The 230,686-nt window shown below is 39.9% G+C and carries 218 protein-coding genes, 1 tRNA gene, 1 rRNA gene, 1 other RNA gene, 4 pseudogenes and 1 riboswitch (2 of these 226 only partly in view); of the genes and pseudogenes, 157 read left to right on the top strand and 68 right to left on the bottom strand.

Features of this window, described 5'->3' with window-relative positions; translation table 11 throughout:
- The 7 genes from IGI42_RS03920 to IGI42_RS03890 all read left to right on the top strand — a co-directional run.
- Positions 1-75, top strand: the 3' portion of a protein-coding gene (locus IGI42_RS03920) for a YueI family protein (protein WP_438714394.1). The gene continues 378 nt to the left of window position 1, outside the view; the window shows 75 of its 453 coding nt (coding positions 379-453); the start codon falls outside the window, past its left edge; it ends in the stop codon at positions 73-75.
- A 187-nt stretch (positions 76-262) separates the two neighbouring features.
- Positions 263-1,873 carry a CTP synthase gene (locus IGI42_RS03915; protein ID WP_438714392.1) on the top strand — a complete coding sequence of 537 codons (1,611 nt, stop codon included), beginning with the start codon at positions 263-265 and terminating at the stop codon, positions 1,871-1,873.
- A gap of 188 nt (positions 1,874-2,061) precedes the next feature.
- The gene (locus tag IGI42_RS03910; protein ID WP_438714391.1) at positions 2,062-2,931 is read left to right on the top strand and encodes a class II fructose-bisphosphate aldolase; all 870 of its coding nucleotides are present in this window, start codon (positions 2,062-2,064) and stop codon (positions 2,929-2,931) included.
- Between the two features lie 418 nt (positions 2,932-3,349).
- Entirely contained in the window at positions 3,350-4,486 is a 1,137-nt protein-coding gene (locus tag IGI42_RS03905) for a DUF6287 domain-containing protein (RefSeq protein ID WP_438714390.1), read from the top strand.
- 270 nt (positions 4,487-4,756) lie between these two features.
- Positions 4,757-6,028, top strand: a complete 1,272-nt coding sequence (locus IGI42_RS03900) for a UDP-N-acetylglucosamine 1-carboxyvinyltransferase (protein ID WP_438714388.1) — start codon at positions 4,757-4,759, stop codon at positions 6,026-6,028.
- Positions 6,025-7,320 (top strand): transcription termination factor Rho, encoded by a 1,296-nt coding sequence (rho, locus tag IGI42_RS03895; RefSeq protein WP_438714387.1) that lies wholly within the window; start codon positions 6,025-6,027, stop codon positions 7,318-7,320. Before IGI42_RS03900 ends, rho begins: the two co-directional genes overlap by 4 nt.
- A 98-nt stretch (positions 7,321-7,418) precedes the next feature.
- Positions 7,419-7,682 carry a type B 50S ribosomal protein L31 gene (locus IGI42_RS03890; protein ID WP_438714385.1) on the top strand — a complete coding sequence of 88 codons (264 nt, stop codon included), beginning with the start codon at positions 7,419-7,421 and terminating at the stop codon, positions 7,680-7,682.
- A gap of 109 nt (positions 7,683-7,791) precedes the next feature.
- Here the strand turns inward: IGI42_RS03890 and IGI42_RS03885 are convergent, their stop codons facing one another.
- The gene (locus IGI42_RS03885; RefSeq protein ID WP_438714384.1) at positions 7,792-8,142 is read right to left on the bottom strand and encodes a hypothetical protein; all 351 of its coding nucleotides are present in this window, start codon (positions 8,140-8,142) and stop codon (positions 7,792-7,794) included.
- Between the two features lie 182 nt (positions 8,143-8,324).
- On the opposite strand from IGI42_RS03885, the gene IGI42_RS03880 reads away from it, so the two are divergent.
- The 3 genes from IGI42_RS03880 (at position 8,325) to IGI42_RS03870 (ending at position 10,627) form a co-directional block, all read left to right on the top strand.
- The gene (locus tag IGI42_RS03880) at positions 8,325-8,783 is read left to right on the top strand and encodes a hypothetical protein (RefSeq protein WP_438714383.1); all 459 of its coding nucleotides are present in this window, start codon (positions 8,325-8,327) and stop codon (positions 8,781-8,783) included.
- 52 nt (positions 8,784-8,835) lie between these two features.
- Positions 8,836-10,005: a pyridoxal phosphate-dependent aminotransferase gene (locus IGI42_RS03875; RefSeq protein ID WP_438714382.1), complete on the top strand. Its 1,170-nt coding sequence runs from the start codon at positions 8,836-8,838 to the stop codon at positions 10,003-10,005.
- 82 nt (positions 10,006-10,087) lie between these two features.
- Positions 10,088-10,627: a DUF924 family protein gene (locus IGI42_RS03870; RefSeq protein ID WP_438714381.1), complete on the top strand. Its 540-nt coding sequence runs from the start codon at positions 10,088-10,090 to the stop codon at positions 10,625-10,627.
- Positions 10,628-10,697: 70 nt separating this feature from the next.
- On the opposite strand, the gene IGI42_RS03865 is transcribed toward IGI42_RS03870, so the two are convergent.
- Entirely contained in the window at positions 10,698-10,898 is a 201-nt protein-coding gene (locus IGI42_RS03865) for a hypothetical protein (RefSeq protein ID WP_438714380.1), read from the bottom strand.
- 164 nt (positions 10,899-11,062) lie between these two features.
- Between IGI42_RS03865 and IGI42_RS03860 the strand changes: the two genes are divergently transcribed.
- Entirely contained in the window at positions 11,063-11,944 is an 882-nt protein-coding gene (locus tag IGI42_RS03860) for a phosphate ABC transporter substrate-binding protein PstS family protein (RefSeq protein ID WP_438714379.1), read from the top strand.
- Between the two features lie 86 nt (positions 11,945-12,030).
- On the opposite strand, the gene IGI42_RS03855 is transcribed toward IGI42_RS03860, so the two are convergent.
- Together IGI42_RS03855 and IGI42_RS03850 are read right to left on the bottom strand one after the other, a co-directional pair.
- Positions 12,031-13,767, bottom strand: coding sequence for an ATP-binding protein (locus tag IGI42_RS03855; RefSeq protein WP_438714377.1), 1,737 nt, complete (start codon positions 13,765-13,767; stop codon positions 12,031-12,033).
- Entirely contained in the window at positions 13,764-14,459 is a 696-nt protein-coding gene (locus IGI42_RS03850) for a response regulator transcription factor (RefSeq protein WP_438714376.1), read from the bottom strand. The genes IGI42_RS03855 and IGI42_RS03850 overlap by 4 nt, the downstream gene beginning before the upstream one ends.
- A 120-nt stretch (positions 14,460-14,579) precedes the next feature.
- On the opposite strand from IGI42_RS03850, the gene IGI42_RS03845 reads away from it, so the two are divergent.
- Genes IGI42_RS03845 through ffh form a run of 3 tightly spaced genes read left to right on the top strand, consistent with a single transcriptional unit; the run spans position 14,580 to position 16,821 of the window.
- Positions 14,580-15,050: a DUF523 domain-containing protein gene (locus IGI42_RS03845; protein ID WP_438714375.1), complete on the top strand. Its 471-nt coding sequence runs from the start codon at positions 14,580-14,582 to the stop codon at positions 15,048-15,050.
- Entirely contained in the window at positions 15,040-15,378 is a 339-nt protein-coding gene (locus IGI42_RS03840) for a putative DNA-binding protein (RefSeq protein WP_438714373.1), read from the top strand. The genes IGI42_RS03845 and IGI42_RS03840 overlap by 11 nt, the downstream gene beginning before the upstream one ends.
- Before the next feature lie 21 nt (positions 15,379-15,399).
- Positions 15,400-16,821: a signal recognition particle protein gene (gene ffh, locus IGI42_RS03835; RefSeq protein ID WP_438714372.1), complete on the top strand. Its 1,422-nt coding sequence runs from the start codon at positions 15,400-15,402 to the stop codon at positions 16,819-16,821.
- Between the two features lie 105 nt (positions 16,822-16,926).
- On the opposite strand, the gene IGI42_RS03830 is transcribed toward ffh, so the two are convergent.
- From IGI42_RS03830 to IGI42_RS03810, 5 genes are read right to left on the bottom strand one after another with little or no spacing between them, the layout of a single operon-like run.
- Complete coding sequence (locus IGI42_RS03830) at positions 16,927-17,445, bottom strand: VanZ family protein (protein ID WP_438714371.1); 519 nt, start codon at positions 17,443-17,445, stop codon at positions 16,927-16,929.
- Positions 17,446-17,460: 15 nt separating this feature from the next.
- Positions 17,461-18,081, bottom strand: coding sequence for a VanZ family protein (locus tag IGI42_RS03825; protein ID WP_438714370.1), 621 nt, complete (start codon positions 18,079-18,081; stop codon positions 17,461-17,463).
- A gap of 18 nt (positions 18,082-18,099) precedes the next feature.
- Complete coding sequence (locus IGI42_RS03820) at positions 18,100-19,302, bottom strand: ABC transporter permease (RefSeq protein WP_438714368.1); 1,203 nt, start codon at positions 19,300-19,302, stop codon at positions 18,100-18,102.
- A gap of 15 nt (positions 19,303-19,317) precedes the next feature.
- Positions 19,318-20,196 carry an ATP-binding cassette domain-containing protein gene (locus tag IGI42_RS03815; protein ID WP_438714367.1) on the bottom strand — a complete coding sequence of 293 codons (879 nt, stop codon included), beginning with the start codon at positions 20,194-20,196 and terminating at the stop codon, positions 19,318-19,320.
- Positions 20,193-20,579 carry a GntR family transcriptional regulator gene (locus IGI42_RS03810; RefSeq protein ID WP_438714366.1) on the bottom strand — a complete coding sequence of 129 codons (387 nt, stop codon included), beginning with the start codon at positions 20,577-20,579 and terminating at the stop codon, positions 20,193-20,195. The genes IGI42_RS03815 and IGI42_RS03810 overlap by 4 nt, the downstream gene beginning before the upstream one ends.
- Before the next feature lie 110 nt (positions 20,580-20,689).
- Between IGI42_RS03810 and IGI42_RS03805 the strand changes: the two genes are divergently transcribed.
- Entirely contained in the window at positions 20,690-21,259 is a 570-nt protein-coding gene (locus tag IGI42_RS03805) for a DNA-3-methyladenine glycosylase I (protein ID WP_438714364.1), read from the top strand.
- A 114-nt stretch (positions 21,260-21,373) separates the two neighbouring features.
- Here IGI42_RS03805 and IGI42_RS03800 read toward each other — a convergent pair whose 3' ends face one another.
- Positions 21,374-22,042, bottom strand: coding sequence for an HAD family hydrolase (locus IGI42_RS03800; RefSeq protein ID WP_438714362.1), 669 nt, complete (start codon positions 22,040-22,042; stop codon positions 21,374-21,376).
- Positions 22,043-22,125: 83 nt separating this feature from the next.
- A complete protein-coding gene (locus IGI42_RS03795) occupies positions 22,126-22,680 on the bottom strand; it encodes an NADPH-dependent FMN reductase (RefSeq protein ID WP_438714361.1) in 555 nt (184 codons plus the stop codon).
- 172 nt (positions 22,681-22,852) lie between these two features.
- Between IGI42_RS03795 and rpsP the strand changes: the two genes are divergently transcribed.
- From rpsP to IGI42_RS03765, 6 genes are all read left to right on the top strand, one after another.
- Positions 22,853-23,128 carry a 30S ribosomal protein S16 gene (gene rpsP / locus IGI42_RS03790; RefSeq protein WP_207675519.1) on the top strand — a complete coding sequence of 92 codons (276 nt, stop codon included), beginning with the start codon at positions 22,853-22,855 and terminating at the stop codon, positions 23,126-23,128.
- Between the two features lie 11 nt (positions 23,129-23,139).
- Positions 23,140-23,385: a KH domain-containing protein gene (locus IGI42_RS03785; protein WP_438714359.1), complete on the top strand. Its 246-nt coding sequence runs from the start codon at positions 23,140-23,142 to the stop codon at positions 23,383-23,385.
- A 172-nt stretch (positions 23,386-23,557) separates the two neighbouring features.
- On the top strand, positions 23,558-24,340 hold the full coding sequence (locus IGI42_RS03780) for a hypothetical protein (RefSeq protein ID WP_438714357.1): 783 nt from the start codon (positions 23,558-23,560) through the stop codon (positions 24,338-24,340).
- A 20-nt stretch (positions 24,341-24,360) separates the two neighbouring features.
- Complete coding sequence (gene rimM, locus IGI42_RS03775; RefSeq protein WP_438714355.1) at positions 24,361-24,885, top strand: ribosome maturation factor RimM; 525 nt, start codon at positions 24,361-24,363, stop codon at positions 24,883-24,885.
- Complete coding sequence (gene trmD / locus IGI42_RS03770) at positions 24,872-25,609, top strand: tRNA (guanosine(37)-N1)-methyltransferase TrmD (protein ID WP_438714353.1); 738 nt, start codon at positions 24,872-24,874, stop codon at positions 25,607-25,609. Before rimM ends, trmD begins: the two co-directional genes overlap by 14 nt.
- Positions 25,610-25,703: 94 nt before the next feature.
- The gene (locus IGI42_RS03765; RefSeq protein ID WP_438714351.1) at positions 25,704-26,969 is read left to right on the top strand and encodes a TIGR00341 family protein; all 1,266 of its coding nucleotides are present in this window, start codon (positions 25,704-25,706) and stop codon (positions 26,967-26,969) included.
- A 48-nt stretch (positions 26,970-27,017) separates the two neighbouring features.
- On the opposite strand, the gene IGI42_RS03760 is transcribed toward IGI42_RS03765, so the two are convergent.
- Positions 27,018-27,497, bottom strand: a complete 480-nt coding sequence (locus tag IGI42_RS03760; protein WP_438714350.1) for a cyclophilin-like fold protein — start codon at positions 27,495-27,497, stop codon at positions 27,018-27,020.
- A gap of 265 nt (positions 27,498-27,762) precedes the next feature.
- On the opposite strand from IGI42_RS03760, the gene rplS reads away from it, so the two are divergent.
- The 24 genes from rplS to IGI42_RS03640 all read left to right on the top strand — a co-directional run bounded on the left by rplS (position 27,763) and on the right by IGI42_RS03640 (position 50,378).
- Complete coding sequence (gene rplS / locus IGI42_RS03755) at positions 27,763-28,110, top strand: 50S ribosomal protein L19 (RefSeq protein WP_438714348.1); 348 nt, start codon at positions 27,763-27,765, stop codon at positions 28,108-28,110.
- A 339-nt stretch (positions 28,111-28,449) separates the two neighbouring features.
- Positions 28,450-29,103, top strand: a complete 654-nt coding sequence (locus IGI42_RS03750) for a hypothetical protein (RefSeq protein WP_438714347.1) — start codon at positions 28,450-28,452, stop codon at positions 29,101-29,103.
- Positions 29,104-29,298: 195 nt separating this feature from the next.
- Positions 29,299-33,126: a SpaA isopeptide-forming pilin-related protein gene (locus IGI42_RS03745; RefSeq protein WP_438714346.1), complete on the top strand. Its 3,828-nt coding sequence runs from the start codon at positions 29,299-29,301 to the stop codon at positions 33,124-33,126.
- 22 nt (positions 33,127-33,148) lie between these two features.
- Positions 33,149-33,409: a hypothetical protein gene (locus IGI42_RS03740; protein ID WP_438714344.1), complete on the top strand. Its 261-nt coding sequence runs from the start codon at positions 33,149-33,151 to the stop codon at positions 33,407-33,409.
- Entirely contained in the window at positions 33,393-33,755 is a 363-nt protein-coding gene (locus tag IGI42_RS03735) for a hypothetical protein (protein ID WP_438714343.1), read from the top strand. Before IGI42_RS03740 ends, IGI42_RS03735 begins: the two co-directional genes overlap by 17 nt.
- A gap of 15 nt (positions 33,756-33,770) precedes the next feature.
- Entirely contained in the window at positions 33,771-34,085 is a 315-nt protein-coding gene (locus IGI42_RS03730; protein ID WP_174127509.1) for a DUF961 family protein, read from the top strand.
- Positions 34,086-34,103: 18 nt separating this feature from the next.
- Complete coding sequence (locus IGI42_RS03725; protein WP_438714342.1) at positions 34,104-34,466, top strand: YdcP family protein; 363 nt, start codon at positions 34,104-34,106, stop codon at positions 34,464-34,466.
- A 51-nt stretch (positions 34,467-34,517) separates the two neighbouring features.
- Entirely contained in the window at positions 34,518-34,769 is a 252-nt protein-coding gene (locus IGI42_RS03720) for a hypothetical protein (protein WP_438714341.1), read from the top strand.
- Positions 34,770-34,803: 34 nt separating this feature from the next.
- Positions 34,804-36,195, top strand: a complete 1,392-nt coding sequence (locus tag IGI42_RS03715) for an FtsK/SpoIIIE domain-containing protein (RefSeq protein ID WP_438717008.1) — start codon at positions 34,804-34,806, stop codon at positions 36,193-36,195.
- Positions 36,192-37,406: a DNA cytosine methyltransferase gene (locus tag IGI42_RS03710; RefSeq protein WP_438717007.1), complete on the top strand. Its 1,215-nt coding sequence runs from the start codon at positions 36,192-36,194 to the stop codon at positions 37,404-37,406. Before IGI42_RS03715 ends, IGI42_RS03710 begins: the two co-directional genes overlap by 4 nt.
- 16 nt (positions 37,407-37,422) lie before the next feature.
- A complete protein-coding gene (locus IGI42_RS03705; protein ID WP_438714340.1) occupies positions 37,423-37,716 on the top strand; it encodes a hypothetical protein in 294 nt (97 codons plus the stop codon).
- 150 nt (positions 37,717-37,866) lie between these two features.
- A complete protein-coding gene (locus IGI42_RS03700) occupies positions 37,867-38,622 on the top strand; it encodes an HNH endonuclease (RefSeq protein WP_438714339.1) in 756 nt (251 codons plus the stop codon).
- A gap of 195 nt (positions 38,623-38,817) precedes the next feature.
- Entirely contained in the window at positions 38,818-40,446 is a 1,629-nt protein-coding gene (locus IGI42_RS03695) for a DUF2326 domain-containing protein (RefSeq protein WP_438714338.1), read from the top strand.
- Positions 40,447-40,695: 249 nt separating this feature from the next.
- Complete coding sequence (locus IGI42_RS03690) at positions 40,696-41,883, top strand: replication initiation factor domain-containing protein (RefSeq protein ID WP_438714337.1); 1,188 nt, start codon at positions 40,696-40,698, stop codon at positions 41,881-41,883.
- 1 nt (position 41,884) lies between these two features.
- Positions 41,885-42,196 carry a hypothetical protein gene (locus tag IGI42_RS03685; protein ID WP_438714336.1) on the top strand — a complete coding sequence of 104 codons (312 nt, stop codon included), beginning with the start codon at positions 41,885-41,887 and terminating at the stop codon, positions 42,194-42,196.
- Positions 42,183-42,482 carry a hypothetical protein gene (locus IGI42_RS03680; RefSeq protein ID WP_429963218.1) on the top strand — a complete coding sequence of 100 codons (300 nt, stop codon included), beginning with the start codon at positions 42,183-42,185 and terminating at the stop codon, positions 42,480-42,482. The genes IGI42_RS03685 and IGI42_RS03680 overlap by 14 nt, the downstream gene beginning before the upstream one ends.
- 63 nt (positions 42,483-42,545) lie before the next feature.
- Positions 42,546-42,767 carry a hypothetical protein gene (locus IGI42_RS03675; RefSeq protein ID WP_174127516.1) on the top strand — a complete coding sequence of 74 codons (222 nt, stop codon included), beginning with the start codon at positions 42,546-42,548 and terminating at the stop codon, positions 42,765-42,767.
- A gap of 1 nt (position 42,768) precedes the next feature.
- The gene (locus tag IGI42_RS03670; protein ID WP_438714334.1) at positions 42,769-43,284 is read left to right on the top strand and encodes an antirestriction protein ArdA; all 516 of its coding nucleotides are present in this window, start codon (positions 42,769-42,771) and stop codon (positions 43,282-43,284) included.
- A gap of 49 nt (positions 43,285-43,333) precedes the next feature.
- Positions 43,334-43,636: a hypothetical protein gene (locus IGI42_RS03665; protein WP_429963220.1), complete on the top strand. Its 303-nt coding sequence runs from the start codon at positions 43,334-43,336 to the stop codon at positions 43,634-43,636.
- A 10-nt stretch (positions 43,637-43,646) separates the two neighbouring features.
- Complete coding sequence (locus tag IGI42_RS03660; protein WP_429963221.1) at positions 43,647-44,039, top strand: conjugal transfer protein; 393 nt, start codon at positions 43,647-43,649, stop codon at positions 44,037-44,039.
- The gene (locus IGI42_RS03655) at positions 44,023-46,470 is read left to right on the top strand and encodes an ATP-binding protein (protein WP_438714333.1); all 2,448 of its coding nucleotides are present in this window, start codon (positions 44,023-44,025) and stop codon (positions 46,468-46,470) included. The genes IGI42_RS03660 and IGI42_RS03655 overlap by 17 nt, the downstream gene beginning before the upstream one ends.
- Positions 46,471-48,483: a CD3337/EF1877 family mobilome membrane protein gene (locus IGI42_RS03650; RefSeq protein ID WP_438714331.1), complete on the top strand. Its 2,013-nt coding sequence runs from the start codon at positions 46,471-46,473 to the stop codon at positions 48,481-48,483.
- Positions 48,480-49,475 carry a bifunctional lytic transglycosylase/C40 family peptidase gene (locus IGI42_RS03645; protein WP_438714329.1) on the top strand — a complete coding sequence of 332 codons (996 nt, stop codon included), beginning with the start codon at positions 48,480-48,482 and terminating at the stop codon, positions 49,473-49,475. Before IGI42_RS03650 ends, IGI42_RS03645 begins: the two co-directional genes overlap by 4 nt.
- A 21-nt stretch (positions 49,476-49,496) precedes the next feature.
- Positions 49,497-50,378: a conjugal transfer protein gene (locus tag IGI42_RS03640; protein ID WP_438714328.1), complete on the top strand. Its 882-nt coding sequence runs from the start codon at positions 49,497-49,499 to the stop codon at positions 50,376-50,378.
- A 1,182-nt stretch (positions 50,379-51,560) separates the two neighbouring features.
- Here IGI42_RS03640 and IGI42_RS03635 read toward each other — a convergent pair.
- The 5 genes from IGI42_RS03635 to IGI42_RS03615 form a co-directional block, all read right to left on the bottom strand.
- A complete protein-coding gene (locus IGI42_RS03635) occupies positions 51,561-52,307 on the bottom strand; it encodes an ABC transporter ATP-binding protein (RefSeq protein ID WP_438714327.1) in 747 nt (248 codons plus the stop codon).
- On the bottom strand, positions 52,300-53,310 hold the full coding sequence (locus tag IGI42_RS03630; protein ID WP_438714326.1) for an ABC transporter substrate-binding protein: 1,011 nt from the start codon (positions 53,308-53,310) through the stop codon (positions 52,300-52,302). Before IGI42_RS03630 ends, IGI42_RS03635 begins: the two co-directional genes overlap by 8 nt.
- A gap of 11 nt (positions 53,311-53,321) precedes the next feature.
- Complete coding sequence (locus IGI42_RS03625) at positions 53,322-54,086, bottom strand: ABC transporter permease (protein ID WP_438714324.1); 765 nt, start codon at positions 54,084-54,086, stop codon at positions 53,322-53,324.
- On the bottom strand, positions 54,055-54,351 hold the full coding sequence (locus IGI42_RS03620; RefSeq protein ID WP_270660497.1) for a thiamine-binding protein: 297 nt from the start codon (positions 54,349-54,351) through the stop codon (positions 54,055-54,057). The genes IGI42_RS03625 and IGI42_RS03620 overlap by 32 nt, the downstream gene beginning before the upstream one ends.
- Positions 54,352-54,435: 84 nt before the next feature.
- Positions 54,436-54,535: riboswitch (TPP riboswitch) on the bottom strand.
- Between the two features lie 110 nt (positions 54,536-54,645).
- Positions 54,646-55,401, bottom strand: coding sequence for a DeoR/GlpR family DNA-binding transcription regulator (locus IGI42_RS03615; RefSeq protein WP_270660498.1), 756 nt, complete (start codon positions 55,399-55,401; stop codon positions 54,646-54,648).
- 168 nt (positions 55,402-55,569) lie between these two features.
- Here IGI42_RS03615 and IGI42_RS03610 point away from each other — a divergent pair, with 168 nt between their 5' ends.
- The 10 genes from IGI42_RS03610 (at position 55,570) to IGI42_RS03565 (ending at position 68,650) form a co-directional block, all read left to right on the top strand.
- The gene (locus IGI42_RS03610) at positions 55,570-56,400 is read left to right on the top strand and encodes a sugar phosphate isomerase/epimerase family protein (protein WP_438714323.1); all 831 of its coding nucleotides are present in this window, start codon (positions 55,570-55,572) and stop codon (positions 56,398-56,400) included.
- 1 nt (position 56,401) lies between these two features.
- Complete coding sequence (locus IGI42_RS03605) at positions 56,402-57,484, top strand: Gfo/Idh/MocA family protein (protein WP_270660500.1); 1,083 nt, start codon at positions 56,402-56,404, stop codon at positions 57,482-57,484.
- Between the two features lie 10 nt (positions 57,485-57,494).
- Entirely contained in the window at positions 57,495-58,298 is an 804-nt protein-coding gene (locus IGI42_RS03600; RefSeq protein ID WP_270660501.1) for an alpha/beta fold hydrolase, read from the top strand.
- Positions 58,299-58,351: 53 nt separating this feature from the next.
- Positions 58,352-59,488, top strand: coding sequence for a glycerate kinase family protein (locus IGI42_RS03595; RefSeq protein ID WP_270660502.1), 1,137 nt, complete (start codon positions 58,352-58,354; stop codon positions 59,486-59,488).
- A 596-nt stretch (positions 59,489-60,084) separates the two neighbouring features.
- A complete protein-coding gene (locus IGI42_RS03590; protein ID WP_429973456.1) occupies positions 60,085-62,466 on the top strand; it encodes a phosphoketolase family protein in 2,382 nt (793 codons plus the stop codon).
- Between the two features lie 349 nt (positions 62,467-62,815).
- Positions 62,816-63,373, top strand: coding sequence for a 6-phospho-3-hexuloisomerase (hxlB, locus tag IGI42_RS03585; RefSeq protein ID WP_429963229.1), 558 nt, complete (start codon positions 62,816-62,818; stop codon positions 63,371-63,373).
- 16 nt (positions 63,374-63,389) lie between these two features.
- On the top strand, positions 63,390-64,217 hold the full coding sequence (locus tag IGI42_RS03580; protein WP_270660506.1) for a transketolase: 828 nt from the start codon (positions 63,390-63,392) through the stop codon (positions 64,215-64,217).
- Positions 64,217-65,134 (top strand): transketolase family protein, encoded by a 918-nt coding sequence (locus IGI42_RS03575; RefSeq protein ID WP_270660508.1) that lies wholly within the window; start codon positions 64,217-64,219, stop codon positions 65,132-65,134. Before IGI42_RS03580 ends, IGI42_RS03575 begins: the two co-directional genes overlap by 1 nt.
- Positions 65,135-65,833: 699 nt before the next feature.
- The gene (locus IGI42_RS03570) at positions 65,834-67,741 is read left to right on the top strand and encodes a glucose PTS transporter subunit IIA (RefSeq protein WP_270660509.1); all 1,908 of its coding nucleotides are present in this window, start codon (positions 65,834-65,836) and stop codon (positions 67,739-67,741) included.
- A 63-nt stretch (positions 67,742-67,804) separates the two neighbouring features.
- Entirely contained in the window at positions 67,805-68,650 is an 846-nt protein-coding gene (locus tag IGI42_RS03565) for a MurR/RpiR family transcriptional regulator (RefSeq protein ID WP_270660511.1), read from the top strand.
- Positions 68,651-69,208: 558 nt separating this feature from the next.
- Here IGI42_RS03565 and IGI42_RS03560 read toward each other — a convergent pair.
- The 4 genes from IGI42_RS03560 to IGI42_RS03545 are packed head-to-tail and all read right to left on the bottom strand — an operon-like array spanning position 69,209 to position 72,175.
- A complete protein-coding gene (locus IGI42_RS03560; protein ID WP_438714321.1) occupies positions 69,209-69,679 on the bottom strand; it encodes a LytR/AlgR family response regulator transcription factor in 471 nt (156 codons plus the stop codon).
- Positions 69,676-70,095 carry a hypothetical protein gene (locus tag IGI42_RS03555; protein ID WP_438714320.1) on the bottom strand — a complete coding sequence of 140 codons (420 nt, stop codon included), beginning with the start codon at positions 70,093-70,095 and terminating at the stop codon, positions 69,676-69,678. The genes IGI42_RS03560 and IGI42_RS03555 overlap by 4 nt, the downstream gene beginning before the upstream one ends.
- Positions 70,095-71,318: a glycosyltransferase gene (locus IGI42_RS03550; RefSeq protein ID WP_438714319.1), complete on the bottom strand. Its 1,224-nt coding sequence runs from the start codon at positions 71,316-71,318 to the stop codon at positions 70,095-70,097. Before IGI42_RS03550 ends, IGI42_RS03555 begins: the two co-directional genes overlap by 1 nt.
- Positions 71,319-71,329: 11 nt before the next feature.
- Positions 71,330-72,175 carry a DapH/DapD/GlmU-related protein gene (locus tag IGI42_RS03545; RefSeq protein ID WP_438714317.1) on the bottom strand — a complete coding sequence of 282 codons (846 nt, stop codon included), beginning with the start codon at positions 72,173-72,175 and terminating at the stop codon, positions 71,330-71,332.
- A 149-nt stretch (positions 72,176-72,324) separates the two neighbouring features.
- Here IGI42_RS03545 and IGI42_RS03540 point away from each other — a divergent pair, with 149 nt between their 5' ends.
- From IGI42_RS03540 to IGI42_RS03510, 7 genes are all read left to right on the top strand, one after another.
- Complete coding sequence (locus IGI42_RS03540; protein WP_438714316.1) at positions 72,325-72,621, top strand: ArsR/SmtB family transcription factor; 297 nt, start codon at positions 72,325-72,327, stop codon at positions 72,619-72,621.
- 116 nt (positions 72,622-72,737) lie between these two features.
- On the top strand, positions 72,738-73,922 hold the full coding sequence (locus tag IGI42_RS03535; protein WP_438714315.1) for an MFS transporter: 1,185 nt from the start codon (positions 72,738-72,740) through the stop codon (positions 73,920-73,922).
- Between the two features lies 1 nt (position 73,923).
- Positions 73,924-74,649 (top strand): nitroreductase family protein, encoded by a 726-nt coding sequence (locus tag IGI42_RS03530; protein WP_438714314.1) that lies wholly within the window; start codon positions 73,924-73,926, stop codon positions 74,647-74,649.
- Positions 74,650-74,811: 162 nt separating this feature from the next.
- Positions 74,812-75,303: a hypothetical protein gene (locus IGI42_RS03525; protein WP_438714312.1), complete on the top strand. Its 492-nt coding sequence runs from the start codon at positions 74,812-74,814 to the stop codon at positions 75,301-75,303.
- Positions 75,290-75,688: a sigma-70 family RNA polymerase sigma factor gene (locus IGI42_RS03520; protein WP_438714311.1), complete on the top strand. Its 399-nt coding sequence runs from the start codon at positions 75,290-75,292 to the stop codon at positions 75,686-75,688. The genes IGI42_RS03525 and IGI42_RS03520 overlap by 14 nt, the downstream gene beginning before the upstream one ends.
- 75 nt (positions 75,689-75,763) lie before the next feature.
- The gene (locus IGI42_RS03515) at positions 75,764-75,979 is read left to right on the top strand and encodes a helix-turn-helix domain-containing protein (protein WP_438714309.1); all 216 of its coding nucleotides are present in this window, start codon (positions 75,764-75,766) and stop codon (positions 75,977-75,979) included.
- Between the two features lie 575 nt (positions 75,980-76,554).
- A complete protein-coding gene (locus tag IGI42_RS03510; RefSeq protein ID WP_438714308.1) occupies positions 76,555-76,716 on the top strand; it encodes a DUF3789 domain-containing protein in 162 nt (53 codons plus the stop codon).
- Between the two features lie 49 nt (positions 76,717-76,765).
- On the opposite strand, the gene IGI42_RS03505 is transcribed toward IGI42_RS03510, so the two are convergent.
- Positions 76,766-76,984 carry a hypothetical protein gene (locus IGI42_RS03505; RefSeq protein ID WP_438714306.1) on the bottom strand — a complete coding sequence of 73 codons (219 nt, stop codon included), beginning with the start codon at positions 76,982-76,984 and terminating at the stop codon, positions 76,766-76,768.
- 254 nt (positions 76,985-77,238) lie between these two features.
- Between IGI42_RS03505 and IGI42_RS03500 the strand changes: the two genes are divergently transcribed.
- The 18 genes and pseudogenes from IGI42_RS03500 (at position 77,239) to rsgA (ending at position 96,152) form a co-directional block, all read left to right on the top strand.
- On the top strand, positions 77,239-77,547 hold the full coding sequence (locus IGI42_RS03500) for a DNA-binding protein (RefSeq protein ID WP_438714305.1): 309 nt from the start codon (positions 77,239-77,241) through the stop codon (positions 77,545-77,547).
- A 98-nt stretch (positions 77,548-77,645) separates the two neighbouring features.
- Positions 77,646-78,803: a tyrosine-type recombinase/integrase gene (locus tag IGI42_RS03495; protein WP_438714304.1), complete on the top strand. Its 1,158-nt coding sequence runs from the start codon at positions 77,646-77,648 to the stop codon at positions 78,801-78,803.
- 453 nt (positions 78,804-79,256) lie between these two features.
- Positions 79,257-79,415 (top strand): hypothetical protein, encoded by a 159-nt coding sequence (locus tag IGI42_RS03490; RefSeq protein WP_438714303.1) that lies wholly within the window; start codon positions 79,257-79,259, stop codon positions 79,413-79,415.
- Between the two features lie 448 nt (positions 79,416-79,863).
- Positions 79,864-81,765: a PTS fructose transporter subunit IIABC gene (locus IGI42_RS03485; protein WP_438714301.1), complete on the top strand. Its 1,902-nt coding sequence runs from the start codon at positions 79,864-79,866 to the stop codon at positions 81,763-81,765.
- Positions 81,765-82,430 (top strand): ribose 5-phosphate isomerase A, encoded by a 666-nt coding sequence (rpiA, locus tag IGI42_RS03480; protein WP_438714300.1) that lies wholly within the window; start codon positions 81,765-81,767, stop codon positions 82,428-82,430. Before IGI42_RS03485 ends, rpiA begins: the two co-directional genes overlap by 1 nt.
- A gap of 2 nt (positions 82,431-82,432) precedes the next feature.
- Positions 82,433-83,401: a Gfo/Idh/MocA family protein gene (locus IGI42_RS03475; RefSeq protein ID WP_438714299.1), complete on the top strand. Its 969-nt coding sequence runs from the start codon at positions 82,433-82,435 to the stop codon at positions 83,399-83,401.
- Between the two features lie 56 nt (positions 83,402-83,457).
- Complete coding sequence (locus IGI42_RS03470; protein WP_438714297.1) at positions 83,458-83,967, top strand: HAD hydrolase family protein; 510 nt, start codon at positions 83,458-83,460, stop codon at positions 83,965-83,967.
- Positions 83,964-84,194, top strand: coding sequence for an HAD hydrolase family protein (locus IGI42_RS03465; RefSeq protein WP_438714296.1), 231 nt, complete (start codon positions 83,964-83,966; stop codon positions 84,192-84,194). The genes IGI42_RS03470 and IGI42_RS03465 overlap by 4 nt, the downstream gene beginning before the upstream one ends.
- A gap of 270 nt (positions 84,195-84,464) precedes the next feature.
- The gene (locus IGI42_RS03460; protein WP_438714295.1) at positions 84,465-85,313 is read left to right on the top strand and encodes a MurR/RpiR family transcriptional regulator; all 849 of its coding nucleotides are present in this window, start codon (positions 84,465-84,467) and stop codon (positions 85,311-85,313) included.
- A 240-nt stretch (positions 85,314-85,553) separates the two neighbouring features.
- Positions 85,554-85,901, top strand: a pseudogene (locus IGI42_RS03455) (tyrosine-type recombinase/integrase); the annotation flags it as partial.
- Positions 85,902-86,445: 544 nt separating this feature from the next.
- Positions 86,446-87,063: a Type 1 glutamine amidotransferase-like domain-containing protein gene (locus IGI42_RS03450; protein WP_438714294.1), complete on the top strand. Its 618-nt coding sequence runs from the start codon at positions 86,446-86,448 to the stop codon at positions 87,061-87,063.
- An 18-nt stretch (positions 87,064-87,081) separates the two neighbouring features.
- Positions 87,082-87,858: a MerR family transcriptional regulator gene (locus IGI42_RS03445; protein ID WP_438714293.1), complete on the top strand. Its 777-nt coding sequence runs from the start codon at positions 87,082-87,084 to the stop codon at positions 87,856-87,858.
- A gap of 47 nt (positions 87,859-87,905) precedes the next feature.
- Positions 87,906-89,072 (top strand): M28 family metallopeptidase, encoded by a 1,167-nt coding sequence (locus IGI42_RS03440; protein ID WP_438714291.1) that lies wholly within the window; start codon positions 87,906-87,908, stop codon positions 89,070-89,072.
- 136 nt (positions 89,073-89,208) lie between these two features.
- Entirely contained in the window at positions 89,209-89,886 is a 678-nt protein-coding gene (locus IGI42_RS03435; protein WP_438714290.1) for a response regulator transcription factor, read from the top strand.
- Positions 89,887-89,892: 6 nt separating this feature from the next.
- Positions 89,893-90,795, top strand: coding sequence for a sensor histidine kinase (locus IGI42_RS03430; protein ID WP_438714289.1), 903 nt, complete (start codon positions 89,893-89,895; stop codon positions 90,793-90,795).
- A 75-nt stretch (positions 90,796-90,870) separates the two neighbouring features.
- Positions 90,871-91,563: an ABC transporter ATP-binding protein gene (locus IGI42_RS03425; protein ID WP_438714287.1), complete on the top strand. Its 693-nt coding sequence runs from the start codon at positions 90,871-90,873 to the stop codon at positions 91,561-91,563.
- A complete protein-coding gene (locus IGI42_RS03420) occupies positions 91,560-94,034 on the top strand; it encodes an ABC transporter permease (protein WP_438714286.1) in 2,475 nt (824 codons plus the stop codon). Before IGI42_RS03425 ends, IGI42_RS03420 begins: the two co-directional genes overlap by 4 nt.
- A 771-nt stretch (positions 94,035-94,805) precedes the next feature.
- On the top strand, positions 94,806-96,152 hold the full coding sequence (rsgA, locus tag IGI42_RS03415; RefSeq protein WP_438714285.1) for a ribosome small subunit-dependent GTPase A: 1,347 nt from the start codon (positions 94,806-94,808) through the stop codon (positions 96,150-96,152).
- 318 nt (positions 96,153-96,470) lie between these two features.
- Here rsgA and IGI42_RS03410 read toward each other — a convergent pair whose 3' ends face one another.
- The 4 genes from IGI42_RS03410 to IGI42_RS03395 form a co-directional block, all read right to left on the bottom strand.
- On the bottom strand, positions 96,471-97,040 hold the full coding sequence (locus IGI42_RS03410) for a DUF1062 domain-containing protein (RefSeq protein ID WP_438714284.1): 570 nt from the start codon (positions 97,038-97,040) through the stop codon (positions 96,471-96,473).
- A 180-nt stretch (positions 97,041-97,220) separates the two neighbouring features.
- Positions 97,221-98,048: an AraC family transcriptional regulator gene (locus IGI42_RS03405; RefSeq protein WP_438714283.1), complete on the bottom strand. Its 828-nt coding sequence runs from the start codon at positions 98,046-98,048 to the stop codon at positions 97,221-97,223.
- 574 nt (positions 98,049-98,622) lie between these two features.
- Complete coding sequence (locus IGI42_RS03400; RefSeq protein WP_438714282.1) at positions 98,623-99,621, bottom strand: class I SAM-dependent methyltransferase; 999 nt, start codon at positions 99,619-99,621, stop codon at positions 98,623-98,625.
- Positions 99,622-100,106: 485 nt separating this feature from the next.
- Positions 100,107-101,240, bottom strand: a complete 1,134-nt coding sequence (locus tag IGI42_RS03395; protein ID WP_438714281.1) for a hypothetical protein — start codon at positions 101,238-101,240, stop codon at positions 100,107-100,109.
- A 749-nt stretch (positions 101,241-101,989) separates the two neighbouring features.
- Here IGI42_RS03395 and iolD point away from each other — a divergent pair.
- The 8 genes from iolD to IGI42_RS03355 all read left to right on the top strand — a co-directional run bounded on the left by iolD (position 101,990) and on the right by IGI42_RS03355 (position 112,081).
- On the top strand, positions 101,990-103,927 hold the full coding sequence (gene iolD, locus IGI42_RS03390; protein WP_438714280.1) for a 3D-(3,5/4)-trihydroxycyclohexane-1,2-dione acylhydrolase (decyclizing): 1,938 nt from the start codon (positions 101,990-101,992) through the stop codon (positions 103,925-103,927).
- Positions 103,928-103,991: 64 nt separating this feature from the next.
- Positions 103,992-104,885 carry a myo-inosose-2 dehydratase gene (gene iolE, locus IGI42_RS03385; protein ID WP_438714279.1) on the top strand — a complete coding sequence of 298 codons (894 nt, stop codon included), beginning with the start codon at positions 103,992-103,994 and terminating at the stop codon, positions 104,883-104,885.
- 23 nt (positions 104,886-104,908) lie between these two features.
- Entirely contained in the window at positions 104,909-105,916 is a 1,008-nt protein-coding gene (locus IGI42_RS03380; RefSeq protein ID WP_438714278.1) for a Gfo/Idh/MocA family oxidoreductase, read from the top strand.
- 115 nt (positions 105,917-106,031) lie between these two features.
- A complete protein-coding gene (locus IGI42_RS03375) occupies positions 106,032-107,627 on the top strand; it encodes a solute:sodium symporter family transporter (protein ID WP_438714277.1) in 1,596 nt (531 codons plus the stop codon).
- 88 nt (positions 107,628-107,715) lie between these two features.
- On the top strand, positions 107,716-108,024 hold the full coding sequence (locus IGI42_RS03370) for a PTS sugar transporter subunit IIB (RefSeq protein ID WP_438714276.1): 309 nt from the start codon (positions 107,716-107,718) through the stop codon (positions 108,022-108,024).
- 184 nt (positions 108,025-108,208) lie between these two features.
- Positions 108,209-109,414 (top strand): enoyl-ACP reductase FabV, encoded by a 1,206-nt coding sequence (fabV, locus tag IGI42_RS03365; RefSeq protein WP_438714275.1) that lies wholly within the window; start codon positions 108,209-108,211, stop codon positions 109,412-109,414.
- 257 nt (positions 109,415-109,671) lie between these two features.
- Positions 109,672-110,556: an AraC family transcriptional regulator gene (locus tag IGI42_RS03360; RefSeq protein ID WP_438714274.1), complete on the top strand. Its 885-nt coding sequence runs from the start codon at positions 109,672-109,674 to the stop codon at positions 110,554-110,556.
- A gap of 565 nt (positions 110,557-111,121) precedes the next feature.
- Entirely contained in the window at positions 111,122-112,081 is a 960-nt protein-coding gene (locus IGI42_RS03355) for an ATP-dependent 6-phosphofructokinase (protein ID WP_438714272.1), read from the top strand.
- 118 nt (positions 112,082-112,199) lie between these two features.
- Here the strand turns inward: IGI42_RS03355 and IGI42_RS03350 are convergent, their stop codons facing one another.
- Positions 112,200-113,105 (bottom strand): LysR family transcriptional regulator, encoded by a 906-nt coding sequence (locus tag IGI42_RS03350; protein WP_438714271.1) that lies wholly within the window; start codon positions 113,103-113,105, stop codon positions 112,200-112,202.
- Positions 113,106-113,432: 327 nt separating this feature from the next.
- Here IGI42_RS03350 and IGI42_RS03345 point away from each other — a divergent pair, with 327 nt between their 5' ends.
- Positions 113,433-114,398 (top strand): aldo/keto reductase, encoded by a 966-nt coding sequence (locus tag IGI42_RS03345; protein WP_438714270.1) that lies wholly within the window; start codon positions 113,433-113,435, stop codon positions 114,396-114,398.
- Between the two features lie 42 nt (positions 114,399-114,440).
- Here the strand turns inward: IGI42_RS03345 and IGI42_RS03340 are convergent, their stop codons facing one another.
- Positions 114,441-115,304 carry an SPL family radical SAM protein gene (locus IGI42_RS03340; protein ID WP_438714268.1) on the bottom strand — a complete coding sequence of 288 codons (864 nt, stop codon included), beginning with the start codon at positions 115,302-115,304 and terminating at the stop codon, positions 114,441-114,443.
- Positions 115,305-115,408: 104 nt separating this feature from the next.
- On the opposite strand from IGI42_RS03340, the gene IGI42_RS03335 reads away from it, so the two are divergent.
- The 5 genes from IGI42_RS03335 to budA all read left to right on the top strand — a co-directional run bounded on the left by IGI42_RS03335 (position 115,409) and on the right by budA (position 120,315).
- On the top strand, positions 115,409-116,236 hold the full coding sequence (locus tag IGI42_RS03335) for a MerR family transcriptional regulator (protein WP_438714267.1): 828 nt from the start codon (positions 115,409-115,411) through the stop codon (positions 116,234-116,236).
- 34 nt (positions 116,237-116,270) lie between these two features.
- Positions 116,271-116,744 carry an SAM-dependent methyltransferase gene (locus IGI42_RS03330; RefSeq protein WP_438714265.1) on the top strand — a complete coding sequence of 158 codons (474 nt, stop codon included), beginning with the start codon at positions 116,271-116,273 and terminating at the stop codon, positions 116,742-116,744.
- A gap of 170 nt (positions 116,745-116,914) precedes the next feature.
- Positions 116,915-117,679, top strand: coding sequence for an amidohydrolase family protein (locus IGI42_RS03325; RefSeq protein ID WP_438714263.1), 765 nt, complete (start codon positions 116,915-116,917; stop codon positions 117,677-117,679).
- Between the two features lie 266 nt (positions 117,680-117,945).
- Positions 117,946-119,601, top strand: a complete 1,656-nt coding sequence (gene alsS, locus IGI42_RS03320) for an acetolactate synthase AlsS (RefSeq protein WP_438714262.1) — start codon at positions 117,946-117,948, stop codon at positions 119,599-119,601.
- Positions 119,602-119,613: 12 nt separating this feature from the next.
- A complete protein-coding gene (budA, locus tag IGI42_RS03315; RefSeq protein ID WP_438714260.1) occupies positions 119,614-120,315 on the top strand; it encodes an acetolactate decarboxylase in 702 nt (233 codons plus the stop codon).
- On the opposite strand, the pseudogene IGI42_RS03310 reads toward budA, so the two are convergent.
- A pseudogene (locus tag IGI42_RS03310) lies at positions 120,290-121,977 on the bottom strand (IS1182 family transposase). The gene budA and the pseudogene IGI42_RS03310 sit on opposite strands and share 26 nt — an antisense overlap.
- A 151-nt stretch (positions 121,978-122,128) precedes the next feature.
- Positions 122,129-123,553, bottom strand: a complete 1,425-nt coding sequence (locus tag IGI42_RS03305; RefSeq protein WP_438714259.1) for a peptidoglycan DD-metalloendopeptidase family protein — start codon at positions 123,551-123,553, stop codon at positions 122,129-122,131.
- Between the two features lie 288 nt (positions 123,554-123,841).
- Between IGI42_RS03305 and IGI42_RS03300 the strand changes: the two genes are divergently transcribed.
- Positions 123,842-124,318 carry a GAF domain-containing protein gene (locus IGI42_RS03300; RefSeq protein ID WP_438714257.1) on the top strand — a complete coding sequence of 159 codons (477 nt, stop codon included), beginning with the start codon at positions 123,842-123,844 and terminating at the stop codon, positions 124,316-124,318.
- Between the two features lie 107 nt (positions 124,319-124,425).
- Positions 124,426-124,653 carry a hypothetical protein gene (locus tag IGI42_RS03295; protein WP_438714256.1) on the top strand — a complete coding sequence of 76 codons (228 nt, stop codon included), beginning with the start codon at positions 124,426-124,428 and terminating at the stop codon, positions 124,651-124,653.
- Positions 124,654-124,721: 68 nt separating this feature from the next.
- Here the strand turns inward: IGI42_RS03295 and IGI42_RS03290 are convergent, their stop codons facing one another.
- A complete protein-coding gene (locus IGI42_RS03290) occupies positions 124,722-124,940 on the bottom strand; it encodes a hypothetical protein (protein ID WP_438714255.1) in 219 nt (72 codons plus the stop codon).
- Between the two features lie 65 nt (positions 124,941-125,005).
- On the opposite strand from IGI42_RS03290, the gene IGI42_RS03285 reads away from it, so the two are divergent.
- Complete coding sequence (locus IGI42_RS03285; RefSeq protein WP_438714253.1) at positions 125,006-125,863, top strand: sulfurtransferase; 858 nt, start codon at positions 125,006-125,008, stop codon at positions 125,861-125,863.
- 106 nt (positions 125,864-125,969) lie between these two features.
- Here IGI42_RS03285 and icd read toward each other — a convergent pair whose 3' ends face one another.
- Positions 125,970-127,190 (bottom strand): NADP-dependent isocitrate dehydrogenase, encoded by a 1,221-nt coding sequence (gene icd / locus IGI42_RS03280; protein ID WP_438714252.1) that lies wholly within the window; start codon positions 127,188-127,190, stop codon positions 125,970-125,972.
- Positions 127,191-129,851, bottom strand: coding sequence for an aconitate hydratase AcnA (acnA, locus tag IGI42_RS03275; RefSeq protein ID WP_438714250.1), 2,661 nt, complete (start codon positions 129,849-129,851; stop codon positions 127,191-127,193). It lies immediately after the preceding gene.
- A 186-nt stretch (positions 129,852-130,037) separates the two neighbouring features.
- Between acnA and IGI42_RS03270 the strand changes: the two genes are divergently transcribed.
- The 3 genes from IGI42_RS03270 to IGI42_RS03260 all read left to right on the top strand — a co-directional run bounded on the left by IGI42_RS03270 (position 130,038) and on the right by IGI42_RS03260 (position 133,489).
- On the top strand, positions 130,038-131,363 hold the full coding sequence (locus IGI42_RS03270; protein WP_438717006.1) for a citrate/2-methylcitrate synthase: 1,326 nt from the start codon (positions 130,038-130,040) through the stop codon (positions 131,361-131,363).
- A gap of 351 nt (positions 131,364-131,714) precedes the next feature.
- A complete protein-coding gene (locus IGI42_RS03265; protein ID WP_438714249.1) occupies positions 131,715-132,728 on the top strand; it encodes a YibE/F family protein in 1,014 nt (337 codons plus the stop codon).
- A complete protein-coding gene (locus IGI42_RS03260; RefSeq protein ID WP_438714248.1) occupies positions 132,725-133,489 on the top strand; it encodes a YibE/F family protein in 765 nt (254 codons plus the stop codon). Before IGI42_RS03265 ends, IGI42_RS03260 begins: the two co-directional genes overlap by 4 nt.
- A gap of 147 nt (positions 133,490-133,636) precedes the next feature.
- On the opposite strand, the gene nox is transcribed toward IGI42_RS03260, so the two are convergent.
- A complete protein-coding gene (nox, locus tag IGI42_RS03255; RefSeq protein WP_438714247.1) occupies positions 133,637-134,971 on the bottom strand; it encodes a H2O-forming NADH oxidase in 1,335 nt (444 codons plus the stop codon).
- 500 nt (positions 134,972-135,471) lie between these two features.
- Positions 135,472-136,461: a LacI family DNA-binding transcriptional regulator gene (locus IGI42_RS03250; protein ID WP_438714246.1), complete on the bottom strand. Its 990-nt coding sequence runs from the start codon at positions 136,459-136,461 to the stop codon at positions 135,472-135,474.
- A gap of 204 nt (positions 136,462-136,665) precedes the next feature.
- Here IGI42_RS03250 and IGI42_RS03245 point away from each other — a divergent pair, with 204 nt between their 5' ends.
- From IGI42_RS03245 to IGI42_RS03195, 11 genes are all read left to right on the top strand, one after another.
- Positions 136,666-137,889: an extracellular solute-binding protein gene (locus IGI42_RS03245; protein WP_438714245.1), complete on the top strand. Its 1,224-nt coding sequence runs from the start codon at positions 136,666-136,668 to the stop codon at positions 137,887-137,889.
- A 58-nt stretch (positions 137,890-137,947) separates the two neighbouring features.
- Complete coding sequence (locus tag IGI42_RS03240) at positions 137,948-139,309, top strand: carbohydrate ABC transporter permease (RefSeq protein WP_438714244.1); 1,362 nt, start codon at positions 137,948-137,950, stop codon at positions 139,307-139,309.
- On the top strand, positions 139,310-140,152 hold the full coding sequence (locus tag IGI42_RS03235; RefSeq protein ID WP_438714243.1) for a sugar ABC transporter permease: 843 nt from the start codon (positions 139,310-139,312) through the stop codon (positions 140,150-140,152).
- 7 nt (positions 140,153-140,159) lie between these two features.
- Positions 140,160-141,854: an alpha-glucosidase gene (locus IGI42_RS03230; protein WP_438714242.1), complete on the top strand. Its 1,695-nt coding sequence runs from the start codon at positions 140,160-140,162 to the stop codon at positions 141,852-141,854.
- On the top strand, positions 141,844-143,529 hold the full coding sequence (locus IGI42_RS03225) for an alpha-glucosidase (protein ID WP_438714241.1): 1,686 nt from the start codon (positions 141,844-141,846) through the stop codon (positions 143,527-143,529). The genes IGI42_RS03230 and IGI42_RS03225 overlap by 11 nt, the downstream gene beginning before the upstream one ends.
- A 4-nt stretch (positions 143,530-143,533) precedes the next feature.
- A complete protein-coding gene (gene gtfA / locus IGI42_RS03220; protein ID WP_438714239.1) occupies positions 143,534-144,979 on the top strand; it encodes a sucrose phosphorylase in 1,446 nt (481 codons plus the stop codon).
- 15 nt (positions 144,980-144,994) lie between these two features.
- Complete coding sequence (locus IGI42_RS03215) at positions 144,995-146,104, top strand: ABC transporter ATP-binding protein (RefSeq protein WP_438714238.1); 1,110 nt, start codon at positions 144,995-144,997, stop codon at positions 146,102-146,104.
- Positions 146,105-146,118: 14 nt separating this feature from the next.
- Positions 146,119-146,979 (top strand): AraC family transcriptional regulator, encoded by an 861-nt coding sequence (locus IGI42_RS03210; protein ID WP_438714236.1) that lies wholly within the window; start codon positions 146,119-146,121, stop codon positions 146,977-146,979.
- Positions 146,980-147,165: 186 nt separating this feature from the next.
- Positions 147,166-148,239 (top strand): Gfo/Idh/MocA family protein, encoded by a 1,074-nt coding sequence (locus tag IGI42_RS03205; RefSeq protein ID WP_438714234.1) that lies wholly within the window; start codon positions 147,166-147,168, stop codon positions 148,237-148,239.
- Positions 148,240-148,260: 21 nt separating this feature from the next.
- Positions 148,261-149,229 (top strand): sugar phosphate isomerase/epimerase family protein, encoded by a 969-nt coding sequence (locus IGI42_RS03200; RefSeq protein WP_438714233.1) that lies wholly within the window; start codon positions 148,261-148,263, stop codon positions 149,227-149,229.
- An 11-nt stretch (positions 149,230-149,240) separates the two neighbouring features.
- The gene (locus IGI42_RS03195; protein ID WP_438714231.1) at positions 149,241-150,287 is read left to right on the top strand and encodes a Gfo/Idh/MocA family protein; all 1,047 of its coding nucleotides are present in this window, start codon (positions 149,241-149,243) and stop codon (positions 150,285-150,287) included.
- A 48-nt stretch (positions 150,288-150,335) separates the two neighbouring features.
- Here the strand turns inward: IGI42_RS03195 and IGI42_RS03190 are convergent, their stop codons facing one another.
- From IGI42_RS03190 to IGI42_RS03175, 4 genes are all read right to left on the bottom strand, one after another.
- Entirely contained in the window at positions 150,336-151,532 is a 1,197-nt protein-coding gene (locus IGI42_RS03190; protein WP_438714229.1) for an SH3 domain-containing protein, read from the bottom strand.
- A gap of 9 nt (positions 151,533-151,541) precedes the next feature.
- Positions 151,542-152,252: a TraX family protein gene (locus IGI42_RS03185; protein WP_438714227.1), complete on the bottom strand. Its 711-nt coding sequence runs from the start codon at positions 152,250-152,252 to the stop codon at positions 151,542-151,544.
- 214 nt (positions 152,253-152,466) lie between these two features.
- Positions 152,467-153,000, bottom strand: a complete 534-nt coding sequence (locus IGI42_RS03180; protein WP_438714226.1) for a Gx transporter family protein — start codon at positions 152,998-153,000, stop codon at positions 152,467-152,469.
- Between the two features lie 13 nt (positions 153,001-153,013).
- The gene (locus IGI42_RS03175) at positions 153,014-153,397 is read right to left on the bottom strand and encodes a NusG domain II-containing protein (protein ID WP_438717004.1); all 384 of its coding nucleotides are present in this window, start codon (positions 153,395-153,397) and stop codon (positions 153,014-153,016) included.
- Between the two features lie 175 nt (positions 153,398-153,572).
- Between IGI42_RS03175 and IGI42_RS03170 the strand changes: the two genes are divergently transcribed.
- A complete protein-coding gene (locus IGI42_RS03170) occupies positions 153,573-154,640 on the top strand; it encodes an FAD:protein FMN transferase (protein ID WP_438714225.1) in 1,068 nt (355 codons plus the stop codon).
- A 38-nt stretch (positions 154,641-154,678) separates the two neighbouring features.
- Here IGI42_RS03170 and IGI42_RS03165 read toward each other — a convergent pair whose 3' ends face one another.
- Together IGI42_RS03165 and IGI42_RS03160 are read right to left on the bottom strand one after the other, a co-directional pair.
- The gene (locus IGI42_RS03165) at positions 154,679-156,118 is read right to left on the bottom strand and encodes an ATP-binding protein (protein WP_438714224.1); all 1,440 of its coding nucleotides are present in this window, start codon (positions 156,116-156,118) and stop codon (positions 154,679-154,681) included.
- Positions 156,078-156,770, bottom strand: a complete 693-nt coding sequence (locus IGI42_RS03160) for a response regulator transcription factor (protein WP_438714222.1) — start codon at positions 156,768-156,770, stop codon at positions 156,078-156,080. The genes IGI42_RS03165 and IGI42_RS03160 overlap by 41 nt, the downstream gene beginning before the upstream one ends.
- A 218-nt stretch (positions 156,771-156,988) precedes the next feature.
- Here IGI42_RS03160 and IGI42_RS03155 point away from each other — a divergent pair, with 218 nt between their 5' ends.
- The 13 genes from IGI42_RS03155 (at position 156,989) to IGI42_RS03095 (ending at position 169,251) form a co-directional block, all read left to right on the top strand.
- Entirely contained in the window at positions 156,989-157,654 is a 666-nt protein-coding gene (locus IGI42_RS03155; protein ID WP_438714220.1) for a flavodoxin, read from the top strand.
- Positions 157,655-157,793: 139 nt separating this feature from the next.
- Entirely contained in the window at positions 157,794-158,411 is a 618-nt protein-coding gene (locus tag IGI42_RS03150) for a flavodoxin family protein (protein ID WP_438714218.1), read from the top strand.
- A 96-nt stretch (positions 158,412-158,507) separates the two neighbouring features.
- Positions 158,508-159,275 carry a C39 family peptidase gene (locus IGI42_RS03145; protein ID WP_438714216.1) on the top strand — a complete coding sequence of 256 codons (768 nt, stop codon included), beginning with the start codon at positions 158,508-158,510 and terminating at the stop codon, positions 159,273-159,275.
- A gap of 117 nt (positions 159,276-159,392) precedes the next feature.
- Entirely contained in the window at positions 159,393-160,412 is a 1,020-nt protein-coding gene (locus tag IGI42_RS03140) for an alpha/beta hydrolase (RefSeq protein ID WP_438714214.1), read from the top strand.
- 88 nt (positions 160,413-160,500) lie between these two features.
- Complete coding sequence (locus IGI42_RS03135) at positions 160,501-161,058, top strand: cyclophilin-like fold protein (RefSeq protein WP_438714213.1); 558 nt, start codon at positions 160,501-160,503, stop codon at positions 161,056-161,058.
- Between the two features lie 287 nt (positions 161,059-161,345).
- Positions 161,346-162,197 carry a LysR substrate-binding domain-containing protein gene (locus IGI42_RS03130; RefSeq protein ID WP_438714211.1) on the top strand — a complete coding sequence of 284 codons (852 nt, stop codon included), beginning with the start codon at positions 161,346-161,348 and terminating at the stop codon, positions 162,195-162,197.
- 58 nt (positions 162,198-162,255) lie between these two features.
- Positions 162,256-163,425 carry a MalY/PatB family protein gene (locus tag IGI42_RS03125; protein ID WP_438714210.1) on the top strand — a complete coding sequence of 390 codons (1,170 nt, stop codon included), beginning with the start codon at positions 162,256-162,258 and terminating at the stop codon, positions 163,423-163,425.
- 107 nt (positions 163,426-163,532) lie between these two features.
- On the top strand, positions 163,533-164,579 hold the full coding sequence (locus IGI42_RS03120; RefSeq protein WP_438714209.1) for a zinc-dependent alcohol dehydrogenase family protein: 1,047 nt from the start codon (positions 163,533-163,535) through the stop codon (positions 164,577-164,579).
- 171 nt (positions 164,580-164,750) lie between these two features.
- On the top strand, positions 164,751-165,155 hold the full coding sequence (locus tag IGI42_RS03115) for a MerR family transcriptional regulator (RefSeq protein WP_438714208.1): 405 nt from the start codon (positions 164,751-164,753) through the stop codon (positions 165,153-165,155).
- Between the two features lie 148 nt (positions 165,156-165,303).
- Entirely contained in the window at positions 165,304-166,074 is a 771-nt protein-coding gene (locus IGI42_RS03110) for an SDR family NAD(P)-dependent oxidoreductase (protein WP_438714207.1), read from the top strand.
- 309 nt (positions 166,075-166,383) lie between these two features.
- Positions 166,384-166,863: a PTS sugar transporter subunit IIA gene (locus IGI42_RS03105; RefSeq protein WP_438714206.1), complete on the top strand. Its 480-nt coding sequence runs from the start codon at positions 166,384-166,386 to the stop codon at positions 166,861-166,863.
- An 18-nt stretch (positions 166,864-166,881) separates the two neighbouring features.
- The gene (locus IGI42_RS03100; protein WP_438714205.1) at positions 166,882-167,712 is read left to right on the top strand and encodes a PRD domain-containing protein; all 831 of its coding nucleotides are present in this window, start codon (positions 166,882-166,884) and stop codon (positions 167,710-167,712) included.
- Positions 167,713-167,805: 93 nt separating this feature from the next.
- Positions 167,806-169,251, top strand: coding sequence for a PTS transporter subunit EIIC (locus IGI42_RS03095; protein ID WP_438714204.1), 1,446 nt, complete (start codon positions 167,806-167,808; stop codon positions 169,249-169,251).
- Between the two features lie 410 nt (positions 169,252-169,661).
- Here IGI42_RS03095 and fghA read toward each other — a convergent pair whose 3' ends face one another.
- The 11 genes from fghA to IGI42_RS03040 form a co-directional block, all read right to left on the bottom strand.
- Positions 169,662-170,504, bottom strand: coding sequence for an S-formylglutathione hydrolase (gene fghA / locus IGI42_RS03090; RefSeq protein ID WP_438714203.1), 843 nt, complete (start codon positions 170,502-170,504; stop codon positions 169,662-169,664).
- A gap of 4 nt (positions 170,505-170,508) precedes the next feature.
- Entirely contained in the window at positions 170,509-171,624 is a 1,116-nt protein-coding gene (locus IGI42_RS03085; protein ID WP_438714202.1) for an S-(hydroxymethyl)glutathione dehydrogenase/class III alcohol dehydrogenase, read from the bottom strand.
- A 417-nt stretch (positions 171,625-172,041) separates the two neighbouring features.
- Positions 172,042-174,408 carry an ABC transporter permease gene (locus IGI42_RS03080; RefSeq protein ID WP_438714201.1) on the bottom strand — a complete coding sequence of 789 codons (2,367 nt, stop codon included), beginning with the start codon at positions 174,406-174,408 and terminating at the stop codon, positions 172,042-172,044.
- A gap of 2 nt (positions 174,409-174,410) precedes the next feature.
- Positions 174,411-175,115: an ABC transporter ATP-binding protein gene (locus IGI42_RS03075; protein WP_438714200.1), complete on the bottom strand. Its 705-nt coding sequence runs from the start codon at positions 175,113-175,115 to the stop codon at positions 174,411-174,413.
- Positions 175,116-175,127: 12 nt separating this feature from the next.
- The gene (locus IGI42_RS03070) at positions 175,128-175,724 is read right to left on the bottom strand and encodes a TetR/AcrR family transcriptional regulator (RefSeq protein WP_438714199.1); all 597 of its coding nucleotides are present in this window, start codon (positions 175,722-175,724) and stop codon (positions 175,128-175,130) included.
- 259 nt (positions 175,725-175,983) lie between these two features.
- Entirely contained in the window at positions 175,984-176,130 is a 147-nt protein-coding gene (locus IGI42_RS03065; protein ID WP_438714198.1) for a cysteine-rich KTR domain-containing protein, read from the bottom strand.
- A gap of 28 nt (positions 176,131-176,158) precedes the next feature.
- A complete protein-coding gene (locus IGI42_RS03060) occupies positions 176,159-176,917 on the bottom strand; it encodes an ABC transporter permease (protein ID WP_438714197.1) in 759 nt (252 codons plus the stop codon).
- The gene (locus IGI42_RS03055) at positions 176,910-177,764 is read right to left on the bottom strand and encodes an ABC transporter ATP-binding protein (RefSeq protein WP_438714195.1); all 855 of its coding nucleotides are present in this window, start codon (positions 177,762-177,764) and stop codon (positions 176,910-176,912) included. The genes IGI42_RS03060 and IGI42_RS03055 overlap by 8 nt, the downstream gene beginning before the upstream one ends.
- A gap of 93 nt (positions 177,765-177,857) precedes the next feature.
- Entirely contained in the window at positions 177,858-178,499 is a 642-nt protein-coding gene (locus IGI42_RS03050) for a TetR/AcrR family transcriptional regulator (protein WP_438714194.1), read from the bottom strand.
- A 159-nt stretch (positions 178,500-178,658) separates the two neighbouring features.
- Complete coding sequence (locus tag IGI42_RS03045; RefSeq protein WP_438714193.1) at positions 178,659-178,949, bottom strand: hypothetical protein; 291 nt, start codon at positions 178,947-178,949, stop codon at positions 178,659-178,661.
- Positions 178,950-179,014: 65 nt separating this feature from the next.
- Positions 179,015-179,662 carry a TetR/AcrR family transcriptional regulator gene (locus tag IGI42_RS03040; protein WP_438714192.1) on the bottom strand — a complete coding sequence of 216 codons (648 nt, stop codon included), beginning with the start codon at positions 179,660-179,662 and terminating at the stop codon, positions 179,015-179,017.
- A 203-nt stretch (positions 179,663-179,865) separates the two neighbouring features.
- Between IGI42_RS03040 and IGI42_RS03035 the strand changes: the two genes are divergently transcribed.
- Positions 179,866-180,591, top strand: coding sequence for a dihydrofolate reductase family protein (locus IGI42_RS03035; RefSeq protein WP_438714191.1), 726 nt, complete (start codon positions 179,866-179,868; stop codon positions 180,589-180,591).
- A gap of 98 nt (positions 180,592-180,689) precedes the next feature.
- Here IGI42_RS03035 and IGI42_RS03030 read toward each other — a convergent pair whose 3' ends face one another.
- Positions 180,690-181,562, bottom strand: coding sequence for a DUF3737 family protein (locus IGI42_RS03030; RefSeq protein WP_438717003.1), 873 nt, complete (start codon positions 181,560-181,562; stop codon positions 180,690-180,692).
- A gap of 264 nt (positions 181,563-181,826) precedes the next feature.
- On the opposite strand from IGI42_RS03030, the gene IGI42_RS03025 reads away from it, so the two are divergent.
- Positions 181,827-182,393: a flavodoxin family protein gene (locus IGI42_RS03025; protein ID WP_438714190.1), complete on the top strand. Its 567-nt coding sequence runs from the start codon at positions 181,827-181,829 to the stop codon at positions 182,391-182,393.
- Complete coding sequence (locus tag IGI42_RS03020; RefSeq protein ID WP_438714189.1) at positions 182,386-183,111, top strand: dihydrofolate reductase family protein; 726 nt, start codon at positions 182,386-182,388, stop codon at positions 183,109-183,111. The genes IGI42_RS03025 and IGI42_RS03020 overlap by 8 nt, the downstream gene beginning before the upstream one ends.
- Before the next feature lie 126 nt (positions 183,112-183,237).
- Here the strand turns inward: IGI42_RS03020 and epsC are convergent.
- The 3 genes and pseudogenes from epsC to IGI42_RS03005 form a co-directional block, all read right to left on the bottom strand.
- A pseudogene (epsC, locus tag IGI42_RS03015) lies at positions 183,238-183,828 on the bottom strand (serine O-acetyltransferase EpsC).
- Between the two features lie 22 nt (positions 183,829-183,850).
- A complete protein-coding gene (locus IGI42_RS03010; protein WP_438714188.1) occupies positions 183,851-184,216 on the bottom strand; it encodes a MerR family transcriptional regulator in 366 nt (121 codons plus the stop codon).
- Between the two features lie 27 nt (positions 184,217-184,243).
- Positions 184,244-185,422 carry an MFS transporter gene (locus IGI42_RS03005; RefSeq protein WP_438714186.1) on the bottom strand — a complete coding sequence of 393 codons (1,179 nt, stop codon included), beginning with the start codon at positions 185,420-185,422 and terminating at the stop codon, positions 184,244-184,246.
- 252 nt (positions 185,423-185,674) lie between these two features.
- On the opposite strand from IGI42_RS03005, the gene IGI42_RS03000 reads away from it, so the two are divergent.
- The 6 genes from IGI42_RS03000 to IGI42_RS02975 all read left to right on the top strand — a co-directional run bounded on the left by IGI42_RS03000 (position 185,675) and on the right by IGI42_RS02975 (position 190,933).
- A complete protein-coding gene (locus IGI42_RS03000; RefSeq protein ID WP_438714185.1) occupies positions 185,675-186,457 on the top strand; it encodes a transporter substrate-binding domain-containing protein in 783 nt (260 codons plus the stop codon).
- A gap of 12 nt (positions 186,458-186,469) precedes the next feature.
- A complete protein-coding gene (locus tag IGI42_RS02995) occupies positions 186,470-187,129 on the top strand; it encodes an amino acid ABC transporter permease (protein WP_438714184.1) in 660 nt (219 codons plus the stop codon).
- 11 nt (positions 187,130-187,140) lie between these two features.
- Positions 187,141-187,872 (top strand): amino acid ABC transporter ATP-binding protein, encoded by a 732-nt coding sequence (locus IGI42_RS02990; protein ID WP_438714183.1) that lies wholly within the window; start codon positions 187,141-187,143, stop codon positions 187,870-187,872.
- Positions 187,873-187,895: 23 nt separating this feature from the next.
- Entirely contained in the window at positions 187,896-189,332 is a 1,437-nt protein-coding gene (locus IGI42_RS02985) for a glycoside hydrolase family 1 protein (protein ID WP_438714182.1), read from the top strand.
- 251 nt (positions 189,333-189,583) lie between these two features.
- Complete coding sequence (locus IGI42_RS02980) at positions 189,584-190,114, top strand: hypothetical protein (RefSeq protein ID WP_438714181.1); 531 nt, start codon at positions 189,584-189,586, stop codon at positions 190,112-190,114.
- A gap of 198 nt (positions 190,115-190,312) precedes the next feature.
- Entirely contained in the window at positions 190,313-190,933 is a 621-nt protein-coding gene (locus IGI42_RS02975) for a YczE/YyaS/YitT family protein (RefSeq protein ID WP_438714180.1), read from the top strand.
- 631 nt (positions 190,934-191,564) lie between these two features.
- Here the strand turns inward: IGI42_RS02975 and IGI42_RS02970 are convergent.
- The gene (locus IGI42_RS02970; RefSeq protein WP_438714179.1) at positions 191,565-191,774 is read right to left on the bottom strand and encodes a hypothetical protein; all 210 of its coding nucleotides are present in this window, start codon (positions 191,772-191,774) and stop codon (positions 191,565-191,567) included.
- Positions 191,775-192,010: 236 nt separating this feature from the next.
- The gene (locus IGI42_RS02965; protein WP_438714178.1) at positions 192,011-192,178 is read right to left on the bottom strand and encodes a PspC domain-containing protein; all 168 of its coding nucleotides are present in this window, start codon (positions 192,176-192,178) and stop codon (positions 192,011-192,013) included.
- Positions 192,179-192,492: 314 nt separating this feature from the next.
- On the opposite strand from IGI42_RS02965, the gene IGI42_RS02960 reads away from it, so the two are divergent.
- The gene (locus IGI42_RS02960) at positions 192,493-193,326 is read left to right on the top strand and encodes an SDR family oxidoreductase (RefSeq protein WP_438714176.1); all 834 of its coding nucleotides are present in this window, start codon (positions 192,493-192,495) and stop codon (positions 193,324-193,326) included.
- 115 nt (positions 193,327-193,441) lie between these two features.
- Here the strand turns inward: IGI42_RS02960 and ssrA are convergent.
- Positions 193,442-193,808, bottom strand: a transfer-messenger RNA (tmRNA) gene (gene ssrA, locus IGI42_RS02955).
- 71 nt (positions 193,809-193,879) lie between these two features.
- A complete protein-coding gene (locus tag IGI42_RS02950) occupies positions 193,880-194,647 on the bottom strand; it encodes a Cof-type HAD-IIB family hydrolase (protein ID WP_438714175.1) in 768 nt (255 codons plus the stop codon).
- A gap of 146 nt (positions 194,648-194,793) precedes the next feature.
- On the opposite strand from IGI42_RS02950, the gene IGI42_RS02945 reads away from it, so the two are divergent.
- Both IGI42_RS02945 and IGI42_RS02940 read left to right on the top strand, forming a co-directional pair.
- Entirely contained in the window at positions 194,794-195,513 is a 720-nt protein-coding gene (locus IGI42_RS02945; RefSeq protein ID WP_438714174.1) for a winged helix-turn-helix domain-containing protein, read from the top strand.
- A complete protein-coding gene (locus IGI42_RS02940) occupies positions 195,510-196,988 on the top strand; it encodes an ATP-binding protein (RefSeq protein WP_438714173.1) in 1,479 nt (492 codons plus the stop codon). The genes IGI42_RS02945 and IGI42_RS02940 overlap by 4 nt, the downstream gene beginning before the upstream one ends.
- A gap of 22 nt (positions 196,989-197,010) precedes the next feature.
- Here the strand turns inward: IGI42_RS02940 and IGI42_RS02935 are convergent, their stop codons facing one another.
- Positions 197,011-198,453 carry an NCS2 family permease gene (locus IGI42_RS02935; RefSeq protein WP_438714172.1) on the bottom strand — a complete coding sequence of 481 codons (1,443 nt, stop codon included), beginning with the start codon at positions 198,451-198,453 and terminating at the stop codon, positions 197,011-197,013.
- Between the two features lie 937 nt (positions 198,454-199,390).
- Positions 199,391-201,529: an LTA synthase family protein gene (locus IGI42_RS02930; RefSeq protein ID WP_438714171.1), complete on the bottom strand. Its 2,139-nt coding sequence runs from the start codon at positions 201,527-201,529 to the stop codon at positions 199,391-199,393.
- 187 nt (positions 201,530-201,716) lie between these two features.
- On the opposite strand from IGI42_RS02930, the gene IGI42_RS02925 reads away from it, so the two are divergent.
- From IGI42_RS02925 to ybaK, 3 genes are all read left to right on the top strand, one after another.
- Complete coding sequence (locus IGI42_RS02925) at positions 201,717-202,889, top strand: class I SAM-dependent rRNA methyltransferase (RefSeq protein ID WP_438714170.1); 1,173 nt, start codon at positions 201,717-201,719, stop codon at positions 202,887-202,889.
- Positions 202,890-202,903: 14 nt separating this feature from the next.
- The gene (aroD, locus tag IGI42_RS02920) at positions 202,904-203,653 is read left to right on the top strand and encodes a type I 3-dehydroquinate dehydratase (protein WP_438714169.1); all 750 of its coding nucleotides are present in this window, start codon (positions 202,904-202,906) and stop codon (positions 203,651-203,653) included.
- A 132-nt stretch (positions 203,654-203,785) separates the two neighbouring features.
- On the top strand, positions 203,786-204,274 hold the full coding sequence (gene ybaK / locus IGI42_RS02915; RefSeq protein WP_438714168.1) for a Cys-tRNA(Pro) deacylase: 489 nt from the start codon (positions 203,786-203,788) through the stop codon (positions 204,272-204,274).
- Here ybaK and IGI42_RS02910 read toward each other — a convergent pair.
- Positions 204,271-205,527, bottom strand: a complete 1,257-nt coding sequence (locus tag IGI42_RS02910) for an NAD(P)/FAD-dependent oxidoreductase (RefSeq protein ID WP_438714167.1) — start codon at positions 205,525-205,527, stop codon at positions 204,271-204,273. The genes ybaK and IGI42_RS02910 overlap by 4 nt on opposite strands.
- Positions 205,528-205,621: 94 nt before the next feature.
- Between IGI42_RS02910 and gdhA the strand changes: the two genes are divergently transcribed.
- From gdhA to IGI42_RS02895, 3 genes are all read left to right on the top strand, one after another.
- Positions 205,622-206,965: an NADP-specific glutamate dehydrogenase gene (gene gdhA / locus IGI42_RS02905; RefSeq protein WP_438714166.1), complete on the top strand. Its 1,344-nt coding sequence runs from the start codon at positions 205,622-205,624 to the stop codon at positions 206,963-206,965.
- Between the two features lie 90 nt (positions 206,966-207,055).
- On the top strand, positions 207,056-208,402 hold the full coding sequence (locus IGI42_RS02900) for a glucose-6-phosphate isomerase (protein ID WP_438714165.1): 1,347 nt from the start codon (positions 207,056-207,058) through the stop codon (positions 208,400-208,402).
- Positions 208,403-209,317: 915 nt separating this feature from the next.
- Positions 209,318-209,536, top strand: a complete 219-nt coding sequence (locus tag IGI42_RS02895) for a hypothetical protein (protein WP_438714163.1) — start codon at positions 209,318-209,320, stop codon at positions 209,534-209,536.
- Between the two features lie 173 nt (positions 209,537-209,709).
- Here the strand turns inward: IGI42_RS02895 and IGI42_RS02890 are convergent, their stop codons facing one another.
- The gene (locus IGI42_RS02890) at positions 209,710-210,309 is read right to left on the bottom strand and encodes a TVP38/TMEM64 family protein (RefSeq protein ID WP_438714162.1); all 600 of its coding nucleotides are present in this window, start codon (positions 210,307-210,309) and stop codon (positions 209,710-209,712) included.
- A gap of 179 nt (positions 210,310-210,488) precedes the next feature.
- Here IGI42_RS02890 and IGI42_RS02885 point away from each other — a divergent pair, with 179 nt between their 5' ends.
- Entirely contained in the window at positions 210,489-211,841 is a 1,353-nt protein-coding gene (locus IGI42_RS02885; RefSeq protein WP_438714161.1) for an Nramp family divalent metal transporter, read from the top strand.
- A 503-nt stretch (positions 211,842-212,344) separates the two neighbouring features.
- Here the strand turns inward: IGI42_RS02885 and IGI42_RS02880 are convergent.
- Together IGI42_RS02880 and IGI42_RS02875 are read right to left on the bottom strand one after the other, a co-directional pair.
- Positions 212,345-212,432, bottom strand: a tRNA-Ser gene (locus IGI42_RS02880).
- Between the two features lie 42 nt (positions 212,433-212,474).
- Positions 212,475-213,047 (bottom strand): TetR/AcrR family transcriptional regulator, encoded by a 573-nt coding sequence (locus tag IGI42_RS02875; RefSeq protein WP_438714160.1) that lies wholly within the window; start codon positions 213,045-213,047, stop codon positions 212,475-212,477.
- Between the two features lie 380 nt (positions 213,048-213,427).
- Here IGI42_RS02875 and IGI42_RS02870 point away from each other — a divergent pair, with 380 nt between their 5' ends.
- Together IGI42_RS02870 and IGI42_RS02865 are read left to right on the top strand one after the other, a co-directional pair.
- Positions 213,428-214,180 carry a threonine/serine exporter family protein gene (locus tag IGI42_RS02870; protein ID WP_438714158.1) on the top strand — a complete coding sequence of 251 codons (753 nt, stop codon included), beginning with the start codon at positions 213,428-213,430 and terminating at the stop codon, positions 214,178-214,180.
- Positions 214,181-214,193: 13 nt separating this feature from the next.
- On the top strand, positions 214,194-214,652 hold the full coding sequence (locus IGI42_RS02865) for a threonine/serine exporter family protein (RefSeq protein WP_438714156.1): 459 nt from the start codon (positions 214,194-214,196) through the stop codon (positions 214,650-214,652).
- 103 nt (positions 214,653-214,755) lie between these two features.
- On the opposite strand, the gene IGI42_RS02860 is transcribed toward IGI42_RS02865, so the two are convergent.
- Positions 214,756-215,559 carry a Cof-type HAD-IIB family hydrolase gene (locus tag IGI42_RS02860; RefSeq protein WP_438714155.1) on the bottom strand — a complete coding sequence of 268 codons (804 nt, stop codon included), beginning with the start codon at positions 215,557-215,559 and terminating at the stop codon, positions 214,756-214,758.
- A gap of 167 nt (positions 215,560-215,726) precedes the next feature.
- Between IGI42_RS02860 and IGI42_RS02855 the strand changes: the two genes are divergently transcribed.
- Positions 215,727-216,929 (top strand): multidrug efflux MFS transporter, encoded by a 1,203-nt coding sequence (locus tag IGI42_RS02855; protein ID WP_438717002.1) that lies wholly within the window; start codon positions 215,727-215,729, stop codon positions 216,927-216,929.
- A 48-nt stretch (positions 216,930-216,977) separates the two neighbouring features.
- On the opposite strand, the gene IGI42_RS02850 is transcribed toward IGI42_RS02855, so the two are convergent.
- Positions 216,978-217,163, bottom strand: coding sequence for a YjzD family protein (locus IGI42_RS02850; protein WP_438714153.1), 186 nt, complete (start codon positions 217,161-217,163; stop codon positions 216,978-216,980).
- 100 nt (positions 217,164-217,263) lie between these two features.
- On the opposite strand from IGI42_RS02850, the gene dnaE reads away from it, so the two are divergent.
- The 10 genes and pseudogenes from dnaE to IGI42_RS02800 all read left to right on the top strand — a co-directional run.
- A complete protein-coding gene (dnaE, locus tag IGI42_RS02845) occupies positions 217,264-220,551 on the top strand; it encodes a DNA polymerase III subunit alpha (RefSeq protein WP_438714152.1) in 3,288 nt (1,095 codons plus the stop codon).
- A gap of 137 nt (positions 220,552-220,688) precedes the next feature.
- A complete protein-coding gene (pfkA, locus tag IGI42_RS02840) occupies positions 220,689-221,651 on the top strand; it encodes a 6-phosphofructokinase (protein ID WP_438714150.1) in 963 nt (320 codons plus the stop codon).
- 70 nt (positions 221,652-221,721) lie between these two features.
- Positions 221,722-223,506, top strand: a complete 1,785-nt coding sequence (gene pyk, locus IGI42_RS02835) for a pyruvate kinase (protein WP_438714148.1) — start codon at positions 221,722-221,724, stop codon at positions 223,504-223,506.
- Positions 223,507-223,677: 171 nt separating this feature from the next.
- Positions 223,678-224,223 (top strand): YceD family protein, encoded by a 546-nt coding sequence (locus IGI42_RS02830; RefSeq protein ID WP_438714147.1) that lies wholly within the window; start codon positions 223,678-223,680, stop codon positions 224,221-224,223.
- 62 nt (positions 224,224-224,285) lie between these two features.
- Positions 224,286-224,465, top strand: a complete 180-nt coding sequence (gene rpmF, locus IGI42_RS02825) for a 50S ribosomal protein L32 (RefSeq protein ID WP_207674294.1) — start codon at positions 224,286-224,288, stop codon at positions 224,463-224,465.
- 148 nt (positions 224,466-224,613) lie between these two features.
- Positions 224,614-226,035 (top strand): NADP-dependent phosphogluconate dehydrogenase, encoded by a 1,422-nt coding sequence (gene gndA, locus IGI42_RS02820; RefSeq protein ID WP_438714145.1) that lies wholly within the window; start codon positions 224,614-224,616, stop codon positions 226,033-226,035.
- A gap of 147 nt (positions 226,036-226,182) precedes the next feature.
- A complete protein-coding gene (locus IGI42_RS02815) occupies positions 226,183-226,869 on the top strand; it encodes a response regulator transcription factor (protein ID WP_438714143.1) in 687 nt (228 codons plus the stop codon).
- Positions 226,866-228,374, top strand: a complete 1,509-nt coding sequence (locus IGI42_RS02810; RefSeq protein WP_438714141.1) for a HAMP domain-containing sensor histidine kinase — start codon at positions 226,866-226,868, stop codon at positions 228,372-228,374. The genes IGI42_RS02815 and IGI42_RS02810 overlap by 4 nt, the downstream gene beginning before the upstream one ends.
- Before the next feature lie 146 nt (positions 228,375-228,520).
- Positions 228,521-228,637, top strand: a pseudogene (locus IGI42_RS02805) (IS200/IS605 family transposase); the annotation flags it as partial.
- A gap of 688 nt (positions 228,638-229,325) precedes the next feature.
- Positions 229,326-230,686, top strand: a 16S ribosomal RNA gene (locus IGI42_RS02800); it runs 199 nt beyond the window's last position.

Raw genomic sequence — 230,686 nt, 5'->3', positions numbered from 1 at the left:
CCTGATTTGCAAAAAAATGCTGAAAGTGAGAAACCAAAAGAGAAATCTGGCTTTTGGAATCGTTTGTTTAAATAAGAAATTCTTTAGCAAGTCTTTTAAGGTGTTGACTTTTGCTGTCAGAGTGGGTATTATACTGCTTGGGCACCCTTTTAAGAGGGGTCAGAAGTTTAGTAAATTTTCGCTCCCTATTCATTTGGATAGGGAGCTTTTCTTTATTTTCTAGGCTTTTCCTGCAAACTACAATGAAGGAGTTTTTTCATTTATGACAAAGTATATTTTTGTAACTGGCGGCGTTGTTTCTTCTATCGGTAAAGGGATCGTAGCAGCTTCACTTGGTCGCTTGTTGAAGAACCGTGGGTTAAAAGTAACGATTCAAAAATTTGATCCTTACATCAACGTAGACCCAGGTACGATGAGTCCATACCAACATGGGGAGGTTTTTGTTACCGATGATGGTGCGGAAACTGATTTGGACTTGGGACACTATGAACGTTTCATTGATATCAATTTGAATCAATACTCCAACGTAACGACAGGAAAAATCTATTCAGAAGTTATTCGTAAAGAACGCAAAGGCGAATACTTAGGTGCAACGGTTCAAGTAATTCCGCATATTACCAACGAAATCAAATCGAAAATTATGCGGGCAGCAAGTATGACAGATTCAGATGTAATTATCACTGAAGTCGGCGGAACGGTAGGAGATATCGAATCTTTACCATTTTTAGAAGCTTTGCGCCAAATGAAGGCAGATGTGGGAGCCGATAATGTAATGTATATTCACACTACGTTGATTCCTTACTTGAAGGCTGCTGGTGAAATGAAAACTAAACCCACGCAACACAGCGTAAAAGAATTACGTGGTTTAGGGATTCAGCCGAATATCTTAGTTGTGCGGACTGAATTACCTGTTTCTCAAGGAACAAAAAATAAGCTGGCACAATTTTGTGACGTGGCACCAGAAGCAGTGATCGAATCTCGTGACGTAGAAACATTGTATTCAATTCCTTTGGCACTACAAGCGCAAGGCATGGATCAATTTGTATTGGATCACTTGAAACTTGAAGCGCCAGAAGCGGATATGTCTGAATGGCGTGCGTTGGAAGAAAAAGTACTAAACTTGAAGAAGAAAACTAAAATTGCACTAGTTGGTAAATATGTTGAATTGCCAGATGCGTATATCTCAGTAGTAGAAGCGTTGAAACATTCTGGTTTTGCTTTTGATTCAGATATTGAAATCAACTGGATTAAATCACAAGAGTTAACGAAAGAAAATGTTGAAGAACAATTAAGTGATGCTGATGGTATTTTAGTACCTGGTGGTTTTGGTGATCGTGGAATAGAAGGGAAAATCGAAGCAATTCGTTATGCTCGCGAAAATGATATTCCTTTCCTTGGTATTTGTTTAGGTATGCAAATGGCTTGTGTTGAATTTGGCCGTAATGTTGCTGGTTTAGCAGATGCGAATTCTGCTGAAACAGTTCCAGATACGCCAAACAACATTATCGATTTAATGGCTGATCAAGAAAATATTGAGAATCTGGGTGGTACACTGCGCTTAGGCTTGTATCCTTGCAAATTGAAAAAAGGTACTAAGACAGCAGCTGCGTATGACAACGTAGAAGTGATTCAGGAACGTCATCGCCATCGCTATGAATTCAACAACGGTTACCGTCAATTGTTTGAAGACAACGGCATGGTATTCTCAGGGGTTTCACCAGACAATCGTTTGGTAGAAATCGTGGAATTGCCAGAGAAGAAATTCTTTGTGGGTTGCCAATTCCACCCTGAATTAATTTCTCGTCCAAATCGTCCACAACCATTGATCAAAGCGTTTGTGGGAGCGTCATTAAAAAACAAAGAAGAAAAGTAAGGATTAGACTGAAATAGCGATGGCTATTTCAGTCTTTTCTACTAAAAAAAGGCAAAGTCGTAAGAATTCTTGAATGTAAAGGCTTTTAAAGATGGATAGTAGTAGCAATGTGGGGCAATCTTTGTTAAAATTAAGTCGTTAGTTAAGACGATGTCTTAGCCAAAAAGAATACTTAGGAGGAATTTTTTATGCCAGTAGTATCAGGAGCTGAATTTTTAAAAGCTGCACGTCAAGGCGGTTACGCAGTCGGCGGATTTAACACAAATAACTTAGAGTGGACGCAAGCAATCTTGCGCGCGGCTGAAGCGAAAAAAGCACCCGTTCTAATCCAAACTTCAATGGGCGCTGCTAAATACATGGGCGGCTACAAAGTTGCTAAAGATATTGTCTGCAACTTAGTAGAATCTATGAACATCACTGTTCCAGTTGCAATCCATTTAGACCATGGTTCTTACGAAGCAGCTTTAGAATGTATCGAAGTTGGCTACACTTCAGTTATGTTTGATGGTTCTCATTTACCATTTGAAGAAAACTTGAAATTAGCTAAAGACGTTGTAGAAAAAGCTCACGCTAAAGGCGTTTCAGTTGAATGTGAAGTAGGTTCAATTGGTGGAGAAGAAGATGGAATCATCGGTGCTGGCGAATTAGCTGACATTGACGAATGTGTACAAATGGTTGGCACTGGTATCGACTACCTTGCATGTGGTATCGGTAATATTCATGGCGTATACCCTGAAAACTGGAAAGGTCTAGCATTCGACCACTTACAAGCAATTGCTGATGCTGTAGGTTCTGATGTACCATTAGTCTTACATGGTGGATCTGGTATTCCTCAAGAACAAATCCAAAAGGCTATTTCAATGGGTGTTTCTAAAGTAAACGTAAATACTGAATTCCAATTGTCATTTGCTAAAGCGACTCGTGAATATATCGAAGCTGGCAAAGATAAAGAAGGAAAAGGATTTGACCCTCGTAAATTGTTAGCACCAGGTGTTGCAGCAATCGTTAAAGATGCTGAAGAACACATTGACTGGTTCGGTTCAGCAAACAAAGGTTAATCAACTAGTTAAGTATAGCTAATCAAGGGCTGCCAATAGTGGTAGTCCTTTTTTATATTGTGGAAAAGATAAGTTTTCATCATTATAAAGTCTATTAAAGTAATGCAAGTGGTGTTCGATTTCCTGAATCGAGGCTTTCAACGCTAAGAAAAATTGAAGAAACTTGAGGAGTAGCTAGCCAAAGTTGAGCAGATTTGCGAAGACTTTCTCAAAGTGAAAAAGTATCACAATTTAGCAAAGACTATATTAGAAAAATTGTGTTCTTAAGTTGTACTTTTTGATTGTTGGATTTTTTATAAAAAATGGATTAAGGGACAAATTTGTATTAATATATAAGGTATAAGGAATGTTTTCAATAAAGAATTAAAAATGGTTGTTGGTTAGCTAAGGAGTAAAAATTTGGTTTAGGGAGGCTTATATGAAAAGTATGAAAAAAGTTTTTATAGTAAGTTGTTTGTTGGTTTCTTTAGGTGTTATTAGTGGGTGTAATAATCCAGATAACACTGAGGTTGATAATTCCGCATCTAATACAAATGTCACTACTGAAACATCTTCAGCTGAACGTAAAAAAGAGACTAAGCGCTCTGATGATACAGAATCTGAGACAATGGATTTGACTAGGATTCAAAATGGCGACTATTCAAGTTTATTGGGGGAATGGGAAGAAGTAGCAATATCCTTAAATCGCCATGATGGGAACGGAAATGTTTGGGTACCAAGTCAACAAACACAGCTTTTGATTTCGAAAGATCAACTCTCCAATGGTTCTATGACAATGCAAGGAAATACCTTAAATGACGGAGAAGACAAGACACTAACTTTTTCTGAAGAAGCGGGCTGTTTAATGGCGGATACTAGCGAGGGTGCGATTGCCTGGAATCTTTACTTTTATCCGAAAGGTGTTGTAATGTCTGGTTGGGGCGAGGATGTGCCTGAGGCGATTGATTCGTCAAAAGATAGAATCGCTATCAGAACCAGTAACAACAGCTATTTACAAGTTTTTCAAAGGAATAGCTCAAACACTGCAGAAAATCAAACGATCTCCTCTGAGTCTGCAAAAACTAATGAGTCCACTGAACCAGCTGAGCAGCCCAAAGCACAGTTAAGCATGAACCTTAATGAAATCGCTGTAGGAAATTTTACAAGTATTAGTGGGACTTGGCAGAACGGGCTGGGACAAACAATTGTTGTAGGAAATCAGACAATGGAATTTAGCGATATTACTGCACTTCAAAATCCTGCAACAATTTCAGGCCTAAAATTAACGGTCCCTGAATGGGATTCTGCGGATGGGACGCCTAACATGGTTCCGTATATCGGTCACGATAATATGATTGCAGAGTATGATCAACAATTGGTAATTAGCAACTTAAATGGAATTCTTTCTTTTAGAAGTGAACTTCCAGGTGCAGCCCTATATATTTCCTTCTTACCAAAAGGAATAATGGGTGATATACAAGGCGGTTACAATGAAAACGAAAAAATCGTTGCCTTGGGCACCCAAAACAATCCGACAGCAGTCCAAGAGTCGTATGTTTATTATAAAGTGGAATAATTTTCATTGAATAGGGACCCTCAGATTTTTTGTCTGAGGGTTTTCAAGTAGGCTAACTGACACAGCTTAATGAAATCTGGTGGTGGACCGCTTTTTTGTTAACCGTATGGATCAATAATCTCGGTTTTATCTAAAAAAGTAATTTGATAAGTCGCATTTTGTTACATAAGAGTATGAATTTGTGATACTGACTTTTTTACTGAAGGAATATGTGCTAGAATGAAAGTTGGTCTACATGTAAAGTGTAAATAACTTAATAGGTGAATATAAATGAAAAAAATTGAAATTAAAGGCGGCAAGCCGCTACAAGGTGAAATAACTATCAGTGGTGCTAAGAATAGCGCAGTTGCATTAATCCCAGCAGCAATCATGGCGGATTCTCCCGTTGTTTTAGAAGGGGTACCAGACATACAAGATGTCCATTCATTGATTGAGATTTTGGAGATCATGGGGGCAAAAGTAAAATTTGAAGACAATCGTATGGAAATTGATCCTAGTAAAATTGTGTCAATTCCAATGCCTAGCGGGAAAATTAATTCCTTGCGTGCTTCTTACTATTTCATGGGAGCTCTATTAGGCAAGTTTGGGGAAGCTGTCGTTGGTCTGCCAGGCGGCTGTTTTTTAGGTCCGCGTCCGATTGATTTGCATATTAAAGGATTTGAAAGCTTAGGTGCCGACGTTTCAAATGAACATGGGGTTATCTATCTGCGTACAGAAGAAGATGGCTTAAGAGGCGATCGTATCTTTATGGATGTCGTTTCAATTGGTGCTACAATTAATGTAATGTTAGCAGCAGTCAAAGCCAAAGGTAAAACCATTATTGAAAATGCTGCTCGGGAACCAGAAATTATTGATGTGGCTACTTTATTAAACAATATGGGTGCAAAGATTCGTGGAGCAGGTACAGATGAAATTCGAATTGAAGGCGTAGACGAGTTGCATGGCTGTGTCCATTCAATTATTCCTGACCGGATCGAAGCAGGCACCTATCTATCATTGGCCGCTTCTTTGGGACAAGGTATTACGATTAACAACGTAATCTATGAGCATATCGAAAGCTTTATTGCTAAATTAGAAGAAATGGGCGTGAAAATGAACATTTCTGAAGACAGCATTGAAGTATTACCTTCAGAAAACTTAAAGGCCGTGGATATTACAACCTCTCCTTATCCAGGTTTTGCGACAGATTTGCAGCAACCAATTACACCGTTACTTCTAACAGCAAACGGCACCGCTGAAATTATGGATACGATCTATTCCAAACGGATTAACCATATCCCAGAACTCGTGAGAATGGGTGCTAACGCAAAGGTTGAAGGCAATATGATTGTACTAAGCGGACCAAGCAAATTGCATGGTGCTGAGGTTGTGGCGTCTGATCTACGTGCAGGTGCTTGCTTGGTAATTGCTGGATTGATGGCTGAAGGAACTACGACTATCTACAATGTCGAGTACATTTTGCGGGGATACGATCATATTATTGAAAAGCTAACCGCATTGGGCGCAACAATTGAAATGATTGAGGAAGAGGAAAAAGCATGAGCGATTATTTAACAATGGCTGAACTTGAGAACAAAACGCTGAAGGAAATTTATACTTATGCGCGGGACTTCAAGATTCCATACTACAGCCAAATGAACAAAAAAGAGCTTGCTCTGGCGGTGATACGAGCGCAAGCAGAAAAGCAAGGTTTCTTTTATATGGAGGGTGTCTTAGACATTGTCGGACAAGATGGCTACGGGTTCTTGCGTCCGATTAATTATGGACCAAGTGCAGAAGACATCTATATATCCTCCTCTCAAATTCGCCGTTTTGGTTTGCGAAATGGTGATATGGTGGCAGGTAAGGCGCGTCCACCGAAAGAATCAGAACGTTATTATGGTTTAATGCATGTGGAAAGTGTAAATGGCAAAGATCCAGAAGATGCGAAAGAGCGTCCGCATTTTCCAGCATTAACTGCCTTGTATCCAGAGAAACAAATGGTTTTAGAAACAACTCCTGGCCGTTTATCAACGCGGATGATCGATATCTTTTCTCCTGTCGGTTTTGGCCAACGTGGTTTGATTGTAGCACCTCCAAAGGCCGGAAAAACTTCTATTATTAAGGAAATCGCAAACGGAATTACAGATAATTATCCCGAGGTAGAATTGATTGTTCTATTGGTGGATGAAAGACCTGAAGAAGTCACTGACCTTGAACGCAGTGTCAAAGGGGATGTTGTGTATTCAACGTTTGATCAGCAACCGCAAAATCATACACGAGTTTCAGAATTAGTTTTGGAACGGGCAATGCGCTTGGTTGAGGATAAGCGTGATGTTGTAATCTTAATGGATAGTATCACTCGACTTGCACGGGCATACAATTTAGTTGTACCACCAAGCGGACGGACACTAAGCGGTGGGATTGATCCTGCGGCTTTATACAAACCTAAAAAATTCTTTGGAGCCGCTCGTAATATTGAAGAAGGCGGCAGCTTAACTATTTTAGCTACAGCTTTAGTTGATACTGGCAGCCGTATGGACGATGTCATTTACGAAGAATTCAAGGGTACGGGGAACTTGGAGCTACAACTTTCTCGCGATTTATCGGAGCGCCGGATTTTCCCTGCGATCGATATTAAAAAATCAGGTACTCGTAAAGAAGAGTTGTTAATGGCACCAGAAAAACTAGAAGAAATATGGAAGATTCGCAAAAATATGGTGGGTGACTCGTTGGAATACACGAATCAGTTTATTACCTTCTTGAAGAAGACAAGAAACAATCAAGCCTTTTTCGATGCCTTTAAAGATGTTTCTTTCGGTAGTCGAACTCCGCGAAAAAATCTAAAAAGATAATTGCATTCATGAATCTTTCATGATAGTATATACCTGTTGCGTATTGCAAACAAACTCTGATTCAGCAAATGTTTCAGGGCAAAGGAGCGAAAAAAACTATGAAACAAGAAATTCATCCAAATTATCATCCAGTCGTATTTATGGATTCAACAACTGGTTTTAAATTCTTGTCAGGTTCTACTAAGAACTCTCAAGAAACAGTTGAATGGGAAGACGGAAACACTTATCCATTGATCCGTGTCGAAGTTACTTCTGACTCTCATCCGTTCTACACTGGACGTCAAAAATTTACTCAAGCCGATGGACGTGTCGACCGTTTCAACAAAAAATACGGTCTCAAAGACACAAACGCTGGCGAATAAGACACAGCAAAAAACGTTATACTACGTTTCGAAGACCTTCTCATTCTGTGGGAAGGTCTTCTTTTGCATACATCTAGTAATTAAAATTTTCATTTAATAGGAGACTAATCTAACGTTCTATGAAAAAACCGCCCCAGAAAAGGCCAACGATTTGGGCTGATAAAAAGAGTAACACAAGCAGAGGTAAAGCAAGATAAGAAGAATAGCCAAGATAAGGTAGTAGGAGTGATCCTTGAATTCTAGTAAGTAAATAAGAAAGGATAATATTTATACCATTACTCATGATTAATAGCGGTACTTGATATGTTCTGCGAGCATAAAAACCTAATAGAGCAGTAATCAGGATCGAACCAATAATTCCCATTAGCGAATGTAGGTAATAATCGATCATCAAAGACAAATGGATGTAGGGTAGCAGAAAATAAAAAAAAGGAAGTTTTTGTAAATAATTTTTATCCATAAAATTTCTCCTCAGTTAGCTTGTTTAGCTATTTTATGACCTTTAGTCGCTAGATTCAATGAGCTTGCTTCTTTTTTGCCCATTAATGAAAAATAATTTAGCTAGTTATCAAGAAAACGTAAGTAATTTGTGAGAAAATTCAAACAGTACCAAAATTCTTTAGATAGAAGGAAGTATGCCCAATGAAAAAGAAATTATCACGTCTTTATTTGCTATTTTGGTTAGTACCATTTGTTGTTTCCCCACTCCAATGGTTCAGTTCAACTGTTCAAGAAGTGGATATCTTTAGGCCAGTCAATGGCACTGGCATTCTAGTGGCTAAAAATTTTGGAACGTTAACGATTTTATATTTTCTTTTATTGATCACAATGGTTGTTTTTGAATTTTCTCGCAAGCATCCGCTTGTTTGCGTCGCTATTATTTCTTTGCAAATTATGTTTACGACCATTTTCTTCATGTTGCCTCGTATTATTATTGGACCGACTGGACTATCTCAATCTGGGATGAGTGATGTCGACTTTTATTTACGAGCATTACTCCTTTCTATTGAACCAAGTTATATGGTTGCGTTAATCAGTCTGATAATTTCAGTCGGATTCTATTTCACTTTTAACATTTGCCGTGAAAATAAATCAACTTAGGTCTTTACTATATTTCTAATTATGATAATATGATTAGAAATGGAGGGTTAGCATGAATAAATTAGATAAACGATTTAATCCAAATGTGTACAAAATTGCGGTTTCTTTGATTCGCCAATTCGATGAGCAGGTTTCAGATATTCCTAATATGCTGAAATTAACATTAGGTGAGCCTGATTTTAATACCCCTGAGCACGTCAAGGCTGCTGGTGAACAAGCGATTAGGGATAATTATAGTCATTACACTGGGATGTCTGGGTTGTTAGATGTTCGTGACGCAGCGAGTCAATTTGTGGCTCAAAAATATGATGTGCACTATGACAGTAAATCAGAAGTATTAGTAACAGTAGGAGCAACAGAAGCGATTTCTGCCAGCCTACTAGCTATTTTAGAACCTGGTGATAAAGTATTGTTACCGGCACCGACTTATCCAGGATATGAACCGTTGATTCTGTTGGCGGATGCTGAGCCGGTTTACATCGATACCCGCGAAAGCGGCTTTGTATTAACACCCGAACAGATTGATCAGGCCATGGCTGAACATGGTGATGCAGTGAAGGCGATCATCATCACTTCGCCATCTAATCCTACGGGGGTAGCTTATAATGAAGAAGAAATAAAAGCACTGGCTGAAACGCTGGCAAAATATGACGTCTTTGTCATTAGTGATGAAATTTATAGTGAACTAAATTATGAAGCACAGCATGTCTCTTTTGCTAAGTATTTGCGAGAACAAACAATTTTGATCAATGGGTTGTCGAAATCACATGCAATGACAGGTTGGAGAATTGGTTTTATTTTTGCACCTGAAAGCTTAACGGCCCAAATTATCAAAGTTCACCAATATTTAGTAACGGCAGCTGCTACGATGTCTCAAAAAGCGGCAGTTCGTGCGCTGATTCAGGGAATGGCTGATGGCGAAGTAATGCGTGAGGAGTATCGTAAACGCAGAGATTATCTGTATAAAGAAATGACTGACATGGGCTTTGAAGTGGCTCGTCCATCAGGGGCATTTTATTTGTTTGCTAAAATTCCTGAACAATTTGGAACGGATTCGATGGCTTTTTGTTTAGATTTGGCTAAAAAGAACCAACTGGCAGTTATTCCAGGAATTGCTTTTGGTGAAGAAGGCGAAGGCTATATTCGTTTGAGCTATGCGGCTTCATTGGAGCAATTAACAGAAGCTGCGAGACGTTTGAGAAATTATGTCGAAAGTAAGTAGAATAGAAAAGAGAAGCAGGAATTTCCTAGAAGCAGGAATTTCCTGCTTTTTTTGTTACAATTAAATCATGGAGGTGGATCTGATGGAAATGCAAGTAGTATTAGATTTTTGGTTTAAGGAATCAACACCGGAGCAGTGGTTTAAGAAAGACGAAGCCTATGATGCAATCATTCGTGAGCGTTTTTCTAATCTACATAGGAAGGTTGTGCTGGGAGAAAAAGCCTCATGGCGGAAAACGATTCAAGGAAGACTCGCAGAGATTATCGTGCTGGATCAATTTTCCCGCAATTTATTTCGAGAGGATGCGCAGTCTTTTGCTTATGATGGGATGGCCTTAGTTTTGGCACAAGAAGCGCTGAGTCAGCCTAGTTTAGGTCAACTAACGGTTCAGGAAAGAGCATTTCTTTATATGCCATTTATGCATTCAGAATCTTTGTTAATTCATCAGCAGGCACTGGAGCTTTTTTCAGAGGAAGGAATGGAAGAAAATCTGGCTTTTGAAAAACGTCATTATGCCATTATTCAACGTTTTGGTCGTTATCCTCATCGTAACAGTGTTTTGAAGCGGGTAACAACGGAGGAAGAATTAGTGTTTTTAATGGAACCTAATTCATCGTTTTAAAAAAAGGGGTTGTGATAGAAGTGTTCGGCTTATTCTCGGAGCGGAACAATTCGGTCACAACCTCACTTTTTTATTGAGCTAGATAATTATATAGACCGGCAATAGTTGCATCAGTTAGTTCGATTTTTCTGTCATCTAACCAAGCTTCATCTACGTGGTAGTAGTCAGGTAGATCAGGTACTTCTTTTAATTGAGCAGCTATAAAGTCTTTAGCCGCAGGATATGTTTTATTGTTCATTTGTTCATTGATACGATAGTTTATTTTTAGCATTTTTCTTCACCTCGCAGGTATTGTACGCCCAAATGGGATAAAATAAAAAGATTTAGCTTTACATAAAGTTTACAGTCCTTAACCATTCATTTACATGAACTCCATCGTACCTTAACGTTGGATTGTTAAAGTCAAAATGTACCAAACGTAAAGGAGAGTATTGAATGAAAAAATTATTAGCAGCACTATTTGTATCTAGTATTTTATTAGCCGGTTGCGGCTCTGGGGGCGACACTAGCAACTCATCAGGCGGAGCGTCTGCATCAGGAAGCGGTACAGAAATCACTGCCGTAGGTTCAACAGCTTTACAACCTTTAGTGGATGCAGCCCAAGAAAGCTTTACGCAAAATAATCCTGAAGTACAAATTTCAGTTCAAGGTGGCGGAAGCGGGACTGGTTTAAGTCAAATATCTGAAGGTGCAGTTGAAATAGGTAATTCGGATGTGTTTGCGGAAGAAAGAGAGGGGATTGACGCTGAACAATTGGTTGATCACCGAGTAGCAGTTATCGGATTTGCGCCAGTCGTTAACCAAGATGTTGGTGTAGAAGACATTTCAAAACAGGAATTAATCGATATCTTTACTGGTAAGATTACTAACTGGAGTGAAGTGGGCGGCGAAGATCAAGAGATTGCCGTCATTAATCGTGCTAGCGGAAGTGGCACTCGAGCGACATTCGAAAAATGGGGCTTAGACGGCGCCGAATCGATCCAATCACAAGAGCAAGATTCTTCTGGTACTGTGAAGAAAATTGTTGCTGAAACTCCTGGTGCGATTAGTTACCTAGCATTGTCTTACTTAGACGATAGTCTGCAAGCCTTGAAATTAGACGGTGTTGAAGCTAACGAAGAAACCATCGCAACTAATGAGTGGCCGATCTGGTCTTATGAGCATATGTATACCAATGGCGAGCCAGAAGGCAAGCTTGCTGAATTTTTGGAATACATGACTTCTGATGAAATTCAAGAAGGTCCTGTGAAAGAGTTGGGTTACTTACCAGTTACTTCGATGGAAATCGAACGTGATGCAGAGGGGAACGTAAAATAATTAGAATAAAGGCATTCGTATTGATCAACTGATCGTAATACGAATGCCTTTTTTGATTGCAAAATTTTAGTTTTGCGAAGCTTTTCTTATTGTACCGGCAGAGTGACAGTGAAGGTGGAACCTAAACGTGGGCGACTTTCAACGGTCACATCGCCGCCTAAAATTTGACTGTACTCTCGAACGATCGCTAAACCAAGTCCGGTCCCACCAGAATTCCTCGTCCGGGCTCGATCCACCCGATAAAAGCGTTCGAAAATTCTTTCCTGATCTTCCTTCGAAATACCAATGCCCATATCAGTTACAGAAAGCGTTAATTCCTTATTCAACTGATAAACAATCGAGATCGTTCCTTGGTTCGGTGAATATTGAATGGCGTTTTCAAGTAAATTCTTGATAATTGGTTGGAAGAAAACCAGCCGGGTGAGAAAGTAGCTATTTTCCGGACCATGAATGTTTACTTCGATTTGCTTTTTATCCAATAGATGTTGATACATTTCCACCTGCTGATGAAGAAACTCGGACAATTCGATTGTTTGAAGCTCCTCAGGCACATGATCGCTATCCTTCGACAATTCAATGATATCTTGAATTAACCGTTGGAGTCGATAGGCATCTTTTTGCATGATCGTTAGAAATTCTGTCGTTAATTCTGGATCGTCCTTAGCACCATCTAAAAGGGTTTCGGTAAAACCAATTAAAGAAGTGACGGGCGTTTTTAATTCATGAGAAACATTTCCGACAAAGTCACGCTGGATTTTTTCTAAATGACGAACGTGGGTCAAATCATAAACAGTGCCCATGACTTGATCGCCTGTAGAAGTGTTTTCTAAGTACCGTAAACGAACATCCAAATCTCGTTTTACTGGTAACTTTAAAACAATCTCTTGGTGCACTTGTTTTTTTTCTAGCATAATTTGTTGGATTAGCTGAATCATCTTGTGGTCTTCAATGACTTCCCAATAAGAATGCTGAGCAGCTGCACCGACTTGTAGGATTTCTTCCATCATCGGATTAATCATGGAGAATTTTCCTTCCTCATTGATAATGAAGACACCAATCATCAACTCATGAAATAAGGTCTTGAATTGTTCTTCGGTGGCATTAAAGGCAGCGTAGGTTTCGTTCAGCTGTTCACTTAACTGATTGATCGTCACATATAATTCCTGCCAATTGCTGGAGTTTTGAACGACGTAATTACTTTTTTCAGGCTCAGCTACCATCCGTTTTAACACTGGCAGAACCGTTTCTAAAGGTCGATTCCGTTGATGAATCAAATAGGCAATACTGGAATATAAAATGAAGTAAAAAAGAAACAAGATGACAAACATGGTGCGGCGAAAGCTCATCGTCTTGGGTGCAAAGGAGTCCGTGTCTTTGGCAATTCGCAAAACGCCGACTAATTGGGTCCCTTGCTGAATCGGTTGTGCAGTATAGAGCAGTTCTTCATTTAAGGTATCGCTATGGCGAACGGAAGTACCAACCGTATTGCTGTCTAATACAGTTCTAACTTCTGGTCGATTATCACGACTGCCAGTTAAGTGGGGATAAACAGAGTCGTAAAGGATTGCACCTGTAGGGTCCAGCAGCGTAACTCGTTCGTCTAATTCAGCCGCATATTGATGAATTTCTGTCAGATTTGTTTCGGAACCTAAATCTGACAGATCTAGTTGACTAGTCAGCAGCTTGCCATTGGTAGTAAGAAATTCTTCCTGTTGGTTGATTAATTCTCGATTGTAGAAATAATCGGTTAAACGCCATGTCCCGAAAAATAAGGCGACAATAATCAGCAGCAACAAGAGGTAATCGAATTTCGGCTTTCTCATTGATTCGGCACCTGGAACTTATAACCAAACCCACGAACGGTCAGTAAATATTTCGGATGTTTGGGATCTACTTCAATTTTTTCCCGCAAATGAGAAACATGGACATCCACGATCCGACTCTGAACGGAAAAATCATAGTGCCAAATTCGATCCAACAATGTATCTCGATCAATTACTCGATCTTTTCGTTTCATGAAGTAAATTAACAGCTCAAATTCTTTAGGTGTCAGCTCAATCGATTTTCCCCGAACGGAGACTTGGTAATTGGTTAGATCAGCTACAATTTCACCTGTCGTCAGAATTTCATGAACAGATTCTTCTTTACGTGGTTCGATGCGGCGGAAAATGGCCTTCATCCGTGCCAGGACTTCTCTTGGGGAAAAGGGTTTGGTTAGATAATCATCCGCACCAATTTCCAAGCCTAAAATGCGATCAATCGCATCATCTTTAGCTGTCAGCATTAAAATCGGCGTATCCACTTTCTCTTGACGTAATTTTTTGGCCACATCTAAGCCATCCATTGACGGCAGCATCACATCCAATATAATAAAATCATAGGAATCGCTTAATGCTAATTCATATCCTTCTTTCCCATCGGCTGCTGAAGTAACAGCGTAGCCCTCTTTTTCTAAATTGAAGGTTAATAATGTAACGATTGATGGTTCATCGTCTACAACAAGTACCCGCTTCATAAGCTTCTCCTTTTATTCGTAATTAACTAGATAGTTGGGCTATTTCCAACTATAATTAAATGGTATAATGGGAAAGCAGTTTTGTCACTTGTTTTTTACTAAGAAATGGAGATAAATTTCATGTTAGGGGTCAGCTCATGTTTGGCTGGTATCTGTTGTCGCTATGACGGAGACCATAATCAAATCGATTCATTGCGGCAATTAGTGAATGAAGAAAAGGCACTCACGATTTGTCCCGAAGTGCTGGGAGGCCTACCCACGCCACGAACACCTGCCGAAATTATTGGCGGTGATGGTTTTGATGTTTGGGATGATGTTGCTAGAGTGGTGGATAAAACTGGAAGAGATGTAACGGATATGTACAAAGCTGGCGCAATCAAGGCTTATAACGAATTTGCAAGACTTGATGTGACCCAGGTAATTTTAAAGGAACGAAGCCCTTCTTGTGGAAGCCAGTTGATTTATGATGGGACCTTTTCAGGAATTAGGAAAAAGGGCGTTGGTGTTGCTACTGCTTATTTTATTAAGCAGGGAATCCAGGTGTTTTCCGAGGAGAACTGGCCAGGTGAGGAGGAAATAAATGGAAATTGAAAAAACGAACCGCATGAACGCATTATTTGAATTTTATGCGACACTCTTAACCGAAAAGCAAATGAATTACATGGAGCTTTATTATGCCGATGATTTTTCTTTAGGAGAAATTGCGGAAGAATATCAGGTGAGTCGCCAGGCAGTTTATGATAATATAAAGCGAACCGAAAAAATACTAGAAGAATATGAGCGAAAGCTTCATCTAGTTTCGGATTACATTGTTCGAGATGAGCAGTTGGATAAATTAGAAAACTATGTAAAGGAACACTACCCAAAAGACGAGACACTGGCTTCAGCTGTTAAAGAGCTGCAAGATTTAGACGAATAGGAAAGGAACGAATAGAAAAACATGGCATTTGAAAGCTTAACAGAACGCCTTCAGGCGGCAATGAGTAAACTACGTAGAAAAGGAAAAATTACGGAAGCTGATGTAACCGAAATGATGCGGGAAATCCGCTTAGCGTTACTAGAAGCCGATGTTAACTTGCAAGTAGTGAAGCAATTTACTAAGCAAGTTCGCGAGCGGGCATTAGGAGCAGAAGTATTAGACAGTCTGTCACCTGCCCAACAAATTGTTAAAATCGTAGACGAAGAGCTGACGAAAACATTAGGCTCTGAAACAGTCGGAATTGAAAAATCACCAAAGATTCCAACCGTTATCATGATGGCTGGGCTGCAAGGGGCTGGTAAAACTACCTTCGCCGGAAAACTAGCCAATCACTTAATTAAAACCGAAAAAGCACGCCCTTTAATGATCGCCGGCGATATTTATCGTCCTGCTGCGATCGATCAGTTAAAGGTTCTTGGTCAGCAGTTGGATGTGCCAGTCTTTGATCTAGGCACCGACGTCAGCCCAGTTGAAATTGTCCGTCAAGGGATGGAAGTTGCCCGGGAAAAGAAAAACGATTATGTCTTAATCGATACAGCCGGTCGTTTGCACATTGATGAAGCGTTAATGGATGAGTTATCTCAAATTAAGGAAGTTGCGCAACCAAACGAAATTTTGTTAGTTGTGGATGCCATGACTGGACAAGATGCCGTAAACGTTGCTCAAAGCTTCAATGAACAACTGGGAATTACTGGGGTTATCATCACCAAACTTGATGGGGATACTCGTGGTGGTGCGGCTTTGTCCATTCGTCAAGTGACAGGTGCACCGATTAAATTCACTGGTACTGGTGAAAAACTAACTGACTTAGAAGTATTCCATCCAGATCGGATGTCCAGCCGTATTCTCGGTATGGGGGACATGCTTACGCTGATTGAAAAAGCCCAGCAGGATTATGATGAACAGAAGGCTGAAGAGTTAGCGAAAAAAATGAAGGAAAACACCTTCGATTTCAATGACTTTATCGAACAAATGGATCAAGTGATGGGCATGGGCCCATTAGAAGACCTGATTAAGATGATTCCTGGGATGAGCCAAGTACCTGGCATTGAAAATGTGAAGGTCGATCCAAAAGACGTGGCGCGGAAAAAAGCCATGGTCTTATCCATGACCCCAGCAGAACGGGAAAATCCTGACTTGCTGAATCCAAGCCGTCGTCGCCGAATTGCAGCTGGTTCAGGGAACTCTGTAGTGGAAGTTAACCGTATGATCAAGCAGTTTAAGGAATCCCGCAAAATGATGCAGCAAATGAGCAAAGGCTCTATGCCACCAGGTATGGATCAAATGTTTGGCAACGGCATTAAAGGGAAAATGGGCAAGATGGCCATGAACCGCATGATGAAGAAAAATGGCAAAAAGAAGAAGAAAAAGAAGAAAAAATAAAATCAAGTGAACGATAAGTCGAACTTTCTGTTTAGAAGGTTCGACTTTTTAGGTATAGGAAAGAGCAGACCTGTGAGTCGATACTAGTTGCAGGTCTGCTTTACGTTAATAAATAGTGTTATAAATTATAATAAAGCTGATGAATCCTAAACAAAGAATAAAAATCAGACTGCCGATAATCGTCAAGAAGCGATCCAGTTTGCTTTCTGGAACGATTCGTCGCAGCAGCTGATAAATCATTAAACCGGTGAATCCTCCAGCAGTATTCATTAATAAGTCGGTTATATCAGTTGCTCCTACGCCGAGAACAAATTGCAGTACTTCAACAGCCAAACTGAAGCTAGCAATCAAAAGACAACTACTTAACAAGGAACGGTTCTTGACGACAATTCCTAGCAGTCCACCAAATGGAATAAAAATTAAAAAGTTGTAGCCAATTTCTAACAGTCCAATTTTCCCGTTAATGGTTGTAGAGCCTTGGAAAGGGATTAAGTTAATACTGCGTCCATTATTAAAGATACTGGCCAAGTCCGTCCAGGAAAGAGCAATTTTAAAAAGCAGTATCCAGATCAGAACGAGTAAATAACTACTTAATAAAATACGGCTACTTTTTTTGATGTTCATATTAATCACCTCAATTTATAGAAAACGCAGGAAAAAACGCCAATTGTGCAGAAAAAATACACCTGCTAAGCTAAGAAAAATGTAGGCAGTCGCTTCGTTTTTGCCCAAAGCTTGAATATCCTTGCTGTCTTTTTTGACGATTTTCTGCCAGAGTTGCCAAATCAGAAAGCCTAAAAAAGCGCCAAGCGTATTCATCATTAAATCCTCAACATCAGATACCCGTCGATTAAACAACTGCAAAATTTCTATTGTCAAAGAAAAGCTGACAGCTAACAGAACCACTGGCAGCCAACGGCGAAACCTGTTCCAAATATAAGGCAGTAAGAATCCTAAAGGCATGAACATGAAGGCATTCAACAGACCCAATGTCAGACTGCCATCAGCAAAGGGGACCAAGTTAATTTCCTCTGGACGAATGATTTCTGGATAACTCAACGCATCCCAAAGCGTGCCGACACCGGTCGTATCGATAACTAGATACAGATAAAAGATAAACAAAAAACGCCAGATCATGTTGGAAAGAGGAACAGTTTCTCGTTTCAGGTCCCTTCTTAAGAAATACCATTGGTAAATTAAACAAGGTAGAAAGACACAAAAAGGCAGGGAAAGACTGAATAATAATTGTAAGATCATCATTTTTCACCTCTTTTTCGCCTATTGTTTATTGAAGATAGGTGTTTTTCGTTGGTGCAGTTTTCTTTTAATGTCGGAAAAGAAGATTAGGACAAAGCTGATTAGACCAACAATTCCGATAATCAGCAGTGATTCCCAGATTGGCTGCCACATTGAAGTAGGAGAATCGACAGATATATTCATATAGTAAGTGTACCAAGGACTAAAAATAATCGTTCCGAGGACAACGGAACAAAAGGAAGTCATCAGTATCCAGATCGGCCAGCGTGATTCTTTGTTCAGTAAGTATTGACCATCATTTTCTAAACTAATAGTTTGATACTTGCGATAGCCCCAAAATAGAAACAGTGCACTAAGAAGACCAAAAAGTAAGCTCATCCACCAGTAGCCTCCGCTTTTACCCACAGTTCCCAAGAATAAATTGTGCTTATAGTTGGGTAGTACATTCGCTCTTAAGTCCAGTGTTTCTAAAATACTGTAAACCGTATTGGGGACTCCAAGCATGAATAGCCAGAAAACGCCCCAGGTTAGCGGTCCGAATACTAGATTTCCGGTCATTGATCCAACAAAAGCACTGGCAGTAAACATTAAAACTAGCATGAAGAAGTAGTTGAAAACGGAAGTAAATAATTGTCCCAAAGTTGCATTCATATAGGGAGCAGGAATCAAGCTGTGTATCAAAAGGGCATAAAGACTTTGGCCAATTAAAACAGACAGCAGAATCGGGGTACCAATGTATAGCAATTTTTTGCTAAACAATTTTTTACGAGTAACTGGCAACGAAAATAGAAAATGGTTGAAGCCAGTTTTGGCATCAATGAAAAAGAGTAAAAAGCCTGCTGCTGGAATTAAGAAAAGCAGTAAAAGAGAATAGTCGGAACTGTTAACCTGATACACTTCGTTTTGCTGATATTCAGCTGCCGAAACGATTCCCTTAGGACTGTTGTAAGTCAAAGAGGGTTGATAAAAGTACAGGTTGCTGTCGACATAGTCCTGAAAACTTCGATAAGGTTTTTCGCTTTGCGAAGCGTCATCCCAGTAAGTATAGTTTTCTGGAAAATCCTCGTAATTTTGCCGGATTACTTCATCTTCGGTATAACTCGAGTGCATTGAATGCCAAAAATCACTTTGGGATTTTGCATTTAGCAGACAAATGCCGATAATTACTAGACAAAGTGCAATCAGCGGTTTTTGGTATCGTTCTAAATAAATAGCTTTAAGCATTAGTTAAACTCCCTTCTATAATGGTTTCCGTTTAGGTTTCAAATTGGCTTCGAACAAATCCTCTAATGACAAAGGCAATTCTTCGAAGACTACTGGATCATGGCTTTTGATCTCAGCTGCTAATTCTGGCGTGTAATTTTCGAACACGGCGGTGATTACTCGGCCTTGGAAATCAATCAGCTTGGAATTTTCTTTGACAACCGCTGGAATTTGTTTGGCTTTGAAGACCAGCTGCATTTTCTTGGCGGTTTCCCGCATGTCTTCTAAACGGTAGTCTTTAGTTATCGTTTGCTCCTTTAATAAGAGGGCGCGGTCAATCAAGCTTTCCAATTCGTTTAAATTGTGAGAAGCGATCAGAGCTGTACGATTGTTTTCGCTTAAATGCTCCAGCAATAATCCGATAACCTGTTTGCGAACAATTACGTCCAAGCCATCAAAGGGTTCATCTAGCAGGAGATAGGTCGCATTAGAGCAAATCGCTAAAATCATTTGGAACAATCCCTGCATCCCTTTGGATAATTGCCGATAGCTGGCATGCAAGGGTAGTTCGTGCTGCTGGATCAATTGCAGGAAAATATCCTGATCGAAGTTGGAGTAGCTGTGGCGATAAAAGGCATTGATTTTTTTCAAGGAATAGCTCCGCAGAAAGTGTTCTTTTTCATCGATAAAGAAAATCTGCTCTTTTAAGGCTGGTTTTTGATAAATTGATTGCTGATTGATTTGAATGTCGCCGCTATCCGGCAGGTATTGTCCGGCGATAATCCGAAATAAGCTAGTTTTTCCGGAGCCATTGCGACCGACTAAGCCGACTAATTCACTTTCGGCTAGCTGAAACGATATATTTTCTAAAACGGGTTGGTCGTTAATAGTTTTGCTTAATCCTTGTACGATCATTCTTCATGACCTCCTAACTTTTCTTCAGATGCTTGTATCCAGCCGATCATCTCCTGTGAGGTGACCTGCAGGTGGCGGGCCTCAACAACTAGATCATCGAATTGTTCTCGCAACTGCTGGATCCGCATTTCGTTACGAGGTAGTGTCCCGCTGTCACGTACAAAGGTTCCTTTTCCTTTTACGGTTACTAGAACTTGCTCAGCCTCCAATACTTTATAGGCCTTACTGACGGTATTTGGATTCATCAACAGTTGCTTAGCCATCTCCCTCACTGAAGGGATGCGATCACCAGGCTGCAGGATGCCTTGGAGAATATCTTCCTTAATCCCTAGAACTAGCTGTTCATAATAAGCCTTATTCCCGCTTTTATTAATGGTAACCATGAGGCACCTCCTTTTACTGTCTTTATGTGTACTAGTATACGTAGTACACCTTATAAATGCAATCTTTTTTAAGCTTTTTTTGATACAATGAAAGAAATGAGGTGAAAAATATGGAACGATGTGCTTGGGCACAAACAAACGAAAAAATGAAAATTTATCACGATACCGTATGGGGGGTTCCCGAATATGACGATCAACGGTTGTTTCGCAAATTAGTTTTGGATATGAATCAGGCAGGGCTCAGTTGGCAAACGATTTTGAACAAGTCGGAGAATTTTGATCGAGCGTATGAAAATTTTGATATTCATAAAGTCGCAGCTTTTAATCAGGAGAAGATTGAGGAATTGATGCTGGATGAAGGAATTATTCGCTATCGACGCAAAATTGAAGCGGCAGTGAATAATGCCCAGCAAGTCTTGAAAATTCAAGAAGAGGTAGGCAGCTTTTCTGAGTATCTATGGAGCTTTGTGGGAGGTGCGCCAATAGACGGTCAACGTAAAACAATGGAAGAGATTCCTGCCACCAATGAACAATCCGATGCACTAGCCAAAGATTTGAAAAAGCGTGGCTTTAAATTTGTCGGAAGTACGACGATTTATGCGTTTATGCAGGCAGTAGGAATGCTGAATGATCACGAGTTGAGCTGTTTTCGCCATGATGAAGTGAAAGAGACCAAATAATAAAAAAGGCAGCTGTGACATAAAACGTCACAGCTGCTGAAAACTGTATGATCGATGTAACTGAAGCAGCTCTTTCGGCTTATTTCTCGGAGCTGAACACTTCTGTCGCAACTTCTAAAATTGTTCATAAATACGGTTATCATGGTAGTCATCAATTACGCCTGCCAGCACACCGCTTTGCAGCAGCATTTTATTGTTGCCATCAGTGGAGACACCCCAAATGGCACCAACTTTGGCATTAAACGCTGAGCGAATACCAGCAACAGAATCTTCAAAGACGACCACTTTTTCTGGTGGACATTTGATTTTTTCAGCACCCAATAAATAAAAATCTGGTGCTGGCTTGCTTGGAACATTGCCATCATTATAGACCACTTTGTCGTAATCGAACCAACGTTCCAATTTAAAGAAGTCAAAATAGAAATCCACGTTGTTTTTCATGGATGCCGTTGCAATATTAACCGGAATGTTGTGGTTAGTTAGAAAATCCAGAAACTCCTCAGCACCATCCACTAATTCATTTCCACTATCTAAAGCAACAACCATATCACGATAAATCTTTTCTTTACGCTCGGCTAATTCATCCGCCGTTTTTTTATCTAATTTCTTGTTAAAGATATATTCTAAGGCTCCATGGTTGTTCACTCCATGAACATGGTGCTCAAATTCTTCTTTGGTGACTACACGATCGGTTTCCTGAGCAATAAATGTGTGCCAGGCTGTTTCGTGGTAGGCTGAATCTCTAAATAAGGTGCCATTAAAATCAAATACAACGCCATTCATAGAAAATACCTCCTCAGTTTCTTCTATTATACAAGAAAAAAGCCAGGTTACGAGAATTTCTCGCAATCTGGCTGATGAAATAATTATTTTACTAATTTTTCAAAGAATTCAATGTATTTATCCGTGATCATTTGGAAAAACTTCACAGTATCGTCAACTACATTGCCGTCATTGTCGATCAAGTTCATTACGCCGCCGATATATGCTTCTGGTTGTTGTAAAGTAGGAACATCCAAGAAGACTAATGATTGACGTAAGTGATGGTTCGCACCGAATCCACCAGGGCCGCCAGGAGATGCGGTTACGACTAAACCAGGTTTGCCACCCCAAACGCTGTCGCCCATTGGACGAGAACCAACGTCTAATGCATTTTTCAATGCAGCTGGTACTGAACGGTTGTATTCAGGGGTGAAGAAGTACACGCCTTCTACTTCCTTCATTTCGTTACGGAAACGAGTCCATTCGCTAGGAATCTTACCTTCCACGTCTAAGTCTTCGTTATAAAGGGGTAGGTCGTCAATTTTAATGAAAGCTGCTTCATAGCCTTCAGGTAATAGTTCTGCAAATTTTTTGGCAATAATCTTGTTGTAAGAGTCTTTACGCAAGCTGCCCACTAAGATACCGATTTTTTTTGTCATAAATAAATCCTCCTTTAATTGGTTACATGTTTATCTTACAAAAAATAAGTAAACTTAGCAAATGATACGACTCGCTGATTTTTTTAGCCTGTAAAGAAAAAACTCTTTACAGGCATGCAAAAGCGTGATAAACTACCTCTTGTGATTAATTAAATGGAGGTGTAATAAATAAATGGCAGTTAAAATTCGCTTGAAACGTATGGGTTCTAAAAAGAAACCTTTTTACCGTATTGTTGTTGCTGATTCTCGTTCTCCTCGTGATGGACGTTTTATCGAAACTGTAGGTACTTACAATCCTTTGAAAGACCCTGCAGAAGTCGTGTTAAAAGAAGAAAATGTTTTAGACTGGTTACAAAAAGGTGCGCAACCTTCTGATACAGTTCGCAACATTCTTTCTAAAGAAGGAATCATGCAAAAACATCATGAAGCTAAATTCACTAAGAAATAAGGTGGACATGTATGCAAGATTTGTCAAAACTTGTGTTAACCATTGTTCATCCTTTGGTTACCAAACCAGATGAAGTGAAGTTAGAAATCAACGAGTCGAAAGATTTCTTCGAGTACAATCTAAGTGTTGCACCTGAAGATATCGGTCGCATTATTGGGAAACAAGGACGAGTAGCTAAAGCGATTCGAACAATCGTATACAGCGTTCGGACTGATGGACCCAAAAAAGTTCGTCTCAATATTGTAGATGGCAAATAATTTTCAAAACACTCGTGTCTTAGGATTCGAGTGTTTTTTGTTTAGTAATCTAATCAGGGTTCGTCTACAATTGGTTGCGGGGGTTATCTCAAGTGCTCATGCTTTAAAGCTGGGTGAGTTTGCTAAACCTACCTTATATAGCACGATAGAAAAAACAAAGGAGGAGATCCATGTGAAAAAATATCTAGTGCTTGTCAGCACCTTGCTGCTTTTAGCTGCCTGTGGGGGTGGCAACACACCTTCTGATGAGTCATTGTCTTCATCAACGAGTTCTATCAATCGTACAAATAAGACCAGTGAAACGCAAGATTCTTCCCAACAAGCAACGACCAATTCAACGACTTCAACCGAGGATTCTTCGGCAGAGTCACAGCTGCAGCAGGCCTATCCTAATGAGCAGGTGCCAGCAGTCTCAGCTGTTGGAGCGCAGCAAAACGTGTCAATGGCTGTTCGCGAGGAAAATAACGGATGGATTGTTTCTTATTACAATACTGAAAGTAAGCTACCATTAAATGATCCACAGCTGCAAAATCAAACCCCCATTGCACAGTTTGAACGGCTGATCTATTCTTCAGCTGAAGAAGCACGAGCTGCTGTGGCACCATCTTTTGATGGAGGCGGACAAGCCGTAGATTTGGGCTTTGGTATTACTGGCTATCGTCAGTCAGGTGCTGGGTCCAGCTTTTTGAATTGGCAAGAAGGTAACTGGAATTTGGGGGTGCAGGCAAGCAACCTAAATGATGAAGATCCTGTACCACTGGCACAACAAGCTGTAGAATATTTGGAAACGGCCTTTTTACCCATACCGCAGGATGCTGGGCAGATTAGCTTGTCGGCAGTTTCTAGCGGTTATGAAAGTAATGTGGTTGCTTGGCAAGTAGGCAACACTGTATATAAAACGATGCACATAGATCCGTTGAGCAGTCTGCAGATGGCTGTTTCGATGAATCAATAGGAGAGATGGGGGAAAAAGAAATGACTAATTATTATGAAGTAGGAAAAATTGTGAACACACACGGGATCCAAGGTGAGGTGCGCGTAATTTCACAAACCGATTTTCCAGAAGAACGTTACCAAGTTGGGGCAACGCTATACTTGTTCCAAGATGGCAAATCACCGTTGAAACTGACAGTGGCTAGTCATCGCCAGCACAAGAACTTTGATTTGTTAACCTTTGAAGGCTACTACAACATCAACATGGTGGAGCCGTTACGGGATGGTATTTTGAAGGTTTCCGAATATCAGCTGGGGGAACTAGAAGAAAACGAGTATTACTACCATGAAATCATCGGGTTAAAGGTGATTGATGAAAAGGATCGCGAAATCGGCGAGATTACCGAGATTCTGGCTACCGGAGCCAATGATGTCTGGATCGTTAAGCGCAAGAACAAAAAAGACGCCTTGATTCCTTACATTGAATCGGTGGTGAAGGAAATCGATTTAGAAGCCGGCAAAGTCTATGTAGAAATTCCGGAAGGATTGTTGGATGATGCGGATTGATGTACTAACGCTTTTTCCCCGTATGTTTGAAGGTCCGATGGGCGAATCGATTATCGGCAAGGCGGTGGAAAAAGATTTATTGGAGATTAATATCCATAATTTTCGGGATTACTCAGACAACAAACACCAACAGGTTGATGATTATCCTTATGGTGGTGGGGCAGGAATGCTCTTGAAAGTTCAGCCGATTTACGATAGTTTAAAAGCTATTGAAGCCCAAACAGGCGATCAGCGTAAACGGGTGATTTTGTTAGATCCTGCGGGTAAGCCCTTTGATCAGAAGATGGCAGAAGAGTTTGCCAATGAGGAACAGCTGGTATTCATCTGTGGACACTACGAGGGATACGATGAACGGATTCGTTCGATGGTAACAGACGAAGTGTCCTTAGGTGACTATGTCCTCACAGGCGGCGAACTAGGTGCCATGGTGATGATCGATGCTACGGTTCGTTTGTTGCCAGAAGTTCTAGGGAATCAAACTTCAGCAAAAACGGATTCGCATTCGACTGGATTGTTAGAGCACCCGCAATATACCCGACCAGCGGAATTCAACGGGATGAAAGTACCAGAAGTATTGATGAATGGCAATCATCGTTTAATTGAAGAATGGCAATTGAAGGAATCGTTACGCCGAACCTATCAACGTCGACCAGATATGCTGGAAAAACTGGAATTGACTGAGCAAATGAAAAAAATGCTAGACGAAATTAAAGCGGAAAACTAATCTTAAGATCAAATGACTAATCATATTTTTTTAGTCATTTGGTCTTTTTTGCTAGAATAAAAGAAAAGAAGGTGGAAAAGGAGGAGAAATTCGGATGAAGGAAAGCTCGGTTTTAACCAATCAGGAATTGTACGATAAAATTTATGACGGCATTTATCCGAAAAAGGAAAATATCATGATTTTGGTGTGCGCAATTGTAATCGCTTCAATTGGTTTGAATATGAACTCTCAACCAGTAGTAATAGGGGCAATGCTGATTTCGCCAATCATGGCGCCCGTTCAGGGTTTAGGCATGGGTTTAGCCACCTTTGATGCACGGCTGACTGCTAAAGCGTTGAAATTACTGCTGCTGGAAGCTGGTTTTGCGATTGTGGCGGCAGCTATCTATTTCTTGCTATCACCAATCACTTATGCCAGCAGTGAGATTGTCTCACGAACACAGCCAACTATTTGGGATGCTATTATTGCTATTTTCGGTGGTGTAGCTGGAATGATCGGTGCTCGGCAAAAAGAACCCAATAATATTGTTCCCGGTGTCGCTATTGCGACAACCCTGATGCCACCGCTTTGTGTGATGGGCTATGGCCTTTACGAAAGAGATGCCAGTTTTTTCTTTGGTGCTGGTTATCTGTTTCTGGTCAATGTATCCTTCATTATGATTACCGCTTTTATTGTTGTACAGGTGTTACAGGTAGCAAAGCGTAAAGTAGTGAACAAGGAGGAGGAAAAGAAACGCAAGTATTTGATGGTGGGGTTGGCTTTGTTGATCATGATACCGAGTATTTATTCTGCCGGTTCCTTAGTGCGTAGACAAGTCGCCCAGCAAAATGCTCAAAGCTTTGTTTCGCAGGAATTTTCTCAATTTTATGTATTAAATCAAGAAATCGACAATGACAACCAGGAACTAGTGGTAGACACTATCGGAACCGAGCTTTCAGAAGAACAGGTGTCGCAACTACAGACTAAAATGGCCAACTACAACCTTGATGATTATCAGCTGGTAGTGAAGCAGGTGGCCGACAGTGATTCCTTAAGCTTACAGGATATCGATCGCTATTTAGAAGAAAAGGCACAAGAGACTAGAGGAATGTCCGGTACCCGAGCACTCAGTAGTACCGTCACTACCGAACCGCTACAGCGCCAAATGGAGGCCATCAAAAAAGCATTGTTCAGTGAGTTTCCTAATCGCATTACCAGTATTACATTAAGAAATAGCGAGACAAGGTCAGGAGATGAAGCGGGAATTGTCGATGTTACCCCAAGTGCTAGGATAAGCGAAGAGGATCGAGAAGCAATTCTAGAAAAGGCAGCAGAATTGACGAAGGGTGCTTCTGATATTACCATAAATTTAACTGACTAACGCCAAGCAAGCCCATATTTTTCGTCTGGGCTTGCTTCGTTTGATCAGCTATTCGATGACTTCGATTGTTACGTTGCCAGAAAAAGCACCCAGAAATTCTTCGCCAGCCACTACTTCGCCTAATTCGTATAAACTGCCAGAGGGTGAAAAGGAATCATAAAAGATTACCACGTCTCCCCATGGTTCATAATAAGCCAAGCAGCCAATTTTATTTACAGCTGTGGGGGTATTTGCTGTGTTTAGTTTTTCCGGCGGATAAAAGATTTTTTCGTTACTGCCAAAATCCTCTAATTCAACTGTCAGCGGCAATTGATTGTATAGCTCGTTGGCCGCTGTACTGTCATTTAATTGAAAAATGATCGCTTCCTCATCTGATTGGACACGAATGTGCCGGTCATTTGTTGTAGGTTCCATACTGTTGTCCTCCTGTTCTTCATTTGTGCTCTGGTTAGTTGACTCTTGGCTGCCGCAGCCAACTAAAAAGCTGATGGTCAAAAGTAAAACGATAGCAGTTAGTAGTTTATTCATCAGAGTCCTCCTTTAATAAAGAAGTCTATCAGTTAATCTGGACATTAAGTCAAGTCCTTTTTTTCGACAAATCACCATAAGAATAGAAGAACTGACCTGAGGAAATGAAAACTTAAGAAAATAAAACAGGATGACAAGAAAATTGTCTTTACAGATAGATTTTGATTGTGCTACAATGTCTTGGTGAGTGAAAAGCTCTCAACTATTACGATGTTCCGCTGGGGCGCAGGCCTTAAGAATGTTTGGGAATAAGGAGAATGATAAAATGAATCCATTGATTCAAGAACTAACAAAAGACCAATTACGTACGGATATTCCAGCATTTCGTCCTGGGGACACTGTTCGCGTTCATGCGAAAGTTGTCGAAGGTACTCGCGAACGTATCCAGTTATTTGAAGGCGTAGTAATCAAACGTCGTGGAGCTGGCATCAGCGAAACTTATACAGTACGTAAAATCTCTAACGGTGTAGGTGTGGAACGTACATTCCCATTGCACACACCACGTGTTGCTCAAATCGAAGTAGTTCGTTACGGTAAAGTACGTCGTGCAAAATTGTACTACCTACGTGCATTACACGGAAAAGCAGCTCGTATCAAAGAAATTCGGAGATAGGTTTTCTGAGATTCTTTACCGAAGTAAAAAACTGCGAAAGTCCTTGTCTATCAAGGGCTTTTTCTTTTGCTCTTTTGACGATGCAATCCGTTTTGAGTGCTTTTTTCCCTAGTTTTTCCTAGATTTTCTCACTTTGACTACCTATGTAGTCAAAACTGGTGAAATTCAAGGTGCGTCACTGACGACATTATTCATTCGGAAAATACCAAAACGATAACTGAGTTCCGAACCTTTGAGGCTGGGTTTGAACTCACCCGGAAGATACACCAATTCAACTAACACGGGCGACCAAAAGGGCAATTCTCGCAGTTTCTATAAAACTTCGAGAGGAAGAGTTATATGAAAACTACTGATCAAAGAATTGTTTGGAAGGACAAAAACGTTCTAGAGCTATTAGTCTTAATTAACGGTTTTATTGATGCTCATGAAATCAACACAGTAAGAGACTATCAACGAAAAATTGCGGAGTACCCTGGTGAGGCTCCCAGTTTATGGTATATAAATCAACGGTTTGGTTCTTGGGATAAAATGCTATTATCTTTAGGCAAAAAACCGTATGAGCGATACAAATGGGACAGCTATTCTGATCGAGATTTAAAGAAAATTGTTAAGGACTTTATCAAAGCAAATAGCATCCGTTCTCAGAGAAACTATGATCAAAAGAGTGTTGGTGAAAACATTCCTTCTCTTTCAACTCTGAAGAAACGATTTGGAGACATAAAGTTTTTCTTCATCACCAACGAAAAAGAAAGCTTAAGTAGTTTCGAACTGCTAAGCTTATTAAAAACAGAAATCGTACGTTTAAATTTAGAGAACACTTTATCAAGAACTGAATTTGAAAAAAACTATAATCGTTCATTTATGCCATCCCCTTCTACCATCATCCGAAGAACTGGAAAAACATGGGAAGAATTAATGGAAGAGATTGGATTCAATTATCGCCGAATCAAAAATGAACGTTTGTCTGAAAACTTGAAACAATATAGAAAATGAAACACTGGGGCTAGATGAAACTATCTAGTCCCTTTTTTGCGTTAAAAGGCTTCACAGTTCAGTAATCAAGTTTTTAATAAATTGTTAGTTCGCTTAAACTCAACACCTTTTTTGGAGGTTCTATGAAAGTAAGAAACAAGAGCCCCACTATAAATCAATCAGTATATAAAAATCCAACTAGAATGGAGAAAACAAATGAATAGAGTCATACGCAAAGCAACCACGTTGTTTACCTTAACAACAATCGTGGTTGCTTTTTTGATTAATCCAGTATTGACGCTCGCTGCTACTGTCACTGACCAACCCGTCGCAAATTATTCCTCTTCTTGGTATCTCAGTCGTTTTGGTGGTCTTCATTGGACAGATGAATCTGTTTGGATGAAACGAGTCGATGGTGTACCAGCTTTTTGTATTGAGCATGGCGTGAGTTTAACACCTGGTTCAGACTTTCAACCATCAGAATTAACCATTGCTGAAAAGGATCGTTTGTCACTAATTGCATATTATGGCTATCAACAGAATCCAACCAATGACAATTATGGGGTGACACAATTTATGGTTTGGCAAGAGCTCGGGGATCAACTCATCTCGACAAACTTACCAAACTATGAAGCAAGGAAAAACGAAGTGCTGGCGAAGGTCAATCGACATAATGTGAAACCAACCTTCAATGGGCAAACAGTTGAACTCAACGTTGGTGATTCTATTACGCTGACTGATAATGCCAATGTGTTAAGCAATTACCGGAACTTAGTAGAGAATTCTGCGAACCTAAAAGTAGAAAAAAATGGCAATACGCTAAAGCTAACGGCTCAAGAGAATTCAAAAGAAACTGGGAAGTTAGAGTATACGATTGCTAGTAGTGAAAATATCGGTCAAAGCTTTGTCTATAATAAGGCAGGTCAACAAAAGGTCGCTACCTTCAAGTTGGCGAATGGTGGAACCTTCAGCTTGAACATCAAAGTGAATCTCAACGGAAACGTTCGTGCTAAAAAGGTTGATCAAGATACCGGTGCTGCCCTACCTAATGCCAAACTGAAGTTTGAATACAATGGTCAGTCCAAAGAAATTACCACTGGCAACGATGGCCTTGCTCAATTGAGTGGGATCAAGGCTGGTACAAAAGTCAAAATCACCGAAGTCACTTCGCCAAACGGTTATGTGAACAAAGGTGAACTCAAAGAAGTGATCATTAAGCCAAATCAAACCCTTGAAGTCATTCTGAACAACAAAGAACAACTCGGCCAAGTCAACCTAAGCAAGGTGGGACGTGAATTCGGTTCTTCTATGTTTAATCAGTATTATCGCTTAGATGGAGCGAACTATGGTGTCTACACTAAGGATGGCGCCAAGGTTGGTACGATGACGACTGATACTGCTGGAAAAGCCCAACTTGTCAACTTAAAGTTAGGTGCCTATTATGCAGTAGAAGAAAAAGCACCGGAAGGTTATTTACTGAATGAAGAAAAAATTCCTTTCGAATTAACCTATGCGGGTCAAACTGTTGAAATCACACACGCAGATATTAACGCGACGGACCAAGAACAAAAAGGATCAGCCATCTTGAAAAAAGAAGATGAAAAAACTGGCACAAAACCACAGGGTGCTGCTTCATTAGATGGGGCTGTTTATGAACTTTATCGTGCGTCGAATGATGAACGAATCGCAACAGTCACAATCAGAAATGGACAAGCGAAAGTAGATAATTTGCTGCTAGACGATTACTACTGGATGGAAAAAACAGCTCCAGAAGGCTATCAATTAGACAAAACAAAACTTCCTTTCCAATTAACTTATGCTGGTCAAACGGTAGAAACTACCACAGAAACTGTTACGGCGAAAGAAAAAGTCATCACAGGTGGGTTCGACCTTATCAAATTTGGGAACTATGATTGGAAAGATAAAAAAGGGAAAATCAAACCTTTAGAAAACGTAGAATTTTCGGTTACAAGCGACACCACTAAAAAAGTTGTTGCCACTGGTAAAACAGATAAGGAAGGCTATCTGAAGTTTACAGACCTCCCTTATGACACCTATACCGTAAAAGAAACCAAAACGCCTGAAGGCTATGAACCGATTGAGCCTTTTAAGGTAACGATTCGTACACAAAATGAAACCCATCACTATGCACTAGAAAACAAAGTCATCGAAGAGAAACTCAAAGTTGTAAAGGTGGATGCTGAAACAGGCAAAACCATTCCTCGTAGCGATGCAGGATTCAAAATCAAAAATAAACAAACCAATGACTTTGTGATGATGCCAAATCTCAATGATGAAGGCGTGACGGATACGTTCTTTACCAATGAGAAAGGCTTTTTGATTCTTTCTGAAGCCTTATCCTATGGCGATTATGAACTGATTGAGGTTCAAGCACCGAACGGCTATATTCTAGCAAAAGACCCACTTCCGTTTAAAGTTGATGGTTCTCATAATGGCTTGATTGAAATCCAATTTAAAGACAACTCACAAAAAGGGGTAGCCATTTTAACGAAACATGCTAAAACCCCATTAGGCGTTGAAAAAACGGATTCGGATTTTGGTGATCTATACTCCTTTGTTTTTGATGATCAACTAGCAGCAGGTGTCACTTTTGATATTGAAGCTGCCGAGGATATTATCACCAATGACGGGACTGTTCGTGCGAAAAAAGGCGAAGTAGTCGCTACATTAGTGACGGATGAAAAGGGTGAACTAACCACACCACTTCTTTATTTAGGGAAATACCAAGCGATTGAGAAAGCTGCTCCAAATGGACTGGTGATTGATGCAACGCCGATTCCTTTTGAATTGACCTATGCTGGTCAACAGGTGGACCTGACCTCTACGACTATCACTGCTTACAATGAGTTTCAATCACTACTAATCAAACTCTATAAGAGCCAAGAATCGATTGATTCTTGGGATGAGAATAAACCAGAAATTAGTTTGGAAGATGGTCATAATCAGGTCTTTGGACTTTTCACTCGTGAAGAAAAAGTCCTGAGCGACACCATCTCTGTACCTGCCAATGCGCTAGTTGGCTTTGCCACCGTTGAAAAAGGGGTGGCTACCTTTGATGTACAACTACCTGAAGGAAACTACTATGCAAAAGAACTAGAAGCAGGAGAAAATCATGTGCTAGATGAAACAGAATATGATTTTACTTTTACAGCCAAAGATAACCAGTCGGTCCAGAAAATTGAGATTTGGAAGGATCGAGTCTTTTACGGTCAAAAACAAATCAACACCAAAATAACTCGAACAGCGATTCTCAACCAGCTACATTTGAACGAATTCCAATTTAAGAAAGTGAACGAAAAAGCCACATTAGAAGAGAAAAATGGCTATCTGTTTGAGTATACCGATCCCGCCAAAGGTGCAGTATTCACATTGGAAGATGAAGAAGGGGCAACCCTTCAAACCATTACCATCGACAAAGACTCTATTGGAACTGTGAAGAACCTACCAGTAGGTACTTTCTATTTGAAAGAAAAACAAGCTTCCAGTGATTCTTTTGTCCTTTCTGATCAAGTAATCCACTTAGTTTCTACGAAAGACGGTGTCCAAGCATTTGATGAAGAGGGTGCATCATTACTGACTGATTCAGAGAATAATTTGCTATTTGAAGTGAAGAACCATCTTGCTAAAGGAACCTTAGAATTGACCAAAAAGGATGTGAGTACGGGTGACCTACTGCCAAATACCGGTATTCAAATTCTAGATCAAGATCAAACAATCATTACGGAAGGTCGCACCAATGACCAAGGCGTCTTCACTTTCGAGAACTTACCGAAAGGAACCTATTACTTCAGAGAGTTCGATGCGCCAGAAGGCTATCAATTGGATGACTCTCTTCATGCGTTTGAAATCAAAGAGGACGGTGAAATCGTGAAAGCAGAACTAACCAATCAAAAAATTGAACCAGAGAAAACATTGCCACAAACCGGTGAAAAACAATCAATCATCCTTGTACTTCTTGGCTTGGGTACACTAGCGGTTGCCGGTACGTTGTATCGCTTCAAGAAAAAAGCCAAAACTAATTAATATGGAAGTCACACATCTATCCATGCACTTAGTGGAAATTGACGATTCTCCTGTCTTGATGATGGGAGAATTGGTATTGGATCACCAACTAGTCATCAAAGAAGTGGCCTTGTGTCGCTCCAAATATGACAGATACTACTTGCAATTTCCAACGACGAATAATCTACGTGTGGTGCATCCTATACAACAAAACTTCTACCAACGTTTATTAGAAACAGTCATAGCGGATTATCATCGAAAAGTTGCCTTAACTGGGAGGAAAGCCCGTGACCAAACTCTATGAAATTCAATTTATTGATGAATCTAGTGTCCAACAAGAACTAGCGAGCTTACTAGAAAATTCTATTGATGTCATTCAGGAAACAAGAAGAGCGCTGTTAATCGCTGCCTATCAAGTTCAAGAACGGCGGCGATTAACCAATCACATTTTTAAAGAACACCAGGTTATTCAAGTGCAAGAAAACGATCTGCTGTGGGCTTATTATTGCCCAGAAAAAACCAAGAATCATCGAACTGCCTTTCGAAGTTTCTTAGTGAAGCAACGCTATCATCAAAAGAACAAGTTGATTTTAGTGGTTCAACCCACATATGAACAATCCAAACAATGGTTCGATTTGAATCAATTATAAAATGAGGAGATTACTATGGAACTAAAACAGATTATCCCAAACATGGAAAAAACATTCGGTACATTAGAATTTGCAGGCGAAGCTTCTGTCGAAAGCCGCCGAGAAGACGGACGATTAAAAGTCTTATCTCGCACCTATCACCTGTACTCTTCGGTACAAAAAGCCGATCAAGTAACAGTAACCATTCCAGCGATTGCCGGAGAGATTGATTTTGATTATGAAACCAAGGTACGCCTAGTTGAACCTAAGATTTCAGCAGTTGGTTATAAAATTGGCGAAAGTGCCTTTACGAATTATGTCCTAACCGCCGAAAACATTGTGAAAGCCTAAAAGAAAGAAGGAAAAAGAATGAGATTAGCAGAAGGTATTATTGTCGATAACGAAAAAACATTTGGTACGTTAAAATTTTCCGCCCTACGTCGAGAGGTATTTGAACGTGGGTCGGATGGTGAAGTCACCGAGCAAGTCAAAGAACGAACCTACGATTTAAAGAGTTCGGGTCAGAAACAAATGATTCAAGTCAGTGTGCCCTCCGATATTCCGTTAAAAGAATTCGCGTACAACGAAGAAGTATTGTTGGTAGAGCCGATTGTTGATACTGTCGCCAACCCGAACTTCCGTGGTGCGGATGTTGATTGGTACATCAAATGCAAAGATATCGTTCCAGTCAAAAAACAACAAGGCCAATCACCACATCCAAAAAATCAATAATAACCGAAACGTGCAGGAGAGATCTTGCACGTTTTTCAAGGAGAAAAACAAATGAACAAACTGAAAATACTCTGGTTGGATCAGTTTTTTGATGACTATTCCAGATTCACACTAAAGGAATATCAAAAAAGTGAAACGGAAATCATTGAGAAGCTGAATGAACTAGGCAACAACTACGATGTCATTGCGATATCTGTCGATGAGGAACTGACCGTTGATGGTAAACCGCGGATGTTCCAATTTGAATTGGTTCCAGAAGAACAAGAAAATACCTTGAAGTATATTGGGTGGATTGATGGCTAGTTTCCTCCATCGAATCAATCCAATGCGGTACTTAATAAGACGTGGGAAAAAGATTCGTCCAAAGGATAAAAATCTGGTAATTTCTACTTTTCTCGGTCTTCTAGTACCGCTATTTGTTGGGGAATTGTTTCTTATTTACCGCAAACAAGTGTTTCAATTTTTTATTAGCCCATTACTTTTACTCGAACGGATTAATGAAGCGAGCCAACAAATTCATTGGCAAAAATTGCTTCTAGTGAGTGCCTGCACAACAGTGAGCTGCCTACTAGTCGCCTATTTCTTATTTCTCTTATTTCCAGACTGGTATCGGCAATTGAAGCATCGACAAAAGCTTGCTCGTATGATTTTACAAAATCATTGGTACGAGGTCGAAACGGTGCAGCAGGAAGGGTTCTTTAAGGACCTCTCCTCAACAAAAAGCAAAGAAAAGATTACCTACTTTCCTAAAATCTTTTATCAGATGAAAAACGGCTATTTGATTATTTCCGTTGAGATTTCACTGAACAGCTATCAAGACCAACTGCTTCATTTAGAGAAGAAACTTGAAAGTGGTCTGTACAGTGAGCTGGTGGATAAGGAACTGGAAGAATCCTTTGTCGTGTACACACTACTCTATGACACAATAGCCAATCGCATCAGTATTGATGAGGTCAAGACGGAGAATGGCCGCTTGCGTCTAATGAAGAATGTTTATTGGGGCTATGATCAATTACCGCATATGTTGATAGCTGGTGGAACGGGTGGCGGGAAATCCTATTTCATCCTTACTTTGATCGAGACGTTGCTACAGACTAATGCGAAGTTGTATATTTTGGACCCGAAGAATTCCGATTTGGCCGACCTCTCGGTTGTTCTACCGAACGTTTATTACCGCAAGGAGGAAATGCTCGCAGCGCTCAATGAATTCTATGGAAAAATGATGGAAAGAACAGAAACTATGAAGCAAATGGAAGGTTATAAGACAGGCGAAAACTATGCCTACTTAGGTCTTCAACCGTATTTTCTCATCTTCGACGAATACGTCGCATTTATGGATATGCTGGGTCGTGAAAGCAATGAAGTCATGAATAAAATCAAGCAAATCGTAATGCTTGGTCGGCAGATGGGCTTCTTTATCATCCTGTCTTGTCAGCGACCCGATGCGAAATATTTAGGTGATGGGATTCGGGATCAATTTATGTTACGTGTCGCATTGGGACGAATGAGTGAGCTGGGCTACGGAATGATGTTTGGTGAGACCAACAAAGACTTCTTTCAAAAACGAATTCGAGGTCGCGGCTACGTCGATTCAGGCAATAGTGTGATTAGTGAATTTTACACACCTTTAGTACCGAAAGGTCATGATTTTATTCAAACGATCCAAACAATTTATGAACAACAAAATACCCTCATGTTTCGACATGAAGAACAGGAGAACAAACCATAAGATTTATTGATTTATTTGCAGGTGTCGGTGGATTTCGCTTTGGTATGGAACGCGCTGGACACACTTGTGTTGGTTATGTAGAATGGGACAAATTTGCCCGAAAAAGTTATGAAGCGATCCATCAAGTCAAAGATGAATGGACGCGGTATGACATTACTAAAATTACAAATGAAGAATGGAAGGAATTACATGGAAGAGTTGATATCATCTGCGGAGGCTTCCCGTGTCAGGCATTTAGTATCGCCGGAAAACGAAAAGGATTTGAGGATACTCGAGGAACAATGTTTTTCGAAATTGCCCGTGCCGCCCAACAAATCCAACCACAATTTCTGTTCCTTGAAAACGTCAAAGGGCTACTCAATCACGACAAAGGGAACACGTTTCGTACAATCCTCTCCACGCTTGATGAACTGGGGTACGATGTCGAGTGGTGTGTATGTAACAATAAGTGGTTTGGAATTCCGCAAAACCGAGAACGTACCTTCATTATCGCACGTCTTAGAGGAAGTGGTCGATCCGAAATATTTCCTGTCCAACGAAAAGACCCAGCAGTTGTTGAGAACGATATAAAACGTGTCAATACTGCGAAGAAAGCAAAACAACTTCCTGGCTATGACACGACGAAGCGATTTTATGATATTGCGGGTATTTCCCCGACCCTTACGACCCGAGAAGAACCAAAAATACTAGTGGTTGGGAACCTCAATCCTAGCGAACGCGGAATGAGTGGGAAAGTTTATCGTAGTGAGGGCCTTAGCCCCACCCTCACCGCTGGAACAGGAGAGGGGCCTAAAATTCTCTTATCCTCAGACGACTTGAAAAAATTGAATAATCATCCAAAAGTAGCGACTGCCTTGTCATCAAAAGAGAGGCAGTCTCTTTTTGTTAAAGAAGCAACTAAGAAAGGTTATGCCGAAGCGCATCCTGGCGATAGCATCAACATCGCTTTTCCAACATCTAAGAACCGCCGTGGTCGTGTTGGTAAGCAACTTGCCAATACCATTGTTACAAATGATTCTCAAGGAGTAGTGACAAATGAAATGCGAATACGAAAGCTAACACCACGGGAATGTTGGCGGCTGCAGAGTTTTCCAGATTGGGCTTTTGAACGAGCGGAAAAGGTTGTCTCTGCTAGTCAATTATACAAACAAGCTGGTAATAGTGTTGCACAGGAAGTTGTCTATCAGATTGCATTACACGCATTTAATTAGGAAAGAGTGGAGTCAAATGAGTTATGATGAACTGATTTATACGCTATACAAACTCGCTAAAGAAACCAATGATGAAGAATTACAGGGATGGTTATTGGATGTCGGATTCTTAGTGAAAAAGAATGGAATCCGAGGTTTGGTGGATGACCCCAGCATTGATCCCGAAGATGAGATTCATTTTGATGATTTGATTAGTAAATTACAGGCAATGTCGGATATTGCGAAAGACAAATCGGATAAAATGAAAGTCGATGATCTTAGAAATACTTTGATCTCGGATGGAATTGATGGATACGTCGTAAATGGTTAGCTATGAACAATTGAATAACAGCCTGTCTTTTTGAGCAAACTATAACATGATTAATTTTTCTTAACCATTTTCAAACCTATGCTGTATAATTATAGATATGGAAATAGGTATATATAAAATCCTACTATTTATAATGAAATGGGTGTATTTATGGTGAGGGAAAATTTTACTCCGAAGGTACGAACTGAAATCATCAACTATTCCGATGGTGTGTGCATGTTATGCTTAAAAAGCTTAACTAGTCCAAAAATTGCTCATATTATTCCAGCTTCAAAGAATGGACCTCGAAGTGAATATCGATCTAGCTATGGTAGTGATTTTATCAAGAGCTCGGATAATGGTTTATGTCTCTGTAGTGACTGCCATGATTTAATTGATGACGAAGGTTTAAATACTTATTCATTGGTTGATCTTCTTAATATCAATAAGAGATTTAAAAAGGATTTTTTTGTAAAAGAAGAGTATAAGCATTTACTCGGAATTGGTGACATCAATCATTCGAATGAACTAGTAAGATTTTATGATCATTTACTTGGCCTTTTGAACTGTTCAGATAAAGATTTCGATAATTTTGATACCGTCACAGGTTTTACAAAAGTCTCTGTTGATAAAAAAATTAGTGTAAATAATCTTTATTTTAGACAGGCAAAAACTATCAGAGATCAATATGCTTTTGAGTTCATTATATTCAAACAGTCATTGGAAAACTCACCAATCATTTCAGAAAAAATAAGAGCAGCTGTCAAAGTTTTATATCAACGCATAAAAGATCAAGAAAAAGATCTCAGTAACGCGGATCTTTTCGATAAAATGATGTCATTGATGTATGATCCGTCAAAACAAGTTATTGGGAATAGAATTCCATTAATCTATTTCTTTATTATCTGCGAGGTGTTCAGTATATGATAATTCCAACAAAGATAACACCTAGCCACAAATCACTAATTTATAAAGCACTTCTTCTTTTAAACAATGAGAACAAAGATTTTTCCTATTCTGGGAATAGTTCACATTTTTCATCAATTACAGAATATATAGATACCATGACTATTCTTTTCTCTTTAGGTTATTTAGACGAACCAACTGTGGAGGTGAACAAAAATGATTCGATCCGTGAATAGTGATTTCCCTGGATTTGAAAAAGTTGTGCTAAGTAGTGGTGTAAATATTATTTTAGCTGAGCGTTTGAACAACTCAACAAATGGATTAGGTAAAAGTTTATTTTTAGATTGTATTAACTATGCTTTAGGTGCAGACTACAAAAGATCGGAATTGTCAAATTATGCTGATTTACAAGGATACTCAATTACTTTAGAGATGGACTTTGAGGATGAACTTATTTCTGTGACAAGAAAAATCAGCAAATCAAAAAACAGCAATAACATGGTGTTCTTATCAACTGATGGCCATGTTTCGGTTTCTGATTGGAAGCAAAGATTGTTAGAATACTATTTCAATATTCGTAGCGGCCCTTCTTTTTTCAGTTGGCGCAGTCTACTTCATTTCTTTTTTAAAATGGAACCTATCAAAGATTTCCGAAAAGGATTAAAAAGTTTTTCTGCTGACCAAGACTATAAGGTATCAGCCTACCAAGCTTTTCTGCTGGATATTGCTTATGAAGAAATAAAAGAATTATCTCGAACTGAAGTATTAAGATCAGAGAAAAAGGGATTTACTCAATATATAAATTCTTTACAAAAAACAGCCAAGATGATACCTGAGATTTTGCCTGATGAAATTGATAATTACACCAAAATGAATCAAGAAATCAATAAAAAATTGAATGAACTTAAACTATCAATTTCTAGCTTACAAAGTGAAATAGACTTATTAACCGTACAAGAAAGACAGTTAATTGAGTCGAAGAAAGAGCTCGAGAAATTTTCTAATAATTCTTCAAGATTTAATTCCTTATTCACTATATTGAACAAGGAACTAGGAGAGTATGTTAAAAAGACATTTGAAGAATCGGAAGCGTTCAACACCAAGTTGCTATTGGAAAACCAAGATGTGATCAATTCTGAGTTAAATAACGTACAAGAGAACTTGATATTTCTGATTAGAAGGCAAACTGCTGAAAAAAACAGAATGAAAACTTTAATAGAAACTAAAAAGTTCCAAGATGGGAATTTAAAAAATGTTGACATCTCATCAGTAATTATTAAAGAACTTGTGAGCAATTCAAGCAATCTGATATCTTCAAAAGTTGACAGCGGACTTGATAGATTTGCTTCGGACAGTTCAAATGCCATTAACGAAATAATTGACTCCAAAGAACTAGAAATCGAGTCTCACAGAAAATTTCTAGATAAAATTGTGAACTACGTTTATGAAGCTGAAAGAAATGTAAGTTTTGATATCTCCTTCGATAAGTCACTGAAGATAGATTTTCATTACGAGGATGATTCTGGAACAGGTAAGTCGAACATGAAAACAATCATATACTATTGCTTCTTACTCCTGCTTAACCATGGGAGTCTACAAAGAAATATTGATTTCTTGATACTAGATACAGACGTTACCGATGGGATAGACTCAAATAATATATACAGATTACTAAAATATATGCATCCAATTTTAGTGAATACTGATTGCCAATTAATCCTTACTTTAAAGGATGATAGAGATATTACTTTTGATAGTGATGATGACAAATTCTGGATTAAGAAGAGACTGTATGATGGTCCTGGAGGATATTTGTTCAAGAAAAAACTATCTAAAAAAAGATAACTATTTTGTGCAAGCAAGCAACAGCCGTCGCTGCACCCCAGTGCGAAGCGGCGAGCTGGAAGCTTGCCTTTGTGGCGCGCTCGCGCGCCGCAAAGTAAAAACCCCCAGTATCTAACTAGGGGGGTAGTAAAGACAATACAAGCAATTGAATAATCGCTTGAAAGTTAGGATTACCAAGACTTTCAGCTACTTTTTACAGATGGGAAATAGCGTCATTTATTTCTCATCTTTTTTATTTGGAGGAAAACATTGAGCTTTGGAAATACTTTACGTGAGAAACGAGAACTTTATGAGGTATCCCAACAACGTTTAGCGGTGGCTAGTCAAAAATCAAGACGCTATATCAGTATGATTGAAACTGGTCAAAAAGAACCGTCTGATATAACAAAAAAAGTGTTGCTCCAAGCATTAGAACAATTAAACCCTGACAATGAACTGTCCTTAGTCTTTGACTATGTTCGCCTACGCTTTGATACCCACGACGAAAAATATATCATCGAGAACGTACTCAAAATCAAAATGAACTATATGCTCTATGAGGATTATGCTTTTTATGGATACATTGCCAAGTACGTCTTTGGTCATATCCAAGTAATGATTTCTCCAGAAGAAGATGACAAAGGAACATTAATTGAATTAAAAGGTCAAGGCTGTCGAGAATTCGAGAGCCTTCTTTTGGCGCAAAATCGTTCTTGGTTTGATTTCTTCATGCGTTGTGAGAAGGAAAACGTGCACTACAAGCGAATCGATTTGGCAATTAATGATCGAGTCGGGCTTTTATCGATTCCCTATTTAGCTGAAAAGTGTAAGCGACGGGAAATGACTTCCAAGTTTCGTTCTTTTCAAGCGTTGGGTTCAGGAAAATTTGCGAGTGAAGAAGAACCGTCCTTTGTTGGGAACACGCTGTATCTGGGCTCATTGAAGAGTGATATCTACTTCTGCTTTTACGAAAAAGACATCGAACAAATGATCAAACGTGGGGTACCAATCGAAGAAGCAGTGATTAAAAATCGATACGAGATTCGCTTGAAAAATGATCGTGCCTATCACGCAATGCAAGACCTACTCATTTATCGAGATTGTGAGCGAACCATTTTTAATATCATGACGTCCTACCTCACATTCCTAGAACCGAACAAAACGAAAAAGAAATCCAACTGGCCGATAGATGCTTCTTGGCAAGTCTTCATTGGGAAGAATCGAGAGAAAATCAAATTGACGACACAACCAAAACCTGTCGAACTTAGCCGAACCTTGCTTTGGCTACAACGCCAAGTTGCTCCCACTTTGAAGATGTTGTTACTGATCGATCGTGAAAATGAGACCAGCAAGATCAATGACTTATTGAATGCGACTAGCTTATCAAAAAAGCATGAAAAACTAATTGAACAGCACACCACCTTGATCCAAGAACTCATTGCAAAGGAAGGTGATTGACTTGCTTCTTAGAAGGTTTGAAGAAAAGGAGAGTCCTTATGTATTCAATATCTACCTTTACGATGACGTATTGATCGGCATCGAAGAAGATTACAAATACCGACAACTGTCAGAAATGACTCCCTATGGTACACCGACCGATTATTTCAACTGGCGTCAAACACAAACAGGTTTTGGTAGTCTACTAGATATCCATGGAAAACCACTGCTCAAAGATCAGCCGCGATTCAAGTTTTATCGCGGCTATTTGAGTGAGGTCGCACAAGCAGAAAACATACCGATTCGAAAGTGGCACAATCGTGCGGGAAAGTAACTTAACACGTCGATTAAAGAAATGCGGTTTCTTATGTGGGATTGAAAGCTATGTTTATTACCGTACCATTGGTCATTTCACTACGCTCTATGTTGAAGGTGAAAAGGATGAAACTACCAAGAAGATTGTTTACAGCTTTTACAAAATGCGTATCTTTCCTAATGGAAAATCGAGTATCAAAGTCTATTGTGACCGCGTGGATATCCTCACGGTTGTTCGGCGGGTTGATTCCTATGCTTTGTATCTGAAAGACAACAAAAACAAGACAGGTCATTGGTTTACCTGAGCAGAAAAATCAAACTCTAGGAAAGGAAAACAAACACAAAAAATTGATGAAAGAAGGAACAAGATGAATTTTGGTCAAAATTTATTTAACTGGTTTGCCACCAATGCCCAGTCATTGGTATTACTAGCGATTGCCGTGATTGGTGTGTATTTAGGCTTCAAACGTGAATTCTCAAAACTGATTGGCTTTTTGATTGTCGCTGCAATTGCTGTAGGGTTAGTATTCAATACGGCTGGTGTCAAGGATGTCTTATTAAACATCTTTAACACGGTGATTGGTGGTTAACATGGCAATTAGTACCGATGAAATGAAAGTCTACATTGCCAATCTTGGCAAATACAACGAAGGAGAACTGGTTGGCGCCTGGTTCTCCTTTCCCATTGATGAAGAAGAAGTTCAAGAAAAAATTGGCCTGAATGCGGAATACGAAGAATATGCGATTCATGATTACGAGTTGCCGTTTCCTATTAATGACTACGCTTCGATTGATCGCTTGAACCATCTTTATGAAAAGCTCCAAGAGATTGAAGGCACACCTCTCTATGAGGAATTAAAAGAAATTCAACGTAGCTGGTTTTCAGATATTGATGAATTGGTTGAGCATAGTGACGACATCATCCACTATGCCGATTGTGATTCCATGAGTGAGGTGGCGCAGCAATACATCGAAGAAACGGGTGCGCTGAGTGCCTTGCCTGAAAATTTGCGCTACTATTTCGACTACCAAGCACTTGGTCGGGATATGGAAATTGAGGGCAACTATCTCGTTACCTCTCATGGCATATTTGAATACAATAATTAAACACTAGGCAGATCGATTATCGGTCTGCCTTTTTTACAAGGAGGACAACATGTATCAGTACAAAATAATGAACAACGAACGACTGACCGAAGAAATTGATAATTTACTTTCTTTCCCATTGTTAAAAGAACAAATCAAGCAAAAGCTCTTTGAAACCATTGTTTCAGATGCCAAAGAGAACTGTGAGTACTTAACACCTGAAAAGCTGTTTGAAGAAAAGGAATACGGGGTTTGGTTTCATACGGTCAACTATCCGGAGTTCAAGAAGAACATTGCGCGCTATGACACCTTTATTATCTATCGTTGTGTGTTGGCGGATAACCGACAAGAGATTCTTATCACACTAGAATAGGAGGTACATCATGAAAAAAATTCGTAGCTATACGAGTATTTGGAATGTCGAAAAAGTCATTTATGCCATCAATGATTTGAAGCTGCCGTTTCCGATCACCTTTAACCAAATGACTTGGTTTGTTCTCACTTTCTTCTTTGTCATTTTCTTTGCAAAGCTACCACCTTTACTGTGGATTGACGGTGCGCTATTGAAATACCTCGGAATTCCTGGATTTGTGGCTTGGTTCATGTCACAAAAATCTTTTGACGGCAAGAAACCAGTGGGCTTTATTCGATCCATTTTCCGTTACTATTCCGCACCAAAAGTTACCTATGCAGAGAAAAAGGTCAACAAGCAAACAGTAACGATTCAAGAAAGTATTACCTATGTAAGGAGTGAAGCGATTGAGCTTTCCAATTAAATACTTAGAAAATAACTTGGTTTTTAATGAAGACGGGGAATGCTTTGCTTACTATGAGCTGGTTCCTTTTAACTATTCTTTTCTAAGTCCTGATGAGAAATACAAAGTAAACGACAACTTTCGCCAATTGGTTGCGCAGTATCGAGAAGGAAAAATCCACGCGCTACAGCTAAGTGCGGAGTCGAGTATCAAAGAAGTGCAAGAACGTTCAAAGGCGGTGGTAAAAGGGAAACTAAAAGAGGCGGCTCTTCAACATATTGATGGACAGACCGAAGCGCTGATTGATTTGATTGGGGAACATCAAGTCGATTATCGCTTTTTTATTGGCTTCAAGCTGATTTTAACGGATCAAGAAGTCAATTTGAAAAATATCTGGAATGAGTTTGTGTTAGGTATCCAAGATTTTGTTCATGGAGTCAATCATCAATTGATGGGTGATTTTGTCCAGATGCCCGCAAATGAAGTCGCACGTTTCCAAAAAATTGAACAACTACTGGAAAACAAATTGTTACGCCGGTTTCAGTTTCGCCCATTAGACAAAGATGACTTCGGCTATATTCTCGAACACTTACATGGCAATGATGGCTTGGCCTATGAGGAATACAGCTATCATCTACCTAGTGAAGAAACCGATGGACAAAGACGAATCAAGCGGTATGACCTAATCAAACCCACTCGCTGCTTGATTGAACAAAAACAGCGCTACTTGAAACTGACGAATGAAGATACCGAACTCTATGTGTCTTACTTTACCATCAATTCCATTGTTGGTGAGTTAGACTTTCCCCATAGCGAATTGTTTTACTACCAGCAACAACAATTTTCTTTTCCCATCGATACCTCCATGAATATTGAAGTAGTGCCGAATCGTAAAGCCTTATCTACAGTTCGCAATAAGAAAAAAGAATTAAAAGACTTGGATAATCACGCTTGGGAAAGTGACAATGAAACAGCCAATAATGTGGTGGAAGCATTGGACTCCGTCAATGAGTTAGAAAACACCTTAGACCAAACCAAAGAGTCCATGTATAAGTTGAGCTATGTCATTCGTGTTTCAGCTCCTACGCTGGATGAGTTGAAGAAGCGTTGTAATGAAGTGCGGGATTTTTACGATGACTTTAATGTGAAGTTGGTGCGTCCTTTCGGCGATATGCTTGGGCTTCACGGGGAGTTTATTCCATCTGCCAAACGCTTCATGAATGATTATATCCAATATGTCACCAGTGATTTCATTTCTTCTTTAGGCTTTGGTGCGACCCAGAGCTTGGGAGAACGGGAAGGCATCTATGTTGGATTCAATGTGGATACGAGTCGGAATGTCTTTATCAAACCCGACTTAGCCGCACAAGGAATCAAAGGGACAACCACCAATGCATTAGCTGCGGCTTTTTTAGGCAGTCTTGGTGGTGGGAAATCCTTCTCCAATAATCTACTCGTTTACTACGCGGTATTGTTTGGGGGCAAAGCGGTTATCCTTGATCCAAAATCCGAACGTGGTAATTGGAAAGACGACTTGGTGCATATTGCCGATGAAGTCAATATCATCAATCTAACCAGTGAAGAGAAAAATCGCGGCTTGCTTGATCCCTTTGTCATTTTAGAAAATGTCAAAGACTCCGAAAGTTTAGCGATTGATACCTTGACCTTTTTAACCGGTATTTCTTCTCGAGATGGTGAACGATTTCCGACACTGCGTAAAGCGATTCGGACGGTGGCGCAATCAGATCAGCGTGGGTTGCTTTGTGTGATTAATGAATTAAGAAATGAGAATTCGCTGATTGCCAATGGCATTGCGGATCATATTGAATCTTTTGTCGATTATGATTTTGCCCAGCTCCTGTTCAGTGATGGCAATGTGGAGAATACCATTAGCTTGGACAAGCTATTAAACGTCATTCAAGTAGCGGATTTGGTGTTGCCGGATGCCAATACAACGATGGAAGAATACACGACGATGGAAATGTTAAGTGTCTCAATGTTGATGGTCATCAGCACCTTTGCATTGGATTTTATTCATTCCGATACCTCCATCTTTAAGATTGTCGATCTGGATGAAGCCTGGAGTTTCTTACAAGTGGCACAAGGAAAAACTTTATCGATGAAGTTGGTTCGTGAAGGTCGAGCAATGAACGCCGGCGTTTATTTCGTCACCCAAAACGCCAATGACTTACTGGACGAAAAAATGAAGAACAATATCGGGATGAAGTTTGCCTTTCGTTCAACGGATATCAATGAAATCAAGAACACTTTAGAATTTTTCAGCTTGGACAAAGAAGATGAAGGCAACCAGAACCGTTTGCGTAACCTTGAAAATGGTCAAGCACTGTTCCAAGATATCTGGGGGCATACAGGTGTGATTCAGTTTGACTATATCTTTGAACACCTCTTTGAAGCCTTTGATACAAGACCACCTATCGCTGGGGGTGAGTAAGTGAAGAAGAAAAAAATCGTGAAGATACTGATTGGAATCATTGGTATCTTTTTTCTTTTGGCTGCCCTTTCCATTTCAGCTCAAGCCACTGGTTTGATTGATGACACGATTGATACGGCAAACAACTACTCTCGCTATCCCATCGACAATTACCAATTGGATTACTTTGTGGATTCTAGTTGGGACTGGCTACCATGGAACTGGGGTGATGGGATTGGAAAATCCGTCATGTTTGGACTTTATTCGTTAACCAATTTTGTTTGGTTAATCAGTATCTACCTATCCAACGCCACTGGCTATTTGGTGGGAGAAGCCTATTCGTTAGATTTTATTAGCGATACGACTGAGGCAATTGGGCGAAACATTCAAACCTTAGCAGGGATCAATGAAAATGGCTTCATGGCAACTGGTTTCTATCCTGGATTGATCCTGTTGTTAATCTTGATTATGGGAATTTATGTAACTTATACCGGCTTAATCAAGCGAGAAACAACACGAGCAGTTGGAGCATTGGTGAGTTTCTTGACCATATTCGTTTTATCAACTTCCTTTATTGCTTATTCTAGTAGTTACATTGCACGGATCAATGAATTCAGTGCCGATATCAGTAATGCGGCATTAGATGTGGGCTCACGGATGACGACACCAAGTACCAACGCAACTGGCAAAAGTAGTGTCGATGCAATTCGTGATACTTTGTTTGATATTCAAGTGAAACAGCCTTGGATGATTCTACAATATGGGGATTCCAATCTTGAAACAGTGGGTGAGGATCGTGTGGAAGAATTAGAGGCCACTAGTCCTTTTCAGAATAAAGGAAAAGATCGTACCGAGATTATTAAAACCGAGATTAATGAGTTGGAAAACGACAATATGACCATTACTAAAACAGTGAATCGTTTAGGTGTCACAGTCTTTATCTTTTTCTTCAATCTCTTGATATCGGTTTTTGTCTTCATCTTAACAGGGATCATGATTTTCTCGCAGCTGTTGTTTATCATCTTTGCGCTTTTTCTGCCCATCAGCTTCTTATTGTCTATGATCCCAAGTTTTAATCATTTGATGAAGACAACCATCATGCGCTTGTTCAACGTGATTATGATGCGTGCTGGAATTACCTTGGTCTTAACCGTTGCTTTTTCGCTATCTTCAATGGTTTATTCCTTAACGGCTTCTCAACCGTTCTTTATTGTCGCTTTTATGCAAATTGTGATATTTGCCGGTATCTACTTCAAATTGAATGACTTAATGGGCATGATGGCGTTGAGTAGTGCGGATTCGCAAGGGACCGGTAGTCGCGTCATGCGTCGACCAAAACAAACCGCAAGAAGAGCGTTTCGGAAATTGGCTATCGGAGGATTGGCACTTAAGGGTTTGGGTTCCATGAGAAATGAGAAGAAGAACAAGCCAACCAATAATCCTGAAAACAAGGAGAATTCCGAAAATCGTTCTAATCGGAATAGTTCGAACCAGCAACGAAGTAATACACGAACCAATACGCAAAATCAAACAGAACAAACGAAACAGAAAACAGGCTACCCAATACGAAGGTATAACAATGACTCAACGTCAAATGACCAACAACAAAAACAATCGAATTCAAAAAACAGAAAAGGACCAGAGGCAACTCCACCTAAAACACAGAGAAGAAACAACTCGCAGCCACTAAGTGAGAAACAACGAAAAAATCAAAAACAATCGCAACGCAGGATGGCGAAAACGCGAAATCTTGCGGCACCCAATCGAAAAGCGACACCAGCAAACAAGGTGTTAACTGATTCGTCCAATAAAGCAGTCAATAACAATAAAAAGTCCCAACGAGTACCATCTGATTTGAATCAATCCAAGACAGTGAAACGATCTGAGCCTTCGTCTGTTATTAAGAGAGGAACACAAATCCAATCGATACCAAGAGGGCGTGCACATCAACGAGTTTTGAAGACGAAGCAAACAACAACTAGCAAAGGAAAAGAAACCAAGAAATTAAGTGGCAAAGGAACGAAACGCCGATGAAGAGCATCCTAAAATTCGTGGCACCTTTACTAGGATTTTTTTGCCTCTTTTTCTTTCTGCTTTTTGGTGTCATCGTTATGGGGGAGGAAGACAGTAACTCTTCTTCATCGGCAGAAATTGGCTTGAACCTATCGCCAGAAGTTTTGCGTTATCAATCACTTGTTGAAAAGTACTGCAAGGAATTTGATATACCTGATCACGTTAAAACGATTCTTGCCATCATGCAAGTCGAAAGCGGGGGAAAAGCAGAAGATGTGATGCAAAGTTCAGAAAGTTTAGGATTGCCACCGAACTCATTGAGTACAGAAGAGTCGATTCGGCAAGGATGCAAATACTTTTCTGAATTAATTCGTAGTATTGAAGCACAAGGTTGCGATTTGAATACGGCAATTCAGTCCTATAACTACGGTGGAGGGTTTATTGGATATGTCGCTACGCGAGGGAAACACTACGGTTACGAATTAGCTGAAAGTTTTTCAAATGAAAAATCTGGTGGGCAACGTGTGACGTATACCAACCCGATTGCCATACCAATTAATGGCGGTTGGCGCTACAACTATGGTAATCAATTTTACGTGAAATTGGTGGAGCAATATTTAGTCAGCGCTAAGTTCGATGACGAAACGGTTCAAACGATTATGGATGAAGCACTAAAATATCAAGGATATCCGTATGTCTTTGGTGGCAGCAATCCACAAACCTCTTTCGACTGTAGCGGACTTACACAATGGTGTTTTGCCAAGGCCGGTATCAACTTACCACGGACGGCTCAAGCACAATACAACGTAACTCAACACATTTCATTAAGTGAAGCAACACCTGGCGATTTGGTCTTTTTCCATTCCACCTATGCCACATCAGACTACGTGACCCACATTGGTATCTATGTTGGCAATAATCGGATGTACCATGCCGGAGATCCCATTGGTTATACCGACTTAACGGATGCCTATTGGCAAGCTCATTTAATCGGTGCAGGAAGAGTACAATAAATTTGAGAGGAAATGAATACGATGAAAGAAAAAATAAAACATGTTGGTTTAAGAAAGAATACAACCATCATTCTCTGGACACTCCTAATCGGTAGTGTCTTTTTTGGTATCTACAAGAATTTCACAGCAATTGATCAACACACGGTTCATGAAGAAAAGGTCATCGAAATGAAGCTAGTGGACACCAATAAAATTGAAAGTTTTGTCCAAAACTTTGCGCAGGAATTTTACACTTGGGAACCGAATCAAGAGCAGCTGGACGCACGAATGGAAAGATTGAAAAACTATTTGCCTGAGAATCTACAACAAATGAATCAAGAAATGATTCGTTCCGATATCCCTACGAAGTCTACTGTAAACAAGGTTCAAATTTGGGAAGTGGGAGCAATCAACGAATCATACTATAAAGTGTTGTACTCTGTAAACCAAGTGATTGAAGAAAGTATTGGAGAGGAAGTAGAAAGACGCGGCGTAGAATCTGCATTCTCAGTAACAGTACGCATCAACAAACAAAACCAATTAGTCCTACTTACAAATCCAGTAATGGCTTCTCTTCCATCAAAATTAGAAGTCAAAAATGATCCATTACAAGATGACTCCACCATCACGCAAGAAACAAAAGAAGAAATCAAAACATTCTTGACTACTTTCTTTACTGCTTATCCATCTGCTAGTGAAACGGAACTACTTTATTATGTTGAAGATACAACGATTCAAGGAATCAACGAAAATTATATCTTTTCTGAACTCAGAGCGATTAACTATTTTGAGGATAATGAGGGCGTGAAAGTGAAAACGGCCGTTTCCTACTTGTCACCCGATACAAAGGCTACATTAGTTTTTGATTATGAGTTAGTCTTGAAAAAGAATCAAAAGAATTGGGTTATTTTAGATGGGATTTAGGCTTACAACTTATTTTAGTCCTGATAAAATAGAAAGAAAACAAAGGAGTGATTAAAAGATGACTATTTCTTTTTGTATCGGATGGCTACTAGTCGGGATTATCGATTTTGTCCTTTATAAGATAATGAAAAGAACTAAAAGTATATTATTATGGTTACTGGTAAACGGATTAATTCTGTTTCTTTCACTTGTTTTTTGTATCGGATCGTTTATCATTTTGAGGTTTATTATAAAGTGAATTGAGTTCGATCAGTTATTTTTTTGTGATAAGACTTTAATTTGTATACGCTAGGCCATAGTTGATTTTATCGTTACCAGCTGATGTCTTTTTTCGAATTTTTTTATAAAAACTTCCATTCATCGGACGAAAGTTATAAAATGGAAAATCATCGACTAGTTAGTACTTACTACAGGGAAAATCAAGGAGGTGAGACCTTTGGTAAAAAATGCACGCACATTTGTTTGGTTGTATCTTATAATAATAGCGCTTGCCTTATTTGCGATTGTCACTCCTAACTTTACCCTTTCGAAAATCGCTTTATTGCTTTGTTCCTTTATCCTTATTGTGATGTTATCTCCAGGAAACAAAAGTTGACCAAGCAAAATGCTCCCCATACAACCTTGTTTCGCAGGATGTATGGGGAGTTTTTAGTAGGTGGAGAATTTCGCAAAAACACACTAGAGGAATTCTTCAAAGATTTTCATCCCCAGTAGTTCTTGAGATATATTGACGTTGTCAAACAAAGAGATACTCGCTTCTTTAATGCTGAAGGATTGGGTATGATCATGATCGTTGATCGCTAATGGCAAAACAGTCTGAGCATTTTTATCGATGACCTAGTCCAATTTAAGGCTTACCGCAGTTTTTATCTTAGCCGCTTTAAGATGTGCCGAGTGTGGAATCACCACAGTGTCTTAAAGCAATGACAAGGCTTTTTATCGGTTGAAAGTATGCTAGCAAAAAGTTGATTCGGCGATTTCTTCCTTCTTAAAAACATTATTAATTTGTTGTATTAGACCAAATTTATCGTTGATGTTAAGACTTACGAAAAAGAATTCTGCTGAAAATGCTGATTAAAACTCTCAGGTAGAAATTGGCATATTTTGCTGAGATGTAAATTGTTCACCTAGCAGACGTGATGCTTTTTTTGTATTGGAAACCATATACTATATGGTGGTGACTTAGGGCTCAAACTTAGTATTCAGATTCTCGATTACTTGCTTTTTATAATCAAGAAATTCTTTTGTAAGCTGAAAATCCGCATTTTTTTCTTTGCTCAACTCGATCATGTCTAGCTGGTCATCGCTCTGATTTTTCAAGATATAGATTCGATCAGACAATTTAATAGCTTCATCAATATCATGGGTAATAAATAGTGTCGTTAATGATAATTTTTTGTGGATATTGAGGTACCACTCATGAATTTCAGATTTAGTAAAGCTATCTAAGGCACTAAACGGTTCATCTAGTAAAATCAAATTAGACGAAAATAAATAGGTTCTTAGTAAAGCGATTCGCTGACGCATTCCACCGGAAAGATCTTTCGGATAAGATTTACTCACACTTGCCATGTTAAATTCTTCCAGAAGTTGGTTGGCCCTTTGAAGGGCTTCCTTCTTTTTGACTCCCTGTAAAATCAATGGCAAAGTGATGTTTTCTTCGATTGTTTTGTATGGAAGAAGTAAATCTTTTTGGAGCATATAGGAAACCTTTCCTGGCATATCAATGACGGATTCTCCATCTAACAAGACCTCACCGCTACTGGGGGTTAAAAGACCGGCAATAATGCTAAAAAGCGTTGACTTTCCAACTCCGCTCGGACCGATGATACTGATGATTTCATGATCGAGCACATGGAGATTCAAATGGTGCAAGACTAGTTTTTCTGAAAAATATTTTGACACATCTTTGACTTCTAGCTTAATCATTCTGCTCACTCGGTAGATAATCATTGGTAAATCCTGTATTTTCAGGAATTTCTTTATCAATTAGTTGGTTTTTTCCTAACCAGGTATAAAAATCATTCCAGCGCTGCGAATCAATATATCCCCATCTATCTTCGTCGGCACGATATTGTTCGGACAACCATTTTTGACTTGCCAGAACTAGGTCTTTGTTCAACTCAGGTGCCTCTTCGACTAAAATATCGGCAGCTTCCTCGGGCGACTCAATGGCGAACTCGTAACCTTTTTCAGCGGCTTTTAGGAATTTCTTCGCCACATCTCCATGCTCCTTTAAGAAGTTGTCGTTTGAGATAATTACAGGCGTATAATAGTCAAACACCGGATTCAAATCCTTAAAATAAAAGTAATCAATTGGGACACCTTCGCTTTCAGCAGAAACGCCACCCCAGCCGTAGAAAACCCAGATAGCATCCGCTTGTTTTTCCTTCAATGCCATCGGTTCATCCACAATATTATTCGGAATCAAATTAACTTTTTCAAAATCACCGCCGTCTTTTTCCATTACGTTGGCGATAGTGGCTTGCTCAACAGGTGAATCCCATGTAGCATAGGTTTTGCCTTCCAATCCTTTAGGTCGGTCAATACCTTCACCCTTAAGAGACATGATACCAGACGTATTATGCTGTAAAATAGTCGCTACAGCTGTGATTGGTAGTGAATCATCTGAAGCATAGTTCGGTGCTAGCGAATCTTGAGCGCTAATTCCAAATTGAGCTTTGCCACTCGCTACGATTGCGGAGGCATCTCCATCAGAGGGTTGCACAATTTCAACATCCAATCCTTCTTCTTCAAAATAACGTTTTTGTTGTGCTACGTATAGTCCTGTATGGTTGGTATTAGGTGTCCAATCTAACACAAACGTAATTTTTTCCAACTCTTTGTTTTCTGTTGCGCTTTGCTCATTGCTACATGCTCCTAGAACCAATAAACTACTCAAAGCAACTAATGCTTTCCACTTTACCTTCATTTTTACTCCTCCTATACTTCTTTTTTCCAGGGCATAGCCAATTTTTCTGCCAAATTGACCAATGCCATCAGTAATAAACTAATTAATGAAATCAAAAAAATTACTGCAAACATCTTGTCAAAATCATAAGATTTTCGTACTCGTGTCATATAGACACCTAATCCTTCAAAGCCGCCCAGCCATTCTGAGATAACCGCACCAATTACTGCATAAGTCACAGCGATTTTTAGAGCAGAAAAAAAATCACCAAGACTTGCGGGAATCTTGATATGCCAGAAAATTTGTCTGCGATTTGCTCCCATCGAACGTAATAGCCGCAATTCATCATGATCAACAGAAGAAAAGCCATTCAACATAGCAACGGATACTGGGAAAAACACAGTGATGACAATCAAAACAACCTTTGGTAAAACGCCAAAACCAAACCAGATTGTCAATAAGGGTGCAATAGCAACAGTGGGAACAGTTTGCGTTAAAATCAGCAGGGGATAGATAGTTTTTTTCACTCTTTCGAAGTTATCCATAAAAATTGCAACTGCGATCCCCAGTGACATTCCTAAAAATAAACCTAATAACGCTTCGATCAATGTGATTCTGGAATGGAACAATAGTAAATCAAAATCATTGATAAAGGCCTGACCAACCTGTAAAGGAGAAGGGAGCATGAACGTTGGAATCCATCCTAACGAACTAACACCTTGCCACACCATAAGAAGGACGAGTACCGAAACACCAGAGTAGAGGTTAATGCTGGTGCTTTTTCGTCTTTTCTTCAATCCCAAACACATCTCCTTCAGGTTTGTAAGTGATTTTTACATAAGCAGATACGCCTTGAGATCCCGCTTTAATTGCAATCAGTTGACAGTTTTTGACGATCTCCATCAATTCATCATAATTTCCCTCAATACTTGTTTCAAACGCCCCAACCTGATAAGTCAATCCTGTGCTTGCTATATAAGCGATTACTTCATCAACAACACGAACAACTTCTGATTCACCTTCTACTTTTGGTAGTACTTGAATTGCGATACCTGCTTCCATTTTTCTTCCTCTTTTCTTGAAATTAATTAAAATAAAAAGGCATTTTCCCCAATAGAGAAAATGCCTAAAATAACCAAAAATGATTCTTTTTTTCGACATGCTCCCTACGCTGGTCTTAACCAACAGGTTCAAAGGGTCAGGTTTTTAACCTTCTCAACGCTTGTGCGTCCCCCTGCATCTTTATTTAATTGTTTTTAATAATACATTTCTTTGATTTGTTCGTCAACATACTTTTGAAAATCAGTAAAACAAAAAACGATTAAAAACGATAAACGGGTTTTAATCATTTTTGTTTTATACTTGATGAATGTCTAGATCTAGATTGTAATAAGGTTCCAAGATAGCATTATTAATTCCTTTTTCCGTAACAATAGTATCTAAAGAAGTAGCACTATCAACAAAGAAAGTTGAAGTTGTGCCAATTTTTTCTTTCGTTACAATACCGATTTTATGAGAACTTTGTTGAAGCAATTGTTTTTTTATTGCAGCTTCTTCAAATGATGGGACAGTGATCCCTTTTTCAATATCGATTGAAGAGATACCCAGTATACACAGCTCTATATTGATACCTTCAATTGCTTTTAATGTAGCAGAGCCTTTTAATACTTTAGAATGTTTATCCAACTCACCAGGCAACAAATTGATGGTAATATGCTCATGATCGCATAATGCTAATGCAATCGTAGGGCTATTGGTGATAACTATCCCACTATAATCGTTAGGAATGTTCTCTGCGAAAAAAAGATTCGTTGTACCACTATCAATGTAGATTACTTTTTTTCCATCAATTAGTGATGCTGCTTTTTTGGCTAGCATTTTTTTGCTGACTGAGTGTTGATCAATTCGGTGCTCAAATGGCAGGTTGGTGTTATCCAATCTTAGCGCGCCACCGTGAACGCGTTGGACAAGTCCAAGCTTAGCTAGTTCTTGAAGATCTTTTCGAATTGTATCTTCCGTTACCTCTAATTCTTTGGTGAGATCGTTTACTAAAACTTTACCTTCTGCCTCTATTTTGCTCAAAATATATTTGTGGCGTTCGCTTTTTAACATTATTTTCTCCTTTAATCGAAATTTATTGATTCTTATCGTTTTCCATTGTATAATGATAGCATAAAGAAATCGATTAATTACTGACACGTGCTATTTTAATCCATATTTCTTTTGTTGTACACCTAATGTTAGCGCTTAAAAGAAATCAACTTGGAGGATGATGCAGTTATGAAGTTTGGAATATTTTCAAAAGTTTTTCTGAAGTACCAGTTGGACGACGCTTTGAAGAAAATTGCTGGTTTGGGTTTTGAGAGCATTCAATTTAATTTTGCTAATGTTGGTCTACCTAGTTTACCACAGTCTGTAGAGAAACATATTTTAGAGAATATTAAGGACTCTTGTGAAAAAAATGGGGTTGATATTGCCGTCATATCCGGTACGTTTAACACTTTAGAGTTAGATGAGACCAAAAGGAAAGAAAATTTAGCTGGATTTGAAACGGTTGTAAAATCTGCAAAAATGCTAGGCGTTCCTTTTGTTTCTATATCAACAGGTAGCTTTAATCAAGAAGACTTTTGGAGTCCTCATCCTGATAATCATACTGAGAAAGCTTGGGTGGTACTTAGCAAGTCTATCGAAGCTATGCTCAAAGTAGCTGAAGAAAACAACGTCACCATCGTTTTTGAACCAGAGCAGGCAAATGTCGTTAGCTCAGCAGAAGATTCTTTGCGCTTGATTAATCTATTCGACTCTAAACATCTAAGAGTGCTGTATGATCCGGCTAACATCGTGACAATAAAAGATGCTGACAATCAATTAGAAAAAATAGAACGTACACTTGAGCAACTCAAAGATGTAATCTCGCTAGCTCACTGCAAAGACGCTCTTGTGACTGATAAAGAAATCAAATTTGCTCCCGTTGGAAAAGGTACCATTCCATTGGTGGAATACTTAAGGAAACTAACTAAGTTTTATGACGGGCCAATTATTATGCATGGATTAGAAGAAGAAGACATTGAATATGCACTAGAAAATTTAGGATTAATGGAGGAAAAGTAAGATGACAAATATAAAAAAAGATGACAAATTAGTGAAAATTGGGGTACTTGGAGCGGGACAAATTTCACAGGCTGCCCACTTTGATTCAATTAGACGATCTAAAAATGCTGAATTGTATGCAATCTGTGATGTAGATGAGTACTTACTGAATGAAATGAATAGTATCTATCACCCAACGAAATTGTACAGAGACTTTGATGAAATGCTAAAAGATCCAGAAGTTGACGCAGTGGTTATTGGGATCGCAGATAATTTCCACGTGCCAATGTCAATCAAAGCAATCGAAGCTGGAAAGCACGTATTAGTTGAAAAACCTTTAGGCATGTCTATTGAAGAAGTTGAAAACCTTGGTAAAATTGTAGAGCAAGCAAAGGTTCATGTACAGGTAGGAAACATGAAACGCTTTGATCCAGGTATTGAAGCAGCAAAAGACTTTATTGACAATGAAATGGGAGAAATGCTGGCATTAAAAGCTTGGTACTGTGATAATACGTATCGCTACACAACTACTGACAATGTCCAACCAGTGATTCTTACAGGTCCTAATGCGAAAAAACCTGCTGGAGATCCAAAAGCGGATAAGCGTCGCTATTATATGAGAGGTCACGGAAGTCATTTGTTTGATACGGCAAGATATCTTGGCGGAAACATTATAGCTGTAACGGCTTGGCTAACTGAAAAATACGGTTCTTATTCTTGGTTTGTTACGGCAGAATTTGAAAATGGTTTTGTTGCGCAGTTAGATTTAACATTGCAGGTTAGAATGGATTGGCACGAAGGCTTTGAAGTCTATGGAGAAAATGGATCAATATTGGCTAAAACGTATAATCCTTGGACCTTCAGAAGTAGCGATGTAGAGATTTTCAAAGTTGCTGACGATAGTTTCCACCGCCCAATTGCAGTAGATGGACATTTTTATCGCCGTCAAATTGAAGATTTCGCTCAGGCTATTTTGACAGGAAAAGCCGGTAGAGGCGCAACTGTTAAGGATGGAATCGAAGCAATGAAAGTGATGCAAGCAGTGCAAGAGTCTGTAAAAACTGGCCAAAAGGTCTATGTTGATTCTGTTTCAGGAGAGTTATAGGAGGAGTAAAATGGCTTTTTTTAAAAAAGACGACATTGATTTTTACTTTGAAGACGATGCGAATTCAGGAACTCCTTTTATCTTTTTACACGGATTAGGTGGCGATACGGGGCAAACATCTGGATTAATGAAGAAAACAGCCGGCATCAGAAGAATTGTGATGGATTTCAGAGGTCATGGTAAAACCAGATATTTTGGTGACGAGTCGCTGCTTAGCTTCAATCAATTTGCTGATGATGTCAAAGCGTTAGCTGATTATCTAAAGCTAGATCAGTTCTTTTTGGGAGGAATCTCAACGGGAGCTGGAGTTTCATTAAACTTCGCTCTAAGATATCCAGAAAGAGTGAAGCGTCTCGTTCTTTCGCGACCAGCTTGGGAAGATTGTCCGCAGCCAGCAGATATTCGTGAGGCATTTAAAGTGATTTATCAGCTGTTAAATAACCCGGAAATAAAGGATAAGAAGGCTGAGTACAAGAAAAGCGGCATCTATCAAAAAATGAACAATTTATCTAGCTATGCTGGTGAGACCCTGTTAAGCCAATTTGATTATGCTTACGCTAGCGAGGCATCGCCAAAATTAATCTGTATGCCTGGAGATTCTCCAAATACTGATAGGAATGAGTGGCGCAAGCTTTCTATGCCAACGCTAATTTTGGGTAGTCATTTAGATCCATTACATCCTTATAGCTATGCTGAACTGCTGCATGAATATATTCCAGATTCAGAGTTTAAAGAAATTACTTCAAAAACAATTTCTGGAGAACAGCATGCAAAAGATTCTTACGGAGCTATTTGTTCATTTTTGAATCAGTAAACCAGGAAGCTGGCAACGAGTAGCCATATATAGCTTCCACTAAGAGGTGAAAAGTGAAAATTGTAACTGCGATTGACTCAATGAAAGGGTCGATGACGAGTATTGAGGCGAATAACATTATTGAAAAGGTTTTTGCTGATGAAAACACTGAGGTAAAAAAGATTGCGATTGCTGATGGTGGCGAAGGAACATTAGCAGCATTTCTGGAGAACTACAAGGGAAAGCTAGAGCAAATACCTGCCCATGATTTATCTGGAAATGAGCTAACGGCTTCTTACGTATGGATAGCGAGTGAGAAGCTGGCTGTTATTGAATCTGCTGACACTGCGGGCATCCAGTTTTTGACGGAGGAAAGCACCACACATCCGAGCAATACGAATACTTTTGGCGTTGGCGAAACCATTTTAGCAGCTTTGCATAAAGGTGCTAAAAAAGTAATCATTGGGTTAGGTGGAACTGGAACCGTTGATGGCGGGATCGGCGCGATGGCTGCTCTAGGTGTAATTTTTATTGATTCTGATGGGCAACATCTTGAACCAATAGGAAAGAATATTGGTAAGGTAGCTGAAATATCTTATGCGGGAGTTAGTCCTCTAATAAATGGTGTAGAGTTCCTACTAGCAACTGACGTTAATAGTTACCTGACCGGTGATTCTGGTGCTGTAAAAATGTTTGGCAAGCAAAAAGGCATTCATGTGAACGAGCAAGATTCTTACGAAGCAATGATGAGTCACTATGAGAAAATACTTTTAAGAAGTAGTGGCAAAGGTAAAGTTGCCGGAGATGGCGCAGCTGGTGGTCTTGGAATTGGGTTGCGTGTATTACTCAATGCTGAAGTTTTATCGGGTTTTAAAATCATCTCTGAGTATTCTGGGCTTACGAAAGAATTGGAAAACGCAGATTTAGTGATAACCGGTGAAGGGAAAATGGACGCACAAAGTTTACAAGGCAAAGTTCCTGTCGGAATCAGTATGCTTGCAAAACAGCGAAGCACTCCTGTAGTTGCTTTTGTCGGAATGTTTGATGGCGATTTAAGTTTATTCAAGGAAGCTGGTATCGATGCTGTAGTTTCGATCATTTCTAAAATAACCACCTTAGAAACTGCTCTTTCACAGGCTCACAGTAATTTAGAAAAAGCTGCAATCACGGCAAAAAATCTATTGTTCTTGTTGGGTAGAAAGTCGAAATGACGCCTTCGTTCTTTTGAGCGATAAACCACTGTTTTGTAAATATAAATATCTATCAATTAAGGAGAGGCGATTGGTCTCTTCTCTTTTGTCGTGAGACACTGCGATTCGAAGATTATTTTTCCGAGAACGGATGTCGGACAATAGCGTCGGCGGTCAAAGAAGCCGAGTATCCTATTAATCTAAAAGAAAGCGTGTTGCTGAATTTTAATAACAAAATACCGAAATGCTATGTAGGTTGCTACCAAAATATTTCAAGGATGGGAAAACAATAACCAATCTTTTTGAGCAGCATCATTGTTTATTAAGGAATATAAATTGTAAACGGATTATTCAGTTTTCAATTATACCTTTTGGAATTTTTTTAGAAAGAATTTCGACTATCGTTATATATCGGAATCAATAACAAACAATTGCTCTTGCTGTTGAATGAAGCCTGAAAAAACCGGATATTGATTGATATATCTCAATTTCGATAAAAAACAATTTGAAAACGTTTGAATCAATTAAATATGTAAAAAATACCAAAAACCCCTTTACTTGTTCATATTTTCACGATATAGTCATCTGGTAATAAAAATTTAAAAAGGAGTTTTTATATGACAACCCAATTTGATTCAGAAGATTATTTAGCAAAAGTTGATGCTTGGTGGCGGGCAGCAAACTACATTTCAGTAGCTCAGATGTATCTAAAAGATAACCCTTTACTAAGAAAACCGATCCAAAAAGAAGACGTGAAGACTCATCCAATTGGACACTGGGGCACGATTGCTGGACAAAACTTTTTGTACGCGCATTTAAATCGAGCAATTAATAAATTTGATCTAAATATGTTTTATATCGAAGGGCCTGGACATGGCGGGCAAGTAATGGTTTCGAACTCATATATTGACGGAAGCTACACAGAAATTTATCCTGAGATCACAGAAGATGAAGCTGGTTTGAAACAGTTATGTAAAGTTTTCTCTTTTCCAGGAGGTATTGCTTCACATGCTGCTCCTGAAACACCCGGTTCTATCCATGAAGGTGGCGAACTAGGTTATGCATTGTCACACGCAACCGGCGCTATTTTAGATAACCCTGATGTAATTGCAGCTACAGTAGTCGGCGATGGCGAAGCTGAAACTGGTCCATTAGTAGCTGGCTGGTTTTCGAATGTATTTATTAATCCAGTTAACGATGGCGCTGTTTTACCGATTCTTTACTTAAACGGTGGAAAAATCTCAAATCCAACGATTCTTTCTCGTAAAACCAATGAGGAATTAACCCAATACTTTGCAGGAATGGGCTGGAAGCCATATTTTGTGGAAGGAACTGATCCGGAAAAAGTTCACCCAATGATGGCAGAAACTTTGGATGCCGTGATTGAAGAAATTAAAGCGATCCAAGCGGAAGCACGTAAAGGTGACGCTAAGGATGCTGATATGCCAAAATGGCCAGTGATCATTTTCCGCACACCAAAAGGCTGGACTGGCCCTGAAACTTGGGATGGCGAACAAATTGCCGGTACCTTCAGAGCTCACCAAGTACCAATCCCAGTGGATTCTGAACATATGGAACACATTGACAAATTCGTAGAATGGTTGAAATCTTACCGTCCTGAAGAATTATTTGATGAAAATGGCAAAATTGTTGAGGAACTAAAAGCAATTTCTCCTAAAGGTGACAAACGTATGTCGACCAACCCGATTACTAACGGCGGTATTGATCCAAAACCGATGAAGATGCCAGATTGGAAACAATATGCAATCGATACGACAACTCCAGGTGCGGTAATGGCTCAAGATATGATTATCTTTGGTCAACAAGCTCGTGATATGATTACTGAAAATCCTGATAACTTCCGTATTTTTGGTCCAGATGAAACTAAATCTAATCGTTTGAATAAAGTCTTTGAAGTCACTGATCGCCAATGGCTAGAACCTAAAAACAGCACCGACGAATGGCAATCTTCTGTCGGTCGGGTAATCGATGGTCAATTATCAGAGCATCAAGCTGAAGGATTCTTGGAAGGCTATGTACTAACAGGACGTCATGGTTTCTTCGCCAGCTACGAATCTTTCTTGCGTGTAGTTGATTCAATGTTGACACAGCATTTCAAATGGATGCGTAAAGCTAGTGCCCATGCTTGGCGTAAAAAGTATCCAGCCTTGAATGTTATTGCTACTTCAACTGTTTTCCAGCAAGACCATAACGGATACACACACCAAGATCCAGGTGTGTTAACTCACTTAGCAGAAAAGAAACCTGAATTTATTCGTGAATACCTACCAGCAGATGCTAACAGCCTGATGGCGGTTATGGATAAAGCAATGCAAGACGAACAAGTCATTAACTTGATTGTTTCCAGCAAACATCCACGTCCGCAATTTTATTCAATTGATGAAGCGGAAGAATTAGTGGAAAAGGGCTTGAAGGTGATTGATTGGGCAAGTACTGATAATGGCGGCGAACCTGACTTAGTTATCGCTGCAGCTGGTACAGAACCAAACTTAGAAGCTTTAGCTGCCGTGTCAATTTTGAACAAGCAGTTCCCTGAGTTAAAAATCCGCTTCATCAACATTGTCGATATTTTGAAGCTGCGTCACCCAGATGTAGACCCTCGTGGGTTAAGCGATGATGAATTTGATGCTTTGTTTACGACTGATAAACCAATTGTCTTTGCTTTCCACGGGTATGAAGGAATGGTTCGCGACATCTTCTTTGATCGCAGCAATCACAACATCCATATTCATGGCTACCGGGAAAATGGCGATATCACTACTCCGTTTGATATGCGGGTATTTAGCGAAATGGATCGTTTCCACTTAGCACAAGACGGGGCAAATGCTGCATTAGGTGAAAAGGCTGCGGAATTCTCTAACAAGATGGACGAAACCTTAAGTTTCCACCATGACTTTATCAGAACCGAAGGAACCGATATTCCTGAAGTTGAGAACTGGAAATGGGAAGCATTGAAAGTACCAGTGACACAACGGTAATAACTGGGACACATGCGAACTTTCTTCTATAGTATAGTTTAAATCATTTCGGCCACCGGATATTTTCTGATTGAAGATATCTGGTGGCCTTTTTGGGTGATTTCGCGGCGGCGTTCAAGCATAAAACAGAGATAAATGCTTGTATTTCGCCTTTTTTGTTCACGTATTCACTTTATATCTAAAGAAAATAATTTCGCGTACACGACATAAATTTTCTCCATAAGCAATATATCTGATCGTGAATACGCTTTATGCGAAAGAAATTTCGCGAAAAGTCTTGACTGTTGAACTGGAACCGCTTATACTTCTATTTGTAAACGAAATATATTTCGTATAGGAGGAAGGAACATTGAGTTTGAACAAGTATGAAGAACAAATTGTAGGAGAGATTTCACAATCGTTAGCTAAAATTTCTGATGAAGAGTTTAATCAAGCATTAGAGCTAATTGAAGCGTCACCTAAAATTTTCGTGTTGGCGCTGGGTAGAGCAGGATTTGCGATTAAATCGTTCGCGATGCGTTTGATGCACATGGGTAAAGATTCTTATGTAATTGGTGAAACAATCACACCAAATTTTGAAAAGGATGATTTGTTAGTCATTGCTTCTGGATCAGGTGAGACGAAACAATTTTTGCAGATGGCAGAAAAGGCCCAAGGCTTTGGAGGTAAGGTATTAGCGTTTACTGGAAACGGCAATTCAACATTAGCTAATCTGGCAGATGCAAAAGTAGTCATTCCAGCACCAAGTAAAAATGTGGAAGAAAGCAGCTTCACGTCAGCTCAACCGATGGCATCCCTTTATGAACAATCAGTACTGCTGCTAGGCGATTCAATTGTCTTAGGACTAATGGAAAAATCAGATAAAGAAAATGAAGAAATGTTCAAAAAACACTCAAACTTAGAATAAACTTGGAGGATTAAAAATGACTACAGCAAGAACAGAAGAACTGAAACAAATTGCCAATTCAGCGAGAATTGACATCATCGACATGCTTACCGAAGCAGGCTCTGGACATCCAGGCGGTTCATTATCAATCATAGATATCGTAACCGTATTGTTCTACGACAAAATGAACATCGATCCGAAGAATCCTAAAATGGAAAACCGCGATCGCTTAGTTCTTTCAAAAGGACACGTAGCTCCAGCCCTTTATGCAACATTGGCGAACAAAGGCTACTTCCCGAAGGATGAATTAATGAAGCTTCGTAAAGCCGGCGAAATGCTGCAAGGACACCCAGACATGAAATCAACGCCTGGTGTGGATGCATCAACTGGTTCATTAGGACAAGGCTTAAGTATTGCGAACGGCATGGCGTTAGCTGCGAAATTAAACAAACAAGATCACACAATTTACGCGATTTTCGGTGATGGTGAATTACAAGAAGGTCAAGTTTGGGAAGCAGCCATGAGTTCTGCTCACTATAACTTAGACAACGTGATTGCTTTTGTTGACCACAACGGGTTACAAATTGATGGAACCAACGATGAAGTCATGACTGTCAATCCAATCGACGAAAAATTTGCTGCATTCAACTGGGAAGTCATCAAAATCGACGGCCACGATATCGATCAAATATCAAATGCCATCGACGAAGCGAAAAAAGTTGAAGGCAAACCAACTGTAATTATCGCCGCAACTGCTAAAGGCAAAGGCGTATCATTCATGGAAAATGATGGAAGCTGGCACGGAGTTGTTCCAAATGCTGAACAACATGATGCTGCAATCAAAGAATTGAGAGGTAACGAATAATGAACGCACCAACTAGAGAAGCTTTTGGAAAAACCTTAGTAGAATTAATCGACAATGAAGATGTTGTCGTCTTGGATGCCGACTTAGCGCATGCCACTAAATCAATGATGTTCGCCGATAAATGCCCAGAACGATTCTTCAATATGGGGATCGCGGAAGCAGATATGATCGGAACTGCTGCCGGATTAGCATTAAGCGGCAAAATTCCTTTTGCCAGCACTTTCGCAGTGTTCGCGACAGGTAGAGCGTTTGACCAAATCAGAAACTCAGTTTGTTACCCTAAAGCTAACGTAAAAATTGTCGGTACTCACGCTGGGATCAGTGTTGGAGAAGATGGTGGGACTCACCAAGCGATTGAAGATATCGCGATTATGCGCAGCCTGCCAAATATGACAATTATCCATCCATGTGATGATGTAGAAGCAAGACAAGCCGTGCTTGCCGCTGCTGAATTCCAAGGACCTGTATACTTACGTATGAGCCGCGTTGCAACACCAACTTTACACGATGAAGATTACAAATTCGAAATCGGTAAAGGTGAAGTAATGCGGGAAGGTAAAGATATCGCGATTGTTGCAACTGGGTTAATGGTTGCCAAAGCGAAGGAAGCGGCTGAACAATTAGCCGAAGCTGGAATCGATGCGAAAGTCATCAACATCCCAACTATCAAACCATTAGATGAAGAATTACTTTTAGCAACTGCGAAAGAAGTCAAAGGTTTCGTAACTGTTGAAGAACACAACGTTATCGGTGGACTAGGTGGCGCAGTTAGCGAATTGTTAGCTCAAAACGAACCGAAGAAAATCAAAATGGTTGGCGTACAAGATAAATTTGGTAAATCTGGTAACCCGGACAAATTGTTCGAAATGTACGGCTTAACCGTTGAGAAAATTGTTGAAGCTGCTAAAAGCTTATAATTTACATGGGTAATAAGACTAAGTAGTATCAAGCTCAATTAGTAAATGAAAAAAGTATTTTTCAGAGGAATCTTTGAGAAAACCATAAGACATGCAACTCTAGTATGTCTTGTGGCTTCTCGCTGATTGATTTCACAAAGCTAAGGAATTGAGAAAATTTTTAGAACTTATAAATAGATGATTTGACATTCAGGATTCATGCAACTGCCTGAAGTCAAAATATAGCAATTGTGTAACCGCTTCCTTATGCAAGTCAATCAAACGAACATCAATAAAAACTGAAAAAGACCTTTTAAATTTAGGGTAGATGAGCTTGATCGTTCTGATTCCTTCGTTTCAATCAACGAACCGTCAGTACTTAGTCTGTTATAAATGATGATCTTAGTGACTTCTGATTATCATCCGCTATAAAAATCAAATAAGGAGGGACTTAATCGAATGATGGCAACTCAGGAACGAAAATGAACCGTTACGTTCTTGATGCAACCAGACATTCAAACTAGCACGTTTGCAAAAGGATTTTAAGGAACAGCTCGCAATCTACAGCAATGATTCTTACTACGCTACAAGTAATTGATAATAAATCATGCACTTATGGAAGTTACGTTATATAGTAAATACAAGATGAACAGCGAATAAGACGATTATTGCCGTCAGAAGGGTAAAAAAATGTGGTAAAGAAAAAAGGAGGTATTCAATATGAAATATGAAGCTACTGTGGACGGAATTGTAAAGAATATCGGTGGTATTAGTAATCTTGAAAGTGCAACGCATTGTGCGACAAGACTGCGTTTTAAACTAGGAGATATGGACAAACTGAATGAGGCTGGTTTGAAAAAGACCAAATCTGTCATGGGTGTCCGGGTTATGGAAGGTAACGAAATCCAAATTATCATCGGGACTGATGTGAGTACCGTATACGAAGAGTTTATGGATATCACGGGCTTTAAGGGAACTGGCGGCGGAAGTTCAGCACCAGCTAAAAAAGGCAAGCTGACTTTAAAAGGTGCCGGTGCGATGGTGGTTGAGTATCTTAGTGGAACTGTTGCTCCGGTAATTCCGATTTACCTTGGTTGTGGGATGCTGTTGGCATTTCTGACAATTTGTACCAATTTCTTAGGCTTAGATGCGGATAGCGGCGTGGTTGTGATCTTGAATGGCGCGGCTGGTGCTGGTTTCTACTTCATGCCAATCGTTTTAGGTTGGTCAGCCATGGCAAAACTAAAAGCCGATCCAGCGCTAGGAGCGTTACTTGGGATGGCTTTGTTAGCACCTGAAATCAACAACGCAACTGGACTTGATTTCTTAGGATTGCCAGTGACCGCGGTTCAGTACAATGGCTCATTCTTGCCAATGCTGTTGGGTGCTGCCTTCATGGCGATGGTTTATCGTTTCTTCAAAGACAAAATTCCGCAAGCTGGACGTTACTTCTTGCTGCCGTTAGTAACCTTAGTAATTTCGATTCCAGTTACTTTAGTCATCTTAGGACCAATCGGTTACGTGGCCGGAACTCAATTGATGGCTTTCTTGAACATGATTGCTGGTCAATTTAAATTAGGTGCTTTAGCTATTTGGGGCTTCTTCACACCGCTAAGTATCATTACTGGGATGGACAAAGCCGTTTACTTCATTAATATGGAACACTTGAATGCAGTCGGCTTTGACAATATCTTCTTGCCTGGGGGACTTGCAGGGAACTCAGCGATTGGTGGTGCAGCGCTAGCTGTTTGGTATTTGAGTAAAAATGTTGATACGAAAGCAATTGGTGCCTCTTCAGGAATCACGGCAATTATCGGGATCACCGAGCCTGCCTTGTATGGTATCTGTGTAAACTTCAGGACACCCTTGTTAGGTGCTATGACGGGTGCTGCAATCGGGTCAGTGTTTGCTGGTTTAGTCGATTTGAAGCAATACGTATATGCAGGTCCAGGACTTGTGACTTCACCAGTGTATATTTCACCAGATGGCAGCATGACTAACTTTATCTTCTGTTTAGTAACCATCGGTGTTTCGGCCATTGCTGGATTTGCCATGACGTATATCTTTAGCGCCAAAGACAAACGCCAATACGATGGTGAGCCAGATGAAGTAGTGGCAGTTGCTGATCTCCCTGAAACTGCTGACGGACCTGGTATCGCTGAAAACATCAAGGAAGTGGATATGTTCCAAATCTGTGATGGAAAAGTATTGAAAATGGAAGAAGTCTCTGATGCAGTCTTCTCACAAAAAATGATGGGTGACGGCTATGCTGTCAAACCAACAGACTCAACTATGTATGCACCCGTTTCAGGAACCATTAAAACCATCTTTGAAACCAAGCATGCCATCGGAATTGAAACCTACAATGGATTAGAAGTATTGGTTCATATGGGAATTGACACAGTAGCATTAAAAGGCGAGCCTTTCGATCTCTTAGTTAAAGTGGGCGATAAAGTTACTGAGCAAACGCCAATTGCTAAAGTAGATTTAGCAAAAATCACTGCTGCAGGCAAGTCAGATGAAATGGTTGTTGTGATTACTAATATGGCAGCAGTTAAAGAGATTGATGTTATTGGAAATGATAATGGTCAAAAGCATAATCTTGTAGCAACGGTTGAACTAAATTAAATTTGGTTATACAGCCGCTATCGTTTATAATGAATAAAAGTCGGATAGTGCGAGGTGTGAATTATGAACGATACGAATGTTTTACAATCATTGAAAGCCATTTATGATGATCTCTTTGAACAAGAGAAAAAGGTCGCAGACTTTGTTTTAGAGCATCCCAGCGAGGTAACCAATATGAGTGTAACTGAACTGGCAGAGCATTCAAACGTCAGTGAAGCAACGATTATGCGGCTGTCGAAAAAAGCTGGATGCAAAGGCTTTTATCATTTTAAAATTTCCTTAGCTAGAAATATTCAAGATGAAAATACTGACCAGAGTTATGAAATCGATTTGAATGATTTTAATACCTCCATTCACAATATTTTTCAGTTCAAATGTGAAGAGCTGAAAAAGGGCGATGAATTAATTAATCGCGAGACGGTAAAAAAATCACTGGAATTAATTAAGACCTGTGATACGCTCTACATTTTTGGCGCAGGAAACACCAATCCCATCGCAGTCTATGCCGGATATCAATTTACCCAATACGGCATTCGGACAAATGTGGATATCGGACCGGAAATGCAGACGAATGCTGCTTTTCGAATGACGGAAAAGGATGCGTGCTTGCTGATCTCTAACTCAGGCAGTACCAATATGATCTTGGATATAGCGACGATTGCGAAGGAACGCAACACTCCTTCGATTGCTATCACTAGCTATGAAAAATCTCCATTAGTCAATTTAGTCGACCACTTACTGTTAAGCTATACCAGTGAGAAAACCTATTTCGAAGCAGTCAGTTCAACTAGAATGGCTCATTTAGCGATTATTGATATGCTGCTGTTGCTGCTGTCGGTAGACGAAGATGGCAAATATCATCGCTACAGCTCAGATCGGGAAGAATTTTTAGCGAAGTACAAATCGTGAGATTACTCTTTCAATTTTGAAAATTAGTTATATTTCTTGCGACTGAACTAATCAACTGATGCTGAAGTAGCGGACTAAACCAAATGAACTAGAAATACAAACAGCTAGGTGGCTCCTTTTGTCTAGCTGTTTGTTTGATGTGTCATTATTCTTTTAGACTTTGGTTGCAGTAATTCACCAATTATTGACTACGTAAAATCAGTTTCTCAACCTATAAGTATACTGATTGGTAATTTGTGGAACCATTTAACCAATTCAGGTCTGAGAACCAGCAGAAGTGAGAGGATTCTCAGCTAACTTAAATCTGGCAAAATCTAAATTAGTGAACCAACCATATTTCCGTTAGCTCAAGGGAAGAAAGCCCATGATTTTCTGGAGTCTGGAAAAAGCATGGGCAAGATCCTATTTGAACCGTAAACTTAATAAGGATACCTCCAGAAAGACGCAAAGTTCTCAATTCAGAGCTTTGCGTCTTTCTCTGGAGGTAGGTTATGAAGAGATTTTCCTGAATTCGTTCCATTCCCATCCAGCTATGTAACAAACACAGAGGGCGGTTGCTTATTGTATTAGCTCATTAATCTCTGATATTTTCTTCTTTAATGATGCATAATATGATCTTGAAACCGGACATTTTTTTTCATCAACAAGAAAAAGCTCTCTTCTCTTTTTATCCAATCCTATGACGTTGTCCCAATTTACAATATATCCCTGATGTGTTCTTAAAAATGAATGATTCAATTTCTCAACTTCTTTTAAAGTTGAAGTAAACTCAATAGATTTATTTCGTGAAACAAGTTTTATCTTATGTTTAGCTCCAGTAGTTTCAAAGTAATAGATATCATCTTTGAAAACTTCAAAATGATAGTATCTTCCTGAGAATGAAAGAATTTCTCTAGTATTTGAAGGAGAAATGTTTTTTTGAATGAAATGAATCGTATTTTTTAATCTTGAACCAATTGTTTCATCTGTACCGGCTTTGTCTAAAAAATCAAGTGCTCCAGTATTAAATTCGAAAGCTTTTGCTGTCATTTAAAAGAAAAATATTTAGAAACAATTGAATTGATTGATGATACAGATTGATTTAAGAGCTCTTCCTTGCTTAAAACTTTTGCCGCTTCGAATATACCTAGTTGAACCAAAATTTGTGTGAAGGTAGTTCTCACTTTACCGGCATCATAAGGCAAAGAAACAGTATCAATAATCTCATCAAAGCCTAAAGTTTTGGAATGTTTGAATAGCTCTAGATCGTCTAATAGCTTACTAAGCATATCTTTATTTTGAGTTTTTGAGAAGGCTAAAAGACCTAATCCAATGTCTACTAACGTTTTATCTTCCGTGACAATATCATTTTTTGATTGATTAATCGCAGCATGGAATCCTCCGTAGTTTTGATCATAGAAGTTTTCTCTAGTAAACATTTCCAAACTATCAATAATTTTAGTCATTAAACTGTCACCTCATTTTCTATCAAGTTGTTAATTAACCCTATTGCTTTATCAACTCCATCTTCGGAAGGGCACAATGCTTCATAGCCTAAAAAAAGATTATCTTTATCGGTTTGTAGTATTTCAAGAATGATGTTGCTGAATTTATTTGTGTTGTATCCAGAAAAAACAGGCAATCCGAGCTGCTCCAATCTTCGATAGGCCTCAACCTCATGATACTCCATGAAGTTTGGAAGATAGAAGACTGTTGGAACGTGAAGATAAGCTACTTCCGTTACAGTAATCCAACCAGGATGCGAGACAAGAAGATTACTATTTTCAATTAATGTTTTCCAATTTGGAAGATAAGGTAAATAAACAATCCCACTATCTCTTTTAGGCTTTTCACTAGTTCCTAATAGAACTAGTTGTAAATTTGGAATAAACGTTTTTAGTCTCTTAAAAGTATTGATATAAACCTCAAGATTTTTGAATTTGTCTTCTTCCAACATAGTTGTATTGCTGACAGTGCCAACAATATATGGATCATTTCTATTGATAAGTAAAGACTTAAAATCTATTGCTTCTGTATCTTCTCTCTCTACATACATGGAGCCCACAAAATGCACTTTGTCATTATTCGATAGTTGAACATCACTTTTGAAAGTTTCTAAAAAGACTTTGTCCGTAATAACTAAATCTGTGTTTTCAATCAGCCACGAGAAAAGTCTGTTTAAATCATTCTGTGCGGCAGTAATTTCGGGAATATCTACGTCAAATCCTCCGGAAATCAAATCATTTATCTCAACATCAACTAATGTGAAGTTATGTCTTTCAGTTACAAAGACCGATTTAGTATTTGTTGTTATTCCGGCGATAGAGGCGTTAATGTTGTAGTCACTGATTAATAAATCAGGCTCGATTGCATTGATTAAATCAACATACTTTAAGATTTTATCACCATTGAAAAAGGTAGGAATAAAATAATTAGTAATCATAGTTTTCCAATTAAGAGTCCTACTCAAGTGGGATTTGTTTGAATAACCAATAATACCTGTAGGATTCAAATCGATAACTTCTATTCCTGCTTTTTCAAAAAGCTCTGTAAACACATCTTGACGTGATCCTAGCAAAACTTTGATTTCCAAACTATCGTTGGTTTGTTTAAGCTTTTTACCAATAGCAAGTAATCTCATGTTGTGACCTGCTCCTGTAGGATTTGGGGCTAAAAGTACTTTCCTCATAATTTGTCCTCCTATACATTTTTTAAAATAAAGTTGTTGCTACTGATAAATGAATTATCAGAAATTGAAACTCCACCTAAAATTAAGCAGTTATCATCAATAACTACATTACTTCCGATTTTGACTGGTTGATAAATCATAGGAAGTGATTGTTGTGAATAATCATGACTGTTAGAAACGATGTGTACATTGTTCCCAATCTGACTATTGTTCCCAACAATGATTCTTCCGGCTCCTTCAAAGATGCAGCCATTAGAAATAGACACGTTATTTCCAAATTGAATATAACCACCGGTTGATTCATTCCCGATTAGTATATTATTAAAACCAATTTGATAATCATGCTCACAAATTATATGAGCAGATATGGAATTCCCATTTTTATCAGTAGAAAGATATTCGCCAAGAACTTGTTTCGCTAGATTGGACTTTAGTGCTGATCTGAAATCTGGAACAGAATCTTTAATATACATCCTTGTTTTTTTTACTAATAACCCTGTGCCATATGCAATTGTATCTGGTGGTATATCTTTTTTTACAACTGAATTGGCTCCGATAACCGAGCCTCTACCAATTGTTACTCCATCAGCGATTGAAACGTTAGCTCCTATCCAACAAAAATCCTCTATTTTAGTAGTTTTTAGTCCACCTCCAATTTTAGATTTAGAAGCAATTTGGACATAGTTCCCAATATTAGAGTTATTAACTTTGCATCTGAAACCAATGAAAACATCATCTCCGATAAAAGAGTTGTTGATGGTTGTACCTGTTCTAATCCAAATAAAGTTTCCTAAACTTGAATTGTCAATACGTACATTCTTGTCCAAGAGAATCTGTTTACTCAACTTCGTATCCATGTATTGTCACCTCGTTTCTATATTTCTAAAGTAATAGAAGTATCAAAATTATTCCATTATACGATATTGAACAGTATCGTTAGAAAAAAACGAATGAACAAATATTGTTTATTCTTGCCAAACGAACCATTTAGTACTATGATAGTTTCATGAATACAAAACAATCGCAACAGCAAGAAGATGAAATCAGAGTGAAAATCTTAAAAGCTTTAGCTGAACCTGCTAGATTAGAGATCATCAGGTTACTAAAAAATAGTGACAAAGAAGTTGGTTGTGGAGAGGTTGGTGAAAATATTAAACTAAGTAAATCAACTGTTTCTTATCACTTTAAAGCTCTTAGAGAGGCCGGATTAACATCAACTAGAAAAGAATCTAGAGAAAAATTCGTCACCTTAAATAAAGATACCTTTGATAAATATCTTCCGGGATTCCTAGATTCTTTATAGAATCTGGGTTTCTTTCTATACGATATATTCATAATTGCAGAACAATCGAATTGTTATCATCTGAGTTTCGATAGTTCCACAACAATAAAATAAATTTATTTTAGGAGTTGCTTTTTATGAAAAAGTATTCAATCATTTTTTTTCTTGTCATGTTTCTTATTGGAACAGATACTTTCTTAGTATCACCGCTTTTACCAACGCTTTCAGAACTATATGGAATTTCTTCAAGTATTTCTGGATGGATGGTAAGTGCATATGCTTTAGGATATGCACTGTTTGCTTTGATAAGTGGGCCATTTTCAGACGGAAGAGATCGAAAGAAAGTAATGATTTTTGGATTTATCGGATTTGCATTAGCTACTTTTTTATGTGGATTCGCAACAAGTTTTCAACTAATGATATTATTTAGATTTTTAGCTGGTGTTAGTGCTTCTTTTGTAACCCCACAAGTTTGGGCATCAATACCTGTTATTGCTCCCAAAGAAAAAATTGTGAAAATGATGGGTATGGCTAGTGCTGGGCTTGCAGTTTCTCAATTAATTGGAGTGCCTATCGGTAGTTATCTAGCTGTGATATCTTGGAGAGCACCATTTTTTGCTATTTCAATTGTTTCACTAGTTATGGTACTTGTGGTGAGTATACTTTTGCCTTCTCTAAATATTCAGAGTCAAATTGATCATAATGCCACAATTGGAAAAGTATACGGGGCATTGCTAAAAAACAATTTGGCATTAAAATACTTATTTGCTTATTTAGTATTCCAAACAGGAAATTTTTGTATGATGACATTCATCGGTTCTTGGCTTACCAGAGACTTTTATTTGAGTGTATCTGGAGTTGGTACAGCAATGATAGCAATAGGAGCAGGTAATTTATTCGGTACATTGTTTGGTAACAAACTTATAGCTAGATGGGGGCTTTCAAAGTCACTGTTGATTGGAATAATATTGCTTTGCGTATTATACTTTGCTACTCCGTTTTCAAGCTCGTTATACGTAGCAGAAGTATTACTTACTCTGGCTTTTATAGTTAATGGTTTTATCTTCCCAATTTTTATGACTACTTTACAAAGTACTACAACTACTGCAAGGAGTACCGTGTCGTCATTGTCTAATGCAGCCATGTATACCGGTACTACAATTGGTGGAATTGTTGGTGGAATTTTGTTCACAAGATTCACCGGTTTTTTTGGGATAGCTTTTTTCACTATTCTTACTTATTTAATCGTATTAATAATTTACAAATCAAGTGGAATATTTAATCAAAAAGAAAAAGATATTAAAGAAAGAGGAACAAACTAGAATGAATCAAGTAACTGATACAATGCTAAATCACGTAACGCATAGAATATTTGATAAAAATTTTGAGATTGATGATAGAACAATACAGACAATTATTGATTGTTTGAAAAAAGCTCCAACACATATTAACGGTCAATTTTATAGTGTAATAGTAGTAAGAGATTTAGAAAAAAGGAAAAGACTTGTTGAACTTAATCCATTAAATGGACATATATTGAAGTCATCTGTATTTTTACTATTTATTGCGGATTTTAACCGGTCTAGAATTATTATTGAATCCAATGATATCCATCATGATTTTGGAAAAAATATTGACAACTTGTTTGTGGCAGGAATTGATGCAGGATTAGCTGCGATGAATGCCGTAAATGCTATTGAAAGCTTAGAACTTGGCTGCGTAATTGTTGGTGGAGTTAGGTATCATGCAAAAGAAACAATTCAACTTTTTAACTTGCCTAAATTTACCTATCCACTATTCGGATTATCAATTGGTAAGCCTCTGGATAACCCAACTAAAAGTCCAAGACTACCTAAAGTGTTAAATGTGTTTGAAGAAAATTATAATACTATTCCATCTGATTTTTTTAATGATTACGATCAATTATTAATCGATAGTAGGGTGACTCAAGGGTCAATTTGGAGTGAGTCTATTTTCAATTATTTTGAGAAGGATACACTTAAAACTGTTACTAAAGAAAACTTAGAAGCACAAGGTTTGTTGAGCTGATTAAAAGGAATGAAGTTTGATATAGTAGGAATCTGACTTTATTGTCTATATATGAAGAAAAGTGATGATTCTATGAATTGTCACTTTTTTTTGCATTTGGTTTCATTTTTTCAAATTCAAGTTTACTTACTTATGAAGTATTAAGTACTAAGGAGGGATATCTTGGATATTGATGAAGAAGTGAAGCTGATTTATAGCTTAATGAGAGAAATCATCACTGAAAGAAGAGAGCTAACGAAACAATATTACGATCTAAAGTATCGGATAGATATGTTGGAGAGGGGGACTAAAATCAAAAATGACAGACGATTAATTCAAGGTAATGTTAGAGAGCACACTTCTATCACAAATCAGGTGAGTTCTAATAGTAGCAAAAAAAATCATAGTTTCCGGCAGAGTAAGCTAAAAAAAATTCCATTCGAGAGAATTGCTACATACATTACGGAAATTCTAAAAAGTTCAGAAGTTCCTTTAGGGAGTAAAGAAATTTACGAAAGACTGACTGACAAATATGAGGTTCAAATTCAATATTCTAACTTGACTAGCAACATATTACCTCGAATTCATCAATCGAATAGTTTTCATATTGAAAGAGCTTATAGAGGTTTTTGGCAATATAGAAATAGGAAGGAAGTTTATTATGACCAACGATAGACAACTAACGTACTTGTTTATTCGATACATCCACCAATCTATGCTCAACGAAAAACTAAACTATATTCGACTTTCAAAAAAGAAAGAAGCTGAAAACATACACGATGATAATTTGCTCATGAATTTGCAATATCAAGATGAAGGACTGTTAGAGCAATTATCTGAAAAACAATCGGAGGTCCTTGAGGAGTATGTTAATGATATCGAATTGTCGAATGCAATAGCCAAACTTACCAAAAGAGAAAAATTTATTATCTATAAAAGATTTGTCGAAGGAAAGAAAGATCCGGCTATAGCTCAAGAATTAGATATAAGTAGTCAAGCGGTGTCTAAACAAAGAAGAAAAGCGTTAGAAAGACTAAAACAATATCTTAACTCAAACTAGTAAATTTTCGGTGAAAATTCGATCTCCTCCATTAGTTACTTATTAATTGAAAAAAGGCTAATGAGGGAGATTGTAATGGAAAACTATGTGAATTTAGTACCGCTAATTTTACAAGCAAAAGCTGGCGACAATGAAGCTATGACTAAATTAATTGAACAGTTTGAAAATTTACTGATCAAACTTTCAAGAAACTGTTATGGCTCTGTTGATGAAGACTGTTATCAAACACTCGCTGAGCGATTTGTAAAAGCTGTTAGACAATTTGATCCAGAACGTCAAAATAGTAATTAATAAAGCTAAATGGATAAGCGAGATTCTGGGGATACTATCCTTTGAATCTTGCTTGTCCTACACATAGTTTTCCTTAGATATGCAACCTGAAAGACACCAAAGAAGATAAATACGAGTTGATGTAATTGTCTTAAAATAGAAGCAATCATATCTGTATGTTGCAGATCAAAATGGGGTATTCCTGACTTGCTAAGGTTAGGTGCTCTATTTTTTTGAAGAATCATCATCATGAAACATTCCATCTAACTCAAAAAAATAGCAGGATAGGTTTCATTTCTGTATCTAATTGTTTATTTACTATATGAAAACACATTTGATCTTTGAAAACTGAATAGCATTGTCAGGTACATTTATTTCTATAATGAGCTGCGACAGACTAGCGCCAAAATATTAATCTGATTAATGGAGCGGTAAATTAGTCATGTCTAATCACAATAGCAGCTGTGAATGCCATGAATTTTAGAAAGATAATGATACTTCCGTGAGGCTCGGCATAAATAGCGGAGAGGTGAAATTCCTATGTACCTTTTGTTGCAAAGGTAGCCTGACAATAACAATAAGTTGGAGGAAATGTAATGAACATTTTATTAGGATTGCTACTCTTCTTTTTTGGTTCTTTCGTAGGTGTAGCTATAATGGCGATACTTCAAGTAGGAGCTCAATCGGAAAGAAATATTCGTGAAAGCTTTGATCTGAATTCGAAACAAAATAGCGAAGATAAAACTGATATGCTCTAATTTTTGATATGAAAATTAGAGAAAATGATTTAAAGATGTGATTGATAAACTACTCTCTCCAAATGGTGATCTCGGCCGATAAACTACTCTTACCATACTCAGTCAGCTTAATAGCATCTGACAAATTCATTCGATCGACAGAACGCTCGCCACTTTTTAATTTTTTTATGGTGCCGATTTTAATTCCAGTACCTTCAGCGATGTCTTTTGCAGTGTTTTGTTTCAAAATTCGCGTGATTATATCAATATTGGCAATCCCAGTATTCATGCGTGATTGAACTCCCTCCGATTTTTTAATTATGATACCACTAGAGTGGTCAAAACGCAATTTTCAAAGGTACTGTAGTGGTCTCAGGTAAAATATTACAAAAAAATAGGGGAGAGATTTACACTTTAGCCAAAATTCTCTTGGAAAGCTGGTGAATTAGTATTTTATTGCTATTAAGCCTATCTATTCTTTAGATCAGTTCATCGATTTTAAAGCATTTAATGCCAAAAAACTATAAACAAAGAAGTGAAAGTATGTCTAACAAAGATTTTGAGTCTTTTTTCAAAAATGAAATTTTCCCAATCATTCAAGAGTTAATGGAGGAGTATACTTCCCACCTGCTAAAAATTGAACAACTACCTTTAGTTCTGACGAATGAAGATTTAAAAAGAGAGTTTCAAATCAGTGATAGTACACTCAATCGTTTGATCAATTTAGCTGACTTTCCGACCTGCTGGTATGGAATACGCGGACATTATTCTAGAGAGGATATTCTAGAATGGTACCGGAATAAAAATTATGACCTATTCATAGAAAAAATGCGGGCTCTTCGCTCGTTGTAGAATTTATTTTCGGAGGCGATCATAGTATAATGATTAGTATAGAAAACTTCGGTAAAGTCTTAGGTAACCGCGCCTCCTCCTTATGTTAGGAGGAAACGATGAAGACAAAAGATAGATTCAAAAGAAAAGTTACTGCTTCTGGTCAGGTTACTTGGTACTTCCAGGCATTTCGTACAACGAGAAGAGGATTTAAAACAAAACGCGAAGCGCAGCTTGCTTATCTAGAACTTGAAAAACAAAATAAAAGAAGGAAAAAGATTGTAGGTAGTAATGAAAAATTTGCGGTTGTTGCCGAGATGTGGTTTGATCACTATCGAGAGTTGAAAGAACAAAAGCAAAGTACCTATGATAAGAGAAAAGAATCTGTAAGAACTCTTTCAATGTGGATTGGTGATAAAGAATTGAAAGATATAGATTCTGAATTCTTAGTTAGTCTTTTCTTTGACCTAAAAGATAAAGGTTATGCCAAAAATTCCCTTTATAGCTTTAAACAAACGCTTAATCTAATTCTCAAATTTTGTGTAAAAAACAATCTGCTGAACGAGAACCCTTTGGTTGGTGTAACCCTTCCGAAGTACCAGAAAAGTGTACAAGACTTGAAAAATTCTTTGGAAAGTTTAGATCAGAAATATTTGACGATTGATGAATTGAGAACCCTTTTAAATTATTCTGTCATACACGAAGAGCTAACCCTTTCTACCTTATTTCATGTTTTGTTTTATACTGGATGCCGGATTAGTGAAGCTTTAGCTTTGCAGCCTGAAGATATTGACTTTCGAAAAAATGAAATTCTCTTTTTCAAGCAAACTGCTGTAAGTGGACGGCAAATTGATTTTCGGATTGAGACAACCAAAAGTGTTAGTTCGGCAAGAAGAGTTGTTGTTACTCCTCTTGTGATGGAGAAGCTTCAACACTTGATCAATGTTCTTGATGAAATGAGAGCTAATTTAGATTTTGTTATTGAAGAGCCTTATTTGTTTGTCTACCTAGATCCTTCTAAACGGGGCCTTCCTTTTAGAAGAGAGTACGTCAATGATCACATCAAAACCTGTGTTGCGAGGTGTGGCATTACGAAGCCGTTTCATACTCACCTAACAAGACATACAATGGCAAGCTTGGTGGCAGAGCATTGTAGCTGGGACGTTTTAAAAGCTCGGCTAGGTCATGCAGATAAATCAACATCAGAAATTTATCGTCACTTAACAGCTGACGAACGGCTAAAACCATTACAAGCATTTATTGATTTGGAAAGCTAGATTTCCTTATTCAACCACACTGCTATATCACTGAAATGTAGTCAGAATGTAGTCAATCTGACTGGAAACGTTGATATAACAACAATAAAACGACTTTCGCAATAATCAAAGAAATCAGAAGATAGGCAAGTTTTTAGACTTCCTGTTGAAGTACAACCTGCGAAAGTCCTTGGTAAACAAGGACTTTTTCTTTTGCTCTTTTTTTCTTAAAATCGAAATTTTTCTCAAATTCCCTCAGATTATCCCACTTTGACTACTGGTGTAGTCAAGAATGGGATAAATTAAGGTTTTTGGTTGACTACAAAAGTCATTCCTAAAATACCAAAACGATTACCGAATTGTGCAGCTACGTGGCTAGGCTAGTGATCGTCCGATAGGTGAACCATCAACTACTACGGATGACCAAAAGGAGCAATGGCGCGGTTTCTATAAAACTTCGAAAGGATGTTTTGAATGAACCCTACAGAAGAAGAATCGCTTGAAAAAAAGATCTGGAATGGCTGCTATGGTTTAGAATCATCTCTTTCAGGAAGCGAATGTGAAAAATTATATAATCGTTCTACTATCCCTCGCCATTTATTATCATTAGAAGAGCTGGTAAAATATGGGTGAAATTAAGGAAAATGCTTGGGTTCGAATGCAGAGAAACAAAAGCAAAACGACTTTCAATAATTCATCGTACTATCTCTAATCATAGCTTTATTTGGATTTCCATAATCACCTTCAGAGTCTTGGAGAGGGACACTTTAGTTTACAAATGAATATGTTGTCCATAATGCTCAATCATCTTAATCGATGATTGGGCTATTTTTGTGTTCAGAAGGATGTTATGACTCATAAGTTGAAAGGTATCCTTTTTAGCTATCTGCAGTTCTTAGAGACACCATCTAAATCAACTTTTTATCCATGAAATTAAATTTCTTTCATTATGTGTTGAAAAAAATCACTTTCTTTGGTATTATGAAATCGAGGAAGAAAATTTCACGGTGGTAGATCTCAAGAAATTTCTTTTATCGAGTGTGGACGTCTTATCAGAATAAACAGAATGGGGATTGAATGAATGAGAGTTAGGGAGATGCTTTTTGAACAGAGTATAGATCTTAATGTGAATGTTTCTACAAAGGATGAAGCAGTTAATTATTTAGTTGATTTGATGGAGAAAAGTGGCAATTTGTCTGATAAAGAATTATACAAAAAAGAAGTATTAGCTCGTGAAGCACAATTTTCTACAGGTATCGGAGAAGGAATAGCTATCCCACATGCAAAAACCAAAGCGGTCAAAAAAGCAGGCCTAGCCGCGATGGTTGTAAAAAAAGGTGTCGATTATGACTCACTGGATGGAGAACCTGCGACATTGTTTTTCATGATAGCTGCTCCAGATGCTAGTAATGATGTCCATTTAGCAGCACTTGCGAGACTATCAGCGATGTTAATGGACAATGATTTCAAGAGTAATTTAATTGAAGCGGAAACAGCGGAAGTATTCTTAAATTTAATTGATCAAAAAGAGAATAGTATTACCGAAAAGAACGCAGAAGCACCGAGCGATAGTTTTCGTGTATTAGCTGTGACAGCTTGCCCGACAGGTATTGCACATACTTATATGGCAGCTGAAGAATTACAGACTCGTGGGGAAAAGTTAGGAATTCCTGTTAAAGCAGAAACACAAGGTGCAGATGGCGCTAAGAATGTCTTAACCACAGAAGAAATTGAAAAAGCAGACGGGATTATTGTTGCAGCAGATAAAAAAGTCGATTTGTCTAGATTTGATGGTAAACCAGTTATTGTAACAAAAGTGTCCGATGGTATTCATAAATCAGAAGAGTTGATTAATCGTATTATTAACAAAGAAGTAGAAGTTTATCATCATGATAAAAATGAAAGTGATCATTCAGAACAAGATAGTTTAGGTCATGGCATCTACAAACATTTGATGAATGGTGTTTCCCATATGTTACCCTTTGTAATTGGTGGAGGGATTCTAATTGCTTTAGCCTTCCTATTGGATGATTACTCAATTGATCCTAGTAATTTTGGTAAGAATACACCAATTGCAGCGTATTTAAAAACAATTGGAGAATTTTCTTTTGGCATGATGTTGCCAATTCTAGCTGGTTATATTGCTATGAGTATTGCGGATAGACCTGGCTTAGCAGTTGGTTTTATTGGTGGCATGGTTGCTAATGCTGGAGTTACCTTTAGCAATCCCGCTGGTGGAGATGTGAACGCTGGTTTCTTAGGTGCCTTATTTGCCGGTTTTATTGGTGGGTATGTTGTTTTACTATTGAAAAAACTATTTGTTAAATTGCCACAATCTCTTGAAGGTATCAAACCAATGTTAATCTATCCTGTTGTGGGTATTTTATTAACAGCGATTATCACAACAGGCGTTAATCCATTTGTTGGAATGATTAATGACGGCTTAAATAGCGTATTAAACGGTATGGGAAGCAGTAGTAAAATCTTGTTGGGTGTGGTGGTAGCAGGTATGCAATCAACTGACATGGGGGGACCAATCAATAAAGCCTCATACGTATTTGCAACATCTCAATTAGCGGAAGGCAACTTTGAGATTATGGCTGCAGTCATGGCGGGCGGAATGATTCCACCATTAGCAATCGCATTATGTACAACATTTTTCAAAGATCGATTTACAGAAAAGGAACGCCAGTCAGGTATGGTGAACTACTTATTAGGATTATCATTTATCAGCGAGGGGGCCATTCCTTTTGCCGCAAGTGACCCATTGCGTGTCATTCCTTCTTGTGTGCTGGGCAGCGCTACTGCAGGTGGCTTATCAATGTTATTCGGGTGTACGTTGCGTGCCCCACATGGAGGGGTTTTCGTGTTACCTACAATGGGAAATCCTCTATTATACGCTTTATCCATTTTAATTGGTTCAGCTGTAGGTTGTCTTGCTTTAGCATTGTTAAAGAAAAAACTTAGAAGTGAGGCGGAATAATGAAAAAGCGAAGTGCATTAAGAGCACTAGAGTTAATTGAAGATGGGATGATTGTTGGCCTTGGAGGCGGAAGCACTATTTCACATTTAATTCATTTTATGAAAGAAGAAAATAAGCAAGTAAAAATAGTGACGCCATCATTTACAACTGCCAATTTGTGTTTAGAAGCGGGTTTAACAATTCTACCCACTTACCTAGTCTCCCACATAGATATTGCTTTTGATGGTTGTGATGAAGTAGATCAATCGTTGAACGCTTTAAAAAGTGGTGGGGGGATTCACACTCAAGAGAAAATTGTCGCTTCATTGGCTAAAGACTACATCCTTTTAGTAGATGAGTCGAAGTTTTTTGAAGAATTACCTTTTAAAGTACCGATTGTATTAGAAGTTATTCCAGAAGCGAGAATGGATGTTGCGAATAAGATGAATGAACTTGGCGCAAGTATTGTTGAACGTAAATGTTCAGCGAAAGATGGTATTACCAGAAGTGACAATGGCAATTTGATTTTAGATGTACAATTTAAACCTCACCAAGATTTAGAAACATTAAATAGGAAGCTACAACAAACAGTGGGGGTTGTTGAAATATCACTCTTCTACCAAGTTGCTACCAAAATAATTGTGGCAACTGAGACAACGACTGAGTTAATCGAAAGGAATGGATAAATATGGCATACAATTGGGGAATTATAGGAACTGGCTGGATCGCTCACGAAATGGGGGAAGCATTACAAAAGGTTCACGGAGAAATTTATGCAGTCTGTGATGTAAGTTTAGAAGGAGCAAAAGCTTATGCGGCAGAATTTGACGTACAGCATGCCTATAGTAGTTTAGATGAATTACTAGCGGATGATAAAGTAGATATCGTCTATGTAGCGACACCACACAATTTTCATTATGAAATGATGAAACAGTCTTTAGAAAGCAATAAGCATGTCTTTTGTGAAAAAGCTATTACAGTGAATGACCGACAATTAGAAGAATGTGTTGCTACCGCGAAAGAACGGAATTTGGTTATTTCAGATGGTGTGACTTTATTGCACATGCCGTTGTATAAAAAACTAAAAGATATTGTAAACAGTGGTATATTAGGAAAAGTTAAAATGGTTCAAGTTAACTTTGGTAGCTGTAAAGAATACGATGTAAACAATCGTTTCTTCTCTAAAGAACTAGCAGGTGGAGCACTTCTTGATATTGGTGTGTATGCCACATCATTTGCGCGTTTCTTCATGAGTAGTAAAGCAAACGTTGTATTAACAACCGCTAATTATTTTGAAACGGGTGTAGATGAATCATCAGGTATTATTCTAAAAAATAGTGATGATGAGATGGCTGTTATGGCATTGACGATGCGGGCGAAACAACCTAAACGCGGAGTTGTTTCGTGTGAGGATGCTTATATTGAAGTAAATGAATACCCAAGAGCGGATAAAGCAACGATTACTTACACAAGTGATGGCCGTCAAGAAGTGATTGAAGCTGGTGAGAGTGAACGTGCATTAGAATATGAAGTGCAAGATATGGAAGCGTACATCACCAATCAATCAGGGGATGAAAATCTAGAATATATCCGAGATGTTATGGCGACTTTAACGTCTGTAAGAAATCAATGGGGGATGTTGTATCCATTTGAGTAAAAAATATTTCTTTTTTTGATATTGATGGAACACTAACAGATAGAGCGACCAATCAAGTGGTTCCATCCGCACAATTAGCTTTGACATTACTACAAGAAGCCGGTCATTTTGTGTCCATTGCGACAGGGCGTGCGCATTATAAAGCAAAACCATTTATGGAAAGCATTGGTTTAGCGAATATGGTATGTAGTGGCGGAGCAGGGATAGTGGTCGGGGGTGAGTTAATAGAAAATACACCTTTGGATTTAGAAAAACCCATAGCCATCCTTCGTGAAGCTGAATCATTGGGTTATGGCACGTTAGTAATGATAGATGATTCAGAAAAGGTATATGCGAAAGATGATCACTTCAGAGAACAAGTAGGTGAGCGAAAAGAGCCAACAACTTATGTGATTGATCCAGCATTCAATATAGAAGAATTGACGGCTATTTATAAATTTTTCATTTCAATTCCTCTAGAAAAGGAAGAAAAATTGATTTTAAAAAATACGTTGAGTCATTTGCGATTTGAGCCACAGTACTTAATGTTTCAGTATGACCAAAAAGACCAAGGATTGAAAAAATGATGGCTCATTTAGGTGCTCCTTTGGAAGATGTTGTTGTTTTTGGCGATGATAGCAATGATTTAGTAATGTTTAAAGAAGAGTGGTTTACTATCGCCATGGGAAACGCTACGGATGAATTGAAAAATAAAGCATCCTATGTTACGGATACTAATATAGATAAAGGTATCTATAAAGCTTGTAAGCATTTTGGCTGGTTTAATGATTCTGTTGCAGGGAATACAAACTAAATGATGTAAGTTCTTTTTCATTAAAGGTGATTTGCGATTCTATTTTCGAAAAAGAAGATAAATTGTGACAGAATGTATCCTCAATTTTGGGCCTTTATGGTCCATTTTTTTGTCACATCCATTGTGATAAAATGAAGTGTCTGAAAGAAAGCTATTTGACAATCCATCAATCTTCAAACAAATGCTTAGCGCTATCAAACTATTAACGCAATTGACGAAATAAATGCTAAAGGTTATACTTTTTTGAAAGAAAACTTCAATGGAGGAATCATGGAAAATCAAACAATTTTAGATAAAATATATAGTAGTTACAATCAGTTTTTTGACTCTGAAAAAAAAATAGCAACTTATCTAATGAATCATCCTCGAGAAGTAATTGATATGACCATTGCAGAACTAGCAAAAAAATGTGATGTAAGCGAAGCATCCGTCTCAAGATTTTGTAAAAAAATAGATATGAATGGCTTTCATCATTTAAAGATAAGTTTAGCTAGGGAAGTGGTTGAAAAGGATACAACAATTCCTGTATCAAATGATGTATCCATTGATAATATTGAACAATCACTACAAAATATATTGTCGAACAAAGTTGCTGAATTGACAGCTACTGTCAATATGATTGATACCAATGAATTATATCAGATTATTGAAGCGATTCGGCAGGCTAGGGTCGTCCAACTTGTCGCAGTGGGGAATACCATTCCTGTTGCCATTGATGGCGCATATAAGTTTAGTGAAATAGGGATTTCGGCTGTGTCAGGCACCATTTGGGAAACACAAACAGCACTAAGTTTAACATTAACAAAAGAAGATGTTTTAATTGTCATTTCCAACTCAGGTGAATCAAGTAAAATTCATGCGATAACAAAGTTAGCTAGTGAACGTGGTGTGACAACTATAGGCATTACCAACAATAAAAATTCGGCTATAGGAAAAGAATGTAAGTTTCATTTACAGACAGCAACAAGAGAAAAATTATTTTTAGATGAATTCTATTTTTCTCGTATTTCCGCTTCAACAATTATTGAAATTTTATATCTATTTTTAACAATCGGACAAGAAGATAGTTACAAACAATTGAGTAAAAACGAAGAACTTTTTTCACAAGAGAAGATATAGGGTTCTGTTACAAATACAAAGGGCTTATCAACTAAACTATGATAATTATTTAGTTGAAAGCTTTTTACACAGTAATGTTAAGAACCTCAGTGACTCACTTAGAAATGGTCTGATTTGAGGCGTGGATAAATAGACTCAGCATCAGGAAAAGTGAATTGCATACTTTTCAATTCGTGAAGGTTTCATTGGCCATTAGCTGATTAAGAACCATTGCTAATTTTGAATATGACTGCTATTCCAAAACACTTAATAGAGGTATTAGACGAAATGCGGTCACATCTAGATTTCATTATCCCTCAGTCATATTTGTTTGTTTACTTGGAGCCCCCAAAAAGAGGTCTCCCTTTTAGGAGAGACTACGTAAATAATCATATCAAGAATTGTGTTAAAAAATGTGGAATTACTAAACCATTCCATACTCATTTAACTCGTCATACAATGGCAAGCTTGGTTGCAGAACATTGTAGTTGGGATGTTTTAAAAGCAAAATTAGGTCATGCGGACAAGTCAACATCAGAAATTTATCGTCATCTTACAGAAGATGAACGCCTAAAACCACTGAATGTTTTTGTTGATCTGGAGAGCTAATTAATATTTAATATTCGCCACAGTCAGTGATTAATTCACAATAGCCTAGAAATTGCAGTCAAAATGTAGTCATTCTACTTAGAAACATTGATATAACAGTCTTTTTAAAACTTTCGCAGGAACAAAGAAATCCGTCGTTAATCATTATTATCGAATGGTACCAAAGCCCTTGGAAACAAGGGCTTTTTTCTTTGGGTTTTTGTGGCACTTTTGAACGTCGGAAGAAGAAATCTATCTCCTTTTTTTCTTAATTAATGACATCGCTTCCATGCTATAATACTGGTGAAACTATTTGAAAAGGCAGGGAACAGGGGTGCACGAAACCAAGCCTTGTCATTTTGTAGTATTTCGCTATACGACTGCAAAAGATGTTGTGATAAAGGAAGATAAAATCCCCTTTTCAATAGAAGAAATTGAAGAGATGAAAAAGAATGGAATCTCATCAATTAATGACTAGACAGATAAAAAGAAGGCGGATTTTCTGAAGATTTTCTCAGATTAAAGCTTTAGTAAACCCGCTCCGAACTTGTTGGAGGCGATTTGAATGAAAAAAATGCTGTTGGTATCTATGTTTCAAAATGTAGAAGACCTATTGAAAAAAGTAGAACCAATTTTAAAAAACAAGACGATTACTTATATCCCCACCGCTAGTAAAGTAGAAAAGCTGGGCTTTTTTGTAAAGATAGGCAAATGGCGCTTGAAAAAATTAGGATTGATTATCGAGGAGCTGGAGATTTCGACAGCTTCTTATGAAACGATCAAAAGCACGTTGGAAAAAAATGATTATATTTATGTGACTGGCGGCAATACCTTTTACCTACTGCAGGAACTAAAACGCAGTGGGGCAGATCAACTGATAGTTGAGCAGGTCAATCAAGGAAAGCTGTATATTGGCGAATCTGCAGGAGCGATAGTCGTAGCACCGAATATTGAGTATTCAAAACCAATGGACGATCCCTCAAAAGCTCCAGAGTTAGTAGATTGCTCTGGCCTGAATCTAATTTCAGCTTATGTGGTTCCCCACAATCAAAATCGGGAATTTAAAAAAGCAGTGGCTACCATCGTTGAAGAATACGGTGAACAACATAATTTGGTGGTTATCAATGACCATCAAGGGATATTAGTTGATGATGAAAACGTGGCGATTTTAAATAAGAAGTAAAATCAACAAGGAGAAGCTATGAACACACCAGAAAAAACTTATTCTACCTCACAGCTGGCTCAGCTATTTCAGCTGCACCCTAACACGATTCGCTTGTATGAGTCGGCGGGATATATTTCTAAAGCGGAAAGAAGGAAAAATAATTACCGGGTCTTTACGCAAATGCACGTGGATCAAATGAACATCTGCCGTTGTGTTTATGGCTATCCTTTTTTCAATCAGGGCATTCGATTAGCCAGCAACGATATCATGCTAGCTTCGGGTAGGCAAGATTGGAAACAAGCGGCAATCTATACGCAAAACTATTTAGAGCGTATTGCCGCGGAAATCCACGTTGCCAAAGAGACCGCCCAAATTTTAGCTGATTGGCTATCAAAGAGACCGCCAAGCAAATTTGGTGGATCTCTTTCCCGGAAACAGCTGGCGGCTAAGCTTCATATTACGGTGGAAGCCGTCAGAAATTGGGAAAGAAACGGGCTGCTGCTGCCTGAAGCCGAAGTTGGTGCATCTGGTGAAACACGCTATTCCAGTGAAATGGTCCAACAAGCGCAGATCATCTACATGCTGAGGCAGGCTGGTTACAGTATCGCGGCAATTCACAAAAGCTTATTAAGCATGACTGATGATACGGCAACTTTGCTAGAAACCAATGATCTGTCAGATGATCCTGCCGCCGTAGGAGATCGTTGGCAGGCGGAGCTGGAGCGGCTCAATGCTGCGGGGAGAAAGATTCCCGACCTGATTGAAAAACTGTCAAAAATGAAACCCTCCATTTGCACACCACCCCTAAACTGAGATGATAAGATCATCTTGTAAAGTTAAACAACGGGAGGGAATTTCAAATGAACGTAAACGAGCTGTTAGAAAAAATTGCTGTGGAGCGCCCGGTGGGAACGGCCAATAACGAAAGAATCCTTGAATTTTTCGAAGAGGTATCAGAAAAGCTGGATTATCAGCTTAAAGCATTACCGTTTCAATGCAAGGTGTGGAACGATGGTGGAAGTGAACTAAACGAAGGGACAGTAGACTTGCTTACTAGTCCTTTTTCACCCAGCTTTTCCGGCACAGCCGAGGTGATTGCGGCAGATTCCTTAGATCAATTAGATCAGCGGATTGCAGATAAAATTGTTCTCTTGCACGGAGACTTAACCAAAGACGGAATTCAGCCCAAAGATTATCCCTTCTACTACCCAGAGGAACATAAAGCATTAATCGAAGCACTGGAAATCAATCGCCCCAAAGCAATCTTAGCGGCTACAGGGAAAAGCCAAATGAGTGGCTGGGACCCGTTTCCTTTATTTTCTGATGGAAACTTTATGCTTCCATCGGCTTACTTTAAAGTGGATGCCTTTGCTTTAGTCAAACAGCTCTGTGAACGCCGTCAGCTGCAGCTGACAATCTCATCACAAAATGAACTAGTGGAAAGTCGCCAGCTGATTGCCCAAAAGCCAGGGAAGCAAAAAGAAAAGGTCATCATCTGCGCTCATATGGACACTCAATACAATACGACGGGAGCGCTGGATAACGCGACTGGGTTAGCTGTATTGATCCAATTAATGGACCTTTGCAAATCGGAGGATTTCGACTTTGCTTTAGATTTCGTTCCCTTTAATACAGAAGAATATTATGGCGCTGATGGTGAGCTTGGTTATTTGGCGGAGCTAGCAAAAAGCGATGAAAAAGTGAAGCTGGTTATCAATATCGATTCGCCAGCCCATATCGGATCAAAAACAGCGATTTCCACTTACAATGTAGCTGGAGGTCTAGCAGACACCCTAGAAAATCAGATGAGCCAGCGTCCAGAAATCGTATCTGGCGAGCAATGGTTTGCCGGTGATCACGCTACCTTTGCTTTTCAACAAATCCCGTGTCTTGCTGTATCCTCTTCCGATCTTTTTGAAGGAGCACTGGCAAATACTCATACACCGGCAGATACTCTGGACACAGTTGATCCGGCTATTGTCGATACTGCCGCAGCTTTTCTATACCAAATACTGAAGTCAATTTAATCAGGCAATCAATCAGAGCAATCCTCAAGGTGAAAGCAGACTTGGGGATTGTTTTCTTACGCCTTGTGCAGACATCATTGAAAATTCAAGAAAGAAACGAGATAATAAAATAAAAACGAAATGTCGAGGAAAAAAGATGGAAAAGAAAATAATCGTGATAGAAGACGACGAGAATTTACGACGAGGGATCTCTTTCTGCTTGGAGCAAGAAGGCTATAGCGTACATACTAACTACCAAGTGCAGGGGACCATTGAGCTAATTAAGGAAACCACACCGGATTTGATTATTCTGGATGTGAACTTGCCGGATGGAAATGGGTTTGATTTGTGCCGAGAGATTCGCCAGTTTTCCAGGGCACCGATTTTCTTTTTGACGGCACTGGATATGGAAATCGATATTATTACCGGCTTGTCGATTGGTGGCGATGACTATTTGACCAAACCTTTTTCATTAGGAATTTTGAAGGCTAAAATTGCTCTTATTTTAAAAAGAGAAGAACGCCAAGCGCAAGAAATTCAGCTGCCGCCTTTTGTATTGAACCTTGAGAGCCAGCGCTTGTTTAAGGCAGGAGAAGAAATTCTGTTGAGTGCTACTGAGTTTCGCATGATTAGCTATTTAATGCAAAATGCCGGAGTGGTACTGACAAAAGAACAGCTGCTGAAGGCACTATGGGATGATAACGGCAAATTCGTGGATGAAAATGCCCTTTCGGTGAATATGCGGCGGATTCGCTTGAAGCTTGAAGAGGACCCGAAGAATCCGCAATACATTGAAACGGTTCGGGGGATTGGCTATGTTTGGAAAAAGGAGTAGACCAGAATGGTGATATACAGGTTAACGGTGGGGGCCTTTGCCCTGCTTTTCCTGTTGTATTTTCTTTATACGCGGCAAAAGCATGAGCAGGAACTGGAAAAGATCGAACAGGTGCTGGATGACATCATCAACGATAATTACGCTGCCGAGGTCTCCATGTATAACGAAGGGGCCAAGGATCGGCTGATTTTTAAAGCCATCCGGATCGCTGAAGCCAACAAATCCTATCGCCAGCAGGCTGTCGCTGAAAAAGCCGGCGTACAGGAACTGATCGCTGATATTTCTCACCAGATGCGCACGCCAATTACTAGTATTGTGATGTTCGCCGAGCTGCTGCAGAGTGAAGGCTTAGCAGCGAGTGAAGCGAAAGAATTTTTGGCTCGTATCAGCTTTGACTCCAAGCGCTTGAATTGGCTAGTGAGCGAATTTTTACAAATGGTCAAGCTGGAAATGGGTACGTTACCCATGAATCTGCAAAAAGTTCCGCTAGCTAGTACCATCAGACGGGCCCTCCAGCAAAGTACTGACGCAAAGCAAAGGGAACGATTTGAAGTAAGCTGTCCTGTGCTGACTGTTTCGCATGATGTTAAATGGACCAGCGAAGCTCTCAGCAATGTACTGGACAATGCCTTGAAATACGCTTTCCCAGATTCACCTATTACGATTGAAGTGGATCAACTGAGCTTTTACACCCGCATCCGAGTGACCAACCAGGGGCCGACAATCCCAGCGGAAGAACTTCCGAAAATTTTCACCAAATATTTCCGCGGCAGTCAGAAGGAAAAATCGGTAGAGGGCTTTGGCATCGGGCTCTATCTCACCCGTTTAATTGTGGAAGCTCAAGGCGGCTACGTATTGGCAGAATCTGCCAACCAAAGGACTACACTTTCGCTATTCTTACAAAACTGACAGAATCAAACTGCCCAGGTGACAGTCTCTTGTCATCTGGGCTTGCTATACTCAGGATAAAGGGAGGTAGTTGAAATGGATGTAGTAAAAACGCATCACTTAACCAAAACCTACGGAGAAGGAGAAACGCAGGTTCATGCGGTCAATGATGTTAGCATGACCATCGGTGAAAAAGAATTTGTCGCAATTGTTGGAACCTCCGGGTCTGGAAAAAGCACCTTGTTAAACTTATTAGGAGGGTTGGACCGACCTACCAAAGGCCGTATCGAAGTTTCTGGCAAATCGCTGGAAAAATTATCAGAAGAAGAGCTAACTATTTTTCGCCGTCGTAATGTCGGCTTTGTGTTTCAACATTACAATTTAGTCCCGATCTTGAGTGTTTACGAAAACATAGTGTTGCCGATTCAATTGGATGGCAATCAGGTTGACACAGAGTTTGTGGCCGAAGTTATAAAGACGCTGGGATTAAAAGGTCGGGAAGACAGTTTGCCTTCAATGTTATCCGGAGGCCAGCAGCAGCGAGTGGCTATCGCCCGAGCATTGGCCTCAAAGCCAGCACTTATTTTAGCCGATGAGCCGACTGGTAATCTGGACAGTAAAAGCAGCCAAGATGTGCTGGGTCTATTGAAGCAATCAGCTAAGAAATTCCACCAGACCTTAGTGGTGATTACTCATAACGATCAAATTGCTCAGCTGGCAGATCGGGTGATTCGAATTGAAGACGGCAAGCTGTTTGAGGTGCAGATCACTGGTGGTGATTGGTCATGAAGGAGCAGCGGAAAATTATCCACGACTTGTGGTGGAAAAGCTTCAAAAACAACAAGCGGCGCAATCTGTTTATCGTACTAGCCATTGCATTAACCACCTTGCTGATTTCTTCAGTGCTTGGTTTGGGCATGAGCTTTTTAGAAGCCAATAACCGACAGACCCTGCAGCGGATCGGAACTACTGCAGACGCCAACGTTAGCGACTTAACCCAGCAGCAGCTAGACTTGCTGAAAAAGGATCCAGCCGTAGAAACAGTAGGTATCCAGCAAACAATTGGTACCGTTGACAGTCAAATGCTGAAAAATAAAAAGATCAATATGAGCCTGCATTGGTATAGCCGGTCGGAATGGGAGAAGCTGCGGCAAGCGCCGATTGACCATTTAACCGGCAAATACCCAGAAAATAAACAGGAGATCATGGCCCCCTTGGCGGCACTGAAGGATTTAGGCATAACCAATCCTAAGATAGGTCAAAGGATTACTCTTTCGTATTTTATTGAGGAAGAACCAGTGCAGCAGGAATTTGTTCTCAGCGGCTTTTACAAAGAATATGTGTTAACGCGGGTACCGGATTTGAGCTATCTTCTAGTGTCAGATGAATTTGCCGAAAAATATCGTTCGGATAATCGTCTGCGAACTTACTCCATCAAGTACACTGACGGCAGCAATATTTATGAAGAAAATACTCGGCTGACGAAAAAACTGAACTTGTCTGAGGGTCAGGAAATCAAGGGAACTGTCAGAGAGTCTGGTCAAAGCCACCTATCTATGATCATCGGTTTAGGCATGTTTTTAGGGATTATTTTGGTTTCCGGCGGCCTTCTAATCTACAATGTGCTCTATATTTCGATTGCCAATGACATTCGTTTTTATGGACTGCTCAAGGCACTAGGCACGACGAAAAAGCAACTGCGAAAGATTATTTTCAATCAATCGCTGTTGTTATCGGCGATTGGAGTTCCCAGCGGTTTGCTGGTAGGCTACGCGGTGTCCTACTGGTTTATCCCCTTTGTGATGCAGGGCACCAACTATGCCGACTCGATTGTTGTTTCTACGCAGCCGCTGATTTATATTGGCGCGGCCGCTTTTTCGCTATTGGTGATGCTGCTGAGCTCGATTAAACCAGCCAATTATGCCTCCAAGGTTTCTCCGGTTTTGGCAATTCAGTTTACTGAAGCTAAGGTGAAAAAAGGCAAAGTCCGCTCCCAAAAAGGCGGTCAGCTGTATTTCATGGCCTGGCGCAATATTTTCCGGGACAAGAAACGGGCGTTGGTGGTAATTCTTTCTATGACCTTGGGACTGACTTCCTTTGTGGCGGTGAATACCTTAGTAAAAAGCATCGATTTTGAAAAGTTCGTGGTCAGTGAAATGGATTATGACGTTATGATCGATCCTGCCAACACTACCACCAAATCTGATCTTTCTGAATCCAATCGCCAGGAACAATATTTAGTCACTCAACAGATGACTCAGCTGCTGGATCATAGCCAAGGAGTAAGCGAAGAGCGGCTTTATTACGGTGCGCCGATCAGTGTACCTTACCAGGAAGACCAGTTTGCTGCTTACATTCAATCCTATAATCAATATTTCAACTATGCCAAGATCGACGCCGCTAAAATTGATCCGAAGCACTTTATCGGAAAACTGGTGAGTATTGATCCAGCGGAAGCTGAAAAATTAGTGGCAGACGATGCAGCTTTTGATCCAGCCGCTTTTAAGGCGGGGGAAACTGGGTTGATCCAATCTGATTACCCGGAGGATTTTGCGGGGATGGAGACATTAGATTTTGCCACATTGGATGATCCCCAACAGCCGCAGCAACTTAAAGTCGGCGGCTTTATTCCGAATGATTTTTTAGAGGTGTTTTCTCAAGGGGCGCCAGTGATGTTCGTTGCCGAGGAGCATTTTCACCAACTGGCGCCAAATGGCGGATTATTAAGAGGCTTTGTTAACCTGAAATCCCAGCAAGCCGACGCGGTTTCTCAGCAACTGAAGCAGTTTTTCAATAGTCAATATGCTTACACGCTGCGAACCAAGACGGACATGCGGGCTCAGGCGCAAGAAGAAATTGCCACGATGCGAATGATCGGCAATACCTTGGCATTGATTCTGGCCTTGATTGGTCTGCTGAATTTTGTCAATATCATTACCACCAGTATTTTAGCTAGACAACAGGAACTGGCTACTTTGGAAAGTATTGGTATGACCAGAAAGCAGACCAACCGTGTGCTAATGTTTGAAGGGGGCTATTATGCCTTGATGGTTACTGTGTTGGTAGGGACCTTTGGAATTGGTGTCACCTATGGGTTGTTTACTATTATAAAAAAATCCGCCACTTATGCCAGCTTCAGTTTGTCCTTCTGGGAAATCGGGTTAGCCCTGCTGGTGATGTTCATTATCTGTTTGATTACTCCATATCTAGTGATGAAATCCACTAGTAAGAGGACCTTGGCAGAACGAATCAAAGAATAAATGCGAAAAAGATGAAAAGTCTGCATTATCACGGCAGGCTTTTCATCAGCGGCTTTTTCTTTAATACGAGCGCCGAAGCGAGAACTTCTTTAGAATTATTGTGTAAGCTCTGGATTCTTGTTTATAAAAAGTAAAACGGCCTTGAAAAATTCGCTTTATAACGAAGCGAATTTCCCAAGTAGTTTGACAGGATAGCCAGTCCTTGGTATAGTATTTTTGAAATAAATTAAAAACCTAGAATAAGAGGACCTTTCGGTGAGTGTAACAGGTATCTAAATCAGTAAGTTGAATAGCCAGTAAACGAGTAGGTTTATTTGGCGTGCTTATATGAGTGATACCTGTCGATAGATAGAATGAGTGTATTCTAAGACGATAGTATGACTATCGTCTTTTTTTGTATTTTCTAGGTGGATAATTTATTGAGAGACAGGTATCTCTTTTTCAGGAACGAAAGAGAGGGATGAATAAAGAAAAAAATAGCGATTTACAATTTGATCGAATGAATGAAAAATCCGAACCGAGCAATTGGTGATTATAACAAAAGATTTTTTCTAGCGATGAAGCCTTAAAGCAATTTAGTAGCTTGTGGGCGCAATAGTAATTGATGGTGGAAAGGCATGTTAGAAATCAGTAAGTGAAATAAGAAAAATAGAAGGGAATGTAGTTATATGTTAAGTGTAAGTCGTTAGCTTTTCAGCTGATGCATCCATTTTGTGAAGAAAGCTGAGAAGCCTAGAAAGGAGCAGGATAAACACAAAAGGAGAAAACAACATGACAAAATTAACTAATAATAACAGTACAAATAAAGCACGAATCACTTCAGTTCATAAAGATTTATTTGGCTTTAGCCGCCAAAAAGATAGTGGTTATGCCAGAATAAAGCGTGGGAACTACCCTAAAGGCGCAGAAAATTTCCCCACAGTTGGTGACTGGGTGATCTTAGATTATCAAAAGGTAGATCACAGCTTAATTTTAAAGACTTTGCCGCGAAAATCAGTATTCGCGCGTTTAGATTCCGCCTCCAACGGCAACAAGAACCAATTGATTGCAGCAAATTTTGATTATGTTTTTATCATGCAATCATTGGATCGCGACTTTAATTTACGGCGTCTAGAAAGATATTTGGCATTGGCTTGGCAATCAGGAGGGTTACCAGTTATCTTGTTGACTAAAGCAGATGTAGCTGAAGACTATGCACCCCAAATTGCAGCCGCTCAACGAATTGCGATTGGCACCAGCGTCCACGCCATCAGTGCCCTTACCGGTGAGGGAATAGATTGTCTATCTCAATATTTGCAGCCAGGGAAAACCGTTGTCTTATTAGGCTCTTCTGGTGTGGGAAAATCCACCCTGTTAAATCGTTTGGCAGGAGAAGAACGAATGGATACTTGCGAGGTTAGAGAGCGAGACCATCGTGGACGACACACCACTAGTCACCGTCAGTTGATTGATTTGGCTAATGGGGCTACAATTATCGACACCCCTGGAATGCGAGAAGTGGGCTTATGGGAGAGCACAGAAGGATTGTCGAAAAGTTTTTCAGATGTGGAAGGTTATTTTGGTCAATGTAAATTTAATGATTGCCGGCATCAGAGTGAACCGGGCTGTGCTATTAATGAGGCCATTCGAATAGGCGAGCTTTCACCGGAAAGATGGGAAAGCTACTTGAAGCTTTTAGTTGAATCCTGCTTTACACAGGATAAAGATGGTTATTTGAAAGAAAAAGAACAGCGCTTGAAGCAATTATCACAACTAGTGAAGCAATCGAAAAAGTCCGATTACCGAGTTCAAGCTTGTGGGCACAGTTTTATTTGTGAAACCTGCGGAAAAACCGCAGTACCAGAAACTGCTGGCAGTCGTCATCGCAACCATTGTCCCCATTGTCTTAACAGTAAACATATCGACACGCGGCCTGGTGATCGCGCTTCACTTTGCCAAGGTATAATGGAACCGGTTAGTATTTGGTCAAAAGACGATGGTGAATGGGCAATTATCCATCGTTGCCAAGACTGTGGCGTCTTAAAATCCAATCGTGTGGCAGCTGACGACAATCAACAGCTGTTAGTCAGACTTGCTTATCAAGCGATTAAACGGTCACCATTTCCAATCAAAAACTGAGAATTTTCATAGCTGAGTGAAATATCTGCTGGTTAAGATTGCTGATATTAGAATCTGAAAACGTGAATTGCTATTTTATATAGCATTATAGCCTTTTTCCAATGTTCTTTTTTCATCTCAGAACAAGTATTGATTCTCGCTGATAATGCAATAAAAGTACCAGCCAGATAAGATAAAATTTAGTCGCAAATTATATAATCATGTCGATCACCTAAGAAAATAAAAAAATCGTGTATTAGTTAGGTTCTTAACTAATACACGATTTTTTCGCTATTATGCATGCTCATTCTGCTGCTTGATATAGGGTTAGCTAGGTTACTAATCTAAGCAATTTGCCTCCTCTAGATTAAGCAGCACGGTAATTTTATCGGTTAATTTTTTTCTAACGATTCCTTTCTGCTTCTCGATTCTGCTATTGATGAACAACTGCTTAAATTCTAGGTTGGATAATTCTAGTTTTCTTTTTATAATTACTGAAAGCTTAATGTCTAAGGGGACATCGCTTGAGATCTCTAACCTAACTGATTCAGAGGGTAGAAACTTTTCTCCAACTATTTCATAGTCTATTTTCTTTATCTGAACTCCATTTTTCTTTAAAGTTGTCTTATCTAGACCATACTTTTTTACGGTTTGTGGATCGTTTTTTAAAAACAAATTGAGTAATTCGGGATCAAACTTGTTTGAATTTGTGCGTGAAAAAATGGTAGCATTCCAGCTGGTTTTACATTGCTCACAATTATAGATTAACCAAATATCGAGATTCTTTTTTTGCGCATTTACTCGGAACATATCCGAACAGATAAATTCAGTATCCCTGTGACATTTTTTGCAGTGTCGAATAATTGTAGGTGTTGCTAAGCAATCGACTTGCCATTTGACTGTTCTCAACGCCAACATTCCTTTCTTAATGCTATTAAGAAAGAGAAAAAACAGGTGGAACAACCTCTAGTGTCCGCATAGAAAAACCTCCCTTAAAAATAGTAAAAAGCCTTCTTCCAAATAAAGTGACTTGTGGTAAGTAACTTTATTTTAGAAGAAGACTTTTTGGTTGGCTTCTGAATTCTTGCTCTATTTTATCGGAATACAAAAATCTGCTTCAACGTACTCCCTTATCCAATCAATTTCATGATAAATAGTTAATCCATATTGTTCCCGCATTTCAAATTCACTTTGTGGTAACCAGATACTAAACAACCCCTGCAATTCCCTGAAAATATCATGGATGTAACCTTTGAAAGAATACACAACAAATTTTCCACCGGAGATAGTGGTGATTCCCTCGGTAGAATCAGTTACACTTATGCATAAATCACAAAGATTATTAGGATGAGTTGTAGTAGAGGGGTCCATATAAAATTTTTCAATCAGAATAGTTTCCGAATTTATCAACTTTTCGTTTTGATGGATAAAGTTTGCCCATTTTTCCTTCAACTCAACATAATTGCCCAAAGTTCGCTGGAAAATGACCGGATAATTTGGCAACTCTTTGATCTGTACAAATAGTTGATAGTCTTCGAAAGCTTTAAGCTGTTCCACTTTTTTACTATCAAAAGGATTTTTTATGGTACGAGAATTAGCTAGTTCTCTGAAAGCAGTGGGAGATACATGGAAAAGATTTTTAAAAACGGTGCTGTAATTACTTGAGCTGTAACCATAGTCTAGCCCAATATCGGAAAGTTTTTCTTTCTTTTTCAGCTTAATATCGATAGCACTTTGTTCGACCTTTAGCCGCTTGATAAATGAGTACACACTTTCACCAGTGACTTCTTTGAAGATTCTGCAAAAATAGAACTTGGAGATATATAGGGAATCCGATATATCTTCAATCAGAATGTTTTCTTTGTAATGATCTAATATATAGTCAATACTTCTGTCTACAAGTCTTTTTTTATCCATGAAACAAACCCCTAATAAGCTATATTTGTTTAAGCATAGCAGATTTAAGCCGTCTAGAAAATAGGAATACTTGTTTGAGAAACGGGATCCCTTCTTTTTATTTTACCTAATTCTGTTGATAACCAAGCTTTTTATAGAGACGAATCGCTTTTCTTCTTAGTGAACAGAATTCATAGATTCAAATGAAAAGCACCCATAGAAAGGAGGGGCACCATAACAATAAAACATATGAAGGAAAAAAGATTAGGTATCTTCAAAATTAATACTAATGCATAGCAGATGTATAGAAAAATAGATTACGTAACTTATCAAGAACATGGAATCTGAAAATAAAAGCTACCACATCCGATGAAAATCCCCACAGTCTAAGTAGACTATTACAAATAATTTTTGTTCTTCTTATTGGTTTTTCTGCGGAATTATGTGTGAACTATTCTCTAAATGATTGGTTGGTAGTTATAAAGTGATAGTGACCGATTCCTTGTCTACCAAATTACTATAATTAATATTAAAAAGTTGGCTCATAAGCAATGAGCAATCTGTATTTAGGGGATTCTTCATAAAAGAATTGACCCTAACTATTCTTTGAAAAAAGATAGACTGTAGATGGCCCCTTTAAGTCAATTTCATCCACTTTATCAAAACCCACAGCGCCAAAAATTTCAAGTAATTGGCTGTCAGTGAAGGAACTCCCTGTACCGACTAAGGAGAAGAACAAATCAAACATTGACTGCAAATTATCAGATGGGTTTGTTAGCAAAAATTCATTCACCACGATAAGGCCATCTGGCTTTAAATAGCGACTGATATTTTTTATCAAATCAATAGTTTCTTGGTAATTATAGCCATGGATAACATTGCTTAGAATGATCATATCAACTTTTGGAACTGCAGGTAAGTCTTCAAAAATATCGCCACTTTGAAAATGGAACCGATCTTGCTCTACGAGATCCTTGTTTTTGTCTTTCGCAATTTCAATAACTTTGTCATTATCGATTCCGATGCCATGCCAAGTAGCATTTTCTACAAGTAATGAGGCGGTATAGACACCTGTTCCGCAACCTAAATCTAATATGTTTAAGTTATCCTTTTTCAGCAGGTTTTGCTTAAAGTAGCTTACAATATTCTCGGCACTAATTTTAGCTAGAGAATCAAGAAACGGCATCACGCTCTCCCAAACTTGGGTGTCTTTCTCTGCAAAAACATTGATTCCGCTTTTTCCAGTTTTTGCCATTTCAGTCAGATGACCAAACAAGTTCCTGCTTAACTGCTGATGCAGCAACCAAATTTCACCATTGTATAATGGACTGTTCTTTAATATATAGGGTGAATACCTCGCTGAAATGAAATAGTTTCCGGCTTGTTCTGTTAAGAATTCTGTGTTTTTTAGTATCAATAAAATTCGTTTGATTGTTGGTAAATGATAGTCCTGTTCTTTACTTAATGTTTCTGCCGTATGAAGTCCAGCATCGATACTATCAAAAATTCCTAGCTCCAATGCGGTTAAAATAGCTTCCGTTTCTGCTGGTTTCCATGTTGCCATCAAAAAATCATGATAATCCGTTTGTTCCATCTAATTTTTCCTCACTTTTTTTCCTAAATTCACTCGATTCAAAAGCGTTCTTTCCTTTTTGTTTCGTGCAATGATCGTAGCATTAACCGCTACCATTATCAAAGTATCGGCTTGTTAATCAAATGGTAGTCTCCTAGAAGAAAAATGGGAACAGGTTCATGGAAGAGGACGGTTCTGATCCTTTTAACGAATAGAATGTAGTTCTTAAAATGGTTGCTAACACAACGATCTCAATGCTAACAGTAATGAGTTCCCTGAGTTTAATTACTTTCAATTATTACAAGACCCGAGATCGCTGAAGCGTTTTTTTATTATATAGAGCAGACTATTTGTCGTTGCTAATTGTTATTGCATAATCTGAGAGTTCTTTTTTTGGTTTCCTTTTGATTTAGGAACGCAGCCTTGTGTATCAAGGTGACGTTAAAAATTCATTGGTTTTTAAATCAGTAATAATTTTTTCCCAACCAAAAACCTTGTGCCCGTGGCTATCGCTTTTTCTTATGCCCATGCTTTTTAACATACGCTTTCCTCATCAGTTGTTCGTATTCCCATTGGTCCTTTTTCTTTTGGATCTCTTCAGCACTTAGGAAGGTGGAGGACTTTTTCTTTCCTCTCTTTGGCTTGTTCGTGCCCGTTTGTTTTTTTGATTTAGTGACGTTCGCAGAGTTCGGCTCTTTGCCAGCATTGTCCTCCAGCTCCCCATTGTATTCGATCATCGGTTTGGCATCTTTTAGTTTTAGTCCACTGACTAGGCCAGTTAACATCCGACTCATGAGCACATTTTGATCAATTGAGGGATCGAAGGCAAAGCCGTCAAATAGGTGTTTAGCCACTTCCTCCGGTGTTTTTCCCGCGTAACAATTGGTTTTGATAAATTTAGGTGATTCAATCAATAAGCCAGCACCTGGTTTGTCGTTGACTTTTACATGGGAAATAACTTCGAGCGCTTTTATTAATTGTGCATACAAAGTTTCTTGCCAATCATTGACTTCTTCTGTTTTCTTTTCCGCATCATAAACGGGTGTGGTAGGGACATAAATATAGCGTACGATTTCTGCGAAGCGTTGCACGCCATCTTTTTGGAAAATCGTCAGGGTGCCTAAGATGGCTAACAGATCGTTGATTTCCTGAACGGAGTAGCATGGATCGGCGTTCTTGAAGGTGAAGCGATGTTTTTTTCCGTTGGCGTCTTTGAACAGGGTGGCAATATCCACCAATTCCTTAGGCTCACGTGCTCCAGAATGAAGCATGGCATGAAGATGATCCGTGCGGGAACGGGTTTCTTTGGTAACAGCTAAGAATTCTTTTTTATTCTTAAATAAGCGCTGGATGACTTTATGCCAGTCCTCTTTACTAAAATACGCTTGAAAATAAACACACAAATGGCGAACAGGAGATAATTCTTCTGGAGAACGCTCCAAAAACAACGAACAAATCTGATCTTTTGCTAGATAAGAGAAATCTAAGGGTGTAAAGGCGTTACGTACAAGAATTGCGACGGCACATTGAACCACGTATGCGATACTGCTATTATCTTGGCAATGCGTAATCACTCTTTTTTCCAAGTGCTTTCTAGTCAATTTAAACAAATGCTGTTGTTCGAGTTTATAAATTTTCATCCTTTTCACGGCTCCTCGCTAGTTAGTGGAATTTATAATCATAATATATCGTAAACGCTTACTTTAATCAATAGCTAATTTTAATTAAAGGTTATTTAAATTTAATAAAGCGTTTATTGATACTAAAATAATTTTTTTATTCCCGAACTAAGAAATACAAAGATAAGACATTAATCAGTGACCGGTTTCTTTTGATGGGCGCTTAACTTGATAGGTTTGAGGAGCGATCTAGAAAGCATACTGACTTATTTCCAAGAGAACTGCTTCAGTTATTACCGATTATGCAGTTTTCAGTGGCTGTGACGTTTTAGGTCACAGTCTTTTTTTTTACCTGTTCCAGGAACCTATTTGATTAACCGGAGCTGGATAAAGAATGTCATTTCTGCTACACAGCCCAAATGGACTTTCACAGGGATTGAATAGACAAATTTTTTCAATTCCTTCTATATAACTAAATACAAAATAGGCAAAGTACATTCAAAAGGGATTATTTCATTTTTTGAAGCAATGATAAAAACTTTACGCAGGTTCACCGACTTAAAATGACTGATCTAGGGATAAACTGGAAAACAAGATTTAGCAAGAAATAATAAATCGCAAATGACGAAATTATGTAAACACGCTAAAACGCCTGTTTTTACCGTGAAAAAAAAGAAAGACAAAACAAGAATCGACAATTCCAAAATGTAGAAATCCCTATAATTAAACATGTAAGCGATGACAATAATCAAATAAGGAGGATGATAGTTATGAAAACAGTCAAAATGACTGTCGGACAAGCAGTTGTAAAATTCTTGAACAATCAATATATCGAGTTTGACGGCGATGTTGAACCATTTGTTGATGGTGTATTTACAATTCTTGGACACGGAAACGTAGTGGGGTTAGGTCAGGCATTGGATGAAGACCCTGGAAGGTTAAGAGTTTATCAAGGGAGAAATGAGCAAGGAATGGCTCATGCAGCAATTAGTTATGCCAAGCAGCATAACCGCAGACGAATTATTGCTTGTACTTCTTCAGTAGGACCAGGAGCAGCAAACTTTGTGACCGCTGCCGGAACTGCTTCGGTAAACAATGTTCCGCTGCTGCTATTTCCGTCAGACACATTTGCTACTCGTCAACCAGATCCAGTACTACAACAAGTAGAGCAATCCTACGATCTATCATTAACAACAAATGACGCATTTAAAGCCGTCGCAAGATACTGGGATCGAGTGATCCGTCCAGAGCAGTTAATGTCGGCAATGGTTAATGCGATGCGTACGTTGACAGACACAGCCAATACAGGAGCGGTAGTTATTTGCTTGCCGCAAGATGTTCAAGGGGAAAGTTATGATTTTCCAGAATACTTCTTCAAAAAACGGATCCATGTGATTCCACGGAGAAAAGCCGATGCGACTGAATTGGATAAAGCCTTAGAATTAATCAAAAATAGTAAAAATCCTTTAGTCATCTCTGGTGGTGGCGTTCGCTACTCTGAAGCGGGAGCGACTGTGCAAGCATTTTGTGAAGAGTTCACTATTCCTTATGCCGAAACACAAGCAGGAAAAAGTGCGACAAAATATTCTAGTCCCATGAATATGGGTGGAATGGGTGTATCTGGTGCTTTAGCTGCTAACACGTTGGCAGAAAAGGCGGATCTTGTTCTAGCAGTAGGTTCTAGATTAAATGATTTCGTAACCGGTTCAAAAGAACTTTTCAGGAACGAAGATGTGAAGTTCGTAACAATCAATACCTCTGAATTTGATTCGGAAAAATTGGATGCTTCGCGCATTGTTGGTGACGCAAAAATCAATATTGAAGAAATTGCAGAACAATTACGCAGTTCGAATTACCAAAACAGCTATTCTACCGAAGAATTGAAAGAGCTAAAAGATGCGTGGGAAGTTGAACGCAAAGCGGTTTGCTCGGTTCAATACACCGAAAAAGATTTTGTTCCAGTCGTACCAAGCTGGACCCAAGAAATTATGGATGACTTTATTAGAGATATTGGCGGAACAATTACTGAGTCAAATGGTGTTGGAATTTTACGAGAGGTACTAGATGATGATGCAATCGTAGTAGCAGCTGCCGGTTCTTTACCGGGTGATTTAGGCCGCCTGTGGACTGCTGAAGTGAAAGACACGTACAACATGGAATACGGCTACTCTTGTATGGGTTATGAAATCGCTGGAGCATTAGGTTCTAAGCTTGCTGAACCGGATCGTGAAGTCTATGCCTTAGTTGGCGATGGTTCTTTCCTAATGTTGAACTCTGAAATTACTACTGCGATTCAGGAAAATGCCAAAATCAATATCATTGTATTCGATAATGCTGCTTTTGGTTGCATCAACAATCTGCAAATGGGTAATGGGGTTGGAAGCATGGCAACTGAAATGCGTTACCGCAATGAAGAAACTGGCAAAACCGATGGCAAATATATCAATATTGACTTTGCTAAAGTTGGTGAAGGTTATGGCATGAAGACTTACTCAGTGAAGACACCAGCTGAATTAGAAGCGGCACTGAAAGATGCAAAATCACAAACACAATCGGTCTTGATTGATGCAAAAGTATTACCAAAGACAATGGCGGAAGGGTATAAGAGCTGGTGGCATGTCGGCGTTGCCTCTACCAGTAAATCAGAAAAAGTCCAACAAGCCTTTGAAAACAAAGAAAAATATTTGAAGAACGCTCGTCAATACTAAAAACGTAGGATAGGCAGCAAAAGCAACTGTTAAGCATAAAAAAGAACTATTAGGAGGGAATGCAATGATCAAAAAAGAAAATATCCAACTAGGGGTGGCTCCGATCGCATGGGTCGAAGATGACATGCCCGAATATGGGAAAGAGACCACTTTTTTACAAACAATTAGCGAAATTGCTTTATTAGGCTTTGAAGGAACCGAAATCGGTATTTTGTTTCCCCGCGACACTAATATTTTGAATGAAGAATTAGAACGTCGGGATTTAAAAGCCATCACCGCTTGGATCAGTCTTTATCTTTTGGAACGACCATTCTGGATGGATGTCAGAGATTTTACTGACCATGTTCTATTTCTAAAAAATGCTGGAGCAAAAGTCATCAACGTTTCTGATCAAAGCTACAGTATCCAGCATAGAGCACATACTTTCTATAAAGACAAACCAGTATTAACTGAAGAAGAATGGGTAACTTTTACCGACCGTCTGAACAAATTAGGCGAAATTGCTTACAATCATGGATTGGAAATTGTCTATCATCCACATATGACAACGACCGTTCAAACAGCAGCTGAAATCGACAAAATGTTGTCCATGACCGATCCGAAATATGTCAATATCATTTTTGATGCCGGACACCTTACGTTCTCAGGAGATGATCCAGTTGCGGTTTTAGAGAAACACTTTGATCGTGTGAAACACATTCACCTGAAGGACGTTCGAGCAGATGCTTTAAAGCGTTGTGAAGAAAAGAAATTGAGTTTCTTGGAATCAATTTTAGAAGGTGTCTTCACCGTTCCCGGAGATGGATGTGTCGATTTCCCTAAAATCTTTGAAATTTTAGAACAGCGTGAATACAAAGGCTGGTTAGTAGTGGAAGCAGAACAAAATCCATATGTTTATAATCCGTATGATTATTCAAAAATGGGTAAAGAATACGTGATGCAATTTATTGAAGATTAATAAAAGTAGGAAGAGGGAAGAAAATGGCTAAATTAAAAGCAGGAATCGTCGGACTAGGAAGATTAGGTTATACTCATGCACAGGATTTAATGTTTAAAATCCCAGAAGTTGATTTGGTAGCCGCTTGTAGCGTTGTGCCAGAAGAATTAGACCGCGTGAAGGACTGGGGCGTTGAATTATTCAGCGATTACTCAACGATGATTAAGGAAGCACCCATTGATGCAGTCTTCATCATTTCACCATCAGCCTTGCATCCAGAACAAATCATTGAAGCCTTAAATGCTGGCAAACATGTATTTTCAGAAAAACCATTAGGAACTACGCTTGAAGATTGCATCAAAGTGGAAGAAGAATGCAACAAACATCCAGAATTGAAATTCCAACTAGGCTTTATGCGCCGCTTTGATCCTTCGTATGAAGAAGCCAAAGCAAAAGTAGATTCTGGCAAATTTGGGAAACCATTTATGATTAAAACGACGAGTAATGATCCGTTGGAAACAATCGAAGGCTTCTTGAAATTCGCACCGCAAAGTGGTGGACCATGGTTGGATATGTCAGTACATGATGTGGATCTAGCAATGTGGTATTTCGATGAAGAAGTAGAGTCTGTTTATGCAATCGGTGGCGGCTTCTTGCATCCAGAATTAGAAGAATTTGGCTGCGCAGACAATGCCTGTGCACTAATTAAATTCAAAAATGGCAATATTGCCCAAATGCACGTAGGTTATTCTGCACCAAACGGCTACCAAGTAGAAACTGAAATCATGATGCCAGAAGGAAACTTGAGAATCTCAGCAGTTCCAGCCAAAGATCGAATTGAAATCTACGGAAGAGAAGGGGTGCTAGTAGAATGTGATCCTTCTTGGCCTGCTCGATTCAGCGAAGCCTTTTTACGTGAAAAACAACATTTTGTAAATTGTGTATTAAACGATGAAACTCCTAGTGTCGGAGCGGCCGATGGGACTAGAACGACGAAAGTGGCGCTAGCCTTAACCGAAGCCTTTGAATCCGGTGAAGTAGTAAAACTATAATTGTCGCTTAACAAATAAACAGCAAAAAACTGTACTTTCGCAGGAATAAACACAGCAATCGTACAGTTTTTTGTTCTAATTATTCAATGTATAAATTACAACTGGGAGGAAGAATATGAGTTTATTTTCGATTGTAAGTTTTTTAGTGATCGTTGCTATTGTTTGGTTTGTTGCTTATCGTCGTTCTCGCGGGGTAGATACCTCAGGATCTGAGGGCTTTTTCATGGGGGGACGTAGTCTAACTGCTTTGCCAATCGCCGGAACAATTATCATGACCAATTTATCGACTGAACAAATTGTGGGACAAAATGGTCAAAGTTATATGGCAGGAATGGAAGTTATGGCTTGGGAAGTCTGTGCAGCGATAGCAATCGTGGCACTAGCGCTATTATTTTTACCAAAATACTTCAAATATGGCATCGACACGGTATCTGATTTTATTGAGATTCGTTTTGATACCGTTACCAAAAGAATCGTGTCAGCACTATTTATTATTACGTACATGATTTCATTTTTACCGGTGGTTCTTTATTCAGGATCATTGGTGTTTAACAAGATTTTCCATGTGGACGAGATGCTGGGCGTGAGGCCAATTACCGCCATTATTATTGTTGCTTGTATGATTGGCGTAATTGGTATTCTTTATTTGTTGATCGGCGGTCTTAGCTTAAGTGCCAACAGTGATACCATCTATGGAGCGGGCTTACTTTTTTGCGGATTGTTAATTCCCATTCTTGGGCTTAGTAAATTAGGTAATGGAAGTGTTATCCAAGGGATCGAATCGATTGTCGAAAATACCCCATGGCTTTTAAATTCCGTAGGTTCGATTGATTCAGCGATCGTTCCTTGGCCAACATTATTTACTGGTATGCTGTTTAATCAATTATTCTTCTGGTGTACGAACCAAATGATTGTTCAAAAAGCTCTTTCCGGAAAAACGTTAGCCGAAGCCCAAAAAGGCGTATATATCGTTGGTGTATTTAAAATATTTGGGGCGTTGTTCCTAGTATTTCCAGGCATTGTTGCCAGAAATCTCTTTGGCGATATCTTGATGGACCAGGCGGATAATGCATACCCAATGTTAGTTACAGAAGTGCTACCTGAGCTATTATATGGTGTTTTTGCTGCCGTGATATTCGGAGCGATTCTTTCTTCTTTCTCAGGTGCATTGAATTCAACATCAACGTTGTTCACACTGGACTTTTATAAGCCGATTATCAATAAAAAAGCGGATGATAAACAGTTAACCCACACTGGGAAAAAAGTGACTGTGATTGTAGGAATTATTTCAATTATTGTGGCACCGTTCATTTCCTTTGCGCCAGCGGGACTTTATCAATTTGTTCAAGAGTTTAATAGTTTGTACAGTATGCCTTTACTAGTAATTATTTTGTTAGCCTTATTCTCGAAAAAAGCCACAGCATTATCTGCTAAATGGGCAATTGGTGTACATATTGTTCTTTATGTAGCATCAAAATTCGTTTTAAGCGATGTTCATTTCCTTTATGTAATCAGTGTTCTTTTCTTCGTAGACCTTGCCACCATGTTTATTGTTTCTAAATTGAAACCAGATGGTGACTTTGAGTTAGATTCCTTCGATACCAAAGTAAATATCGAACCGTGGAAGCACGCCAAGATTGCCGGTGCCGTTACAATTATTTTAGTAATCGCAGTCTTCCTAGTCTTCTCACCAATTGGTTTTGCTAGATAAATAATTTTTGTTTTAGTAGGAAAAAAGGTATAAAAATATTCAGTTAACCACTGCAAAGAATAGATAAAAAAGATAAGAGGAGGCAAAGATGGATAAAAGTATATTATTAATCTGCGAAACAGGAATCAGTGCCGCCTTATTTGTATCAAAGATTCTTGAAAGCTTAAGAGAGAAAAATCTTGAGTATGACATTGATTATTCACCAGTCAGCCGCGTAAATGAACGATTAGCAGCTCGCGACTATGATTATCTGCTGCTGACTCCCCAAGTAGCAAGGTACAAAGAGGAGCTGGAATCGATTGTTACGAAAGAAAACTGTACGTCCAAAATTGTTTTTATCTCAAATGAAGATTTTACTACGATGAACATTGAAAGAATTATTGCCAAATTAAATTAAACGTTAGCTACTACAATAATGTTTGTTAATGGAACTGAATATGTGATTAATTACCTGATCCTATTAAATATACAACCTATTTTGCAAAATGCTCAAATTAGGGTAGGGGAATATGCCGTTCAACCAATGGCATGTTCCCTTTAAAAAATGAATGAATACTTTGTACTGTGGAGGAATGTATGTCATGGAAATAGTAACTAAAAGTAAATTAGTCGGTAATATTGCCAAAGGAGTAAATCCTTTAGGCTGCCAAAAGGAAATAGAAAACCAAATTCAGCTAGTAAAGGATCGCGGTACATACGAAGGACCGAAAAAAGTTCTTGTCCTCGGCGCTTCGTCAAGTTATGGCTTAGCATCGAGAATCTCAACAGCTTTTGGTTCACAAGCTGATACGATTGGGGTTTCATTTGAAAGAGGTCCTGTCGATGAAAATAATATTGGCACAGCTGGTTGGTATAATTGTGCTTATTTTAAGCAATATGCACAAGCAGCAGGTTTAATTGCGAAAAACTTCATCGGTGATGCCTTTAGCAAAAAGATGAAAGATGAAGTAATTACGTATATCAAAGAAGAATTTGGCGGCAAGGTGGATCTAGTGGTTTACAGTATCGCTTCGCCAAAACGAATTCATCCTGATACAGGAATTGTGTACACCTCGGCAATTAAACCAATCGGCCAAGCCGTTGAAGGCCAAAATATCAATCTGGAAAAAGAAATCCTTTTCGATCAAAAAATTGACCCGGCAACTCAATCAGAAATTGAAGGCACGATTGAAGTGATGGGGGGCGAAGATTGGGAAATGTGGATCGATGAGCTATTGGAAAATGACTGTTTAACGGATGATTTCAAAACAGTCCTCTACTCATACATTGGTCCAGAGTGTACCCATGAATTCTATCATAAGGGAACCTTAGGATTAGCTAAAAAAGATGCTGAAAAAGCCCAGAAAAGAATGAATAAAAAGCTTCAACGTGAGAATAAAGGGGAGGCATTGATATCTGTTTCCAAGGTAGTTACTACTAAAGCAAGTGCCGTTATCCCAATTTTACCGTTGTATTGTATTGCACTTTACAAATTAATGGTCGAACAAGGTACTCATGAAACATCGATAATGCACAAGGACCGTTTGTTGCGAGAGATGATCTATGGGGATAAACCTGAGTATGATGAATTAGGTCGTCTACGTCCGGATAATTGGGAGTTGGATCCTAAGCTGCAAAAAGAAGTTACTGAACTGATGGAAAAAATCAACGCAGAAAACTTCACTACTGAGTTAACCGCTTATGATCTGTTTCGTAAAGAATTCATGAATTTAAATGGTTTTTCAGTGGATGGTGTTTCTGATGAAAACGAGCTGGAATTAGAATCACTTATGGAACTAACGATTTAATTCAATCGATTGTTTATTAAATAAAAAATGGTGAAATTAGCTAAGAGAGTGAACGCGCATAAAGTATCAAGGGATTCGAGACTGAATGAATAGGTGAAATCCAATACTTAACTGCTGTTGATAATGTATATTTCCGCCTTTTTGAAACAGTAATAATCAATGACGGTATTCGTGGATAGCTTTTGACAATTTGATGCGTAAATCACGACAACGATGAAAAGTGAAAGGGAATACTTTTATTTGGGGGAGATTTAAGGATGGAAAAGTACTTTATTGATACTAAGCTACCTGATGATATGACTTTTTATAGTGTACCTAAACTGTACTATGTCAGCACAGTTGAAGAAAAAGATAATATTTATCCGAGAATCATGCACAGACATGACGATTTATTAGAAATTTTGTTGATTGTTAGTGGTGAAGGGCATTATTTCATTGGAGGTACCTCTTATCATGTGAAAAAAGGGGATGTCTTAATCATTAATAGTGGCGTTATTCATGACGAACAAATTAATACGGATGAGGGTCTTAGTATCTATTGTTGTGCTTTCAAAATGCTGCATTTGTTACCTTTAAGAAAAAATGCGCTGATTGAAGATGACCAAAATCCGGTTTTTCAGAGCAGCGATCATTTTTATGAAATTAAAGAGATTTTTGAAATATTGTTCTCCATGGTTCAAAAGCAATCCAACTTTTACGAACAAATAAGCCAATATTTAGGCAAAACCCTGCTTTCTCTAGTTTACTATGGAGTACTAAAGTCTTCGAAGAATGACGTGAAAGCGGAAATTGCCGTTGATCCTTTGGCTTTGCGAGTGAAACGGTATATAGACGAGAATTTTTCTAAACAATTGAATTTGCAAAAGATCGCCACAGACAATCATGCCAGTCAGTATTATATCTCGCATTTGTTTAGCGAAACTTACGGTTATTCACCAATGCAATATTTACTCCGCAGAAGAATTGGCGAAGCCCAGACCTTGTTATTGATTACAGATAAAAGTATTTCCTACATTGCGTCTTCGGTAGGGTATGACAATGTGAGTAATTTCAATTTAGTCTTTCGAAACAAAGTAGGGATGAGTCCCGGAAAATATAGGAAGAAATATTTGGAAATAGCCAAAGAACCCATTGAAACTTGATTCATGTAAAATGCGTTTTAAACTGAAAAAAATTTAGATCGAAATAAGCAAAAATAGGTAACGGTACCTTAAGGTCGCTTAGAAAAGATGACTGTTGGCTCTTAATGCTTAGGGTATGAGACGGTCTCTATTTTAATAAAAAATGTTGGCGAAGATTAACCTAGTAAACTACTTTTCATGGCTTTCAATCTATGAAAAGTTGTGAGTCCAGACACACTTAGTGACTCAATAAATAATTGTTCATTTGATTGGAGGAATGCGATGGATAATAAAAAAAGTCAATAATGTTCACCCCAAATATCATTATTGGCTATTCGCTCTGATGATTAGAGTAACGCACAACTACAAAAAAATTATACGGTTCCCTAATCTAGGATTCTAATGCATTATCCTAGATTAGGGTTTCAATAAGAGTATATCAAGAATAGCCAATGGTTAAAGAGTGTTGTACATATGCGTAAATGGTTGCGAACATATGAATCAGTTTAGTAATAAGAATAAGTAGTGAACAATTAGGTCTGGTCAAGCAAAATCAATATAAATTATCTTTAGAAGGAGAAACAGTATGAAACGAATCGGATTGCTAACAAGTGGAGGCGATGCGCCGGGAATGAATGCGGTCATCTATAGTGTTGTGCTGGAGGCAGCTAAACAAGGTATTGAAATTGTTGGTTATACAAATGGCTATCAAGGATTGATCGACAATCAGTCGGTTTCGTTGCTTCCTAAAGATGTGTTTCCCATCTTGAACACAGGAGGCACCGTATTAGGCAGTGCTAGAGACTTGCGCTTTTTAGATGAAAAAATCCGTAAAGAAGTCGCAGAGCGATTGAGACAAGCAGAAATTGACGGAATGATTGTAATTGGCGGCGACGGAAGTTATCGTGGAGGCTGGGAATTAAACCGATTAGGTATTCCAACAGTCGTCATTCCAGGAACGATCGATAATGATATTCCCGACACGGAGTTGACACTAGGTTTTACGACGGCAGTGGGAAATGTGGTGGATGCGATCGATAAAATTATTACCTCTGCATCAAGTCATGGCCATATATTTGCCGTTGAGGTGATGGGAAGAGAGGCTGGCGATATTGCCCTCTGGTCTGGCATCGCAATGGGAGCAGATTATACGATTTGTGAAACAGCCGATTTTAATGCCTTGGAAATTAATAAAATCATCAAAGACTCCAAAGCGAAAGGAAAGAAGTATCAGTTATTTATCCTTGCTGAAGGGGCAATCAGTTGTCGCAATTTTAAAGAGGAAGTAGAGCGAGTATCTGATTATGCTATCCATGATCTGATTTTAGGTCACGTGCAACGAGGTGGAACCCCAGCTGTTTTTGATCGAATCTTAGGTATCGAATTCGGTAAGAAAGCCATTGCTCGGTTGTCTAAAGAGAAGCAAGGGTGCTGTCTAGCGATCAAAAACCGTAAAATTGAGGCACTGGATATCAACACGACACTAAAAAGTAAAAAGGAATTGATTTATCCTATTGAAAGCATTGGAGGGATTTTCGGGCAATAAGTAGTTGGATAAAAGGATTGGCAAGTAGCAGGACAAAATGAGCGCTAATTAAATAAAGCGCTAGACATGATTAAAAGACGCAGTGAGACTGATCGCTGCGTCTTTAACATGTAAACGATTAAACCAAATCAACCGTTTCCCCTAGTACAAATTCGTTCTGACAGAAACTCCAAAAATCACGTACTATTGCTGTATGGAGATGGTTACGTTTGATAGCCAAGTAAAGATTACGATCTGGTAAACGATCCAAGATTTTAATTTTTTTCACTGGATAAGAAGAAATCGATGGGATATTTGGCATGATAGCCAAACCAAATCCATGACCGACAAAGCCTAATACACTATGGTCTTCATCTAGCTCTAATGCAATGCGCGGATGAATCGCCAAGTCAGCCATCATTTCATCCAAATAAGGCCGCAAGCCACTTTGCTTACGATAATAAACCACCGGGTGAGGAATTATCTTTTCCAAGTGGATGGCGTCTTCACTTGCCAACGGATGATTGTTTGGTACCACAACCACCATTTCTTCTCTGGCAAGTACAGTAAATTGAATTTCTGGTACATTTTTTACCTTTGAACAGATTCCAACATCGATTACATCATCTTTTAGCAGCTCTACAATGCGGTTTGAATTTCCTTGATGAAAGTCAAATTGAACATTGCGGTGCTCCTTTTTGCTAGTAAATTGTTGGGTAATACGAGGCGCAATTACAGAGCCTACTGTATAGATAAAACCAAAATGAATTTCTTCTGGTACGGGGTTTGCCATGTCGCTTAAAATTTTCTGCCCTTTGTAAATTTCCTTTAACGAAGGAGAGATATAGCTGTAAAATAATCGTCCATATCTAGTCAAGCTGATATTTCGTCCATTCTTTTTAAACAAAGGAACGCCTAATTCTTGTTCCAAAGTAGACATTGCATGACTGACATTGGGTTGGGAAGTCTGAAGTTGTTTCGCCGCTTTTGTCATATGTTCTGTTTCTGCCAATGCCAAAAAGAATTCAAGTTGTCTAAGATTCATTACCTTCACCTCATCTATAAATAGATTCTATCAATAAGATCGAAAAAAAGCATCTATTTTTTGTGAGCAGACACCCAACTTTGAATTTTCTTCACCACTTTCTCATCTATTGGTTGAAACGATAGTCTAAGTCTATTGATAGTGGTATAAAAAGTTATTAGATTTTATTGCCAAAATATTCTAGAATAAGAGTTGTAAAGAGATTGTGAATAATTGAATTTATTATAAAGACGATCTTTGTAGTTGTTAAGTAATTAGGTGGATGAAACAATTGAGTGGGATGATCTTTTTTATCGTTTTACTCAAATAAATAATAGGAGGAAGAAAATGGAGTACTGTCAGATTAAGGGATTGGATGCGCAGGTTGCCCGGATTGCTTTAGGAACTGGCTGGTTTGGTCCTGAGAATGAGGAAGCGATTTTTGAATTGATGGATGCTTATGTGGCGAATGGCGGGAACGTCATCGATACAGGTCGTTTTTACAATGGCGGAAAAGCTGAAACAGTTATTACTAAATGGCTAAAAGAGCGTGGAAATCGTGATGAACTGCTGCTAGTAAATAAAGCTTGTCATCATTATGTAGATGAAAATAATGTCCAATACCCAGATAAAAGCCGTGTTGGTGCAGAGTATATCACTGAAGACTTAGAATATAGCCTGAAAAACATGGGTGTAAAACATTTTGATATGTACGTGATGCACCGTGACAATGAAGACGTACCAGTAGAAGAATTAATGGATCGCTTTGAACAGCATCGTTTGGAAGGGAAAATTACTACTTACGGTGTTAGTAACTGGTCGGTAGAACGAATCAAAGCAGCCAATGATTATTGCAAAGAAAAAGGCTACCAAGGTATTAGTATAAATAGTCCATCCTTTACTTTAGCTGATGTAAAAAAACCGCGTTGGTTCCGGGCAGTCTATGTAGATGCTGATTATGTGAAGAAAAATAATGAAATGGGTATTACTGTTATGAGTTGGGGTGCACAAGGGGCTGGTTTCTTCGTTCCGTTATGGAAAGACATGAATGCTGATGCACCAGAAGATATTAAAGGGGCATTCTTCACAGAAGGCAACTTCAAAAAAATGGCACGAGTAGAAGAAGTAGCTAAGATCAGAGAAGTGGAGCCAATTAACGTTGCTTTAGCTTACGTATTAAATGACCGATTTGATGTGTTTGCTTCTATTGGACCGCGTAATAAAAAGGAATTGCTTTCTAGCTTAAAAGCGCAAGATGTTCATTTAACCCCAGAAGAAATTGCTTATCTGGAATTAAGAACGGAATCACTTTAATCAAAAAACCTCAAATCCTAATTTTTAATGGATTTGAGGTTTTTAAAATAGACTCAGTTGTTGTTCTCGTTGCTCGAACTTCTTCAAATAAGTAAAAATTTCTTCCGTGCGCCACATGATTTGATGCCTTTGGCAAAATTCGATGAATTGTTTCATTAGTTGGCTGTGGTTTGGACTATTGCAGATATATTGATTCCCAAAGGTCTGCTGGTATTTTTGCTTCATGCCAGGAAGGTGCTGGTCCAGCTTTTGGTAAAAATACTCACGATTGCCTTCCCGCAAAGTCATTCCAAAGCCAAAGCACATAATCCCCTTCACTCCAGCTTTCAAGCAATAATCTAAAATACCTGACAAATTCTCCTCAGTATCATTAATAAAGGGCAGAATCGGTGACAGCCAGACCACAGTGGGAATGTCATTTTCATGGAATACCTTCAAGGTTTCATAGCGTTCATAAGTACTGGATACATAAGGCTCCAGTATTTTGCACAGTTCTTCATCGTAGGTGGTCATAGTCATTTGGACCACCGCTTTGGTTTGTTGGTTGATGCGTTTTAACAAGTCCAAGTCCCGTAAAATTCGGCTGGACTTAGTCTGAATTGAGAGACCAAAGCCATATTTTTCAATCAGCTCAAGGGAATGACGCGTGATTTGAAGCCGCTCTTCTAATTGAATATAAGGATCTGTCATAGCTCCAGTGGTGATCATACAAGGCTTGCGCTTACGTGAAAGCTGCTCTTCTAAAATTTCTAGCGCCTGTTCTTTGACCTCAATATCTTCAAAAGAATGATTCAACTGGTAACACTCACTTCGGCTGTCACAATAAATACAGCCATGGGTACAGCCGCGAAACAAATTCATGTTATTAGTTGGTGAAAGAATCGTTTTATAGCTAGCGTAGTGCATAGGAATCCCCCTTCAAAAAGAACGTTTGTTCTTTTTGATTATCCCACAAAATTCTCCTGACAACAAGCTGAATAATCCGTATAATAAAAACTGGAGGAGAAACAATGTTGAAAATTGGAGAGTTTTCCCAGTTGGGTCATGTCTCAATTCGGATGCTGCGTCATTATGATGAGATTGGGCTATTACAGCCGCAAAAGATTGATCAAGCATCAAGCTATCGCTATTATTCTGTTAGACAGTTGGAGCAGTTGCACAGGATTTTGCTACTAAAGGAATTGACCTTTTCGTTACAAGAAATCAAAGAGTTGTTGACCGCTTCACAGGAGGTGTTAGCGGCCCGACTAATTGAAAAAGAGCAAGAAATTAAAGAAGAAATGACTAAGGCTCAGTTGAGGATTGAAACGATTCATCGAACAATTCAGCGAATGAACCATCCAGTTTCCTACGAAGTAAAACTATGTGCGATTCCTAGTTTTCCAGCAATTTGTATACGTAAGGTAATTACAAGCTTTTATCATGAGGGGAAGTTTTGGCAAGAATTCTATGATGAGATGGCTAAGCAGGAGTTACTGATTTTTTCTGAAGAGTTAGGAACAGCGACGATTTTTTATGATCAGGAGTACAAGGAGCAGGATGTGGATCTTGAATTAGTGTGGCGAACTTCAAAGCTGGCACCAGTCGCTGCACCCTTAGAAAGCCGCATGATTCCAGAAATTCCGCTGGCAGCTAGTATGCTAGTAAAAGGCAATTATCACCAGTTAGCAAGTGCTTATCGGGAGTTTGCCTATTGGTTGGATCAGCATCCAGAATACCAAATGATCAAAATTACACGCCAAGTCTGCCATATTGGACCTGATGAGACGGATGATCCAGAAGAATACCTAACAGAATTACAAATTCCGTTAATGCGACTTGACTCTCACACAGTGTAAGGGATTATCCTCGTACTACAGGAGGAGATGTCCAATGGAATTACAAGCGATTGGTAAAGTATCACAGCAAGAAGGTAAAACAACTTTGGTTTTGAAAGAAGAAGTGAAGGATGCATTGCTGGGGCTGGGGGATTTCAGTCATGTGATGGTTCTGTATTGGTTTGATCAACTGGACGTGCCAGAATTACGGGCAGAACGAGTAGTAGAAAAACCGTATAAGAAGGGGCCAGAAAAATTGGGAATATTTGCGACAAGAGGTCCAGTGCGGCCTAATCCCATTGCTGTATCAGTGGCTGGTATCCTTTCGGTAGATGAAGAAGCTGGAATTGTTGAACTGGATTATTTGGATGCCGAAGTGGGTAGTCCGCTTTTGGATCTGAAGCCCTACACTCCTAGTGCAGAGATCGTCCAGGAATATCAATCGCCTGATTGGTGTGCTCATTGGCCGCAAAGCTACGAAGAATCTGGTGAGTTTGACTGGTCAAAAGAGTTCAATTTTGAAGCATAAGTAAAGTTATGTTAGAGAGAGCTGATTGAAAATTAGGTTAATTGCAATATCTGTATGTAAATAATGCTAAGAGAATGGGTAGTTACTAACGATTAATTTAGTAGCTACTCATTTTCATAGTATAATAAAATTAACCACTAGTTTTAGTAATCCCGCTTTAGGAGGAAAAAATGAAAATATTTGATAGCCATCTTCATATTATCGAACCCAATTATCCGATTATTACCAATAATGGATTTACACCAGAAGTGTATACCGTGGAGGATTACCAGACAGAATTAGCGAATCAAGGAATTGAAGCACGAGGGGGTGCCGTTGTTGCCGGTTCTTTCCAAGGATTTGATCAAACCTACTTAGAAAATGCGTTAACTAAACTAGGCCCCGATTTCGTTGGGATTACACAGCTGCCTATTGAGACTTCCGATGAAGAGATTGTAAGATTAGACCAAATTGGCGTTAGAGGGATTCGTTTTAACCTTTACCGTGGAGTATCTGAAAGTATTCAAACCATCGAAGCTTTTTCAGCAAGAGTTTATGACTTAGTTAAATGGAAAACCGAATTTTATTTGGATTTGGACACTCTTTCTGAAGAGCTGAAAAAAGTGATTCTTAAGCTGCCTAAAGCATCGATTGATCATTTAGGTATGGGCAGTTCTTCAAAGGACAAATTAAAAAGACTCTTAGCCAGTGGTGTAACCGTTAAAGTAACTGGTTTTGGAAGAATTGACTATACAAGAGAACAATTAATTACTTTGTTGCCAGAGCTGTATGCTGAAAATCCTGACGGGTTAATTTTTGGTAGTGATTTACCATCGACACGCTCACCTGAACGATTCAATATCAAAGATATAGCGCTGATTCAAACGATTTTTTCCGAAGTACAAGCTGAAAAAATTTTACTGAAAAATGCTCAAAACTGGTATTTGACTAAATAGAGAACAATATTTGTGAACCAACTGAAAGTGTCTGGATAAAAAAACGTTAAATAATTCGATCAAATAGACCAGCTCAGATGAAGGTATCATCTGAGTTTTTTTAATGTGCAAAAAGTCTGGATAAAATTAAGAAAGCTTATTACTACAGTGTTAAAGGTAAAGAAATTATGATACACATGTTTCGAATGTTTCTTATTTGATATATTTAGGTTTTGGTGCTATATTTCTCGATGTTAATAATACAGAAAACTAGAAGGTGTATAACAGTGAGTAAAAAAGGCTCAGAAGTTATTATAGAAAGTTTAATGAATCATCAAGTACCCTTTGTCTTTGGGATTCCCGGAGCCAAAATTGACGGTGTATTTGATACCTTAGAAGATGAGGGACCTGAATTAATTATTACGCGCCATGAGCAAAATGCAGCTTTTATGGCACAAGCAATTGGTCGTTTAACGGGTGAGCCTGGGGTAGTGATTGCTACAAGTGGTCCTGGGGCAAGTAATCTTGCTACGGGTTTAGTTACTGCTACGGCTGAAAGTGATCCTGTTTTAGCCATTGCTGGACAAGTAAAGCGTTCAGATTTATCTAAATTAACCCATCAAAGCATGAATAATGCCGCTTTGTTTAGCCCAATTACAAAATATAGTACGGAAATTCAAGATCCTGAAACGATTTCGGAAAATATTGCCAATGCTTATCGTATTGCAAAGACTGCCAAAAAAGGAGCTAGCTTTCTTTCGATCCCTCAAGATGTCACGGATAGTGAAGTCAAAGGAGACGTTATTGAACCCTTGTCCGTTCCTAAATTAGGTGGTGCCAGTCGGGAAGACATACAAGAGTTGGCTAAAAAAGTTAAGGAAGCCAAAGTACCTGTTCTATTAGTAGGTATGCGCGCTTCTGCCGAAAAACCAACTGAAGCGATCCGTGAATTAGTCGCAGCAACGGGACTTCCCGTAGTAGAAACCTTCCAGGCAGCCGGAATTATTTCCAGAAATTTGGAAAATCATTTCTTTGGTCGAGTAGGCTTGTTCCGTAATCAACCTGGAGATATGCTTTTAAAACGTAGTGATTTGGTAATTGCGGTGGGGTATGACCCGATTGAGTATGAAGCCCGCAACTGGAACGCCGAAAAAGATGCCCATGTCATTGTCCTAGATGAAGTATCCGCTGAAATCGATCCTTATTTACAACCAGAAGAAGAATTAATTGGCGATATCGCTGCGAATATACAAGGGTTAAAAAAGGAAATGGGCAGTTACAAATTGCCAGAGGATGCACTTAACTACCTAGAAACCTTACAAGTGAAACTGCAAGAAACAGATCGTCAGCCGAGCAATCAACTTGCAGGGCGGATTCATCCGCTAGATGTGATTCATACATTGCAAAAAAAAGTGACAGACGACATGACGATCACGGTAGATGTCGGCAGTCACTATATTTGGATGGCGCGCCATTTTAGAAGTTACGAACCACGTCATTTACTTTTCAGTAATGGAATGCAAACGTTAGGCGTAGCTTTACCTTGGGCGATTGCCTCAGCGTTAGTTAGACCCAACACCCAGATTATCTCAGTTTCTGGCGATGGTGGATTCTTGTTTTCAGCTCAAGAACTAGAAACAGCGGTTCGTTTGAAGCAAAATATTGTGCATCTGATTTGGAATGATGGCAGTTATAATATGGTAGAATTCCAAGAAGAAATGAAGTACGATCGTTCTTCTGGTGTGCATTTTGGACCTGTTGACTTTGTAAAATATGCCGAAGCATTTGGAGCAAAAGGCCTGCGAGCTACTAACGTGCAAGAGTTGAATGATGCCTTGGCAGAAGGAATGAAAACAGAGGGCCCGGTAATCATTGATATTCCCATCGACTATCGCGACAACAAAGAGTTGGGCAAAACAGTATTACCAGATCAATTTTATTAAGAGGTGGAGACAATGAGTTACTTATATCAGCATGGAACCTTAGGCGCTTTGATGAGTGACCTGATGGATGGCACAGAGAAAATCGGGGAATTAGGTGCATATGGTGATTTCGGTTTAGGGACATTATCAGGTTCTAATGGTGAAGTGATTATTTTAGATAGCATTATGTATCATGCCAATGAAAAAGGTGAAATTCATACCTTAACAGGTCAAGAGTGGACTCCGTATGCTGCGGTCACTAATTTTAAAGCCGAACAAGTTCTTGAAATCGATGAAGAGCAAACGTCACAGGAAATTGTAGACCAACTAATGGCTCGTATTAGCAACAATTTATTTGCAGCAATTAAGATAACTGGAAGCTTCTCATTTATGCATGTGCGGGTTTCACCTAAACAAAAGAAACCTTATCCTAAGTTTGTAGAAGCTGCTCGTAATCAACCAGAATTTTCTCAAGAAAAGGTTAGTGGAACGATTATTGGTTTCTTTACTCCCGAGTTATTCCAAGGTGCCGCTTCAGCTGGTTTCCATTTGCATTTTATCAGCGATGATAAAAAATTCGGTGGACACGTGTTAGATTATAAGCTAAACGAAGGAACAATTGAGTGGAGCGAGTTGGAAGAATTTCGTCAACATTTTCCAATTCATGATCCAGCTTATCTAGAACGTGAAATTGATCTAGAAGAAGTAGTTAAAGATATAGCAGAAGCAGAATAAGACACAAAAAAGTGGCTGTGACATAAGTAGCCTCGACATATGTAAAAAAAAATAGGCACTTCTTGAAAATCTGTAAGATTTTCCGAGAAGTGCCTATTCTTTTTAGCAGCGAAGGAGTTCTGCTCGGCCCTTCACCGCCAGTTTCATCATATTAAGCGCCAAAACGAGGAGTCCCGTTTCCTTTTTCACTTTTTCCATGCCTCGGACATGGTATCGAGTGAAGCCCAAACAAGCCTTCATCCGACCAAAAACAGGTTCTACATCGATTTTTCTTCGTGCGTAGATGTTTCCTGTTTCAGGGGTTGAAAGCAATGCGACTTGTTTTGCTTTAAAATATTCCCAAGAAGGATTGACACTGATTTTTCTTGTGTAACCTTTTGGCGTCAACGCTGCGGGAATAACCTTCTTGTCTTCATCATATTTCTCCGCTTGGTATTCTTTGAAATCCCGGGTAAAGCCGTCATCGTCTGTCCGTTGACGGTAGGCGTGGAAGTTAAAGCGCACACCTTTGGAATCAATGTAATAATCGTCTTCTTCATGATAGGCCCAGTTCATGACTTTACGCTCATCACTTTTCCATTTCTTGCTTTGTTCTTTAAGCATTGTCGCATAAGGAATTAACGCCGTGTGTCGGGGATAGTCATCTTCCAGATGACGGTAGTTTTTTTCGGAGCCGTATCCGGCATCTGCGACGATCACTGCCCCTTCGGGTACGTTCATTTTTTCTAAAAAAGGACGTAATGTTTTCATGTCTGTTGGGTTTTGATAGACATCATAATCTAACACAAACTGATTGCACGTGGCAATTTGAAGGTTGTACGCTGGCTTCAATTGTCCGTTTTGCATTGGATCTTCTTTGACACGCATGAAAGTGGCATCCACATCCGTTTTTGAATAGCTGTTGCGGGTGCCACAACGAGCAAGACGCAGGTGATAGTCGGCCATTTTTTCGCGGCGCTCTGCTAGCTTGCGCTTTTGTGACCTCAGAGTACGGCGTTGTTGCTTCGCTGGGTTAGGGGAGACCTTTTTCGTTCGGCTCACTTCCTGTTCTAATTCTTCTAAACGAAGTTCCAACCGGGTCAAGACTTCATCTAACAGATCGAATGTCAGGTCTGATCCTTCAGGAATATGCTTCACTTGATAGGCTTCTTTTAGCTCACCCATTAAGGAAACAATGTTTTCACGATTCATTTGATCATAGCGAAGGGTATTCTTTTTCCAAACAAAACTGTACTTGTTGGCATCTGCCAGAATCTTTGTGCCATCAATAAATAAGGCATCGTCAATCAATTGACGCTCCCGTAAATAGTTCGTTAAGGCGTCCAAGCTTTGATTAACCAGCTCCTCCACATCGTTTGAAATACGAAAGCGGGCAATGGTGCGATAAGAAGGCACACGTTCTTGGGTCAACCAACGAGCAGGCAGACTTTCTTCAGCGAGTTGTTCAATTTTTCGACTAGTAAAGACACTTCGGGTGTAGGCAAATAAGACGAGTTTTAGCATTAACGCTAAATCGTATTCCCGAGGTCTGCCAAAAAGGTAGGGCTCATTGAGTTGAAGCGCCTCTACCAGTTCATGGATAAACCAAGCGGTATTGTCTTTTTTAGGAACATAAGAAGTAGAGATATCCAAAGTCAGTTGATTCATGTTATAATTAGTCATTGTTGTTTTAGTCCTTTCGGGGATTAGAATGTTGGAGTATAGGCAGCCACCTATACTCTATTATTTTACCCAAAAACGCCCATGAAAAGAACGGTTTTCTCGTTCTTTTCATGGGCGTTTTGTGAAGACTTATGTCACAGCCACTTTTGAATTAAATTCCTAATAGTGGGGCTGGATTAACAAAACCAGACCAAACGGCTGTTGATACACCAAAGTGTAAATGAACGCCAGTTGAATTACCAGTTGTTCCCATTCCGCCGATTACTTGACCTTGACCTACTTGTTGACCTACACCGCAATTTGGTGTAGAAATCATATGCATGTAGTAAGAGTAGTAGCCATCAGAATGCTGGATGATCACATAGTTACCAGCTGACCAGTGGAAACCTGCTTCCACAACTGTACCAGCTTTAGCGGCAAGGATTGAAGTACCAGCTGCGCCAGCAAAGTCAATTCCATCATGTTGTGTACCAGATAATCCAGTCGGATCTACTCGAGGACCGAATGGGCTAGTAACAATTAAGCCAGTCGCTAACGGTGATCCCCAACCACTGCTTGTAGCAGCCGGTGCAGGCGTTTCAGCAACAGGAGCTGCAGGGTTATTAGTTGCAGGAGCTGGTGTTGGAACTTGCGTTACTTCTGGGTTAGTAACAGTAGGTGCTTGCTGCTCCTGCTGTTTAGCTTGCTCAGCTTGTTTTTGTGCTTCTAAAGCAACGATTTCAGCTTGGGCTTTTTGTTCAGCGCTTTCGGCAGCAGCCTGTTCAGCCGCAGCAGCGTCTAATGCTTTTTGCGCTTGTTCAGCCGCAATCTGGGCTTGCTTTTCTGCTTCAGCTTGCGCTTGTTCACGTGCGTGTGCTTCTTTTTGTTTTTGTTCTTCCAATGCTTTTAAAGCTTCTTGGCGTTTCTTTTCAGCATCTTCTTTTTGCTGTTGGAATTTATCTTTTTGAGCAGATTCAGTAGCGATGCTAGCTTGGATTTCATTTACTTTAACTTGTTGATCAAGTTTTGCGTTAACTAATTGTTCCTGCTTCGCTTTTAATTCTTCTGTTTTCTCAGTAATAACTGCTAAACGTTGTTGAGACTCTTGTTGAAGTGCCTCAAGTTCAGCTTTATCATTTGATTGTTGTTCCATAGCTTCTTTACTAGCAGATAAGATCGTTGATACAGCCATAGTTTTTTCAACTGCTTCACTAATTGACTTAGCTTCCATAACAGTTGTAACTAGATTAGTTGCTGTGTTGCTAGTTTGGACGTTACGGGCTTGTTCTTTCAATTGTTGTTCGCGTTTTTCGATTTTTGCTTGCAACTCTTGAATTTTTGCAGTTAATTCGCTGACTTTCTGTTCTTCCTGTGTTTTTTGAGTTAACACATTGGTAACTTCTGTTTCAACGGCAGCTACTTCTTGTTCTAAAGCAGCTTTTTGTGATTCAACCGACTGAGCGGTTTGTTGCAATCCTTCAATTTTTTCATCTTGTTCAGCAATCTTTTGGTCAAATTCATCGGCGCTAGCACTTAATGGTGCACCAAGAGTTAGAGCACATAAAGCTAATGCAGTATATTTTTTTAGTTTGATCATTTCGTTCCTCACTTAATTATCAGATTCTAATTTTCTCAACGTTTTGATTATATAAGAAAATGTGAAGAAAAAGTGGAGAAAAGGTAATCTTTTATCTAACCGTATAGTTTGTAAAGGAATTGAAATATAAAAGAGGCTAAAAAACACATAAACCCTATTGACATCGGATCACTAGGGTGGTAGCAACATGAAAATATGATAAAAATTCAACGAGAATCGAGTGATTTAAACGATGGTGTATTTCAAATTGATAGGGTAAAATAGTCACAAAGAGGAGGAATTTTATTTATGAGTTGGAACAGTCAAGAAGCAAAAGAAGCAGCTTACCAATTAATGTTGGAACAGCAAAAAGCCTTATTGGAAGGTGAAACTGATTTAATCGCAAATTTAGCGAATTCATCGGCTTTATTAAACCAGACATTACCTGACACTGTATTTGCTGGTTATTATTTATTTAAAGAAGGAGAGCTGATTTTAGGACCTTTCCAAGGGAATGTTTCTTGTGTACATATTCCACTAGGCAAAGGTGTCTGTGGTGAGTCTGCTGAGAAAAATCAAACGTTGATTGTTGAAGATGTAACGAAGCATCCCAATTACATTGCGTGCGATTCAACTGCACGGTCTGAAATTGTTGTCCCTATGAAAAAAGGGAATCAGTTAATAGGAGTATTAGATTTGGACAGCTCAGAAACAGGAATGTATGATCAAATTGACCAATTCTACTTGGAACAATATGTGGCGTTATTGCTGCAAAATGTTGATTAATGTTAAGGAATACTCTTTTATTGAAAAAACATTTGCGTTTATATAGCCTTTTTATGTGTTTAATGGTACTATTAATGAGTAGTAAATACGTCCATTGAGGTGAATAAATGAATAAAGAAGCGATTATTGTTGGAGAGAACTATGAATGTCGAAAAGTAGACTTTGAACGTCCGATTATTGGAGAAGTCCTGAAAAAGACTGACGAAGGCTGTATTGTCAACGTTGAGCGGTTCTATGGTTTAGATGCAGACAAGATTGACGAAACAGACGGCAAAGTAATGATCAAATACAGCGAAATAGCAGGTATCATCTCTTCTCAATGTTTTTTCAGCTAAGAGGGACAGTTAACTTATAAAATTAAAAAACGAGTGCTCGCTATTCAGTGAGTACTCGTTTTCTGTATTTAAATCGATAATTCATTTAATAGATCAATTGCTGGCATTTCTTTGATCGTTTGATTTTCCCGCTCTTTTGGTTTTCTTTCTTCAGGGGTATTTTTGTAACGATAATCGGTCACGTTTCCGCTGTTATCATAATAAACCCAGATATTTTCATTTCCGATTTCTTCCAAATCCCCACGTAAATCTAGTAATAAATCGCTGATTGAGTCATAATAGTTCATGAAAATCCCTCCCATTTCATTGTAGGGAAAAATCAGAATTTCAGCAAGTCAGAAGGGGTGAAAAATTGAACAAACATTTTTTTGTTGATGCGGCTACAGCTTATCACTTACTTTTATCAGGGTATAAAGCCTTAGCCGTTGGAAATCAGCAAACTTCCACGTATGAGCAGCTTCATTTGGCAGGAGCGATTTACATGGACACCAATGAGATCGAAGCAGAAGCTACTGGTTGGAATATTTTATCAGCAGACAAGTGCCGTAGAGTATTTGCAGCTAAAGGAGTCACAATTAATACCCCGCTACTAATTTATTCAGATAATTTGAGTGCGGCCTGTCGGGTAGCTTTTGTGGCTTATTGGTTGGGAATTAGTCGGATGAAAATACTCGAAGATGGTTTGCTGTCATGGCAAGCGAATGGATTTCCACTAGATGAAGGGGCCAGTGGGTTTGAAAAAGCGCAGGATGGACAGTGGAAGGGTCCTGAAAGAACAGAAGTCCTTCTTTCGACTTCCGAGGATTTACTAGCAGCCAAAGTCCGTAATCCTGAATTGGTTTTGGCAAGTGTTCGCAGTTGGGCTGAGTATAGTGGAATGACGAGCAGTTACTCTTACATTGAACAAGCTGGAGAACCAGGGGGAGCGGTCTTTGCTCCAGCTAGCTGTGGGAAAGATGAGGTAGCAGATTTGCTGACCATCGATCAACGACTTAAACCATTACCGGAAATTGCTCAGACATGGCAGAAAGCAGGGATCATTCCTGAAAAAGAAATTGTCTTTTATTGCGGGACAGGCTGGCGAGCTTCTACGGCCTTCTTTGTTGCCAAAGAGCTAGGCTGGACTAAGGTTCGCCTGTTCGATGGCGGTGGGTATGATTGGAGCAAAAAGCATTCGAAAAATCCTCAAAAATTTCCGATCAAGAAATGATTTGGGGTAATGAGCAGCTTCGAAAGTTAAACCAAAGCAAGTTTGAGAATAGTTATACAGAAAAAAAGGACTCTCTAGGCCAGAATAAACCTAAAGAGTCTTTTTACTAATTCATTAAGTTAACTAGTTCCTCTGCAAATTGACTAGTAGAGACTTCTTGAATATCTAAAGCCTGTGCAAAATCCTTTGTAACAATTTTCTTTTCAATTGCCGCTTCAATCGCCGCTGTAATTTTTTTGCTTGCTTCAAACCAGCCTAAATGGTCCAACAGCATGGTAGCTGAAAGTAACAGTGAACAAGGATTGGCATAACCTTTTCCGGCAATATCTGGAGCAGTACCATGGGTTGCCTCAAAAATGGCATGACCAGATTGGTAATTAATGTTGGCTCCAGGTGAGATACCAATTCCGCCCACTTGTGCGGCTAGTGCATCTGAAATATAATCGCCATTTAAATTAGTTGTAGCAATTACTTGGAATTTCTCAGGGTATAACAGGATTTGCTGCAGTAAGTTGTCAGCAATTACGTCATCAACAACGATTTTTTTATCTTCACGTGCAGCAGCTAAAGCCGCTTCTGCCGCTTGCTCGCCGTCTTCACTAGCAATTTTTTTGTATTGGTTCATTGTGAAGGCCTGTGAATAGTCTTGCTCGATCACATCATAGCCCCAGTTTTTGAAGCCACCTTCAGTAAATTTCATGATATTGCCTTTATGGACTAAGGTTACGCGCGTTAATTGGTGATCAACTGCGTAATCCATAGCTGATTTAATCAAGCGTTCGCTGCCTTCTTTAGAAATCGGCTTGATGCCTAATGAACTAGTTTCAGGGAAACGTATTTTAGTGACTGAAAGAGTGTTTTTTAAGAAATCCAACAACTGATTTGCTTCATCAGAGCCAGTTGCAAATTCAATTCCAGCATAAACATCTTCGGTATTCTCCCGGAAGATCGTCATATCCGTTTTTTCAGGTTCTTTCAAAGGCGAAGGAACACCTTTGAAATAGCGAACAGGACGAACGCAAGCGTATAAATCTAAAGTTTGGCGTAAAGCTACGTTCAAGGAACGAATGCCACCACCAATTGGCGTGGTTAAAGGTCCTTTGATGGCTAATTTGTGTTTTTGGATCGCTGCCACAGTTTCATCCGGCAACCATTCACCCGTTTGATTAAAGGCTTTCTCACCAGCTAAAACTTCTAACCATTGAATTTTTTTCTCAGCCCCATAAGAAAGCTCAAGAGCTGCATCCACAACAGTTTTAGTCGCTTGCCAGATCTCTGGACCGATACCGTCGCCTTCGATGTAAGGCACAATTGGAGTGTTTGTCATTTAGTTAGTCTCCTCATTCATTTTTTTACGAATTACTAATTGTAAAATTCCTTGATTTTCCCAATACTCGATGTCAGCTTTTGAATCAAATCGTAGTTTCGCTTGGAAAGTAATTGGCGTTTCTTTTTCGGCGGTAACTGTAACAAGCTGATTAATCTTAGGTTCAGCTGGCATATCAATGGAGAAGGTTTCGGTACCATCAAGACCTAATGTCTCAGCAGTTTCACCTTCTAAGTATTCCAATGGAACAATGCCCATCATGACTAAATTACTGCGGTGAATTCGTTCATAGCTTTCAGCGATAACGGCTTTAACTCCTAATAAAGAAGTACCCTTAGCCGCCCAGTCACGAGAAGACCCCATTCCATAGTCTTTTCCAGTTAAGATGACTGAACTGATCCCATTTTCTTGATATTGCATCGCTGCATCGTAAATGCTCATTTCTTCGCCAGTTAAAGCTGATCGAGTATAGCCGCCAGTGACATCCGGTGTTAGTTGATTTTGAATCCGAATATTGCCAAAGGTTCCCCGCATCATGACTTCATGATGACCCCGTCTTGAACCAAAAGAGTTGAAATCTTTATACGCTAAGCCGCGGTTCTTCAAATATTGTCCGGCTGGGGTATTTAATGCGATATTTCCAGCTGGTGAAATGTGGTCGGTCGTAACTGAATCACCGAATTTTGCTAATACTTTTAAACCAGATAAAGATGGTGTAGCATCCAAAGTTCTGCTTAAGGTATCAAAGAATGGTGGATTCGCAATATACGTTGAAGCTTCGTCCCATTCATAAGTTGCCCCTTCAGAGGTCTGAATTTGGTTCCAGCGTTCATTAGATTGGTAAACATCTTTGTAAGCTGCTTGATAATCTTCTGGATCCAAATGCTCATCAATATAGGCCGCAATTTCTTCTTTTGTTGGCCATAAATCCTGCAAATAAACCGGGCCATCAGCGTTTTCAGCAATCGGTTCAGTTGTTAAGTCTTTTGTTACTGTACCAGCCAAAGCATAAGCGATAACCAATGGTGGCGAAGCTAAGTAGTTAGCTTTGATTAACGGATGAATCCGTCCTTCAAAGTTACGATTACCTGAAAGAACGGCTGAAACCACTAAATCATTTTCCTTAATTGTTTGCTCTACTTCTTCAGCCAAAGGCCCTGAATTTCCGATACAAGTTGTACACCCATACCCAACAATGTCAAAACCCAGTTTTGCCAATGGTTCTAGCAAATTTCCTTTTTCCAAGTACGCTTTAACGATCTTGGAACCAGGTGCTAAGGACGTTTTGATAGTAGATGGAACCTGTAATCCTTTTTCAAGGGCTTTTTTCGCTAATAAGCCGGCAGCTACCATTACGCTTGGATTACTAGTGTTGGTACAACTGGTAATCGCAGCCAGTGCTAGGTCACCAGTATGAATCGTTTCTCCTTTGTTCGCTACAGGAGCTGATTTGTTAATCTCTTCATCTGATAAACCAAAACCTTGTGGTCCGCTTGGATTCGTCAAGGATGTTGCAAAGCTCTCTGCTACTTGATCCAATGGAATGCGATCTTGAGGTCGTTTTGGCCCAGCGAGTGAAGACTTAATTTCGGCTAAATCTAACTGAATAACTCTCGTATATTCTGGTGTTTCTTGTCCATCATAGAAGAGGTGATTTTCTTTCGCATAGATTTCTACTAATTCAACTTGCTCGGGAGTCCGGCCAGTAACTAATAAATAGTTCAATGTTTCTTGGTCAATTGGACAATAACCACACGTCGCACCATATTCAGGTGCCATGTTCGCGATAGTCGCACGATCAGATAAACTCAATTTTTGATAACCTTCACCGAAGAACTCAACAAATTTACCAACCACTTTTTCATTACGCAACAACTGGGTCAAATGTAAGGCTAAATCGGTTGCTGTTGCAGCCGGTGCTAGAGCACCAGTTAGTTCAACTCCGATGACTTCTGGTGTTGGAAAGAAAGAGGCTTCACCTAGGATTGCCGCTTCTGCTTCAATTCCGCCAACGCCCCAGCCTAAAACGCCTAAACCATTAATCATAGTGGTATGTGAATCGGTTCCTTCTAATGAATCAGGTAACAACCAGTTCTCCCCATCTTTGGTTTGTTTTAAGACAACATCTGAAAGAAATTCTAAGTTGACCTGATGAATAATCCCTGTTTCTGGTGGAACTACATCAAAATTGTCAAAGGCTTGTTGTGCCCATTTAAGAAACTGGTAGCGTTCTTGATTGCGTTCAAATTCTTTTTCAGTATTATAAGAGAGACTTTCTTTTGTTCCAGCACAATCGACTTGTACGGAATGGTCGACTACTAGTGTTACCGGAATTTCAGGATTGATGTATTCAGCTTTTCCACCAAGTTTCACCACGGCGTCACGCATAGCTGCTAAGTCAACTACGGCTGGAACACCTGTGAAATCCTGTAGTATAACGCGAGACGGCCGGAAGGGAATAACTCCTTGTGGGTTCTTAGCATCGTAGTCGATAAGTTCTTCTAGCGCTTCCATTTCTTTGTGGCGAGCTAAACTTTCCAGCAAAATACGAATGCTAAACGGATAGCGAGCGAGCTCTTTATTGTAAGTAGAGGCGACTGTTAATAGGTCAAGGTATGTATATTGTTCGCCCTTGATTGTTGCTTGTTTTGTCCAATTCATGTTGACGATCCTTCCCTTCTGTTATTGATAGATACTTGTTGGTCTATTATACGAATAAAAAAAAAGAATGTAAATGACTTTATTAAAACTATTTCATTTTAAAATAATGGTGTTATAATGTTCTTTAAGTTGAACACACAGAATCAGGGAAGTTAGGAGGACATGAACATGTTAGATTTAGAACTAATGGCGCAAGTATGCCGTGAAAAGGATCATCTTGATGCATCCTTGTTCACAGAACACAATGTAAAAAGAGGTCTAAGGGATATAGATGGCAAGGGTGTAGTAGCTGGACTAACCAATATTTCGACGATTCATCCACAAAAAATAGTAGATAACCAGATAGTTTCCAATGTCGGGGAGCTTCGTTACCGAGGAATCGATGTCAACGATTTGGTAAAGGGTTTTGTTTCAGAAAAACGATTAGGTTTTGAAGAAATTAGTTATTTGTTATTGTTTGGTAGCCTGCCAACAAAGCAACAACTAGATGACTTTACTGAAACAATTGCCAAAAGACGAACACTACCGACGAACTTTGTACGGGATGTCATTATGAAGGCTCCTTCTCACAATATTATGAATATGATGTCTCGCAGTATTCTAACATTGGGATGTTATGATAAGAAAGCAGATGATACTAGTATTGAGAATGTATTAGACCAAAGTCTATCGCTTATCAGTACGTTTCCGATGATCGCTGTATACTCCTATCATGCATACAATCATTATGCAAAAGGGGAGAGTATGTATATTCACCGACCAGATGCTTCATTAAGTACTGCCGAAGCCATTTTGACGATGCTTCGTCCTGATAAGAAATATACGTTCCAAGAAGCACAAACATTGGATATGGCCTTAGTCCTACATATGGAACATGGCGGCGGGAATAACTCCACCTTTACAACGCGAGTAGTTACGTCAAGTGGAACGGATACATACTCAACAATTGCTGCGGCATTAGGCTCGTTAAAAGGTCCCAAACATGGTGGAGCTAACATCAAAGTAACGCAAATGATGGATGATTTGAAAGAGAATTTGAAGGATCCTGAGGATGACGAAGAAATTGCTGCGTATTTAGAGAAAATTTTAAGTAAGGAAGCTTTTGATAAGCAAGGGTTAATTTACGGAATGGGCCATGCAATTTATGCTGACTCTGATCCGCGGGCTGAAATTTTTAAAGGTTACGTCGAAAAATTAGCCAGTGAGAAAGGCGCTAAGGCCAAAGCCGATTTCAATCTGTATCGCAAGGTCGAAAGGCTAGCACCTGAAGTTATTGCCAAACGCCGCAAGGTATATAAAGGTGTAAGTGCCAATATAGATTTCTTCAGTGGTTTTGTTTATCATATGTTGGAGTTGCCGCAAGAACTATATACACCGATATTTGCGATTGCACGGATTGTCGGCTGGTCTGCCCATCGAATTGAAGAGTTGATCAATGTTCAAAAAATTATCCGTCCAGCTTACATGGAGGTTTCACCCGAAGTAGACTATATTTCTATAAATGATCGTTAAGAAGTTAGCGCAAATCCTGCGCTAGCTTTTTTTTCGTTGCAGATATTGCTAAAATTGATCAAGTACGGCTTTGCAGCTTTCCTTGACGTTGATTAAATTATGCCTATTTTCTAATTCTGGCAAGGTTAGTTTGTGAATCTGAACATTGTTGGAACAGGTGCAATAAGAGGTTGCGGCTGAAGTGTTCAGCTGCGAGAAATAAGCTGAAAATAGCTGCTCATATTTTTTTCGATTATTTGATTTATTTTTCGAAAGAACTGCTTCAGTTATACCGATTATGCAGTTTTCAGCGGCTGTGACGTTTTTGTGTCACACCCATCCAAACACATCAAAAAAACTAGGAGCCAAATTATGAAATCAATTGCTTCAAAGCTTATTTGGATTGTGCTGGTCACCCTAATAGGCTTAGGTGTTCAGCGATTTAGCGGCTATCTGTACCAAGAAGCGGTTTTGGTCGTTGATGAAGTCCAAATAGCCGGTGGGATTCAAACAATAGACGGTCGTCTAATAAAAAACAATCAAGTAAAAGAAATCACTATTCCTTATTATGAAAGTGAAGCCACTGTGCCTAAATTTAAAGCAGGCGATCAGCTGCTTTTAAAAAACGAAGAATTTTATGAAGTAAAGCGAGACGGCTATCTATTCATTATTGTCGGTTATTTTGTTTTAGCCTTGCTTTTTATTGGTAAGAAAGACGGAATTCGTTCATTGCTTAGTCTTACTATTAATATCGGCTTGCTTTTTTTGCTGACTGCAGCTTACGTTGTAAATAGCCGCTTGCCTCTTTTGGGTCTAACCTTTGCTTATTGTATAGCAGCAACAACTGCTTCATTGGTCCTATCAGATGGCTGGCAAGGAAATACCTTGCAAAAAATTATAGCAACACTTCTAACCTGCTTTTCGGCTTTTTTTATTTGTTACGTGACGATGAACCTTATGCAAGATCGCGGAGTGCGCTATGAAGAGATGCAGTTTTTAACGCGTCCATATCGACCGATTTTTTTAGCTAGCTTATTAATTGGAACACTAGGCGCAGTAATGGATACGGTCGTAACGGTGCTGTCAACTTTGGAAGAACTCTTGAAAAAGAAAACCAGTCTGACAACTAAGGAACTATTTTTGTCAGGAAGGACTGTGGGACAAGATATTGCTGGATCAATGGTGAATGTTTTGTTGTTTGCTTATTTGAGTGGTGCCATTCCAATGATTTTGCTGTATTTATTAAATGGCTGGAATTTTTTATCTGCGGTCAATTTGCATATTTCACTAGAGTTACTGCGAGCGCTCTGTGGGGGATTTGGCATTGTCTTGTCTATTCCTATTTCTTTGCTGGTTTTTCGATTGGCAAGGGGGCGTAACAGATGAGCGTACTAGGCATACTAATGATCATTTTCATTTTGTTGACGCTAGTTATTTTTGCTAAGCAAGGTTTTTACATCATTTTAGGCTTGTTTATTAATATGGGCTTGTTTCTGCTGCTGTTACTCCTGTTGTATCATGGCGTTAACGTCTATTTTTCCATTGCGGTAGTCTTTCTTTTGCTGACTAGTACAACGCTCTTTTTTGTTAATGGCTGGAACCAAAAGACACAAATTGCTTGTTTAAGTGTCATGATCTTTGTAATTCTTTTCGCCTGTATATTCTTGCCCTTGATTCATCAAATCAGCATTCAAGGCTTTGCCATAGAAGAGCTTGAGGAGCTAGCCGAAATCGAGTTAAATGTGCCTTTGAATTTTAGTCAGATGACAGTAGCCTTGATTTTGTTAAGCTTTTCCGGGGCAGTGATTGATAGCAGCATGGCAGTAGTAAGTGCTGCCTATGAAGTGAAAGGGCACAATCAGCAGCTTTCTTTTATGGAACTAGTTCAATCAAACTTGAGGGTGGTAGGGAAGATTTTAAATTCTACCGTCAATACATTGTTGTTTGCCTTTCTTGCCAATAATTTAGCATTAGTTTTCTGGCTAAGCGATTTAAATTATTCCTTTGTTGATATCATCAACTCTAAGGCATTTGTTTCTGAAATTGTAGTCGCCCTGCTAACTGGCTTAGGAGCAGTGATGATTTTGCCGCTAACCGCTTACTTGGCCAGCTATTTTCTAACCAAAAAAGGAACGATCCCTTTGTAATGAAGGATCGTTCTTTTTTAAACAGTAAAGAAAGTATAATTTTTACACAATTGGAATGCTTGTAATACCAATGTTAACGATGTCCGGCTTCAAAAACTAGTCTTGTCGGTACTAGGCGAGTTTGGGAAGCTTTTCTTATAGTAAGCACTATTCAGCGCTTAATGCAGCCATCGTAATGTAATTGTATGGTTGATTAAAGTGCGGCAAGAAGAAAATATCCAACAGTTTCATTTTGTCGATCGTTACGCCTTCTTCAATGGCCAATGAGAACATATGGATACCCATTGCGATTTCAGAAGTAGTCGAAGCCAATTGCGCACCAACAACACGGCGAGAATCTTCTTCATAAACGATCCGAATTTTTACATCGTCGTTTTCCTTCATAAAGCCTGGTTTTTGTGAGTCTTGGAAGTCAGTGTATTTCACCTTCATACCAAATTTCGCAGCTGCTTCAACCGAAACACCTGTAGAAACCATGTTGTAACCAAAGATGGAAATACCGTTTGATCCTTGAACACCAGTAGATTCTAAAGGCGTGCCGCCGATATTGTGAGCAGCTACAATCCCTGAACGAACAGCGTTGGTTGCCAATGCGATATAAGTTGTTTGTTTTAAGGCATTTGAGTAAATGGTTGCACAATCGCCGACAGCATAAACGGAATCATCGCTAGTTTTTTGGTGTAAATCAACTAAGTAAGCACCATTTTTAAATAATTCTAGATGCTCTTTGCCTAATCCGTTATTTGGTAAGAAACCAATTGCGTTAATGACTAAATCAACCGGATATTCTCCCTTATCAGTTACGATTGCTTCAACTTTGTCTGTTCCTTTATATTCACGAGCAAGCTCGTTAAAATGCAGCTCAACGCCATGATCCGCTAATACTTTATCCATGTCATCAGTGAACCATTTGTCATAGTAATTAGGTAGAGAACGTCCAGCAGCATCAAACAACAGCACGTTTTTTCCACGACGTTTTGCCGCTTCGGCGATTTCAACACCGATATAGCCCGCACCAATAACAGCAACTGTTTCAATCTCAGCCTTATCAAGAATCGCATCGACTGCTTGGCCATCTTGGAATCGTTTCAAGAAGTGAATGTTTTCTAAGTCTTTGCCTGGCACATTTGGTGAAATTGGAACCGATCCTGTAGCTAGAATTAATTTGTCGTAAGTTTCAATGTAGCTTTCGCCATCTTTTTTAATAGCGTGGACTTCTTTTTTGTCAAAATCGATGTGATCAACGGTTGTTTCCATTGAGATTTTGGCACCTTTTGCTTCGAAATCCTCTTTTTTCGTGTAGAATAAGCCTTCATAGGAATCAATCTGACGACCGACCCATAACGCTGTTCCGCATCCTAAGTAGCTCAAATTCGTGTTACGATCAATCATTACTACCTCTTGATCTTTGTAGGTATCCAGCAACGTGTTTGCTGCAGCGATCCCTGCGTGGTTGGCACCGATAATTACTGTTTTTGACATCAAATAACCTCTCTTTCGAATAATAAAATTGTTCTTGCGTGTTTCTTCACAATGCTGATGTTAAAGAACATCCCACAACAGCTTTAACTGCGTACATTGTGGGTGTTTAATTGAGTACGATGAGCTATCTATCTACCTTCTTTCCTGCTTAGTGGATAAATGAGACCGTTCTCAGGAATAATTATACCAGAAAACTAAAACTTAATTAAGAATAATTATCAAAAAACCTATCTTTTTTTGGTTTTTTTTAAGAGTAGTCTAAAGGTTGATTCAATAAGCCTTTTTATCATAGCTTATCCATAGCTTTTTTTAGGCAACGTTTTATTCCGCTTTAATGAATGAGAAAACCCGGCTAGAGAATGAGAATGGGAGGGTAATATTACATTAGTTTAAAAACTAATGTAATATATAAAATCGAAAAATGTGAATAAATAGTTTTAACTATGAAACTTTAGCTACTAAAATAACGCCGAAACAATTATTTGTTTCGGCGTTTATCACTAGACAGACTCTCGAATTATTAGTTCAGTTCTCAGATCAGGAACTTCTAGATCAGATACTTCTTTTTTCTCAATTTTTTTAATTAATACTTTTGTAGCATATTCTCCCATTTGCTGAATCGGTTGACGAATGGTCGTGATTGCTGGTGAAGTTAGAACGGCTAAAGGCTGATCATCAAAACCTAATACAGCTAAATCTTCTGGCACTCGTAGATCATGTTTACGAGCTTCACTAATAATACCTGCAGCTACTTCATCGCCATTTGAGAAAACCGCAGTTGGCTGATCATCAGGATGCTCTACCAGCCAGTGTACAAATTCTTTTCCACCTTCTACACCCAAGGTACGTTCGAAAAACCACTCCTTATTGAAAGTTAACTCGTAATCCTCCAATGCTTCCAAAAAACCTCGAAAGCGATGGTCTTGTGGATTCATGATGTTCCCGGTACAAAAAGCGATGTTTGTGTGCCCCTGTTTGATTAAATATTCTGTTCCTTTATAACTAGCTTCCGCTTCATCGATGTGAATGACAGGCAATTTTTCATTGCCAATGAAACGATTACATAGGACAATTTTTCCTTCATCAATTAAAGCAGTGACTTCTTTAGTAGCATTCTCCAAGTTTGTGATAATGATACCATCTAGTTGTTTCTTTTGAACCATTTCAATGTAAAACTTTTCCATTGTTTGATTGCCCCGAGTCTGCATAACGACTAGGTGATAACCTAATTCTAAAGCTGTTGTTTCAATTGCATCTACTAAATAGGCAAAGAAGGGGTTAGTAATATAAGAAATGATTACGCCAATCATTTTAGAACCTTTGCCTCTTAATTGTTGAGCAACGTTATTTGGATAATAGTTTAATTCTTCCATCGCTTTATAAATTTTCTTTTTCGTTTTATCTGAAACATAGGGATGATCGTTGAGCGCACGGGAAACAGTCGTAACTGAAACCTTGGCCTTTTTTGCCACATCTTCGATACTTGCCATGGGATGAACTCCTTATTTTTTATAGTTTCTTATCCTCATTATAGACTAAAAGCTTTATATAGCAACAAATAAATCTTATGAAAACGATTGACATATGAAAACGATTGACATATACTCTGGATATAAAGAAAACGCATTCTTCAATTTGTTGTTGAAAAATGAGGTATCGTTTTCATATTTTTAGAAAACCAAAGGAGAATCGCTATGAAGAAAAGAGTAGGTCTAGGTGTTGTTACGATTTGTGCAGCTTTATTGTTAACAGGTTGCGGAGGAGGAGAAACTTCTGGCAGTCAATCCGGTTCAACGGATGTAAATTTAAAAGTTTGGGTCGATCCCGGCAGTGGTGAATTTTACAAAGATGTAGTCAATGACTATAAAGAAGCAAACAATATCGACTATACGATTGAAGTAATCGAGTCTGACACTGGTAAAGCACAAGAGTATGTAAAAAAAGATCCGGATGCTGCTGCCGATGTATTCAGTATGCCACATGATCAATTAGGGCAATTAGTCGATGCTGGTGTCATTTACGAAAATACCAAATATGCTGATGAAGTGACTGAAAATAATACGGAGCAAGCAGTAAATGGTGCGACCTACCAAGACAAGCTTTATGGCTATCCTTACGGTGTGGAAAGTATGATGCTTTACTATGACAAATCTAAATTGACTGAAGAAGACGTGAAAACCTACGAAGGCATGGTTGCTAGAGAAAAGATTGGTTTGAACTTCGAAGAAAATGGCGCTGATTACTTTGCTGTTCCATTCTTTGTATCCAATGGTTCGAAGCTGTACGGTGAAGATGGTGAAGATCCTGCCGGTACAACCTTCAATGATGCCAAAGGTGTGAATGTTTTGAAATGGATTGCGGCTCAAGGTGAAAATCCCAATGTGGTTCAAGCCAATGCCGATTTGATGAGTCAACTGGAAAACGGATCGATTGCAGCTCTAGTCAGCGGACCATGGGGGAAAGAAAATGTTGAAGAAATCTTAGGAGACAACATGGGAATTGCCACTTATCCCACTAATGATTTTGGCGACGGTACCGTACAAATGAAGGCTTTCTTAGGCGTCAAACTTTACAGCGTGAATGCCAATACGAAACATCCTTTAGAAGCAATGGAATTAGCGAACTACCTTTCCAGTCAAGAAGCTCAAAAACGTGCCTATGACGAAAAAGATACCACTCCTTCAAATACTGAATTGCAACAATCGGATGCAGTTATCAACGATCCGCTAGCCAGTACGGTGGTGAAAATGGCTGATCCTGAATTATCAGTCTTAATGCCGAAAATTCCAGAAATGGTCAGCTTCTGGCCAGGAGCTTTGTCAGTTATCAGCGACGGCTACAAAGGCAAAATTCCGGAAGATCAAATAGAAGACAAGCTGACGCAATTAGTAGAAGATACAGCGACAACGCAGGACTAATTGAAGGCGCAGGAGGCTCAGTCGAGTTTCCTGCGACCTTTTACAATGAGGTGAAGAAATGGAAGAAAAGAAAGCGAAACAAATCGAGCAAACCTCTTACAAGCAAGTCTTCTCCGATGGCAAGCTGGGGGAAAAATGTTCCTTCTTAATTATGGGAGCGGGCAATCTTGCCAATAAGCAGACGATTAAAGGGTTGTTGTTCTTACTTAGTGAAATCGGATTTCTGGTTTGGTTCATTCTCAAAGGAGTTAATAATCTTCGAGGGTTGATCACGTTAGGAACCAATCAACAAGGCTGGGTCTTTGACGAAAATCTAGGCATCAATGTTCAAGTTGCCGGCGACAATTCAATGCTGCTGTTGATTTATGGCATTGCCACAATTATTGCACTGATTCTTTTTCTACTATTATATAAGACCAGTTTGAAGAGTACGAAAACACTCTACTATTTACGAAAGCAGCAGCAGCCTATTCCAACGTTTGCGGAAGATGTTCGCTCGCTTTTAGATGAGCGTTTCCATATTACTTTAATGTCGATTCCTATGATAGGTGTGATTATATTTACCGTCCTTCCATTGATGTATATGATTTCACTAGCCTTTACCAGCTACGATCATAATCATCTGCCACCGAAGAATCTCTTCGGCTGGGTCGGCCTGGCAAACTTTGGCGATGTATTAAACGGCAGGATTTCAGGTACTTTCTTCCCTTTACTAGGGTGGACATTGATTTGGGCTTTGTGTGCCACTGCGACTAGCTTTTTCTTTGGTGTCTTGCTTGCTCTGCTAATTAACTCGAAAGGAATCAAAGGCAAGAAAGTCTTTCGAACTTTGTTTGTTTTGACAATGGCAGTTCCGCAGTTTATCTCGTTATTGATTATGCAAAACCTGCTTCATGCTTCAGGTCCAATTAATGCCTTTTTGCAGCAAATAAACTTAATCGATAATCCCATCCCGTTTTTAACCAGCGGCTTATTAGCCAAAATTTCGGTAATTGTCGTTAATATGTGGATTGGGATTCCCGTATCGATGCTGGTAACAACCGGTATTATTATGAATCTTCCAGAAGATCAGATTGAAGCTGCTCGGATGGATGGTGCCAATAAGTTCCAGGTATTCCGCTATATTACATTTCCACAAATTTTGTTTGTAATGGCGCCTAGTTTGATCCAACAATTTATCGGTAATATCAATAACTTTAATGTTATCTACTTACTGACAGGTGGCGGTCCGTTAAACAGTGATTTCTACAATGCTGGTGAGACTGATTTACTGGTTACTTGGCTTTATAAGCTAACGGTAGAAGTTGCAGATTACAATATTGCTTCGGTAATCGGAATTATTACCTTTGTACTTAGTGCAGTCTTCTCGCTCTTTGCCTATACTCGTTCAGGTTCTTACAAGAAAGAAGGGGCTTATTAAATGGAAAAAAATCGCAAAAGTTCAAAAGTTGTCATTTACGCTGCGTTGATTTTTCTAGCTGCGATTTGGGTCTTTCCCATTCTTTGGATCTTTTTAACCTCGTTTCGGTCAGAAGGGGGACAGTTTGTTTCCTATATTATTCCCAAACAGTTCACCTTAGATCACTACAAATTTTTACTAAGCAATGATGCCAGCTATCCATTCTTGAAATGGTTCTGGAACACGCTGATTGTATCGATTATTTCTTGTTTGTTAAGCACCATGATCACTATCTCGATGGCCTACGTGCTGTCGCGATTGCGCTTTAAATTGAAAAAAGAATTTCTGAAGGTTGCGCTGGTTTTGAACATGTTCCCCGGTTTCATGAGTATGATAGCCGTGTACTACATCTTAAAGGCTTTAAACCTGACTCAAAGCTTAACAGCACTGGTGTTGATTTACTCTTCCACTGCTGCGTTGACTTTCTATATTGCTAAAGGCTTCTTCGATACGATCCCGGCTTCTTTGGATGAATCGGCGATGATTGATGGAGCGACAAAATTCGAGATCTTTACTAAGATAACGATACCACTTTCGAAGCCTATCATTGTTTACACGGCTTTGCAGGCTTTCATGATGCCTTGGATGGACTTCATTTTCGCCAAAGTAATCATGGGGGACAATGTGGAAAAATACACCGTAGCGATTGGGTTGTACTCGATGATGACCCGAGATAATGCCGATAATTTGTATATGGCATTTACAGCCGGTTGTGTAATCATCGCCGTTCCGATTACACTCTTGTTTATTTTCTTGCAAAAATATTATGTAGAAGGAATCACTGGTGGTTCTGTTAAAGGATGATGAAAAAATGGATGTAAAAAATAAAAAATGGTGGCATGAAGCGATCGGTTATCAAATTTATCCTAAAAGCTTTCAGGATACCAACAATGATGGGATCGGCGACATCCCGGGGATGATTGAACATTTAGATGATCTAAAGGACTTAGGGATTACCGTGATTTGGATCAGTCCAATTAATCTATCTCCGATGGTAGACCATGGCTATGATATTAGCGACTACTTGCAAATTGATCCAAGCTTTGGCACAAATGAGGAGTTTGAATTATTAATTCAGGAAGCTGAGAAGCGGGGAATAAAAGTCTTGATGGACTTGGTGATTAACCACACGTCAACGCAGCATGAATGGTTCAAGCGGGCAATGGAAGATTTAGACGGCGAGTATGCTAAGTATTACGTGATTCAAGAAGGCCGGGACGATCAACCGCCTAACAACTGGCGCTCGATGTTTGGCGGCAGTGCCTGGGAAAAAATTGCCGGCACCAACAAATACTACCTGCACCTGTTTACAGTAGAACAGCCGGACCTAAACTGGGAAAACCCTGCTTTGCGGCAAGAGCTTTATAAAATCGTAGAATTCTGGCTGGAAAAAGGCTTAGCCGGCTTCCGGGTGGATGCAATTTCTCATATTAAAAAGATTTATGACGAAGAAAATCTACCCTCCGATGGACCAGACGGCCTAGTCACCGTATGGGAAAACTATCGGGATGCGAAAGGAATTGGCGAATTTCTAGGAGAGCTGAGAGATATGGCCTTCAGCAAACAGGATATCCTGACGATTGCCGAAATGGACGTAGTTGATCCGGAGCGCTGGGAAGAATACTTTGGCGACAACGGCTATTTTTCTTCTATCTTTGATTTTTACCACACGGCTTATACGATTCAAGATAAAACCTTCGACAATGACTCTGAGAAGTTTGTTGAGTTCTTGAAGCCTCTGGTGTATAAGAAACAGGAATTAGCCAACGACCGCGTATTTTTCACTAATTTCGTGGAAAACCATGACTTGCCGCGGGCTTTGAATCGCTTTATTCCGAAAGAAGAAATCGGCTATCATAGCGCGTCTGTCTTGGGCATGTTCTACTTCTTTATGCGAGGCATTCCGGTAATCTATCAAGGTCAGGAAATCGGCATGGTGGATTATCCTAAAGACACGATCGATGAATATATCGATTTGGCTACTCATAATAATTATCAAGATTATCTGCTAAAGGGCTTAACCGAAAAAGAGGCCTTGACTCAAATCAACATCGAAAACCGGGAAAACAGCCGGACGCCGATGCAGTGGAACGACCAACCAAATGCCGGCTTTACCGAAGGAACACCGTGGTTTGCAGTCAATCCTAATTATCCAGAAATCAATTATCAGCAGCAAAAAGACGATCCGAAGTCCTTGCTGAACTTCTATAAGAAGATGATCCAGCTGAGAAAAAATCCGGAATACAAAGATTTGTTTGTTTACGGAAAATCGATTCCAGACTTTGTGGAAGCAGCTGGAGTGATTGCTTATCAACGGAAATCAGCCGATCAAATGATTAGTGCATTATGCAACTTAACCAATCAAGCAGTAGTTGTTGAATACGATGCTGAATTTGAGATATTGCTAAACAATTATACTGAGTTGAAGCAAGCTGCTGGTCTGATGACCTTGCAGCCATATCAAGGAGTTATTCTGGAAGAGAAGAGTTTGGACAATGGAAAATAAGGAATGGTGGAAAGAGTCGGTTGTTTATCAAGTCTATCCTAAAAGCTTTCAGGATAGCGATGGTAATGGCACGGGTGACATTAAAGGAATCACTCAGCGACTTGATTACTTGAAGCAACTGGGTGTAGATGTGATTTGGATTAGTCCAGTTTACAAATCGCCGATGGATGATGGCGGGTATGACATCGCTGATTATTACACGGTGGATGACATGTTCGGGACAAATGAAGATCTTGATGAGCTACTAGCACAGGCGGAATCTCGGGGAATGAAAGTCTTGATGGATTTAGTGGTAAATCATACCTCTGATGAGCATTACTGGTTCCAACAGGCTTTACAAAATCCTGCAAGCAAATACCGGGATTACTATGTGTTTGAAGAAGGAATCGACGGTCAGCCGCCTAATAATTGGCGCACCTATTTCGGCGAATCGGCTTGGGAACCGGTACCGAATGAAGCAAACATGTATTACCTACATGCCTTTACGAAAAAACAGCCGGATCTGAACTGGGAAAACCAAGAGGTCAGAGAAGAGATTTATACCATGATTAATTATTGGTTGGGTAAGGGATTGGGCGGCTTTCGAATCGATGCAATTTTAAATATTAAAAAGCGGATCGAAAAAGGCTTTTTTGACCCCGATGGTGAGGACGGCTTAGTCTTTATCGGTCATTGGATTTTGAATCAGCCAGGGATTGAAATTTGGCTCAAGGAAATGAATGATCGCACTTTCAGGCCACACAACAGTATGACAGTAGCAGAAGCCAATGTTCCTAGTGAGCGGCTGAAGGAATACATTGGACCGGACGGTTTTTTCTCAATGGTCTTTGATTTCAGCTACACCGATATCGATGTTCCTAGCACCGGTGAATGGTTCAAGTTCAGTGGCTGGACCTGGGAATTGATGAAAAAGCATATATTTAATAATCAGCTGGTTACGCAAGATAATGGCTGGGGAGCCCTTTACTTGGAAAATCATGATCAGCCTCGTTCGATTGATAAATACATCCCTCAAGCGGATATTAACGACTACAGCAAAAAAATGCTGGCGACCTTGTTTATGCTGCTACGGGGCACACCGTTTATCTATCAAGGACAAGAGCTGGGCATGACTAATATCGAAATGGATAGTATCGATGAGTACGACGATATTGCGACTCACGATCAATACAGTCGCGCAGTGTTGTCTGGCTTCTCTCATGAAGAAGCGTTGGCGGCGATGAACCGCCGCAGCCGGGATAATTCCCGCACGCCGATGCAGTGGGATACCTCAAAAAATGCTGGTTTTTCAACTGCTGATAAAACTTGGATGAAGGTGAATCCTAACTATCCAACAATTAATGCGGCTGACGAATTGAAGCAGGCGGACTCAGTTTTTCATCATTATCGGCAGTTGGTTCAATTGCGGAGAGAAAGCCCGTATCAGGATGTGATTGTTTATGGTCAGTTTGTTCCTTTAAACGAAGATGTGGATGGAACGATTATTTATCAAAGAGAGCTAGGGAAACAAAAGGTATTGGTAGCGATAAATTATACTAACATGTTGCAGACAATAGAAATCGCCGAAGAATTTAAGCAGTACCTTTTAGGTAATTATGATGAAACGAAATTAGCCGGACAACAGCTGACACTGCGGCCTTATGAAAGTGTTGTTTTGGCAAATTACGAGGAGTGAAAATGTGAAAGTTAAAAATGAAGCAATGCTGATTACCTATGCCGACAGCATGGGTACGAATCTTAAAGAACTAAATCAAGTGTTAACCGATAAATTGGAAGGTGTCGTTGGCGGCGTACATCTGCTGCCCTTCTTTCCTTCCACCGGGGATCGTGGTTTTGCACCTAGTGATTATACCGTCGTTGATGAAGCTTTTGGCGATTGGCAGGATGTTGAAGCATTGGGTGAGCAGTATTACTTGATGTTTGACTTCATGGTGAATCATATTTCCCGAGAATCGAAATTCTTCCAGGATTTTAAAGCCAAACATGAAGCTTCTATTTATAAGGAGATGTTCATCCGCATTCATGAATTTTTCCCGGAAAATCGTCCAACAGATGCTGACATTGACCTAATTTACAAGCGCAAGGATAAGGCGCCTTTTCAGGAGGTAGTCTTTGCCGATGGCGAAACAGAGCAGATCTGGAATACTTTTGGGGAAGAACAGATTGATTTGGATGTAACTAAAGAAGTGACCAAAGCTTTCATTCGCGAAACGATTGCTGATATGGCTAGTCATGGCTGTTCCTTGATTCGTTTGGACGCTTTTGCTTATGCGATTAAGAAGCTGGACACCAATGATTTCTTCGTGGAACCGGAAATTTGGGAACTGCTGGATGAAATTCGGGAGGAAGCAGCCAAGCATCAGGTGGAGTTACTGCCGGAGATTCATGAGCATTATTCGATTCAAATGAAGATTGCCGATCATGATTACTTCGTATATGATTTTGCGTTGCCGATGCTGACACTTTATTCCTTGTACAGTGGCAAAAGTAAACGGCTAGCGGCTTGGCTGAAGATGAGTCCCATGAAGCAGTTCACAACATTAGATACTCATGATGGGATTGGTGTGGTGGATGCCAAGGATTTATTGACGGATGAAGAGTTGAATTATACCTCGGAAGAATTGTATAAAGTCGGGGCGAATGTGAAGAAAATTTATTCTTCTGAAAGCTACAATAATTTAGACATTTATCAAATCAACAGTACGTATTACAGTGCTTTAGGCGACAATGATGATAGTTACTTGCTAGCGCGAGCGCTGCAATGCTTCGCTCCAGGAATTCCGCAGGTCTATTATGTAGGTTTGCTGGCTGGGAAAAATGATATTGAGCTCTTGGAACAGTCGCTGGAAGGCCGTAATATCAACCGACACTATTATTCACTTGAAGAAATTAATCAGGAAGTCGCTCGTCCAGTGGTTCAATCCTTGTTTGAACTATTGCGTTTTAGAAATCGTTCGGCGGCTTTTGAACTAACCGGAACAATCACCGTTGAAACACCAACCGAAGAAACCATTGTAGTGATAAGAAAAAGTCAAGATGGCAAGACCGTTGCTCGTTTAGAAGCCGATCTAGCGGCGAAGAAATTCAATGTGTTTGAAAATGACCAGCAGGTTTTCGCTAATTAAAAAAAGAGGTGCGTTATGGTAGATATAGCTTTAAGAGGTGTGCATAAAAAATATGGCAACAATGACAAATATTCAGTTACAGACTTTAATTTAGAAATCAAAGATCGGGAATTCATCGTCTTCGTAGGACCTTCCGGTTGCGGGAAATCTACAACTTTGCGGATGATCGCCGGATTAGAAGATATTTCTGAAGGAGAACTGCGAATCGGCGAAGTTGTAATGAATGACGTGGCACCGAAGGATCGCGACATTGCGATGGTCTTTCAGAACTATGCCTTGTATCCTCATATGACCGTTTTTGATAATATGGCCTTTGGACTAAAATTGCGAAAATATGACAAAGAGGATATTCAAAAAAGGGTAGATAATGCTGCGGAAATTCTAGGCTTAACCGAGTACTTAGAGCGCAAACCAGCAGCCATGTCAGGTGGGCAACGTCAGCGGGTAGCACTAGGTCGGGCAATCGTACGTGATGCTAAGGTCTTCTTGATGGATGAACCCTTGTCTAACTTGGATGCAAAACTACGGGTGGCGATGCGAGCAGAAATCGCTAAGCTTCATCAGCGTCTGGAAACAACCACCATTTATGTTACCCATGATCAGACCGAAGCTATGACTATGGCTGATCGGATTGTCATTATGAAAGATGGCTTTATCCAACAAATCGGATCGCCAAAAGATGTCTACAACACACCAAGAAATGTCTTTGTTGCAGGCTTTATTGGTTCACCAGCTATGAACTTCTTTAAAGTTACGCTAAACAATGGTGTGATTCGCGACGAGCAAGGTTTAGAACTAAAGGTTCCTGAAGGCAAAAATAAAGTCTTGGTACAAAAAGGATATGAAGGCAAGGAAATTATTTTCGGTATTCGTCCAGAGGATATTCATAATGAGCAGATTGTGATAGAATCTTCACCAGGAACAACCGTTCATGCGAAAATTGAGGTTTCTGAATTATTAGGAGCTGAAATCATGCTTTATTCTAAGAGTGGCAGTACTGAATTTGTATCCAAAGTAGATGCTCGTGAAGTTTATCAACCGGGACAGAATATTCAGTTAGCGTTCAACTTGAATAAATCGCACTTTTTCGATAAAGAAACAGAAGAAGTTATTACATTACCTTAAGGGGCAAGGCGTCTATGAGTAAGTACATCGAGATCCCAAAATTAAATCCATTATTCCCTTTTCGAACATTTATTTCCTATGGCTGGGATATTACTTATCCTCATTGGCACAAGGAAATTGAGATTATTTACTGTTTGAAGGGCACAGTAAATTTAGGGGTAAATGAACAGGTGCTGCAATTAAAAGAAGGAGAGGCTTATGTTTTCTCGAGTGGGCAAGCTCACTTTTTCTTAGCATCTCCTGACAGCGAAAGAATCGTTTATCAATTTGATTTAAAGCTGTTTCACTCGATTGAAAACTTAGCAGACTCTGATCGTCCATTGTATGAGTTGTTCCGCACCATTCCCAGCTACAGCAGACTATGGCCGCAATCAGTTAAAGAAAAGATCAATGATTTATTACTGAAACTTTTTTATCAGTCATCACAAGGTGTGGAAGGTGTCCAGTACGCTTTAGCAGGGCTGCTTTATCAGCTAGTTGCTAGTTTTTACAGACTGCCTACAGTAAAAAATCCAATCGGTCAGTCACAGCAATCCTTAAAAAACAAAGAAGTAATGGACTACCTGAATGCAGTCTTTGAATATGTCGAACACCACTTTTTATCTGCAATTACTATCGTGGAGGTAGCGAATCATGTAGGGTTCAGTCCGTCCTATTTCTCTCGCTTCTTCAAAAAACATGTGGGTACCTCTTTTAGCCAGTATTTAACCGAGTATCGGATCAATGTAGCAAAGTATATTTTAGGAACTTCCCAGCTGCCAATGGTGGAAGTTGCAAGCCAGGCTGGTTTCTCCAGTGTCAAAACCTTCCACCATGTTTTTAAGTCGCAAGTGGGGGTTTCACCAAAGCAATTTCAAAAAAAGCTGAATGAATAAATGAGGTCCAGTATCTAGTTTTAGATACTGGATTTTTTGTTATCTTAATTTTGTCTAGCTGATTTTTGGTTTTTTTAGCAGGTCGCAAAAGAGCGCATAATTCGGGAACTTTTGGATCGAAAAGAAGGAAGAAAGCTAAGAGTTGGAGGATTATACTATAGGTAAATAAAGAACCTGGAGGGAATTATGACAGTGAAAATTGGAATTATCGGGTGTGGTGGAATTGCCAAAGGAAAGCATCTGCCGGCATTGAATCAGGTAGAAGAAGTAGAACTAGTGGCTTTTTGTGATGTTATTTTAGATCGAGCAGATGAGGCGAGAACAATCTTCGGTACACCAGAGGCTGAAATGTTCACAGACTATCAAAAAATGCTGGCGGAAATGGATTTGGATGTGGTCCATGTTTGTACGCCAAATGCTACACATGCAGAACTGACGATCGCTGCTTTAGAATCAGACTGTCATGTGATGTGTGAAAAACCGATGGCAAAAACTTCTGAGGAAGCCCGACGAATGATTGAAGCATCTAAAAGAACCGGTAAGAAGCTAACAATCGGCTATCAAAATCGTTTTCGAACCGATTCTCAGTATTTAAAAGAGGTTTGCCAAGAAGGTACTTTAGGAGATATCTATTTCGGTAAAGCTCATGCGATTCGTCGTCGCGCTGTTCCCACCTGGGGTGTATTCCTGGATGAAGAAGCACAGGGCGGAGGTCCACTGATTGATATTGGAACGCATGCTTTGGATTTGACCTTGTGGATGATGAACAATTACCAACCCAAATATGTGGTGGGTAAGGCTTACCATAAGTTGGCTGAAACCAAAAATGCCGCCAATGCCTGGGGACCTTGGGATCCAGAAAAGTTCAAAGTAGAGGATTCAGCCTTTGGATTTATCATGATGGAAAATGGCGCCAGCATTTTCTTAGAGTCCAGCTGGGCGTTGAACAATCTAGACGTGAAGGAAGCGAAAACGACCTTATGCGGAACTAAAGGCGGAGCAGATATGAACGATGGCCTAACCATTAATGGTGAAGACCACAGCCTGCTTTATGAGAAAAAAATCCAACTACAAACTGGTGGCGTTGATTTTTACGACGGTAAAGGCGATGATCCGGCAGTTACTGAAGCCAAATCGTGGATTACTGATATTTTGGAAGATCGGGAACCAGTCGTGAAGCCGGAGCAAGCCTTGGTCGTTACCGAAATATTAGAAGCCATTTACGAGTCTTCAAAAACTGGACAGCCAGTTTTTCTATAAAAAAAGCAGGAGGAACAAAGAATGAAATTAGGCGTTTTTACCCCATTATTTAATAATTTGAGCTTTGACGAAATGATCGAAGCGGTAGCGAAACAAGGACTGCAGGCGGTGGAAATTGGAACCGGCGGATCACCTGGTAGTGCCCATTTGGACATCGACAAGCTGTTAGCCAGCGGAGATGAACGTAAAGAATATTTGGCGAAGCTGAACGACAAAGGCTTGAGTATTTCGGCTTTAAGTTGCCACCATAATCCTATCTCGCCAGTGAAGGAAACTGCGCAGGAAGCGGACGAGCTGTTAAGAAAAACGATTAAATTGGCAAACTTGATGAACGTCGAAGTTGTGAATGGCTTTTCGGGAGTATCCGGCGGCAATCCTACCGATACCCAAGTAAACTGGCCAGTGCTGCCTTGGCCGACTGCCTATGATGAAAACTACAATTACCAGTGGGAACAAAAGCTGATTCCTTACTGGAAAGACATCAATACCGTTGCCGAAGCGGCTGGGGTCAAAATCGGGATTGAACTACATGGTGGTTTCTTGTGCCACACACCATATACTATGCTGAAGCTGCGGGAGGCTACTGGCAAGGCGATTGGCTGTAATTTAGATCCCAGTCATTTATGGTGGCAAGGAATCGATCCGGTAGCAGCAGTGAAAATTTTAGGTGCAGAAGGTGCGCTTCACCATTTCCATGCGAAAGATACCTATTTGGATCAGGACAATATTAATATGTACGGTTTGACGGATATGCAGCCGTATAACAATGTGCAAACCCGGGCCTGGACTTTCCGGACAGTCGGTTGCGGTCATGATTTGAAGGTTTGGTCAGATATTATTTCCGCGCTGCGTTTGTACGGCTACGATTATGTGCTGAGTATTGAGCATGAAGATCCTATTATGTCCATTGATGAAGGACTGATGCGGGCAGTTACTAATCTTCAAAGCATCATGATTAAGGATCAACCGGCTGATATGTGGTGGGCCTAAGGAGGAAGAAAATGAAACCAATCAATTTTGTTGTCATCGGCTTTGGCGGGATGGGCAGTTATCACGTAAACACGATCATGCCAAAGGATCAGGAACGGATTCAAGTGATCGGGACCTACGACATTTCGCCGGATCGCCAAGCGGTTTCGGCTGAAAACGGCCTTTATGCGTACCCCAGCTACCAGGCAGTGTTGGCAGATGAAAAGGTAGAGGCTGTCTTAATTGCCACACCTAATGATGTTCATAAAGAGCTGGCGATTTTAGCACTGCAAGCTGGCAAGCATGCGGTGTGCGAAAAACCTGTGACCTTAACTACCACAGAATTCGATGAGATTTTAGCGGTGGCCAAAGAAAGCGGCTGTATTTTCATGGTGCATCAAAATCGCCGTTGGGACCCGGACTTTCTGATTATTCGGGAACTTTATCAAAATCAGCAATTAGGCGAAATTTTCCAAATTGAATCGCGGGTTCAGGGAGCCAATGGGATTCCTGGCGACTGGCGCCATTTGAAGGCGCACGGCGGCGGAATGGTTTTAGACTGGGGCTTCCATTTGTTTGATCAGCTGCTGTTTTTGATTGACCAACCGATTAAGAAAGTCGTGACCGATTTGAGTTTTATTTTAGGGGATGAAGTGGATGACGGCTTCAGTTGCACCATTACCTTTGAAAATGGTCTGCGGGTGGTCGTGGAAGTAGGAACCACTAATTATGCTAAGCTGCCCCGCTGGTACGTCAAAGGAACAGAGGGCACAGCGGAAATTGACGACTGGGATTTTTCCGGGGAAATGGTGGTGGCATCTAAAAGTGAAATCTTGTCAGCACCAACACCAGTTCAAGCCGGTGTTGGCCTGACTAAAACCATGGCTCCACCTTCTGAAGAGGCGACTCTTCAGTTACCGTTTCCAGAAATTCAGGCTGAATATGTGTCCTTTTATCATAATTTTTATGATGTAGTTCACCATCAAGCGGTTCCAATTGTCAAAAATCACGAAGTTCGCCGAGTAATGGAATTAATCGATATGATTCTTTCAGAAGAGCCCGTTATGCAAGTTCAATAAAATAGGCAAAGGGTCTGTTAAACAATGCGTTCATCAGGCCCTGCTTAATTACTCTGGTACTTCACTATACGTCTCATGCAAAACAAAGTCACTATTACCACCTAAATTGTGGAGGCCGTTTAACGCATCCAGATCATTGAAGTGCCACCATTCCGAGGCCAGCGGGGTCAGTCCGCCATTGGTAATCAAATAGTGCTGCAGCAAAGCTACATTTTCGCTGTTATTGGGATTAACGACCGCACTTTGCCAAGCGGTGGGGCTGTTGGTATTCACTGGATGAGTGTAAATTGCTGACTGGGAACTTAACTCATGCATCGCTGTATGCATCGGATATTCAGTGTAGCTTTCGATGTCGGTCACCAAGTATTTTCCGACTTTTGTTTGTTTTGATGAGTCAATTTTGGCCACCGTTACATCGATGGCATAACCCACCTGATGATTCGAAACTTTGGTTGAAATAAACCAATCAATCTGCCAAGGTGAGTTTGCAATACCTGCCATAACTTCCGGTGTTGTCTGAGCCAGCTGTAGCAATTGATTGGCTACATTCAGCTGAACCGAAAGAGGACGAAAGGCTTCATAGATCACCAGCGTATTTCCGTCAGCCAAAGCGGCTTTTTGGGCGTTCATAATTTTACCTGCCATGTTGTACAGTACCGGCACGATATACTCTTCTTTATTCAGTCGTGCGTTCATATCGTGACTCTCATATAATACTTGATCAGTCACATTAGGAATCGAATGACCAGAAGAGACAAATAGGGATTTGTTGTTGTTGGTAATATTGTATTTAATAGAAGGAATAAGGTCTGGCAGATTCACAAAACAGTAATGACTGTCTATCCAGCCTGTCTGACCATCAATTTTCACATTCAGCCAGCCGTTTTCTTCCTTTATAATCGTAAATCCCGTGCCCGGCTCCAATCGCCGCAGTTCCGCGCCTTGGAAATTACTAGCTTCTCGTAGCGGTAGGTTGATGGAGGCATAACCGGTGGCCCCTTGTACCGGTAACTCATATTGGCCTTGGTAGACCTCACCAGTAACTTCTTCTTTAGATTCCGTGCTTTCTTTGGTGGAAGCAGCGGTGGATGGTTCTTCCGACGCTTGGGTTTCTTCAGTGGTTGATGTGACTGTTTCGGCAGACTTACTTGTGCTGCTGTTTTCCGTTGGTTCGTTGGTTTGGTGACAGCCGGCAAGAGTCAGTAGTAGTAAACAGATAGTAGCTAATAAAGCGATTCGTTTCATCTTTTTTCCTCATCTAATCATAATTTTCAGTAACTCCAGCAATAACAAATGTCCAGGATAGAACAAGTAAAAGCCCCATTGCAGTAATTTATTGCTTTTACCTTTTCTTCCATGATACAGGGCTAACACTGGAATTGCTAGTACAATTCCTAATTGATAAATATCTGCCGCACCATAATCCCGCAGCAGGGGAATCAAATGAAAGACTACGCCAATTACTACAAAGCTCAACATTTGTTTCTTGAAATCCCCTCGAAATAGACCAAAACCCAAAATCCAAAGTACGGATACATAATTCCAATCGGCTGGCAGAACCACCAGGCAGCAAAAAGCGACAAAAGCAACTTTAACCAGGTTGTTGGCAGGAGAATGTTTGACAAAAGTTAGGGCTAATAAACCGTTCATTAGGCCCCACAAAACACTGGTGGCACTAAATAAGGGCAGGTTAAAATAGATGACATAAGGGAAATGGGCCATCAAGGCAAAGATGAAGAGACGACGCACGTAGCGTTTGCGGTTGGAGGTGAAATATTCCCCTTCTGCTACAAAGTAACACATGATCGGTGCACTCAGTCGGCCAAGCACTCGCAGAACCATCCAGACCGGCTGGTCGGTTGTGAGAAAGACACTGGCGAAGTGGTCCAAAAACATCGCGACAATCGCTAAATATTTTAAAAAGTTGGATGAAAGATCGAATTTATTGGTAAGTACTTGTTCCATTTGGCAATGCTCCTTAATAATTAATGGTAAAACTCTTAGGTATGAGCACTTGACCACGTTGTAAGAGTCATTTTATGATTCAAATGTGTTCAAAATATGTTGGAAAATATAGAGAATTTGAAAGTTTTTTCGTAAGTAAAGATTAAGATGAGTATATATAAAGATTAAAAAAAGGAAAGAATACTGCTTGAAACAGCAGAATCTTTCCTTTTTGCTAATTATTTTTTTCGTGACTCAGCTGAAATTCCTGCAGGGTTTTGACCCTAGTTAACAGATAGTTAGCGGCAATGCCAATGACAATTCCTGACAAAATACCTAGAAACGAAAGGATCGGTAAGTATAGCATTACTGACCAAGATTGGGCAATAAATGAAGCTACCAATAGCTGTCCCACGTTGTGTAAAAAGCCGCCGGTGGCACTGATGCCGATGATGCTGACTCGCTGCGGTCCTAGTTTTTTCACGAGTATCATCCCTAGATAACTGAGCAACGCACCGCTCATACTGTAAAGAAAAGTAGAAATCGTTCCTCCCAGTAAGGTCGTCAGCAGCAATCGCAACCATATTAATAGGAAGCTTTCGCGTTTGCGCAGGGTGAAAAGGGAAATCACAGTGATTAAATTAGCTAAGCCCAGCTTGGCACCAGGTGCGAAGGCAAAGGGATAAGGAATCATGTTTTCCAATAAGCCAATCGTTACGCCTTGGGCTACTAGTAAAGCAATAAACAAATATTTTCGTGTGTTGCCCATTCCAGGCACCTCCTTAGACAACTTCAATCACCATTTTATGGGGCAGGCAGACAATCGTGTCGCCAGTTTCCTCAATCCAACCTCGCCGCACGCAGACTTGATCGCGACAGCTGGCTTCTTTGACCCGAATCCGCTCGCCGGAAATTTCGATCAGGTTATAATCGCCATCAGGATCTTCATAAGTATAGGTGTAGGAATCCGGGCCTTCAACCAAGTCAAAGCGTTCGATTTCTTCGCCGTCAACCCGTAAAACGGCTTGAGTTCGTTGCGCTAAATTAGTTTTCTGATAAACAGAAAAGATCACCAAAGGCAACAAGGAAAACAGCACCAGCAGTCCGATGATGATCCCGTCCCAAGGTTTCCATAAACTGTCCGTGAAAAATTTTTTGATTTTTATGATAGTCAAACTCCTTTTTCAATTTGAAAGATTCTCTCTTACTTATTCTTCGCTAACGGTGTGAGGGTTCTGTGAACATTCCCCTAAAGAGTTGCGAGAATTAGCAAATTCTGTGTTTTTTCTTCTATAAATAATGTATCATAATTAGACAGGAAAAAGAAAATAGGTGAACAAAATGAGAAAAATATATATGAGTTTGATGCTGGGAGTGCTGCTGTTGGCAGGTTGTGCCGGTGGTGAGAATAGCGGGTTGCGGGAAGAACCGTATTCCCAGGAAAGCTTTTCGTTAGGGACATATATTCGGATTCGGGTGTATGATGAGGATCAAGAGACGGCCTTACAGCCAGCCTTTGACCGGATCGAGGAGCTGGAGGACAAGCTGACCATTAACGATGAAGCCGGTGCTTCGAAAATCGATCAAATCAACCAACAAGCTGGAATCGAACCGGTAGCAGTGACTGAAGACGTGTATACTCTATTAAAAGAAGCGGCCAATTATAGTGAAGAATCTGACGGCGGCTTTAACTATGTGATCGGCTCGATTACTCAGCTGTGGCGGATTGGCTATGATGACGCCCGCAAGCCGGAGCAAAGTGAAATTGATGTGGCCTTAAAGCATGTGGATTATACCAAAGTCCAGTTTTCCGATGAAGATCAGACAGTCTTTCTGCCGGAAGCTGGCATGATGATTGATCTGGGGGCGATTGCTAAAGGATATATTACCGATGAAGTAGTGGCAACTTTGAAAGAGCAAGGTGTGACCTCGGCGATTATTGATTTAGGTGGAAATATTTACGTGATGGGAGAAAATCCTAACCGTGACAATCAGCGCTGGAGTGTCGGGATTCAAGATCCGAATCAAGCGCGGGGCGTAACGATTGGCACGATTGAAACCACCAACCAGACGATTGTGACCTCGGGAATTTACGAACGTAATTTAACAGTAGGCGATGAAACCTTCCATCATATTTTTGATTCGACTACTGGCTATCCTTACAAAAACGATATTGCTGGGGTGTCGATTATTACTGATCAATCGATTGATGGGGATGCCTTGTCTACTTTGGTTTACAGTAAGGGGATCAAAGCAGGGCTGGAGTATATTGAAAATATGGCAGATAATGGAACCGAAGCAGTCTTTGTCAGTAAAGATGGCAAGGTGTATGTTTCTGAAGGGTTAGTGGATGAATTTAAATTGAATGAAGGCTCCGGTTATACCTTAGGGGATCGGGAGGATCTATAGTAAAAAGGCGCTGCCGAGAAATTTCGGCAACGCCCTTTTTATTTGCAAGGAATTTCAAACCAGAAACTAGTCTGTCCGTTTTGTGAATCGGCACCGTAAGTCATCTGATGGGCAGTTAGAATGGTACTGACAATGGCTAGGCCAATGCCAGTGCCTTCTTTGTGCCCGCCTTGGTGCTGCACCCGCTGGTATCTTTCCCAAATTTCCTGCATTTGATCTTCGGGGATATCCTCGCCAGGGTTGATCACGGAAACTTTGATCCGATCCGACAGCTTGTCGATGTCCACCGTGATGGTTTCGCCGCTTTTGGTATGATTGATGGCATTGTTAAGTAAATTCCGCAATACCTGACTCATCTTCATCACGTCGATTTCCAACGGGATATCCTTGCTGAAACTGTGAAAATCCAGCGAAATATTGTATTGATAGCCGACGCCTTGGGCATACTCCACCGATGTTTCGACTAGACCGTAAAGATTGAAGGTTTCCAGATGCAAGTCAGAATAGCCAGCCTGCATAATGGAATAGTCCATGATGTCATCCACCATCTCGCTTAAACGATGGGCTTCTCGGATAATCAAATTCATATTATTGTTTCTCAGTTCTTCATTGTTGCCGGTGACATCTCTCACCATTTCGCCATAGCCGGTAATCAGGGCCAAAGGTGTTCGTAATTCGTGGGAGACATTGGCAATGACTTCTTTTCTTAATACTTCCACTCGTTGCAACTCTTCACCTAGTTCACTCACCGATTCTGATAGCTGACCTAGTTCATCTTGACGTTTGACATTCGGCTTCGAGGTCAACAACCCTTTGGTTAAATCAATAACGGTATTTTTAATTTGGATAATCGGAGTAGAAAAATGCTTCGACAACACAAAGGAGACAATCGAAGCTACTAGCGTCAGCAGCAAACTAAAAATCAACAGCTGGTGGCGATTCAACCGCTGCAGCGCCTCAGTCTGGGTAATGTTGTTATACATCAGTAAAGCCACCGGCTGACCTTGGTACTGGGTAGGTACGCCAATTACAATTGCGGAGTTTTTAGGGAATTTCTCCACCGTTTTAAGCTCTTGTCCTTCAATGACGGCACCTGACTCAGCCGTTAACCAATCGTAATGATTTTCCAAGGATGAAGGCTCCAGCTCTTGTCCGTTGTTGTAAACATACAGGACTTCGCCACTTTCATCAGTCAAAAAAACTAAGCCAATAATCGTTTTGCTTAAAAATTTCAATGGATTTTCACTGCTGTTGGGATCGATTTGGCTGATCTCCCGTAATTCTTCGGCATTTTCCTCCACTCGAGCATAGGAGTCTTCCATGGTAGCCTCAATATAATTAGGCTCAAAAAGTAAAATTTGCATCACCCAAAGAAAGATAATGGCAATCACCACTAAGAGCATGTTCGCCAGCCACAATTTCACCAGCAGCTTGCTTTTAAGGAAGTTCTTGAGTGATTTTATTTTCGTCGTATTCAAATTTGTAGCCGACCCCCCAAACTGTGGTAATCAAATCACGGTATTTCCCTAAACGATCTCTAAGGGATTTAATGTGGGTGTCCACTGTGCGAGTATCGCCGTAATAATTGTAACCCCAAACATGCTTCAAAATCGTTTCCCGATCTAAGCAAATCTGATCATTTTTTGCTAAATAAATCAGCAGATCAAATTCCTTCGGCGTCAAAACCAAAGGCGTGCCATCAATCGTTACTGCATGGGATTTTTCTTTGATCTCTAGTCCACCGAAAATATTCGGGCTGTCTTCTGACTGACCACTACGTTTTAAAACCGCTTTAATTCGTGCCATTAATTCTTTGGGGCTGAAGGGCTTGGGCACATAGTCGTCAGCTCCTAGGTTAAAGCCCAGCAGCTTGTCGTATTCTTCTTTGCGTGCCGACAGCATGATCACGGGACATTCAGTAAATTTGCGAATTTCTGCTAAGGTTTCAAAGCCATCTCTGCCTGGCATCATGACATCCAAGACAATAATGTCAAAGTTGGTTTGTTCGACTTGGCTGACTGCCTGGTCGTAATTTTCTGCTTCTAAACAATGGTAGCCTTCTAATTCGGCGTAGGTTTTTACCAGCGCTCGTAGATGAACATCGTCATCAATGATTAATATGTTTTTCATTTTCTTGCACCTGCCTAATATGTAGGAATCTTTCTTGACCTTAGTATAGCACAGCTTCCAAAGGCTTTTTCGCCATCTAAAACGAATTTTCCGAACTTTGTAAGAACCCTCACACTTCTCTCACAAGTTGTTTTTATGATAAGAGTGCAGCAAGGAAAATAAGTGCCTTAGTGGGAAAACGAGAGAAAATAATAAGAGAAGAAACGGAGCAAAAAGAGATGAAAAAGATTTTAAAAACGATATTGCTGATTTTAGTAGCCACCGGATTAACAGCCTGCGGCAACGACACTGACAGTGAGGATGCTTCAGGAAATAGTTCAAGCGGTGGGACCACAGACGTGGAAATCGGCGAAAATGTGTTAGTGGCTTACTTTACTGAACCAGAAGAAACTGGAACTGACGCCTTGGCTGGTGCCAGTCGAGTAGTAGAAGAGGGAGAAGTTGTCGGAAATACGCAATTCTTGGCCCAAATCATTAGTGAAGAAACTGGCGCAGAGCTATTCCAAATCGACACAGTTCAAGAATATCCGGCTGACCATGACGAATTGGTGGACCAGGGGGATCAAGAACAATCTGAAGATGCCCGGCCGGAACTAGCGGCAGAAATCGAAAATCTGGATGACTATGATACGATCTTTGTCGGTTACCCAAATTGGTTCAGCGACCTGCCGATGCCAATGTATACTTTCTTTGAATCCCATGACTTTGCCGACAAAACGATTATTCCGTTTTCAACCCATGGCGGCAGCAGATTATCGGGAACCATTGAAACGATTGAAGAGTTGCAACCGGACGCCAAGGTTTACGATGACGCATTATCTATCTCTCGCAGTGAAGTAGCTGGTTCCAGACAAACGATCATCGACTGGGTAAATGGAATCTAAATAAAAAAATTCAAAAAAACTTTGCCTTAATGTGGACTCTAGGGAGTAAAATGGATATGTGAGTAAGGTGAGGGTTGATGAAGTTAATAGTCATTTTACAGCTTACTTTGCAGGATGTTCAAATAAAGGAGTGAAAAAAATGAAAGTAGTGTTGATTAATGGTAGCCCAAGAAAGCGTGGTTGTACGTACACGGGGTTAAAAATTATTCAAGAGCGTTTAAGCGAGAATCAAGTGGACAGTGAAATTATTCATGTTGGGAACAAACCGATTATCGGCTGTACCGCCTGTCAAAAGTGCCAAAAATTGGGAAAATGTTTTTATTCTGATGATCTAGTTAACGAGGCAGCCGACAAAATTAGAGAAGCAGACGGCGTAATTTTGGGTTCAGCGGTGCATTATGCTTCAGTGACCGGTGCTGCGTCATCCTTCTTCGATCGGTTGTTTTACAGTATGCCGGGTGAAGATTTGCGGCTGAAGTTTGGTGCCAGTGTTGTCAGCTGTCGCCGGGCGGGAGCCAGTACCGCTTTTGATCAGCTGAACAAGTATTTTACCATCCGACAAATGCCGGTGGTTTCTTCCAACTACTGGAATCAAATTCACGGAAATTCACCAACAGAGGTATACCAGGATGAAGAAGGAGTTCAAACCTTGCAGGTTTTAGCAGATAATATGGCCTATTTGATCAAGTGCTGCCATGCTTCTAATGTACCGGTTCCTCAAAATCAAACAAAAGCTTTCACGAATTTTATTCGCTGATTATTAAAAAGTGTCAGTGATATTCTGCTTCACAAAGCTGTTGGGTTTTGTGAAGCCTTTCTGATTACATAAATTGTTTATTAAGGAGGAAATTGTTTGAAGGAGATAGGAAAACTTACCATGATCACTTTAGCCCTTATTTTTACTTTAGAATCACCCCGCCTGTTTATCCATGAGCCGCAAGTTTACACGGAACAAGCGACGCAGGAGCAGGCCATCCCAGTTCAAACCAGTGAGCCGGAACCACTTCCTAGCCAAATTCGCTTAGACGTTCCTCTGGAAAATCAATTTGCCGGCGAAGCGTTAGGAAATGGCTGTGAAGTCACGGCTCTGTCGATGCTTTTGCAGTATCATGGGGTGGATACAAATAAAAATAAATTAGCCGATCAACTGGATTATGTTCCGCTGATCACTGAAAATGGCAAATATGGTAATCCCCACGAAGGGTTCGTCGGAAATATTTACGAAGGACGGGAGACGATGGGTGTTGCTGTTGAGCCTATAGCAAGATTAGCTCAGGAGACAGTCGGTAATCGCTTCGGTGTATCCGTTGGTTCAAAAGGCAATTTTGATGAGCTGATGTCGGTTGTTGCGGCAGGAACGCCAGTATGGATTGTGACCACGATTGATTTTGAGGTGCCTACCGATAAAGATTTCCGACCTTGGGAAATGGATGAGAGTACCACGATGGTCTCACCATTAATTCATGCCGCTGTGATTACCGGCTTTGAAACAGAGAAGATGGTGTACCTTAATGACCCTAGCGGTACAAAGGATCGGCCGGTGGAATGGGACAAAATGGAAACCATCTTCAACAAAATGGGTGGGCAGTTTGTTTACTTAAGCGATATTAGCCAAGCGTAATTTTTGGGCAAATTGTCAAACCAATGTTTATGATACCCGGCTTCACAAATCAGCTTAGTGGCGATAAAACTGAGTTAGTTTGTGAAGCCCTTCTTACTACAATGGAGGCGAAAGTGCATGTGGAATAAAGCTTCTTGGGTACTAGTTGGCGTTCTGTGTCTGGCTATAGTATTCTTGCTTCATTCACGGAGGGGACCGAATCCGTCAATGACAAATTCTCCAGGTGAAGTTACTCATCAAAGCGATAAAAATCGGCTGTTAACTGTAAATGACCGGGTTGGTGACATGACCGATCATCCGGCTTTTGACGGTTTTGGTAATTTACTGCTGCCGCAGGACAGTCGGACAGTGGATGTTGACCTGCCCTTGTCTAAAATAGATCAGCTGATGCCTTATCATAGTCAGATCGATCCAGAAAATTCGGTGGCTGCGGTGAATCATTTAATTGAAGACGCACAAAACGACCAAACAATTTTTTATTCGATTTATACGGAGGAAGAGCTAGCAAAAAATCCCCAGAAACGCAATACTGGGCTATTCTATTATCGAGGAGAAGCTGATGCCCCATATGCAGTCATTGCACCAGGGGGCGGTTTTTCCTATGTCGGCTCGCTCCATGAAGGTTTCCCATATGCTAGGGATATCAGTCAAGCTGGGTATAATGCCTTTGTGTTGAAATACGAGGTGGGTCACGAACGGATTGCCACCGAAGATTTGGCACAAGCGATTTCTTTTATTGAAGATCATGCCGACGAACTGGCGGTTTCTACCGAGGATTACTCCTTGTGGGGTAGCTCAGCCGGGGCGCGAATGGTTGCCAATATCGGCACGAATGGTGTTGCCGCATATGGCGGCGACGCCCGCGAAGATCCAGCAACGATCGTGACTGCTTATACCGGACATCGTAATTACAGCGAAGAGGACACACCGACATTCGCAGTAGTTAGTGAAGACGACCCGATTGCCAGTGCCGACACCATGCGTACCCGGATTCAGAACCTGCAGGATAGCGGTGTCGATGCTGAGATCGTGACCTTTCATCGAGTTGGCCACGGCTTTGGCTTGGGGATCGGTACTGAAGCAGAAAACTGGGAAGATCGGGCGCTGGTCTTTTGGCAAAATCACATAGAATCATAGAAAAGCGGAGAAATCTGCTTTTTTTGTTGCCTTGACGTTAAGGTTAAGGTGTAGAGTGGTAGCAAGAAAACTTGAAAGGGGACTTTTATTGAGAAAACTAGGAATACTGTTTTATTTGCTTATTTTGAGTGGCTGCAGCGCTACCACCTGGACAGTGAATCAGGAAAGTAGCCAGCCAAGGGAAGAAAACAGTACCCTTCAAACGACGACAGCTAGTCAAAATTTAGCCGTCGCTTCCAGCACTATTATTGAAACTGCAACAAGTCAAACATCTGAAAGCGAGGAAATTACGATGAATCATTTAATTATTACAGTAGGGAATCAAACATTTAATGGAACGATTACCGAGGGCGCAACTGGGGAGGCGTTTAAAGCCATGCTGCCGATGACGATTAGCATGGACGAGTTAAACGGCAATGAAAAGTATTATTATCTTCCGGGAAGCCTGCCAACTAATAGTCAACGAGTTGGTACAATTAGAAACGGCGACCTTATGCTGTACGGAGCCAGCTGTCTAGTTTTGTTTTACAAGGATTTTCCGACCACTTATTCCTATAGCCGGATTGCTAGCATGGAAGATACTACTGGCTTGGCCCAGGCGGTAGGCCGCAGAGGAGTTGAGGTGACCTTTGAATTAGTTGAATAAGCGGAGCGTTTTTATTTATATAATAGGAAGAAAAAACTTTTCTTAAGAATTTCTTGACCGCCAGTTTTGCTACAAAGATCACTAGTTAAAGGGCTGAATCGCTGCAAGATCATCAAACATAAATTGTTTTGCGAAGACTTGTATTTTTTATCACAGAACACTCACAAATTCCTTCTAGTATTGAGATATATAGATACAGCTATCAGAAGCAACTTTCTCGATCTGTTCAATAAAATTTGGAGATACCGTTACCATTTTTGTGTTTAGAAAGTAGGAGAACGAGCTAGATGGATCAGAAAATATTGGATTCTTTCGTGGCATGCGTGGAACAGGGAAGCCCCCAGTCCGCTGCCAAAAAGCTAAACTTAAGCGAAGCAGAACTAATCGAATATCTATCAACTTTAGAAAAACAATTGAATATCCAAGTGTTTGAAAACAAGCAATTTGTCTTGACCGTAGCCGGAGCGGAGTTGTTTGCTGAGGCGAAGGAAATTCTATCTTTATTCCGCTATTCCTTCAACCAAACTCGACAAACAGAATTGTCGGTGGCTACGATGGACAGCCACGTCCTGCCGCAGTTGTTAAAAGTGAAAAGAAAAATGATGGAAGAAACGACACTTCAGACGATCCACTTTGTACAGGAAAACCAGCAGACAATTTTAGAGCTTTTGGACCAGCAGCTGATTGATTTTGGGTTGATTAGCGGCCCCTTTGACCGGGACAAATTCAACAGCTACCAGTTTCCGTCTACAGATCGTTGGGGGATTCTGCTACCTGAAAAGGGTCATCCCAATGTGTTATCAGTGGACGAGCTGAGGGAAAAGCCTTTGCTGGTGCCTAAAAAAGAGCAGCTGTCACCAGAACTACATCAGGAAATTGTTGAACGTTTAGCGGCTTTTCGCATAGCAGCGGTCTACGAATCATTAGTAGATGCTCTTTATTTGATCGAAGCGGAAATGGGCTATGGGGTCGTCAATGATTACTTAGTTGGAGAAGGCTATCAATTTATTCCTTTTAGTCCCCCGGTAGAAGCAAATGTCTATTTAGTGTGGAAAAAAGAGCAACCGCTGCCCCACTACAGTCGGATGTTTTTGGCTGAAGTACGAATGCTGGAGCTGAAAAATCAAATTCCTTCTTGACTTAAAGTGAAGGTTAAGGTCTATACTTGCCCTAAGATCAAGTCACAAGGAGGAAAGCATGGAAAATTTCGATCAACTAACCAATCGGTTTCAAACGAATTCCTACAAGTGGGAGGTATCCGAAGGCGAGCTGCCGATGTGGGTGGCAGATATGGATTTTCAAACAGCGCCAGCTATTATCGAGGCTATCAAAAAGCGCACGGACCATAGAATCTTCGGCTACAATTCGATACCGTCTGAATTCAATCAGTCAATTGCTAGCTGGTGGAGCCGTCGCCATGGCGTAAACCTGAAGGAAGACTGGATCATGTTTTGTACTGGGGTGGTTCCCGCGATCTCCTCGATTGTCCGCAAGCTGACCAAGGTAGGCGATAATGTGGTAATTTTATCGCCGGTTTACAATATTTTCTATAATTCCATCGTTAATAATCATCGGACCGTTCTGTCCAGCGATCTGGTTTATGAAACCGGTGAATACGGGATTGATTTTGCTGATCTGGAAGCCAAGCTGGCGGATGAGAATACATCACTAATGATTTTTTGCAACCCTCATAACCCGATTGGTAAAATCTGGAATGCCGCTACTTTGGAAAAGGTCGGTCAGCTGTGCTTGGAGCATGGGGTCGTGATTATTAGTGACGAAATTCATTGTGACCTGACTTTTCCTGGTGAAAGCTACACACCTTTTTATGCGGTTTCTGAGGAAGTTGTCAATAATGTCATCATGTGCTGTGCACCAACTAAGGCTTTCAACATTGCCGGTCTGCAAACAGCGGCGATTGTGGTGAAAAATGAAAAGCTGCGAAAGCTGGTGAATCGTGGTATTAATACCGATGAGGTGGCAGAGCCTAACAGTTTTGCGGTCCAAGCGGCGATTGCAGCTTTCACAGAAGGCGAAGCGTGGCTGGAGGAATTAAATCAGTACTTGTACCTCAATCGGCAATACATTGAGGGCTTTATCGCCGAATATTTACCGGAAATTACCTTGGTAACAAGTAAAGCTACCTACTTAGCTTGGCTAAATTGTTCCCTGCTGACCGAGGATGCCGAAACCTTGTGCCAATTTATCCGAGAGAAAACTGGTTTGTACTTAACGGCTGGAGCAATTTTCGGGGAAAACGCTCGAGGATTCATCCGCCTGAATTATGCTACAAACTTTTCCCGGGTAGAAGACGGCATGCTGCGTTTATTGTCTGGTGTTCAACAATTCAAAAAGGAATTCGCTTGACTTGGAGTTAACTCCATGGCGTAGACTTATAGTCAAAGACAGAGGAAGGTCTAAAGTAAAGTGCCAGACTTCCTTAAATTTTAGCGAAAAGATTGGAGTACATTATTATGAGAGTCGCAACATTTATTGAACCAGGGAAAATGGAAGTACACGAGGCACCAAAACCGGTGATCGAAAAAGATACCGATGCAATCATCAAAATTGTTCGGGCCTGTGTTTGCGGATCGGACCTGTGGTGGTATCGGGGGATTTCTAAGCGGGCACTAAACAGTCATGCTGGTCATGAGGCAATCGGGATTGTGGAAGAAGTAGGAGCAGCGGTGACTGACATTCAATCAGGTGACTTTGTGATTGTTCCATTTACTCACGGTTGCGGCGAATGTGCAGCCTGTAAGGCAGGCTTTGATGGAAATTGCCTCAATGTGGAGTCAGGGGGAAATGCTGGTTATCAAGGAGAATACCTGCGTTTTACTAATGCTAATTGGGCCTTGGTTAAAGTTCCTGGACAGCCTTCGGATTATTCTGAAGAAACACTCAATTCACTGTTGACCTTGGCAGATGTTATGGCCACCGGTTATCATGCAGCGAAAACAGCGGAAGTAGCAGATGGCTCAACTGTCGTGGTTATTGGTGATGGCGCTGTTGGATTGTGCGGTGTGATTGGTGCTAAGTTATTGGGGGCAAAACGCATTATTTTGATGAGTCGTTATAAGGACCGTCAAGATATAGCCTTGGAATTCGGCGCAACGGATATCATCGAAGAACGTGGCGATGAAGCGATTGTTAAAGTGTTGGAACTGACCAACAATGCGGGAGCAGATGCTGTGTTGGAATGTGTTGGGACCGAAATGTCGGTAGAGACAGCGACTAAAATTTGTCGTCCAGGTGCAATTATTGGACGTGTGGGTGTGCCACAAAAAGCTGAAATGAATACAAGTTCCCTTTTCTGGAAGAATATTGGTTTGCGTGGCGGAGTTGCTTCAGTAACTACTTACGACAAAGAGGTTCTGCTAGATGCGGTTATCAACGGTGAGATTTCCCCAGGAAAAGTGTTTACCAAACAATTTGCTTTGGATGATATCCAGGCAGCTTATGAAGCGATGGATAAACGGGAAGCCATCAAATCATTGGTGATTATCAGCGAAGTAGACTAATTTTGGGGAATGATTCCTACATCCTAGTGGGAAATCGGTGGACAGTTCGGTTTAAGTCTGACCAGCATGGGATTCTTCATTAGGATTTTACTTACTTACCAAGCCTTCAAAAAGTAGTGAAAGGCGAAAAAAGATGCTATAGTATAGCTAGAAAGAGTTCGAGGTGAGAGCATGAATATATCAGAAGCAGCAAGAATAATGGGCGTTACCCCAGTCACTTTGCGTTACTATGAACGCGTGGGATTGATCCCGCCAGTTACGAGAAAAAATGGCGGTGTCCGCGATTTCCAGCGGGAGGATTTAAACTGGATCGAATTTATCAAATGTATGCGCAGCTCCGGTCTTTCTGTAGAGTCGCTGATTGAATATACCAGTCTGTACCAGCAAGGCGATGCTACCTTGGGCGAACGCAAACGCTTATTGGAGGAAGAACGCAAACAACTGGCTGCTAAATATGAAGAAATTGGTGCTACCTTGAAACGCTTGGACAGTAAAATTGAAGATTATGAAAACGGCACACTGCAAGAAGCAGAGGATCGTCTGCCAGATTGGACAGCTATAGATGCGATGGATTAATTCATCGCTTCTTTTTTTGGCAAAAAATGCAACCCTTTTCCGCTATGAAATCGACGAGTATCACTTTTTTGAAAAAAACCTTTGACTTAATCTTAAGGTTAAGTGCTAAGGTGAATATATCAAATAAAGGTGAAAGAAGGAAGCGGACATGGATAAATATATGCTGGAAGGAAAAGTTGCGGTCATCACAGGAGCAAGCTATGGCATGGGACGGACAATTGCGGAGCTGTTTGCCAACGAAGGTGCGGCTGTTGTTTTAACCGCTCGGGGAAAAGACAAGCTGGATGAAGTAGTGGCTGGTATCCAGGCTAAGGGTCAAAAGGCGCTGGGGATTGTGGCCGATATCGGCTCAACCGAGGATACAAAACGCGTCTTCACTGAAACAGTTAAAGCATTTGGGGATCTGGACATCTTAGTAAATAACGCTGGATTAGGTGAACAGACGATGATTGATGAGACGACAGACGAATGGATGCAGCAGGTAATGAACATTAATTTAGCTGGACCGATGCGTTATATCCGAGAAGCCCTGCCGTATTTCCTGCCGAAAAATGATGGGGTAATCATCAATGTCTCTTCAGTCAATGGCGAACGTCCGATTTGCGGAGCCACCTACACCGCGACCAAAGGAGCTTTAAACACACTAACGAAAAATGTAGCCATTCGCTTAAGTAACACGGATATTCGCTGCAATGCGATTGCTCCAGGAGCCACATTGACTCCGGCGCATTATGCTAATAAAGCCGGCGAACAGCCTGGGGGCGACAAGATGTTAGAGTTTGGCGGCAAGTATTGCAACTGGGATCTGCCGGAAACCGAACCGATCGATCAAGCCTATGCTTGTTTGTATCTTGCTAGTAAAATGGGTCGCCGTGTGAAGGGGCAAGTATTGCAGGTTTGTAATGGTGCCTTCTTATAAAAAAACAGAAAAATGAGTCGGGGATTTCTATATAAGGAAATAACTAACAGAATTAAATAACTTGAACGTTTTTGGTGAAAAAGGATTGACAGCGCTTTTTCTATGTGATAGCATCTACTCAAATAGAAAAACAGGATTGTTACTCACACAGAGGCATTACCGAAAAGTTCAACTACTTTCGGGGGCCTCTGTGTTTTTTTATGCTAAGCACTCACTAGCAGCAAGCCTGTTATGACAAAATTATCGGAGTTCGGCTTCCTAAAAAGGCAACAAGTTGGCGAAGCCAATTGAATAGAAAGGTGAGAAGAGATGTTTAATATTTTTAAGAAAAAAGAGAGCGTGTTAACAGCACCCGTCAGTGGAACAATCATCCCAATTGAAGAGGTGCCAGATCAAGTCTTTGCCCAAAAAATGATGGGAGACGGGGTGGCCTTCCAGTATAATGGAATGACTATTGCCTCCCCTTGTAACGGCACGGTGAAAATGATTGCGGAAACCAAGCATGCGATTGGCATCACTACCGATTCAGGTGCAGATGTCTTGATCCATATCGGCTTAGACACAGTGGCATTAAACGGCGAGGGCTTTGAAGTGGCGGTTTCGGTAGGAGACAAGGTGACAAATGGCCAGACACTGATCACAGTGGATCGGGAATTGATGCAGGAAAAGGGCATCGACCTGACCACGCCAATGGTGGTCACCAATGGCAATGAGCTGAAAGGCTTGTCGGTATTAATGAAAGACGGCGTAGTTACTAAAGGCGACACACCAGTTGTAAAGATTGAGTAGGAAAAGAGGAACGGACAAATGAAGGTGATCCAGAAAATCAACAACAACGTGGCAATTTGTCTGGATAACAATAACTGCGAATTGATTGCGATGGGCACCGGCATTGGCTTTCCCAAGACGCCTTACGAATTAACCGACCTCAGCAAAGTGGAGCGAACCTTCTACGGGGTGAATTCCCGCTACCTGGAGCTGATTAATGAGATTCCGGAGGATGTGTTGAAGCTGACTGCCAACATTGTGGACTATGCATCAATGCTGGTGGAGCATGAGCTGCCGTCGAACTTATTATTCACCTTGGCGGATCATATCAACTTTGCCATCCTACGGCACAATAAGAATATGCCGGTGAAGCTGTCGATTTATTACGATGTCCGGCATCTCCACAAGCTGGAGGTTAAGGTGGGGGAGTATGCGCTGCGGCTAATCAAGAAAAAGCTGGGAGTGGTGCTTTATCCCGATGAGGCGTTAGGCATTGCTATGCATCTGATTAACAGCTACACTAGCCAAAGTAATGACAGCCAGAAGGAATCGCAAATGCTGGAGGATATCACCACGATTATCGAGGATGACTTTCAACTGATGATTAATCGCAGTAGTATGAACTATGCTCGCTTTGTTTCCCACATGCAGTACTTTATACGCAGAGAAGGTAGTGAGAATAAATATAATTCAGAAAATATGAAAATTTTAGACTCGGTGAAGCAGGAGTATCCCCAGTCCTTTCACTCAGCACAACGGGTGATTGCTTACATCCGTGATCATTACGGTTGGGAACCGAATTCTGAAGAATTGCTTTACATCATGTTACACATTAATCGATTATGCACGCGAGAGGATTGTTACCGTTAAGGGCATTACCCCTCCACAGAAGCTTCCGATTTAGTCGGGGGTTTTTGTGGAGGGTTTTTATGTACCTAAAATTAGAAAAAGGAGAAATTTAAAATGGCGAAAAAAGAAAACTATCAAGCGCTAGCAAGCAGTATTATTGAAAGTTTGGGCGGCGAAGAAAATGTAACCTTCTTCACCCATTGTATGACCAGACTGCGTTTTAATTTGAAGGACAAAAGCTTAGTGGATGAAGCGGCGGTAAAAACGTTGACCGGCGTGGTGGGTTCCCAGTGGTCAGGAGACCAGTTCCAAATTATTATTGGCCAGCAGGTTGGCGATGTCTATGCCGCAATTTTGAAAATTACCAACATCGAAGGCGCAGCTAAAGCGGCCGATGAAGTGGTGGAGGGATCGAAAGAGAAGAAAAGATTTAGTATCTCGGCTGTCTTTGATGCCTTTGCCGGTTGTGTGTCACCGTTGTTACCGGTATTGATCGGTTCAGGGATGCTGAAGATCATCACCTTAGTGTTAAATTTGACTGGTGCAATTAGTCCTGAGAGCGGCACTTATATTATTTTAGATTTCGCAGGAGACGCTGGCTTTTATTTCCTTCCCGTATTTGTTGGGGCAACGGCAGCTAGAAAGTTCGGCGGGAACATGGGCCTTGGTATGATGCTGGGAGCGATGATGATTCATCCCAACTTCATCAATGCGCTGGCTGAAGGTCGTTTGGATTTCCTATCAGTGCCGGTTTATAGCGCTTCTTATGCCAGCACCATTTTCCCGGCAATTATTGCGGTATTTGTTATGAGTAAAGTGGAAGAACAGGTGGTTCGCTTTTCTCCGGTAGCGATTCGGGCGATTTTGGAACCGCTAGTGACCTTGTTAATCATGATTCCTTTGACGCTTTGCTTAATCGGACCAATTGGCGCAATGCTGGGCGTGTACATTACAGCCGGTGTGATGTGGCTATACAACACGATGGGCTTTGTCGGCGTTGCGATCTTGGCAGCCGCTTGGCCATTCATGGTGTTGACTGGGATGCATTCAGCCATCACACCATACTTGACCCAATCTTTTGCGACATTGGGCTATGAACCGATTGCTTTGACCGCGATTATTATTGCCAACTTGAACCAAGGTGCAGCTTCGGCAGCCGTGGCCTTTAAATCGAAATCTGTCAGCATTAAATCTTCCGCAGCTACTTGTGCGATTACCGCAGTGTTGGCTGGGGTGACTGAGCCAGCGATGTTCGGGATCAACCTGCGCTTTAAAAGACCAATGATTGGTGCAGCGATCGGCAGTTTAATCGGTGGGGCAATTGCTGGATTAGGTAGAGCTCATGCATATGCTTTTGCGGCCAGTGCGGGTGTGTTTGCTTTCCCGATTTATATCACGGATAACATTATGAACTTAGTGTGGATGGTCATTGGCTGTGGTGTGGGAATGATGGGCACCTTTGTAGCGACTTTGATTTTATACAGGGAAGAAGCTGTGGAGGTACAGGAAGCTCCGGCAGCAATGGAGGACACGATTAATATGACTGGTGCAGTGGAGTAAGAAGAGGCCTGGACGATTGATCTAAAGAAATTTCCAGGCAGCTAACTCATTTTATCGAATTCATTTTTCCAAAAACGGGAAAAATGAATTTGATCTTCCCGCACATACCATCATGCTAAACAGTACGTACCAATAAAGAGTGTCTATTAACGATATGATCACGCACTAAGTTTACTGTGAAAAGCATGACTGGCAGCTAACTCATTTTATCGAATTCATTTTTCCGAAAACGGGAAAAATGAGTTCTATCTTCCTGCGCATACCATCATGCTAAACAGTACGTACCAACAATTAGTGTCTATTAATGATTTGATCGCGCTCTAAGTTTACTGTGAAAAGCATGACTGGCAAAAAAGAGAGTGTACAGAAAGTCACCATTTTCTGTACACTCTTAAATTTTATAGCTCGGTCTACTTGTTCAATTGTGCTTGGTGGAAAGCAATATGTGCTTCAATAAACGTAGCAATCGTGAAATAGCTATGGTCATAGCCTCGTTCTTTTTGATAGATGACTTCACCACCGGCAACTTTCGCTGCAGCTAGAAAGGCCTCTTCCTTTAATTGCACTTCGTAAAAGGGATCATCTGTCCCTTGAGTCACCAAAATCGGCGGGTGATTTTCATCCACGGTTTTTAAGATTTCTGTGGCATCCCATTGGATCCAAGCGGATGGGTCCTCCCCTAAGTAAGCAGTAAAGGCTTTTTTACCCCAAGGCACATTACTAGGATTTGAGATGGGCGCAAAGGCGGAAATCGCCGCAAAGCGCTTAGGATTTTTTAAGCCTAAAACTAAAGCGCCGTGACCGCCCATAGAGTGGCCCATTATACTTTCTTTTCCTGAAAAATTAGGCAGTAAAGGATAGACGATCTCTGGTAATTCTTTGATTAAATAGTCATACATTTGAAAGTTTTCTTTCCAAGGGTCTTGCGTCGCATTTAGATAAAAACCAGCACCTTGGCCTAAATCCCAATCTTCACTATCAGCTGTCTCGCCTCTTGGAGAAGTATCCGGCATAACGAAAGCAATATTTTGTTCAGCCGCATATTTTTGGAAAGCTGCTTTTTGACTAAAGTTATCATCGGTACAGGTCAAACCAGATAACCACCAGATCAGTGGGGTCGCTTTTTTATCTGGGGTCTCTGCTGGCAAGAATAAGCTAAAGGTCATCTCACACTTCAAACTTTTTGACGTGTGACGATATTTGATTTGTTTGCCGCCAAATGAGCGATGCGTTTCTAGTATTTCTACAGTCATAGCTCTACCCTCCGTAAGTTAACATCGTGCGAATCGATTCACCCCGATGCAATAAATCCAGCGACTCGTTAATTTGCGAAAAATCTAAGTGATGGGTGATAAAGGAATCTAAGTCGATCTCGCCATTCATGTAATCTTCCACCATTCCTGGCAATTGAGTGCGTCCTTTTACACCGCCAAAAGCAGAGCCTTTCCAAACGCGCCCGGTTACTAGCTGGAAGGGACGAGTATGGATTTCTTTACCAGCTCCGGCAACGCCGATAATGATGCTTTCGCCCCAGCCTTTGTGGCAGGCCTCCAAGGCAGAACGCATTACTTCAACATTCCCAATACATTCAAAACTATAATCCACTCCGCCATTGGTCATTTCAATGATGACTTCTTGAATTGGTCGATCAAATTCTTTTGGATTCACAAACTCAGTGGCCCCCATTTTTTGTGCTAACGGCCATTTGTCAGGGTTCGTATCCACCGCAATAATGCGTTTGGCATTGGCTTTTTTCAACCCTTGAATCACAGCCAGTCCAATCGCTCCTAAACCGAAGACAGCAGTAACCGCACCTGCTTCAACTTTAGCAGTATTTTCAACGGCACCAATCCCGGTTGTCACCCCACAGCCTAACAATCCGACTTTATCTAGCGGCGCATTTTTATTTATTTTGACTAAGTTGATTTCGTTTACCACCGTGTACTCACTAAAGGTACTGGTTCCCATATAATGATAGACTGGTTCGCCATTGTAGGAAAAACGAGTGGTGCCATCAGGCATTAATCCTTTTCCTTGGGTTTCACGGACAGCAGAGCATAGGTTAGTTTTTCCCGACAAACAAAACTCACACTTACCGCATTCTGGTGTATATAATGGAATAACATGGTCGCCTTCTTTAACCGAAGTCACGTTTTCCCCGACTTTTACCACAATTCCCGCACCTTCGTGGCCCAAAACAGCAGGGAAGACACCCTCTGGATCATCACCGGATAAGGTAAACGCATCGGTATGACAAACCGACGTGTACAGAATTTTCACCATCACTTCATTTTCTTTTGGATCTTCAACATCGATTTCAACAATCTCCAATGGTTTTCCTGGAGCAAATGCAACAGCAGCCCGACTCTTCATACTATTCCTTCTTTCTTCAAAAGCAGCGTTTTTCTCTACTTTAAAATCTTGCGAATACGAAACGTAGAATCCTTCACGTATTTCAATTATAAGTATACAGGGAAAAATGGATATAGCAATACTGGGTAATGTAGTGATGCTGGTTGTTTGTTTTGAAAATTTACGTGTGAATTTCGACATTTTCAATAGTAGTGAGAATTTGTTTGCTTGAGGATGTTTTGACTACAGTTCTTGTAGTTTTATCGATAATAAATTCTATTTTTTGTGTACTGTTCAAAATGGCTGAGAAATAATCTTCTCCCATATTATGCTTTTCAAATACCATAGACAGCATTTTAAAATCATTTGTAGTCAAGTCACCATACATTATTGTAACTACCATTTTAGCTGTTATCAGATAAATCTAGTTCGTCAAGATTATTCGATTTGCTTGAGGATCTCAATCATGTTAATTGTTTTAATTTTTTTATGAAGAGGGACACAGGATAGGATAGTAAAAAGAATAGTTAAAATACAAGAAAAAATGATTGATCTAGGAAAGATAACATACGGGAAACTCATACTATCAGTTGTTGCTGTATCAAAGACGACTTGCATTAAAAGAAGTCCAAGAGGTATGCCGACTACTATACCCATGATTGACAATACTAGGTTCTCGTATTCAAGAACACGCATAATTCTTTTCTTCTGATAACCCAGCACCTTCATAGTGGCTAACGGTATACGTCTTTCCATAATATTGATTAATGATATATTATAAATCACTGCAAACGACAACAACATGGCACCGAAGACCATGATTAGTAAAATGCCCACCATGCTTTGTGTATAGATTTCCACTGCATCTCTTTGGCTTTCTAAAGAAGTAATTGAACTGACCATTCTGTTATCTTTATATAAATCCTCAAATTTGCTTGCGGTCATCCCCTCTTTAAAATTCACATACACGGTCAGCGGGTTCAATTGAACACCTTGATTCTCTAAAAATGAGGGGGTACAGTAGATATCTTGCGTCAAATATTGTTCTGAGACATCTCGGATGGTTCCCTCAACGGTTTTTCCACTATAAAAGGAATCGGTTAATTTCACCGTCAAAGTGTCATTAACCCTTAAATTGTATTGGTCTGCCAGTCGTTTTGAAATAACAAATCCATCTTCCGGGGATGCTAGTTCCTGCAGTTCACTGTTCACTATTTTAAAATAGTCAGAATTGTTATCCAGTGCCCGGATGGTTCCTTTGGTATTTTGACTATTGGAGGTTGTTTCAAAGTTCAGAACTGGTACAGATAGCTTGGATACGCCATTTGGGAATTTTAACTCTTCTGGATTGGTTAAAGTAACTTCCCCATGTTCTGATGTAAAATAGTTCAGCTCTAGGATGGCATCGTAGTTGTATATTTCCGAGTAAGTCCGATCAATTAACTCTTCAGTAGAATCATACATGGCAAATCCTGTGATCAACAGTGCAACACTGCAGCTAAGGCCTAAACAACTCAGAATGGTTTTTAGTTTGTTTCCGGTTATATTTCTGACGATCATCCTGTTTTGGCAGGATAGATTAGACCAAAATCTAGCAAATCTTTCAAATAAAGTATGGTGTCCCGCTTTAGGAGCTGTGGGCCGCATGGCTGTTGATGCATTCAGTCTTAACACTCTCCAGCAAGATAAAAATGCGCCGATCATACCTAACAGAATGGAAACCAGCAATATCGGTACTAGTTGCAGGAGATAGAGCCGTGAAGTAATTCCAGGCAAATCGTAGGTATCCTTCAATAAATATAATATCATTTGCGGAACAAAGAGACTGCCCGATATACCACCCAATAATGAACCCACCAGACCGGGAACAATCGGAAAGGCCATATAATGAAGAGCTATTTTTTTCGCTTTTACCCCTAAGGCTTTCATAATGCCAATCTGAACCTTTTGGATATCAATGATTCTGCGCATGGCTAGATAAGTCATCAGCATGGCCACAAAAAAGAAGACAACTGGAAAAGCGATGCTAAGGCTTTCGAACTGCTCAATATCGGCAGCTAATGATGAAATACCTGGATTCATTTCTCTTGTGTAGCCATAAAGATAGGTATCATTTTGAACGGCCGCTGCCGCCTGATGCATTACACTGTTCCGATTGGCCGAGGTTTTCGTTTTTATTAGAAGCTCATCATAGGCTACATGAATTCCGGTCAATTTCGAAAGTTCGGGAATAGTCGAATAATGCACATAGGCGATGCCATACTTATCGTGTTCGGGAAAGCCATTTCCATCTTCGGCAATTTTAGTGACGTATTCAGGACTCTCAATGAAGGCAGTGATGGTGTAAGAAACGGTTTTGCCATCCACGAGATAATCCAAGTCATCCCCAATACCTAATTTGTTTGCTTTGCCATATTCATTGTCGACTGCAATCTCAAAAGGCGTCTCTGGTAATTTGCCTTTCATGACATAAAGTTCATTCATTGAGGAATTTTCATCAAAGGAATGAACCTTCAGCTTCTTATTATTTAAAGTAGTTTGAAAGGTAAATCGCAGTTCGTAATCTTCGATAGCTTCAATCCGGTCTAGCTCGGACAGCTCATCTTCTGAGATGTTGGAATAGTACAGCCATAAATCCGACAGATTGTTTTTGGAATAATAGGAATCAGAGTATTCTGTTAGTAATCGACTACCAGAAGATAGACCAGTAAAGAAGAAGGCACCAAGAAAAATGACGATAGTAATAGAAACGAATTGTCCTTTACTGCTCATAATATCTCGAATCATTTTTTTGAATAAAGTCATTTTTACCACTCCAGTTCTTTGACAGACTTGCGAGAACCATTTTCTTTTACATCAAATATCTTTCCGTTTTTCACTGTAATAACTCGATCAGCCATTGGCAATAGGGCAAGGTTATGGGTGACGATGATCACTGTTTTGTGGAATTCTTGGTTCAGCTGTTCTAATAATTCAAGCACAGCTTTACTTGTTTGATAGTCCAAAGCTCCGGTAGGTTCATCACATAACAATAGCAGCGGATTTTTCGCCAAAGCCCGTGCGATGGCTACTCGTTGTTGTTCACCACCGGATAGTGTTGAGGGGAATTTATTTAATTTATCCTGCAAACCGACTTTTTTTAAGATATCTTCAGGGCTCAACGTATCTTGCTTGACCTCTGATCCAAAAACAACATTCTCTAACGCAGTCAAATTAGGTATAAGATTGTAAGCTTGAAAGATAATACCAACTTTTTCTGCACGATAGTCGGATAGTTGTTTTTCATTGTATTTTGAAATATCTTCCTCACCAACAAAAATTTCTCCACTTGTCGCACTATCTAAGCCGCCAAGAAGATTTAAAATCGTACTTTTCCCGGCTCCACTGCTTCCAATTATGATCAATATTTCCCCACCGTGAATAGAGAAGGTCACACCATTTAATACGACCGTTTTTAACTCGTCGCTTCCAAATTCCTTACAGACATTCTTAAACTCAACGATATTTTTCAAGATAAATTCCTCCTATTCAGCTTGGGAAAACAGGCGGTCAAACGTACAATCAATTAAAAAGTCAAATACCTCTTGACGACTATAGGATTGCTCATTTTTCAAAGTAACTGTATAAAGGAGGGTCGCCAATATGGCGTGAGCTTTTGCTGGGGCAACTTTAAACTCTAAATGGGTTCGCTTAACGATCGTTTGCAGATAATCCAAATTATTCTGTTGAATCTGGCGCCATTGATCCTCTGGCAGCTTTTCAATGAGTGCCCAAAAGTCAGGTGATGAAAAATCATAGAGAAAGGGATGCTCCTGATATTCTCCAAATAGATACTTTATCGCATTGCATGCACCCAGCTTATTGGGGTTATCTTTTATGCAAGAATCTATCTGACGCTTTATCCGCGCCTGTAATTCCATGATCGTGCGTAAAAACAATTCCTCTTTTGAAGAAAACAAGGAATAAAAAGCGCCAACCGAAATTCCTACGGCTTTTGTCAGCTTACTAATAGATGTTTTTTTATACCCAGTTGTTTTCCAAAAGTTCTCACATTCAATGCAAAGTTTCTCTCTTAGCTGTTCCTTATCCTCTTCTGAAAACCATTTTTCTCCTTTGGACATGCTGAACCCTCCTATTTTTATGAACGAAATATATAAACTATTCATAAATATTGTACCTTTTAATCAGTGAAAGGTCAATCCACGGAAAATCGTGTGAATATTTGAGGATAGACTAAGGTAAAAAGGATGTAAAAAACACACGTCAACTGGACAGTCAGCGTGTGCCGTTGATTTAACCGCAAACAAAAACCGACAGCTGGAAGGTGAAATCTCCATAATCGTTGTCGGCAATGTGTCTTGGCGTATGGCTCTTTTATAGTTATTCATTCAAATTTTTCACACTAACTAATATTTCTTGTTTGCATTTGAAACAGTACAATGGTAGCCGGTGGATGAGGATATCTGCACAAATTTTGATTTGGTTTTTCCCGTTGCAGACAGAGCGGATGCTCCGTAATATCCTCATCCTTTCTGGCATTCATCAAAAAGTGGTCCTAAGCAATTTTCCTTTTATAAATCTGCAGCGAAACAAAGTAAGCCACAAGGATGGTGCCGATACACCAAGCTAAAGCGATCGTCAGGTTATCGTCTAAAGGCAAATCCAAGGTCAACGATCGGATACTATCAATAATTGGTGTCATCGGTTGATTTCTGGCAAACCAGCGTATGCCGTCCGCCATCGTATCCACCGGGGCAAATCCGGAGCTAACAAGGGGAAGAATAAAGAAAGGAAGCATTAGGCTGATGGAACCTTCCGCCGATTTCGCGATCAGTCCACACATGACGCTAATCAATGACATGGCAATGTTCACTAAAATAAGCAGCCCGATAACGATCGCCCAATCTTGAAAACCGGCTTGCGGCCTAAAACCTATCACAATGGCTGTACCGATAATGATAACAATGGAAATGGAATTTCTGATAACTCCAGCACCAGTATGACCAATAATCACCGCCGATTTTGAAATTGACATCGTTCGGAAACGATCGATGATCCCTTTAGTCATATCGGTGGCGACATTCATGGCTGAATATTGCGAAGCCTGACCGATGCTCTGCATAATAATGCCAGGTACAATGAAATCGACATAGCTAAAGTTTGGCAGCTGGGTCATATTACCCAGGATGTTAGTAAATAAAAGCATGACGATAAAGGGTAGAACAGTTGCGGTTAAGAGGGTCTCGGGATTTCTTAAAGAAATGGCCAAGCAACGTTTAAACATGATCCATGAATCAAAAATGGTCTTACGCATGGCTAATTTCCTCCTTTGTTTCATCGATCAAGCTTAAAAAGACATCCTCCAATGAAGGCAAATCTTGTTCAACCGCAGCAACAGCAATATCATTGGCACTTAACAGCTTCAATGCTTCCGCCGCTTTTTCTTCACTAGTGAAATTCAGCTTCACTCCGCGATTGGGCATGATTTCTTTCAAGTCCTGGGGTGTGCCTTCCACCATAATCCGCCCCTTATGAAGAATCGCTACATTGTCCGCCAGATATTCCGCTTCCTCCAAATATTGCGTCGTCAGAAAGACGGTGGTTCCTTTTTCGGATAGATTTTTTACCAGATCCCACATAGCGATCCGGTTTTGCGGGTCCAGTCCGGTGGTGGGTTCATCAAGGAAGAGAACTTGCGGGTTAACCATCAGGCTCATAGCGATATCCAAGCGCCGCCGCATCCCGCCAGAATAAGTGGAGACCCTACGATCAGCTGCATCCGTTAAGTTAAAAAAGGCTAACCATTCAACAATTTTCCGTTTTATATTCGGCAGACGTCGCAGCTGCCCGATCAGTTTCAAATTCTCCCGGCCGGTTAACACTTCATCCACGGCCACAAATTGGCCAGTTAAACTGATACAGTCGCGGATTTTATCTCCTTGGCTTGCCAAATCAAAACCATTAATGTGAACAGAACCCTCATCTGGTTTCAACAAAGTCGATAGGATTTTGACAATGGTGGTTTTTCCGGCACCGTTGGAACCCAGCAGGGCATAAATTGTACCGCTGGGAACCTTAAAATTGACATCATTGAGCACTTCTTTATCCTTATAGCTTTTCTTTAGTGCGGATGCTTCGATAGAAATAGGTAAATTAGACACGGTAATTCCTCCTTTGATTTTTTCTTGCAGTAAAACTGAAACAAAACTTACATACCTGATAGATGAATGTATAGAAGCAAAAGACAAGTTTACTTAGTCGGCTTCAGCGAAAAAAGGCAGTGATTTGATTGATGTTTCCAAGTCCTGGTCATAAATCGGCAGCCCCATTTTATCTAGTATTTCAAAGATAAATCGATATTTGCGCTGCATTTTCTCAACGCTATCGCCAGTCACCGAAAGCACGAACCACACATCAATAAAAGACAAAAATTCAGCTAATTCTGCGGCATACTTTGTATGAATCGACCCATCTTTTTGACCTTCCTCAATCAACTCCAGCCAATAAGGGCATAAAATTCGACGATTGGAGTCAATCATTCGGACTAACACCTGGGGATTGTTCAAGAGGGGCAGGGACTGTTTGGATAATTCCAATTGATTTTCGTCGGCTTTATTCAGCATGATGGCTAGGCGCATTTTTTGAAGGCCATTTAAATCAGTCCGTTTTTTGACAGATTCAAAAGGATTATTATCAAAAAACATCTTGTCTCCTAGCGCATCCATAATATCTTCTTTCGATTTGAAATGATGATAGACGGCCCCTTTGGTCAGCCCATTCAATTCATTGACGATATCCTGAATAGTGGTGTTGTCATAGCCTTTCTCCAGAAATAGGTGCTCCGCTGCTTTTAGAATTTTCTCGACGGTGATTTTTGGATATTTGTTTCGAGTCATCATATCCTCCTTTAAACATCCATACAGTATGAATGTATATCGATTTAGTTATCAGAGCTATCAGGAATATCAGACAATAGTTCAACAACCGCAATTGCCGTAATGATAGCTATCGTTGTCCATTTGACGCAAAAGTACAGTTTCCTCATTGTTCTAACCTCATTTCTTCCTAAATACAGCATATTCAACCACTTTCCCGGCAATCACGAGGCTGCCACAAATTAAGCAGGCCTTAGCCGTTTTATCGTATCCGTTTTCAGCAAAGGGTACAGCGCTGACGATCAGTCCAACGCCGGTCAGAAAGGTGATCGTATTCCCGACTATCCGAACCGGTCGAAATCTCCAGGCACAGGTGAGGGACTTATCTAGCAAATCGGCTGCTTCCTCCACTGTTTCCTCAATCACATCACCAAAATGTTCCAATGCTGCTTCAAATTCTTCTTCTGTCATATTATTTCCTCCTTTAATACATGGTGTATGTATGTATTTAAAAAAATAAAATTGCCGGAGCAATTTTATTCAGTTAGTATAGTTTCCAACGTCTTTTTAACGTAGCCCAGTGTTTCATCGTCAATAACAGGAACACCGATTAAATCTAGGATATCCTTCATCAGATAGAGTCTTTCCAGCACTTCCGCTTTAGAACCAGGGAATATCGCTGGCGGCAACCAAACATTTAGCAGTAACGTAAATAAGCTGGGTAACGCTTTGGGGTATTTTATATCCTTTATCGAGCCATCTTCAATTGCTTCCTGAAAGAGCTTTTCAAAAAGCTTAGCAGCAACAGTTTGGTTGCTTTCCATAAATTCGGCTAAGATTCTAGGATTCTCTAATAGCGAAATGGACATGACACCGACTTTTTGCTGATCTTCATTTTGTAAGGACAGTTTGATAACTTTTTTTATTTTCTCTAAACCAGTCAACTCTTTTTCCGCCATCACTTTTTCAAAAGGGTTGTTGTCCCAAAATAACTTCGTTCCCAATGCATCCAAAACTTCTTCCTTGGATTTAAAATGATGGTAAAATGCACCTCTGCTCAAGCCTTCCAGCTCATCGACGATATCCAGCACCGTGGTTTCTTCATAGCCCTTTTCAAGAAAGAGTTTCATAGAAGCATCCAAAATTTTCTGGACTGTTTCTTCAGGATATTTGTTACGCGGCATTGTAGGCCTCCTTTGTATACATACATTGTGTTTGTAAGTTTAGGTTAACATACACCGTGTATGTTGTCAATTACGGTTCGTTCAGATAAATTTTCTTCGTATCCTAAAATAGTTCTCTTTCCCCTTGACTTAACCACGACATCAAGTGATAGAGTGAGGACAATAGAGCAAGACTTATAGCTCATAAAGGAGAGTAGATTATTATGACTAGACCCAAGATTACATTGCATATTTTCACTTCAATGGATGGTAAAATTACCGGTTCTTTCGCTAATGCCCCGGAGTGCAAGCCCGCCGCTGAACTATTCAAATCGATTGGTTTTCAGGAGAATCATCCGGCGAGTTTTCATTTTCAAGGCTGGCTTTATGGCAGTAGCACCGGAGAAGAATTCACCAATCATGCTAAGCCAGAGCTGAGGGAAGTAACCGCTGAAGTGACTGAAGGAGATCATATTATTAATTTAGGCAAAGAAAAATATTTCATTGCTTTTGATCGGACTGGCAAATTAGGCTGGCAGGATAACACAACGTCTTATGCCGATGTGGAGGCCCATGTATTGGAGATTCTCACGGAACAAGTAACTGACCAGTACAAAGCCTTTCTGATTAAAAAGGAAATACCTTATCTAATCGCCGGAAAAGAAACAATTGATCTGGAGCTGGTCTTGGAAAAATTATCCACGATTTATGGCTTGGACAATCTTCTGCTGGGCGGTGGTGGTGTCTTAAACTGGAGCTTTTTAGAAGCTGGTTTAGTGGATGAGGTCAGCTTGATTGTCGCTCCGGCGGTGGATGGTGATCCTCAAGATACAGCGCTGTTTAATTCACGCTTCACAGGCAAGCCCGGTCCTATCGGTTTTACTTTGAATTCAGCGGAGGTACTGGAGGGCGGGACGCTGTGGCTGAGATACAAGCCGAACACTATCTAATAGTGAGGTATTACTGCACTAATTGAAAGCAACAGAAATCAAAAAAGGTGAGACGAACCATTATCAGTTTGTCCCACCTTTTTTTGATTTTTTCAGCCTTAGTTATTCGCCAAAGCCGTCATATTTTCACAGGCTTCGGTCAGGCAAATGCGGGTCTGAGCGGGATCAATTTCGCTGGTTTCCATAATCAGCTCACCAATATTTTTTGCTTTAATTCTGCCAGAAATCGGGTTCTTCACACTATCAATGGCAGTTGTCACCGATACATCCACAGTCGAATATTCAAAGGCCAGATCGGTATTAACAATTTTGCCGTCTTCAATCACCAGATTTTCCACGTAACACAGGCCTTGCTCGCTTTCGATGTAACAATTCACAAAGCGCAAGTTGATAGAGTTCCAACCTAGGTATTCGCCGATGATCACTGAATCGTAGACAGTGACATCCTTACAGTTCCAAAACGCATCTTTGGAAATTAATTTGGAATTATGGATTTCGATGTTTTCTGCACCGTCAAAGGCATAGTTGCCGCTTAGTGAAAAATCAACGGCAGTGATGTTTTTACTATTCATGGCAAAATAATTGCCTTCTGCTTGGACATTGTCCAGGGTGATATTTTCACAGTTCCAGAAGGTTTCTTCGGCTTTTGGCATGTGGACGTTGGTCAAACGAATATCTTTGCCGCGGCGGAAGGTTTTCGGTGCTTGGATAATACTGTCGGTAATGGTGATGTTGTTGGTGTACCAGATGCCAGAGCGAGCAGTTTCTAACAAAGTAGTGTTGGAAACTGCAACGTTTTCACAGTACCACAATGGGTATTTCCAGCGGAAGATGCTGTCGCTGATGTCCAGGTTGCGGCTTTCTTTTAATGGAGATTCGCCGTCTTCAAACACGGAATTTTTTACAATTAGGTTGTTGCTTTTAAATAGGGCACGTTCTCCGGTTAGGTGTTGTTGGTCAATCGTGTTCATCATTCTAATTTTCCTCTTTTCTTTTTTTAGCAGGGCAAGTTGTTCAGGGTATTCCTGCTGCGGTTGGCTAATGAGTCAGTCGTTTCGGCTGGTATTCTTCCAGCTGATGAGTTCACTCTATCACTTAAAGTCAAGGTTAAGTCAACGATAAAAAACGAATTTCTTTTGAAAAAATTTCTTTTCCTAAAATCCAGGAAAAGCGATTGACTTGATGTCGAGGTTAAGTGTTAGGCTTGACTTAAAGGGAACGAGGGGAGGATCAAAATGAAACGAATTTTAGTATTGGTGGGCAGCGGCACACCGCGGGGCTCGACCATGCAGCTGACGGATGCCTTTATCGCCGGGGCGGAAGAAGCCGGTCATCAGGTGAAGAAGATTTTTCTTGGCAACAAGCAAATCGAAGGATGTCGCGGCTGTAATTTTTGCCAGAGAAGCGGCGGTTGTGTGATTAAAGACGACATGCAGAAGCTGTATCCGTTGTTTGAAGAGAGTGACGTGCTGGTTTTTGCCTCCCCGTTGTTTTTTTGGACGATTTCCGCCCGCATCAAGGCTTTTATTGAGCGTTTGTATGCCACGGCTAAAGAAGACAAGTTCCCTAAGAAGGAAACGATGCTGCTGATGACGGCCGGAGATGAAAAATTTTGGACCTTTGAACAGTCGGTTTCCTATTACCGCTTTGTCACCCAAGCGATTGAGTGGCAGGACCTTGGCATGTGCCTAGCTGGTGGAACCAAGATCGAAGACGGAAAGCACATCATCAAACAGAACTATTTGGAAGAAGCCTTCCAGTTAGGAAAAAATACGATTACAAGGAGCAAACAAAATGACTAGACCGTATATTTTTTGCCACATGTTTACCTCATTAGATGGAAAGATTTTAGGCTCTTACATGGACACCCCGGAAAGCGACAAGTCTGGAGATCTCTTTTATGAAATAGCCTTCGGGAAAAATCGTCATTATGATCACCAAGGTTGGCTGTCTGGTCGAACAACGACAGATGATAATTTTACTCATTACAAAGAGCCCGTGTTGGAAACAGATTTTCCGGCAGTTCCAGCGGGAGACTTTGTAGCGGAGCATGACTTATCAATGTATTATATTTCGATTGATGCTTCGGGGCGTTTAGGTTGGGAAAGCAATCTGTTGACCTATCGGGATACCAAGGCCCACGTTATCGAAGTTCTATCGGAAAAAGTCGGCGACGATTACAAGCATTTTCTGCGCAAGCTGAATATTTCTTATATCATCGCCGGAAAAGACAGCATCGATCCGGTATTGGCTGTGAAGAAATTACAAGAATTGTTCGGTATGAAAATGATCATGCTGGGAGGCGGCGGTGTCTTGAACTGGTCCTTTATCCAAGCTGGGATGTGCGATGAACTCAGCGTGGTGATGACGCCAGTAGCGGACGGCTCCTCGGATATGCCCTCCTTGTTTGAAACCAAAGAGGGCTTGTCTGAGGCCAAACCAGTTACCTTCAGCTTGGAAAGCAGCAGTACCTACAAGGATGGGACCTTATGGCTGCGGTATTTAGTGAATAACCAATAAGAAATTGACCTTCTGCAGAGTGTGATAGCAGAAGGTTTTTTTGACGTTGCAGCTCACAAAAGACAGGCGACGCCACGCAAAAAAAGGATCGACAGACTTCAATAAGCTGTAGATCCTTGGAGACGATTAGTGGCAACCGCAGGGGGTTATAGCTTTTCCTTCAATTGCTAGGTTGACTGGTGTCTTAATTTCTTGCACTACCGGTTGGTTGACCCGAACCACAGCGTCTGGAACACCCACGACGGTTGTGTGGGCAGGCACATCTTCCAAAACTACACTGCTAGCGCCAATTTTGGCTTGTTCTCCAATAACAATTGCTCCCAGAATCTGAGCATGGGCAGAAATCATAGCCCCCTTTCTAACCGTTGGATGGCGCTTGCCGGTATCTTTACCAGTTCCACCCAAGGTCACACTGTGAAACAAAACCACGTCCTCTTCAATAACGGCAGTCTCGCCAATCACTAAGCCCATCCCGTGATCAATAAAGACACCATGAGCGATTTGAGCGCCGGGATGAATCTCAATCCCCGTCAAAAAGCGGCACCAGACAGCCTGTAGCTTAGCCAATAAGAAAAGCTGGTGCTGGTACAAAAAATGGGAGAGACGATGTCCTAGCAAAGCGTGAACTCCCGGATAAGTCAGCAAAATTTCTAGCGTAGAACGGGCAGCGGGGTCATTTCGGTTGGCGGATTACACTACCTGCTTAAACCAGCTCATTTCCTTCCTCCTCTCAAGAAAATCAAGGATAGCATTCAGTATTTTCCTGATCATAACTTTCAATCCGATTAGATAGCTGCACCAACGTGTCAGTCATTTCGTTGCAGCGACACTGCAACTTTTCATGTTCCTCTGTCAATAACTCTTTACGGGCCAGGATCGTGTCCTGACCCTCTTTGCATAAGGTGGAATACTCAATTAAAGATTCAATCGATAAACCGACACTTTTCATACATTGCACAAATCTGATCCATTCAATATCTTTGCTGTTAAATACGCGGGAACCATCACTGTTTCTTTGCACTGGCGGAATAAAGCCCACCCGCTCATAATGTCTTAATATCGTTGGTGTAACGCCTGTCTTCTTGGCCGCTTCTACTATATTCATCTATAGCCTTCCTTTCTTTTAAGCTGTTTACTCTTTAATAGTTATTGTAGAAATTCCTTTAGCACCTAATGAATTCCGCAAAACAATTGATAGGATGCACAAGATTAAGAAGGTGATCGCACCAATTAAGGTAAAGCGGGTATCAAAGGCAGTAATTAACATGCCGCAGACAAACGGTCCAAAGGTAGTTCCCAAGTTAGAGGCTGTTAAGAACAAGCCATTGGAGAAATCCGGTGCTTCTGAGCCGAATTCCGTAATCAAATATTGATTTACGTTGGCGGCAATCCCAGCTAAAATTCCTAAAACAACAATCAAGACGGTTGCTGCTAAGCTCATACTTCCAAAGAAGAAAATTAAGGCAAAGGTAGTGATCAAGGCGAATGGCAAAGCGAATATTGTTTTCTTCGCACTGGTTGTCAGGACTTTTCCAGCAATCACATTTCCAACAATATTAGTCAATCCATAAACCAACAGGGTGAAGCTGATAGTGCGGCTAGACATTTGAGTAACCGTACTCAAGAAGTCAGACAAGTAGCTGTAAAATCCGAAGACGGCACCATTCAGTAGAATGACAGTCACAATCGACACCAGCATTTGAGGTTTTTTCAAAACACTTACCTGTTTGCCGTAAGAAAGACGGGTAGTCACCGGAATTGATGGGACAAAAATCAAGGTAGCCAGTAAAACTAAGCCGTTCACTACCGCAAAGAAGACCATCGACATAGCAAAGGACACTTCGTTGGCGATAAAGCTAGTCACTGGAACTCCTAGCACCATCCCAGAAGAAACACCGATGAAGACTCTAGATACAGCCTTTGCTGATTCATTAGCAGGGACAGAAGTTCCCGCCACAGTTAAAGCCATCGACACATAAATTGGGTGGAAGGCTGCGGGGATGACTCTGGCCAAAAGCAGTACGGTAAAGTTTGTAGCAAAAACCGAAACGATGTTGCTGATGGTGAAAATGCCTAAAGCTAGCACCATCACTGTTTTACGATTTACCCTGGAAAACACCAGCGGCATGGTGGGGCCGGCAATTGCTACGATTAAAGCAAAGGCACTGACTAGCAGGCTGGCTGTCGGCACGCTCACGTTAAATTCCTGAGCGATTAGCGGCAGAATACCAATGATCCCCATTTCTGTATTCATAATCCCAAAGACACCGATGGTTAATATTAAGATCAACAGACTATTACTCTTTTTCAAATGTATCTCTCCCTTTTAATTTGTAACCTGAGCATAAGCCTTCACCTTGAGGTCAAGTCAAGCGTAAAAAACAAAAAAATTTTTATTTGGTGATTCCAATCAAGTCTAAAATTCCCCTATATAATAGAAGGAATTTTTTTAACGGCTGCCCAGCTGCTACTTCTGCGAAAAAATTGAAATAAGCGCTTGACTTAAAGTCAAGGTGAAGGAATAAAATCAAAACATAGAAGAGCGTACTAGGAGGAAAATAGTATGAAAAAAATAGCGATTATTGCCTCGCTGCTGGCATCTTTAGTCTTAAGCGCCTGCAGTAATGGTCAAGAAGATCAATCGGCTTCGTCATCTGACGGGGCAGAAAGAAAAGTTTTACGGGTGGGGACGGAAGGTTCGTATCGGCCGTTTTCTTATCATAATGATGAGGATGAATTAGTAGGCTACGATGTGGAGGTGGCTCAAGCGGTGGCCGAACAAATGGGCTACGAGGTAGAGTTCCATGAAGCAGCTTGGGACTCCATGCTGGCGGCCTTTGATGGCGAGCGGACCGATGCCATTTTTAATCAGGTAAGTATTACCGACGAACGCCGAGAAAAATATGATTTTAGTGAACCTTACAGTGTGGCTCATATTGCTTTGATTGTTCATGAAGACAATAATGAAATCCAAGATTTTTCCGACTTGACCGGCAAAGGTGTGGCCCAAACCATCACTAGCAACTTCGCCCGCTTAGCTGAAGAGGAATACGATGCCAATGTAGTGAGCGTAGAGACCTTTAATAATTCCTTTGATCTGGTGATGAATGATCGAGCGGATGCTACGTTAAATGATGATGTCATTTTTTATGATTACTTAAACCAGCAGCCAGATACCCCGTTAAAAATCGCTGCAACCTTAGACGAAGGCGTACCGGCAGCTGTCCTGCTGCACAAGGATGATCCTTTGCTGGATGAAATCAATGCAGCTTTGGCAGAATTGCAGGCGGATGGCACCTTAACTGAGATTTCTGAGAAATACTTTGACCGCGATATTACCCAATAAGGAGGAGAGATAGTGGAACGATCCCTTGAAATAATCCAAAGCTCACTGCTGCCATTACTGCTGGCCTTTTTTGAGGCGACGATTCCCTTGACCATCATTTCTTTCGTATTGGGGGTCATCATCGCCGTTATCACTGCCTTGGCACGGATTTCCAAGAACAAGCTGTTGAACAGTTTCTTCTATATATATGTCTGGATTTTTCGCGGCACGCCATTGTTGGTACAGCTGTTCATTATCTTTTTCGGTTTGCCATCAGTGGGGATTCAGCTTGAGGCTTGGAGTGCGGCGATTATCGCCTTCTCCTTGAACACCGGGGCCTATGCTTCAGAGACGATCCGCTCGGCGATTTTGGCCATTCCCGCCGGACAATACGAATCGGCAGCATCATTAGGGATGAACCAGCACCAGATTTTCACCCGGATTATTGCACCGCAAGCTTTGAAGATTGCCCTGCCGCCCTTGTCTAATAACTTCGTCAGTCTAGTGAAAGATACTTCGCTGGCGGCCAGCATCACCATCGTGGAAGTGTTCTTGACGGCTCAGCGAATTGCGGCCCGCACCTATGAACCGCTGCTGCTGTATTGTTTGGTGGCCGTTTACTATTTGATCTTTTGTACGTTGTTAAATTACTTGCAGTCGGTGCTGGAGCATCGCATGGCGCGTTATGAATAGGAGGAGAAAAGATGCTAACAATCGAAAATCTAACCAAAACGTTTGACGATCAAACCGTGTTGAAAAACATCACCGTCTCCTTCCGCGAAGGGGAGACCACGGCGATTTTAGGTCCTTCCGGTTCAGGGAAAAGCACCTTCTTGCGAGCGATTGATCTGTTGGAGCTTCCGGAAAGCGGCCGGATTGCTATCAACGATTTAGAAGTCACCTTTCCCAGCAATCCCAGCTTTAAGGAGAAAAAGAATTATCGGCAATATTTTAGTATCGTCTTTCAAGCTTATAATCTTTTCCCACATTTCACGGTGTTGCAAAATATTATGGAAGGCCCGGTGCAGGTGAAGGGAGTCAGCAAGGCGCAAGCCAGACAAAAGGCCATCCAACTGTTGACCAGAGTTGGCTTGGCGGATAAGCAAAACGCCTATCCCGCTCAGCTTTCCGGTGGCCAGCAGCAGCGAGTGGCGATTGCCCGGGCTTTGGCGATGGAGCCGCTATTCATGCTCTACGACGAACCCACTAGCGCCTTAGATCCGGAGCTGTCTAATGAAGTGCTGCTGACGATCCAGCAGCTGGCGGAAGCCGGCAACTCGCAAATTGTCGTCACTCATAATTTAGAGTTCGCCCGCAAGGTAGCTGATCGGATCTTGTTTATGAATCAAGGAAAGCTGCTCTTCGACGGCTCGACGGAGTTGTTTTTCCGCAACAAAAAAGATCGAATTCAACAGTTTATCCAGCAAATTGCTTAATTATAGAAATTGGAGGAGAAAGAATGAGTTTTAAAGAAGGGTTTTTATGGGGCGGCGCTACAGCGGCCAATCAATGTGAAGGGGCTTATGATGCAGACGGCAAAGGTTTGTCAGTAGCCGATGCGATGCCGGGAGGAAGACAACGTTTTTCTGTCATTTCTGCACCAGAGTTTAATTGGGAAATCGAACCAGAAAAATATACCTATCCCAACCATGTCGGAATCGATCATTATCACCGCTTTAAAGAAGACATTGCGTTGTTTGCGGAAATGGGCTTTAAGTCCTATCGTTTCTCGATTGCCTGGAGTCGCATTTTTCCAAAAGGTGATGAAGTAACGCCGAACGAAAAAGGCCTGGAATTTTACGATCAGCTGATTGATGAATGTTTGAAGTACGGCATTGAACCTGTGGTGACGATTTCCCACTATGAAATGCCTTTGTATCTAGCCAAAGAATACGGTGGCTGGAAAAATCGCCAAGTGGTGGACTTCTTTGAACGCTATGCTACCGTTTTATTTGAGCGCTACGCTCAAAAAGTAAAATACTGGATGACCTTCAACGAAATCAATTCAGCGATGGAATTTCCCGCCCTTTCTCAAGGGTTGATCGTTGCTACCGGTTCAGAGGATTACACCAATCGTTTCCAAGCTTGGCATCATCAATTTGTTGCCAGTGCCTTAGCCGTGAAAATCGGCAAGTCGCAACGCAGCGATATTCAAATCGGCTGTATGCAAATTTATGCGCCGCTGTATGCCTTTGATTGCAATCCGGTGAACCAATTTGCCTCGCAATTGAAGCAACGGGCCTTTGATTATTTCACCAGCGATGTGCAGGTAAGAGGATATTATCCAACTTATTTGAAGCAGCTGCTGAAGGAATATGATGCCGAGGCACCTAAAATGGAAGAGGGCGACGAGGAATTATTGCGGGAAAATACCGTTGATTATATCGGCTTCAGCTACTACATGAGTATGGCCATCAACGAAACCAGCGCCGAAGACAGCGATCCGGCTGCCGGCAATCTAATGGAAGGCGTGCGCAATCCTTTCTTGGAGTCCAGCGAATGGGGCTGGCAAATCGATCCACTAGGCCTGCGTATTTCCCTAAATGACCTGTGGGATCGCTATCAAGTTCCTTTGTTCATCGTAGAAAACGGTCTGGGAGCAAAAGATGAAATCAACGAAAACGGTGAAATCATCGATGATTATCGTATCGATTACATGCAAAAACATATCATTGCCATGCATGATGCGGTAGAGGACGGCGTCGATCTGATGGGTTACACTCCATGGGGATGCATCGATTTAGTTGCCGCCTCCACCGGAGAGATGAGCAAACGCTACGGATTCATCTATGTTGACCTAGACGATACAGGCAACGGAAGTCTGGATCGCAAGAAGAAAAAATCCTTCAATTGGTATAAAGAAGTGATTGCCACTAATGGCGAAGCGTGTTTGTAAGTAGGTAGTTTAGTAACTAGACAGCTTGACTGAGAAATTCAGTGTAAGCTGTTTTTATTTGAGAACGAATTGAGTGCTGGGAAACTGAAAAAAAAGAAAGGAAAATAAATGTAAATATAGTTCGATTAAAAATGAATGATATTATTAAAAATAATTTTTAAGTCACTTGATAAAACGCTTTTTTGTTTATATAATATTTTAAGCCTGGAGGTGATAGTGTAGAATATAATAAAAGGGAAAGTAGGGATAAAATGAAAAAGTTTGTAACGGTATTGGCTTTTGCGAGTATTTTAGGATTAACAGCTTGTTCACCCAAGCCCGCAATTAAGACATCATCTAAAGAAAAAATTGCCGTTTCTTCTGAAACAAAAAAATCTACCGAAACAACGGAATCATTGGAAACTACTGAGTCGAAAACATCTTCAGCCGCTGCGACTACAGATTATTTTTCGCTCATGATTGAAGCCGCTCAATCGCAGCTGCCAACCCTAAAGGAGCAAATGGGTGAAACATACACTGATGTTAATATAAGCGAAGGTGAAAATCATACGATTGTTTGTACCTATACTATGTCAATGGACCTTGGGTACGAACTAGATATGGAAGCTCTGCGACCAGTATTGGCAAAAGGTATGAAGCCCATTTTAGAGCAAGCCCAATTTGTTGCTGATGATGTAAAAGTCCAAGTTATTTATCTGAAACCAGATCAAACAGAAGCTGGTAATATTATCATCACCCAAGAAGATGTAAACAATCTGGAAAGTGAAACAGTTCAACAGTGACTTAAGAAAACTGAAAATATGGGAAAAGAGACGTGGAGCGTCTCTTTTTTATTTTTGGATGAAGGAACATTTTTTTACCATCATTGCTTGTCTGAGTCTATTTATTGACTCTAAGTCTAGAAAGCCGATACAATTATTGAATACTTACCAAACTGTAATTGAGTGTTGCGTATAGACTAACAAGCGAGGTAGACAAATATGATAGAAAAAAATTATTCAGTAAAAAAATATATGTTAGCGCTGACAGGAACATTTGTTGCAGCCATCGGGATCCGCCTGATCGTAGTGAGCGGATCGGGTGCTGATGCTATGAGTACATTTATAATGGGATTGATGGAGCACCTGCCTTTTCGTTTTGGAACAGTGAGTAATATTTTTAACGGAGGGTTGTTGGTGATTATTTTCTTATACGATCGTCAGCTAATCGGAGTAGGCAGCATTATTAAAAGTATTGGTGTCGGCATATTTTTGAACCTAATTGAATCAGCAGGCTGGCTACTGAACATCCCAGCAGCTTTGGATTATACGGCTGTTGCAGCAGGAACCATAATCCTTGGTATAGGAACTGGAATTTACTTGTTAGCCAATGCTGGCTCGGCTGCTTATGATAGCTTGATGATTGTGTTGCAGCGTTTATTGAAGGTGTCGGTAAAAACAGCTCGAATCATTTTAGATGGCAGTTTCTTTTTAGCAGGCTATTTATTAGGAGGAACAATCGGATTAGGAACGATTATTGTGCTAGTGCTGATGGGGCCTTCTCTTGAGCTAACCTTAAAATATTTACCCAAAATAGAGCTGTTTCGAACAAATCAAAAATAAAAAATCTGACACGTAGTATGTCCTTGAGTTAAACCAAGTTTTTAACTTAAGGTCTTTTTTTACTTTATCCTCAATAAATCAGAGTCGCTAGAAGAAGGCAAAAAATACTCATTGCTAGCCTCGCCACGAATTTCTAGAATTATTGAACTATTTCAAAAACAAACTGGCAATAGCATACAGCTTAACGCAACTCCTTTATACTTAGCAGCTGTGCGTTTCAACTTTATCTTCTGATAGGATCATCGTCTCCTATTATATGTTATGATACCAACCCAACGAAAGGTTGTCTTGAAATAAGTCAGAAATCAAAGAAGAATGATGAGCAAACCAAAAATTGGCCAAATAGGCTTGATCAATATTAAAGTATTTGTAGATAATCTAGCTTAAGCACATTAACCGTCCGTGTAAGTAATTCATTACGACAATTATGGTAAAAAGTAACAACGTACTAAATCCCTGAGCAGATTCGAACTGTTTTAGGCTGCTCTTGTATTGATTAATCATTGAGTTATCCTGATTTTTCAATGATTTTAACATAGTCCAATAAAGATAGTATTTTATAAGTCAACAGGCATCCGAATACATGCAAAAAAGCAGGGGATTTCCCTGCTAATTGTTCAATAAGACTTTTTTAAATTAAGTTGGATAAATCGATAAAGAAACAGCAGAATGCAATGATAAGAAATCCTATTCCAAATGCTAAACCATTCCAAAGACCTAACATAATAAATGGAGAGGTGTCAGCATTTCCTTCGGTCTTAAGATGAATGAATGCACGGCGAAACGATACCAGCTGCCAAAAAGCTAGCAATAAAAATGCACACCCGACTAAATAACGCATACGACCACCTCTTTACGCATATTATAGCATCTAGAGATAACGGTTACAACGGTGATCTATAGTGGATACTTTTGACATTTTTTTTGAAGTTCTGAAAAGAATCCTAGAAAAAACATTGCTAATTGCTTTAAGAAAAATCAGCTGTTTTCAGCTTAAGCCCCAAAAGATCATTGCAAGAGTATTGATAAATAAATGAAGAGATATTTAACAAAATAATAATTAATGACAAAGACGGATCAACAATCAGCGCTAGGAAGCATAACAGCCAAAATAATATAAGCCATGAACATACCTGGAAATAAGAAAAGAAGTCTAAACAGTAATGGTGATGTACCGAAAAAATCTGCAAACCCGGCACAAACGCCAGAAATGATTTTATCTGGTGATTTTCTGAGTTTCTTCATCTGAATTACTCCTTTTTCAATCTAATAGTAATGACAACTATTTATCTAAATACTTTGTAAATTAGATCAGTAATAGTACGTTCTGAGTTTTACTCAATGTAAACACATCTTGAAGTACTGATCTTAAATTAATTATACTGTAAATAATAATTCCGTGCGTATTTAAACAATAATATTTCTAATGAGCAGAAAGTAGCTGTTGAATATTAAGAATATCTTAAGCATGAATAGAAGCTGCGACAATAATTTGCCTTCGTCTAACACGAAGGTAGTAGGATACTCGTAACAAATCGATATGGAAAGAGGAACTATAGATGAAAAACGAGAAAAAAGTTGTTGTACTTTTAGGTGGTGGAAGCATGGGTATAGCCATTGCCCGTCGAGTAGGAACTGCTAAAACTATTCTAATTGGTGATACTAACGAAAGCAATTTAGAAAGAAACAAGGCTGAACTTGAGTCATCTGGTTTTGAGGTTGTTACCAAAGTTGTAGATGCCTCAAGCCAAGAGTCAATTAAGGAATTTGCCAGAACTGCTTCTGAATTGGGTAAAGTAATGAATTACATCCATACAGCCGGACTTTCACCAAACCAAGCGTCAGCAAGAGCAGTCCTAGATGTAGATTTAATCGGAACTAGCTCTAGCTTTGGAATAGAAGAATTCGGGAAAATTATTGCTGAAGGTGGATCAGGGCTAGTGATCTCCAGCATGGCTGGACACATGTTGCCATCTTTATCAGAGGATCAAAATAAGCTGTTGGCGATGACGCCTTCAGATGAATTAAAAGATTTAGAACTGCTTAACGATGCAGCAATTCCAAATTCAGGCAGTGCCTACAGCATATCCAAGCGTGCCTACATTTTACGGGTGCAGGCCCAAAGCATGGAATGGGGGAAAAGAGGTGCCCGAATTAACTCAATTAGTCCGGGAATCATCATTACGCCGTTGGCTTTAGACGAATTAAATTCTCCTGCAAAAGCCGGATACGAAGCCTTTATTCAAGCAAGTCCAACGGGAAGAGTAGGAACCCCAGATGAAGTGGCAACTTTAGGCGCCTATTTATTAAGCGATGACGCAGGCTTTATTACCGGGTCGGATATTCTAATTGACGGTGGGGTAATTGCCGCCATGAAAACCGGCGCTGTTTAATTGAGTGGTAATTGCAAAAATAGCAAAAATCGGTTCAGCCTACCTGTTGAGCAAATTTTTGCTGTACAAAAAAAGCAAAATCCCAGCGAATAGGATATTGCTTTCACAAAACTTTTAATGGAGACGGCGGGAGTCGAACCCGCGTCCAAACATATTGACTACCCAAAAATCTACGCTCATAGTCATACTATTTAAGTTTCGCTTTGCCTTCTGCCGCATGACAGGCCGCAGGCATTGCTAGTCTGATGATCTCTTTTTCAACTTGCAGACGGAAAGTTGAAACGTATCCCACTAATTTTGAGACCCTTACCCGAGCACATGGGCGATGCCGGGAGGATCTACGCTAACTGTTTTTAGGCAGCTAAAGCGTAAGTGTTGTTATTGTTTTTAGCAGTTATTTTAACTGTAACGTTTTTACGTAGACGTAACCTACGAAGCGCAATTCAAGCTCAAACTATGCCTGTCGAATCCGTAACGTCCCCTTTTTAGAATTTTACTGCAAGAATTATTATAACATCTTCAAAGTAAAATTGCAAAAAAGGGACCGTAGTTTCTAAATTAAATCGTAATGTTTTAAGGCTTTTATAATCCCACCGTTGGTATTTTTAGCTGTAACGTAATCCGACTGTTCCTTTACTTCCGGCAAGGCATTGCTCATCGCGATTTTATTGTCACAAGCCATCAGCAATGCCACGTCATTAATCCCATCGCCAAAGCCGAAAGTGGGAATATCCGGCAGCTTTAAATAATCCTTCACGGTTTGGACACCAGTACCTTTAGAAATTCCTTTATTGACTACATCGATACAAAAAGGACCATTACGATAAAACGTAAATTCAGGATAGGCCTCCTGATAAATGGTATCATTTCCTTCAGACAAAACTAAGATCATGTTTGTAGGGAACTCCTGATAGGCTTGTGGGTGGATCGGTGGTAGCTCTAAATGAAAGAATTCATAGGATTTTTTAACAAATTCATTCACACCAGAGATAAACAACTGTTCCGTAGAATGGAAAGCCAGCTCGTCTTGTAGATTGCGAGCAAAATGCAGCATAGATTCACATTGTTCTGGCGCAATTTCACTGGCTTCAATTATTGTGCCGTCCACTTTCACTATCATGCCATTCATGGTAATCGTTGAGGTAATGTGGGCATCCTGTTTAATTTGTTGGATTTCTTGTTCGTTGCGTCCAGTTGCGATAATCGGTAGAACCTTGTTTTTCTTCAATTGAGTAATCGCTTCTCCAACTTCAGCACTCACCTGCGACTTTCCATTCAATAACGTGCCGTCTAAATCAAAAAATGCAATCGCTTCGTACATAACATATCCCCTTTATTCCTTTTCTTTATCTTAGCAATTATTGAAGAAAAAACAAATACTTATTGAAGATACTGGTAAGGTAATGGTTGAAAAGGTAGTTTTAGAGTATACTAATGATGAGAAATGCTGATATTGGAGGAAAACCCATGAATATATTAATGATTGAAGATAACGAATCTGTTTCTGAAATGATGCAAATGTTCTTTTTAAATGAAGGTTGGGATGCAACTTTTAAATACGACGGTAAAGAAGGTCTAAATGCTTTTAAAGAAGAACCAGAAAAATGGGACATGATTACTTTAGATTTAAACTTGCCCAGCATGGATGGAATGGAAGTCGGGCGAGAAATTCGTAAAATTTCCAGCACTGTACCGATTATTATGTTAACAGCTCGTGATTCAGAGAGTGATCAGGTAATCGGCTTGGAAATGGGAGCTGACGATTATGTCACTAAACCCTTTTCACCATTAACCCTAATTGCCCGAATCAAAGCGTTACACCGGCGCAGTGAGTTAGCAAATGAGCAACAAACCGGCGGAGCAGGCGACGGAAGTTTTGATATTCAAACCCAGCACTTCAAAATGAATTTGAAAACCCGAGAAGCTTATTTGCAAAATGAACCAGTCGAAGGATTAACACCAAAGGAATTTGATTTACTTTATACGATGGCAAAAAAACCACGTCAAGTTTTCACCCGAGAGCAGCTTTTAGAATTAGTGTGGGACTACCAATATTTTGGTGACGAACGAACCGTTGATGCCCACATAAAAAAATTGCGTCAAAAAATTGAAAAAGTAGGACCACAAGTAATTCAAACAGTCTGGGGTGTCGGCTATAAATTTGATGACTCTGGGGTTGGGCAATGAAATACCTCTACCAGCAGCTGCTAGCCTTTGGTGGGTTGATATTGTTGATACTGTTGACTTTAGGAATCACATTTACTCAGTTTACTCGGCGAACAATGGAAGAAAGCAATTACAATCAATTGATTGGCTTTACTCGTTCTATTCAAGACACAACAGCTCGTTTACTGAAAAATAATCCCTACTATTATGCAACACAAGATGAAGCTTTTTTAGCAGCGATCGGACAAACTGAAAAAATATTAGAACCGCAAAACGTTAAATTTGTTTTTGTCGACAGTAATCAGTTGATCCGATTTCCTAATGATACAAAGGTTGCTGAACAAACTTTAATCACAAAAAGACAATGGGATGAGTTAAGTAACGGTCAAGAACAAAAAATGATTCGTTCAACAGATATTTACGGTGATAAACGTTCTACTTCTTATGCGATGGCACCATTCTTTTTAGAAAATGAATTTTACGGTGTACTAATTGTGACTCAACCCGCTGGAAATGTCAGTGAAAGTGTTAAATCAGTAACTAGTGATTTATTTAAAGGGTTTATCATTGCTTCCATTGTGGCAATCATCGTAAGCTATTATTTTGCGACGCGACAGGTAAAGCGAATTAATCGCATGCGTTCAGCTACTAGAAAAATTACGAATGGGAATTTTGATACAATATTACCTAATAATGGCAAAGATGAATTTGATGATTTGGCTGAGGATTTCAACAGTATGACGGCTTCTTTGAAAGAGTCCCAGGAAGAAATTGAACGCCAAGAAGAAAGACGCCGCCAGTTTATGGCAGATGCAGCGCACGAAATGAGAACGCCATTAACGACCATCAACGGACTGTTGGAAGGACTGCAATACAATGCAATTCCAGTCGATCAGCGCAGCAAAGCAATCAGTTTAATGCAAAATGAAACAGCTCGATTGATTCGACTAGTGAACGAAAATCTCGACTACGAGAAAATCCGTACCAATCAGATCAGTATGGTGGTGAAAAAATTTGATGCAACAAAGGCTTTACGAGGACTACTTACGCAATTAGAAGCAAAAGCTCAAGCATCTGGAGATCAGCTTGTTTTGACAACAGATGAACCAATTGACGTCTATGCGGATTACGACCGTTTCATCCAAATCATGGTAAACATCATCCAAAATGCGATCCAGTTTACCACGGATGGGACTATTACCATTAATGTTTACAAAGCAGAAAAAAATACCATTGTTCAGATTTCCGATACTGGAATTGGGATGAGTGAAGAGCAGGTAAAAAACATTTGGGATCGTTATTATAAAGTTGATCCTTCCCGTAAGAACACTAAGTATGGTGAATCAGGTTTAGGATTATCAATTGTCCAAGAGTTAGTACGCTTGCACAAAGGAAGTATTCAAGTAGAAAGCGAGTTAGAGAGAGGGACAACCTTTACCATCAGTTTTCCTGATGAAGAAGTAGAAGATATAAAAGAAACGGAGCAGCCCTCGTAGGCCGCTCCGTTTTAATATTGTTTTATAGCACTGCTAGAATAACAAAGTTTAAAATAAACAGTAAGTTCACAATCCATAGCACGGGAGAAACTTCACTTGCTTTACCTTTAACAACTTTAACAATTGCATAGAAGATAAATCCAGCAGCGATTCCGTAAGAAATACTATAGCATAGGCCCATAAAGATACTTGCAAAGAATGCAGGAACAGCTTCCTCCAAGTCCAACCAATTAATATCTGCAAATGAGCCCATCATCATCACACCTACTAAAATCAGAGCTGGAGCTGTTGCCTGTCCAGGCACGACTGCAATTAAAGGTGAAAATAGACTACTTAATGCGAATAAAGCGGCAACAACGACTGAAGTTAAGCCGGTTCGTCCTCCCGCACCAATCCCAGCAGCGGATTCAACAAAAGTTGTTGTATTAGATGTACCAAAAATCGCTCCGATTGAAGTAGCAATTGCATCAGCAAACAAGGCACGATCCATTTTAGTTTTGAAACCGCGTGAATTGGAAGCCTCCAGTGCCAGTTCATCTTCTTTAGAGAAAATACCAGTTCGACGACCAGTTCCAATGAAGGTTCCGATTGTATCAAAAGTATCAGATAAACTGAAGGCTAAAATTGTCATCAAGACTTGTGGCAATTTTGAAGAGTCAGAGAATAGTGCGCCCATTCCTTCTGAGCCAAAGGCAGCGCCAAAAGTTATCCCTAACTCAGAGATCGAGCTGCTTAATGAATTACTTTGAAAATCAATTGCTCCTAGTTGAACCACGCCCATTGGAATGCCGATCACAGTAGTTGCGACAATTCCAATCAAAATGGCACCACGTACGTTTTTTACAACTAAGATAGTAGTTAATACTAGTCCGATAACAGCTAATAAAATCGGCGCATTATTAAAGTTTGCCAATGCTGGAACTACGCCGCTGTTCATAGCGACACTAGTCGCTTGTCCGTTTTCTACGACACTGCTAGTGATAGTTGCTGAATCAGCTGAAAAGGCTAAAAGCCCAGCATTTTTAATCCCTACGTATGCGACAAAAATCCCGATTCCTCCGCCAATAGCGTGTTGCATACTTTCGGGGATGGCATGAATGATTAGCTTACGAATTTTTGTAACTGTAATTAAAATGTTAATGATGCCGCATATGAAAACCATAGCTAACGCTTCTTGCCAAGAATATCCTAATCCAAATACGACTGTATAAGTGAAAAAGGCATTCAAGCCCATGCCTGGTGCTTGAGCATAAGGAACATTCGCAAATAATCCCATGACCAGTGTACCAATTACCGAAGCAATGATCGTTGCCAAAAAGACTGCTTGAAATGGCATGCCTGAGGCAGATAATACAGAAGGATTTACAAACAAAATGTAACTCATAGCAAAGAAAGTAGTGACTCCTGCCATTATTTCAGTTGAAACGGTTGTATTTTGTTCTTTCAACTTGAAAAACTTTTCCATCAGAATAGACGCTCCTTAAAATTGATTTATTAGTAAAAAAGAATACTTTCCGATTATATGTAATTTGACATAGTATTTCAATGAAAAGTAGAATGAAATGATCAAAAAAAAAGAGAATGTTCGTGTTTTAGTTACGAACACTCCTAAGTACCTTTTTATGGATCATCTGCTGGAGGAAAAGACTTACTGTTAAAACGAACACTGTAAATAGGATTCCTGCTTTTGTTAGTGAAACCATAAACAATTGAAAAAACGTCCGAGAGGAGATATCCATTGAAAGGGGCCACCTAACTGAAAAGGCAAAACCACTATCACCGTTGCTTAATACAAAATTAGGTAAATCATTGAATCGATCTAGGCTGTACTGATAAAAATACTGTAAGAACTGTTGATAGACAGACTCGAAAATTACAAATAGAGCCATTAAAAAAAATAGAGCAAGCAAAATAATTAGTACCAGTTGCAAAGACAAACTCAAGGGATTGATTGAAGTAAAAGTTTTTATGGATCTCCGTTTGAGGAAAAGTATTGTACAAACAATAACTAGTAAGGATAATATAGCTAAACAGCTATATATGAATCGATCAAAGAAATACAATTGAATTTCTGCTACTTCACCATCAGTAAACAATTGAATACCATAGCTTGCCAAACTTGAATGCAATTGAGAAATCATTGAGTAGAGCAGCAACAAAGTGGTCAGTGTTAGTAAAGCTAAGGTAGTAAAAGCAAACGATAAATAAAAGTATAATTTACTTCGTGATAAATTATTAAGAGCTGCTTGTAAAGAATTCATGCATATCACCTCATATACTAGTATAGAAAGTGAATTTGAAAGAAATATGAAGTCTCTAAGAAGAACAAGCGCTGTTTTGTTAGGTAATAAAAATTGTACCAAAAAACCTCCTTTGACATCAAGCCAAAGGAGGTAATGGGTTTACTCTTGAACGGTTGCTTCTGGAGTTTCAGGTGTTACAGTGGATTCATTGTATTGTTTGTACGTTTTCGTGTTATACATGTCTTGCGTTGAAGTTCCAAGCTTACTATAAACACTGGTTGATTTATCGCCCAGCTTAGTTTCGTTTTGTTCCAACTGCTGCATTGCATTCTTATAGTCATAATCAGCTGGATCGATAGGTTCCATGCCGCTGCCAGTATAAAAGCGCAAGAGATCTCCATTGTTAATATTATCCGAAGTACTTAATTGCTGACTAACGGCTTGCTGCCATTCTTCGGTTTTTGCTTGAAGGTTCTCGTCTGGAGCTGTGACCATGAATCCGGTATGGTTATCATACAGGCTACCACCATAATAAGTATAGTCAGGTGTGACATAGTCACCGCTGCGGAACGCAACTAGCTGATCATTTTCTGGCGATAGCAAATCTTGACCTAATTGAATATACTTGCTGGAATCTACGCCTAACAGATGTAGTAGAGTAGGTAAGGCGTCAATTTCACCACCATAAGTATGATTAACACCGCCATTTTCTTGTCCAGGTATATGAATCATGTATGGTACTCGCTGCATTTGAGCATTGTCAAAGTTAGTCCAAGATTCCTTTGATTTACCAAGTAAGGGTGCTAATTCTGGATTGCGTGAAGTTGAAATACCATAATGGTCTCCGTACATGACTATCACTGAATTATCATATAGCCCACTAGATTTCAGGTAGTTAAAAAATTCTTCAACTGCAGTGTCTAAATAATTCGCAGTTGCAAAATAACCGTTGATGGTTTCATCATTAGTAGTCGCCATTGGGAAACCACCTTCGTCATTTTGAAATTCACTATAAGGATAGTGGTTAGAAACGGCAATAAATTTAGAGTAAAATGGTTGCTGCAAATGCTCTAGGTACTTAACTGATTGTTGGAAGAATGGTTTGTCATGCAAGCCATATTGGAATGAATTGTCTTCGTTCACATCATAATAAGAAGAGTCGAAGAAATAATCATAGCCAAAGCGTTTGTACGTTTCAGTCCGGTTCCAAAAGTTTCCGGAATTTCCGTGAAAGGCTGCACTAGTATAACCAGCTTCTTGTTTTAAAATATCTGGCGCTGCTTGGAAGGTATTCTTACCACCTAATTGGGTAAATAATGAGCCTTGGTTTAAACCAAATAAAGAGTTTTCTAGTAATGTTTCAGCATCTGAAGTTTTACCAGCTTTTACTTGATGGAAAAAGTTATCAAAACTGAACGTGCTATTTTCATGGAAAATACTGTTGATAAACGGTGTTACTTCATGTTCCTGACCATTTTCATCAGTTAGTTTGTAATCAATTAAAAATTGTTGGAAGCTTTCTAAGTGAATGTAGATAACATTTTTATCTTTGGCTATGCCATACAGATCATCGTTTGGTGCAGCATAATGATCTTTTACATAAGCTTCAACTTCGGTTAAATCATTAGGACTAGCTTCAGCTCGGACTTGGTTCGTTTTGTAAGTTTGAATACCATCATAAGCAGTGAAGGCACTAATACCAAGATACTTCACTAGGTAATCTCTTGAAAAAGTACGAGTCAATAGTTCGGGACGGTCTGCTTCTGCCAAGAAAAGGTTCCCTGAAAAAATCATTACTGACAAAGCTGTCATTGCGAAAGCCATTCTTGCGCGTACAGGTCTTTCTTCGCGCTTGATCACTTTTTTCCAAATCAAAATCGGTAAAACAACTAGGTCAATCACAAACAGCAAGTCATATGGACGGAATAGGCGAATTGCACTTTCTCCTAGTCCGCTTGCTACTTTTCCCGCACCTAATAAAGTATTTACAGTAATGAAGTCAGTAAATTCACGATAATAGATTACATTTGAAAAAATCAAAATTGTTGTCAAAGCATAGATAAACAGCATCGTTCGATATGCCGCTTTGGGTCTTCTCACGTATAAAGCAATGGATAACAGGAACATTGTTGTAGCAATTGGATTAATAAATAGTATTAAATATTGACGTAGGCTTTCAATACCTAAGTTAAATTCAAATAAATAAGCAAAGATGCTTTTCGCCCACAAGAGAAAGGTCAATAACGCGAAAAATCCTAAGCGTTTATTTAAGAATGTGGGAACTTTGATGTTTTTCAATATATAACTTCCTTTCTATAGAAGAAGTGTCAAAATGTGAAAATTATTCACTCCATATCATTCTACCTGCTAGTAATGGGTTCGTCAATGTTACTTTAGTTGAAGAATTGATGCTTAAAAAAAACTTTATAAGCACAATAACAGCGATTTCTTTGATATACTAATAAGAAGAAAGCAGGGATTAAGTGTGCAAGTAGAAATCAAAAACCAAGCTGCGAAGAAAATTCGCCGTGGAATTCCATTAATTCAAAAAGAAGATCTTAAAAAATACAATGAAACTTTTCCTAAAGAATGGGTGAAGTTTGTCGATCAACAAGGCAAATATGTGGCTACCGGCTACTTAGGAAAACAAAACAAAGGCATCGGCTGGGTAGTGGATCGCAACAATTCAGCGCTCGACGATGAATTCTTTGAACAGCTCTTTCAAACCGCAATAGACCAGCGCAGTTTTTACTTCTCTGATGAACGTACTACCGCTTTTCGTATGATTAACGGTGAAGGGGACGGACTAGGTGGGATTACTGTCGATTATTACGACGGTTATTTAGTTGTCTCATGGTACAACGAGACCATTTACCATTTCCGAAAAAAACTGACTGATAGCTTGCAAAAGTTGCTTCATCCAAAAGGAATTGTCGAAAAAATCCGCTTTACCAGCGATCTGCCAGAAAGCAACTGGGTCAGCGGTAGCAAGCCGGAAGAACCTTTATTGGTAAAAGAAAACGGCGTAAATTATGCCACCTATTTAGATGAAGGTTATATGACGGGGATTTTCCTTGATCAAAAAGAAGTTCGAGGACGCTTAATCGAGGGTGTTGCTTTAGGCAAACGCATGTTGAATATGTTCAGCTACACCGGTGCCTTTTCAGTAGCTGCCGCTTTTGGTGGGGCTTTGGAAACTACCAGTGTCGATTTGGCGCAACGCAGCCGCGGAAAAACCGAGGAACAATTTGCCGTTAACGGCATTTCTTTAGATCAGCAGCGGATCGTTGTAATGGATACCTTCGAATATTTCCGTTACGCTGCCCGCAAAGAGCTGACCTATGATCTGATTATCTTAGATCCGCCAAGCTTTGCTCGAAATAAGAAAAAGACCTTCTCAGTATTAAAGGATTATGGGCGCTTAATCGAAGGCAGTCTAGATATTTTGTCTGCTGAAGGAACCATTATTGCTTCAACCAATGCGTCAAATTTCACAATCGAAAAATTCCAAGCAGCAATTGAAGAAGTATTTATCAAAGAAAATGTCACGTATCATTTAACTGAAAGCTATCGTTTGCCACCAGATTTTCCAGCGGTGGAACAGTTGGCTGAAAGCAATTATTTAAAGGTCTTGATATACGAAATTCAAAAAGAATGATGGAGACGATGTAGATGATGGATGTAGAAGTGAGAAATGTTCGTTTTAACGCCGGAAGACCAAAAATCTGCGTGCCGCTGATCGGTCGCACCTTTGACGAAATTATTGAACAGGCTAGCCTGGCAAAGAAGCAGGCCGATGTCATTGAATGGCGGGCTGACTACTACCAAGATTTATTAGATGACGAGGAATTATTAATTACCTTATTAGCTTTGCGAGACGAATTACGAGATACCCCATTAATTTTCAATTTGCGTACCAAACCAGAGGGCGGTGAAGTGGAGCTGTCCTTGCGTGATTACCGCCGCATCAATGAGTTTGCCGTTTCTTCGCGGGCTATCGACATAGCTGACATCGAGTTAAGCCACGTAGACAAGCTGGGTTCCACCTTTATTAAATGGATGCAGGCCCTGGATGTCAAAGTTATTCTAAGTGACCATAACTACGAAAAGACACCGGAAAATGCCGTATTGCTGTTCCGTTTAAACATGATGGAGCATTGGGGCGCCGATATTGCTAAGATCGTGGTCGTTCCTGGAGACGAAGATGATGTAATCCGTTTAATGGAAATGACCCTGAAGGCTCAAACCTTCGTGACCTTGCCAACAGTCACGGTTTCTATGGGAAAGCTAGGTAAAATTTCACGAGTAGCCGGCTACTTGAACGGTTCGTGCATGACCTATGCTTGCTTACCAGGATGTGCTTCAGCTGAAGGCCAGATCGAAATAGCAAAATTGACTATGATTTTAGATGAATTTAGTTAATAAGACGACCGTTTTGCCTCTCGGAGACAAAGCGGTTTTTTCTTATGCACAGTTTAGGAGAAGGAAGTCTGCGCACATTTTCAATTGTCTCAGACGAGTATCTTTGCTATGCTTTTAGTGAGGTGGATTGAGATGGCAAAAAAGAAGGTAACTAAAACCAATGCGATTCGACTAGTAGAGCAGAAAAAGATTCCTTACGTGGAGCATGATTATCAATGGAGCGAGGACGATTTAGGAGCCGGCCACGTTGCAGAACAAGTCGGTATTAAACCAGAACGGATTTTTAAAACCCTAGTGGCTGTCGGAAATAAAACCGGTCCAATTGTAGCAGTCATTCCCAGCAATCACGAACTGGACTTGAAAAAAATCGCCAAAGCCAGCGGCAATAAAAAAGTTGAGATGCTGCATCTGCGGGATCTAGAGACTACAACTGGCTACATTCGCGGCGGTTGTTCGCCTATCGGCATGAAAAAGCTGTTTCCCACTTATTTAGAGGAAACAGCTCAAGAATTTCAGCAAATTGCTGTATCAGCCGGCAAGCGGGGACTGCAAATGGAACTAGCCCCCGATGCGATTGTTCAACTGACTCGCGGTCATTATGCTTCTTTAGTCAAGGACTAAGCAAAGGACTGATAGGCAGCATGAGTTCCGGCAACATAACCAGTACAAAAGGCGCTGGTTATGTTGAAGCCTCCGGTATAGCCATTAATATCCAACAGTTCACCGGCAAAGAATAAGCCGGTGATTTTTTTGCTTTCTAACGTTTTTGGCGAGACCTCCTTTAATTCGATCCCCCCGCCAGTAACAAAGGATTTTTCTAAACCGAACGTTCCCTTGGCAGTTAGCTCCCATTTCTTGCAGTAATCACTCAAAGCTTCCAGCTTGGCTTTCGGCACTTGATTCGCAGCGAGATCGCTGATTTCTAACTTCCCTAGAAAATGCTGCAGCAAACGTTCCGGCAAGAATCCAGTAAAAGCATTTTTTGTCTGCTTGGTGGAAGCCGTCACTTGCTGGGTTAATTGCTCTAAAACCTCCGCCTTCGTTAAGTTCGGGAAACAGTCTAAAACCAGTGTAACTCGATCCTGTTGTTTCAACAATTGATTCACAAAGCTAGAGCAACGCAACGCCGCCGGTCCAGATAAGCCAAAGTGAGTAAACAACAAATCCATCACATGAGAAGCCACCACTTTTTTCTTTTCATTTACTACACTCAATTGAACATCCCGCAACGACAAACCTTGCAGTTCCTTCTTTTGAATAAAGTCCTCATCTAATAAAATCGGCGACTCGGTAGGGTACAAAGGAGTTACATGGTGCCCTAAAGATTTAGCCAGACGATAGCCGTCACCAGTCGCCCCAGTTGAAGGATAAGTCAGCCCTCCAGTTGCTAAGACCACACTTTTGGCAGAATAATCACCGGTCTCCGTGCGCACACCGGTAATTTTCGTACCGTCGTGTATAATTTTTTCTACCGCAGTCTGGTAGATCACGGTCACGCCCAGCTGATCCATTTCATTTTTCAGGCTTTCGACAATTGTTTTCGATTTGTCGGTAGTTGGAAACATCCGTCCATTATCTTCTTCCTTTAAGGCAACACCGCGATCTTCAAAAAAGCGAATGATATCCTGATTGTCCCATTGAGAAAAGGTACTGTATAAAAAGCGCCCATTCCCTGGAATGTGCTGAATCAAATCTTCCACCGGTCGATTATTTGTAACATTGCAACGTCCGCCGCCAGTCATCAGTAGTTTTTTGCCTAAGCGTTTATTTTTATCAATAAGTGCTACCTTTGCGCCGTTTGATGCGGCTGTGATAGCCGCCATCATACCGGCTGGACCAGCACCAATGACGATGACTTCGAAATTTTTATCCATTTTCTCACCTCGTTGCAAAGTTTATCATGAAATTTCTAACACTTCTATTAGAAAATGATGTAAACTATGAGTATCTAATGTGAGGAGGAGTTTTATGCAAGCAAAGCAATATGTCGAACAGATTCAACAGTACTTAGAGGAAAAAGATCCAAATCAAGCTGAATTTCTGCAAGCTGTAGAAGAGTTTCTACCTACAATTGTCCCTTTTTTAGATGAACATCCGGAATACATTGAACATAATATCCTGAAAATCATCGTGGAACCAGAACGCATGATTCAATTTCGTGTGCCTTGGCAAGATGATAAAGGCAACTGGCAAGTTAATCGCGGTTACCGAGTACAATTCAATTCTGCGATTGGGCCTTACAAAGGCGGCCTGCGATTCCACCCAAGTGTAAATATGAGTATCTTGAAATTTTTAGGCTTTGAGCAAATATTTAAAAACAGCCTGACAGGTCTGCCAATCGGTGGCGGTAAAGGCGGCTCTGACTTTGATCCCAAAGGCAAATCGGACACAGAAATCATGCGTTTTTGCCAAAGCTTCATGACTGAATTATCAAAACATATCGGCCCTAACTTAGACGTACCAGCTGGTGACATCGGTGTCGGCGGACGGGAAATCGGCTATTTATTCGGCCAATACAAACGTTTACGCGAATATGACGCTGGTGTGTTAACTGGAAAACCACTAGGATTTAATGGAAGTCTAGGGCGTACCGAAGCAACTGGTTATGGTGCTGTATACTTCGTTAAACATTTGTTAGAAGACAAAGGCGACTCTTTCCAAGATAAAAAAGTATTGGTTTCCGGAAGCGGAAATGTAGCCATCTATGCGATCGAAAAAGTCAAAGACCTTGGTGGAACAGCCGTTACATGTTCTGATTCCAACGGCTACGTGTACGATAAAGACGGCATCGATCTTGACCTGTTGAAGGACATTAAAGAAGTTCGTCGTGAACGTTTAACTGAATACGTGAAAGAGCGCAGCAACGCTGAATATTTCGAAGGTTCTGTTTGGGACTTGGACAAAGCTGCAGATATTGCCTTGCCATGTGCCACTCAAAATGAAATTGACAAAGCTAAAGCAGAACGTTTGGTCGCAAACGGCGTGAAAGTGGTTGCTGAAGGAGCAAATATGCCAAGTACCATGGACGCTGTTAAAGTTTATCACGAAAATGGTGTCTTATATGGACCTGGTAAAGCCGCTAATGCTGGCGGTGTAGCTGTTTCTGCACTAGAAATGAGCCAAAACTCACAACGTCTATCATGGACCAAAGAAGAAGTCGATGGAAAATTAGATGACATCATGAAAAATATTTATGAAACTTGCCGCGATACCGCTGCAAAATATTCTGAAAAAGACAATTACGCTGCAGGTGCAAATATTTCTGGTTTTGCTAAAGTGGCAGATGCGATGATTGCTCAAGGTTTGGTTTAATCGAAAAAAATAATGGTTCAGGCTTGAAAAAAGTGCAAAAGAAACGTAAAGTATAACCTGTACGAAATGTTTTACAAGGAGGAAAAAAACATGTCACATATTCATTTCGATTATTCGAAAGTCGCTCCATTTGTTAATGAACATGAAATGGAGTATATCAAAGGTCAAGTTGCTTTAGCTCACAAAGAATTACGAGAAGGAACTGGTGCAGGAAACGATTATCTAGGTTGGATCGATCTGCCAGTTAACTACGATAAAGATGAATTTGCTCGTATTAAAAAAGCGGCTGAAAAAATTCAGTCTGACTCTGAAGTATTAGTAGTCATCGGGATCGGTGGTTCTTACTTGGGTGCCCGTGCAGCTATCGAGTTCTTACATCAATCATTCTTCAACGTATTGGACAAAGCAGATCGCCAAGCGCCACAAGTGTTCTTTGCTGGAAATTCAATCAGCTCTACTTACATTGCTGATTTAATCGAAGTAATTGGTGACCGTGATTTCTCAGTAAACGTTATCTCTAAATCAGGTACAACAACTGAACCTGCTATTGCATTCCGCGTCTTCAAGGAACTATTAGTGAAGAAATACGGCGAAGAAGAAGCAAACAAACGCATCTACGCAACAACTGACAAAGCGCGCGGCGCAGTGAAAACGGAAGCAGATGCAGCTGGTTGGGAAACTTTTGTAATTCCTGATGATGTTGGCGGACGTTTCTCAGTCTTAACAGCTGTTGGTTTATTGCCAATCGCTGCCAGCGGAGCAGATATCGATGCATTAATGCAAGGTGCTGCTGATGCCCGTGAAGCTTACTCAAGCGAAAACTTGGATGAAAACGAAGCCTACCAATATGCAGCAATGCGTAACTTGTTATACCGTAAAGGTAAAGTAACCGAAATTTTGGTAAACTACGAACCAGGTATGCAATACTTCAATGAATGGTGGAAACAATTGTACGGCGAATCAGAAGGAAAAGACTTGAAAGGGATCTACCCATCAAGTGCCAACTTCTCAACTGACCTGCATTCATTTGGTCAATACATTCAAGAAGGACGGCGCAATATTTTTGAAACAATCGTTAAAGTTGAAAAACCTCGTAAATCAGTAGCAATTCCAAGCCAAGAATCTGATCTAGATGGCTTAGGCTATCTGGAAGGTAAAGATGTCGACTTTGTGAACACGAAAGCCTATGAAGGCACTTTGTTAGCCCATACTGATGGTGGAGTTCCGAATTTGGTATTGAATATACCAACAATGGATGCTTATACATTGGGTTATGCAATGTACTTCTTTGAAATTGCTGTAGGTATATCTGGTTATTTACTAGGGGTTAACCCATTTGATCAACCAGGGGTAGAAGCGTACAAGAAAAACATGTTCGCTCTTCTAGGCAAACCTGGTTTCGAAGATCTTGCAAAAGAATTAAACGAACGCCTATAAATCAACGATTGTCAGCCCGTTTTTGATAAGTGGTGATACAAACATGTTCACATCTAAATAAAAATGGTGATAGCCAAAAAAGCACTCATAAATTTGAGTGCTTTTTTGGCAGTTAAAATCTAGAAAACTATTTAATGACATGAAGTATTCTTTGTTGTACCGAAAAAATCTTGCTCGTTTTATACTTAAACTTGTGAAATCATCTTGAACTCACAAGTACAATTTAACTTAACGATAAAACTTGTTTTAGTTATGGACGATCGAAGAGTACTTACTAGTCAAGAAGTTGAGTAACTATCACTAGAGAAGCTTTACTTATCTGTCAGTTTGATAAAAGTGCGGGTACCTTCTTACTACACAATTATAATGTTCGTATTTAAATTGATGTGGAAGAGTGGAGGACTTAATATACTATTTACGGGTGTGGTAATCTATTAATGATGCAATTATTTGTGGATGGTATAAAGTTTCAATCTAAAGATTGCTCATTAGATTGGATCTGTCGGATGAAGTTTTGCGTGCTTATCAAGTCTACTTATAGTAAAGCCAGTCTTTTCGATAGATATTAAGCTAAATAAAATGATTACTCAAGATGCTAAGCTTGTTTATAGGACATCATGCTTCTAAAAAATATCCATAATTGGATGTTCCAAGCTAGAGTACTGCGGTCTGTTTAATATCAGTTTAATATATCAATAGTAGATGATATTAAAAAATAATTCAAATTGACGGAGTGTGATCTGGCTGGTATATCAACAAAATATAAAATAACTATTGTAATTAAAACGTGTTATTCTTTATATATCAATGTTAAACAGAAATCAAGCTTGATGATGCTATAAAAATTACGACACAAATATTTTAATTAGAGTTTTATTATGTTATTATAAGATCATGAGGAGAAGGAGGTCAGAAATGGAGAATATTGAAATTGGTGGTACTTATTTATGTAAAGCAATAGGTTTGGAAAAAGAGGTAATAGGTGTTGTTGAACAACTATACAACAACACTGCAACAATAAGCGTTGTTAGCTTTGATCCCGTTGATCGTACACGAGTGATTGAGTTGCAAAATCGCTTAGTAGTCAAGTATGAAGACGTCTTTGAACAGGCTAAGTTAGGATGTCTAGCTTGATAAGTGAATATTTTGTAATTAAATTTAATGAGTAAACAATCAAGGGAGTTTCTTTGGCTCCCTTTTTTAATTAGATAAAAAAACACGAAAAATAATTAAGTGATAGATGATTAATAACGTCTAAAGGTGTTTTTAGTCGCATATCACTTGTCTTTCACAAAAAAACTCACTAATTAGTGAGTTAGTAAACTTGCTAACCAGCTTCCACCATGTAGCAACGCTAAACTGTATAAGAAGATTGAAGCCGGCTTAGCTAGCAGAATAATTGTAACGTATTTTTTAAGGGAAATATTCGTAACACTGGCCATCAAACATAAGGCGTCATCTGGTGCCACGGGCAAAAAGATCGCTAATGCAAAAATTTTTTCGAAATGCTTATCATTTTCTAGCCAGCGACTGTATTTTTCGAAAATTTTTTCGCTAACTAAATGACTAATTAGGGGTCTCCCGTAATGTCTACCTAATAAGAACAAAACAATAGAACCTACACAAATTCCCACATAGTTGTAGATAAACCCCCAAAATGGTCCGAAAATCAAGACGCCAGCAGCTAAACTAATTCCTCCAGGTAAGATTGGAACAATTACTTGAACCATCTGTATAACAACGAAAATGAGCGGTCCAATGAGAACTGATTGGCCAACCAAACCTTGTAAGGAATTCAAGTCCTTAAAAACCCCTAAATGGTAGAAATAGACAGCTAAACCAACAGAAAAAGCCAATCCGGTAAACGAAATTGCATTAAGCAATTTTCGTGACTGTGCAATACTCATTTTCTCATCTCCTCGATTTTGATCATCTAAGGTGAAGTATATGATAGATTTGTTGCCTCTGCATAGGACTACAGTCGGATTTTTATAAAAAAATAGAAACTTTAAAATATTTTACACATTTTTTGTTATAGGATATGCTGATTATGGAACGAATGAATCAATGGAAATGAGGAATTCTTTTGATAAAGGAGAAAAAGCGGGTTCCTAAGTCAGATGATGTTAGTCTGGAAGGAATAAACGGAACTATAAAGATACCAAAAAATGCAAGTTTCTGGAAAAAATTGACGTTGTATAGTGGACCAGGCGCTCTGGTTGCTGTCGGTTATATGGATCCAGGTAATTGGATTACTTCTATTGCTGGAGGAGCAGAATACAAATACAGTTTATTGACTGTAATCTTACTTTCCAGCTTAATTGCGATGCTTTTACAGAGCATGGCAGCTAAGCTAGGTATGGTTACTGGAAAAGATTTAGCTCAGATGACGCGAGCTAAGACTAACAAAAGTCTTGGCTTTGCTTTATGGGTTGTAAATGAAATGGCAATCATGGCGACTGATATTGCCGAAGTAATTGGTGGGGCAATAGCCTTACAGCTACTATTTGGTTTACCTTTATTAATAGGTGTTTTAGTCACCACTTTCGATGTGTTGCTGTTGCTCTTATTGACTAGGTTAGGTTTCCGCAAAATCGAAGCAATTGTCGCAGCATTAATTACAGTGATTTTTTGTGTTTTTGCTTATGAAGTTGCAATAGCTGATCCTAATTGGGGCGAAGTTCTTGAAGGATTTGTACCGACTGTGAAAATCGCTACAGATAGATCAATGTTGATTTTGGCGTTAGGTATTGTCGGAGCAACGGTTATGCCCCATAACTTGTATTTGCATTCTTCTATTTCGCAATCACGAGATTTTGACCGAACAGATGAGAAAGAAATGGCTGAAGCAGTTCGCTTTACCACATGGGACTCCAATATCCAGCTCAGTGTGGCTTTTATCATCAATTGTTTGTTGCTGATTTTAGGGGGTGCGTTGTTTTACGGTTCAAATAGCGATCTTGGAAAATTCGTTGATCTTTACGATGCTTTAAAGAATCCAACTATCGTAGGAGATATAGCAAGTCCCTTATTGAGTACTTTGTTTGCAGTAGCTCTGCTGGCTTCAGGACAGAATTCAACGATTACCGGTACTCTTTCTGGGCAAATTGTTATGGAAGGATTTATTCGTCTAAAAATACCACTGTGGATGCGTCGCATAGTTACTCGTTTACTAGCGATCATTCCTGTAATTATTTGTGTCATTTTATACGGTGGAAATGAGAGTGCTGTGGAGAATCTATTATTATATACACAGGTATTTCTGAGTGTAGCTTTACCAATTTCTATAATTCCATTAACGCTGTTTACTAGTGATAAAAAATTAATGGGAAACTTTGTTAACCCACGTTGGGAAAAGTATCTTGCTTGGATGATCACTCTTATATTAACTATCCTAAATTTGTTTTTAATTTACAGTACCATAACGGTGGTTAATTAAGACTTTTATGGACCTATTCAAAAAAAGACTTGCTTTCTCTAAACTGGGGAGAAAGCAAGTCTTTATTAAGTAGATTTGTGTTTTTCAGAGTGACCGACGCACTAATACAAGACACTTCCCCAAGTTCTTGAATACGTCGGTCCATTTAGTCAATAGGAGCTGAGACGCTCATAAAACATTATATGTGTCATGACATTTTTATGCAACCATTTCCGTAAATTTTTTAAGCTCCGAAAATAACTTTAAATATAATTAATTCGTGGTTTTTTATAACTTATTATTGGTAATGTGAAGCTTTTTTTATATAATATAGTTGTATTTGTAAAAGTAAGCAGACGATTTACAGTTAATAAATATTTAAATTGGTCTTTACTAGTCTGGTTGACCAGCAATACTTTTTAAGCAACTCGATATTTTCAGATTCATCCAAAATAAGCGAATCAGGCAATTGAAAAAATCCTTAAAAAAAGCGTGGTAAAAACCACGCTAAAAGGCTTCATATAAGGAAGGTACGGGATTTGAACCCGTGCACCACATTACTGCGGCTCGCCGGATTTCGAGTCCGGTGCATTACCACTCTGCCAACCTTCCGCAAAGATTATGTTACCTTTTTTTATTTAAATGTCAAGTTTTTTAAAGCTTGTCTAATACAGCAATGTCGTCTGTACCTAAGATATGATCAATTGAACGGTTAATCAAGTGTACAATGTCATCCTCGGTAGGTTCAATAATTCCTGAAGACATCAGAGTAGCAATTCCAGTTACTGTAATCCATGTCCCAACGTGAAGGGCATTGATTTGTTCATCACCTAAATTTTTATATTTTGGATGTTTTTTGATCAGTTCATGGAAATATTTATAAGAAAAATCATGCATTTTTTTTCCGCCGCCATATTCTTGAACATACAAAGCATTGTACAAATTGCTACGTTCTTTAGCGAAATAGACATAGTTTAATCCCAAATCAATAATAGTGTCTCCAGTTCGTTTCGCAGGAAAGATATCATAGTACAAATGATTACAAATCTCATCTAGTAATGTGTTTTTCAAATCTTGCATATTTTTAAATTCTAAATAAATTGGTTGTGTACTTATTCCCATCTTTTTAGCAATGTTTCGAGCAGTGAACCCGGAAAAACCTTCATTTTCTACAACTTCATAGGCAGCCTTTAAAATTTGATCCTTTGTATACACTTTTCTTCTCATACTTATTTCCTCCCAAGGTGTTATTATTTTTCTTATCAATTCATTTTAATCAAAAAGTGTGTGGTTTTGCAACCCTAATACGTTACGTTATCTAAGATAAGGCAAAAAACTGAAAAACAAATCAAAAATCTTTGATTGATCCATAAAATAGCATCTGGAATCGTTTTAGTAACGATCGTTTTGATAACGAATGTTTTTTATTTGAAAAAACACGTTATACTTAAAAGAAAAAAAATACAAAAGATCTATATTGATGAATCGAGAATTACCAAAAGATTTGTTACTTTATCTTATATTATAGCAGGAAATCATCGTTTTTTCTTGCCTATTCGTCTTCTTTTTTCTAAGATGAGGAAAAGGAAACAAAAGGAGGTGTTGGTTTGATTCAACAAAGTTACGCTCAGCTAGTTTTGATTACTTGCTTGAAGGCAGGCAAAATTATGATGGAGTCTGGATCAGAGGTTTATCGTGTAGAAGACACGATGAAACGAATAGCAAAAAATGCGGGATTAGAAGATATGCAAACGTATGTGACAGCAACAGGATTAATCGTAGGATCTCCATCTGAAGAGTGTAGTCAGGTTATTCAAATTACACAACAATCAATTAATCTAGAGAAGGTAGCGGCAGTTAATCGGGCATCTCGGTTGTTTGCAGAAGGTCGATTATCATTGCCGGATTTTTATAAACATTTAGATGAGATTGATAACGTTACACCAGACTTCCCTTACATGTGGAAGATTTTAGCATCGGGCGTTGTCAGTAGTACATTGATGATAATTTTACGTGAAAGTTGGCTGGATTTTCTTGCAACTTTTGTTGTAGGTATGTTAGGTTTTTCAGTCCACTCCTTTTTTGGTAAAAAACTTGAGATGAAATTTTTAAATGATTTTTTAGCTGCGTTACTCATAGGTGTTTTAGCAATTTTTTCGGTTAATTTTTCTTTTGCACGGGATATTAATAATATCGTTATAGGTTCCATTATGCCGCTTGTACCGGGTTTAGCAATTACAAATTCTTTCCGAGATATAATGGCAGGACACTTAATAAGTGGGGTTGCTAGAGCTACTGAGGCATTATTTGTTGCCGGAGCGATTGGTGGTGGGATTATCGTAGCCTTTAATTTTTTTTAGGAGGTAGCAAGTAATGACTTTTCTTTTAAACTTTATTTTTAGTATGCTTAGTACAATTACTTTTGGCATTATCACTAACATTCCCCGTAGAGCTTTTATCACCTGCGGTATCACTGGTGCAATGGGCTGGATGACTTTTTGGGTTTGTCAGACATACTTTAAGCAAAATATTGGTTTTTCTAACTTTTTAGCCGCAATTGTCATTGGACTACTGAGCATCTATTTCTCACGTAAGAAAAAAATGCCAGTTATTGTGTTTAATGTTCCAAGCCTAGTACCGTTAGTTCCTGGTGGACCAGCTTATATGGCCGTCCGGGAAATGATGGATCAGAATTTTGATGTTTCCATGCAATATATAGCAGTTGTGCTAGTGACCTCTGGAGCAATTGCATTAGGATTTATGTTTACGAATGTAATTGAAAAGTTTTTAAAACGTACAACTGCAACGTTTAGAAGGGAACGGAGACGTTGATTGTTTATGCGATTGTGAAAGGTCTAGAAAGTCAAAACTTTAAAGTGCCAAAAAATTTATAGACCTTCTAGAGTAAATAAAAAGCTGATAGAAAACTATCAGCTTACAAGTCTAGGTATTTTTCAAGATAATCAGCTAAGCCATCTTCTGTGTTAGGTTTAGCTGTGATGTCATCAGCTACAGATTTTACTTGATCCGTGCCATTTGCCATTGCAACGCCCCAACCAGCATAGTCTAACATCTCAACATCGTTGTGCTCATCGCCAAAAGCAATGATCTCTTCTCTCTTCATGTTAAATACTTTAACAATATGCGCTAGTCCATGTGCCTTTTGAATACCTTTTGCTACGATCTCTAAAATAGCGTTAGGTCCGCCCCAAGTATTTACTTCTACAGAATCACCAAACTGCTGCAGAAGTTCTTCTGCTACTTCTTTGACATTTTGCGGTTGGCTACGCACGATAACTGAAGTTGGATTTTTTATCAACGACTCTTTAGTAAGTAAATTTTCAGCTGACGCTTCACTGGCAAACATGTGCTTATCAAAAAAGCTCAAATCATCAATGAAAAAGGTATTACGATCTTCTGCTGCAATAAAGTCTAGCTTCAAGTTTTTCTTTTCCTGCATAATATCAAAAACGATATTGCGATTAAAAGAAGTTTCAAGCTCATTAACCCAATGCTTTTCTGGAAGATGTACTAACGCACCGTTAAAGTTGATCATAGGTGTGGATAATTGTAGTTCACGATAAAAATCACTGCTCATGCGATAAGGTCTACCAGTTGCGATGACAACTGAATGGCCGTCTTCCATAGCGCGTTTTAATGTTTTAGCGGTTCGCTCTGTTATTCTTGATTCTTCGTTTAATGTAGTTCCATCTAAGTCGATGGCAATCATCTTTTTCATAATAATCATCCTTGTTTTCAATTTGTTTCAGTCTAGCACATCTCATGAAAAACGCAACCAACACGCTATAAATTTACTTAAGAATACAGCCTTTTGTCACTACAAAGTTTGACAAACTTTGTTATAGTAGTAGATGAAGAAAAATGAAAAAAAGAGAGATGAAAAAAATGAAAATCAATTGGCGAAGAAACCTGTTCATTTCTTGGATAGGGTGTTTCTTTACAGGAGCTAGCTTTAGCTTGGTAATGCCATTTTTACCTGTGTATATTGAGCAGCTAGGGACACCAGAGCCTCAGGTGGAGATGTTTGCCGGGTTGGCGATTTCGGTTACAGCTTTTGCAGCTGCGATCGTTTCACCAATCTGGGGAAACTTAGCTGACCGTAAGGGAAGAAAACTTATGATGGTCCGGGCTGCTGCCGGCATGACTGTTACGATGGGGTCATTGGCATTTGTTCCTAATGTTTATTGGCTGCTGGCAATGAGGTTTATGACGGGCGTATTATCTGGATATATACCAAATGCTACGGCAATGATTGCCTCGCAAGCACCACGGGAAAAAAGTGGATGGGCATTGGGAACTCTTTCCACTGGAGCAGTTGCTGGAAGTCTAATTGGTCCTTCTATTGGAGGTGCACTGGCCCAAGGATTCGGATTAGAAAATGTGTTCATTATCACTGGAATTATTCTAATGATTTGTACTATTTTGACTATCTTTATGGTTCAGGAAAATTTCCACCCAATTGAAAAGAAAGACATGATGAGTATCCGAGGGCTTACTAAGAAGATTGATCACCTTTCAATTTTAGTGGGTCTGTTTATTAGTACAATGATCCTTCAAATCGGAGCAACCAGTATCAGTCCTATTTTAACTTTATACATTCGCCAATTGAGTGGTAACAGTAGCAATGCGTTGCTAATCAGTGGATTCATTATATCTGCTGCGGGAGTTTCTGCTGTGATTTCTTCCCCAACCTTAGGGAAATTAGGAGATAAAATAGGGAATCATAAAATTTTGTTAGGAGGATTACTCTTATCATTTATCTGTTTCATTCCGATGGCCTTTGTAAAAACACCTTTTCAGCTGGGAGTTCTACGTTTCTTTTTAGGATTTTCCACTGGAGCATTAATGCCTTCTATTAATACGCTAATTGGAAAGATCAGCCCACCAGAAGGAGTTAGCCGCTTGTACAGTTATAATCAAATGTTTAATAACTTTGGTCAGGTGTTAGGACCAATGGTCGGCTCTACGGTAGCACACTCGATGGGGTATCCCGCTGTCTTTTTAGTAACTAGTGTTTTTGTGCTCGGGAATATGATGCTCAGCCTTTTCAATTTTAGAGAGCTTTTAAGGAGTAAAACAAAAATTTGATTTTACAGTAAGAAAAAACCAGCTACAATAAAGCAACTGGTCTATTTTCTAATGATTGGTGGTTTGTTGTACAGGCTTTATTGCATATGAAAGCAAAACTGTAATAACACCGACAATTAAAGAAACAATCGTTGAGAGTTGGAAGTTATAAGTTGCGCTCTGTAAAGCACCGCCTAAGTAACAAACTGCCTGTCCAATAGCAAATGCCCAGAAGAAGGTAACGAGATATTTCATTAATAACACCTCTTTTCGTGTCGATTTCTAGCCTCAGTTTAGCATTTTTTCGAAAAATGTAAAGAAAAGTCTTCACAAAAGAGTTCAGTAGGAGGAACCTATGAATTTTCCACAACTATATACAAAAACATCTTATTCTCTGCTGCAAAGTACTTTAACCATTTCTAATTACGTTAAACAAGCTAAAGAAAAAGGTTACAAAATACTTGCTTTAACAGATGAACACGTTTTGCATGGTGCAGTTGAATTTTATCAAGCTTGCAAACAGCAGCAAATAAAACCGATTATAGGCATGGAGTTGGATGTGATATCTTACTTTGATGAAAAGTTCAGCTTACTTTTATATGCCAAAGATTTAGCTGGTTATCAAGAATTAATGCGCCTTTCTACTCAAAGAATGACTGAAGAGAAAACTTTGCAGTTAACCGATTACGGTATTAAGCCTCAGCATTTAATGATAGTTTTACCTATCAGTAAACTTCCGCTAGAAGGAGATATTGAGGTTGTCTTGAACGAAGTAAAAAAACATTTTTCTCAAGAGATTTTTTTAGGTGGCTCCCTAACCAATAGTGATCTAGCTTTTACTTTGAGTCGATCCTATCAATTACCTTTGCTTGCTTTACACGAGGTAAGGTATTCAAAGCCAGAAGAAGCTTTTGCAATTGATGTGATGCAACACATTCAATCAGGTACTCAGCTAGCTAAAGATGCACTTATAGCAAAAAGCGGCGAGAGCTATCTATTGTCTGAGGAGCAGCTTTTTCACCGTTTTGAAGATTTGCAGTATTTAGAAGCGATTAATAATGCGGTTTTTTTAGCAGAGAGTTGCCAGTTAGACATCCCGTTGCATCAGAAACTATTACCACATTATCCGCTCTCTCAGGATCAAACAGCTAAAGCCTTTTTAGAAAAGTTATGCTGGGAATACTTGCCGTTACGAGTAAGTAAAGTTTCTACAGTGTATCAAGAACGTTTGGCAAAAGAACTGTCTATCATACATACCATGGGCTTTGATGACTATTTTCTAATCGTCTGGGATGTCATGGATTACGCTCACCACAACAAAATTGTTACTGGGGCGGGACGAGGTTCAGCAGCGGGATCATTGGTTGCTTATGTTTTATCAATTACTGATGTTGACCCAATTCAGTACGATCTATTATTTGAGCGCTTTTTGAACCCTGAACGTTTCAGCATGCCAGATATAGATTTAGATATTCCTGATAATCGCCGAAATGAAATTTTGCATTATATAAAGGAAAAATATGGTCGTTTTCATGTAGCACAAATTGCTACTTTTGGAACGATGGCGGCGAAAATGGTCCTTCGGGATGTCGGTCGAGTTTTTGGTTTGTCGCAAAGTGAAGTCAATCGTTGGTCTAAAGCAATACCTAATCAACTGAAAATTACTCTGGGAAATGCCTACGATCAATCAGAAACCTTGAAGCGGTTGGTAAATGCGGATTCTAGAAGTCAATTGATGTTTGAGACAGCCCTTAGCTTAGAAGGTTTGCCAAGACATGTGTCCACTCATGCTGCCGGAGTCGTTATAAGTGATCAAGAATTAATCCCTATTGTTCCTTTACAAAACGGCTCAGAGGATATTTTACTAACTCAATTTACTATGAGTGATGTAGAAACAATTGGGTTGTTAAAGATGGATTTTTTGGGATTACGGAATTTATCAATTATTGATACTGCATTACGGAACATAAAAAAGGTTTATCATGAAGAGATTAACCTAAAGCACATTCCTTTAGATGATCCAGACACCTTAGCTCTTTTTCAACGCGGTGAAACTAGTGGAATATTCCAATTTGAATCCGCTGGTATTCGCAATGTGTTGCGTCGTTTAGGTCCTACATCAATTGAAGATATAGCGGCAGTGAATGCTTTATATCGGCCAGGTCCAATGCAAAATATTGACCACTTCATAGCGCGGAAAAAAGGGAAAGAAGCGATCCAGTACCCGGAAGAAACTTTAAAACCAATTTTAGAAAATACGTATGGCATTATCGTATACCAAGAGCAAATTATGCAGGTAGCGGCTAAAATGGCTGGATTCAGTTTGGGGCAAGCGGATATTCTACGTAGAGCAGTCAGTAAAAAGAAAAAAGAGTTACTAGACGATGAGCGACGTCATTTCGTATCTGGCGCAATCAAGCAGGGCTATACTAAAAAAAGTGCAGAAGAAGTTTATGACTACATTGAACGCTTTGCTAATTATGGATTCAACCGGTCTCATGCTTTTGCCTACTCTTTTGTCGGGTATCAGATGGCCTATTTAAAAGTTCATTATCCAGGACCATTTTACATTGCTTTGCTCCAATCAACTCGCAACGATGCAAAAAAGATGCGAGAGTACATTATTGAAGCTAATCGTGCGGGGATGCAGCTGTTAGCACCAGACATTAATAAAAGCTATTACAGCTTTACTTTAGCAGAAAAAAATAAGATCCGTGTTGGTTTTGATGCTATTAAAGGTGTTCGCAGAGACTACGTTGCGAATATTTTGACTGAACGAAAAAATCTGGGAGGGTACAAATCACTAGACGATTATCTACTAAGAATCGAGGAACGGTGGTTAAAAGCTGAATATGTTGAACCATTAATTCTTGTAGGTGCCTTTGATGAATTGCATAATAATCGTCATCAATTGCAGGTGGAACTTAAAGGGAAAATTCAAAACGTTCTATATAGTGGGGGAAATAATACTTTGTTGGATGTAATGAGCTTAAAAGAACAAGAGGTACCTGAGTACTCTTTAACGGAAAGGCTAGAGTTTGAAGAAAAATACTTAGGATTGTATGTCTCAGGACATCCTACGGAAAACTACCCCAAAATTAAGAGGCAAAGAAAAATCCGTTTAGTGAGCGATATCTTGGCGGGACAGAACGTAACAATGTTAGTTTACTTGAAAAATCTACGTGAGATTCGAACGAAAAAGGGTGAGCAAATGGCTTTTCTGGATGGTAATGACAAAAGTGGTGAAGTATCCATGACTGTTTTCCCAGTGCTTTACCGCAAAATTCGGAAGGATCTTCAATTGGAGAAAGTCTACCTTGTAACCGGGAAAATTGAGGAAAGTCGTTATGACCAAGCTCTACAAATGTTAGTCGAAAGTTTTGAGGATGCTGATACTGTTGAAAAAAATTCGCCCGAGGAGATTTTATACTTACGAGTGGCTATTGATCAGGATAGCGAAAGCCTTCATCAAGAAATTGTAAAACAATTAAAGCAAACTTCGGGCAATATACCAGTAGTCATTTATTTCGAGAAAGACAGCCGAAAGATTGTGTTAGGAAAGGAACTTTGGATAGGGCGTAATACGCAATTGTTAGATGGTTTACGTGACATATTGGGTGATAAAAACGTCGTATTACGGTGATTTCTTGCAACTTTCATAACTTTTTTCAGGTATATCTGACTTTCCCATTAACTTTCCAAGACTTTTAGTTGCTTTGATGGTAGAATGTACCATGAATTGAGAACAATGCTTGACTAATAATTTTTTGAGGTGAGAAAATGAAACGCATTGGAATTTTAACTAGTGGAGGAGACGCTCCAGGTATGAACGCTGCTGTTCGTGCTGTTGTTCGTAAAGGAATCTACGAAGGCCTAGAAGTGTACGGTATTAATTACGGTTTTGCTGGTTTAGTTGCTGGTGATATTCGTCGTTTAGATGTTGCTGATGTTGGTGATAAGATCCAACGAGGCGGAACATTTTTATATTCTGCTCGTTACCCTGAATTTGCCACAGAAGAAGGTCAGTTAAAAGGGATCGAACAATTAAAAAAATTTGGAATCGAAGGTTTAGTCGTTATCGGTGGTGACGGTTCTTATCACGGAGCGATGGCTTTAACTAAACATGGCTTTCCGGCAGTAGGAATTCCAGGAACTATTGACAATGATATTCCAGGAACTGATTTTACTATTGGATTTGATACGGCTATTAACACAGTATTAGAATCACTGGATAGAATTCGCGACACAGCGACTTCACATGTGCGTACTTTCGTTATTGAAGTAATGGGACGCAACGCAGGTGATATTGCTTTGTGGTCAGGTGTTGCTGGCGGAGCAGATGAAATTGTTATCCCAGAACATGATTTCGATATGGCAGTCATTGCTAATAAAATCAAAGCGGGACGCGACCGCGGCAAGAAGCATTGCCTAATCGTTCTGGCTGAAGGTGTTATGGGTGGCAATGAGTTTGCTGACCAACTATCTGAATACGGAGATTTCCACACACGCGTTAGTGTGCTGGGTCACGTTGTTCGTGGTGGTTCTCCAAGCGCTCGTGACCGTGTGTTAGCAAGTAAATTTGGTTCATATGCTGTTGAATTGCTGCAAGAAGGCAAAGGCGGCTTGTGTATCGGTATGTTAGAAAACGAAGTAGTCGCTGCTGACATCATAGATACTTTGGAAAACAATAAACATAAACCGGATTTATCACTTTATGAATTGAACCAAACAATCTCATTTTAACATCGTTAATGAAGTAGCTTAAAAGCTACTAGTTATAAAAGTAATACAACAAGAATAGGAGCGTTTATACATGAAAAAAACAAAAATCGTTAGTACATTAGGACCAGCAAGTAACACACTTGAAATTATCTCTGAATTGATCGAGGCTGGTGCAAATGTCTTTCGTTTCAACTTTTCTCACGGTGATCACGAAGAACAATTAAGTCGGATGACTCTTGTTCGTGAAGCTGTTAAGAAAACTGGAAAAGACGTAGGTATTCTTTTAGATACAAAAGGTGCGGAAATCCGTACAACTGTTCAAAACACAACTGATGCTGATTACGGTCGAGCTGGATATATTCAATTTAATGTTGGAGATCAAACACGTATTTCTATGGATCCTGAATTCAAAGGTTCAAAAGAAAAAATTGCGGTCACTTACCCTGGACTATTTGATGATGTTCACGTAGGCGGACACATTTTATTCGATGATGGCCTAATTGACATGGAGATTATCGAAAAAGATGCTACCAATCGTGAATTAGTAGTAGTAGTTAAAAATGCTGGAATGCTTGGATCACGTAAAGGCGTTAATGCACCTGGCGTATCTATCAGTTTGCCAGGTATTACAGAGAAAGATGCTGATGATATTCGCTTTGGTCTAGATAACGATATTGACTTTATTGCTGCAAGCTTTGTACGTAAAGCACAAGACGTGTTAGAAATTCGCGAAATTTTAGAAGAAAAAGACATGAATCATGTTCAAATCTTCTCTAAAATTGAATCTCAGGAGGGTATTGATAATATCGATGAAATCTTAAAAGTTTCTGACGGTATTATGGTAGCCCGTGGCGACATGGGTGTTGAAATCCCAGCAGAAGAAGTTCCAATGGTTCAAAAATCGATCATCAAAAAATGTAACGCTGCTGGTAAATCAGTTATTACAGCTACTCAAATGCTGGAATCTATGCAAAGCAACCCACGTCCAACACGTGCTGAAGCTTCTGACGTTGCGAACGCTGTTTTTGATGGAACAGACGCAACAATGCTTTCGGGTGAATCAGCAAACGGCGACTATCCAGTAGAAGCTGTAGCAACAATGGCTCGTATTGACCAAGAAGCAGAAAAAGCTCTCGAAGAAATGGGTACATTCCAAATTAATGAATTTGATAAAACAGATGTAACTGAAACAGTCAGCTTGTCAGTTGCTCGCGCTGCTCATAACTTAGGCGTAAAAACAATTGTAGCTGCTACTGAATCTGGACATACTGCTAAAATGATTTCTAAATATCGTCCTGATGCTGACATCTTGGCTGTAACCTTTGACGAACGCACAAAACGTGGTTTGATGCTAAATTGGGGAGTTTACCCAACAGTTGCTGAAAAGCCAACAACAACTGATGAAATGTTCGACCTTGCGACTAAAAAAGCCGTAGAATTAGGCTTTGCGAAAGAGGGAGACCTGATTTTGATCACTGCTGGTGTTCCAGTTGGTGAACGTGGAACAACCAACGTGATGAAGATCCAATTAATTGGTTCTAAATTGTTAGAAGCTCAAGGTGTTGGTGAGAAGACTATTGTAGCAAACGCAGTTGTTGCATCATCTGCTGATGAAGCAATTAAAAACGCAAAAGAAGGTATGGTTCTAGTTGTTCCAACAACAGATAAAGAATATATGCCTGCTATTGAAAAAGCAGCTGCGTTGATTGTTGAAGAAGGTGGACTGACATCTCACGCTGCGGTCGTAGGAATTGCTCAAGATATTCCTGTTATCGTGGGTGCTAAAGATGCTACTTCAACTATTGTTGATGGCGAGTTAGTTACTGTTGATCCTCGTCGTGGTATTGTATATCGTGGAGAAACAACAGCAATTTAAGGATATCTTGAATGGGTGAACTGAGCTAAATTGGTTCATCCGTTTCTTTTTTTAATAAATAACATTCGGAAAACGCTATATTATCAGTTTTTTTGAGGTGTCAAGAAAATTTCATTGACAAAGAAATTTTCCCCCTGTATAATATCGATTGTTGCTTAGAGGTGATGAATAATGAAATGGTCCACGATAGAATTGCGCCGTTATCAAGACGAACCACTGAATTTTTCCGATACAATGGATGTTGGTGAATCGTTAAAACAACGTGATTCAGAAATTTTGGCAGTAGCACCTGTAAAGGTTACAGGAATTTTGTCTGTCGGAAAAAAAGAATATATTTTACATTATCGGTTAACGACGACTGTAACTGTTCCGTCTTCTCGTTCCCTTGAACCGGTTGATATGTCACTTGATCTTTCTGTGGATGAAATATTTATGACACAAGCGCAATGGTCCGAGCAGGTTGATGACCGTGAAGAAGAGATCATAGTATTAGACAGTGATATTATCGACTTGACGGACTCTGTAGAAGACAACATACTGCTAGCAATTCCACTGCAGGTATTAACGGATGAAGAGAAAGATGGTAAAAATTTACCTAAGGGTAATGACTGGCAAGTTGTCTCTGAAGAAGAATACCTTGCTAAGAAGGTGCAAGCAGAAACAAACGATCCTCGTCTTGCAAAGTTATCTGAACTTTTTAATGAAAGAGATAATTAGTAAGATTGGAATAAAATGTATCTATTTAAGATACTTCATCTTTACAAGGAGGTGTAACACCAATGGCAGTACCAGCAAGAAGAACTTCAAAAGCAAAAAAAGCAAAGCGTCGTACTCACTACAAATTAACCATTAAAGGTTTGAACGAATGTCCAAACTGTGGTGAAATGAAGAAGAGTCATCACGTGTGTGCCAACTGCGGCCACTACGATGGAAAAGATGTTATGTCTAAAGAAGCATAATAGCTTTTTTAAATGATAGAAAAAGCGAAAAACCTCAAGACTAACCATGGAGTCTTGAGGTTTTTTATGTATTGCACACAATTCCTTTTTCATTTTCTGCACCTTGGGCTATAATGTAGAAGATAGTGGAATAATTAGGAGGTATATTATGTCAAAAGCACAATTTGGTGTTATCGGAATGGCAGTTATGGGAAAGAACTTAGCCCTTAACATTGAAAGCCGAGGCTACACTGTTGCCTTGTACAATCGTACAGGATCAAAAACACAAGTCGTAGTGGATGAACATCCCAATCGCAACTTTGAAGCAACCTTTTCTATTGAGGAATTTGTTCAAGCAATTGAAAAACCTCGTCGTATTATGTTAATGGTAAAAGCAGGTCCGGCAACGGATGCAACAATACAAGAATTGCTACCTCATTTGGATAAAGGCGATGTATTAATAGATGGTGGAAATACATTCTTTAAAGATACTATGAGGCGAAACGAAGAATTAGCCAATTCTGGTATTAACTTTATCGGAACTGGAGTATCTGGTGGTGAAAAAGGTGCTCTAGAAGGTCCTTCAATGATGCCTGGTGGTCAGAAAGAAGCGTATGATTTAGTAGCGCCTATCTTTGAACAAATCGCTGCAAAAGCCGAAGACGGAGAACCTTGCGTTACTTACATCGGTGCTAATGGAGCTGGACATTACGTAAAAATGGTACACAATGGTATAGAATATGGTGATATGCAATTGATCGCTGAATCGTACGATTTGATGCGGCAGTTGCTGGATCTAACGGTTGATGAAATGGCTGAGGTGTTTGCTGAATGGAATAAGGGCGAGCTAGACAGTTACTTAATCGAAATTACAGCAGATATTTTAACAAGAAAAGATGACGAAGGTACTGGTAAACCAGTAGTTGACGTAATCTTAGATGCTGCTGGTAACAAAGGAACAGGAAAGTGGACCTCTCAAAGTTCTCTAGATTTGGGCGTACCTCTTCCATTAATCACTGAATCTGTGTTTGCCCGTTTTATCTCAGCATATAAAAATGAGCGTATAGTAGCAAGTAAAGTTTTGTCTGGTCCTAAGCCTTATAAATATGAAGGCGACAAAGATGAATTAGTAGAAAAAATTCGGGAAGCATTGTACTTCAGCAAATTAATGAGCTATGCACAAGGCTTTGCTCAACTGCGTGCAGCATCGAAGGAATACAGTTGGGAGTTACCGTTTGGTGATATTGCTAAAATTTGGCGTGCTGGATGTATTATTCGTGCTGGTTTCTTACAAAAAATTACTGATGCATACGAAAAGGATGCAGATCTTGCAAATTTGATGTTAGATAGCTATTTCCAAGAAATTGCTAGCAAGTATCAAACTGCTGTTCGTGAAGTTGTAGGTATAGCTGTTCAGGCTGGAATTCCGGTTCCAACTTTTTCTTCAGCGATTTCCTACTATGATTCTTATCGGGCAGAAAGATTACCTGCAAATTTAATTCAAGCACAACGAGACTATTTCGGTGCCCATACTTATGAACGGACAGATAAGGACGGAATTTATCACTATAGTTGGTATGATGAAGAATAATTAAAGCAAAACTAGGGATTTTTAACTGTTTAGAGGTCCCTAGTTTTTTTATTGGGCATTTCATGATAAAATGTCAATAGATTTGAAAGGCTTAGACCTTTAATATAAATGGTTTAAGTAAGTTCGTTTTGGAAAGGAATAATGAGAATGAGTAATATTCTAATCATTGAAGATGAAAAAAACTTAGCTCGGTTCGTGGAACTTGAGCTGAAACACGAGGGGTACGAAACAGATGTCCATTACAATGGACGTACTGGATTAGAAGCAGCTCTAGAGAATGAATGGGATGCAATTCTTTTAGATTTGATGCTTCCTGAATTAAACGGTTTAGAAGTTTGCCGTCGTGTAAGACAAGTGAAAAATACACCAATTATTATGATGACCGCACGTGATTCCGTGATTGACCGTGTTTCGGGTTTAGACCATGGTGCAGATGATTACATCGTCAAACCATTTGCGATTGAAGAACTATTAGCCCGTCTACGCGCACTCCTTCGTCGAATTGATATTGAAGGTGACAAAAATGTTGCGAAACAAACTACTATTACTTACCGTGACTTGACGATTGAAAAAGAAAATCGAGTGGTTCGTCGCGGAAATGATATAATTGAATTGACGAAACGTGAGTACGAATTACTATTAACATTGATGGAAAATGTGAATGTCGTGTTAGCTCGAGATGTATTATTAAATAAAGTTTGGGGCTATGAGACTGAAGTTGAGACCAATGTTGTCGACGTATATATTCGTTATCTACGTAATAAGATAGATGTTACTGGAGAAGATAGCTACATTCAAACTGTTCGTGGGACAGGATATGTTATGCGATCATGAGAAAGCTTTTTAAGAAGCATGGAGAACTGAAGGGGCCTTCACTTACTATTAAGTGGGCCTTTACAAGTTCTTTCTTTATATTCGTAGTATTTACAATTTTTGCAGTGATTACCTACAAGTCTTCAATTAACCTAATTGTAGCTAAGGAAAGAAACAATGTTGAACGTACGATCACAGATGTTTCTTCTCGTTTAGCTAACTCGAATGAAGAATTGACCTTAGTGAATACATATCGTACGTTAACCGAGTCGTCTAATCTGGACAATGCACTCTATGATCGAAATATGACACTTGAAGGTAATATGTTAAGGATTGATAGCTTTTTAGCAGAACTGGGACAGCCACAGCTATCATTAGATATTTATAATTTGGATCAGAAATTAATTTTCAAAACACAGGAAGTCTACCATCCTTTAGTTCAAATGGAGCATAAGAGTCCGACAATTGTTACTCTAGATGAAAAAAACGGATTCTTATCAATTGAACCAATTTATTCGAAAGAGACGCGCGAACAAATTGGTTATGCTCAGATTTTTTATGAATTGTCTGATTTTTATGAGATGCGTAGTAAACTATTGATAACTTTAATTGTTTTAGAAATCGTATCTTTAGTACTTAGTAGTTTTTTAGGCTTCTTACTGTCATCCTATTTTTTAAAACCAGTAAAGATTTTACGGGATACTATGGAAATTATTCGTCAAGATCCACAGGCAGATGTTTATGTACCTGAAATAACTACAAATGATGAGTTGGCTGATCTAGCGATGATCTTTAATGATGTCATTGATCGCATTAGAATGTATATCAAACAGCAAGAACAGTTTGTAGAAGATGTGTCACATGAACTGCGGACTCCTGTTGCAGTGATTGAAGGACATCTTAGTTTGTTGAATCGATGGGGAAAGGATGATCCTGAAATTCTGGAGGAATCCATCCAAGCTAGTTTGCAGGAAATCGGACGCATGAAAAGCTTGGTACAAGAAATGTTAGATTTATCCCGCGCTGAACAAGTTGATGTTTACTACGGTAACGAAGTTTCGAATGCTAAAGAAGTAACTTATCAGGTTTTTAATAACTTTAAATTGTTGTACCCTGAGTTTACTTTTACTTTGGATGATGACTTAGAAGCGGAAAAACAGTTGAAAATTTATCGTAATCATCTAGAACAGATTATGATTATTATTATGGATAATGCTGTCAAATACTCAACAGATCGAAAAGAAGTACACATTTCCATTTCGTCTACGTTAAACGATTTCGAAATTGCTATTCAAGATTTTGGCGAAGGAATTCCAGACGAAGATATTGATAAAGTTTTCAACCGGTTTTATAGAGTAGATAAGGCGCGTGCGCGTACAAAAGGCGGAAATGGACTTGGATTATCAATTGCACACAAGCTGATTGAAAGTTATAAAGGACATATTAGTGTTGAAAGTTCAATTGGGCAAGGAACAATTTTTAGAATTTTTATTCCAATGATAGAAGAGGAATCAGCCGAACAATAATCGGCTGATTTTTGTATGTTCTGAAAAACCTCTAGTATTGTGAGAGCTAAATAGCTTCTAGTGAGGTATTGTGAAGAAGCCTCCTAAAATGACAAACTGATGTTGATCTTCCAACCACATTCCAATCGAAATTAGGAGGTAGCCTTATGAATGAAAATATTGAAAGTCTATCACATAACAATTGTAGATGTAAGTATCATATCGTGTTTGCATCAAAATATCGCAAACAAATAAAATGCTGGGCAAGTATCAGAGAAATCATTTGAACATTTATTTAGATCCGAAATATTGATTTGGAAATGGTACAGAGTTTGCTACGTAGAAACGCTTTGCCGAAACAATGAGATGATAGCCGAATAGATTTACAATCAAATCAAAGTAAATTATTCCACAGATCCGCCAACATTGTTCGAAGAAGCAAATCCGTATACACTAGTTATTTTGATTCCGATTATTTTAAATGATACGTAGGGATAGATATGTTATTTTTGCTTCAAAAATCGAACGTTGCTTTGTTGGTAGTCGATTTTGTTCGCATAAGAAAAAAAAATAAAAAAAATTGCAATTTATAGTTGCGTTAAAAGCCAAAGATTGCTATATTATTATTTGTTCCAACGAGATAAAATCTGTCAAAAATATTTTTGAAAAAAGTTGTTGACGGATGATTTCAGTTATGGTATTTTTATAAAGTCGCTGATAACAAATTTGTTTTTTTTAAAAAAGAAAAACAAAAAGATGTTGACATTGAGTTAGTAACCTGATACGATATATGAGTTGCTGATGCAGCGAGAAACGCAAATTTCATTAAGTAGACCTTTGAAAACTGAACGAATAAAACAAACCAAATGTGTAGGGCGTTTCTATTATATAGAAACAAACAACATAGCAAGCAATTGCTAGCGAATCAATTTTTAAATTGAGCTTAACAGTCTTAGGACTGTTTCAAACATCTTATATGAGAGTTTGATCCTGGCTCAGGACGAACGCTGGCGGCGTGCCTAATACATGCAAGTCGAACGCTTTTTCTTTCACCGGAGCTTGCTCCACCGAAAGAAAAGGAGTGGCGAACGGGTGAGTAACACGTGGGTAACCTACCCTCGAGCGGGGGATAACACTTGGAAACAGGTGCTAATACCGCATAACAAAGAAAACCGCATGGTTTTCTTTTGAAAGGCGCTTTTGCGTCACTCGAGGATGGACCCGCGGTGCATTAGCTAGTTGGTGAGGTAACGGCTCACCAAGGCAACGATGCATAGCCGACCTGAGAGGGTGATCGGCCACATTGGGACTGAGACACGGCCCAAACTCCTACGGGAGGCAGCAGTAGGGAATCTTCGGCAATGGACGAAAGTCTGACCGAGCAACGCCGCGTGAGTGAAGAAGGTTTTCGGATCGTAAAACTCTGTTGTTAGAGAAGAACAAGGGTGAGAGTAAAATGTTCACCCCTTGACGGTATCTAACCAGAAAGCCACGGCTAACTACGTGCCAGCAGCCGCGGTAATACGTAGGTGGCAAGCGTTGTCCGGATTTATTGGGCGTAAAGCGAGCGCAGGCGGTTTCTTAAGTCTGATGTGAAAGCCCCCGGCTCAACCGGGGAGGGTCATTGGAAACTGGGAAACTTGAGTGCAGAAGAGGAGAGTGGAATTCCATGTGTAGCGGTGAAATGCGTAGATATATGGAGGAACACCAGTGGCGAAGGCGGCTCTCTGGTCTGTAACTGACGCTGAGGCTCGAAAGCGTGGGGAGCAAACAGGATTAGATACCCTGGTAGTCCACGCCGTAAACGATGAGTGCTAAGTGTTGGAGGGTTTCCGCCCTTCAGTGCTGCAGCTAACGCATTAAGCACTCCGCCTGGGGAGTACGACCGCAAGGTTGAAACTCAAAGGAATTGACGGGGGCCCGCACAAGCGGTGGAGCATGTGGTTTAATTCGAAGCAACGCGAAGAACCTTACCAGGTCTTGACATCCTTTGACCACTCTAGAGATAGAGCTTCCCCTTCGGGGGCAAAGTGACAGGTGGTGCATGGTTGTCGTCAGCTCGTGTCGTGAGATGTTGGGTTAAGTCCCGCAACGAGCGCAACCCTTATTGTTAGTTGCCATCATTTAGTTGGGCACTCTAGCGAGACTGCCGGTGACAAACCGGAGGAAGGTGGGGATGACGTCAAATCATCATGCCCCTTATGACCTGGGCTACACACGTGCTACAATGGGAAGTACAACGAGTCGCGAAGTCGCGAGGCTAAGCTAATCTCTTAAAGCTTCTCTCAGTTCGGATTGTAGGCTGCAACTCGCCTACATGAAGCCGGAATCGC

It is taken from the genome of Enterococcus sp. AZ109 (genome assembly GCF_051714625.1).
GTDB lineage: Bacteria > Bacillota > Bacilli > Lactobacillales > Enterococcaceae > Enterococcus_A.
This window is presented reverse-complemented; position numbering and strand designations above follow the sequence as displayed.

Coding starts and splice junctions, on each gene's coding strand:
- IGI42_RS03915 (WP_438714392.1), top strand. CDS start 263: ATGACAAAGTATATTTTTGTAACTGGCGGCGTTGTTTCTTCTATCGGT.
- IGI42_RS03910 (WP_438714391.1), top strand. CDS start 2,062: ATGCCAGTAGTATCAGGAGCTGAATTTTTAAAAGCTGCACGTCAAGGC.
- IGI42_RS03905 (WP_438714390.1), top strand. CDS start 3,350: ATGAAAAGTATGAAAAAAGTTTTTATAGTAAGTTGTTTGTTGGTTTCT.
- IGI42_RS03900 (WP_438714388.1), top strand. CDS start 4,757: ATGAAAAAAATTGAAATTAAAGGCGGCAAGCCGCTACAAGGTGAAATA.
- rho (WP_438714387.1), top strand. CDS start 6,025: ATGAGCGATTATTTAACAATGGCTGAACTTGAGAACAAAACGCTGAAG.
- IGI42_RS03890 (WP_438714385.1), top strand. CDS start 7,419: ATGAAACAAGAAATTCATCCAAATTATCATCCAGTCGTATTTATGGAT.
- IGI42_RS03885 (WP_438714384.1), bottom strand. CDS start 8,142: ATGGATAAAAATTATTTACAAAAACTTCCTTTTTTTTATTTTCTGCTA.
- IGI42_RS03880 (WP_438714383.1), top strand. CDS start 8,325: ATGAAAAAGAAATTATCACGTCTTTATTTGCTATTTTGGTTAGTACCA.
- IGI42_RS03875 (WP_438714382.1), top strand. CDS start 8,836: ATGAATAAATTAGATAAACGATTTAATCCAAATGTGTACAAAATTGCG.
- IGI42_RS03870 (WP_438714381.1), top strand. CDS start 10,088: ATGGAAATGCAAGTAGTATTAGATTTTTGGTTTAAGGAATCAACACCG.
- IGI42_RS03865 (WP_438714380.1), bottom strand. CDS start 10,898: ATGCTAAAAATAAACTATCGTATCAATGAACAAATGAACAATAAAACA.
- IGI42_RS03860 (WP_438714379.1), top strand. CDS start 11,063: ATGAAAAAATTATTAGCAGCACTATTTGTATCTAGTATTTTATTAGCC.
- IGI42_RS03855 (WP_438714377.1), bottom strand. CDS start 13,767: ATGAGAAAGCCGAAATTCGATTACCTCTTGTTGCTGCTGATTATTGTC.
- IGI42_RS03850 (WP_438714376.1), bottom strand. CDS start 14,459: ATGAAGCGGGTACTTGTTGTAGACGATGAACCATCAATCGTTACATTA.
- IGI42_RS03845 (WP_438714375.1), top strand. CDS start 14,580: ATGTTAGGGGTCAGCTCATGTTTGGCTGGTATCTGTTGTCGCTATGAC.
- IGI42_RS03840 (WP_438714373.1), top strand. CDS start 15,040: ATGGAAATTGAAAAAACGAACCGCATGAACGCATTATTTGAATTTTAT.
- ffh (WP_438714372.1), top strand. CDS start 15,400: ATGGCATTTGAAAGCTTAACAGAACGCCTTCAGGCGGCAATGAGTAAA.
- IGI42_RS03830 (WP_438714371.1), bottom strand. CDS start 17,445: ATGAACATCAAAAAAAGTAGCCGTATTTTATTAAGTAGTTATTTACTC.
- IGI42_RS03825 (WP_438714370.1), bottom strand. CDS start 18,081: ATGATGATCTTACAATTATTATTCAGTCTTTCCCTGCCTTTTTGTGTC.
- IGI42_RS03820 (WP_438714368.1), bottom strand. CDS start 19,302: ATGCTTAAAGCTATTTATTTAGAACGATACCAAAAACCGCTGATTGCA.
- IGI42_RS03815 (WP_438714367.1), bottom strand. CDS start 20,196: ATGATCGTACAAGGATTAAGCAAAACTATTAACGACCAACCCGTTTTA.
- IGI42_RS03810 (WP_438714366.1), bottom strand. CDS start 20,579: ATGGTTACCATTAATAAAAGCGGGAATAAGGCTTATTATGAACAGCTA.
- IGI42_RS03805 (WP_438714364.1), top strand. CDS start 20,690: ATGGAACGATGTGCTTGGGCACAAACAAACGAAAAAATGAAAATTTAT.
- IGI42_RS03800 (WP_438714362.1), bottom strand. CDS start 22,042: ATGAATGGCGTTGTATTTGATTTTAATGGCACCTTATTTAGAGATTCA.
- IGI42_RS03795 (WP_438714361.1), bottom strand. CDS start 22,680: ATGACAAAAAAAATCGGTATCTTAGTGGGCAGCTTGCGTAAAGACTCT.
- rpsP (WP_207675519.1), top strand. CDS start 22,853: ATGGCAGTTAAAATTCGCTTGAAACGTATGGGTTCTAAAAAGAAACCT.
- IGI42_RS03785 (WP_438714359.1), top strand. CDS start 23,140: ATGCAAGATTTGTCAAAACTTGTGTTAACCATTGTTCATCCTTTGGTT.
- rimM (WP_438714355.1), top strand. CDS start 24,361: ATGACTAATTATTATGAAGTAGGAAAAATTGTGAACACACACGGGATC.
- trmD (WP_438714353.1), top strand. CDS start 24,872: ATGATGCGGATTGATGTACTAACGCTTTTTCCCCGTATGTTTGAAGGT.
- IGI42_RS03765 (WP_438714351.1), top strand. CDS start 25,704: ATGAAGGAAAGCTCGGTTTTAACCAATCAGGAATTGTACGATAAAATT.
- IGI42_RS03760 (WP_438714350.1), bottom strand. CDS start 27,497: ATGAATAAACTACTAACTGCTATCGTTTTACTTTTGACCATCAGCTTT.
- rplS (WP_438714348.1), top strand. CDS start 27,763: ATGAATCCATTGATTCAAGAACTAACAAAAGACCAATTACGTACGGAT.
- IGI42_RS03750 (WP_438714347.1), top strand. CDS start 28,450: ATGAAAACTACTGATCAAAGAATTGTTTGGAAGGACAAAAACGTTCTA.
- IGI42_RS03745 (WP_438714346.1), top strand. CDS start 29,299: ATGAATAGAGTCATACGCAAAGCAACCACGTTGTTTACCTTAACAACA.
- IGI42_RS03740 (WP_438714344.1), top strand. CDS start 33,149: ATGCACTTAGTGGAAATTGACGATTCTCCTGTCTTGATGATGGGAGAA.
- IGI42_RS03730 (WP_174127509.1), top strand. CDS start 33,771: ATGGAACTAAAACAGATTATCCCAAACATGGAAAAAACATTCGGTACA.
- IGI42_RS03725 (WP_438714342.1), top strand. CDS start 34,104: ATGAGATTAGCAGAAGGTATTATTGTCGATAACGAAAAAACATTTGGT.
- IGI42_RS03720 (WP_438714341.1), top strand. CDS start 34,518: ATGAACAAACTGAAAATACTCTGGTTGGATCAGTTTTTTGATGACTAT.
- IGI42_RS03705 (WP_438714340.1), top strand. CDS start 37,423: ATGAGTTATGATGAACTGATTTATACGCTATACAAACTCGCTAAAGAA.
- IGI42_RS03700 (WP_438714339.1), top strand. CDS start 37,867: ATGGTGAGGGAAAATTTTACTCCGAAGGTACGAACTGAAATCATCAAC.
- IGI42_RS03695 (WP_438714338.1), top strand. CDS start 38,818: ATGATTCGATCCGTGAATAGTGATTTCCCTGGATTTGAAAAAGTTGTG.
- IGI42_RS03675 (WP_174127516.1), top strand. CDS start 42,546: ATGAATTTTGGTCAAAATTTATTTAACTGGTTTGCCACCAATGCCCAG.
- IGI42_RS03670 (WP_438714334.1), top strand. CDS start 42,769: ATGGCAATTAGTACCGATGAAATGAAAGTCTACATTGCCAATCTTGGC.
- IGI42_RS03665 (WP_429963220.1), top strand. CDS start 43,334: ATGTATCAGTACAAAATAATGAACAACGAACGACTGACCGAAGAAATT.
- IGI42_RS03660 (WP_429963221.1), top strand. CDS start 43,647: ATGAAAAAAATTCGTAGCTATACGAGTATTTGGAATGTCGAAAAAGTC.
- IGI42_RS03645 (WP_438714329.1), top strand. CDS start 48,480: ATGAAGAGCATCCTAAAATTCGTGGCACCTTTACTAGGATTTTTTTGC.
- IGI42_RS03640 (WP_438714328.1), top strand. CDS start 49,497: ATGAAAGAAAAAATAAAACATGTTGGTTTAAGAAAGAATACAACCATC.
- IGI42_RS03635 (WP_438714327.1), bottom strand. CDS start 52,307: ATGATTAAGCTAGAAGTCAAAGATGTGTCAAAATATTTTTCAGAAAAA.
- IGI42_RS03630 (WP_438714326.1), bottom strand. CDS start 53,310: ATGAAGGTAAAGTGGAAAGCATTAGTTGCTTTGAGTAGTTTATTGGTT.
- IGI42_RS03620 (WP_270660497.1), bottom strand. CDS start 54,351: ATGGAAGCAGGTATCGCAATTCAAGTACTACCAAAAGTAGAAGGTGAA.
- IGI42_RS03615 (WP_270660498.1), bottom strand. CDS start 55,401: ATGTTAAAAAGCGAACGCCACAAATATATTTTGAGCAAAATAGAGGCA.
- IGI42_RS03610 (WP_438714323.1), top strand. CDS start 55,570: ATGAAGTTTGGAATATTTTCAAAAGTTTTTCTGAAGTACCAGTTGGAC.
- IGI42_RS03605 (WP_270660500.1), top strand. CDS start 56,402: ATGACAAATATAAAAAAAGATGACAAATTAGTGAAAATTGGGGTACTT.
- IGI42_RS03600 (WP_270660501.1), top strand. CDS start 57,495: ATGGCTTTTTTTAAAAAAGACGACATTGATTTTTACTTTGAAGACGAT.
- IGI42_RS03590 (WP_429973456.1), top strand. CDS start 60,085: ATGACAACCCAATTTGATTCAGAAGATTATTTAGCAAAAGTTGATGCT.
- IGI42_RS03580 (WP_270660506.1), top strand. CDS start 63,390: ATGACTACAGCAAGAACAGAAGAACTGAAACAAATTGCCAATTCAGCG.
- IGI42_RS03575 (WP_270660508.1), top strand. CDS start 64,217: ATGAACGCACCAACTAGAGAAGCTTTTGGAAAAACCTTAGTAGAATTA.
- IGI42_RS03570 (WP_270660509.1), top strand. CDS start 65,834: ATGAAATATGAAGCTACTGTGGACGGAATTGTAAAGAATATCGGTGGT.
- IGI42_RS03565 (WP_270660511.1), top strand. CDS start 67,805: ATGAACGATACGAATGTTTTACAATCATTGAAAGCCATTTATGATGAT.
- IGI42_RS03560 (WP_438714321.1), bottom strand. CDS start 69,679: ATGACAGCAAAAGCTTTCGAATTTAATACTGGAGCACTTGATTTTTTA.
- IGI42_RS03555 (WP_438714320.1), bottom strand. CDS start 70,095: ATGACTAAAATTATTGATAGTTTGGAAATGTTTACTAGAGAAAACTTC.
- IGI42_RS03550 (WP_438714319.1), bottom strand. CDS start 71,318: ATGAGGAAAGTACTTTTAGCCCCAAATCCTACAGGAGCAGGTCACAAC.
- IGI42_RS03545 (WP_438714317.1), bottom strand. CDS start 72,175: ATGGATACGAAGTTGAGTAAACAGATTCTCTTGGACAAGAATGTACGT.
- IGI42_RS03540 (WP_438714316.1), top strand. CDS start 72,325: ATGAATACAAAACAATCGCAACAGCAAGAAGATGAAATCAGAGTGAAA.
- IGI42_RS03535 (WP_438714315.1), top strand. CDS start 72,738: ATGAAAAAGTATTCAATCATTTTTTTTCTTGTCATGTTTCTTATTGGA.
- IGI42_RS03530 (WP_438714314.1), top strand. CDS start 73,924: ATGAATCAAGTAACTGATACAATGCTAAATCACGTAACGCATAGAATA.
- IGI42_RS03520 (WP_438714311.1), top strand. CDS start 75,290: ATGACCAACGATAGACAACTAACGTACTTGTTTATTCGATACATCCAC.
- IGI42_RS03515 (WP_438714309.1), top strand. CDS start 75,764: ATGGAAAACTATGTGAATTTAGTACCGCTAATTTTACAAGCAAAAGCT.
- IGI42_RS03510 (WP_438714308.1), top strand. CDS start 76,555: ATGAACATTTTATTAGGATTGCTACTCTTCTTTTTTGGTTCTTTCGTA.
- IGI42_RS03505 (WP_438714306.1), bottom strand. CDS start 76,984: ATGAATACTGGGATTGCCAATATTGATATAATCACGCGAATTTTGAAA.
- IGI42_RS03500 (WP_438714305.1), top strand. CDS start 77,239: ATGTCTAACAAAGATTTTGAGTCTTTTTTCAAAAATGAAATTTTCCCA.
- IGI42_RS03495 (WP_438714304.1), top strand. CDS start 77,646: ATGAAGACAAAAGATAGATTCAAAAGAAAAGTTACTGCTTCTGGTCAG.
- IGI42_RS03490 (WP_438714303.1), top strand. CDS start 79,257: ATGAACCCTACAGAAGAAGAATCGCTTGAAAAAAAGATCTGGAATGGC.
- IGI42_RS03485 (WP_438714301.1), top strand. CDS start 79,864: ATGAGAGTTAGGGAGATGCTTTTTGAACAGAGTATAGATCTTAATGTG.
- rpiA (WP_438714300.1), top strand. CDS start 81,765: ATGAAAAAGCGAAGTGCATTAAGAGCACTAGAGTTAATTGAAGATGGG.
- IGI42_RS03475 (WP_438714299.1), top strand. CDS start 82,433: ATGGCATACAATTGGGGAATTATAGGAACTGGCTGGATCGCTCACGAA.
- IGI42_RS03465 (WP_438714296.1), top strand. CDS start 83,964: ATGATGGCTCATTTAGGTGCTCCTTTGGAAGATGTTGTTGTTTTTGGC.
- IGI42_RS03460 (WP_438714295.1), top strand. CDS start 84,465: ATGGAAAATCAAACAATTTTAGATAAAATATATAGTAGTTACAATCAG.
- IGI42_RS03450 (WP_438714294.1), top strand. CDS start 86,446: ATGAAAAAAATGCTGTTGGTATCTATGTTTCAAAATGTAGAAGACCTA.
- IGI42_RS03445 (WP_438714293.1), top strand. CDS start 87,082: ATGAACACACCAGAAAAAACTTATTCTACCTCACAGCTGGCTCAGCTA.
- IGI42_RS03440 (WP_438714291.1), top strand. CDS start 87,906: ATGAACGTAAACGAGCTGTTAGAAAAAATTGCTGTGGAGCGCCCGGTG.
- IGI42_RS03435 (WP_438714290.1), top strand. CDS start 89,209: ATGGAAAAGAAAATAATCGTGATAGAAGACGACGAGAATTTACGACGA.
- IGI42_RS03430 (WP_438714289.1), top strand. CDS start 89,893: ATGGTGATATACAGGTTAACGGTGGGGGCCTTTGCCCTGCTTTTCCTG.
- IGI42_RS03425 (WP_438714287.1), top strand. CDS start 90,871: ATGGATGTAGTAAAAACGCATCACTTAACCAAAACCTACGGAGAAGGA.
- IGI42_RS03420 (WP_438714286.1), top strand. CDS start 91,560: ATGAAGGAGCAGCGGAAAATTATCCACGACTTGTGGTGGAAAAGCTTC.
- rsgA (WP_438714285.1), top strand. CDS start 94,806: ATGACAAAATTAACTAATAATAACAGTACAAATAAAGCACGAATCACT.
- IGI42_RS03405 (WP_438714283.1), bottom strand. CDS start 98,048: ATGGATAAAAAAAGACTTGTAGACAGAAGTATTGACTATATATTAGAT.
- IGI42_RS03400 (WP_438714282.1), bottom strand. CDS start 99,621: ATGGAACAAACGGATTATCATGATTTTTTGATGGCAACATGGAAACCA.
- IGI42_RS03395 (WP_438714281.1), bottom strand. CDS start 101,240: ATGAAAATTTATAAACTCGAACAACAGCATTTGTTTAAATTGACTAGA.
- iolD (WP_438714280.1), top strand. CDS start 101,990: ATGAAAACAGTCAAAATGACTGTCGGACAAGCAGTTGTAAAATTCTTG.
- iolE (WP_438714279.1), top strand. CDS start 103,992: ATGATCAAAAAAGAAAATATCCAACTAGGGGTGGCTCCGATCGCATGG.
- IGI42_RS03380 (WP_438714278.1), top strand. CDS start 104,909: ATGGCTAAATTAAAAGCAGGAATCGTCGGACTAGGAAGATTAGGTTAT.
- IGI42_RS03375 (WP_438714277.1), top strand. CDS start 106,032: ATGAGTTTATTTTCGATTGTAAGTTTTTTAGTGATCGTTGCTATTGTT.
- IGI42_RS03370 (WP_438714276.1), top strand. CDS start 107,716: ATGGATAAAAGTATATTATTAATCTGCGAAACAGGAATCAGTGCCGCC.
- fabV (WP_438714275.1), top strand. CDS start 108,209: ATGGAAATAGTAACTAAAAGTAAATTAGTCGGTAATATTGCCAAAGGA.
- IGI42_RS03360 (WP_438714274.1), top strand. CDS start 109,672: ATGGAAAAGTACTTTATTGATACTAAGCTACCTGATGATATGACTTTT.
- IGI42_RS03355 (WP_438714272.1), top strand. CDS start 111,122: ATGAAACGAATCGGATTGCTAACAAGTGGAGGCGATGCGCCGGGAATG.
- IGI42_RS03350 (WP_438714271.1), bottom strand. CDS start 113,105: ATGAATCTTAGACAACTTGAATTCTTTTTGGCATTGGCAGAAACAGAA.
- IGI42_RS03345 (WP_438714270.1), top strand. CDS start 113,433: ATGGAGTACTGTCAGATTAAGGGATTGGATGCGCAGGTTGCCCGGATT.
- IGI42_RS03340 (WP_438714268.1), bottom strand. CDS start 115,304: ATGCACTACGCTAGCTATAAAACGATTCTTTCACCAACTAATAACATG.
- IGI42_RS03335 (WP_438714267.1), top strand. CDS start 115,409: ATGTTGAAAATTGGAGAGTTTTCCCAGTTGGGTCATGTCTCAATTCGG.
- IGI42_RS03330 (WP_438714265.1), top strand. CDS start 116,271: ATGGAATTACAAGCGATTGGTAAAGTATCACAGCAAGAAGGTAAAACA.
- IGI42_RS03325 (WP_438714263.1), top strand. CDS start 116,915: ATGAAAATATTTGATAGCCATCTTCATATTATCGAACCCAATTATCCG.
- budA (WP_438714260.1), top strand. CDS start 119,614: ATGAGTTACTTATATCAGCATGGAACCTTAGGCGCTTTGATGAGTGAC.
- IGI42_RS03305 (WP_438714259.1), bottom strand. CDS start 123,553: ATGATCAAACTAAAAAAATATACTGCATTAGCTTTATGTGCTCTAACT.
- IGI42_RS03300 (WP_438714257.1), top strand. CDS start 123,842: ATGAGTTGGAACAGTCAAGAAGCAAAAGAAGCAGCTTACCAATTAATG.
- IGI42_RS03295 (WP_438714256.1), top strand. CDS start 124,426: ATGAATAAAGAAGCGATTATTGTTGGAGAGAACTATGAATGTCGAAAA.
- IGI42_RS03290 (WP_438714255.1), bottom strand. CDS start 124,940: ATGAACTATTATGACTCAATCAGCGATTTATTACTAGATTTACGTGGG.
- icd (WP_438714252.1), bottom strand. CDS start 127,190: ATGACAAACACTCCAATTGTGCCTTACATCGAAGGCGACGGTATCGGT.
- acnA (WP_438714250.1), bottom strand. CDS start 129,851: ATGAATTGGACAAAACAAGCAACAATCAAGGGCGAACAATATACATAC.
- IGI42_RS03270 (WP_438717006.1), top strand. CDS start 130,038: ATGGCGCAAGTATGCCGTGAAAAGGATCATCTTGATGCATCCTTGTTC.
- IGI42_RS03265 (WP_438714249.1), top strand. CDS start 131,715: ATGAAATCAATTGCTTCAAAGCTTATTTGGATTGTGCTGGTCACCCTA.
- IGI42_RS03260 (WP_438714248.1), top strand. CDS start 132,725: ATGAGCGTACTAGGCATACTAATGATCATTTTCATTTTGTTGACGCTA.
- nox (WP_438714247.1), bottom strand. CDS start 134,971: ATGTCAAAAACAGTAATTATCGGTGCCAACCACGCAGGGATCGCTGCA.
- IGI42_RS03250 (WP_438714246.1), bottom strand. CDS start 136,461: ATGGCAAGTATCGAAGATGTGGCAAAAAAGGCCAAGGTTTCAGTTACG.
- IGI42_RS03245 (WP_438714245.1), top strand. CDS start 136,666: ATGAAGAAAAGAGTAGGTCTAGGTGTTGTTACGATTTGTGCAGCTTTA.
- IGI42_RS03240 (WP_438714244.1), top strand. CDS start 137,948: ATGGAAGAAAAGAAAGCGAAACAAATCGAGCAAACCTCTTACAAGCAA.
- IGI42_RS03235 (WP_438714243.1), top strand. CDS start 139,310: ATGGAAAAAAATCGCAAAAGTTCAAAAGTTGTCATTTACGCTGCGTTG.
- IGI42_RS03230 (WP_438714242.1), top strand. CDS start 140,160: ATGGATGTAAAAAATAAAAAATGGTGGCATGAAGCGATCGGTTATCAA.
- IGI42_RS03225 (WP_438714241.1), top strand. CDS start 141,844: ATGGAAAATAAGGAATGGTGGAAAGAGTCGGTTGTTTATCAAGTCTAT.
- IGI42_RS03215 (WP_438714238.1), top strand. CDS start 144,995: ATGGTAGATATAGCTTTAAGAGGTGTGCATAAAAAATATGGCAACAAT.
- IGI42_RS03210 (WP_438714236.1), top strand. CDS start 146,119: ATGAGTAAGTACATCGAGATCCCAAAATTAAATCCATTATTCCCTTTT.
- IGI42_RS03205 (WP_438714234.1), top strand. CDS start 147,166: ATGACAGTGAAAATTGGAATTATCGGGTGTGGTGGAATTGCCAAAGGA.
- IGI42_RS03200 (WP_438714233.1), top strand. CDS start 148,261: ATGAAATTAGGCGTTTTTACCCCATTATTTAATAATTTGAGCTTTGAC.
- IGI42_RS03195 (WP_438714231.1), top strand. CDS start 149,241: ATGAAACCAATCAATTTTGTTGTCATCGGCTTTGGCGGGATGGGCAGT.
- IGI42_RS03190 (WP_438714229.1), bottom strand. CDS start 151,532: ATGAAACGAATCGCTTTATTAGCTACTATCTGTTTACTACTACTGACT.
- IGI42_RS03185 (WP_438714227.1), bottom strand. CDS start 152,252: ATGGAACAAGTACTTACCAATAAATTCGATCTTTCATCCAACTTTTTA.
- IGI42_RS03180 (WP_438714226.1), bottom strand. CDS start 153,000: ATGGGCAACACACGAAAATATTTGTTTATTGCTTTACTAGTAGCCCAA.
- IGI42_RS03170 (WP_438714225.1), top strand. CDS start 153,573: ATGAGAAAAATATATATGAGTTTGATGCTGGGAGTGCTGCTGTTGGCA.
- IGI42_RS03160 (WP_438714222.1), bottom strand. CDS start 156,770: ATGAAAAACATATTAATCATTGATGACGATGTTCATCTACGAGCGCTG.
- IGI42_RS03155 (WP_438714220.1), top strand. CDS start 156,989: ATGAAAAAGATTTTAAAAACGATATTGCTGATTTTAGTAGCCACCGGA.
- IGI42_RS03150 (WP_438714218.1), top strand. CDS start 157,794: ATGAAAGTAGTGTTGATTAATGGTAGCCCAAGAAAGCGTGGTTGTACG.
- IGI42_RS03140 (WP_438714214.1), top strand. CDS start 159,393: ATGTGGAATAAAGCTTCTTGGGTACTAGTTGGCGTTCTGTGTCTGGCT.
- IGI42_RS03130 (WP_438714211.1), top strand. CDS start 161,346: ATGGATCAGAAAATATTGGATTCTTTCGTGGCATGCGTGGAACAGGGA.
- IGI42_RS03125 (WP_438714210.1), top strand. CDS start 162,256: ATGGAAAATTTCGATCAACTAACCAATCGGTTTCAAACGAATTCCTAC.
- IGI42_RS03120 (WP_438714209.1), top strand. CDS start 163,533: ATGAGAGTCGCAACATTTATTGAACCAGGGAAAATGGAAGTACACGAG.
- IGI42_RS03115 (WP_438714208.1), top strand. CDS start 164,751: ATGAATATATCAGAAGCAGCAAGAATAATGGGCGTTACCCCAGTCACT.
- IGI42_RS03110 (WP_438714207.1), top strand. CDS start 165,304: ATGGATAAATATATGCTGGAAGGAAAAGTTGCGGTCATCACAGGAGCA.
- IGI42_RS03105 (WP_438714206.1), top strand. CDS start 166,384: ATGTTTAATATTTTTAAGAAAAAAGAGAGCGTGTTAACAGCACCCGTC.
- IGI42_RS03100 (WP_438714205.1), top strand. CDS start 166,882: ATGAAGGTGATCCAGAAAATCAACAACAACGTGGCAATTTGTCTGGAT.
- IGI42_RS03095 (WP_438714204.1), top strand. CDS start 167,806: ATGGCGAAAAAAGAAAACTATCAAGCGCTAGCAAGCAGTATTATTGAA.
- fghA (WP_438714203.1), bottom strand. CDS start 170,504: ATGACTGTAGAAATACTAGAAACGCATCGCTCATTTGGCGGCAAACAA.
- IGI42_RS03085 (WP_438714202.1), bottom strand. CDS start 171,624: ATGAAGAGTCGGGCTGCTGTTGCATTTGCTCCAGGAAAACCATTGGAG.
- IGI42_RS03080 (WP_438714201.1), bottom strand. CDS start 174,408: ATGACTTTATTCAAAAAAATGATTCGAGATATTATGAGCAGTAAAGGA.
- IGI42_RS03070 (WP_438714199.1), bottom strand. CDS start 175,724: ATGTCCAAAGGAGAAAAATGGTTTTCAGAAGAGGATAAGGAACAGCTA.
- IGI42_RS03065 (WP_438714198.1), bottom strand. CDS start 176,130: ATGAGGATATTACGGAGCATCCGCTCTGTCTGCAACGGGAAAAACCAA.
- IGI42_RS03060 (WP_438714197.1), bottom strand. CDS start 176,917: ATGCGTAAGACCATTTTTGATTCATGGATCATGTTTAAACGTTGCTTG.
- IGI42_RS03050 (WP_438714194.1), bottom strand. CDS start 178,499: ATGACTCGAAACAAATATCCAAAAATCACCGTCGAGAAAATTCTAAAA.
- IGI42_RS03045 (WP_438714193.1), bottom strand. CDS start 178,949: ATGACAGAAGAAGAATTTGAAGCAGCATTGGAACATTTTGGTGATGTG.
- IGI42_RS03040 (WP_438714192.1), bottom strand. CDS start 179,662: ATGCCGCGTAACAAATATCCTGAAGAAACAGTCCAGAAAATTTTGGAT.
- IGI42_RS03035 (WP_438714191.1), top strand. CDS start 179,866: ATGACTAGACCCAAGATTACATTGCATATTTTCACTTCAATGGATGGT.
- IGI42_RS03030 (WP_438717003.1), bottom strand. CDS start 181,562: ATGAACACGATTGACCAACAACACCTAACCGGAGAACGTGCCCTATTT.
- IGI42_RS03025 (WP_438714190.1), top strand. CDS start 181,827: ATGAAACGAATTTTAGTATTGGTGGGCAGCGGCACACCGCGGGGCTCG.
- IGI42_RS03020 (WP_438714189.1), top strand. CDS start 182,386: ATGACTAGACCGTATATTTTTTGCCACATGTTTACCTCATTAGATGGA.
- IGI42_RS03010 (WP_438714188.1), bottom strand. CDS start 184,216: ATGAATATAGTAGAAGCGGCCAAGAAGACAGGCGTTACACCAACGATA.
- IGI42_RS03000 (WP_438714185.1), top strand. CDS start 185,675: ATGAAAAAAATAGCGATTATTGCCTCGCTGCTGGCATCTTTAGTCTTA.
- IGI42_RS02990 (WP_438714183.1), top strand. CDS start 187,141: ATGCTAACAATCGAAAATCTAACCAAAACGTTTGACGATCAAACCGTG.
- IGI42_RS02985 (WP_438714182.1), top strand. CDS start 187,896: ATGAGTTTTAAAGAAGGGTTTTTATGGGGCGGCGCTACAGCGGCCAAT.
- IGI42_RS02980 (WP_438714181.1), top strand. CDS start 189,584: ATGAAAAAGTTTGTAACGGTATTGGCTTTTGCGAGTATTTTAGGATTA.
- IGI42_RS02975 (WP_438714180.1), top strand. CDS start 190,313: ATGATAGAAAAAAATTATTCAGTAAAAAAATATATGTTAGCGCTGACA.
- IGI42_RS02970 (WP_438714179.1), bottom strand. CDS start 191,774: ATGCGTTATTTAGTCGGGTGTGCATTTTTATTGCTAGCTTTTTGGCAG.
- IGI42_RS02965 (WP_438714178.1), bottom strand. CDS start 192,178: ATGAAGAAACTCAGAAAATCACCAGATAAAATCATTTCTGGCGTTTGT.
- IGI42_RS02960 (WP_438714176.1), top strand. CDS start 192,493: ATGAAAAACGAGAAAAAAGTTGTTGTACTTTTAGGTGGTGGAAGCATG.
- IGI42_RS02950 (WP_438714175.1), bottom strand. CDS start 194,647: ATGTACGAAGCGATTGCATTTTTTGATTTAGACGGCACGTTATTGAAT.
- IGI42_RS02945 (WP_438714174.1), top strand. CDS start 194,794: ATGAATATATTAATGATTGAAGATAACGAATCTGTTTCTGAAATGATG.
- IGI42_RS02940 (WP_438714173.1), top strand. CDS start 195,510: ATGAAATACCTCTACCAGCAGCTGCTAGCCTTTGGTGGGTTGATATTG.
- IGI42_RS02935 (WP_438714172.1), bottom strand. CDS start 198,453: ATGGAAAAGTTTTTCAAGTTGAAAGAACAAAATACAACCGTTTCAACT.
- aroD (WP_438714169.1), top strand. CDS start 202,904: ATGATGGATGTAGAAGTGAGAAATGTTCGTTTTAACGCCGGAAGACCA.
- ybaK (WP_438714168.1), top strand. CDS start 203,786: ATGGCAAAAAAGAAGGTAACTAAAACCAATGCGATTCGACTAGTAGAG.
- IGI42_RS02910 (WP_438714167.1), bottom strand. CDS start 205,527: ATGGATAAAAATTTCGAAGTCATCGTCATTGGTGCTGGTCCAGCCGGT.
- gdhA (WP_438714166.1), top strand. CDS start 205,622: ATGCAAGCAAAGCAATATGTCGAACAGATTCAACAGTACTTAGAGGAA.
- IGI42_RS02900 (WP_438714165.1), top strand. CDS start 207,056: ATGTCACATATTCATTTCGATTATTCGAAAGTCGCTCCATTTGTTAAT.
- IGI42_RS02895 (WP_438714163.1), top strand. CDS start 209,318: ATGGAGAATATTGAAATTGGTGGTACTTATTTATGTAAAGCAATAGGT.
- IGI42_RS02890 (WP_438714162.1), bottom strand. CDS start 210,309: ATGAGTATTGCACAGTCACGAAAATTGCTTAATGCAATTTCGTTTACC.
- IGI42_RS02875 (WP_438714160.1), bottom strand. CDS start 213,047: ATGAGAAGAAAAGTGTATACAAAGGATCAAATTTTAAAGGCTGCCTAT.
- IGI42_RS02865 (WP_438714156.1), top strand. CDS start 214,194: ATGACTTTTCTTTTAAACTTTATTTTTAGTATGCTTAGTACAATTACT.
- IGI42_RS02860 (WP_438714155.1), bottom strand. CDS start 215,559: ATGAAAAAGATGATTGCCATCGACTTAGATGGAACTACATTAAACGAA.
- IGI42_RS02855 (WP_438717002.1), top strand. CDS start 215,727: ATGAAAATCAATTGGCGAAGAAACCTGTTCATTTCTTGGATAGGGTGT.
- IGI42_RS02850 (WP_438714153.1), bottom strand. CDS start 217,163: ATGAAATATCTCGTTACCTTCTTCTGGGCATTTGCTATTGGACAGGCA.
- dnaE (WP_438714152.1), top strand. CDS start 217,264: ATGAATTTTCCACAACTATATACAAAAACATCTTATTCTCTGCTGCAA.
- pfkA (WP_438714150.1), top strand. CDS start 220,689: ATGAAACGCATTGGAATTTTAACTAGTGGAGGAGACGCTCCAGGTATG.
- pyk (WP_438714148.1), top strand. CDS start 221,722: ATGAAAAAAACAAAAATCGTTAGTACATTAGGACCAGCAAGTAACACA.
- IGI42_RS02830 (WP_438714147.1), top strand. CDS start 223,678: ATGAAATGGTCCACGATAGAATTGCGCCGTTATCAAGACGAACCACTG.
- rpmF (WP_207674294.1), top strand. CDS start 224,286: ATGGCAGTACCAGCAAGAAGAACTTCAAAAGCAAAAAAAGCAAAGCGT.
- gndA (WP_438714145.1), top strand. CDS start 224,614: ATGTCAAAAGCACAATTTGGTGTTATCGGAATGGCAGTTATGGGAAAG.
- IGI42_RS02815 (WP_438714143.1), top strand. CDS start 226,183: ATGAGTAATATTCTAATCATTGAAGATGAAAAAAACTTAGCTCGGTTC.
- IGI42_RS02810 (WP_438714141.1), top strand. CDS start 226,866: ATGAGAAAGCTTTTTAAGAAGCATGGAGAACTGAAGGGGCCTTCACTT.